Annotated in this window: 155 protein-coding genes and 1 pseudogene (1 of these 156 only partly in view); 112 read left to right on the top strand and 44 right to left on the bottom strand. The window is 60.0% G+C overall.

The window, feature by feature from the left end; translation table 11 throughout:
* From ACTQZK_RS03630 to efp, 28 genes and pseudogenes are all read left to right on the top strand, one after another.
* Positions 1–1,816, top strand: a 1,816-nt coding sequence (locus ACTQZK_RS03630) for an MBG domain-containing protein (RefSeq protein WP_441898514.1), incomplete at its 5' end; no start/stop codon positions are given.
* 16 nt (positions 1,817–1,832) lie between these two features.
* The gene (locus ACTQZK_RS03625; RefSeq protein ID WP_216529042.1) at positions 1,833–2,408 is read left to right on the top strand and encodes a hypothetical protein; all 576 of its coding nucleotides are present in this window, start codon (positions 1,833–1,835) and stop codon (positions 2,406–2,408) included.
* A 207-nt stretch (positions 2,409–2,615) separates the two neighbouring features.
* Positions 2,616–4,325, top strand: coding sequence for an AMP-dependent synthetase/ligase (locus tag ACTQZK_RS03620; protein WP_441898512.1), 1,710 nt, complete (start codon positions 2,616–2,618; stop codon positions 4,323–4,325).
* A complete protein-coding gene (locus ACTQZK_RS03615; RefSeq protein ID WP_216529044.1) occupies positions 4,318–4,545 on the top strand; it encodes an acyl carrier protein in 228 nt (75 codons plus the stop codon). Before ACTQZK_RS03620 ends, ACTQZK_RS03615 begins: the two co-directional genes overlap by 8 nt.
* Positions 4,546–4,556: 11 nt before the next feature.
* On the top strand, positions 4,557–5,219 hold the full coding sequence (locus tag ACTQZK_RS03610) for a 4'-phosphopantetheinyl transferase family protein (protein WP_216529045.1): 663 nt from the start codon (positions 4,557–4,559) through the stop codon (positions 5,217–5,219).
* A gap of 86 nt (positions 5,220–5,305) precedes the next feature.
* Entirely contained in the window at positions 5,306–12,826 is a 7,521-nt protein-coding gene (locus ACTQZK_RS03605; RefSeq protein ID WP_441898510.1) for an amino acid adenylation domain-containing protein, read from the top strand.
* Position 12,827: 1 nt separating this feature from the next.
* Positions 12,828–14,645, top strand: coding sequence for a histidine kinase N-terminal 7TM domain-containing protein (locus ACTQZK_RS03600; protein ID WP_216529047.1), 1,818 nt, complete (start codon positions 12,828–12,830; stop codon positions 14,643–14,645).
* A gap of 51 nt (positions 14,646–14,696) precedes the next feature.
* The gene (locus tag ACTQZK_RS03595; protein WP_216529048.1) at positions 14,697–16,172 is read left to right on the top strand and encodes an HD domain-containing response regulator; all 1,476 of its coding nucleotides are present in this window, start codon (positions 14,697–14,699) and stop codon (positions 16,170–16,172) included.
* Positions 16,173–16,454: 282 nt separating this feature from the next.
* Positions 16,455–17,354: a substrate-binding domain-containing protein gene (locus tag ACTQZK_RS03590; RefSeq protein ID WP_114566532.1), complete on the top strand. Its 900-nt coding sequence runs from the start codon at positions 16,455–16,457 to the stop codon at positions 17,352–17,354.
* A gap of 30 nt (positions 17,355–17,384) precedes the next feature.
* On the top strand, positions 17,385–18,257 hold the full coding sequence (gene pstC / locus ACTQZK_RS03585; protein WP_114566533.1) for a phosphate ABC transporter permease subunit PstC: 873 nt from the start codon (positions 17,385–17,387) through the stop codon (positions 18,255–18,257).
* Positions 18,257–19,225 carry a phosphate ABC transporter permease PstA gene (gene pstA, locus ACTQZK_RS03580; RefSeq protein WP_216529049.1) on the top strand — a complete coding sequence of 323 codons (969 nt, stop codon included), beginning with the start codon at positions 18,257–18,259 and terminating at the stop codon, positions 19,223–19,225. Before pstC ends, pstA begins: the two co-directional genes overlap by 1 nt.
* Positions 19,218–20,087, top strand: coding sequence for a phosphate ABC transporter ATP-binding protein PstB (gene pstB / locus ACTQZK_RS03575; RefSeq protein WP_114566535.1), 870 nt, complete (start codon positions 19,218–19,220; stop codon positions 20,085–20,087). Before pstA ends, pstB begins: the two co-directional genes overlap by 8 nt.
* Positions 20,088–20,757: 670 nt before the next feature.
* Positions 20,758–21,450: a winged helix-turn-helix domain-containing protein gene (locus tag ACTQZK_RS03570; RefSeq protein WP_114566536.1), complete on the top strand. Its 693-nt coding sequence runs from the start codon at positions 20,758–20,760 to the stop codon at positions 21,448–21,450.
* A gap of 3 nt (positions 21,451–21,453) precedes the next feature.
* Positions 21,454–22,923, top strand: a complete 1,470-nt coding sequence (locus tag ACTQZK_RS03565; RefSeq protein WP_114566537.1) for a sensor histidine kinase — start codon at positions 21,454–21,456, stop codon at positions 22,921–22,923.
* Positions 22,924–23,368: 445 nt separating this feature from the next.
* Complete coding sequence (locus ACTQZK_RS03560; protein WP_114566538.1) at positions 23,369–24,709, top strand: replication-associated recombination protein A; 1,341 nt, start codon at positions 23,369–23,371, stop codon at positions 24,707–24,709.
* A gap of 104 nt (positions 24,710–24,813) precedes the next feature.
* Positions 24,814–25,602 (top strand): DUF948 domain-containing protein, encoded by a 789-nt coding sequence (locus ACTQZK_RS03555; RefSeq protein ID WP_114566539.1) that lies wholly within the window; start codon positions 24,814–24,816, stop codon positions 25,600–25,602.
* Between the two features lie 30 nt (positions 25,603–25,632).
* Positions 25,633–26,940, top strand: coding sequence for an AI-2E family transporter (locus ACTQZK_RS03550; RefSeq protein WP_231088243.1), 1,308 nt, complete (start codon positions 25,633–25,635; stop codon positions 26,938–26,940).
* Between the two features lie 61 nt (positions 26,941–27,001).
* Positions 27,002–29,650 (top strand): alanine--tRNA ligase, encoded by a 2,649-nt coding sequence (gene alaS / locus ACTQZK_RS03545; RefSeq protein WP_216529052.1) that lies wholly within the window; start codon positions 27,002–27,004, stop codon positions 29,648–29,650.
* Between the two features lie 299 nt (positions 29,651–29,949).
* The gene (ruvX, locus tag ACTQZK_RS03540) at positions 29,950–30,372 is read left to right on the top strand and encodes a Holliday junction resolvase RuvX (RefSeq protein ID WP_114566541.1); all 423 of its coding nucleotides are present in this window, start codon (positions 29,950–29,952) and stop codon (positions 30,370–30,372) included.
* 10 nt (positions 30,373–30,382) lie between these two features.
* Positions 30,383–31,540 carry an endolytic transglycosylase MltG gene (gene mltG, locus ACTQZK_RS03535; protein WP_441898502.1) on the top strand — a complete coding sequence of 386 codons (1,158 nt, stop codon included), beginning with the start codon at positions 30,383–30,385 and terminating at the stop codon, positions 31,538–31,540.
* 30 nt (positions 31,541–31,570) lie between these two features.
* The gene (locus ACTQZK_RS03530) at positions 31,571–32,161 is read left to right on the top strand and encodes a YqeG family HAD IIIA-type phosphatase (RefSeq protein ID WP_114566596.1); all 591 of its coding nucleotides are present in this window, start codon (positions 31,571–31,573) and stop codon (positions 32,159–32,161) included.
* A gap of 2 nt (positions 32,162–32,163) precedes the next feature.
* Positions 32,164–33,102 (top strand): shikimate dehydrogenase family protein, encoded by a 939-nt coding sequence (locus ACTQZK_RS03525; RefSeq protein ID WP_225748668.1) that lies wholly within the window; start codon positions 32,164–32,166, stop codon positions 33,100–33,102.
* Positions 33,103–33,254: 152 nt separating this feature from the next.
* Positions 33,255–34,427 carry a chorismate synthase gene (gene aroC, locus ACTQZK_RS03520; protein ID WP_216529054.1) on the top strand — a complete coding sequence of 391 codons (1,173 nt, stop codon included), beginning with the start codon at positions 33,255–33,257 and terminating at the stop codon, positions 34,425–34,427.
* Positions 34,424–35,047, top strand: a complete 624-nt coding sequence (locus tag ACTQZK_RS03515; RefSeq protein WP_216529055.1) for a shikimate kinase — start codon at positions 34,424–34,426, stop codon at positions 35,045–35,047. The genes aroC and ACTQZK_RS03515 overlap by 4 nt, the downstream gene beginning before the upstream one ends.
* On the top strand, positions 35,029–36,141 hold the full coding sequence (gene aroB, locus ACTQZK_RS03510; RefSeq protein ID WP_114566545.1) for a 3-dehydroquinate synthase: 1,113 nt from the start codon (positions 35,029–35,031) through the stop codon (positions 36,139–36,141). Before ACTQZK_RS03515 ends, aroB begins: the two co-directional genes overlap by 19 nt.
* A gap of 3 nt (positions 36,142–36,144) precedes the next feature.
* A pseudogene (aroQ, locus tag ACTQZK_RS03505) lies at positions 36,145–36,555 on the top strand (type II 3-dehydroquinate dehydratase); the annotation flags it as partial.
* A gap of 132 nt (positions 36,556–36,687) precedes the next feature.
* Positions 36,688–37,848: a M24 family metallopeptidase gene (locus ACTQZK_RS03500; RefSeq protein ID WP_216529128.1), complete on the top strand. Its 1,161-nt coding sequence runs from the start codon at positions 36,688–36,690 to the stop codon at positions 37,846–37,848.
* Positions 37,849–38,264: 416 nt separating this feature from the next.
* On the top strand, positions 38,265–38,825 hold the full coding sequence (gene efp, locus ACTQZK_RS03495; RefSeq protein WP_114566546.1) for an elongation factor P: 561 nt from the start codon (positions 38,265–38,267) through the stop codon (positions 38,823–38,825).
* A 90-nt stretch (positions 38,826–38,915) separates the two neighbouring features.
* Here the strand turns inward: efp and ACTQZK_RS03490 are convergent, their stop codons facing one another.
* Positions 38,916–39,179, bottom strand: a complete 264-nt coding sequence (locus tag ACTQZK_RS03490; protein ID WP_225748671.1) for a helix-turn-helix domain-containing protein — start codon at positions 39,177–39,179, stop codon at positions 38,916–38,918.
* 309 nt (positions 39,180–39,488) lie between these two features.
* On the opposite strand from ACTQZK_RS03490, the gene accB reads away from it, so the two are divergent.
* The 7 genes from accB (at position 39,489) to ACTQZK_RS03455 (ending at position 47,010) form a co-directional block, all read left to right on the top strand.
* The gene (accB, locus tag ACTQZK_RS03485; protein ID WP_114566548.1) at positions 39,489–41,375 is read left to right on the top strand and encodes an acetyl-CoA carboxylase biotin carboxyl carrier protein; all 1,887 of its coding nucleotides are present in this window, start codon (positions 39,489–39,491) and stop codon (positions 41,373–41,375) included.
* Complete coding sequence (accC, locus tag ACTQZK_RS03480) at positions 41,375–42,727, top strand: acetyl-CoA carboxylase biotin carboxylase subunit (RefSeq protein WP_216529056.1); 1,353 nt, start codon at positions 41,375–41,377, stop codon at positions 42,725–42,727. Before accB ends, accC begins: the two co-directional genes overlap by 1 nt.
* Complete coding sequence (locus ACTQZK_RS03475; protein ID WP_114566550.1) at positions 42,724–43,071, top strand: Asp23/Gls24 family envelope stress response protein; 348 nt, start codon at positions 42,724–42,726, stop codon at positions 43,069–43,071. The genes accC and ACTQZK_RS03475 overlap by 4 nt, the downstream gene beginning before the upstream one ends.
* Before the next feature lie 24 nt (positions 43,072–43,095).
* On the top strand, positions 43,096–43,683 hold the full coding sequence (nusB, locus tag ACTQZK_RS03470) for a transcription antitermination factor NusB (protein ID WP_216529057.1): 588 nt from the start codon (positions 43,096–43,098) through the stop codon (positions 43,681–43,683).
* Positions 43,676–43,963, top strand: coding sequence for an exodeoxyribonuclease VII small subunit (locus tag ACTQZK_RS03465; RefSeq protein ID WP_114566552.1), 288 nt, complete (start codon positions 43,676–43,678; stop codon positions 43,961–43,963). Before nusB ends, ACTQZK_RS03465 begins: the two co-directional genes overlap by 8 nt.
* Positions 43,964–43,982: 19 nt before the next feature.
* The gene (dxs, locus tag ACTQZK_RS03460; protein WP_216529058.1) at positions 43,983–45,863 is read left to right on the top strand and encodes a 1-deoxy-D-xylulose-5-phosphate synthase; all 1,881 of its coding nucleotides are present in this window, start codon (positions 43,983–43,985) and stop codon (positions 45,861–45,863) included.
* A 94-nt stretch (positions 45,864–45,957) separates the two neighbouring features.
* Positions 45,958–47,010 (top strand): inorganic phosphate transporter, encoded by a 1,053-nt coding sequence (locus tag ACTQZK_RS03455; RefSeq protein WP_114566554.1) that lies wholly within the window; start codon positions 45,958–45,960, stop codon positions 47,008–47,010.
* A gap of 82 nt (positions 47,011–47,092) precedes the next feature.
* Here the strand turns inward: ACTQZK_RS03455 and ACTQZK_RS03450 are convergent, their stop codons facing one another.
* Positions 47,093–47,620 carry a GNAT family N-acetyltransferase gene (locus ACTQZK_RS03450; protein WP_216529059.1) on the bottom strand — a complete coding sequence of 176 codons (528 nt, stop codon included), beginning with the start codon at positions 47,618–47,620 and terminating at the stop codon, positions 47,093–47,095.
* Between the two features lie 241 nt (positions 47,621–47,861).
* On the opposite strand from ACTQZK_RS03450, the gene ACTQZK_RS03445 reads away from it, so the two are divergent.
* Complete coding sequence (locus ACTQZK_RS03445) at positions 47,862–48,308, top strand: Fur family transcriptional regulator (protein WP_225748673.1); 447 nt, start codon at positions 47,862–47,864, stop codon at positions 48,306–48,308.
* 260 nt (positions 48,309–48,568) lie between these two features.
* Positions 48,569–49,786 (top strand): 30S ribosomal protein S1, encoded by a 1,218-nt coding sequence (gene rpsA / locus ACTQZK_RS03440; protein ID WP_114566556.1) that lies wholly within the window; start codon positions 48,569–48,571, stop codon positions 49,784–49,786.
* A gap of 207 nt (positions 49,787–49,993) precedes the next feature.
* Here the strand turns inward: rpsA and ACTQZK_RS03435 are convergent, their stop codons facing one another.
* Positions 49,994–51,937, bottom strand: a complete 1,944-nt coding sequence (locus tag ACTQZK_RS03435) for an acyltransferase family protein (RefSeq protein ID WP_216529060.1) — start codon at positions 51,935–51,937, stop codon at positions 49,994–49,996.
* Positions 51,938–52,032: 95 nt separating this feature from the next.
* On the opposite strand from ACTQZK_RS03435, the gene mnmA reads away from it, so the two are divergent.
* The 3 genes from mnmA (at position 52,033) to uvrB (ending at position 55,983) form a co-directional block, all read left to right on the top strand.
* On the top strand, positions 52,033–53,130 hold the full coding sequence (mnmA, locus tag ACTQZK_RS03430) for a tRNA 2-thiouridine(34) synthase MnmA (RefSeq protein ID WP_216529061.1): 1,098 nt from the start codon (positions 52,033–52,035) through the stop codon (positions 53,128–53,130).
* Positions 53,127–53,726 carry a dephospho-CoA kinase gene (gene coaE, locus ACTQZK_RS03425; protein WP_114566559.1) on the top strand — a complete coding sequence of 200 codons (600 nt, stop codon included), beginning with the start codon at positions 53,127–53,129 and terminating at the stop codon, positions 53,724–53,726. Before mnmA ends, coaE begins: the two co-directional genes overlap by 4 nt.
* Positions 53,727–53,832: 106 nt before the next feature.
* A complete protein-coding gene (gene uvrB / locus ACTQZK_RS03420; protein ID WP_301282390.1) occupies positions 53,833–55,983 on the top strand; it encodes an excinuclease ABC subunit UvrB in 2,151 nt (716 codons plus the stop codon).
* Between the two features lie 71 nt (positions 55,984–56,054).
* Here the strand turns inward: uvrB and ACTQZK_RS03415 are convergent, their stop codons facing one another.
* The 3 genes from ACTQZK_RS03415 to ACTQZK_RS03405 all read right to left on the bottom strand — a co-directional run bounded on the left by ACTQZK_RS03415 (position 56,055) and on the right by ACTQZK_RS03405 (position 59,435).
* Positions 56,055–57,359 carry an MFS transporter gene (locus tag ACTQZK_RS03415; RefSeq protein ID WP_216529062.1) on the bottom strand — a complete coding sequence of 435 codons (1,305 nt, stop codon included), beginning with the start codon at positions 57,357–57,359 and terminating at the stop codon, positions 56,055–56,057.
* Between the two features lie 336 nt (positions 57,360–57,695).
* Entirely contained in the window at positions 57,696–58,589 is an 894-nt protein-coding gene (locus ACTQZK_RS03410) for a glycoside hydrolase family 25 protein (RefSeq protein WP_231088242.1), read from the bottom strand.
* Positions 58,590–58,688: 99 nt separating this feature from the next.
* On the bottom strand, positions 58,689–59,435 hold the full coding sequence (locus ACTQZK_RS03405; RefSeq protein ID WP_114566563.1) for a transglycosylase domain-containing protein: 747 nt from the start codon (positions 59,433–59,435) through the stop codon (positions 58,689–58,691).
* 234 nt (positions 59,436–59,669) lie between these two features.
* Here ACTQZK_RS03405 and ACTQZK_RS03400 point away from each other — a divergent pair, with 234 nt between their 5' ends.
* The gene (locus tag ACTQZK_RS03400) at positions 59,670–60,077 is read left to right on the top strand and encodes an RrF2 family transcriptional regulator (protein WP_114566564.1); all 408 of its coding nucleotides are present in this window, start codon (positions 59,670–59,672) and stop codon (positions 60,075–60,077) included.
* Between the two features lie 14 nt (positions 60,078–60,091).
* On the opposite strand, the gene ACTQZK_RS03395 is transcribed toward ACTQZK_RS03400, so the two are convergent.
* The 5 genes from ACTQZK_RS03395 to ACTQZK_RS03375 all read right to left on the bottom strand — a co-directional run bounded on the left by ACTQZK_RS03395 (position 60,092) and on the right by ACTQZK_RS03375 (position 64,660).
* Positions 60,092–60,787, bottom strand: a complete 696-nt coding sequence (locus ACTQZK_RS03395) for an ABC-2 transporter permease (protein WP_216529063.1) — start codon at positions 60,785–60,787, stop codon at positions 60,092–60,094.
* A 58-nt stretch (positions 60,788–60,845) separates the two neighbouring features.
* Positions 60,846–61,535: an ABC-2 transporter permease gene (locus tag ACTQZK_RS03390; RefSeq protein WP_225748982.1), complete on the bottom strand. Its 690-nt coding sequence runs from the start codon at positions 61,533–61,535 to the stop codon at positions 60,846–60,848.
* A gap of 5 nt (positions 61,536–61,540) precedes the next feature.
* Positions 61,541–62,428 (bottom strand): ABC transporter ATP-binding protein, encoded by an 888-nt coding sequence (locus ACTQZK_RS03385; protein WP_441898491.1) that lies wholly within the window; start codon positions 62,426–62,428, stop codon positions 61,541–61,543.
* A gap of 48 nt (positions 62,429–62,476) precedes the next feature.
* Entirely contained in the window at positions 62,477–62,857 is a 381-nt protein-coding gene (locus ACTQZK_RS03380) for a GntR family transcriptional regulator (RefSeq protein ID WP_428421798.1), read from the bottom strand.
* Between the two features lie 1,011 nt (positions 62,858–63,868).
* Entirely contained in the window at positions 63,869–64,660 is a 792-nt protein-coding gene (locus tag ACTQZK_RS03375) for an EFR1 family ferrodoxin (protein ID WP_441898489.1), read from the bottom strand.
* Positions 64,661–64,803: 143 nt separating this feature from the next.
* On the opposite strand from ACTQZK_RS03375, the gene ACTQZK_RS03370 reads away from it, so the two are divergent.
* On the top strand, positions 64,804–65,166 hold the full coding sequence (locus ACTQZK_RS03370; protein WP_418830766.1) for an arsenate reductase family protein: 363 nt from the start codon (positions 64,804–64,806) through the stop codon (positions 65,164–65,166).
* A 4-nt stretch (positions 65,167–65,170) separates the two neighbouring features.
* On the opposite strand, the gene dtd is transcribed toward ACTQZK_RS03370, so the two are convergent.
* Positions 65,171–65,617, bottom strand: a complete 447-nt coding sequence (gene dtd / locus ACTQZK_RS03365; RefSeq protein ID WP_441898487.1) for a D-aminoacyl-tRNA deacylase — start codon at positions 65,615–65,617, stop codon at positions 65,171–65,173.
* Between the two features lie 209 nt (positions 65,618–65,826).
* On the opposite strand from dtd, the gene bilS reads away from it, so the two are divergent.
* Complete coding sequence (gene bilS / locus ACTQZK_RS03360) at positions 65,827–66,339, top strand: flavodoxin family protein BilS (RefSeq protein ID WP_441898485.1); 513 nt, start codon at positions 65,827–65,829, stop codon at positions 66,337–66,339.
* A gap of 62 nt (positions 66,340–66,401) precedes the next feature.
* Here bilS and ACTQZK_RS03355 read toward each other — a convergent pair whose 3' ends face one another.
* The 3 genes from ACTQZK_RS03355 to hdcA all read right to left on the bottom strand — a co-directional run bounded on the left by ACTQZK_RS03355 (position 66,402) and on the right by hdcA (position 70,120).
* The gene (locus tag ACTQZK_RS03355; protein ID WP_231088240.1) at positions 66,402–67,394 is read right to left on the bottom strand and encodes a DUF368 domain-containing protein; all 993 of its coding nucleotides are present in this window, start codon (positions 67,392–67,394) and stop codon (positions 66,402–66,404) included.
* A 188-nt stretch (positions 67,395–67,582) separates the two neighbouring features.
* The gene (locus ACTQZK_RS03350) at positions 67,583–69,088 is read right to left on the bottom strand and encodes a basic amino acid/polyamine antiporter (RefSeq protein WP_441898483.1); all 1,506 of its coding nucleotides are present in this window, start codon (positions 69,086–69,088) and stop codon (positions 67,583–67,585) included.
* 75 nt (positions 69,089–69,163) lie between these two features.
* Complete coding sequence (hdcA, locus tag ACTQZK_RS03345) at positions 69,164–70,120, bottom strand: histidine decarboxylase, pyruvoyl type (RefSeq protein ID WP_441898481.1); 957 nt, start codon at positions 70,118–70,120, stop codon at positions 69,164–69,166.
* A 261-nt stretch (positions 70,121–70,381) separates the two neighbouring features.
* Here hdcA and ACTQZK_RS03340 point away from each other — a divergent pair, with 261 nt between their 5' ends.
* From ACTQZK_RS03340 to ACTQZK_RS03330, 3 genes are read left to right on the top strand one after another with little or no spacing between them, the layout of a single operon-like run.
* Entirely contained in the window at positions 70,382–70,984 is a 603-nt protein-coding gene (locus ACTQZK_RS03340) for a TetR/AcrR family transcriptional regulator (RefSeq protein WP_441898479.1), read from the top strand.
* The gene (locus ACTQZK_RS03335; RefSeq protein ID WP_114566575.1) at positions 70,981–71,487 is read left to right on the top strand and encodes a flavodoxin family protein; all 507 of its coding nucleotides are present in this window, start codon (positions 70,981–70,983) and stop codon (positions 71,485–71,487) included. The genes ACTQZK_RS03340 and ACTQZK_RS03335 overlap by 4 nt, the downstream gene beginning before the upstream one ends.
* Positions 71,484–72,113: an NAD(P)H-dependent oxidoreductase gene (locus ACTQZK_RS03330; protein WP_441898477.1), complete on the top strand. Its 630-nt coding sequence runs from the start codon at positions 71,484–71,486 to the stop codon at positions 72,111–72,113. The genes ACTQZK_RS03335 and ACTQZK_RS03330 overlap by 4 nt, the downstream gene beginning before the upstream one ends.
* A gap of 419 nt (positions 72,114–72,532) precedes the next feature.
* Here the strand turns inward: ACTQZK_RS03330 and ACTQZK_RS03325 are convergent, their stop codons facing one another.
* Both ACTQZK_RS03325 and ACTQZK_RS03320 read right to left on the bottom strand, forming a co-directional pair.
* Entirely contained in the window at positions 72,533–72,868 is a 336-nt protein-coding gene (locus ACTQZK_RS03325; protein ID WP_114566578.1) for a 4Fe-4S dicluster domain-containing protein, read from the bottom strand.
* Positions 72,869–72,870: 2 nt separating this feature from the next.
* Complete coding sequence (locus ACTQZK_RS03320) at positions 72,871–75,123, bottom strand: molybdopterin-dependent oxidoreductase (RefSeq protein WP_441898475.1); 2,253 nt, start codon at positions 75,121–75,123, stop codon at positions 72,871–72,873.
* 199 nt (positions 75,124–75,322) lie between these two features.
* On the opposite strand from ACTQZK_RS03320, the gene ACTQZK_RS03315 reads away from it, so the two are divergent.
* On the top strand, positions 75,323–76,927 hold the full coding sequence (locus ACTQZK_RS03315; RefSeq protein ID WP_441898473.1) for a PucR family transcriptional regulator: 1,605 nt from the start codon (positions 75,323–75,325) through the stop codon (positions 76,925–76,927).
* 47 nt (positions 76,928–76,974) lie between these two features.
* Here ACTQZK_RS03315 and ACTQZK_RS03310 read toward each other — a convergent pair whose 3' ends face one another.
* The gene (locus tag ACTQZK_RS03310) at positions 76,975–77,295 is read right to left on the bottom strand and encodes a type II toxin-antitoxin system RelE/ParE family toxin (protein WP_114566581.1); all 321 of its coding nucleotides are present in this window, start codon (positions 77,293–77,295) and stop codon (positions 76,975–76,977) included.
* A gap of 2 nt (positions 77,296–77,297) precedes the next feature.
* Complete coding sequence (locus tag ACTQZK_RS03305) at positions 77,298–77,615, bottom strand: type II toxin-antitoxin system prevent-host-death family antitoxin (RefSeq protein WP_114566582.1); 318 nt, start codon at positions 77,613–77,615, stop codon at positions 77,298–77,300.
* Between the two features lie 170 nt (positions 77,616–77,785).
* Here ACTQZK_RS03305 and ACTQZK_RS03300 point away from each other — a divergent pair, with 170 nt between their 5' ends.
* Positions 77,786–78,556 carry a MerR family transcriptional regulator gene (locus ACTQZK_RS03300; RefSeq protein ID WP_441898471.1) on the top strand — a complete coding sequence of 257 codons (771 nt, stop codon included), beginning with the start codon at positions 77,786–77,788 and terminating at the stop codon, positions 78,554–78,556.
* An 86-nt stretch (positions 78,557–78,642) separates the two neighbouring features.
* Here the strand turns inward: ACTQZK_RS03300 and ACTQZK_RS03295 are convergent, their stop codons facing one another.
* The 3 genes from ACTQZK_RS03295 to ACTQZK_RS03285 form a co-directional block, all read right to left on the bottom strand.
* Positions 78,643–79,692, bottom strand: coding sequence for a PDDEXK nuclease domain-containing protein (locus ACTQZK_RS03295; RefSeq protein ID WP_441898469.1), 1,050 nt, complete (start codon positions 79,690–79,692; stop codon positions 78,643–78,645).
* A gap of 105 nt (positions 79,693–79,797) precedes the next feature.
* Positions 79,798–81,321 (bottom strand): ATP-binding protein, encoded by a 1,524-nt coding sequence (locus ACTQZK_RS03290; protein ID WP_441898468.1) that lies wholly within the window; start codon positions 81,319–81,321, stop codon positions 79,798–79,800.
* Positions 81,318–82,868 (bottom strand): vWA domain-containing protein, encoded by a 1,551-nt coding sequence (locus ACTQZK_RS03285; RefSeq protein WP_441898467.1) that lies wholly within the window; start codon positions 82,866–82,868, stop codon positions 81,318–81,320. The genes ACTQZK_RS03290 and ACTQZK_RS03285 overlap by 4 nt, the downstream gene beginning before the upstream one ends.
* A gap of 148 nt (positions 82,869–83,016) precedes the next feature.
* Between ACTQZK_RS03285 and ACTQZK_RS03280 the strand changes: the two genes are divergently transcribed.
* The 5 genes from ACTQZK_RS03280 (at position 83,017) to recN (ending at position 90,333) form a co-directional block, all read left to right on the top strand.
* Entirely contained in the window at positions 83,017–85,017 is a 2,001-nt protein-coding gene (locus ACTQZK_RS03280; protein WP_441898465.1) for a leucine-rich repeat protein, read from the top strand.
* A 368-nt stretch (positions 85,018–85,385) separates the two neighbouring features.
* Positions 85,386–87,098 (top strand): FAD-binding protein, encoded by a 1,713-nt coding sequence (locus tag ACTQZK_RS03275; RefSeq protein WP_441898463.1) that lies wholly within the window; start codon positions 85,386–85,388, stop codon positions 87,096–87,098.
* The gene (locus ACTQZK_RS03270; RefSeq protein ID WP_441898461.1) at positions 87,095–87,496 is read left to right on the top strand and encodes a cytochrome c3 family protein; all 402 of its coding nucleotides are present in this window, start codon (positions 87,095–87,097) and stop codon (positions 87,494–87,496) included. Before ACTQZK_RS03275 ends, ACTQZK_RS03270 begins: the two co-directional genes overlap by 4 nt.
* Positions 87,497–87,662: 166 nt before the next feature.
* Positions 87,663–88,472, top strand: coding sequence for a MerR family transcriptional regulator (locus ACTQZK_RS03265; protein WP_441898460.1), 810 nt, complete (start codon positions 87,663–87,665; stop codon positions 88,470–88,472).
* A 202-nt stretch (positions 88,473–88,674) separates the two neighbouring features.
* Positions 88,675–90,333 (top strand): DNA repair protein RecN, encoded by a 1,659-nt coding sequence (gene recN / locus ACTQZK_RS03260; protein WP_441898458.1) that lies wholly within the window; start codon positions 88,675–88,677, stop codon positions 90,331–90,333.
* A 218-nt stretch (positions 90,334–90,551) separates the two neighbouring features.
* On the opposite strand, the gene ACTQZK_RS03255 is transcribed toward recN, so the two are convergent.
* Complete coding sequence (locus ACTQZK_RS03255; protein WP_181792577.1) at positions 90,552–90,983, bottom strand: hypothetical protein; 432 nt, start codon at positions 90,981–90,983, stop codon at positions 90,552–90,554.
* 69 nt (positions 90,984–91,052) lie between these two features.
* Here ACTQZK_RS03255 and ACTQZK_RS03250 point away from each other — a divergent pair, with 69 nt between their 5' ends.
* Positions 91,053–92,033: a diguanylate cyclase domain-containing protein gene (locus tag ACTQZK_RS03250; RefSeq protein ID WP_441898456.1), complete on the top strand. Its 981-nt coding sequence runs from the start codon at positions 91,053–91,055 to the stop codon at positions 92,031–92,033.
* 47 nt (positions 92,034–92,080) lie between these two features.
* Here the strand turns inward: ACTQZK_RS03250 and ACTQZK_RS03245 are convergent, their stop codons facing one another.
* Together ACTQZK_RS03245 and ACTQZK_RS03240 are read right to left on the bottom strand one after the other, a co-directional pair.
* Entirely contained in the window at positions 92,081–93,880 is a 1,800-nt protein-coding gene (locus ACTQZK_RS03245; protein WP_441898454.1) for a hypothetical protein, read from the bottom strand.
* Between the two features lie 243 nt (positions 93,881–94,123).
* Entirely contained in the window at positions 94,124–96,052 is a 1,929-nt protein-coding gene (locus ACTQZK_RS03240) for an MDR family MFS transporter (protein WP_225748700.1), read from the bottom strand.
* A 236-nt stretch (positions 96,053–96,288) separates the two neighbouring features.
* Between ACTQZK_RS03240 and ACTQZK_RS03235 the strand changes: the two genes are divergently transcribed.
* The 7 genes from ACTQZK_RS03235 to ACTQZK_RS03205 all read left to right on the top strand — a co-directional run bounded on the left by ACTQZK_RS03235 (position 96,289) and on the right by ACTQZK_RS03205 (position 106,126).
* Positions 96,289–96,921, top strand: a complete 633-nt coding sequence (locus ACTQZK_RS03235) for a TetR family transcriptional regulator (RefSeq protein WP_441898452.1) — start codon at positions 96,289–96,291, stop codon at positions 96,919–96,921.
* Between the two features lie 117 nt (positions 96,922–97,038).
* Positions 97,039–101,067, top strand: a complete 4,029-nt coding sequence (locus ACTQZK_RS03230) for a S8 family serine peptidase (protein ID WP_441898450.1) — start codon at positions 97,039–97,041, stop codon at positions 101,065–101,067.
* Positions 101,068–101,625: 558 nt separating this feature from the next.
* Positions 101,626–102,225, top strand: coding sequence for a hypothetical protein (locus ACTQZK_RS03225; protein WP_225748703.1), 600 nt, complete (start codon positions 101,626–101,628; stop codon positions 102,223–102,225).
* A 37-nt stretch (positions 102,226–102,262) separates the two neighbouring features.
* Complete coding sequence (locus ACTQZK_RS03220; protein ID WP_441898448.1) at positions 102,263–103,144, top strand: energy-coupling factor ABC transporter ATP-binding protein; 882 nt, start codon at positions 102,263–102,265, stop codon at positions 103,142–103,144.
* The gene (locus ACTQZK_RS03215; RefSeq protein WP_225748705.1) at positions 103,141–104,013 is read left to right on the top strand and encodes an energy-coupling factor ABC transporter ATP-binding protein; all 873 of its coding nucleotides are present in this window, start codon (positions 103,141–103,143) and stop codon (positions 104,011–104,013) included. The genes ACTQZK_RS03220 and ACTQZK_RS03215 overlap by 4 nt, the downstream gene beginning before the upstream one ends.
* Positions 104,010–104,783 carry an energy-coupling factor transporter transmembrane component T family protein gene (locus ACTQZK_RS03210; RefSeq protein ID WP_258552657.1) on the top strand — a complete coding sequence of 258 codons (774 nt, stop codon included), beginning with the start codon at positions 104,010–104,012 and terminating at the stop codon, positions 104,781–104,783. Before ACTQZK_RS03215 ends, ACTQZK_RS03210 begins: the two co-directional genes overlap by 4 nt.
* Positions 104,784–105,274: 491 nt before the next feature.
* Entirely contained in the window at positions 105,275–106,126 is an 852-nt protein-coding gene (locus ACTQZK_RS03205) for a deoxyribonuclease IV (protein WP_441898445.1), read from the top strand.
* A 53-nt stretch (positions 106,127–106,179) separates the two neighbouring features.
* Here ACTQZK_RS03205 and ACTQZK_RS03200 read toward each other — a convergent pair whose 3' ends face one another.
* On the bottom strand, positions 106,180–107,046 hold the full coding sequence (locus ACTQZK_RS03200) for a C39 family peptidase (RefSeq protein WP_441898443.1): 867 nt from the start codon (positions 107,044–107,046) through the stop codon (positions 106,180–106,182).
* A 261-nt stretch (positions 107,047–107,307) separates the two neighbouring features.
* Here ACTQZK_RS03200 and ACTQZK_RS03195 point away from each other — a divergent pair, with 261 nt between their 5' ends.
* The gene (locus ACTQZK_RS03195; RefSeq protein WP_441898441.1) at positions 107,308–108,117 is read left to right on the top strand and encodes a MerR family transcriptional regulator; all 810 of its coding nucleotides are present in this window, start codon (positions 107,308–107,310) and stop codon (positions 108,115–108,117) included.
* A 212-nt stretch (positions 108,118–108,329) separates the two neighbouring features.
* On the opposite strand, the gene ACTQZK_RS03190 is transcribed toward ACTQZK_RS03195, so the two are convergent.
* The 3 genes from ACTQZK_RS03190 to ACTQZK_RS03180 are packed head-to-tail and all read right to left on the bottom strand — an operon-like array spanning position 108,330 to position 111,500.
* Complete coding sequence (locus ACTQZK_RS03190) at positions 108,330–109,739, bottom strand: aldehyde dehydrogenase (protein ID WP_441898439.1); 1,410 nt, start codon at positions 109,737–109,739, stop codon at positions 108,330–108,332.
* A 19-nt stretch (positions 109,740–109,758) separates the two neighbouring features.
* Positions 109,759–110,946, bottom strand: a complete 1,188-nt coding sequence (locus tag ACTQZK_RS03185; protein ID WP_441898437.1) for an iron-containing alcohol dehydrogenase — start codon at positions 110,944–110,946, stop codon at positions 109,759–109,761.
* A 2-nt stretch (positions 110,947–110,948) separates the two neighbouring features.
* On the bottom strand, positions 110,949–111,500 hold the full coding sequence (locus tag ACTQZK_RS03180; protein ID WP_428420219.1) for a D-alanyl-D-alanine carboxypeptidase: 552 nt from the start codon (positions 111,498–111,500) through the stop codon (positions 110,949–110,951).
* A gap of 345 nt (positions 111,501–111,845) precedes the next feature.
* Between ACTQZK_RS03180 and ACTQZK_RS03175 the strand changes: the two genes are divergently transcribed.
* The 6 genes from ACTQZK_RS03175 (at position 111,846) to dxr (ending at position 118,043) form a co-directional block, all read left to right on the top strand.
* Positions 111,846–113,285, top strand: a complete 1,440-nt coding sequence (locus ACTQZK_RS03175) for a S1C family serine protease (protein ID WP_441898435.1) — start codon at positions 111,846–111,848, stop codon at positions 113,283–113,285.
* Positions 113,286–113,537: 252 nt separating this feature from the next.
* Positions 113,538–114,254, top strand: coding sequence for a UMP kinase (pyrH, locus tag ACTQZK_RS03170; RefSeq protein WP_114567097.1), 717 nt, complete (start codon positions 113,538–113,540; stop codon positions 114,252–114,254).
* A gap of 79 nt (positions 114,255–114,333) precedes the next feature.
* Positions 114,334–114,891 carry a ribosome recycling factor gene (gene frr, locus ACTQZK_RS03165; protein WP_428421362.1) on the top strand — a complete coding sequence of 186 codons (558 nt, stop codon included), beginning with the start codon at positions 114,334–114,336 and terminating at the stop codon, positions 114,889–114,891.
* Between the two features lie 79 nt (positions 114,892–114,970).
* Positions 114,971–115,750, top strand: coding sequence for an isoprenyl transferase (locus ACTQZK_RS03160; protein ID WP_114567095.1), 780 nt, complete (start codon positions 114,971–114,973; stop codon positions 115,748–115,750).
* The gene (locus ACTQZK_RS03155) at positions 115,751–116,680 is read left to right on the top strand and encodes a phosphatidate cytidylyltransferase (protein WP_114567094.1); all 930 of its coding nucleotides are present in this window, start codon (positions 115,751–115,753) and stop codon (positions 116,678–116,680) included.
* 73 nt (positions 116,681–116,753) lie between these two features.
* Positions 116,754–118,043 carry a 1-deoxy-D-xylulose-5-phosphate reductoisomerase gene (gene dxr, locus ACTQZK_RS03150; RefSeq protein ID WP_441898432.1) on the top strand — a complete coding sequence of 430 codons (1,290 nt, stop codon included), beginning with the start codon at positions 116,754–116,756 and terminating at the stop codon, positions 118,041–118,043.
* A gap of 105 nt (positions 118,044–118,148) precedes the next feature.
* Here dxr and ACTQZK_RS03145 read toward each other — a convergent pair whose 3' ends face one another.
* The 3 genes from ACTQZK_RS03145 to ACTQZK_RS03135 form a co-directional block, all read right to left on the bottom strand.
* Positions 118,149–119,171 (bottom strand): IS1595 family transposase, encoded by a 1,023-nt coding sequence (locus tag ACTQZK_RS03145; protein ID WP_428421357.1) that lies wholly within the window; start codon positions 119,169–119,171, stop codon positions 118,149–118,151.
* A gap of 441 nt (positions 119,172–119,612) precedes the next feature.
* Entirely contained in the window at positions 119,613–119,861 is a 249-nt protein-coding gene (gene brnA, locus ACTQZK_RS03140; RefSeq protein WP_114567092.1) for a type II toxin-antitoxin system BrnA family antitoxin, read from the bottom strand.
* Entirely contained in the window at positions 119,839–120,099 is a 261-nt protein-coding gene (locus tag ACTQZK_RS03135; protein WP_441898521.1) for a BrnT family toxin, read from the bottom strand. The genes brnA and ACTQZK_RS03135 overlap by 23 nt, the downstream gene beginning before the upstream one ends.
* A gap of 1,272 nt (positions 120,100–121,371) precedes the next feature.
* Between ACTQZK_RS03135 and ACTQZK_RS03130 the strand changes: the two genes are divergently transcribed.
* The 4 genes from ACTQZK_RS03130 (at position 121,372) to ACTQZK_RS03115 (ending at position 126,266) form a co-directional block, all read left to right on the top strand.
* Positions 121,372–122,490 (top strand): site-2 protease family protein, encoded by a 1,119-nt coding sequence (locus tag ACTQZK_RS03130; protein WP_441898430.1) that lies wholly within the window; start codon positions 121,372–121,374, stop codon positions 122,488–122,490.
* Between the two features lie 159 nt (positions 122,491–122,649).
* Positions 122,650–123,717 (top strand): flavodoxin-dependent (E)-4-hydroxy-3-methylbut-2-enyl-diphosphate synthase, encoded by a 1,068-nt coding sequence (ispG, locus tag ACTQZK_RS03125; RefSeq protein ID WP_441898428.1) that lies wholly within the window; start codon positions 122,650–122,652, stop codon positions 123,715–123,717.
* Positions 123,714–125,471 (top strand): proline--tRNA ligase, encoded by a 1,758-nt coding sequence (locus tag ACTQZK_RS03120; RefSeq protein ID WP_441898426.1) that lies wholly within the window; start codon positions 123,714–123,716, stop codon positions 125,469–125,471. The genes ispG and ACTQZK_RS03120 overlap by 4 nt, the downstream gene beginning before the upstream one ends.
* Positions 125,472–125,594: 123 nt before the next feature.
* Positions 125,595–126,266, top strand: a complete 672-nt coding sequence (locus ACTQZK_RS03115; RefSeq protein WP_114567087.1) for an HAD family hydrolase — start codon at positions 125,595–125,597, stop codon at positions 126,264–126,266.
* Here the strand turns inward: ACTQZK_RS03115 and ACTQZK_RS03110 are convergent.
* Positions 126,254–127,153 (bottom strand): LysR family transcriptional regulator, encoded by a 900-nt coding sequence (locus ACTQZK_RS03110; protein WP_114567086.1) that lies wholly within the window; start codon positions 127,151–127,153, stop codon positions 126,254–126,256. The genes ACTQZK_RS03115 and ACTQZK_RS03110 overlap by 13 nt on opposite strands.
* A gap of 238 nt (positions 127,154–127,391) precedes the next feature.
* Here ACTQZK_RS03110 and ACTQZK_RS03105 point away from each other — a divergent pair, with 238 nt between their 5' ends.
* From ACTQZK_RS03105 to ACTQZK_RS03090, 4 genes are all read left to right on the top strand, one after another.
* Positions 127,392–128,414: a DMT family transporter gene (locus tag ACTQZK_RS03105; protein ID WP_441898424.1), complete on the top strand. Its 1,023-nt coding sequence runs from the start codon at positions 127,392–127,394 to the stop codon at positions 128,412–128,414.
* A 156-nt stretch (positions 128,415–128,570) separates the two neighbouring features.
* Positions 128,571–128,954, top strand: a complete 384-nt coding sequence (locus ACTQZK_RS03100; RefSeq protein ID WP_441898423.1) for a phasin family protein — start codon at positions 128,571–128,573, stop codon at positions 128,952–128,954.
* A 15-nt stretch (positions 128,955–128,969) separates the two neighbouring features.
* A complete protein-coding gene (locus ACTQZK_RS03095) occupies positions 128,970–130,625 on the top strand; it encodes an ABC1 kinase family protein (protein ID WP_428421006.1) in 1,656 nt (551 codons plus the stop codon).
* A 723-nt stretch (positions 130,626–131,348) separates the two neighbouring features.
* Positions 131,349–132,443, top strand: a complete 1,095-nt coding sequence (locus tag ACTQZK_RS03090) for a helix-turn-helix transcriptional regulator (protein ID WP_216529103.1) — start codon at positions 131,349–131,351, stop codon at positions 132,441–132,443.
* Between the two features lie 118 nt (positions 132,444–132,561).
* Here ACTQZK_RS03090 and ACTQZK_RS03085 read toward each other — a convergent pair whose 3' ends face one another.
* A complete protein-coding gene (locus ACTQZK_RS03085; RefSeq protein ID WP_216529104.1) occupies positions 132,562–134,145 on the bottom strand; it encodes a DEAD/DEAH box helicase in 1,584 nt (527 codons plus the stop codon).
* Between the two features lie 753 nt (positions 134,146–134,898).
* Between ACTQZK_RS03085 and ACTQZK_RS03080 the strand changes: the two genes are divergently transcribed.
* The 23 genes from ACTQZK_RS03080 (at position 134,899) to ACTQZK_RS02970 (ending at position 160,693) form a co-directional block, all read left to right on the top strand.
* Entirely contained in the window at positions 134,899–136,131 is a 1,233-nt protein-coding gene (locus ACTQZK_RS03080; protein ID WP_441898420.1) for an LCP family protein, read from the top strand.
* A 32-nt stretch (positions 136,132–136,163) separates the two neighbouring features.
* Positions 136,164–136,823, top strand: a complete 660-nt coding sequence (locus ACTQZK_RS03075; protein ID WP_216529106.1) for a YveK family protein — start codon at positions 136,164–136,166, stop codon at positions 136,821–136,823.
* A 13-nt stretch (positions 136,824–136,836) separates the two neighbouring features.
* Positions 136,837–137,694 carry a CpsD/CapB family tyrosine-protein kinase gene (locus ACTQZK_RS03070; RefSeq protein WP_216529107.1) on the top strand — a complete coding sequence of 286 codons (858 nt, stop codon included), beginning with the start codon at positions 136,837–136,839 and terminating at the stop codon, positions 137,692–137,694.
* A complete protein-coding gene (locus tag ACTQZK_RS03065; RefSeq protein ID WP_123191195.1) occupies positions 137,691–138,344 on the top strand; it encodes a CpsB/CapC family capsule biosynthesis tyrosine phosphatase in 654 nt (217 codons plus the stop codon). The genes ACTQZK_RS03070 and ACTQZK_RS03065 overlap by 4 nt, the downstream gene beginning before the upstream one ends.
* Before the next feature lie 248 nt (positions 138,345–138,592).
* Positions 138,593–139,105 (top strand): antiterminator LoaP, encoded by a 513-nt coding sequence (gene loaP, locus ACTQZK_RS03060; protein WP_441898418.1) that lies wholly within the window; start codon positions 138,593–138,595, stop codon positions 139,103–139,105.
* Entirely contained in the window at positions 139,074–140,015 is a 942-nt protein-coding gene (locus ACTQZK_RS03055; RefSeq protein ID WP_441898416.1) for a sugar transferase, read from the top strand. The genes loaP and ACTQZK_RS03055 overlap by 32 nt, the downstream gene beginning before the upstream one ends.
* 146 nt (positions 140,016–140,161) lie before the next feature.
* The gene (locus tag ACTQZK_RS03050; protein WP_441898414.1) at positions 140,162–140,947 is read left to right on the top strand and encodes a sugar transferase; all 786 of its coding nucleotides are present in this window, start codon (positions 140,162–140,164) and stop codon (positions 140,945–140,947) included.
* A 173-nt stretch (positions 140,948–141,120) separates the two neighbouring features.
* Entirely contained in the window at positions 141,121–141,828 is a 708-nt protein-coding gene (locus ACTQZK_RS03045; RefSeq protein ID WP_441898412.1) for a sugar transferase, read from the top strand.
* Positions 141,829–142,034: 206 nt separating this feature from the next.
* Entirely contained in the window at positions 142,035–143,279 is a 1,245-nt protein-coding gene (locus tag ACTQZK_RS03040) for a glycosyltransferase family 4 protein (protein ID WP_114513252.1), read from the top strand.
* The gene (locus tag ACTQZK_RS03035) at positions 143,272–144,489 is read left to right on the top strand and encodes a nucleotide sugar dehydrogenase (protein ID WP_041239419.1); all 1,218 of its coding nucleotides are present in this window, start codon (positions 143,272–143,274) and stop codon (positions 144,487–144,489) included. The genes ACTQZK_RS03040 and ACTQZK_RS03035 overlap by 8 nt, the downstream gene beginning before the upstream one ends.
* Before the next feature lie 30 nt (positions 144,490–144,519).
* A complete protein-coding gene (wecB, locus tag ACTQZK_RS03030; protein ID WP_041240358.1) occupies positions 144,520–145,614 on the top strand; it encodes a non-hydrolyzing UDP-N-acetylglucosamine 2-epimerase in 1,095 nt (364 codons plus the stop codon).
* Positions 145,615–145,628: 14 nt separating this feature from the next.
* A complete protein-coding gene (locus tag ACTQZK_RS03025; RefSeq protein WP_441898409.1) occupies positions 145,629–147,245 on the top strand; it encodes a heparinase II/III domain-containing protein in 1,617 nt (538 codons plus the stop codon).
* A 1-nt stretch (position 147,246) separates the two neighbouring features.
* On the top strand, positions 147,247–148,596 hold the full coding sequence (locus ACTQZK_RS03020; protein WP_441898408.1) for a phenylacetate--CoA ligase family protein: 1,350 nt from the start codon (positions 147,247–147,249) through the stop codon (positions 148,594–148,596).
* A 24-nt stretch (positions 148,597–148,620) separates the two neighbouring features.
* Positions 148,621–149,544, top strand: coding sequence for a D-alanine--D-alanine ligase family protein (locus ACTQZK_RS03015; RefSeq protein ID WP_441898406.1), 924 nt, complete (start codon positions 148,621–148,623; stop codon positions 149,542–149,544).
* Positions 149,545–149,547: 3 nt separating this feature from the next.
* Complete coding sequence (locus ACTQZK_RS03010) at positions 149,548–150,561, top strand: glycosyltransferase (RefSeq protein WP_041239416.1); 1,014 nt, start codon at positions 149,548–149,550, stop codon at positions 150,559–150,561.
* Between the two features lie 305 nt (positions 150,562–150,866).
* Positions 150,867–152,165, top strand: coding sequence for a glycosyltransferase family 4 protein (locus tag ACTQZK_RS03005; protein WP_154270369.1), 1,299 nt, complete (start codon positions 150,867–150,869; stop codon positions 152,163–152,165).
* 1 nt (position 152,166) lies between these two features.
* Positions 152,167–154,074, top strand: a complete 1,908-nt coding sequence (locus ACTQZK_RS03000) for an alginate lyase family protein (RefSeq protein WP_441898404.1) — start codon at positions 152,167–152,169, stop codon at positions 154,072–154,074.
* The gene (locus ACTQZK_RS02995; RefSeq protein ID WP_083809045.1) at positions 154,064–155,341 is read left to right on the top strand and encodes an O-antigen ligase family protein; all 1,278 of its coding nucleotides are present in this window, start codon (positions 154,064–154,066) and stop codon (positions 155,339–155,341) included. The genes ACTQZK_RS03000 and ACTQZK_RS02995 overlap by 11 nt, the downstream gene beginning before the upstream one ends.
* A 2-nt stretch (positions 155,342–155,343) precedes the next feature.
* On the top strand, positions 155,344–156,606 hold the full coding sequence (locus ACTQZK_RS02990; protein WP_441898402.1) for an oligosaccharide flippase family protein: 1,263 nt from the start codon (positions 155,344–155,346) through the stop codon (positions 156,604–156,606).
* A gap of 309 nt (positions 156,607–156,915) precedes the next feature.
* Positions 156,916–157,461 carry a hypothetical protein gene (locus ACTQZK_RS02985; RefSeq protein ID WP_441898400.1) on the top strand — a complete coding sequence of 182 codons (546 nt, stop codon included), beginning with the start codon at positions 156,916–156,918 and terminating at the stop codon, positions 157,459–157,461.
* A gap of 422 nt (positions 157,462–157,883) precedes the next feature.
* Complete coding sequence (locus ACTQZK_RS02980; protein WP_114513243.1) at positions 157,884–158,342, top strand: hypothetical protein; 459 nt, start codon at positions 157,884–157,886, stop codon at positions 158,340–158,342.
* Complete coding sequence (locus ACTQZK_RS02975; RefSeq protein WP_147271138.1) at positions 158,332–158,616, top strand: hypothetical protein; 285 nt, start codon at positions 158,332–158,334, stop codon at positions 158,614–158,616. The genes ACTQZK_RS02980 and ACTQZK_RS02975 overlap by 11 nt, the downstream gene beginning before the upstream one ends.
* A 214-nt stretch (positions 158,617–158,830) precedes the next feature.
* Positions 158,831–160,693 (top strand): recombinase family protein, encoded by a 1,863-nt coding sequence (locus ACTQZK_RS02970; RefSeq protein WP_441898398.1) that lies wholly within the window; start codon positions 158,831–158,833, stop codon positions 160,691–160,693.
* Between the two features lie 477 nt (positions 160,694–161,170).
* Here ACTQZK_RS02970 and ACTQZK_RS02965 read toward each other — a convergent pair whose 3' ends face one another.
* The 3 genes from ACTQZK_RS02965 to ACTQZK_RS02955 all read right to left on the bottom strand — a co-directional run bounded on the left by ACTQZK_RS02965 (position 161,171) and on the right by ACTQZK_RS02955 (position 164,716).
* The gene (locus ACTQZK_RS02965) at positions 161,171–161,629 is read right to left on the bottom strand and encodes a hypothetical protein (RefSeq protein WP_441898396.1); all 459 of its coding nucleotides are present in this window, start codon (positions 161,627–161,629) and stop codon (positions 161,171–161,173) included.
* A 1,112-nt stretch (positions 161,630–162,741) separates the two neighbouring features.
* On the bottom strand, positions 162,742–163,401 hold the full coding sequence (locus ACTQZK_RS02960) for a hypothetical protein (protein WP_441898394.1): 660 nt from the start codon (positions 163,399–163,401) through the stop codon (positions 162,742–162,744).
* A gap of 1 nt (position 163,402) precedes the next feature.
* Entirely contained in the window at positions 163,403–164,716 is a 1,314-nt protein-coding gene (locus ACTQZK_RS02955) for an AAA family ATPase (RefSeq protein ID WP_441898392.1), read from the bottom strand.
* Positions 164,717–164,838: 122 nt separating this feature from the next.
* Between ACTQZK_RS02955 and ACTQZK_RS02950 the strand changes: the two genes are divergently transcribed.
* Both ACTQZK_RS02950 and ACTQZK_RS02945 read left to right on the top strand, forming a co-directional pair.
* The gene (locus tag ACTQZK_RS02950) at positions 164,839–165,573 is read left to right on the top strand and encodes a hypothetical protein (RefSeq protein WP_441898390.1); all 735 of its coding nucleotides are present in this window, start codon (positions 164,839–164,841) and stop codon (positions 165,571–165,573) included.
* Positions 165,574–167,115: a nucleotidyltransferase gene (locus tag ACTQZK_RS02945; RefSeq protein ID WP_441898388.1), complete on the top strand. Its 1,542-nt coding sequence runs from the start codon at positions 165,574–165,576 to the stop codon at positions 167,113–167,115. It begins immediately after the preceding gene.
* A 146-nt stretch (positions 167,116–167,261) separates the two neighbouring features.
* On the opposite strand, the gene ACTQZK_RS02940 is transcribed toward ACTQZK_RS02945, so the two are convergent.
* The gene (locus ACTQZK_RS02940; protein WP_441898387.1) at positions 167,262–167,621 is read right to left on the bottom strand and encodes a type II toxin-antitoxin system RelB/DinJ family antitoxin; all 360 of its coding nucleotides are present in this window, start codon (positions 167,619–167,621) and stop codon (positions 167,262–167,264) included.
* Positions 167,618–167,887, bottom strand: coding sequence for a hypothetical protein (locus ACTQZK_RS02935; protein WP_441898385.1), 270 nt, complete (start codon positions 167,885–167,887; stop codon positions 167,618–167,620). Before ACTQZK_RS02935 ends, ACTQZK_RS02940 begins: the two co-directional genes overlap by 4 nt.
* Before the next feature lie 957 nt (positions 167,888–168,844).
* Here ACTQZK_RS02935 and ACTQZK_RS02930 point away from each other — a divergent pair.
* Genes ACTQZK_RS02930 through ACTQZK_RS02920 form a run of 3 tightly spaced genes read left to right on the top strand, consistent with a single transcriptional unit; the run spans position 168,845 to position 170,872 of the window.
* On the top strand, positions 168,845–169,132 hold the full coding sequence (locus ACTQZK_RS02930) for a sugar transferase (RefSeq protein WP_441898383.1): 288 nt from the start codon (positions 168,845–168,847) through the stop codon (positions 169,130–169,132).
* 48 nt (positions 169,133–169,180) lie between these two features.
* On the top strand, positions 169,181–170,143 hold the full coding sequence (locus ACTQZK_RS02925; RefSeq protein WP_441898381.1) for a Mu transposase domain-containing protein: 963 nt from the start codon (positions 169,181–169,183) through the stop codon (positions 170,141–170,143).
* A gap of 60 nt (positions 170,144–170,203) precedes the next feature.
* The gene (locus ACTQZK_RS02920) at positions 170,204–170,872 is read left to right on the top strand and encodes an ATP-binding protein (protein WP_441898379.1); all 669 of its coding nucleotides are present in this window, start codon (positions 170,204–170,206) and stop codon (positions 170,870–170,872) included.
* Between the two features lie 370 nt (positions 170,873–171,242).
* Here ACTQZK_RS02920 and ACTQZK_RS02915 read toward each other — a convergent pair whose 3' ends face one another.
* Positions 171,243–172,673 (bottom strand): radical SAM protein, encoded by a 1,431-nt coding sequence (locus tag ACTQZK_RS02915; RefSeq protein WP_441898377.1) that lies wholly within the window; start codon positions 172,671–172,673, stop codon positions 171,243–171,245.
* Between the two features lie 162 nt (positions 172,674–172,835).
* Here ACTQZK_RS02915 and ACTQZK_RS02910 point away from each other — a divergent pair, with 162 nt between their 5' ends.
* Entirely contained in the window at positions 172,836–173,459 is a 624-nt protein-coding gene (locus tag ACTQZK_RS02910) for a TetR/AcrR family transcriptional regulator (RefSeq protein WP_114567045.1), read from the top strand.
* A gap of 154 nt (positions 173,460–173,613) precedes the next feature.
* Here the strand turns inward: ACTQZK_RS02910 and ACTQZK_RS02905 are convergent, their stop codons facing one another.
* The 3 genes from ACTQZK_RS02905 to ACTQZK_RS02895 all read right to left on the bottom strand — a co-directional run bounded on the left by ACTQZK_RS02905 (position 173,614) and on the right by ACTQZK_RS02895 (position 176,753).
* Positions 173,614–173,793 carry a hypothetical protein gene (locus ACTQZK_RS02905; protein ID WP_147269867.1) on the bottom strand — a complete coding sequence of 60 codons (180 nt, stop codon included), beginning with the start codon at positions 173,791–173,793 and terminating at the stop codon, positions 173,614–173,616.
* 236 nt (positions 173,794–174,029) lie between these two features.
* Positions 174,030–174,983: a choloylglycine hydrolase gene (gene bsh, locus ACTQZK_RS02900; protein WP_114567044.1), complete on the bottom strand. Its 954-nt coding sequence runs from the start codon at positions 174,981–174,983 to the stop codon at positions 174,030–174,032.
* 270 nt (positions 174,984–175,253) lie between these two features.
* Entirely contained in the window at positions 175,254–176,753 is a 1,500-nt protein-coding gene (locus ACTQZK_RS02895) for a helix-turn-helix transcriptional regulator (RefSeq protein WP_441898374.1), read from the bottom strand.
* 279 nt (positions 176,754–177,032) lie between these two features.
* Between ACTQZK_RS02895 and ACTQZK_RS02890 the strand changes: the two genes are divergently transcribed.
* From ACTQZK_RS02890 to ACTQZK_RS02870, 5 genes are all read left to right on the top strand, one after another.
* Positions 177,033–178,910: an FAD-dependent oxidoreductase gene (locus ACTQZK_RS02890; RefSeq protein ID WP_441898372.1), complete on the top strand. Its 1,878-nt coding sequence runs from the start codon at positions 177,033–177,035 to the stop codon at positions 178,908–178,910.
* Between the two features lie 633 nt (positions 178,911–179,543).
* Positions 179,544–180,128 (top strand): anthranilate synthase component II, encoded by a 585-nt coding sequence (locus ACTQZK_RS02885; RefSeq protein WP_441898370.1) that lies wholly within the window; start codon positions 179,544–179,546, stop codon positions 180,126–180,128.
* Between the two features lie 8 nt (positions 180,129–180,136).
* Positions 180,137–181,006: a chorismate-binding protein gene (locus ACTQZK_RS02880; protein ID WP_441898369.1), complete on the top strand. Its 870-nt coding sequence runs from the start codon at positions 180,137–180,139 to the stop codon at positions 181,004–181,006.
* Entirely contained in the window at positions 180,906–181,526 is a 621-nt protein-coding gene (locus ACTQZK_RS02875) for a chorismate-binding protein (RefSeq protein ID WP_441898519.1), read from the top strand. The genes ACTQZK_RS02880 and ACTQZK_RS02875 overlap by 101 nt, the downstream gene beginning before the upstream one ends.
* Positions 181,523–182,269, top strand: a complete 747-nt coding sequence (locus tag ACTQZK_RS02870) for an aminotransferase class IV (protein ID WP_114567040.1) — start codon at positions 181,523–181,525, stop codon at positions 182,267–182,269. Before ACTQZK_RS02875 ends, ACTQZK_RS02870 begins: the two co-directional genes overlap by 4 nt.
* Before the next feature lie 904 nt (positions 182,270–183,173).
* Here ACTQZK_RS02870 and ACTQZK_RS02865 read toward each other — a convergent pair.
* Positions 183,174–185,078 carry a DHA2 family efflux MFS transporter permease subunit gene (locus ACTQZK_RS02865; RefSeq protein ID WP_441898366.1) on the bottom strand — a complete coding sequence of 635 codons (1,905 nt, stop codon included), beginning with the start codon at positions 185,076–185,078 and terminating at the stop codon, positions 183,174–183,176.
* Positions 185,079–185,225: 147 nt separating this feature from the next.
* Between ACTQZK_RS02865 and ACTQZK_RS02860 the strand changes: the two genes are divergently transcribed.
* Both ACTQZK_RS02860 and ACTQZK_RS02855 read left to right on the top strand, forming a co-directional pair.
* Positions 185,226–185,780: a TetR/AcrR family transcriptional regulator gene (locus tag ACTQZK_RS02860; protein WP_114567037.1), complete on the top strand. Its 555-nt coding sequence runs from the start codon at positions 185,226–185,228 to the stop codon at positions 185,778–185,780.
* Between the two features lie 166 nt (positions 185,781–185,946).
* Positions 185,947–186,514, top strand: the 5' portion of a protein-coding gene (locus ACTQZK_RS02855) for an endonuclease/exonuclease/phosphatase family protein (protein ID WP_441898365.1). It continues 500 nt past the right edge of the window; only the first 568 of its 1,068 coding nucleotides appear in the window; its start codon is at positions 185,947–185,949; its stop codon lies off the right edge, out of view.

Raw genomic sequence — 186,514 nt, 5'->3', positions numbered from 1 at the left:
GCGCATCGAGGGGGCCGGGGCGGCGCTGAGCGCCGAGCTGGCCGCCGCCAACGTCGACCGCGACGGCGACCTGTACAAGGCGACCACCTTCACGGCCAAGTTCGTCCCCGACGACGGCCAGACCTACGCGGTGAGCTACGCCACCGACGGCAACGGCACGGCCGACCCCGCCGACAACCGGGGCATCCAGGTGCTCGGCACCTCCGGCGTGACCGGCTCGACCGCCGCGCCCGCCCCCGGCTACAAGTTCGAGGGCTGGTACAAGGGCGACGCGCGCATCGAGGGGGCCGGGGCGGCGCTGAGCGCCGAGCTGGCCGCCGCCAACGTCGACCGCGACGGCGACCTGTACAAGGCGACCACCTTCACGGCCAAGTTCGTCCCCGATTTCTCCACGCTCAGTGCAAGCGGCTTCGACGTCACCTACGACGGCGCTCCGCATAAGGTGCTGCTGCACGGCGTTGTTCTGCCCGGCGATACAATCGAATATTGGGTTGGCGACACGCAGCTTGCTGCCAACGAGTTCGTCAATGTGGCGGATTCCACCGAAGTTACCGTGAAGGTGATCCGCGGAACCCAGGTGTGGACCAGCAATTCGGTAACCGCCAGAATCACTCCCGCGCCCGCCACCATCAAGGTTAACGACTCGTCCAAGAAGTTCGGGGAATCCGACCCTGCCTTCACGGGTGCGGTCGAAGGGCTGATCGGCTCCGATTCGCTGGGCAATGTGGTTTACAGCCGCACCAACAACGATGAAGCTGTCGGTTCCTATGCAGGTGTCCTTACTGCTACGGTCGACAATCTCAACGGCAACTACACCTATACGGTGGAGCCGGGCGACTTCTCCATCGAGCCCGCAGACGGCAATATCGTTCGCATCACGTCCGATGCCGAAGGTTTGACGAAGGTCTACGACGCGCAGCCTGTATCCGTTACGGCCGAGGCTGACGTCGAGGGCTCCACGCTGCTGTACTCGGTGGACAACGGGGCAACCTGGTCTGAGAGCAATCCGTCGTTCACGAATGCCGGAACGTACACGGTGCACGTGAAGGCCACGCATCCGGGGTACCGGGAAACGGCTCCGGTGAGCGCGACCGTTGTCATCACCCCTGCGCCCGTCACCATTACGGTTGCCGATGCTTCCAAGGTTGCAGGTGCCGCCGATCCGACCTTCACCGGCACGGTCGAGGGCCTGGTGGCCGAAGGCGATCTGGGCGACGTGGCCTACGTCCGTCCCGGCGGCGAAGAGGCCGTGGGCGTGTACCAAGGCGCTCTGACCGCTCTGTTCACGCAGAATCCGAACTACGCGGTTTCCGTGATCAACGGTACGTTCACCATTACGGCTCCGCCGATTCCGCCGATTCCGCCCGACCCGGTCGAGCCTACTCCGACGCCTACGCCGCTGCCCGAACCGGGCACGGTTCCTCCTGACAGCCCGCTGGCGCCTATCGTTGCGCCCATCGTGGACGTGCTCGGGGGCGCTGCCGAAGCGGTCATCGGCGACAACGAGACCCCGCTTGCTCAGCGCGAAACCGAAATCTCCGATGGGGAAACGCCGCTTGCTGGTCACGATCATGCGTCGTGCTGGGTGCACTGGTACATCATACTGGGCATCATTGTCACGGCCATATATTCCGCTTGCGTGACGCTGCGTCGCAGCCTGTTCTCTCGTAAGCTGAAGCAGTACGAAGACAACCTGACCGGGGGCGGTGACCCCGCTCCCGGCGCGCCTTCTCGGTTCGACGACGAGGCCTCCGCGGCAAACGTTTCTCAGGGTGCTCCTGCGGGGACGGTTGCAGCTGCCGGGTTGAACGAGTAGGGAAGGGAGGATACGCATGAAAAAGAGCAACGTCATCGTCTTTGCCCTGCTTGCGGCAATCTCGGTATTTCTGCTGTGGCTGTGGTACTTCTTGGGCTTTAACAGGGTCGACGATCCGCTTGACCTGGTTTTGTCCATCGTATGGTGGGCGGTTATCGCGGTTTCCATCGCGGTCATCGTTCGCGCGGAGCGGGTTCGCCGTCGGCGCATTAGAACCGTGTACGTGGGCGACAATGCCACGTTCAACAGCGAAAAGGGGCTTATGCGCTTTTCGGAGGGGGAGCCCATGCAAGACGTGGTAGCTTCCATTGTTGAAAACTTGAAGTACGACTTCACGCGCGAGGAGTTTCCCGATAAGGAAGCGTTTCAAGCGAAGTATTTCGTGCGCACGAAGGAATTCCGGACGGAAGAAAACCCCGAGGCCGTAAAGGACCAGTCGATGGAATCTGCTCAGACCGCATTGGATTCCTCTGCGTCCGCGCGCCGCGCATGGACGGGCGAAGTGGTCGTTGCGGCCACTGGCGAGGAAAAGCCGTTTGGAACGCCCGAAGAATTGGCTGCTATTTTGACCACGCTAGGAGCTGCGGCTTAAAAGCCGCCTTTCTGGTCGCGCTTGCATCGACAGCCCTTCCGGCGAAGTTTCTGGAAGGGCTGCTTCTTAGCTTACGCGACATCGTCGTTTGATCATGGTTCGACCGCGTGAGTCCTGCGGTGCAAGTTGGGTAGACGCTTCTCTTGCTTGCAGGGCCTGGTAGGCTTTTGAACGTTTAATTGCAAGTAGAATGGTTGTGATTCTCGTATGAGGAGCTATCGACTTAACGACATCGAGGAATTTCCCGACCTGCGTCATCTGCTCGAACGCAGCGCGCGGCTCTTTTCGGGTAAAACCGCATTTGCCGAGCTGTCGCGTTCTTCGGGGCTGCGCGAAGTGAGCTACGCTTGCTTTCTCGAGGACGTGCGGGCCCTGGGCACCGCGCTTTTGGAGCGCGGGTACGCCGGCAAGCGCATCGCGCTCATCGGGGAAAACTCCTACGCGTGGATTCTTGCGTACTTCGCGATCGTCAACAGCGGGATGACGGTGGTTCCCTTCGATAAAGAGCTTTCCTGCTCTGAGATCGTCGACCAAATGGCAAGGGCGAACGTTGATGCGCTGTGCCATACTGCATCGTACGCGCCCGAGGCGCGTCGCGCGGCCGATGCGTTGAAGGAGCGCCGCGGGCTCGATGTGGAGCTTTTTGACATGGGGTCGTTGTCTGCGGGCGAATTGGCATGTGACCTGCTTTCTTGCGGGCGAGATCAGATCGCGCTCGGCAACGATCGGTACGCGCGGGTTGAACTGGATCCGGATGCGGTGTGCTCGATTTTGTTCACATCGGGAACCACGGGCGTGAGCAAGGGCGTTTTGCTGAGCCATCGAAACTTCGCATCCAATATAAAAGGGGCTTGCGAGCTGGTGCTTTTCGGCCCGCAGGATACGCTGGTCTCCGTTCTCCCCATCCATCACGCCTACGAGGACATGGCGGGCATCTTCTGTCCGTTGTACTATGGGTGCACCGTGGGGCTCTGCTCCGGTTTGAAAATGCTCCCGAAATGCCTCGACGCGTTCAAGCCTACCATTCTGTGCTTGGTCCCCCTGTACGTCGAAACGTTCAGAAGCAAGATTCTTCGCGCCGCAAAAGAGGGCGGCCGCGAACGACAGCTTGCTTTCGCCTGCAAAGCAAGCTCGCTGCTTCGGCGCATTGGCGTCGACGTTTCGGACAAGTTGCTCGCGCAGCCCCGGGAGGCGTTCGGCGGGCGTCTGCGACTTGTCATCTGCGGAGGAGCGCCGCTCGATCCAGCCTATGCGCCGTTTTACCGCTCTCTCGGCATCAATCTTATTCAAGGGTACGGCATCTCCGAATGTTCTCCCATTGTTTCGGTCAACCGCAACAACGAGTTCAAAGACGATTCCGTTGGCCGCGTGATTTCGTGCGCGCGCGTGCGGTTCGACGAAAACGGGCAGATTTGGGTCAACGGCCCGTCGGTCATGGCGGGGTACTTGGATGAAGAAGCCGAAACGCTGGTCGACGGTTGGTTTCCAACGGGCGATCTGGGACGTTTGGACGCGGATGGGTTTCTGCACATCACGGGTCGGTGCAAAGACAACATCGTCCTGAGCAACGGCAAGAACGTTATGCCTCAGGAAATCGAGCGTGCTTTGACGGCGTGCGATTCCGTGGCCGAAGCGGTGGTTATCGGCGGGCCTGGAACGGGCAACGGTTCCGAGTGCTTGGCGGCGCACATCTACCCGGACTTTGAAGCTATCGGGTTGGATGCGAAGTCTCCAGAAGCTGCGGCGGCCGCTCGGGATCGGGTGCGCGCCGATATCAGGCGCGTTAACAGGGGCCTGGCGTTTTACAAGCGCATAGCAACGTTTGCGGTGCACGCCGAGCCGTTCGAGAAAACGACAACGCGCAAGGTAAAGCGGTTTTTGCTCGTTGAGGATACGAAGGGAATGGTACATGTTTGATCGCGTTCAAAGCATCATCCAGGGCTACATCCAGCGCGACGACCTGGAGATCACGCTTGATACCGACGTGCTGAGCGACCTGGGCATCAACTCGCTTGAGTTGGTGGAGCTGGTGTGCGCGTTCGAGATGGAATTCGACCGGGAGATACCGGAAAAAGACATTCGCCAGTTCGTGACGGTCGAAGACATCGTGCGTTATCTGGAAGCGATCGAAGCGTAGGCTGAAGCGCCGTGGACCTGTTCCTTGCATCCGTGCCCGCCGCTGACGAGAAGCTGCTCGCCAAAGCGGCGCTTCCCTTTGCGACGCCGGCGAAGCGCGCCCGCATGGAGCGTTGCCGCGTTGCGCAGCAGCGCGCGGGCATGGCGCTCGCCGAGGTTCTGCTTGCGTGGGCGCTGCATGAAGAGCGGGGCGTGAACTTGCGCGCCGTTGAGCGCTTCGAGGGCGATTGCGGAAAGCCGTTCGCGCGCTACGCTGACGGCTCGGTCGAATTCAGTTTGAGCCATTCCGGATCGTACGTCCTGGTCGGGATCGATGATGCCCCCATTGGCGTGGATATCCAGCAACGGCGCCAGGCGGACGAGCGGCTTGCGCGCAAGGTTATGGACGCGGCCTCGTTCGAAGCATGGCTGGAATCTTCCGACAAAGCAACGCTCTTCTGCGATTGCTGGGCTCGCATGGAAAGCGAGTTGAAGTGGTGGGGAGTTGGAATCGCGGGTCTTGGAAGGGCCGATCTTGTTCTTCCGGAAGGCGTGTCGTCATGCGCGGTTGATGCTCCTGCCGGGTATTCGGCTTCCGTGTGCGCTGCGTTGCCGAAACCCGCCCCGTTGCGGGCGTCTCCTCGAACCGTGCAGATTGAGGAGTTGCTTGCTTTTGCCGAAAGGGAAGGGCTGTGATCGTGAAGCAAAACGAGGATACCCGTAGCGCGTTGCCGTTGCCCGATGCGCCGGCGCGCGCAAGCAGAAACGAAGGAGCGTCCCTTATGGCAGGTCGGTATCCGTTGACTCACCCGCAGAGCCGCATTTGGCATGTCGAGCAATCGCATCCGGGAACCAGCATGTGGAACAACGCCGGTACGCTCAAGATTCGCGGGCGTCTTGATTTCGATTTGCTGGACAAGGCCATTCAGCTGTTTTTGGAGGCGAACGAGTCTCTTCGCTTGCGCATCTGCCTTGTCGACGGCCAGCCCATGCAGTATGTGGCTGCACATCGGCCCGTACATATCGATCGACTGGATTTCAGCTCCACGGGCGTGAAGGGGCTGTACGAGTGGGATGTTCGTCAAACGCAGGCGCCCATGTCGCTGATCGACAGCCCCCTCTATTACTTCGCTTTGGCGAAAACCGCTCCCGACGAGGGGTACCTGTACGCGAAGATGCACCATATCATCTCCGACGGCGTGTCGTTCGTGGTGTTCGCAAACGAGGTCATGGACTGGTACGACATGCTTTTGCGCGGGGAAACTCCCGTGCCCCGGCCTGCAATTTCGTATCTCGATTACGTCGAGGAGGAACGTCTCTATCGGGAATCCAAGCGATTCGCTTACGACGAGGCGTACTGGCTCAAGCGGTTCTCCGACTTCTCCGATGCCACGTTGCTCAAGCCTCGAACGTCGGACTGCTTTGCAACGAAAGCGAAGCGCAAGGCGTGCGTGCTTTCAGCTGAGCTTTCCGCGGCGGTGCGGGGCTTTTGCAAAGAGCATCGCGTGTCGGTGTTCGCGTTGCTGCTGTCCGCGTTTTCCGTGTATCTGAATCGCGTGTTGGGGAAAGAAGACCTGGTCATAAGCGCTCCTGTATCGAACCGCACGTTCGCGGGGTCCAGTGAGCGTTTCGGTATGTACGTGAGCACGGTGCCCGTGCGGGTGGCGGTCGACAACGAGCGTGCGTTTTTGGATTTTGCCGAAGGGGTGTCCAACGAATGGTTTTCCGTTCTCAAGCATCAGCGGTATCCGTACGACGTGCTCATGGAGAAGATTCGCGAACGTCGTCCCGACATCGACCAGCTGTACGATATTTCCTTATCGTACCAGGTGGGGACGTTCGAAACGAAGAAGCGCTGCTTCTCCTACGAAGGGCGTTGGCATTTCAGCGGGCATCAGGCATCCTCGCTCAACATTCACTGGAACGATCGCGAGAACAACGGGCGCTTCGTGCTGGATTACGATTACCTCTCGCCCCTGTTCGCGGCGAAGGAAGTTGATTTCATCCACGAGCATTTGTGCAACATCGTAGCCGATGCCGTTGCTCATCCCGAAAAGCGGCTTTTCGAGCTTGCCATGGTTTCTGCGGAAGAGCGAGACAAGGTGCTGTACCGGTTCAACGACACCGATGACGGTTTCGAGCGAACCGACCTGGTCAGCCTATGGAAGCGCCGCGTTGCCGAGGGTCCCTGCGAACCGGCGTTGACCTATCGCGGTCGAAGTTGGACGGCGGCCGATTTGGACCGGGCCTCCGACGAGGTTGGCAACGTGCTCGCGAACGCGGGGGTTGCGCCGGGCGATGTGGTCGCGCTTGCGTTGCCGCGAAGCGACGTCTACTATGCGGCCATGCTGGGCGCCCTCAAGGCGGGCGCGGCGTTCATGCCCATTGATCCCTCGCTTCCCGAGGAGCGCGTTCGCTATATGCTGAACGAGTCGGGCACGCGGTTTGCGCTGGTTGGACCAGGGGATTTAGAGGACCGACAGAAGGGGGCGCTTCTGTCGGTCCCCGTGGCCTCGTTGCGCGCCGAGGAGCTTGTGCGGCGCGTTTCCTGCGTGCGATCGGAGGCGGCCGCGGGGAAGGGCCGCTGCTTGGAGGGTGCTGCTTCGGAAGGGATCTGCGTTGCGCGGCGCTTTCCCGATCCCGGCCAGGCGGCGTACCTCATCTACACGTCGGGTTCGACCGGCACGCCGAAGGGCGTGGTGGTCGAACATGCGCAGATTGCCCACTTCGTGCTGTCGATGCGCGCGGTGTGGGGTCGCACCCCCGGCGGCAGGATGCTGTGCGTGGGCCCGGTGTCGTTCGACATCAACATCATGGAGGCGGCTGTCGGCTTGTTCTCGAACCGTACGCTCGTGGTGGCCGACGATCGGCAGGCCGACTACCCCGACGATCTGTGCGCGCTTATGGGGAAAGAGCGCGTGGACCTTATGATGGTCACGCCGGGGCGCATGGAGATGATCCTTTCGGCCCAGGCGGGCGCTCATGCTCTGCGAGGGGTTCGGGAGATCGGATTGGGAGCCGACGTGCTTCCGCCCGAGCTGCTGCGGCGCATCCAGCAGGTTACGTCGTCGTGCGTCACGAACTTCTACGGACCTACCGAAGTGACGATCGCGGCCACGTGCTGCGACGTGACCGGCCGTGTCGACGTCAACATAGGTCGGCCCATGAACGGCGTGCGCGTCTACATTCTGGACCCGCACCTCAATCCGGTTCCGATTGGCGTTCCAGGTGAGCTGTACGTTGGGGGCGCTGGCGTGAGCAGGGGATACGTTGCGCGTGCCGAGCTGACGGCCGAGCGCTTCGTGCCGTCTCCCTTCGTGGAAGGGGAGCGTCTTTACCGCACGGGCGACGTGGGCCGCTGGTATCCGCTTGGCGAAATCCAGTTTCTCGGGCGCATCGACCGCCAGGTGAAGATTCGCGGGTACCGCGTTGAGCTGGGAGAGATCCAGAACAGGCTGCTGCAGTTGGAGGGGATCCGTTCGGCGGCGGTGGTGGCGCACGACGAGCAGGACGGACGCAAATCGCTGTGCGCGTACGTGGCGGGGGACTGCGTGCCCCCTGCTGCGCGGATGAAGGCGCACCTGTCCGAATCGCTGCCGTTCTACATGGTTCCCTCGTGCTTCGTGGAACTCGACGAGCTTCCTCTTACGACAAGCGAAAAGCTTGACGTGCGTCGTCTCCCCAAGCCTCAACGGGAGGCGGTGGGCGCGCGCTCGTTCGAAACCGATACTCAGCGAAAGCTCGCGGAGCTGTGGGAGGGCATCCTGGGGGTGGGTTGCGTTCGTCCCGACGATCACTTTTTCGAAATCGGCGGGGATTCGCTGTCCATCGTGCGCATGATAGCCGCAGTGGCCGATGCCTTCGATGCGAACATCGATTTGGTGGACGTGTACCGCGACCCGACGCTTGCCGCCTGTGCCGCGCTGATCGATCGGGCGGAGGCCAGCTACTGCAAGCCGGTGAAGCCCGTGGCAGCGCGCCGTTACTATCCGGCCACGTCAACGCAGCAGCGCATGGTTTTGGCGGCAAGCGAGGCCCCTGATTCCGTTGCTTACAACGTGCCGGCGTTGTTCGTATTTGAAAGCATGCTCGACGAGGACCGGCTCAAGGCCGCCTTGGAAAAGCTGCTCGCTCGGCATGCCGTTCTGCGCACGTCCCTGCACGTGCGTGACGGCGCGATCGTGCAACGGGTTCATCGTTCGGTCGAGGTGCCGTACGAGTCGGTTGCGTGCGCCGACGCCCGCATCGCGGCATGCGCGAAGCGGCGCGTTCGGCCCTTCGACGTTTCAAGCGCTCCGCTCATGCGGCTTGTCTCCATTCGAACGCCCCGGCGGCATGCGTTGCTGTTCGACTTCCATCATGCCGTTTGCGACCAGGCGGGGCTTCGGATCGTGCTCGACGACTTCGCCGCTTTGTACCAGGGGGACGCGTTGCCTCCTCTTGCCGTCGATTACAAAGATTGCGCTGTTTGGCTGGAGGGGCGCCTTGCCTCGGACGCTTTGGAGCAGCATGCGGCGTATTGGCGCGAACGGCTTTCCGGTGACCTTCCCGTGCTGGCCCTGCCCACCGAGCGCCCTCGAACGGGCGAACGGAAGGGGGCAACGTGCGAGGCGCGCATCGCCGCGAGCGCGCTCGCATCGTTGCATGCCCTTGTCCGCTCCCAAAAGGCAACGATGGCCACGGCGCTCATGACCGTGTTCGGGCTGGTGCTTTCCCGTACCGCCTTGCAAGACGAGGTGGTGATCGGCATGCCCGTGGAAAACAGGATGCAACCCGCGATGCAGCATACGGCGGGCGCTTTCATCAACACGGTTCCGGTGCGGTGCGCGTTTTCGGGCGGGCAGACCGTCCGTGCATGCTTCAACGCGGTGCATCGCGCTTTGAGCGAAGCCGTTTCCCATCAGGATTATCCGTTCGAGCGCATCGTGACCGATGCGGGGGCCGCGCGTCAGCGCGGGCGCAACCCCTTGTTCGATGCAATGCTCGTGTTCGGGAAAGACCAGGTGAACTTGACGCTTGAAGGCGTATCCGCAACGCCTCGGTTCGTGGACGTTGCAACGGCGAAGCTCGACGTGACGCTGTTCGCCTACGAAGCGGCGGACGGCCTGACGTGCAGATTGGAGTACGATCGAAACCTGTTTTCCGCTGCAGCAGCGCGGCGCATGCTCGATCGTTTCGTCCATACCGCAGCAACGCTGTTCGAGGCTCCCGACGAGGGCGTCGCGCGCGTGAGCGTGCTGCCCTTGGAAGAATATCAGCTGGTGACAAGCGGGTTTGCGGGAGATAAGGTGCCCGTTCGCAACCGGCCTCTCTGCGCGTGGGTGGAAGACCTTGCCGACCAGCGCCCGTGCGACGAAGCCGTTGTGGCCTCGGACGGTCGGCTGACGTTTTCCGGGTTGGATCGGCAAGCTGACTGCATCGCATGCGCTCTTGCCGAAGCAGGGGCAGGGCCCGGAGCACTGGTGGCTGTCATGATGCGTCGCAGCGCGGCGCTGCTTCCGGCTTTGTTCGGCGTTATGAAAGCGGGCGCTGCTTACGTTCCCGTCGACCCGACGTATCCGGCTGATCGCAAGGCGCTCATGCTGGCCGATAGCGGGGCGCGCCTTGTGCTGGTCGATCGCCAGACGTGCGACGCCTGCCCGGAGGTCCCGTCCGCCGCGGCAAGGGTGGTCGTCGAGGATGCGCTTCTTGCGCGCGCCTCGTTGGATTCGGCGCAGGCTCGCAACGAGCGTATGCGCAGGTGCTCCGATGCGAAGCCGGACGACCCTGCGTACGTCATCTACACAAGCGGGTCGACCGGGGTGCCGAAGGGAAGCCTTCTTACGCGTGCGGGCGTGGCGAACCTGCGCGATGCTATGGCTTCGTGCATCGGCTACCGTCCTGCATGGACCGTGGTCTCGGTGACCACGATGTCGTTCGATATCTTCGTTGCGGACGCGCTGCTTCCCTTGACGTACGGCTGCCGTATCGTGCTCGCCGACGAAGAGGAACTTCGGCAGCCTCGTTTGCTGGCCGGTCTTATCGAGCGCGAACGGGTCGATTTTCTGCAGGCGACGCCCTCACGCATGCAAATCATGGTGCGCGACCAGGCGTTCGTCCAAGCGGCTTCGCGGCTTTCGACCGTGGTGCTGGCAGGAGAGAAGCCGCCGCTTCCGTTGGTTCGAACGTGCAAGCGCATCATGCCCGGCGCGCGTCTCAAAAACGGGTACGGCCCGACCGAGGTGACCGTGTACACTTCGTTTCAGGATATGACCGACTGCGCGTACGTGAGCATTGGGCGGCCTATCGCGAACACGCGCGTCTACGTGCTCGACGAGGCGCTGCGGCCTGTTCCCGTGGGAACGTACGGGGAAGCCTACATTGCCGGAGCGGGAGTGTCGCCGGGCTACATCGGCCGCCCCGATCTGAACGAGTCGCGCTTTCTCCCTGATCCGTTTCACGAGGGAGGCGTTATGTACCGATCGGGAGACGTGTGCCGTTACGACGAGCACGGCGAGCTGTTCATTGCGGGGCGCGTCGATCATCAGGTGAAGGTGCGCGGTTTGCGCATCGAGCCCGGCGAGATCGAAGCGGCCCTGTGCGCTCTTGACGGCATCGCCGAAGCCGTGGTGGTGGCGCACGGGGCGGGAGAGCGCAAGCAGCTGGTTGCGTACTATACGGCGTCCGAGCCGCATGAGGTTTCGCGGTTGCGGTCTGCGCTTGCGGCGCAGCTCCCTTCGTTTTTGGTGCCCGCGCGCTTCGTTTATCTCGAGGCTCTGCCCGAAACGGCAAACGGAAAGGTGGATCGCGGGCGCCTTCCCGATCCGGACGCGAGCGCTTGCGCGACGACGGCCGAGCCTTCCCGCCCGCTTTCCGGCGCGCCTGCGAAGCGGGCGTATTCGGCCGAGGAACGACGGCTCCTGCGCGCGATCGAGCACGTCCTGGGAGTGCGCGGCGTCAGCCTGACCGACAACGTGTTCGATCTGGGAGGCGACTCCTTGGCGGTCATCTCCATCCAGGCACGGCTCGCCCCGCACGGGTGGACGCTGCGCACGCAGGATTTCTACGATGCCGATACCATCGGGGATCTGCTCGCACGTGCACACATGCCTGGCGCGAAGAGCGTTTCCGAGCATCAGCAGAACACGGGCGGAAGCGCATCGGATCGTCGTTTGGCCGATCGAAGCGAAGCGGCGGCATCGGTTGCGCGCAATGCGGCAGCGGCTTGCGAAAAGCCCGTTGCCGCATGTTCTCTCGACCGTGTGCTCGTAACGGGAGCAACCGGGTTTCTGGGCGCCCATGTGGTGGCGGAGCTTTTAGCTGCGGGCGCGGGGGAGGTGCTTTGCCTGGTGCGCGCCGCCGACGACGTCGAGGCGCAGGTGCGCCTCGATCATGCACTGGCAGCTTACGGGATGGACTTTGCCCCTGCGGTCCGCGCCGTGCGTGGAGACGTGTCGAAAGACGATCGCGGTTTGGCCGCGTCGCTCGGTGCGATCGACGCGGTCTTTCACTGCGCGGCCATCACCGACCATGTTGGTCGGCGCGAGGAGTACGAACGCGTCAACGTCGAGGGCACGCGTCGCATGCTGGAGCTGGCCGCTATGCTGGAAGCGCAGTTCATGCACGTGTCGACGATGAGCGTGGCCGGCAGGGGCGGTGCGCTGTTCGACGAGCGATCGTTCGACGTGGGGCAAGACGTCGATTTCAACGAATATGCTCGAAGCAAGTACCGGGCTGAGGCCGTCGTGCTCGACGCTTTCGCGAAGGGCGCTGCGGGTCGCGTGTTTCGCGTGGGGAATCTGACGGGCCGCGCTCGTGACGGGGCGTTTCAGCGCGACGTTCATCGCAACGCCTTCGCGATGCGCCTTGCCGCTTACGCCCGTTTGGGATGCTATCCTGAAAGCCTGGCCGAACGGTTCGAGATGACGCCCGTCGACTCCTGCGCGCGCTCCATCGTGCTTTTGGCAACGTGCGACTCGCATTGCATTGCGCACGTATGCAGCGATCGGCAGATCGACGTCAAGGAGCTTGCCGCGCTTTTGAGGCGTTGCGGCCACCCTGTTGAGCCGGTGTCCGACCAAGCGTTTGCCCAGTGCGTTTCCGAACGCCTGAACAGCGAGTTCAAAAGCTTGTTCGGCATCGTTCGGGATGTTGTGGAACGCCCTGCCGTCCAACCCACCGAGGCGTCGGTGGCGGCCACGTGCGCTGCGTTGCAGGCGAAGGGCTTTTCCTGGCCGGACCCCGATGCGGCGTACTTCGCCCCTTACTTCGCTCAGATTCAAGCCGCCGTCGAGGCTTCGGGCCCCGTTCGAGAAAGGAGCTAACGTGGACGCTGCTTCCGCAATCGTGTTGACGGTGGTTCTCATCGCGCTGGTCGCCATGCTGTGCTACGTGGCGTTCGCCAAAGAGAAGAAAACGCTTCACTACCTGTTCATCACCATCATCATCGAGCTGATCGTATGGAATACGGCGGTGCTCGGCGGCAAGTACGTTGCCGCCGATCCAGGGCTTTCCGTGTTCGTTGACAACTTCGCCTACTTTGGGGCCGCATTTGTGCCGGTCACCATGCTGCTGCTGGGTTTGGCGTACCAGAAAAGCTTCAAAGGCTTTTCGAGGGCTTACGGGCTGCTGTTCGTGTTTCCCGTTATCACGATGGTTGTGATATTCACGAACGACTTCCACCATCTTTTCTACCTTTCGTACACGCCGGGCGTGGGGTACGTGCAGGGACCGTACTTCGTGTTCTACGCCCTGTATTCGTACGCGTGCCTGTTCACCGGCATGGGGCTGCTGTGCTATACCGCCATCAAAACCTCGGGCGTGCTTTCGCTTCAGGCGCTGCTCAACGTTGCGGCTGCGCTTATTCCCACGGTCACGAACATCTGTTACACGCTGCACGTCCCCGGCTTCTACGTGTACACTACGCCGGTTGCGTTCACCATCACCGTGCTGCTCTACATTGTGTCGCTGTTTCGATTCGGCTTCCTTAAAACCGTTCCCATTGCCACGCAAACCGTCATCAATCGCATTTCGGACTGTTTCGTGGTCATCGATCGCGAACTCCGCATGCTCGATTGCAACGAATCGTTCACGCGCCAGTTCTACGATCGATCGAGCGCCCAGAAAAAAGCGAAGCTCGACGATTTGCTGATCGGCATGGGATTGTCCGCCGACCAGGTTGTCTCCGTTCGTTGGAACACTGCGGTTGCCTTCGAGTCCGGCCGTTTGCAAACGGCCGACCTTGCCGTCGAAACGGGCGAAGGTCCTTTGTTCTACACGGTTGAGTACACGCCTTTGTCGGAGAGCTTGTCGTATCCGGCGCTCGTGCTGTTGTTCAAAAACGTCACGCAGCACGTGCTTGACCTGCAGGCGCTGCGCGACAATCAAGACATCCTGCTTGAGCGGGAGCGCTTGGCTTCGCTCGGGCAGATGATCGGCGGGATCGCGCACAATCTCAAAAGCCCCATTTTGGCTATTTCGGGAGGAATCGACCAGGTGCAATGGCTGGTGTCGGAGTATCGCGACTCGGTAGGGGACCAAGAGGTTACCGACGACGACCATCGCGAGATCGCTCGCGATATGGACGAGTGGCTTGCGAAGATGAAGATCCAGCTTTCGTACATGTCCGACATCATATCCACCGTCAAGGGGCAGGCAGCCCAATTCAGCGAGGACTCCTCGCATCCGTTCACCGTTGGCGAGGTGCTGAAGCGAACGCAGATACTCATGCAGCATTCGCTCGTGAAGGGCGGATGCACGCTGGAAACCGAGGTGAACGTCAATCGTGAGCAGGTGGTGTTCGGCGACGTGAACAGTCTTGTCCAGATTCTAGATAACGTCATCGACAATGCCATCCATGCGTATAATGGGGATGGTGGCACGATTAAGCTGAACGTGGAGCCGGTCGAGGACGGCGTGCGGTTCTCCGTTTCCGATCAAGGGGCGGGCATTGCGCCCGACGTTCAAAAGCTCCTGTTCAAAGAGATGACGACAACAAGGGGCAAGCATGGGACCGGGCTTGGCCTGTACATGTCCTACAGTACGGTAAAAGGCATGTTCCGCGGCAGCATGTGGTTCGAAACACAGCCGGGCGCGGGCACCACGTTCTTCATTCAGATTCCTTTGGCAGGAAAGCGAGGGTAGCATTGTATGCGCAAGCGGCGTAGTCGGGAGGTTTCCGAGGAATACCGTATTATGGTCGTCGATGACGAAGAGGGGATCATCGACACCGTTGTTGCCATGGTGAATCGCAGCGGATACTGGTGCAAGGGGTTCACCAATCCGCTTGAAGCGCTCGAGGAGCTTGAGCGCGAGCACTACGACCTGCTCATCCTCGACTATTTTATGCAGCCCATTCACGGCGACGAGGTGGTCGAGCGCATTCGCAAGACCGATTACGAGCTGTACATACTTCTTCTGACCGGGCATAAAGAGCTTGCGCCGCCGGTGAGCACGCTCAAGTCTTTGGCTATTCAGGCGTATTGCGAGAAAAGCGACCGCACCGACCAGCTGCAGCTGTTGGTGGAATCCGGCGTCAAGTCCATCAGCCAGATGCGCACCATAAAGCAGTTCCAGGAAGGGCTCAACAGCATTTTGGGCGCCGTCCCCAAAATCTACCAGCTTCAGCCCATCGGCAACATACTCGAGGAGATTCTTCGTCAGATCCTGCCCCTGGTCAACGGCGAGGACGCGTTCATTCTCATAGACGAGCTGCCCGAGTCGTTCGATCCTGCGGCGGGCGCGGGCTCTCAAGAGCGCAAGAGCATCTTCTGCGGCATCGGCGCGTACCGCGGTTCGGTGGATTCGTTCACCAGCCTTTTGGATCACGATCTCATGGAGGCCGTCGGCCGCGCGCGCACGGATTGCGCGCTCGTGCATGCTCCCGAGGGCGTGGTGCTGCCGCTGTGCGACGAGCAGAAGCGCTCGCTCGGGGTGATTTACGCGCGCAACGTGTCGAGCGAGTACGGCATCAAGCTTTTGGAGATTTACGCCCATCAAGCTGCATCGTCTATCAGCAACGCGTTTCTGCATTCGCTCGTCAATATCAAAAACGAAGAACTGCATGACACGTACGCGCAGCTCAAGCAGCGGTACATGGATACGGTCGAGGTGCTGCGCCTGGCGGTCGACGCGAAAGACGAGTACACGCGCGGCCACTCCGATCGCGTGGCAGCCTTGGCGGTGGAGATCGGTCGAGCGTACGGGTTCGACGCCGATGCGCTCGAAGAGCTGCGGGTGGCCGGCCTGTTCCACGACATCGGCAAGATCGGGACCGCCGACGACATCCTGCTCAAAACCGACACGCTCGACGATGCCGAGTACGAAGAGATCAAACGTCATCCCATGAAGGGAGCCATGATCTTGTCGGCCGTGTCGATGTTCGAGAGCATTGTGCCCGTGATCAGGCACCATCACGAGCGTTACGACGGACGGGGCTATCCTGACGGCATCGCCGGTCAGGACATCGAGCTGAACGCGCGCATTATCGCGGTGGCGGATGCGTTCGATGCCATGACCTCGGATCGCCAGTACCGGGCGCATCTTTCGTTCGAAGACGCGGTGCAGCAGCTGCGCGACGGCGCGGGCACCCAGTTCGATCCCTCCGTGGTCGATTGCATGCTTCGCCTGATTGAGACGCAGCCGAGAATCTTGCACATCGTGTGTCGTTAGCTTGCTTTGGCGCGCGGCGTTCTGGCGTATCCAGGCGCGCGCCGTGCTCGTCGGCCTTCTGGCAGGCGGGCGGGCGCGCCGGTTCACCTGGATGTCGGCTTTGGTGCGTAATTAAGTAATTGTAATTCTGAACTGGGCAAACGATAAACTTTACAGAGTTTTAACCCGCATCCGACATTCCTTTGATGCTTCAACTTCATCATGTTCTTTGCAACGGGCCGGAAGGCCCGTACTACTGCAACGAGCAATGCGCTCGAGGGGCGCATCGAAGGAAGGAAGAGCATGAAGAAGCGTTTGGTTATGGCGGTGAGCGCGGCGGCGCTGGCGCTGGGTCTGTTCGGGTTGTTCGGCTGCGCGTCGGGCGACGGCGGTGCGGCTGACGGCGAAAGCTCGTCGTCTCCGTCGGGCGCGGTTTCCGTGTACTCGCGCGAGGACGGCTCTGGCACGCGCGGCGCGTTCGTCGAGCTGCTTGGCATCGAGGAGAAGGACTCGAGCGGCAAGAAGGTTGACATGACCACGCCTTCGGCGGCCATCACGAACTCCACGTCCGTCATGATGACTTCCGTGTCCGGCGACAAGAACGGCATCGGGTACATTTCTCTGGGTTCCCTGAACGACACGGTGAAGGCCCTTGACATCGATGGCGCCCAGCCCACGGCCGAAAACGTGAAGAGCGGCGAGTACAAGGTTGCCCGTCCCTTCAACATCGTGACGAAGGACGGCCTGTCCGACGTGGCTCAGGATTTCGTGGCTTACATCATGAGCGCTGACGGCCAGAAGGTCGTCGAAGAGAACGGCTTTATCTCGGTTGCCGACAGCGCTTCCGCCTACAAGGCTTCCGGCAAGTCCGGCAAGATCGTCATCGCGGGCTCTTCTTCGGTGACTCCGGTCATGGAGAAGCTGGCCGAGGCTTACAAGGCGCTCAACTCCGGCGTGACCATCGAGGTGAACCAGTCCGATTCCACCACCGGCGTCAACATGGCTACGGAAGGCACCTGCGACATCGGCATGGTCTCCCGTGAGCTGAAGGACTCCGAGACCGGCGTCAAGGCGACGGTCATCGCGCAGGACGGCATCGCCATCATCGTGAACAACGGCTCTACGGTGGACGGCCTTACTTCCGATCAGGTGAAGGGCATCTACACCGGCCAGCTGACCACGTGGGAAGACGCGCTGGCCTAAGGGCGAGCGACGTAATCGAGTAGGACTCGCATGTCTCGCGTACACATCAAAGAAGGCATTGCGAAGGCGCTGTTCGTAGCTGCCGCGGGGATCTCGATCCTCGCGGTGGCCCTTATCTGCGTCTTCCTTTTTGCGAACGGCGTACCGGCTATCGCGCAGATCGGCCTTCCGGAATTTCTCTTCGGTACAACGTGGCGTCCGGCCAACGATATCTACGGCATCTTCCCCATGATCGTGGGCAGCGTATACGTAACGGCGGGCGCTATGGTGGTGGGCGTCCCTACGGGGCTTCTGTGCGCCATCTTCCTGTCCCGCTTCGCCAGCGGCAAGATCGCGGCGGTGCTCAAGCCGGGCGTGGAGCTTTTGGCGGGCATTCCGTCGGTCGTGTACGGCTTCTTCGGCCTGGTGATCATCGTGCCGTTCATTCGCGCTAACGCCCCGGCCGACGCTCCGGGCAACGGTTTGTCCTTGCTGGCGGCTGCCGTGCTTCTGGGCATCATGATCCTGCCCACTATCATCACCGTCGCGCAAAGCGCGCTCGACGCCGTTCCCAAGAAGTACTACGAAGGGGCGCTTGCTCTGGGCGCGGACCATGAACGTACGGTGTTTCGCGTTATCGTGCCCGCCGCCGTGTCCGGCATCATGGCCGCGGTGGTGCTGGGTGTGGGCCGCGCCATCGGCGAGACCATGGCCGTCATCATGGTCGCCGGCAACCAAACGCTCATTCCCGAGAGCATATTCAGCGGCGTGCGCACCATGACGGCGAATATCGTGCTGGAGATGGGCTACGCCGCCGATCTGCACCGCGGTGCGCTTGTTGCCACCGGCGTGGTGCTGTTCGTGTTCGTCTTGCTCATCACCATGTTGTTCAACGTCATCAAGAAGCGGGGTGAGATGAGGTAATGGCACCGAAATTGACTATTGCCTACGAATCCGGCGATGCGAGCCCCGTTGCGCCGTCCAATCCAAACGACCGCATCGACGCCTTGTTCGCAGCCGCGGAAACCCGCCATGGCAAAACCCGCCGCATCGTATCCGCCCTTCTGCGTTGGGTGGTGTACTTGGGCGCGTTGGTCACAGCCGCGGTGCTCTTGTTCCTGGTGGGCTATATTCTGGTGAACGGCGTACCGTACCTCACGCCGAGCCTGTTCGCATGGGAGTACACGTCCGATAACGTCTCGCTTATGCCGGCGCTGGTGAACACCCTGGTCATGGCTGGTCTTTCGCTGGTCATGGCGGTGCCTGTCGGCGTGGGGTCGGCAATCTATTTGGTGGAATACGCGAAGCGCGGCAGCAGGTTCGTGCAGATCGTGCGCACGACCACCGAAACGTTGCAAGGCATTCCCTCCATTATCTACGGCTTGTTCGGCATGCTGTTCTTCGTGACGGCCCTGCAATGGGGGCTGTCCCTTATGGCGGGCGCGTGCACGCTGGCCATCATGGTGCTTCCCGTGGTCATGCGCACCACCGAAGAGGCGCTGCTGGCCGTTCCCGACGCCTATCGCGAAGGCGGTTTCGGCTTGGGGGCCGGTCGCCTGCGCACGGTGTTTCGCTGCGTGCTGCCCACGGCCGTTCCGGGTATTCTGGGCGGCGTTATTTTGGCGCTCGGCCGCTGCGTCGGCGAGGTGGCGGCTCTTATCTTCACGGCGGGCTCCATTGCTCAGATCCCCAATTTCCTGGATGCGGGCGCCATGGCCGTGTTCGATTCAACGCGCACGCTGGCCGTGCACATGTACGTGCTTGCCAGCGAGGGCCTGCACGTGAACGAAACGTACGCTACGGCGGTGGTCTTGCTGATCATGGTGGTGCTGCTCAACTTGATGGCCACCTTCGCCGCGAAGAAGATGAACAAGGGAGGCAAAGATGATTAATGCCACGCTCGAAAAGACCGCCGATCAGGTGATCGTCAACCCCACCTACATGCCCACCGCTCAAGGTCAGGCTGCGGACCGTCGCGCGAAGGCCAAGGCGCCGTCCAACGCTCCCGCCAAAATGAGCGTGCGCGACCTTGACCTGTACTACAAGGACTTCCATGCGCTGAAAAGCATCAACCTGGATTTTCCCAAGAACCAGGTGACGGCTCTTATCGGGCCGTCCGGCTGCGGCAAGTCCACGCTGCTCAAGTCGCTCAATCGCATGAACGATCTGGTGGAGGGCTGTCGCGTTGAAGGCGAGATCGCCCTCGACGGCGAGGACGCGTACCGTTCCATCGACGTGAACAACCTGCGTCGCCGCGTGGGCATGGTGTTCCAGCAGCCCAATCCCTTTCCTATGAGCGTGTACGACAACGTGGCGTTCGGGCCGCGCACGCACGGTGTCAAAAACCGCGCCGACCTGGACGAGATCGTCGAGCAGAGCCTGCGCGACGCCGCTATCTGGGACGAGCTCAAAGATCGCCTGAAGAAGAACGCGCTGGGCTTGTCCGGGGGACAGCAGCAGCGCCTGTGCATCGCCCGTGCGCTCGCCGTTCGTCCCGAGGTGCTGCTCATGGACGAGTCCACCAGCGCGCTCGACCCCATCTCCACGGCCAAGATCGAGGACTTGGTAGGCGAGCTCAAAAGCAAGTACACCGTCATCATGGTCACGCACAATATGCTGCAAGCGCTGCGCGTGTCCGACAAAACGGCGTTTTTCCTGCTGGGCGAGATGGTGGAGGCTGGCGACACCGACGACATCTTCACCAACCCGAACGATCCTCGCACTGCCGACTACGTCGCTGGGCGGTTCGGCTAGGCCGAGCGGCGCGCGAGGCGGCCAGCGATTGGGCGTTCCGGCCGCCTTTCGCGTGGGGACGAGACGCCCGCGCGAGGGCGGGGCGCCCCGTGCGGAGGGGCCCTCGGGCGGAGGGGCCGCCCTTGCGGGGCTGCCTCGTGCGGAGGTGACCCGCGTGCGGCTCCCCGCTTTCGATCGCAAAAACCGTCTCGCTCCTGCATGGGTCCCGGCGTCGGCTCTGCCGTGGACGCGCGCGAGCTTTTTGCGCCGGGACCCTCGGGCTGTTCGGCCGTTTCGACAGCGGATGCCGCAAAACTTGGTGCAGAATCACGGGCGTGCGCTCCTTGAGCAGCCCATTACTTGCGGTTGTTTTGAGCGCTTGCATCAACAGGCCAGGTCATCGAAGCTCGACGGATTCGGCGGTTGCTGAAGGCGCTTATTCAAGAGCGCAGACCCGCGATTCTGTACCAAGTTCGGAGGTTTCCGCCGCCAGAAGAGCCCCCTGCCCGTTCGCGGGTCTCATCCTGCTCGGCTGCGCGGACGCCGTGGGGCGACCTTGGGGTTCGGCGAACTGCCGAGGGCATGACCCCTGCACCACTTTACGCAAATTTGACTCGCTCGTTGCCCCGTTGGCAAGCACGCTGCTTTACAATGGGCCGAAACGACCGAAGCTGCCACCCGGGAGCCATCAATGATTTACTACGTAGAAGACGATACCAACATCCGCGACCTTACGGTGTACGCGCTCAAGCAGGCGGGATTCGAGGCCGAGGGGTTCGCTGCGGCCGGCGAGTTCTTCGCAGCCTGCCGCGAGCGCGTGCCGGAGCTGGTTCTTTTGGACATCATGCTGCCCGAGATCGACGGGTTGGAAATCCTGCACATGCTGCGCGAGGACGCCAGCACGAAGCATCTGCCCGTCATGATGCTTACCGCCAAGGGAACGGAGTTCGATACCGTGTGTGGGCTCGATGCCGGCGCCGACGATTACCTGGCGAAGCCTTTCGGCATGATGGAACTGGTGTCGCGCGTGAACGCGCTTATGCGTCGCGCCTCCGCGCCGGCGGTCATTCCCGATGACGACATGGCATGCGGCCCGATCGAGCTGTGCGTTTCGGCCCATACGGTGTCGGTGGACGGTCAGCCGGTCACGCTCACGCTCAAGGAGTTCGACCTGCTGCATACGCTCATGAAGAACGCGGGGCACGTGCTGTCGCGTCGGCAGCTGCTCGAGGACGTGTGGGGCATGACGTACGTGGGCGAGACGCGCACGGTGGACGTTCATATCCAAACGCTGCGCCAGAAGCTCTCGGCGGTTCGCGAAGGCGCCGATTCCTGCATTAAAACGGTGCGTGGCGTTGGCTATTGCATCAAGCAGCCTTCTTAAGCTATGAGTCCCACGCATTTTACGGTGAAGAGCCTTTCAGGGAAAATCTTCTCGAGCGTCCTTGCGTTCACGTTGGGCATTATCTTGGTGCTGGCCGTGGTCATGACCACCATTTATTACTTGTCCTACGAGCACGACGCCGAGGCGGAAATCGCCGCGAACGCGCAGAACGCCGCCACGTATCTGAACGCCACGCCTACGTCGGCCAACCTTCCTGCGCTCGAGGAGCAGTTCTCGGGGCTGACCCGCTACACGCTGATCAGCGCGGACGGAACGGTGCTCTTCGACAGCGCTGCCGACACGTCGCACATGGACAACCATGCCGACCGCCCCGAAGTGCAGGAGGCTGCGAAGTCGGGCGAGGCCGTGACCATGCGTTATTCGGAAACGCTTGGAACCGACACCGTGTACGCGGCCGTGAAGCTTGACGACGGCACGTTCGTGCGCCTGTCCGAGACGCGTCATTCGCTGTTGTCGTTTCTGGGCGACATGCTCATGCCGGTTCTGGTGGCGCTCGTCATCGCCGTGGCCTTGGTGTTCTTGCTGTCCAAAGAGCTTACGAAGCGCATCATGAAGCCTATCGATGCGCTCGATTTCTCCAGCCCGCTCGAAAACGAGATCTACGAAGAGATGGACCCGTTGCTTATTCGCATCGACGAGCAGCAGCGCCAGCTCAAGCAGCAAAACCGCGAGCTTGCCGAGGCGGAGAACATGCGCCGTGATTTCTCGAGCAACGTGAGCCACGAGATGAAAACTCCCTTGCAGGTTATCTCCGGCTACGCCGAGCTCATGAAGAACGACATGGTGCAGCCGGCTGATCGCCAGAAGTTCGCCGCGCTCATCTACGACGAGGCTCAGGCCATGCGCTCGCTCATCAACGACGTGCTGACCTTGTCGAAGCTTGACGAATCGGCGTTCGGCAAAGAAGGCGCGTCCGTGATCGACCTGCACGGCGTGGCGCAGCGCGTGGCGGGGCGCTTGTCCAGCTTTGCCGCCGACCAGAACGTGAGCGTGAGCGTTGAGGGCGGTCGCGCGTGCATTGCCGGAAGCGAGACGCTCGCAGAGGAAATGCTCTACAACCTGATCGAGAACGGTATTCGTTACAACCATGAGGGCGGAAGCGTGACCATGTCGGTCGGGCTGGAAATGGTGAAGGCTCCCCGCGTTTCGGAGCGGACGGGGCGGATCGAAAGCCCTTCTCAGCGCCACGCTGCAAGCGAAGGCCAGCCCCTGGTCCAGAAACAGGCGGTTGTTCGGGTGACGGATACGGGTCCGGGCATTCCCGAGGAGATGCACGACAAGATCTTCGAGCGGTTCTTCCGCGTGGACAAAAGCCGGTCCAAGGAGACGGGCGGCACGGGCCTGGGCCTTGCCATCGTCAAGCACGCGGTCATCCACCACGGGGGAACGATCACGGTGGAAAGCGCCGAAGGCAAGGGGACTACCTTTGTGCTTCGGTTCCCGGCGGAATAGCGTCGAAGGCGGCCGGTGGCACACTGAAGGGGTTGGCGCCGGGGCGGGGAAGTCGAACTGATCCTCGTGCGGGGCGCACGAGGATGCGGGCGGTTCCGCGCTCGAGAAGATTGCCGAGTCAGTGATTTTGCAAGAAGAAAGCCCTACCCCCGGCCAGAAGGATGAACCCACCTCAAAAGGTGGGTGCTCGCAGTTCGCTTCCTGGCTTTCGCATCGACGGATGCGAATCTCCATTCCACGCACTATCTTGAGCTCCCTCGTGTATTAGCATCGGTCCATCGCAAAGTATGGCTTCGAGGGCAGGACCTGTACTTGAGTATATGGGCATCGAATGCAAAATAAAGTCTTGACATATATTTTCATGAAAAGGATCTCGAAAACAGCAGAGCCTGATTCGAAAAGCAGCTTCTAGGCAAACAAGCGTTCGCATGGTACCATACGAACCATGGATACCTTATTTACAGCAATGGAGAACGAACGGAAGTCCCAAGTGGCGCCTCTGGCGGTGCGCATGCGTCCGCGCACACTCGAAGAAGTGGTCGGGCAAGAAGAGGCCGTCGGTCCGGGAAGCTGGCTGCGCAACGCGATCGAGCAGGATCGCCTGAGCTCGGTTATCCTGTTCGGACCTGCGGGAACGGGCAAAACGTCGCTTGCCCACGTCATCGCGGAAACCACAAAGGCAACGTTTGTGGAGGTGTCGGCCATCGGCGGAACCGTTTCGGACCTCAGGCGCGAGATCGACGCAGCCGAAAAGCGCTTGTCCATGAGCGGTCTGCGCACCATCCTCTTCGTCGACGAGATCCATCGTTTCAACCGCAGCCAGCAAGACACCTTGCTGCACGCGGTGGAGGATCGTGTGGTGGTGTTGGTGGGCGCTACCACGGAAAACCCGTTTTTCGAGGTGAACTCGGCGCTGATCAGCCGTTCCCGGGTGGTCGAGCTGCACGGGCTGTCCGACGAGGAGATCGTTCGTCTGGTGAACCGTGCCGTTGCGGACGAACGGGGCCTGGCAGGTCTTTACCGGCTCGATGCCAAGGCGCTGCAGGCGATCGTGCTCCTGGCGGGAGGGGACGGGCGCACTGCGCTCACCACGCTCGAGCTTGCGGCGGGCATGGTGGAGCCGGGAACCTCGAAGGCTCCGGCCACCGTTTCGGAGGAAGCTGTGCGTGCCGCCACGCCGCATCGCGCGCTTCCTTACGACAAGAACAAGGACATGCACTACGACGTTATTTCCGCGTTCATCAAATCCATGCGCGGAAGCGACCCCGATGCCGCCCTGTATTGGCTTGCCCGCATGATCGACGGGGGAGAAGACCCCAAGTTCATTGCGCGCCGCATGTTCATCGCTGCTTCCGAAGACATTGGAAACGCCGATCCTCAAGCGCTGCTTATTGCCGAGGCGGCGTTCAAATCGGCCGAGGTGATCGGCTATCCCGAATGCCGCATCAACCTGGCTCAGGCGGCGATCTACTTGGCCCTCGCCCCGAAAAGCAACGCGGCCGAGGCTGGCATCGACGCCGCGCTGGCCGAAGTGCGCAACGGCCCTCTGCGCAACGTGCCGGACCATTTGCGCGATCGGCACCGTCCGGGATCGGAGCAGTACGGCGTGTACAAGTACCCGCACAGCTATCCAAGCGGGTGGGTTGCCCAGCGCTACCTGCCCGACGGCTTGGAGCGGGGGTGCTTCTATCGTTCCAGCGACCGCGGATGGGAGGCGTATCGCAGCGAAGCCGCTGCTCGGGATCGCCTTTCTTCAGGAGAAAACCCCACGTCGCGCGAAAGGTAACCGATTTCCAACTCCTGTGAACGAGGGGTGGAAAGGCGGAGTGGTCTCGTTAGAATCAAAACCGATCGTGCTATAGTGTAGGCTTCGGAAACAGGAGGCTTCTCGTGGAATTCAGCGAACTTATCAACGTGGCGTTGCCGGTTGTCTACGTGATCGTCGGGGCGGTTCTCGTATGGCTGGCCGTCGAGTTGATTATGACGGTGCGCAAAGCGCGCCAGACGGTCGAGGACCTGCACAAGCAGGTCGAGCCCACCCTTGCAAGCGTCGAGCGCATAACCGCGTCTTTGGAGCCGGTGGCGGCGAAGGTCGATCCGCTGGTTGACCGCGTGTCGCTGACGGTGGATGCCGCAAACCTTGAGCTTATGCGAGTCGATCAGATTCTCGAAGACGTAAACGAGATCACCGACACCGTGTCCTCTGCCGTCGAGGCTGTCGATACGGTGACGAACGCCCCTATGGAGCTGGTGAACTCCGTTACCAACCGCGTGCGCAGCGCCTTCAAGCCGCGCCGCGCCAGCGACGAATCCGTTGCGCTCGGTCAGGCGAAGGCCGAGCAAGACGCGCGGTTCGAGCAGGCGTCGAACGCGTCCGTGACGCAAACCGCCGCCGCTGCAACCCAGGTGGTCAAGGAAGCGGCCGTCACGGCAGCCAAAGCCACGCAGGAAGCGGTGGCCGAGCAGCGCGAACAGCGGGCTGAGCAGCGCGTCCAGCGCGAGGAGAAGGCGGCCGCCAAGAGGGCGGTTGCCGAGAAGACGGCCGAAACCGCCGCCACCATGGCCGATGCGGTGACCGCTTCCGTCGACGAGGATGCTGCAGCTGCTTCCAAGTACTTCACTTACGACGGCGCCCCTCAGTCTGCGGATTCTCAAGGTGCGTCCGCTCAGGATCGCTAGGATCGGCAGACGCGCGAAGGAGCATGCCCTGTGGATATACCCAAGATCGAGTTGGAAGCGGCTGATTCCGCCGTGAAAACCGAGAAAGCGAAACGAAGCTTTCTTATGGTATGGACGGCGGTCGGTGCTATTCTGCTAACCGGCGTGGCCGTGTACCTGTTCAACGTCTTGAGCGTGCCGGTGGGCATCGTTCTCTGGTCGGTCATCATTGTGTTCTGCCTGCGCGGCCCGGTGAACAAGTTGGAGAAGCTGGGCGTTCCGCGCATGTGGGGGACCACGATCGCCTACGTCCTCATGTTCGCGGTGCTTGCCGTGGTGTGCCTGCTCATGTTCTCGCCGGTGTTCGGCGTGGGCGACCAGTTCGTCAACCTTATCGAGAGCATCCCCACGTACGTCAACGACATCATCGCCTGGGGCAACGTCGTGTACACGCAGTATTCCGACATCCTTGCGAATGCCGATGTCCAGCGTTACCTCGAAGATGCGCTCAATGCGCTGGGCACCTGGGCCTCCGACTTCGCGAAAAGCAGCGCAACCGGCGTGGTGGCCGTGGGCACGGGCGTGGTCAACAGCTTGGTGGCCATCGGCTTTTCGCTGGTCGTTGCGTTTTGGATCCTCATGGAGCTGCCGGCGCTCGGTCGCGAGAGCATGCGCCTTGCTGGTCCGAAGCACGCGGAAACCATCGAGATGCTTCACGTCACCTTTACCCGCGTTATGGGCGGCTACATCAAGGGCACGCTTTTGCAGTGCGCCATTATTGGCGCGGGCTGCGGCGTCGTGTTCGGCGTGCTGGGCGTTCCCAACTACGCGGCTCTTGGCGGCATCACCGGTCTGCTCAACATCATCCCCATCGTGGGTCCGTGGCTGGGCGGTGCCCTGGCCGCCATCGTCGGCGTGTTCGTCAGCCCGTGGATCGCGCTGTTCGCCCTGGTGGCGACTATCGTCATCCAGCAGGTCGTCTACACGTTCGTTTCTCCCAAGATCATGGCGAACTCCGTGGACGTGCACCCGGCACTCACCTTGATCGCGTTGATGGCGGGCTCCGCCATCGGCGGGGCTATGAGCGGATTCATGGGATCGCTCGTGGGCATGCTAGCTTCAATTCCCGCCGTGGCCGTTGCGAAGTCCGTTTTCGTGTATTATTTCGAGAAGCGCACGGGACGCCCGTTGGTGAGCCAGGACGGCGTGTTCTTCCAAGGAACGCCCGCATTGGACGGCAAGCTGGATCCCATTGCCGATGCAACCTCGCCGCACCCCGACGTGTCGGCGGCGTTCGAACGCGTTGAGCAGCGCAAGGCCGAGTCCTCCAATCGGGCTCGCCACCACAGGAAACACTGAGCGTCGGCCGTACGCGGCGCCAGGCTTTAAGACAGGCGAAGATAGAAAGACAGACAACCCTATGAAGTACATGACCAGCGCGGAGATCCGTGAAAAGTACCTGAGCTTTTTCGAGGAAAAGGGCTGCAAGCGCTGGCCCTCGTCGTCCCTGATCCCGGACGATCCGTCCCTTCTGCTGACGAGTGCCGGCATGGTGCAGTTCAAGCCTTACTTCCTGCAGCAGAAGCATCTGGAGGCTCCGTACATCGGCACCACGACCGTGCAGAAGTGCGTGCGCACCAACGACATCGAGATCATCGGCACCACGGGTCGTCACCAGAGCTTCTTCGAAATGCTGGGCAACTTCAGCTTCGGCGAGTACTTCAAAGAGGAAATGTGCGCCTGGGCTTACGAGTTTTCCACCGAAGTGCTGGGGCTTCCGGCCGATCGTCTGTACTTCACGGTGTTCTTGGACGACGACGAGACCATCGAGATCTGGAAAAAGCTCGGGGTTCCCGACGACCATATCTCGCGCTTGGGCGAAGAGGACAACTTCTGGCGCGCTGGGCCTACCGGCCCGTGCGGCCCGTGCTCGGAAATCTACTTCGACCAGGGCGAGGAGTTCGGCTGCGGCAGCCCCGATTGCGCGCCGGGCTGCGATTGCGATCGCTTCCTTGAGTACTGGAACTGCGTGTTCACCCAGTACGACGGCCAGGAAGACGGCACGCTCAAGCCGCTGCCCAAGAAAAACATCGATACCGGCATGGGCCTTGAGCGCATGGCCGCCATCATGCAGGGCGTCCAGTCCAACTACGAGACCGATGTGCTTCGCAGCTTGGTGGCCGTGGGCGAGAAGCTGACCGGCACCGTGTACGGCGAGGATCCGGCGGCGGACCTGTCTTTGCGCATCATGGCAGACCACAGCCGTGCCGTGGCGTTCATGATCGCCGACGGCATCCTGCCTTCCAACGAGGGCCGCGGCTACGTTTTGCGTCGCTTGCTGCGTCGCGCCGTCATGAAGGGCCACCTGCTGGGCCTGGACAAGCCCTTCTTGAACGATTACGTTGACGAGATTGTGAACCTTATGGGTCACGTGTATCCCGAGATCGTGGATAACCGCCAGCTCATGGGCCGCATCATCCTCTCCGAAGAGGAGCGCTTCGGCGCGAACCTGCGTCAGGGCCGTGCCTTCCTCGATGACGCCCTTGCTGAGCTTGAGGGTACGGTTTTGCCGGGCGATCAGGCGTTTACGCTGCACGACACGTACGGTTTCCCGGTGGAGGTTACGCGCGAGCTGTGCGAAGAGCGCGGCATTCAGGTTGACATGGACGGGTTCGGCGTGTGCATGGAAGAGCAGCGCAACCGCGCCCGTGCAGCCAACACGAAAGACGCCGAGGCGGCATGGTCCACGTACGGCGGCGTGATGGCCGAGATCTTGGAGGCCGTAGGCCCCACCGAGTTCGTGGGCTATACGAAGAACGACGCCGACGCGCGCGTGCTGGCCATCGTGAAGGACGGGCAGCAAGTGGATGCGCTCGCCGCAGGCGAGGAAGGTCGCGTGGTGTTGGACGTCACGCCGTTCTACGCCGAGAAGGGCGGTCAGATCGGCGATACGGGCGTGCTAGCGAAAAACGATGCCCTGGCGGCGGTCCTCGATACGAAAGAGCCCGAAAAGGGCCTGATCGCGCATAGTGTGAAAATGCTGGAAGACGCGCCGGAGGGTCGTATTCAGGTGGGCGACACCGTTCGCGCCGCCATCGACGTGCCGCGCCGCGAGCGCATCCGTCGCAACCATACGGCTACGCATATCCTACATTGGGCGCTGCGCGAGGTGCTGGGCGATCACGTCAAGCAAGCTGGCAGCCTGGTGGCTGAAAACCGCCTGCGCTTCGACTTCACGCACTTCGAGGCCATGACGGCCGAGCAGATCGCCGAAGTCGAGCGCTTGGCCAACCAGAAGGTCATGGAGAACCACGCCGTGCGCGCATACGAGACGTCGCTGGCTTCGGCTCGCGAAGCGGGCGTTATGGCGCTGTTCGGCGAGAAGTACGGCGAGTTCGTGCGCGTGCTCGATATCGAGGGCTTCTCCCAGGAGCTGTGCGGCGGCACGCACGTGTCCGCTACCAGCGAGATCGGCTTCATCAAGGTGACCAGCGAATCGAGCGTGGGTGCGAACCTGCGCCGCATCGAAGCAGTAACCAGCTTCGATGCCTTGGCGTACATGAACCGCGTGGAGGCCGAGCTCAAGGAAACGGCGGAAGAGCTGCGCGTTCCACTGTTCGACGTGGGCGAGCGTACGGCTGCGAACATGAAGCAGCTCAAGGAGCTGCAGGGCAAGCTCAAGCGCAATCGCCAGACCGTGGCCGACGACGGCATCACGAAGCTGGTCGACAGCGCGGCTGCGGCCAAGGGCGGATACCCGGTTATCATCGGGCGTCTGGGCGAAGCCGACGCAGGTCAGATGCGCAACGGCTGGGATGTTCTGCGTGCGCGCATGGCTGCGCCGGGCGCTGCGGTGCTCGCTGGCGAAAAGGACGGCACTCCCATTCTGCTGGCTGCCGGCACTCCCGAAGCGGTGGCTGCCGGATTCGACGCTGGCGCTGTGATCAAGGCTATCTCTTCGAACATCAAGGGCGGCGGCGGCGGAAAGGCCGCCATGGCTCAGGCCGGCGGCAAGGACGCTTCCGGCATCGACGCGGCCCTCGATGCCGCGCGCGAGATGCTGCTGTAAGACGCTTTCTGGCTGGGCGCGGGTGGAAGAGCCCGATGCTCAGCCAGTCTTGGCTCGCACGGGCGCCCCTGCACGGGCGCCCGTGCTCGTGCAGGGGCGCCTCGGTCCCTTCCGCTCGCGTCCGAGGCGTCTTGCCTGCCGCTCGGGGCGGGGCGAGGGTCGCGGTGGCGGCGGGGGCGCATCCCGAACCGGAGAAGCCCTTTTCATCCTGCGCGTGAGCTGCGGCTTGGGGCGCTATCATGGACGGAGCGCCGCAGGCGCGTAGTCGAAAGGGTCTTCAACGACGGATAGGAGCGCTTGTGCGCATCATGGGCTTGGATATCGGAGAAACGCGGATCGGAATCGCTGTGTGCGATCCGGGTGAGCGGGTTGCGTCGCCGGTGTGCGTGCTTCCGGCAAGCGAGGTGCTTGGAGGAGCGAAGTCGTTCAAGCGCGTGCTCGAGGACTGGGAGCCGGAGCTGTTGCTGTGCGGGCTTCCCTACACGATGGCGGGGGCAGAGGGGCCGCAGGCGGCGCGCATCCGCGAGACGGCCGCTCGCATCGGAAGGGCGTGCGATCTTCCCGTTGAGTTCGCCGACGAACGTCTTAGCTCCCAGGAAGCCAAACGGAGTTTGCGTGAAAAGGGCTTGAGCGAACGCGACATGCGCGGCAAAATAGATATGATAGCCGCGAGTTTGTTCTTGCAGGCGTGGCTCGATGCTCGCCGCAACGGGGAAAGGTGAAGGACAGCCCATGCCCTCACGGAAAAGGCAAGTCACGTATTCGCAGCGACCGAACCATGCAGCTCGTTCTGCGCACGCTCGCGGCGAACGTCAATTTAGAACGTACGATACCAGCTATATCCGACCGAAGAAAAGCAAAGCGCCCATCGTCTTTGCGATCATCCTCGCTATCATCGTGCTCGGCGGTTTGGGATGGGGCGTGCTCACCCTGTTCAACAGCTGCTCGGGTCCGCAGGTCGAGCTGCTGGCCGAAGGCGAAGAAGCTACCATCACCGTTGCCGACGGATCAGGCGCTTCCGCTATCGCCGACCAGCTGGTTCAGGCTCGCTTGGTGTCGAGCGCAAGCGAGTTCACCAAGCGCGTGAACGAGTTGAACGCGGCGTCCCAGCTTAAGCCGGGCACGTACACGTTCGCGGGCGGCGCATCGCTTGACAGCATCATCAAGGCCCTGGAAACCGGGCCTGTCATGACCGGCGGCCTGACCATTCCCGAAGGCTTTAAGCTTGCCGACATCGCCAACGCCGTTGCGACGGCAACCGAAGGCCGCGTTTCGGCGGAGGACTTCACGGCGGCTGCGTCCAACGCAAGCGTTTACGCTGCCGATTACAGTTTCTTGGCCGATGCCGGAACGAACAGCTTGGAAGGCTTCTTGTTCCCTAAGACGTACAGCTTGGGAGATGACGCTACGGCCGACTCTATCGTTCGCATGATGCTCACCCAGTTCCAAACCGAAACGGCCAACCTCGACTGGTCCTATCCTCAGTCGCAGGGCTTGTCCATCTACGATGCGGTCAAGCTGGCCTCTATCGTAGAGAAGGAATCCAGTGGAGACGAGCATGTGCGCGCCCAGGTTGCCGCCGTGTTCTACAACCGCTTGGCCACGCAGGGAGACCCCAGCTACGGCTTCCTTCAGTCCGACGCCACCACTGCGTACGAGGTGGGCCACGATCCCACGGCCGAAGAAGTGCATGCCCAAACGCCGTACAGCACGTACGCCAACAAGGGGTTGCCGCCTACGCCCGTCTGCTCTCCGGGCCTTGACTGCCTTACGGCGGTAACGGCTCCTGATAAGGAGGCGCTGGGCACCTATTTCTTCTTCTACTTCGACAAGGACGGCAACTACTTCTTCAGCAAAACCTACGACGAACACATAAAGACGTTCTCGTAGGCTGCGGCCCGCTGAAACGAATTCGCCACCATGCCGTTTTTGAAACCCGACAGATACTTCTCGCGCCTTTCAAAGGTCGATATCGATCGCGATCTTCTGGCGTTGGGGTACCGCAACGTCTTTTTGGACGTTGACAACACCATACTCACGCGCGATACGCACGAGGTTCCGCGCGACGTGGGGCTGTGGCTTGGCCAGGCGCGCGATGCGGGCATCTCGTTTTGCCTGGTGTCGAACAATTGGCACGAGGGCGTGTATCACCTGGCGCAGCGGTTGTCGCTGCCCATCGTGGCGAAGGCGGTCAAGCCCTTGCCGCCCGCGTTCATGATCGCGCTTTCGAAGCTGGGAGCCAAGCGTGCGCAAACCGTGGTGATCGGGGATCAGCTGGTCACCGACGTGCTGGGGGCTCACTTCATGGGCATGAAAGCGTATTTGCTGGCTCCTTTGGTGGAGCAGGACCTGCCGCACACGCTTATGCTGCGCAATTTCGAGCGTCTGGTTATGGGGGATCGCAAGCCGGAGGGCGCCTGCACGCCTTCGACCTCGACCGCGCATCCCGCCGAAAAGGCGAACGGGGCGCACGTTCCAACGAACATAGAGTCGGCGAACAAGGAAGGATAGCCATGACCGAGGCCACGAAACCGCAAAGCTTGTACCTGTTGGGACATCCTATCGCGCATTCGAAATCGCCGGTCATGTACAACGCCGTCTACGAACGGCTGGGCCTGCCGTGGACGTACTTCCCGAAAGACTGCGCCACCGACGACGAAGCGCGGGCGTTCCTGGATGCGCGCGACTTCCTTTCCGTCAATATCACCACGCCGTACAAGCCCCTTGCCTTCCAAGCGGCAACGGCTCAGGCGGCAACGGCCAAGCTGGCGCTGGGCGCCAACGTGCTGGTGCGGAAAGGCGACGCTCTGATCGGCTTCAACACCGATGGTCAGGGCTGCGTGTCCTATCTGGAGCGCACGGGTTTCAGCTTTGCGGGCAAGCGCGTGGCCGTGTGCGGCACCGGCCCTACGGCGCTGTCGATCCTGCATGCAAGCTCGTTGGCCGGTGCGGACGTGGCGCTGTTGGTCGGTCGCGATAAAGAGCGCACGCGCCGGGCTCTCGAAGCGTACGTCGAGCGGTTTGGCCTTATGGCCACGGCAACGATCGACCTGCCGCCCGCGCGTCCGCATCATCGCAGTTTCCGCACGGCATACGAGCGCACCACGTTCAAATTCGGTAGCTACGCTACGTCGGAAAAGGCGCTTGCGTCGGCCGATCTGGTGGTGAACGCCACGCCCTTGGGCATGAAGGCGGGCGATACGGCGCCGTTCGATACCGCGTTGCTGCGCCCCTCCCAAACCGTGTTCGACGCCGTGTACGGGCATGGCGAAACCGCGCTCGTAGCTGCGGCGCGCGAAGCGGGGTGCACGGTGCTCGACGGGTCGGGCATGCTGGTGGCCCAGGCAGTGGCCACGGTGCTGACCGTGTGCGATCTTGCAGACGTCGAGGTGAAGCTGGAAGAAGCCGAGCTGTTCGACATCATGGCGCAGGCCGCGGAGTTTGACTGCTAGCGAGCGTTTGGCCGAGAAGGCGGCTTTCGCGAAGGACTCGCTCCCTTGCCGTGGCGTTTCTCGACGTGCGCCCGCTTTTCGCCGGCCTTGCTGAACTGGTGCGCTACAATATTCTATGAACGTACTTAGAATAACGCGGAAAGCGAACCACCATGAGATACCTCACAGCAGGCGAAAGCCACGGGCCGTGCCTCACGGCTATCGTGGAGGGCGTGCCGGCCGGCCTTAAGATTTCCGAAAAGCAGATCAACATCGACTTGGCTCGGCGTCAGGCGGGCTACGGCCGCGGCGGGCGTCAGAAGATCGAAACCGACACCGTCGAGGTGGCGTCGGGCGTGCGTTTCGGGCGCACGTTGGGAACCCCCATCGCGCTCGTGGTGCGCAACCGCGACTGGCAGAACTGGACCGACCGCATGGCTGCGTTCGGCGATACCCCGTCTGACCTGGTGCGCGAAGTGTGTCCGCGCCCCGGTCATGCGGATCTGGTGGGTGCTCTCAAAACCAACACCGACGACTGTCGCAATATCTTGGAGCGTGCAAGCGCGCGCGAGACGGCGGCTCGCGTGGCCGCCGCCGGCATTGCGCGCGAGTTCTTGGCCGATTTGGGCGTGGAGGTGTTCTCGTACGTCACCTCCATCGGATCCGCCGTTTTCGAAGAGCAGGACCCGCTCATGAGCGCAGCGGATTACAAGCCGCTCGCCATCGAGACCAGCGAGGTTCGCTGTCCTGACGAGGCGGCCACCCAGGCCATGAAGGCCGAGATAGATCGCGCGAAGGATGCGGGCGAAAGCTTGGGCGGGACGTTTCGCGTGGTGGTTCGCGGACTGCTCCCCGGCGTAGGGGGCTATGCGACGGCGGGGGATCGCCTGACCTCGCGCTTGGGAGCTTCGCTGTTCTCGATCCCCGCCATCAAGGGCGTCGAGTTCGGCCTGGGCTTCGAGGCGGCGCGCCGCGTTGGATCGCAGGTGCACGATCCCATCGCGCTGGACGGCAAGGCGGGATTCGTGCGAACCTCGAACAACGCAGGCGGTTTGGAAGGCGGGATGACTACGGGAATGCCGCTTATCGTGACGGCCGCCATGAAGCCCATCCCCACGCTTATGACCCCGCTTGAGACGGTGAACCTAGACACGCTCGAGGTTGAGGAGGCGTCGAAAGAGCGCAGCGACACCTGCGCCGTTCCCGCTTGCGCGGTGGTGGCCGAAAGCGAAGTGTCGTTCGTGCTGGCCGACGCCTACCTGCAAAAGTTCGGCTGCGACAACATGGCCGACATCAAGGCTGCCGTGAAGGCGTATCGGCAGCGACTGAGGACGATGTCCCGATGACCGGCGGGGGATCGAGCGCCAATAGGGAGCATGCGCGCGTCGCGTCCGGCGGCTCGCGTCCGGCTGCTTCACGGCCCCGGGTTGCGGGGCAGCTTTGCCGCCCGGTGTTTTTCGTGGGGTTCATGGGCGCGGGTAAAACGTCGGTGGCACGGCGCCTTGCGCGAACCTGCGGTGTCGCGTCGGTGGATATGGACACGTACCTCGAGCGTCGGGAAGGAAAGCGCGTCAAGGAGATCTTCGCCGAATCGGGCGAGGATGGCTTCCGCGACATCGAGACCGACGTGCTTCGCGAGCTTGCCGCCAAAGACCCCCTGCTGGTTTCATGCGGCGGCGGGGTGGTGAAGCGCTCGGAAAATCGCGCCATCTTGCACGATGCAGGGTTTGTCGTGTACCTCAAGGTGACGGCCGACGAGGCGAAATCGCGCATCAGCGACACGTCCACCCGCCCGCTGTTCCAAAACATCGAGTCCGCTCGCCAAACGGCGGAGGAACGCGTGCCCCTGTACGCTGAAGTCGCCGACATTACCATCGACACTGCTGGGAAAAGCGTTGCAGCTATCGCCCGCGAGGTGCAAGCTGCGCTTGAGAAGGAGGGCGTCTTGTGCCTGCAACGAAAGTAGTGGTCAACCTTGCGGATGAAAGCCCGTACGACGTGCGCATCGGTGCGGGGGTGCTTGCCAAGCTGGGCGTCCATGTGCGGAAGCATCCGGAACTCGAGCGTGTGGAGCGCGTGCTCGTCGTCACCGATGACAACGTGGCTCCGCTCTACCTTGCCGATGCGAAGGCTGCGCTTGCCCAAGCGGGTTTTCGCGTGAGCGACGTGACGGTTGCGGCGGGCGAGGGTTCGAAGTCCGTCGAGGTGGCCGCTGAAATCTGGGAAGCCATGGCCCAGCTGTCCTTGGGGCGCGATTGCCTGGTGGTTGCCCTTGGCGGCGGCGTGGTGGGCGATCTGGCCGGCTTCGTCGGCTCGACGTACATGCGCGGCGTGTCGGTGGTGCAGGTTCCCACCACGTTGCTCTCCATGGTGGATTCGTCCGTGGGCGGCAAGACCGGCGTCAACCTCGCGGCGGGCAAGAATCTGGTCGGCACGTTCAACCAGCCTGCGTACGTGTGCGCGGATACCGCCGTGCTGTCCACGCTCGACGATCGTGAATGGGCGTGCGGATGCGCCGAGATCGCAAAGTCGGCCGTCATTGAGTCCGACGAGTTCTTTTTTTGGCTTGTCGAATCGGCGCAGGCGCTGGCTGCGCGCGATCAGGCCACGGTTGAAGAGGCCATCGCTCGATCGGTGGTGTTCAAGGCCAACGTGGTGGCCGCGGACAAGCAGGAGAGCAAGGGCGTGCGCGAGTGCTTGAACTATGGGCACACGTTGGGCCATGCCGTGGAGGCTTTAGCCGGGTACGGTACGTTTTCGCACGGCGCCGCCGTGGCCGAGGGAATGCGGTTCGCCGCGCGCCTGGCGGTGGATCTGGCGGGCGCTTCTTTGGAATTCGTGCAAGCGCAAGATGATCTGCTTGACGCGTTGGGATTGCCGGCTCTTGCGTGGTCGGCCGAGCCTGGCGATATGCTGGCCGCTATGAAGCGGGACAAGAAAGCGCGCCATGGACAGGTTCGCTTCGTGCTGCCTCGCGATGTGGGTTCGTGGGAGCTGATGGACGTTTCCGATAGCGTGATCTTGGAGCATTTGAACGCCTGGGCGAAAAGCAAGGGGTAGACCATGAAGAAGATACTGGTGGTTAACGGGCCGAACCTGGACATGCTGGGGGTGCGCGAGCCGTCGGTGTACGGGCGCGATACCCTCAACGACCTGGAGCGCGAAGTGAAGGCGTACGGCAAGAAGCGCAACGTGGAGGTTGCTTGCTTCCAATCGAACAGCGAAGGCAAGCTCATTCGCAAGATTCATGCGGCCCGCGACGCGTACGACGGCATCGTGTACAACCCCGGCGCGCATACCCATTACTCCTACGCGCTGCGCGATGCCGTTGGCGGCATCGACGTTCCATGCGTCGAGGTGCATATCTCGGACGTGGATGCGCGCGAGCCGTTTCGCCGCGTGTCGGTGATCGCGCCCGTTTGCGTTGCTCAGGTGAAGGGCCGCGGCTTCAAGGGGTACTGCGACGCCATCGACGTGCTGCTTGAAGGCGCGTGCGAGCGTTTGGGCGAAGGGTACCAGGATCGCTACGCTGCCGGACAGGTGATCGTGGGCGGCCGGACGGAGCAGGCTGCGGCCGATCAGGCTGCTTCCGACGCGGCCGCGCCGATGCAGCCAGGGGCCGCCGCGCGACGTCTCGAGCGCTTGCGCAAAGCGTGCGTCGACCAGCGCATGGGGGCGTTTCTGGTTCGCGATACGTCCAACATCGCGTGGCTGACGGCGTTTGACGGCGTTTTCGACGACGAGAGCGCCCATGCGCTGCTGGTCGATCCGCAGGCCGCAGTCCTTCATACCGATTCGCGCTACAGTGAAGCTGCCCGTGCCGCCGCTTTGCCCGAGGGCTCGATTGTCGTGGACGCCCAGCGTGCGACGCACGCCGAGTTCGCAGCGAAATCCGTATCTGCTTTGCGGGAGAAGGGCAGCGATCAGGCGTTGCAGGAAGGCGCGCGCGAGCAAGCGCCCCGTTTCGATCTGGGCATCGAGGATTCCCTGACTCTTTCGAATTACCGCGCGCTCGAATCGGCGTTCGCGGAAAGCGCGGTCGATCTGCGTGAAACGTCCGGCTTCGTGTTGGGCTTGCGCGCCGTGAAGGACGCTTCCGAGATTGTCCGCATGAAGGCCGCGCAGGCCGTCACCGATGCGGCGTTTGCCCATATCGTTGGGTTCATGCGCGTGGGCATGACCGAGCGCGAGGTTCAAATCGAGCTGGAGGACTTCATGCGTCGCCACGGTGCCGACGGCTTGGCGTTCTCGTCGATCGTCGCCACGGGCCCGAACGGTGCCAGCCCGCACGCGATACCGGGAGCAACCCGCCTCGAGGCGGGCCAGTGCGTGGTGCTCGACTTCGGCGCGCGGGCTTACGGGTACTGCTCCGATATGACGCGCACGGTGTTCCTGGGGCAGCCGGATGCTCGCATGCGCAGCGCTTACGAGGCTATTCGTGCTGCGAACGAGCAGGTGGAGGCGCTTCTCGGGCCGGGCGTTACCGGCAAGGAGGCGCACGAACTTGCCGAGCGCGTTTTGGCGGAAGCGGGCTTCGCTGGCAAGATGGGTCACGGCTTGGGTCATGGCGTGGGCATCGACGTGCATGAAGAACCCGTGCTGTCTCCCCGCAATGAGCGTCCGCTCGCGGCGGGCAACGTGGTCACGGTGGAGCCGGGCGTGTACCTGCCGGGCGAGTTCGGCATGCGTTTGGAGGATTTCGGCGTGATCACCGAAACCGGGTTCGAGGTGTTCACGCGCTCTTCGCACGATCCGGTGGTGCTCTAGCCGGACGGTTGGAATCGGGTGCGAGCGTGCGCGTGGACCCCGACGCAGTCTCCCGTTTTGGCAGGCCGGGTGCCGGCTTGTCAAAACAGGCGAGTTTTGCGGGTCCAGACGACCCTTTGAAGCAGGCTTTTCGCGAGGCTCTTTTTAATATCCCAGGTCACAGGCTAGACGGTGCGTTTTATCCTTGTTCGAGGACCAGCAAAACTCGTTCGTTTTGACAAAGTCCCGCCGCGCAAGGGCCTTAAAGCGCTCCGATGCGCATGCTGGTCGCGTTGCCGCGCAACTCCTGATTTTTTTCTGACGGGAGCGATACGCGCATGCCAAGAACGCATGCTATGAGTATAATAAACCAGTTTGAACGCTGATCGGGCCCCGCGGCACGCAGCGGAGACCCGTGAACGAAAGGAATACCGAGAATGGCTATCTCTACCGCCGACTTCAAGAACGGCATGTGCATCGAGTACAACGGCAAGCTGTGCACGATCGTTGAATTCCAGCACGTGAAGCCCGGCAAGGGCGGCGCCTTCGTCCGCACGAAGCTGCGCGACATCAAGACCGGACGCGTTATCGACAACACCTTCAACGCTGGCGTTAAGGTTGAGTCCGTGCGTCTTGAGACGAAGAAGCTGCAGTACCTGTACAACGATGGTGCGGACTTCAACTTCATGGACAACGACACGTTCGAGCAGATGGCCATCCCGGCCGAGACCGTGGGCGACGCGGCGCAGTGGCTCAAGGAAAACGACGAGGCCAGCCTGCTGTATGCCGGTGACGAGCTGATCAGCATCGAGCCGCAGATGTTCGTGGAGCTTGAAGTGGCCGAAACCGACCCCGGCTTCAAGGGCGACACCGTGCAGGGCGGCTCTAAGCCCGCTACGCTCGAAACCGGCGCTACGGTGCAGGTTCCCATGTTCGTCGAGCCTGGCGACATCCTGCAGATCGACACGCGCGACGGCCGCTTCATTAAGCGCGTCTAAAGCGTCTTTCGCGAAGGAGCTGAGATTCCGATTCGGATCTCAGCTCCCCGTATGAGAAAAAGGGCGAGGTCAATGACCTCGCCCTTTTTCTCATACGGGTGCGTGATCGTCGGAAGGCAGGGGATGCTCGGAGCATTTGAGCGTCGAGACGTCCGCCAGATCTTTCGGATCGACCTCAAGCGCTCGGCACAGCTTCACCACGTCGGGGAAGCTTGGTATCGCGCAGCCTCGTTCGATGTTGCTGATACGCGAATGCTTGGTGCCGATCATCAGTGCAAGCCGCTCTTGCGTAAGCCCTTGCTTTTTGCGCAGATCGCGAAGGCTCTTGCCCAAACGGAACGCGTAAAGCTGCACAAGGGGATCCTTGTACGCCGTTCGCTTCTGTTTGCTCGAGCCGTTCATGGGCACAGCGTAATCACGCAATTACATAGTGCTGTAATCGGTTGATTACATTTTGCTATTTCCCTTCGAAACAACGGCATCGCCAAAAAAGCTCGATCGACGCGCTCGTTTCGTCCTTCGAACCCGCGCGCGCCTCCTCCCGCCTTCGTATTCTGTTGCTTACCGGTGAATTTTTCCCCTGGGAGCCCGTAGGGTGTAACCTTCTTCTATAATGCTTAATTCGATCTTTGACTAACTGCAAACCGAAGGGGGTGTGAGTTCATGCCAAGGCTTCAAATCATGGATACCACCATCCGTGACGGCCAGCAAAGCCTATGGGCCACGCGTATGCAGATTGGCGACATGCTGCCGATCCTGCCTAAAATGGACCGTGTCGGATACTGGGCCATCGAGTCGTGGGGCGGCGCGACGTTCGATACGTGCCTGCGCTTCCTCGACGAGAACCCGTGGGACCGCCTGCGCTCCATCAAGGCCAATACGCCCAACACGCCGCTCGCGATGCTTTCTCGCGGCCAGAACCTGGTGGGCTACAAGCATTACTCGCGCGAAATCGTCAATCGCTTCATTAAGGCTGCCAACCGCAACGGCATCCACGTGTTTCGCGTGTTCGACGCGTTGAACGATATTCGCAACGTGATAGACAACGCCGAAGCCATCAAGGAGTGCGGCGCGCATTTCGAAGGCGCCATCTCGTACACGATGTCGCCGGTTCACACTCTCGACAGCTTCCTCGACTACGGTCAGCAGCTCAAGGACCTGGGTGCGGACTCCATCTGCATCAAGGACATGGCCGGCATGCTCACGCCGTACCGCACCGAGCGCATGGTCAAGGCGTTCAACGCCGAAATCGGCCTGCCGGTGCATATCCACTGCCACTATGTCGGCGGCATGGCGCCTGCCAACATCCTCAAGGCCGCCGAAGCCGGAGCCGCTATTGCGGATACCGCGCATGCGCCGCTTGCGTTCGGCAACAGCCATCCGGCGGTCGAGATGATCGCAGCCGCGCTGCAGGAAAGCCGCTACGATACGGGTCTTGACCTTGACCTGCTGTTCGAGATCGCCGAATACTGGGAAGAGGTGCGCAAGCGCGGCCACTACAAGCGCGGCGTTTCCTCGCTCATTCACATGCAGGTGTACTCGCACCAGGTTCCGGGCGGCATGATGTCGAACCTGCTTTCGCAGCTTGAGGTGCAAAACGCCAGCGACCGCCTGCCGGAAGTCATGCGCGAGATCCCCAAGGTGCGCGCCGAAGTGGGCTATCCGCCGCTGGTTACCCCGATGTCGCAGATCGTGGGCACGCAGGCAGTGTTCAACGTGCTGACCGGCAAGCGCTGGGGCGTGGTTTCCAAGGAAATGAAGGATTACATCTGCGGCTACTACGGCAAGGCGCCGGGCCGCATGGACAAGGATATCGTGGCGAAGGTTGTCGGCAACTCGGCGATGCTTCCGCCCGACGTGGCGCCCGGTTCCCTTGTGACGACCACGTTCGACGAGGTTGCCGCGGAAATCGGCGATCTTGCGAAGACGGAGGAGGACGTGCTCATGTACGCCCTGTTCCCGAACGAGGCGCGCACGTTCCTGAGCAAGCACCGCACATCCGAGAAAGTCGATTTCCTCATGGAGCAGGAGTCGAGCCAGACCAAGGAGGACGATTACGTGGATATCAATCAGATTCGCGAGCTGGTTCGCGTTGCCGAGGAAAGCGGCGTCGGCGAGATCATCGTGGAGGAAGAGGGCGCTCGCATTGCCGTGCGCATGCCAAGCGCCATGTCCGCCGTGGCCGTGCAGCCCCAGGCTGTCCCGCAGGTTGCCGCCGCTCCGGCTGCGCCTGCAGCCGCTCCGGCCGAGGCTCCTGCCGAGAACAGCCGTCCGGCCGACTGGTACGCCGTTACGGCTCCCATGGTAGGTACGTTCTACACGTCTCCCGCGCCGGGCGAGCCGCCTTTCGTCCAGGTGGGCGACGAGGTGACTGCCAACCAGACGCTGTGCATCGTCGAAGCCATGAAGCTGATGAACGAGATCACGGCCGAGGAAATGGGCACTGTTCGCGAGATCTGCCTTGAAGACGCCTCGCCGGTCGAGTTCGGCACGGTGCTGTTCTACGTCGAGCCCGTCAGCGAGCAGTCCAAGATTCCGGAGACCGTGTAATGTTCAAGAAGATCCTCATAGCAAACCGCGGCGAGGTGGCGCTGCGCGTCATGCGCGCTTGCAAGGAGCTGGGGGTGAAGACGGTTGCGGTCTACTCGACCGAGGACGCCGACACCTATCCCGTGCAATACGCTGACGAAGCCGTATGCATCGGCCCTGCTCAAGCGAACAAGAGCTACCTGGTGATGCCCAGCATCATCGCTGCTGCAAAAAACACCGGAGCCGAGGCTATCCACCCCGGTTACGGATTCTTGGCCGAAAACGCCGATTTTGCTCGCGCCTGCGTCGACAACGACCTGGTGTTCATCGGCCCTGCGGCCGATTGCATCGAGCGCATGGGCGACAAGAGCTCCGCGCGCGAGACCATGAAGTCGTGCGGCGTGCCCACCGTTCCCGGTTCGGATGGCTGCATCGATACGGCGGCTGAAGCCAAGGCTTTCGCCGACTCCGTGGGCTACCCCGTGCTCATCAAGGCAACGGCCGGCGGCGGCGGCAAGGGCATGCGCGAGGTGCACGACCCCGCCGAACTGGAAGCCCAGTACCAGGCCGCTCGCACCGAAGCGGGCGCTGCGTTCGGCAACGACGGCGTGTACCTGGAGAAGCTGGTGCTGCGTCCGCGCCACGTCGAGGTGCAGGTGCTGGCCGACGACTTCGGCAACCACATTGCGCTGTGCGAGCGCGACTGCTCCGTGCAGCGCCGTCACCAGAAGCTCATCGAGGAAGCGCCCTCTCCGGCGCTGACCGAAGATCTGCGTCGCGCCATGGGCGTTGCGGCCATCAAGGCTGTGCGCGCCGTGGACTACCGCAACGCGGGCACCATCGAGTTTTTGCTCGACACCGACGGTCGCTTCTACTTCATGGAGATGAACACGCGCGTGCAGGTGGAGCACCCCGTCACGGAGGAGATCACCGGCACCGACATCATCAAAGAGCAGTTGCGCATTGCGTCGGGCGAGCCTATGAGCTGCGCTTCCCGTGCGCCGTTCACGCCGCAAGGCCATGCGATCGAGTTCCGCATCAACGCGGAGGATCCGGAGCACGGCTTCCGTCCGTGCCCGGGCAATGTGACGAAGTTCGAGGCTCCTTCGGGTCCCGGCGTTCGCGTGGAAAGCTACGTTCGCACGGGCTCTCGCATCTCCCCGTACTACGATTCGCTTGTTGCCAAGCTTATCGTGCATGGGCAGGACCGCGAGGAGGCTTTGGCGCGCGGTCGTCGCGCCCTTGACGAGTTCGTCATCGAGGGCATTCAAACCACCATACCGTTCCATCGCCGCGTTTTGGAGAACGCTGTATTCTGCGCGGGCGATGCGACAACCGATTTTATCGAAACCCAGATGGGAGATGTGCTATGACGGAATTGAATCTTGATGGCATGGCGCTTGCGCCGGGCGTCGTCGAGACCATCGTGTCCATAGCCGCCAACGAGGTTGACGGCGTTGCCTCGGTCGGTCCTTCGGCAACGAGCAGCCTTCGCTCGGTGTTCGCGGGCAAGCCCTCGACGCAAGGCATCGAGGTCGCGATCGACGAAGACGACAAACTGCAGGTTTCCGTGCGTGTCGACGTGTACTACGGCTACGTGCTGCCCGATCTTGCCGCCAACTTGCGCAAGGCCATCGCTGATGCGGTGTCCAGCCAGGTGGGAGCAAGCGTGGCTTCCGTTGACGTGTACATCGACGGCATCCAGTTCGCTCGCTAAGCAGCGGAGGTTTCAGGTACATTTATGGCTGCCAAACGACATGAACGCACGCACGCACGCCGCGTTGCGCTGCAGGTGCTCTACACAAGCGAAATTACCGACGAGTCGCCGGCGGCTATCGCCGAAGGTGACGCGCGCTTGACCGACGACGGGTTCTTGCCCGATTACGCGCTGTCCCTTATCAGGGGGGTGGAAGCGCATCGCTGTGCAATCGACGACCATCTGGTGGCAACGTCCGAGAACTGGTCGCTCAACCGCATGCCCATCGTCGACCGCTCCATTCTGCGTCTTGCGACGTACGAGATGATGTACGTGGAAGACGTGCCGACTTCGGTCAGCATTAACGAGGCCGTTGAGCTGGCTAAAGACTTCGGCGGCGAAGACGAATCTCCGCGTTTCGTCAACGGTGTGCTCGGCCGCATTGCAAAGCGTCTTGACGGCGTGGAGGACGCGGCGGGCGGTTCCGCAGGCGAGCCTGCGGAGGAGGAGCCGTCCTCGAAGGCTTCCGCAACGGTGCCCGCTGATGCGGAAGCCGTGCCGGCTCCCGTTTTCGAAGCGCCTGTTGAAGAGGTGGCTGCACCGTGCGTTGCTTCGGAGGCTTCGAATGCCTAACGAAGGCTACCAGACGTTCGAGGACGTGAAGTCTCGCCTCGATCAGATCGTCGATGCGGTGAGCGACGAGTCGCTGCCGCTTGACGAAGCTCTGGCCCTGTACGAAGAAGCAGTGGGCTTGGGCTTGCGCGCAAGCGACTTGCTTGAAGAGAATATAGAGGCGCAGCGCGCGGCCGACCAGGCCGAAGGCGATGCAGCCGAAACGGCGGGAGCAGCCGCTCCCGCCGAACCTGTCGCCGATCCCTCTGACGCAAGTCCGAGCGATCCTGCTACGGCTTGATGCTTGAAAGGCACGCTGCATGAACGAGAAGCGTATTCTGGACATAGTATCGTCTCCTGCAGATTTGAAGCTCCTGAATAACGAGGAGCTTTCTATTCTTGCGCAGGAGATCCGCGAGGAGATCATCACGGTGACGTCGGATACCGGCGGTCACGTGGCTTCGTCGTTGGGCGCGGTGGAGATCATTTTGGCGGCGCACAGCATGTTGGACTGCCCTCATGACAAGCTGGTTTTCGACGTGGGGCATCAGGCGTATGCGCACAAATTGGTGACGGGTCGGCTTGAGGAGTTCGGCACCCTGCGTACGTACGGGGGCCTGTCCGGCTTCCCGAAGCCGGGTGAAAGCCCGTACGACGTGCATCCGTCCGGTCATGCTTCCGACTCGCTTTCCGTAGCGTTGGGCTTGGCCGAGGCGCGCGATCTGGCGGGCGGAACCGAGAAGATCGTGGCGGTCATCGGCGATGCGGCGCTTGCCGGCGGCATGGCCTTCGAGGCGCTCAACAACATTGGGCAAGCGCAAACGCCCCTGGTCATCATCTTGAACGACAACGAGATGTCCATTTCTCGCAACGTGGGCGCGCTCATGAAACACCTGGGGTACATGCGTGCGTCCACGCAGTATCGTCAAACGCGCGACAGCGTGCAGGAGGTGCTGGAAAGCGGCGGCCCGTTCAGCAACGCCTTGGCTAAGTTCGGCCGCAACGTGAAAGAGTCCATGAAGCAGTTCATCATCCCTCGTTCGATGATGTTCGAGCAGCTGGGCATCTTGTGCACCGCTCCCATCGACGGGCACGACATCGGGCTGCTCAAGGAAACGCTGGCCGCGGTGCTCGCCACCGACGGTCCGGCGCTCATCCACGTGGTCACGCGCAAGGGCGCGGGCTACGAGCCCGCGGTTCGCAACCCCGAGAAGTTCCACGGCATCGCGCCGTTCGACATTGCCACGGGCGAAGTGAAGAAGAAGCCCGCTTCCGCTCCGTCGTATACGAGCGTGTTCGGCAAGGCGCTTGTGAAGGAAGCTCGCCGCGACGATCGCATCGTCGCCATCACGGCCGCCATGCAGGGGGGGACGGGTCTGGACGGGTTCGCTCAGGAGTTCCCCGATCGTTTCGTGGACGCCGGCATAGCAGAAGAGCATGCGGTGGGTCTGGCCAGCGGTTTGGCGCTTGGCGGCCAGAAGCCCGTTATTGCCGTGTACTCGACTTTTTTGCAGCGCGCAATCGATCAGATGATCATCAACAACGCTCTGCCGAACCTCGATGTGGTGTTCGCCATCGACCGCGCCGGCGTGGTGGGGGAGGATGGCCCCACGCACCACGGCATGTTCGATCTGGTGTACACCCGCATGGTCCCCAACATGAGGGTGCTTGCGCCTTCGGACGAGGCCGAGTTGGTTCATGCGCTTCATACGGCACTGGCACTGGGCGGTCCCTTCGCCATTCGCTATCCGCGCGGCGCAGCCGAGGGCGTCGAGCTTCCCGAAGAGCCTCTGGTGCTTGAAGAGGGCAAGGCCCGCGTTATTCGCGAAGGCCGCGACGTGGCCATCCTTGCGTTCGGGCGCATGGTTTCGCGCGCGCTCGGGGCCGCCGATTTGCTGGCGGACCGGGGCATCGACGCGCGCGTGGTGGACATGCGCTGGGCCAAGCCGCTCGATGTCGACGAAATCGCGCGCGCTGCAGACACGAAGCTGGTGGTCACGGTTGAGGGCGGCGTGCTTGCGGGCGGCGTCGGCGAAGGCGTGTTGGGCGAGATGGCGCGCATGGGCCGCATCGCCCCCACCCTTAACCTGGGAATCCCCGATCGCTATATCCAGCAAGGCGGATCCAACGCGCTTCTGCACGATTTGGGCTTGGATCCGGAAGGTATCGCGGACTCTATCGAGAAGCGTTTGCAGGGGTAGGGAAACTTTACCTGCATTTGATCTTTTCTTTGCAAAGTCCTGATATCGTTTTTGTGGCGTTTCTGCATGGCGTTTTCAGGTGAAAGGGCTTTTCATGAACTACGATTTTGGGGCGTTCATCGCCGCGTTTTGCAGCGATCCCGTCCTTGCGCTCATCGTGCTTCTGACGTTGGGCGCCACGGTGGTCAACGGCGCGACCGACGCGCCGAACGCCATCGCCACGGTCGTGGGAACGAAGGCGATGAAGCCGACTCCGGCTATCGCGATGGCCGCCGTATGCAACTTCATCGGCTTGGCCGCCATCACGATGATTTCCTCTGCGGTTGCCATGACCATTTTCAAAATGGTCGATTTTGGAGGCAACAACCATGCGGCGCTCGTTGCGCTTGCGGCCGCTATGGTGGCCATTATCGTCTGGGGCGTGGCCGCGTGGTACTTCGGCATACCTACGTCGCAGAGCCATTCGCTCATCGCCGGCATTACCGGCGCGGCCATCGCGCTGCAGGGAGGCTTGGCCGGCGTTAACGGCGACGAGTGGATGAAGGTGGTGTACGGCCTGGTCATATCCACCGTTTTGGGTTTTGGAACCGGCTGGCTGTTCACACGCTTGATAAAAGTGGCCTGCAGGGGCGCCGAACGCACCAAGGCGAATTCGTTCTTCAAGTGGGCCCAGATTGTTTCTGGCGCGGGCGTGGCCGTTTTGCATGGCGCGCAAGATGGGCAGAAGTTCTTGTCGCTGTGCATGCTCGGCATCATGCTGGCTATGGACGGCGTGGCGTACTCCGATGTGGAATTCCCCATGTGGCTGATTCTTCTTGTTTCCATGACCATGGCTCTCGGGACGGCCGTAGGGGGTAAGAAGATCATCAAATCGGTTGGCATGAACATGGTGAAGATGGAGCAGTACCAGGGATTCTCGGCTTGCCTGTCCGCATGCTTCTGCATTGGGTTGGCTACGTTCACCGGCTTGCCCGTATCCACCACGCACACCAAGACCACGGCCATCATGGGCGTTGGCGCTGAGAAAAGCCTGCGCACGGTGAAGTGGGGCCTTGCCGGCAAGATGGTGCTCACCTGGGTGCTCACGTTCCCCGGCTGCGGCCTGCTCGCCTTCGGCTTCACGCATCTGTTCCTGATGGTCTTCTAAGCGGCAGGTAAGACAAGGCAAGGAAGCGGGTTGGCAGGGCGCCGTCTGCGCTCCCTTGCCTTGTTTCGCGCTCGCAGCGACGTCAGGCGGGGAGAACCGCGCGTTCCATGATGTAATCGTCCATGACGAACCCGTTGCCGATATCGGTTTCCACGGCGTCGATCGTTTTGAACCCTTTGCCCAGATAAGCTCGGACGCCCAGGTCGTTATGCTTGTTGACCGTCAGGTACAACGCGCTCAACCCGCGTTCGCGCGCCAGCTGATCATAGAACGCGATGGTGCGCGACGCGAATCCGCAACCGCGCTCCTTGGCAAGCAGGTAGATTTTTGATATGAAGTAGCGGTTCGTTTCCGCTTCCACGCGGCCTCCCGTGTACCCCACGATGCGTCCGTCGTCTTCTGCATGCAGGAACCAGTATTCATAGGCATGCTCGCGCATGTCCCGCTCGATGGCGCTGAGGCTTTGGAACTGCTCCACCATGTAATCCGTCTGCTCGGGGCCGATGATGGCGGGCCAGTACTCGTGCCAGATCTCATCTGCCAGGGTTGCTAGCTGGGCGCGATCTTCGTCTGACGTTACCGGTGCGAATGCGACGTTCGTTGCTCCCATGGCGTTCCTTTCTGCGCGACGGTATGCTCGCGGTGTTCATGTAGGCTGGTTTGCATTGTAACGCTGATGCTTCTCCTTTGTTGAAAGACCTCTTCGAATTCGTCGACGGCGGCGTCCTTGCTGCGGCGGTTGAGCCGATGAAGATATGGATGTTCGTCGAAGGACGGGCGACATCCTAGCAGCACGCTTGCGTTTTGATGCTAACGATATATAATCCTATTTAATCAAACGTATAGTTACCATGAAACGGCAGGTACGCATCATGTCTTCCTCGACTGTCGAAAAGCAGGAACGCGCGACTACGCGCAACACTATTCAGCGAGCGCTTGTTTTAGAAGCGGTGCAGTCGCTGTGCAATCATCCCACGTCGGCCGATGTGTACGAGGTCGTCCGCGAAAAGCACCCCAATATCTCGCGCGCCACGGTGTATCGCAACTTGGGCGTACTGGCGAATCGCGGCGAAGTGTTGCGGGTGGAGGTTCCCAACGGCGCTGATCGCTATGATTTCCGCAACAAGCCCCATTACCATGCGAAGTGCCGCGTGTGCGGCGGCGTATTCGACATCGAGATGCCGCATCTTGACGACTTGGCCGCCCAGGTGCAAGACGCTCATGGCTTTGCTATCGAGGGCCACGAGATCATCTTCGACGGCGTATGCGCAACGTGTCGGGCGGCGCACGCGAACTGAGCGTGCCGCTTGCGGGCAAGAAGCGTGTTTTGCTCGTAAATATCGCGTAAGACGCTAAAAAGAACGTAGTGCGTTCATAAGCCTATGCTATACTAATTCAGCTTATAGGGCAGTCCTGTAAGCGCATAGCAATGTAGGCCCCCGAGACATGTTTTGTTACACAGCTCGGCACACGCGTTTTCGTGCAGAGCGGACATGGTGCACGTAGCAATCAATCATGACGAAGGGTCCCCGATTAGAAGAATTGAAAGGGGTCCGTTTTGACCGACATCAAGAACACGTCCGTCATCGACTTCGAAGACATCTCCGACGAACTCATGAACGAGATGATCGACGGCACGCTGACCGAGTTCGACGAGGGCGACCTGGTCGACGGCACGGTCGTCAAGATCGAGCACGACGAAGTGCTCGTTGACATCGGCTTCAAGAGCGAGGGCGTTATCCCGTCCCGCGAGCTCTCCATCCGCAAGGACGCCGATCCGTCCGACATCGTGGAGCTGGGCGAGAAGATCGAGGCTCTGGTTCTCCAGAAGGAGGACAAGGACGGTCGTCTGATCCTCTCCAAGAAGCGTGCCGAGTACGAGCGTGCTTGGATCCGTGTCGAAGAGAAGTTCAAGGCCGGCGAAGTGGTCACGGGCGAGGTTATCGAAGTGGTCAAGGGCGGTCTCATCCTGGACATCGGCCTGCGCGGCTTCCTGCCGGCGTCGCTGGTCGACCTTCGTCGCGTCAAGGATCTGGACATGTACCTGGGCACCGAGATCGAAGCCCGCGTCATCGAGATGGATCGCAACCGCAACAACGTCGTGCTGTCCCGCCGCGTGCTGCTCGAGGAAGGCCGCAAGAACGAGCGCGCCGAGATCCTCGCGAAGCTCAGCAAGGGCATGCGCCTCAAGGGCACCGTTTCCTCGATCGTCGACTTCGGCGCATTCGTCGACCTGGGCGGCATCGACGGCCTGGTGCACATCTCCGAGCTTTCCTGGAACCACGTCAACCATCCGTCCGAGGTCGTCAAGGTTGGCGACGAGGTCGAGGTCGAGGTTCTGGATGTCGATCTGCAGCGCGAGCGCATCTCGCTCGGCCTCAAGCAGACGACGGAGGATCCCTGGATCAAGCTCGTCGAGAGCTATCCGGTTGGCTCCATCGTCGACGGCAAGGTGACGAAGATCGTGCCGTTCGGCGCGTTCATCGAGCTTGGCCAGTCCATCGAGGGCCTGGTGCACATCTCCGAGATGGCTCAGCGTCACATCGATACCCCGGCGCAGGTTGTCAAGGCCGGCGACGAGGTCAAGGTCAAGGTCATGGAGATCAACCCCGAGCGTCGTCGCATCTCCCTGTCCATGAAGGCCGCTGCGGCTGACCTGGGCTTCGAGATCGAGGTGGACGAGTCCATCGTCGTCGAGGAGAAGCCGGCTAAGAAGAAGGCCGAGAAGAAGGATGCTCCTGCCGAGGAAGCTGCTGCTCCCGAGGCTGCTGAATAAAACTTCTCAGCACCGAGTGTATGCGAAAGGGTCCCAGCGATGGGACCCTTTCTTTATGGGGCGACTATGGGCGACCATGGGGCGACGCAAGCGGGAATCAGTCGGTGCGAACCATGCAGGATTTCCCGACGATGCTTGGGGAAAGGAGCGCGCAAGCCAGCGCACCGTTCTTCGGGAGGTCGGGGCGCCCCGACCTCCCGATGCGTGCTACTTCTGCTTCGCCATGCCCTGCACCATCGTGTGCGCCAACGATCGCACGGCGTCCGACGCGGAGGCGTTCGCCTTCGTGGCGGACGCCTCAAGCGGCGTTTCCACCTTCGCTGCTTCGGCACCTTCTTCATGCTTGGGCAGCAGCGGCGCAACGGCCTGGTAGATAAGATCGACGTAGGCTTGAGCACCCTCTTCGGTCAGGTGCGTTCCGTCGCCGTCGAAGTAGCTGTCTTGGTTGGCGCTTGCGGAGTACCAATCGATCACGTGCACGTTGGCGTGGCGCTCGGCAGCTCGGGCGAGTGCGTCGTTGGTGTCGGCCACCCATGATTGCGGGCTGCGCGTGTTCACCAGGAACACCTGCTTATCGGGGCCTATGGAGTCGACAAGGCTGTCGATCTGCTCGTCGGTTGCCCGGCCGTTGGTGCCCAGCGCGAACACCACCACGCCTCCGATAATGCCTTGTTGTTCGTAGCCCTTGTACACCTCGGCGCCAATGGGAAGCTGCCGATTCACGGCTGCATCGATGGCCCCGTAAGGGAACTGCTCCTTGAAGTAGGGGATAGTGCGCACGGAAACCGAATCGCCGATCATCATGATGTCGAGTTTCGGCTGTTCGGCAGGAGCATCTTCTCCCTCAGGGAGCGTTTCCGGAATGCCGGAGGTTTGCGCGCTTTCGTCTTTGAGCAGATTAGCGCCTTCGAGTGCCGACGTAGGGGGTACGAGTACCAGGCCGCCTACGGCAACGACCGTTACGCCTACGGCGGCAACGGTCGGTATGGCGTGCGTGCGCAGCCAGGAGGGAGCGTCGAGTTCTTTCGAACGAACGTCCTTGATAAAGGATCCTATGGCTCCACGGCGAATGGGATTCTCTACGAATCGGTACGAGAACGCAGCGCAAGCGAAGATGACTGCAAGTTGAATCAGGTACATCCACCAGGGGGTTTCGCCGGTGAAGTTGCGGGGGTTCATGAGCAGCAAAAGCGGGTAGTGCCACAGGTAGATGCCGTACGATCGCAAACCCACCCATACAAGCGGTTTCGCGCTCGCGGCTCGTCCCAGCAGGCTGGCGGGATGCACCATGACGGCTATGAGGATGGCGGTGAGCACGGAGGCCAGCAGCGTTCCGCCGTAATACCAGAACGGCGAGAACCCGTCTACGAACACGGCCATCGCCAGCAGTCCGACGAACGCGACGATGCCCACGCCGTCAAGAGCCTTGCGCACCTGCTTGGTCAGATGGATCTCTCCTTTGGCCCCGAGGAGGTGCGAAGGCCAAACGAACGCCAGCCAGGCTCCAATGAGCAGCGAGAACGCGCGCGTGTCGGTGCCGTAGTACACGCGGCTGGGGTCTGCCGCAGGATTGTAGAGGAGAGCCATCTCGGCAGCGGAGAGCAGCGCGAGCACCAGCGTGGCGTTGCGCATGGTGGTGCGCTTGAGGCCGGCTTTGTGCGCGGCGAACAGCAGGACAGGCCAAATGAGATAGAACTGCTCTTCGATGGCGAGCGACCAGAAGTGGGTGAGGGGCGACGGTGCGCCCAGCGCGTCGAAATACGATACGTCATGGAAGATGTACCACCAGTTCGTGACCCAGAGAAGCGCTGCCCACATATCGTCGCGCAGCTTGGTGAGCAAGCTGTGGTCGAACACGGTGAAAAGCACCGCGGAGCAGATGATGACGAACACGATGGCCGGCATGAGCCGCCGGATGCGTCGAAGCCAGAATTGCGGCAGGTTGATGCGACGGGTGCTGTCCCATTCGATAAGCAGCAGGCTCGTGATAAGATAACCTGACAGCACGAAGAACACGGTGACGCCCAGAAGGCCGCCCGGCGCCCAGAACATGCCCATGTGATAGGCGATAACCGCAAGTACGGCGAAGGCGCGCAGGCCGTCGAGAGCAGGGATGTAGCGCGATTTCGTGGTAGATTTTTCAGCCGGCATTCCGGCACCCTCCTGGTCTTTCTTAGGATGCAGCGTAACGACTTAGTATAGCAGCGCGCTTGCTCTATAATGGCCGGGCTGCAAGGTTTCAAAATATGGTTAACTACGCGTATCGTTGGTTGAGAGGCGGTTGCATGCAGGCAGGTGCGAAGGTGGCGCTCGGCATGAGCGGCGGCGTGGACAGCGCCGTATCGGCGGCGTTGCTGCTGAGGGCGGGATGCCAGGTGATGGGCGTAACGTGTCGGTTCCATGATGACGAAGCCAGCGCACAGGCCGAGGCCGATGCGGCTGCGGTGTGCGCTTTGCTGGGCATTCCCCATGTTGTTCACGATAGCGTGGCGACGTTCGAGCGTTGCGTGGTGGAGCCGTTCGTCGACGCGTACGCGTGTGGGCTCACCCCCAGCCCTTGCGTGTGCTGCAATGCGCGCTGCAAGATTCCCGCGTTGCTGGAGGCTGCCGACAGTCACGGCTGCGACAGCGTGGCCACGGGCCATTACGCGCGCATCGCGCGTTTGACGAGCAACGACCGCTTCGTGGTGAAGACCGCGCTTGACGCGCGCAAAGACCAAAGTTACATGCTGTCGATGCTTTCCCAAGAGCAGCTTTCCCGCCTGGTTCTTCCTCTGGGCGCCATGACGAAGATCGACGTTCGCCTTATCGCTTCCGATCTGGGGCTTCATGTTGCAGAAAAGCCGGAAAGCCAAGACAACTGCTTCGTGGAGGGCGATTACCGGGACTTTCTTCGCCAGCGCGGGGTGAAGGACGCCCCCGGCGACATCGTCGACCGAACGGGCACGGTTCTGGGGCAGCACGAAGGGCTGTCGAACTATACGGTTGGACAGCGAAAGGGAATTGGTCTGGCCGCTGAAGAGCCGTACTACGTGGTGGAAAAGCGCGCCGCATCCGGCCAGCTGGTCGTGGGGTTCGCGGCGGAGACGCTTATTCGCGCGGTCCGCATTCGCGATGCGAACTGGCAGGCGCTCGAAACGTTCGGCGAGCCGCGTAGCGCGATGGTCAAACTGCGCTACCGAAGCCGAGCGGTACCGTGTATCATAGAATTCGAAGATGGCGCGCGTGCGCGCATTGCGCTGCGAAGCCCGCAGCCAACGACGGCGCCGGGGCAGTACGCTGTTCTCTATGAGGGTGATACCGTGCTGGGAGGCGGCATGATCGAGGAGGTAGAGCAAGCATGAAAAAGCTGTTCATCATCGGTGGAATGGGAGCCGGAAAGTCAACCGCTCGCAAAGCTCTTGTAGAACAGGGGCTGCCGAACGTCGACCTCGACAAGGTTGGCCACGACGTGCTTCTGTGGGATACGGTGAAGGCCGAGCTGACCGACACGTTCGGTGCTGACATCTTGGGAGAAGACGGCGAGATCGATCGCCGTGCTTTGGCGGCGAAGGCTTTCGTGAATCCTGCCGAGACGCGCAAGCTTAACCGCATCACGCTGCCGCGTATCGAGGAAGCGTTCACCGACCGTATTGCCGAGCTGGAACAAGAGGGCCACAAGGCGGTGGTCGTGGAGTATTCCGTGTTCAAGAATCGCCAAACCTCGCTGGCGTACGACGCCGACGTGGTCATGGCCGTTCTGGCTCCCATTGATATGCGCATCGAGCGGGCGGTGAAAAGCGGTTGGGACGAGGCCGACGTTCGCCGTCGCATAGCTCAGCAGATCACCGATGCCGATCGCATCGAAGCTGCCGACGTGGTGTTCAACAACGACGGCACTCCCGACGAGATGCGCAACAAGGTGCTTGCGTGGTGGGGGGAATATTCCCAGGAGCTGTAAGCCTTTAACTAAAGCGGGACCGAGGGTGAGGTGGAAAGACGGTGAGACAGAGGGGTTGATGACTCGCCGGCCTTCCACCTCGCCTGCTTGTTCGAAGGGATCATAGATGGCGCATCTTACGAATATCGAGGGCATCGAAATGGAAGGCAAACTGCCGGAAGTGAGATTGTCCACCACCCCGTTCGAAGTGGTGTCTCCCTTCGAGCCGTCGGGCGACCAACCCCAAGCGATCGAAAAGTTGGCCAAAGGCGTGAACGACGGCCTTCGTTACCAAACGCTTCTCGGCGTGACCGGATCGGGCAAGACGTTCACCATGGCCAAGACCATCGAGGCCGTGCAGAAGCCCACGCTGGTCATGGCGCCGAACAAGACGCTGGCCGCCCAATTGGCAAGCGAGCTCAAAGAGTTCTTCCCCAACAACTCTGTGGTGTACTTCGTCAGCTACTACGATTACTACCAGCCGGAAGCGTACGTTCCTTCGTCAGACACGTTCATCGAGAAAGACGCCTCTATCAACGAAGAGGTGGAGAAGCTGCGGCATGCGGCAACGTCCGCGCTGCTGTCGCGGCGCGACTGCATTGTGGTCGCCTCGGTGTCGTGCATCTACGGCATTGGCAGCCCGATGGATTACGCGGGGATGGCCGTGTTCGTGGACAAGCAGAAGGAAATGGATCGCGACCAGGTGATCCACGAGCTTATCGATATTCAGTACGATCGCAACGATTACGATCTGAAGCGCGGTACGTTCCGCGTGCGCGGCGACGCCCTCGACGTGTTTCCGCCGTACGCGGACAATCCCATCCGCATCGAGTTCTGGGGCGACGAGATAGAGGCCATCGCCGAAATCGACAACGTGACGGGCGAGGTCGTCAACGAATTCGAAGCGCTGCCCATCTGGCCGGCGTCGCATTACGTGACCGCGCGCCCCAAGATGGACCGCGCGCTGGGCACGATCCGCGACGAGCTGCGCGAGCGCTTGCAGCAGTTCAAGGAGGAAGGCAAGCTGCTGGAGGCTCAACGCTTGGAGATGCGCGTGGCGTACGATTTGGAGATGCTCGAAACCATGGGGTTCTGCTCGGGCATCGAGAACTATTCCCGCCACATGGACGGCCGCCAGCCGGGCGAGCCGCCGTACACCCTGATCGATTACTTCCCGAAAGACTTCCTCTGCATTATCGACGAGAGCCATGTGACCGTGCCTCAGATTCGCGGCATGCACGAAGGCGACCGCTCGCGCAAGATCACCTTGACCGAGCATGGGTTCCGTCTGCCTAGCTGTTTGGACAACCGTCCTTTGCGATTCGACGAGTTCGAGGACCGCGTTCCCCAGTTCGTGTACGTATCGGCTACGCCGGGCGACTACGAAGAGAAGGTCACGCAGCAGCAGGTCGAGCAGATCATTCGACCGACGGGGCTGCTTGATCCGGAGATCATCGTGCGCGGATCGGCTTCGCAGATCGACGACATCATCGACGAGGCGAAGGAGCGCGCTGCCCGCGACGAGCGCGTGCTCATTACCACGCTTACGAAGAAGATGGCGGAAGATCTGACCGATCACTTGCTCGACCAGGGTGTGAACACGCGGTACATGCACTCGGACATCGCTACGCTTGAGCGCGTGGAGATCCTGCGCGACCTGCGCCGCGGCGAATTCGACGTGCTGGTGGGCATCAACTTGCTGCGCGAGGGCTTGGACCTGCCGGAAGTGTCGCTTGTCGCCATTCTGGATGCCGACAAAGAGGGATTCCTGCGCAACCATCGCTCCCTGATCCAGACCATCGGGCGCGCCGCTCGCAACGTGTCGGGCCAGGTGATCATGTACGCCGACAAGATCACCGACTCCATGGCGCGCGCCATCGACGAGACGAAGCGCCGTCGCGCTATCCAGATGCAGTACAACGAGGATCACGGCATCGAGCCGCAGACCATTCGCAAGGCCATCAACGACATCATGAGCTACGTGACCGACGAGATGGGCAACACCACGGCGGAGCAGGTCAACAAGGAGCTGGCCGAGCTGTCGCGCGAGGAGGTCCTGCGCATCATATCGTCTATGGAAGACGACATGGTGGCGGCGTCCAAGAGCATGGACTTCGAGGAAGCCGCTCGTTTGCGCGATCAGGTGGTGAAGCTGCGCGCGCAGGTCGAGGGATCGAGCGAAGAGGACGTGCTCAAGGATCTCAAGAAGAGCGCGCGCAAGGGAAGCGCTTTCGGCAATCGCAAGAACGCAGCGTACGGTTCAAGCCGAAGGTCCTAGCGGGCCGCACGTTCGATACGGGGTGTCGACTGTGGGCGAGGGGTCGCCTTCGCCCACAGTCGCGGCATGCGCTATTCGGCGGTTTCTGCGTTCTGCGCCGCACCGCTGTCGCGCACGATGGTCGGCTTGTCGCTGTCGAGCGCTCGCACGCTTTTGGGCAGGTAGATCGCCAGGCCCAGAACCAGGCAGATCAGGCCGTCCACCACGAAGAACGGTGCAACGCCGATGGATTCGGCCAGCACGCCGCCGAACGCGATTCCCACAGGAGAGGCCAGGCCCATGGCCGCCATGGCCAGACCCAGCACGCGACCGGTTTTCTCTTCAGGGGTGTTGCGCTGGATGAGCGTGATGAGCGGGCCGTTGAACCAGGCGCACGCGACCGCCATTGCGGCGCACAGCACGACGAACACCCAGAACATGGTGGGTGCAAGGAATCCGCATGCCATGGTGGTCGCGCCCACGATGAAAGCTGCGATCCCGATCAAAAGGGCAAGCCGCTTGCCGCCGCCCCAGATCATGAGGATGGCCGACCCTATGATCATGCCCACGCCGAACGATGCTTCCACGATGGACGCCGCGTAGCCGTCTCCGCCGAAATGGTCGAACGTCATAAGCGGGAAGATCGCACCGAGCGGGGCGAAGGTGACCATGCCGATCGTGACGCCGGCAATCAGGATGACCAGACCGCGATTGGCCGACAGGGCTTTCCACCCGTCGCGCATGTTCGCGAGCACGTGCTGGTCTTTCGCGGACTCGTCGACAACCGTGGGTATCTTCACCAGGGCCAGGCCGGCAACGGCCAAAAGCGCTCCCAGGAAGTCCAGGAACATGACCGAGTGGAATCCGAACGTGGTGTACAGGAAGATGCCGAACGCAGGTGCGCCGATGGACGCTACGGAAATGAGCAGCTGGTCGAGCGTGTTAATGCGCAGCAGGTGCTTCTCCGGCACGAGCAGCGGCATGGCCGCCATCATGGCCGGCCCGTGAAATGCCTGCCCAACGCTGCGCGCGATGACCAATACCATGAGCAAGCCGAACGAAACCTGGCCGAACAAGATGACGAAGCCCAGGCCAAGCGATATGATGCCGATGCCCAGATCGGCTGCGATCATGACGGTTTTCCGGTTGTACTTGTCTGCTATCACGCCGCCGAAAGGCGAAAGAAGCCCTTGCGGCAGGTAGGCGCAGATGGCTGCGGCGGACAGCATGATGGCGCTGCCGGTGGTTTCGGTGATGTACCAGATCACCGCGTATCCTGCGGCGTAGCTGGTGATCATCGAGGCGGCCTGCCCGGCCCAGATGGTGGCGATGATGGCAAGCCATCGTTTGGGAAGCGGTTGCCCGCCTGCGCTCATGAGCGCGGTTGATTCGGTCATAAGGATGCTCCTTGATAGTGGTGTGCTGAATTGATGATGCGGTAGCGCATGCGGTTGCGCTACCAATTTTGCATGGAATCGGGACGAAACGAGCGCAACGACAAGTTGCGCTTGCATGCATCATGAGAACGATGCAGGAATCGCAAGGCGATTTGCTAGTAGATTTGTCCCGCCATCAAAACAGAGCTCCTAGAAATTTGATCAGAATCGCGGCGATCAGTGTAACATACGTGACGTGATTGGCCAACAAGGGCGTTTGCGGGCGAAAGGTGCCGAGCGACCTGCCTTTACGGCTTCCCTGTGCCTTTCGCTCGCGCCGCGCTGGCGCGCTCGAAGCTACAGCGCTTCGGTCATGCGCAGGTTGAGGTCGACCGACGTGCTGATTCCTGCGACGGTGCCGCCGTTGGTGTACTGCCACAGGGCGAAGTCGAAACGCGCCCGCGGCACGGCGGCGTCGTATTCCGCAAACCAGATGGGCCGGTTTCCCAGCGCAGCTCGGTCGTAGCGCGTCATATCCCCGTTGTTTCCGTAGATCATGGTCTTGTACCCAGCGGCTTCAAGGCGCTCGCAAAACGCGATCGCCGCGGCAGTGAGCGTGCCTTTGTCCAGGTTGTTGGCGCGTCCGTTGGGATCCGCCACGGGCTCATGGTCGAAGGCAACGGGAAGTTCAAGGGCGCGCCCGTTGAGTTGGGCCAGCACGAACTCCGCTTCTTCGACGGCTTCGGCAGCGTTCACTGCTTGCGAGAAGAAGTATGCTCCCGTTTGGAGTCCTGCGGCTTGCGCGCCGCGCACGTTCTCGTCGAAGCGGGCATCGGCGGACAAGCCCCCTTGGGTGTACCCGCGGTTTCCTATGCGCACGAAAGCGAAATCGATGCCGTCTGCAGCTACCGCATTCCAATCTATGAAGCCTTGATGATCGGAGACGTCGACGCCAACCTGGGATTTCAACGACCCTCCCGGACGATACGCCAGGCGGTCGCCGGTACGTTCAAGGCTGCTCCAATCGTAGGGGCTTACGTACTCCGCGTTTTTCGGGGCGCTTTCTGGGGCTGTGCATTGTCCCAGGCCCACAAGCGTCCCTACGAACAGAAGCCCTGCAAGCATGACGAGCAGGACGCCGGCCAGAGGGCTTTTCCTTGCATGCTGAGAAGAGCTGCGGGGCGCAGGCGCGTACGTTGCGGCGTGACGAGGCTTGCCGTGGCTGCGGCGCTTGTTGGTTCGAGGTTTCATGCGGGTATCCTACCAGAGGCTGTTGCGAGCATTGCGCGCGCAGCGACGATCGCGCGACGACTACAGAACTTGCTGTTGTTGCCGCGGGCGCGGGCCTGGCTATGCGGGGATCGTCATTGCTTTCGGCGTTACGGCTGACAGCGTGGGCCGCGCGGACAGGTGTTGGGCGCGCGCTTGGTCCAGGTAGTCGTATCTGACCAGCTTGCGCAGCACTTCCTGTTGACGCTGGCGGGCAAGGTCGGGGTTTTTGGCGGGGGAGTAGACGGAGGGAGCGTTCGGTATGCCTGCCAGCATGGCGCACTCGTCTTCGGTTAGCTGACCGGGCTGTTTTCCGAAGTATCCCATGCTTGCGTTCCCGATTCCCTCGTACCCGTTGCCGAAGTAAATCGAGTTTACGTACAGTTCCAAGATCTTCCGTTTGGAAAAATGGCTTTCCATGGTGAAGGCCATGAGCGTTTCGGCCAGCTTGCGCTCGAGCGTTTGCTCCTGCGTGAAGTACTGGTTTTTAGCCAGCTGCTGCGTGATGGTGCTGCCGCCTTCCACTACGGATCGCGCCTTGATGTTGTTGACCAGCGCTCGCCCGGTGGCTATAACGTCGAAGCCGGGATGCGCGTAAAAGCGATGATCCTCTACTGCGACAACGGCCTGCAGGTACAGATCGGGAAGTTTATCGAGGGAAGTGAATCCCTGCTCGCTCTCGATAGCCGTCGCCATATCGTCGAGGCTTTGAGACTCGAGTGCGGTTCGGTACAGGTTGAATCCTCGTGCCGCGAAGAATGCGGTTGCAAGTACTCCTAGGATAAGCGCGAGAGCGAGCGATCGTTTGAAGAGCGTTCCAGCGGTCATGCCCGGCTCCTTTCGATGCGGTGATCGGGACTCCATTCTTTATACCAGCCAACTCTTAAGGCTTTCTTACCGACCGCTTGCCCCTCCCTTACATTCCTGAAAGGGGAGGTCTGCCTTAAATTTAGGGGCATAGGCTATACTTACCTCGTTGCATGTATTTACGGAGGCGGCGTGCCAGCTAGTCCTTGGCAGTGGTACGTCGGGGGGACTCGAGTAAAGGACGGTGGAGCGAACATGATGGTTTCGACGAAGGGACGCTACGCTCTGCGTCTTATGATCGATATAGCGAAACAGGGAGAAGTCGGGTCGCTCGTAACCATGAGGCAGGCGGCGGAGCGCGAGGGTTTGTCCGTCAAGTATCTTGAGCAGCTAGGTGGCGCTTTGGTGAAGGCCGACGTGCTCAAAAGCGTGCGAGGCGTGAGCGGCGGCTACCTGCTTGCGCGTCCGGCGGATGAGATTACCGTTGGAGACATCTTGCGGGCCACCGAGGGAAGCTCGGCTCCCGTTGCCTGCGTTGAAGACTCGGAGCATTGCGAGCGGAGCAGCGGTTGCTCGGCGCGGGAATTTTGGATCGGGCTGGATCGCGCGATCGAGTCGTACGCCGACAGCGTGAAGCTATCGACTTTGGCGAAGCGCCCGTAAAGTCGGCGGATTCGCTAGAAGCTGCGCCGCTCGTAGAGTTGCGCAGCAACGGAAGCCGATCCGACGTACCACGTGGCTCCTAGGGCAACGAGGCTTGCCGAAAGCAGCAGGATTTGGCTTGAAGATCCCTCAAGGGCGGGCGCGCCGATAGCGAGCAGGTTCAGGCCGGACGGACCCAAAGCCTGTGGAATCAATGCGAGCGCCAGTACGAAGATCGCGGGTGCGTACTTCAGCGCTCCCTCGTAACCGAAGCGCAGGTTGAGTGGCATCATCACGCCCAGAGCGAAGGCGGCGAATGCAACAGCGCTTGCGCAGCAGAGCGCGAGGGAGGCGAAATCGAACGATGCGGCCTCCCTTAGCAGGGCAAGCCCGGGAAATATGCTGGTGGCTAAACATCCCGCTGCATACGCGAGCGCGCCGGTGGCGACGCTTGCCGCCGTGACCGCCGCAAGGGCGGCGTAGCGGCCGTCTACGACGTTTTTGCGCGATAGCGGAAGGGCAAGGCGCGGCCCTTCCCATCCTGATGCGCTCTCTGTGAGGAAAAGGGCGCTGCATGTCATGATCGGGTTGACGATCGCAACGTATATGACGACCAGGGGAGTGTTTCCTGCGATGACCGAAGTGACGAAGGTGATCAGCATCCAGCACGCGGTTATGCGAACCAGCTTGTCTTTCATGACAATGAGATCGGACAGCATCGCTGCTTTCATAAGCGCGGCTCCTTTCCGAAGGGGCTGCTCGGACAGCAGCCCCGGTACGGTTCCCGCTTTACAATTCGCGTCGTTCGTACAACTTGATGGACAGTGCGCACGATGCCGCGTAGAGGGCTGCGGCGGCGGCCACTACGATACCGGCCATTCCCAGCGTTCCCTCGGGCGTTTGCACCCAGCTTGCAAGGTTGGCGAGGAATTGGGGAACCTCGCCGTTGCCGCCTGCCGTGAACAGGAAGAACACGCCGAAGAAAATGATCAGGGGCGCGAATCGAACCGCTTTCGTCATGCCGAAACGCGCGACCATCGGCAGCACGACGGATAGCATGACCACGATGACCGCAACGCCCGTGATGCTTGCCAAGACGATAGCCTGCCACGAGAAGTTCACCATGAGCGCGGCTAGCTGCGGCACGTTCGAGAACAGTGTTGCTGCAATGATGACCAGGCCCGTGGCAACGATGCCCGTCATGAATCCGACTATGGCGATCACCGCGAAGCTTGCGTAGCGCCCGGTGATGACGTGTTTGCGGGATAGCGGCAGCGCCAGCCTAAACTGCTCCCAGCCCCCGCGTTCGTCGAAAGCCAGTATGGTGAACGCTACGGAAAACGGGGTCATTGCCGCGATGGCGGGCGCGATCACGTAGATGTTCTCCATCATGATGCACATGAATATACCCACGACGATACCGAGCCCCACCTGCGGCATCAAGTATTTCTTCGCGATCAGAAGATCGGACAGGAGCATGGCGTTCACAGTACTTCTCCCTTCAGCATGAGGCTCATGTACGAATCGATGTCGGCGCGTTCCACCACGACGTCGCGGAAATTCTCGGCGAAGGCGAACCGATCGGGCACCAGCACCGAGGTGCCGTACGCGTTGCGGGCGTAGTGCAGGCTCCCCGGTGCGTACAGCCCGCTGTCCGCCAGGGCGGCGAACTCGGACGCGCGGCACTGAGCGATGCCCGCCTGATGGACGATGGCGTCCTTCTCGATGGAGAACACGATGCGCCCCTCGTCGATGCACACGATGTAATCGGCAATCTTCTCCAGGTCGCTGGTGATATGGCTGGACATCAGGATGCCGTGGTTCTCGTCGGTCATGAAAGCGCGCAAGGTGTCGAGCGTTTCGTCGCGTGCCATCGGATCCAGGCCGGCGGTTGCTTCGTCCAAGATGAGCAGATCGGCGTCGTGGGAGAGCGCGCATGCCAAAGACAGCTTCATGCTCATGCCGCGCGAGAGGTCCTTCACCGTCTTGCTCGGAGGAAGCTCGAACTGCTTGATGCGCTCGCGAAAGCCTGCGGCATCCCATGCGCGGTAGCTTACGGACATGAGCTTGCCCACGGCTTCGACCGTCAGCTCCTCGGGGAAGGAGCAGGTGTCGAAGACCACGCCGACGCGCTGCTTCAGCTCTGCGAGGCGTTTGGGGGGAGCCCCTATGGTTTCTTCGCCGAACAGGGCAATCTGTCCGTTGTCGGGCCTGGTCAAGCCAAGGATGGATTTAATGGTGGTAGTTTTGCCGGCTCCATTGCTGCCGATGAATCCCACTACGCTGCCCGAAGGCACGCGCAGGCTCACGTCCTGCAGGTCGAAGCCGTCGTAGTGCTTCGAGAGGCTTTGTATGTTCAAAAGGTCGTTCATCAGTCGTCACTTTCGGTCGTGTGCGATGCTCGCTCGTTTCGGATGCGTCTAGATGTTGTCGCTTGCCACCAGGTCGAGCATGTCATGCAGCTCTGCGAGGCTCACGCCAGAGTCCCGCGCCTCGCTCGCTGCCTTCACCAGCAGGTCTTCGATATGGCGAAGACGCTCTTCGCGCAGCAGCTCCATGTTGCCGCCGGCTACGAAGCTGCCCTTGCCCTGCACCGTTTCGACGAATCCTTGCGATTCGAGGTCGGCATAGGCGCGCTTCGTGGTGATGACGCTGATGTGCAGGTCGTTCGCCAGCGCGCGAATCGAAGGAAGCTGCTGGCCTTCTGCGAGCTCGCCTGCCAGGATAAGGCTTTTCAGCTGGCTGGTGATCTGCTCGTAGATGGGCTTGTCGCTTGCGTTTGAGATGATGATGTCCAACATCGCTCCTGTTCCAGTTCGTATTCGCCGCGGGGTTGCCTGCAGCGAAGTGGTGCGCGGATGCTCGGGCGTCCCCGGAGCATCCGGGTGGCGCGCTGCAGCGTCCTGTCGCGCGCCGGGAGGTCGCAAGCACGTTCCTTGCTGGCTCCGTCGGGCTTCGCCTCTGCATGTTCGATGGTGTGCATAGCGAACTGTACAGTGTGTATATACCCGATATGCACACTATAATCAGTTGACGAGATCGCGTCAAGATGCGAGCGAGCATCTTTTTCCGGTTGGGCATCTTGCCTTCCGGCTTGGCCTGCCGTCGCTCGGCCCGCCCCCTGCGCGCTCGCGACGGTGATGCTCCACACAAGGGGCGGGGTTCGACGGTGTTCAGGACCGGCAAATGGAAGCTTGCGCACGAAAAACCGCCATCGCTGGCAGGTTCTGACGGTTTGGGGTCGTCGATTCGCTTTCGCCACCCCTTCGGCTGAAGAGCGCTTTGCATCGTGCCTGTTCAGGAGCGCGTGGCGAGTCCGGGCTGAAAACGGCTGACTTGCAGCGGACGTCAAACGACCTCAAACCGTCAGAACCTGCCAGCGAAGCTGGATTTTCGTGCGCAGCTAGGTGGTTTTGCCGCTCAGACGCGGCTTGGGCGGTGGCGGTCCCGTTTTCGGCTCGTGCTGTCGTGCAGCCAGTGTGGCTCTACCCCGTTTTCGGTTTGCGTGCTCCAGGTAGCCTGCGCGACGACAGCCCCGTTCGCGGCTCGCGCTGTCGTGCAGCCAGTGTGGCTGCGACCCCGTTTTCGGTTTGCGTGCTCCAGGTAGCCTGCGCGACGACAGCCCCGTTCGCGGCTCGCGCTGTCGTGCAGCCAGTGTGGCTCGACCCCGTTTTCGGTTTGCGTGCTCCAGGTAGCCTGCGCGACGACAGCCCCGTTCGCGACTCGTGCAACCCGGGCGGCCCATGGGGCAGCAATCCGCTTGCGAACGTCCGGGTTGGCCCAGCGGAGGGCTCGAGGTTTTCGGGGAAGGGCTAGGCGCGCCTGGCTGGGCCGAGCACGGGGTTCACGTAGCGCCCGCGCGCTTCGGTCTTGCTGCCGTACTGGATGGCGTTCACGGGGCATCGGTGCAGGCAGGCAAGGCATTGCGTGCAGCCCAGCTCAGCCCAGCGCGGCGTGCCGTCGATGAGCGTGATGGTGTTCGTCGGGCATATATCGGCGCAGCGGCCGCAGCTGATGCAGGTGGGAAGCGTGTGGAAATCCTTGGTCGAGCGCGGCTTCTCGTCTTGTTCGGTGACCTGGGAAAGCAGGATGCCCAAGGGGTTGCGTCGCTCGGCGTGCACGCATTCGCGCGCTTTGATGCGCAGGGCCGTGCGATGGGCCTCGACTTCCGCATGGGCTAAAAGCCGCTCGCGTTTCTCTCCCTGAGCGGGCGCGTACAGGTACGTGCAGTTTCCGACCGATTTCACGCTGAACGAGGCGTCCAGATTGATTCCCTGCCAGCGTCGCAGTCGATCCGCAAAGATGCGCGCGGTGTTTCCGACGAACGCGCCGCAGCTGACAACGGCGTAGCAGTAGCAAGGGGCGAACACCTCTTTGTTGCCGGTGCGGAAGTTCGCGCGGCGTATGAATTCGTCCACGAGAGGAGGCGTGGTCCAGGCGTACGTGGGAAAGACGAAGCCGAGCGCTTCTCCCTGCTCCAAGGTGAAGTCGAAGTCCTTGTACTTGTAGGCTTTGCCCATGTCGACCAGCAGGTCGTCGGTTGTTTTGGCTACGATCTTCGCGGCTGCAAGAGAGTTGCCGGTTCCAGTGAAATAGAAGATCATAGTAGCCGCCTTTCGGTTTGCCCCTGCCCTGTAGTTGGCACATATTCCCAGTATAGCAAGGGGAGGGAGCCTGCGCTTGCGGCCTTTGGTATCATGAGCGCAACAAGTCTTTGACGGAGCGTTTCCGGTGATAGGAGGAGCGTATGGCAAGCGTGCTGTTTTTGGAGTACCCGAAATGCACAACGTGCAAAAAGGCCAAGGCGTGGCTCGACCAGCAGGGGGTTGCGTACGAGGATCGGCATATCGTAGAGGACAATCCGACGGCTGCGGAACTTGCCGCCTGGCATGAGAGAAGCGGGCTGCCCTTGCGCCGCTTCTTCAACACGAGCGGCATGGTGTATCGCGAACGCAACATCAAAGCGCTGCTCGATGCGGGGCTGAGCGATGCGGACGCCTACGCCTTGCTTGCCGAGAACGGCATGCTGGTGAAGCGCCCGCTTGTGGTGGGCGAGGACTTCGTGCTGGTGGGCTTCAAGGAAGCCGAGTGGGAGCAGGCTCTTCTGTAGCGGTTTAGAGCGCGTCGGTATCGAGCCAAAGGGTGAAGGGGCCGTCGTTCGTCAGGCTTACGTCCATGTAGGCTCCGAAGCGCCCCGTTTCCACGCGCGGCACGTCGCGGCGCGCCCGTTCGACGAACCATTCGTACAGTCGGTTCGCTTCGTCGGGCGCGCCTGTTTGCGTGAAGGAGGGGCGGTTTCCCTTCTTGCAGTTCGCGAACAGCGTGAACTGCGAAACCACCAGCACGTCGCCGTGCACGTCGGCAAGCGACAGGTTCGTCTTGCCGTTTTCGTCCTCGAATATGCGCAGGCGGCTTATCTTGCTCCAGAGGCGCTCCGCTTGGTCTTCGGCGTCCTCATGGCCCACGCCCAAAAGAATGACCAGGCCTTTTCCGATGGATCCTACCGTGTTGCCGTCGATTTCCACCTGCGCACGGCTTACGCGTTGAACGACTGCCCTCATGGAGGCTCCTTCGCTTGCGAGATTTGCTTGCTGCAAGAATCCTACGGCAAGAAGGGCTTCGGGGGCAAGGATGCACGCGGGATGTTTATGCGTGGCTTTCATGGGGCCGCTGGCCGCGCGTTTGCAAAAACGCTTCCGAGCGTTATAACGTATCGGGCATAAGACGATCAGGTGTTGAGGCGCAATCGCGCGTTGGCGAAAGGACTTCCATGAGCTACGCAATCGTGTACGACAGCAGCACGGGGAATACGCAACGATTGGCTTGCGCGGTGAAGGAAGCGCTGCCTGCGGAAGAAATTGTGGCGTTCGGACGCGTTGGAGACGTGACTTCGGAGGATCTGGCGGCGGCGGATCGCGTGTACGCGGGATTCTGGACGAATCGGGGCGACTGCACCGACGAGATGGCCGAAGTTCTGTCCCAGCTGGAGGACAAGGACGTGTTCATGTTCGGAACCGCGGGCTTCGGCGCAGATCAGACGTACTTTGCGGGCGTAATGGCACGCGTGGCTCGGCATGTTCCCGAATCTGCCCGCATCGCGGGATCGTTCATGTGCCAAGGGCAGATGCCCGAAAGCGTGCGCACTCGCTACGAGCGTACGGCCCAGGCCCAGCCGGCTCAAGCCGCGCGCATGCAGCAGCTTATCGAGAACTTCGACGCGGCCGTCGGCCATCCGGACGATGCCGACGTTGCGCGATTGCAGGCGGCGGTCAAGCAGGTCTGACGCCGTTTGGAGATTGCGCGCCGACCCTGGACGAGCGTCGCGAGGGGTCGGCGCGCGCTTCGTTACGCTTCCTTGTCCTTGCGTGCTTCCGCCGGGTCTTCCAGGCGCGTTTTCAACAGCTGCAAACCGCCGACCACCACGCCGCCGATCACGAAGAACAGTAGGCTGAACGTATCCAGGCTCATGGCGGGCAGGGGCTCGGTCAGGGTGAGCGGTCCTTGCGTAATGGAGAACAGCGAGCCGAGCATCATGCCCACGATGGCGTACATGGTCTGCGGCCGGAACTTCTTGAGGCACATCCTGATCAGGCGCACGAACAAGAGGACGCCGCAGGCAACGCCCGCGATGAACACCAGCAAGATGGGCAGATAGGCCAAATCCAATCCCATAACCGCGCGCACGGCCCCCATGATGGGCACGTACAGGCCGAAGATCAGCAGCAGGGTGGAGCCGGAGATGCCGGGCAGCACCATGGCGGAAATGGCAACCATGGCGGCGAAGAACACGTAGGCCACCATCCCGGGGTTCAGGCTGCCGACGGCCACGTTCACGCCTTCGTCCGATACAGGGCTGAGCAGGGTGATGGCCACGACTGCGGCGGCGCCGATTGCAACGAAGACCAGGCTTGCGGCATGGCCTTTCAGCGTGCTTTTTTCTTCAAGGACGACAATGGGGATGGCGAACACGATGAATCCCATGAACAGCGAGCTGACCTGGTAGATATGCGAGTCGAAGAAACTGGTCAGCACAAGCGCCGAAAGCCCGAATCCAATTATCCAGCCGAATCCTAGCTTGAGCAGGAACTTGACGGCATCGATCTTGGCGGCTTTCGGACCGTGGAACAAGTCGTCGAGCGAGCCGATGAACCGGTCGTAGAATCCCAGCAGAAAGGCGATGGTGCCGCCTGAAACGCCGGGGACGCTGTCGGCAAGGGCCATGCAGAATCCGCGCACGAAGTTGATGATAACGCCGGCAATGGACATAGTAAGGGAACCTCCCGCATCGATTGTGCGCAGCCGACCCTCTTCGGCGCGCATCGTCAGAACGTATAGCATGGCTCACGATCTTGCAAACGTCCAGCGATTCCCGTTGTTCCTGCAAGATATACAGATTCTTGAGCGGGTGCATCGGCGTTCGGCGAAGCGGGAACGCCCGGACCCGCGAGTGCGGTTCCGGGCGTTTCGAGATGTCGCGATGCAGCGGATGGATGCTTGCCTGCGTTTGCGGAGCATGCCTTCTACGCTTACAGCGCCACGTGTCCGAACGTGATGATCGAGTAGACGAGCCCCGCGATGCCCAAGGCTATCACCACGGCGACGATGACCTTGTCCGAGGTTTTCTCGAACACTCGGGCCTTCGGGTCGTGCTGCCGAATGCCCACGACGTAAAGCGGCAGGCCGACGGCGTACACGATGCACGCGACCATGAGGTAGTTCAAGCCGGCTGCGTAGATGAGCCATAGCCCGTACAGCGATCCCGCCGCGCCCGTGAACAGGGCCATTCCGCGGCTGGCGAAGATTCCTTTCGGGTAGCTTTCGTCGAGCGCGATCTTGAGCAGGAACAGCGTGCAGAACAGGTAGCACGGCAGCGCCATGACGCTGGTGATGCTGATCATGGTGGTCCAGGCGTTGTTGCCGATGAAGTAGGACACGATCAGCACGATCTGCACGACGATGGTGGTCCACAGAAGCGAGGTCGAAGGCGATCCCTTCTTGTTTTCCTTGACGAACGCCTTCGGGAAAATGCCGCTTTTGGAGGCGGCCAGCGGCATCTCGCCCAGCATGAGCATCCATACCAGCCAAGAGCTGAGGACCGATATGATAACGCCGGCGTTGATGAGGATCTCGCCCCATTTGCCGAACTTGTCCAGCATGATGGCGGCCATGGACGGGTCGGCCATGTTCCCGATGTCGGCCTGGGAGTACACGCCCAAGGGCAGAAGCGATACGATGACGTAGAGCAGCAGGGTGACCAAAAAGCCGATGGTCGTGGCCTTGCGCACTGCCGTTTGCGACTTGGCCTTGCCCGACACGACCACGGCGCCTTCGATTCCCAGGAACAGCCACAGGGTCACCAGCATGGTCGCCTGCACTTGCGGCATGACGTTGTCCCAGGTGAAGCTAAGGTCGATGCCGCCCTTCATGCCCCAGAAACCCTCCATGAACACCGAGAGCTTGAATACGGTGGCAACGGCCAAGATGAAGACGGCAACCGGCAGCAGCTTGCCGATCGTGCCGATGATGTTCAGGAAGCTGGTTTGCTTCGCGCCTTGCAGCGCAAGCAAATACATTGCCCAGGTGATGATGGAGCCGCCGATGATGGACGGGATGTTGTTGCCGCCGGCGAAGTCGGGCACGAAGTAATTGAGCGTGGCCATGACCAAAACGGAGTAGGCCACCAACGCGAAACAGTTGCATATCCAGTATCCGTACGCCACGAAAAAGCCGATGAGCTTGCCGAAGCCCTTTTCGGCGTACGTGTACAGGCCGTTCGTTAGTTCGGGGCGCGCGGCCGACAGGATGCGGAACGTGTTCGCGATGAACCAGATGCCGATGCCCGTGACCACCCAGGCGATAATGATGGCTCCGGCGGAAGCGTCCTGCGCCATGTTCTGGGGGAGGTTGTAGATGCCTCCGCCGATCATCGCGCTGATGACGATGCCTACCAGGCCGATCAGGCCAACTTTTTTGGAGCTGTCCTGTGCCGGTGCGCTGCTTCCGTTGGAACCGGGTGCGGTGTTGTCTGCCATGATTCCAATCCTTGTCGAATGAGGGCGCGCCCGCCAGAGCGGACGCGCCAGGGTGCGAATGGGGTGCGCGATGCGCTAGTTTGCCAGGACCGTAAGCGGTTCGAAGTCCATCTGCTTGAGCCAGTCGGACAGGTGCAGGCTGTTGAGGGATGCGAAGCCGGTTGCGGGCACGGCGTTGCGCGCGAGCGTGACGTAGGGTCCTACGGTAATGGCGTTGCCGATCTCGTTGGGTTTCATCATGCGGTAGGCGAAGCTCACGTACGTGCGGTCGAACAGCACGCTGGAGTCGCGTCCGCATTCGACCACGGACCAGACGATCTCCTTGCGATGCTGCTCCAGGTAAGCCAGCATGTCCTGCTCGTTGTCGTTTTCGGTCCAGACACCGGCGTCTTCGATGAAGAGGTCGGCTGCGAAATCGCGGTCCGCGGAAAGCGAGATGGCGATGAACGACCATACGCCGTACGCTTCGCCTTCCTTGAGCGGGCGGTCTTCCTTGGGGCGGTACGCCGTGATTCCCTTGTTGGCGCAGATGGTGTGCGCACCGGGGATGGGGTGGTAGCGACGGTTCTCGGCCGTTCCGAACAGTTCGATGCCGGCATTGAGCAAGGGCTGCGCGTCGAACACCTTGAGCTCGCTGCCATCGAACTGCTTCTCGGTGAACAGCGGTGTGCTTGCGCCCGATGCGATGTTGTCATGTCGGGCCAGGTCGTAGCCCCAAACCTGCCCGGCCATGCCGCAGAACGACGAGGCGGTCAGCATGTTGATCTGGCCGACGTAGGCATCGGCCGTTTCGGCTTTGTCGTAGGTAACGATGCCGTCGATCAGCATGTCGTTGGTTTTCTCGACCGTTCCGGCGGACACTTTGAGGACCGATACGTATCCGTTGCCGTAGGCGCCCGGCATGCCGTAGCCGTCGCAGTAGTCGTCGTACGGGCTGATGGCGGTCTTGTCGATGTGCGGCGCGCGCATGGTCGCGTGAAGGTTGGGGGTGCGGGCGATGGTGCGGTTGCGGCGTTCTTCGATGTTCTTCATGAAGGTCCTTTCGTTGCGGATACGATTCGCGCAGATTGTAGGACGGCCCGGTTTTCGCGTCCCGGGCGGTAAAAAGATGGGACCGAGACGTGCTCGCGCTGATGCTGAAGTGTTGAATGGGCCGGGGCGCGCGAGGCACCGCTCCTCTTGCCTTGCTCGGATAGGGGTTTTCCTTATTTAGGAGGGTTGCTGCTTTACGATCTTCGCGCATGCTGTATATTACAATCGTTATATAACAGTTGTTATTTTGGAGGTACGGTTATGCCGGAACGGAAGGTAGCGCGCGAAACGGTGCTCGAGGCGGCTCTTTCCCTTGTGCGCGAGCAGGGGGAGGGCGCACTGAGCGCGCGGGCGATCGCGGATCGCGCGGGTTGTTCGGTGCAGCCTATATACAGCCTGTTCGGCGACATGAAAAGCCTGGTGAAAGCTCTATACGACCATGCGCGCGCCTGGGTTGCCGCGTACAACCGCGAGCACGAGCATCGCGCTCCGAACGCGTTTGCGGCAAACGGGCTTTCCCATTTGCGCTTGGCGCGCACCGAAGGCAACCTGTTCCGGTTCCTGTACCTGACCGCGCACATGGACGCTGCCAGCTTCGAGGACGTGTACCGCAGCGTTGCGCTGCCGAACGTGGAGAGGTGCGTGGAGGAGCTGAGCGGGCTTGATCCCGTTGCGGCGCGGGCGTTGTACCTGCACATGATCGTCTATACCCACGGTATGGCAACCATGCTCGCTTCGGGTGCGCGGTTCGACGACGAAGAGCTGCACGAACGGCTTGACGAGGCATTCAGGGGCCTGTCGTCGCTCGCGGGCGGCGAGCGCGTTCTTGCTGCGACTTCCAACAAGAAGGGATCTACGCTATGAGCAGGCGGTTGGTTATTTTCGATGCGGGCGATATGGGGGAAGAGGCGTTCGCGCAGGGTTTTTCCGACGGGGACGTGCTGTTCTCGGCCACGCCCGAGGTTCGGATGTGCATCGGCTGCTTCGGCTGTTGGCTGAAAACGCCGGGCACGTGCGTGCTGCGCGACCGATGCCAGCAGATGCCGCGGCTTTTGCGGGAAAGCGACACGGTGGTGGTTGTGAGTCCTTTGGTGTACGGCGGCTACTCCCGCTCTGTCAAGGCTGTGTTCGATCGGTCGATCGGCTACTTGCTGCCGTACTTTCGCATGGTCGACGGCCGGATGCACCATGCCATGCGCTACGATCACGCGTATCGCCAGGAGGTTCATTTCTACGGCCCCGGCACGCAGGCGGAACACGACCTCGCGCATCGTTTCATTCGCGCCAATGCAGTCAACTTCAATGTTTCTGAAGTTGACGTGCGCTTTCATGAGAACGTCGAGCAAGCGAAGGAGGCTGCGCTATGAACGTGGTGCTGCTGTGCGGAAGCCCGCGCGCCAAGAAGAGCAATTCGGCGTACCTGCTCGAGCAGTTGAGCGATCGTATGGGTGGAAGCTTGCGCGTGGAGACGCGCCAGGCTGCGGCGACGGCGTCTGGCGTGAACGAGCGCACCGCCGAGTTGGTGGCGGCAAGCGATGCCCTGGTGGTTGCGCTCCCTCTGTACGCGGATGCGATACCTTCCGCCTTGTACGAAGTGCTTGATCAGATACAGGCGCGCGTTTTGGAAACTGGATCGACGCCGACGGTCTACCTGATCGTGAACAGCGGATTCTACGAAGCGCGACAGAACGAGCTGGCCATCGAGATGCTGTGGAATTGGTGTGATGCATGCGGCATGCGACGGGGCAGGGCTTTGGCGGCGGGGGCTGGCGAGATGTCGCATGCTGCGCCGATGGGGACCGGGCCCCTCAAGAACCTGGGACGCGCTTTGGACGAGCTGGCTCGCGTTATCGAGCAGCGAGAGTCGGGCGAAACGATGTTCGTGGAGCCCAACTTCCCGCGCATGCTCTATCGCATGGCCGGGCATCGCTCTTGGAATGCGCAGGCGAAAAAGAACGGCTTGAAGCCGCGCGATCTGCTGCGCGCGGAGTAGCCGGGGCCGCTAGCGCGGCAGGTCTACCAGGGGACGGGCGACTGCGCGCGGAGTCGCCCGTTGGAAGGAGCCGCGGCGAAGGAGTCGGCGCTCCATGCGAACGGGCCGCATCGTTGCCGACGCGGCCCGTTCGGGTCATGCAGTGTTTACGCTGTTGGCGGCTTCGGTGCGCCGGGTGCCGCGGGTACGCCGGGCGCGCCAGGGGCTGCAGGCGCTCCCGGGGCGCCGGGTGCTTTGGGAGCGCCAGGGGCGCCCGGAGCGCCGGGAGCTGCGGAAGCGGGAAGCTCGGATCCGCAGCTTTCGCACGTATCGTTCTTGGACGGGTTGAGCGACCCGCAGGACGGGCATTTCTTCTTCACATCGAGCGATGATGGCCTGAAGCACATATCGTCGGTCCTCCTCTTTCTTCTCGCGCCCTTCTAGACGAAGGAGCAAAGCAGTTGCTTGGGGTGATCGGACAGTTTCTTCGAGAGCTCCTCGATGGTTCCGAACTCGAGGCACTTGGCTTGGCAATGATGCACGCAGGAGGGAACCTTGCCCTTCTTGCGGCGCAGCAGGCACATGGTGCACTGGTCGGTGAACGCCGGAGCGTAGGAGAGCAGCCATTTGTCGGGAGCAATCTCCCAAGGGCCTATCTCGTTCACCTTGATACCGAACTGACCTGCGGGAAGGCCGTTTTCCATCTGGCAGGCAACTTCGCAGGAGTGGCAGCCTGTGCACCATGCGGGATCGATCAGAATGCCGTATTCAGCCATGGTTACTCACCTTCCTTGACTTTGTAGATCTTGCAGATGTTCGTCTTGTAGTTTGCGCCGAACCCGGTCTTTCCGAATTCGCCCCACGGGAGCAGCTTGTTGATGGCAATGTCGTACAGATCGAAAAGATCCTCGGGGTCTTTTTCAGGCAGCCACCAGCCGTGATCGCATGCGACGATGCGCGTGCCCAGGATGGGCGTCTTCTTCACGCGTCGCTTGGCGCGTCCCAGGTGATTCTCGACCCATACCCAGTCGCCCTCGTCGACGCCGTAGCGCTCGCAAAGTTCGGGGTGAACCTGTATGGTCGGGTCGGGCGTGTAGGAGCGGTTGCGCTCGATCATGCGATGCTCGGAATGGAAGGAGTTGAACACGCGGGCGCCCGTGGTAAGAACCAGCGGATACTCTTCCATCAGGTCAGGCGTCGAACCCGGTCCGGGCGAGGGCTCCTCGAAGTACGGCAGCGGATCGTACCCCATCGACTCGTAGATGGTCGAGTAGAGCTCGAGTCTGCCGGTCGGGGTGGGGAAGCCCAGCTGCCCGTCCTCGCGAAGCAGGCCCTTCTCGTGGCGGTGGTACTCCAGGGGAAGGAAGATAGGAGCGACTTCCTTGAGCTCGGAGAAGGTGAATCCCGTGGGCTTCAAAAGCTCGTCGTACACTTCCTCCAGCGTTTCCCAGGGCCAGGCTTCAGGTGCGAGCCTTTTGCCAAGAAGCAGGTTGATTTCCATGTCGGACTTGCTTTCGCCAACCGGCTTGCAGGCCTGGCAGATTACCTCGCCGCGCTGGATGCCGTCGCCCAAGCGAATGCTGTCGTGCTCGGGGAACGTGTTGGCGGGAAGGAACACGTCGGCCAGCGCCATCGCCGTCGGCGTCATGAACAGGTCGACGGAGACGTTGATGTCCAGCTTCTCGAACGCCTTATGAGTACGCTCCGGATCGGCGGCGATGCATGCCAGGATGTTGGTCTGCTGCAGCCAGGAACCGTGAATCTCGTACGGTTCGCCGCTTTCCATTGTTTCGATGAGCTCGTCGGCTTGCGACATCTGGAATCCTGCTTGGAGGATGGGGTAGTTGCCCAGGCCGATGCGCTTGGCTTTTTGCTCGTCGCTGATAAGCTCTCCGCCCCAGCCGGATGCGTAGCTGAGGATGGATATCGTGGGGATGATGCCGCCCGGTACGTCGATGTTGCCCGTGACCATGAAAATGGAGGCGATAGCCTGGCTTGCGGGCAGGGATTCCTTGGTCATGTCGACCGCGAGGCCCCACTGCAAAGATGCTGTTTTCGCCTTGCCGATCATGCGTGCGGCTTCGATGATGTTCTCTTCGGGAACCCACGTGATCTCGGCTACGCGGCTGACGGGGTATTCGGCGGCGCGTGCCTTGAGCTCATCGAATCCGTAGCACCACTTGTCGACGAAGTCGTTGTCGCAGAGGTCTTCTTCGAAGAGGATATTGAGGATGCCCAGGGCGAGAGCGGCGTCGGTTCCGGGGCGGATGCGAAGGTGCTGAGCCGAATTGCACGAGAGCCAGGTGACTTTGGGGTCGATGTCGATGATCTTGGTGCCGCGCTTCATCATGTCGACCACCCAGTGCCCGTACCAACCTTCGTTGTTGGCGACCAAGGGGTAGTTGCCCCAGACCACGAGGACTTCGGGGACCTCGTATGCGGGGTTGTCGTAGCGGTCGGTCCATCCCTGGGATGCATCGGCTACCATGTACGTCCCCGTGGTCAGGGCCATACCGGCGATGCGCGGAAGGAAGCAGGCCAGGCCCGAGAGGATGCACGTGTAGTTCGGAGAACCGTAAGACCAGGCCAGGCGCGTGATTGCGGGGCCGATGTCGCGTCCGGTGCCCTGTGCGAAGATTACGCTTTCGGCGCCGTACTTCTCTTTTATGTCAAGGAACTTGTCGGCTACGTAGTCGAGGGCTTCCTCCCAAGACACGCGTCGCCAGGTGTCCTTGCCGCGGTCCTTCGGATCTCGCATCATGGGGTAGGTGATGCGCTTTTCATGGTACGTCACTTCCTGGATGTTCAGGCAGCGCATGCACAGGCGCCCTTGGTTGAACGGGTTTTCCGGATCGCCTTCGCACTTGACCAGTTTTCCGTCTTTATCGGTGTGCAGGAGCACGCCGCAGCCAAGGTGGCATCCCGGGCCGGACCACGCACTTCCCCTTGTAACGGTAAGACCGTCTTCCTCGTACCTCCAGGGTTTTTCGTAGTCTACGAACTTGAGATCTGACTTCGCGAACTTCGTCATAACGCACCCTCCTCCTTTTCAGTGTGTAGGACTATCAGACGCATTATTTGTGCATTTTATACAGCTGCATTGGTGAGTGACAATTGATAAAGTGTTGGTATCTGCGGTACTTATTCGTATATTATGTACATATAAAATTAAGAGCGAGGGAACGATTGTTCTTGCGGGAAGCGGCCAAGATGACAGGGGACAAGCCGGTATGAAGCTGAATCTTTATTTCGTGCAGGAGGACTTACCTGAATTGCGGTTCGAGGGCACCCCCGTCGACCCCCCGACGGTGGCGCGATGTCGCATCGCCCAGTTCGTGGATGAGCTTCCGGGGCATCTTGACGAAGGGGTCATGTACGTTGTGCGCGCATCGACGCTGGCCTTGCATCCTCCCAAGTCCACGAAGGCTTCTTTTCTGTGTCTGGGATCCGCGCCGAAAGCGTGGAAAGATGCTGCGCTGAACCTGCTGCATTCCGAAGCGGACGTTGAACCCGTCGACGTAATGAACGCGGTGATCCGCCTGTTCGATCGTTACCGTGTGTGGGAAGAGGACCTTCACGCTCTTGTCGACCAGCACATGCCCATAGATATGCTGGGCGCGCGCTCTGTGGGCATCTTTGGAAATCCCGTCATAGCGCAGGACGTTTCCTACCGCCCCTTTTTCTACGCGCTGCCTTCTCCGGGGGAGGAAACGGAGGCTTTTCGAATCTACCGCGAAGAGGTATACGGGCAGCATGTTGGGGAAGGCGGTCTTTCCGTTCCGAGGAAAACCGCTATGGCGTTCAATCAGAACTCCGATTTCGCCAAGCTGGAAAACGCCGAAGACCCTGTTTTGTTTACCGGCGATACCTGGAGCAAGCTGTCGGTTCACTCGCTGTCTTTTCGTAGCCTTCTTTACAATTGCCGCGTGAACGGGACTTTGCTTGCTCGCGTGATCGTCGACGACATAGTGCGGCCCTTCCGTAAAAAGGACTACGTGCTGGTGAAGGTGCTTGGCGATTGCTTGACGAGAGGGCTGCAAACCGCGGGCATCGGCGATGCCGGGCAGAGCACTCGTTTCGTGCGGATTTGCCAGAGCCTGCTTTCGGGGGAAACCGTGTCGGATGACCGGATTGCTGCAGTTATGGAAAAGCTGGGGTGGCACGACAGCGACAGGTTTTTCTGCATTGTGCTTAGGGAGCGGAAGCTCGATCGCAAATTCAGCGCTATTGCACGGGTGGCCATAGCCGTTACTGCTCACGATGATTCTCGCCAGCATTGCTTCTTCGACGGAAGGGCCCTAATCGTGTGCGACCTCAGCGCGGGTGCGCATACGCGCGACGAGGTGATAGCCGACGTGTTGCGCAACGTGCGGGATCTTGGCACCATCGTCTCTTTCAGTTCGTCGTTTTTCGGATTTGGAAACCTTGCGCACTTCTATCGGCAGGCTCTTGTTGTAGAGCGGGTGGGGCGTATCGAGGATGTTTCGTCGGAGGCGTATCGATTCGAGGACTATGCCGTCGATTACCTTATCGCTCGATGCGAAGAGGGATCGACGGTTGACGCTATCGTTCCGGATGGCGTGCATAAGCTTATCGAGCTCGACAAAGAGCGGGGCACGCGCGATGCTCATCTGCTCAAAACGTTTTTGGACAACGATCGCAACATAGCGAAAACCGTTCGAGAGTTCTATATCCATCGCAACACGCTGCTGTATCGTCTCGAGAAGATAAAGGAGACCCTTGGCGCCGATTTGGACGATCCTGACGTTCGCTTGTCAGTTCAGATTGCGTTGCGGGCGCTGCGCGTTTCGGCGGATGCGCCTTATGGGGAATGATGCGTTGCTCCGACTTCCTTGCCATGACGCCCGCGCTGTTGATGGGTTTATTCCGGTAGGTCTACCAGAGAGTACGTATCGATGCTTTGACGTTGGTGGAGTATGCGGTATACGGTGAGCGTCGCGTTGTCGAAGCGGTAATACACAATGTACGGATTCGCCAGCACCGCTCGGTATTCTCCGTGGCCAAGCCTCTCTATGGCGAAGCGTCCGCCCGCATCGGGAAAGGAGCGCGCATACTTGATTGCGGCGTCGATGCGCCGTGTCGTCGCAAAGGCGGCTTGCGGGTTTTTGCATTCGAGCCCCAGGTAGATGGCTATCGACTCCCGGTCGAGATGAGCGCGCGGCCTCCATGCAAGGTCGAGCATGATCAGTTCCCGACCGGCGCGTAGTCGAGTTTCCAGAGTGCGAATATCTCGCTCATCCTCGCATCGGACTTTTCGGCGGACAGGGTTTCGGGGCGGTACTGCTCCTCGATCTCCGCTTCGCGTAGGGCCAGGTATACCCGGTTGCGCCGCTCGGCTGCCTCGTATGCGTTGCTGTCCATGAGCACGAACGAGGCCACTCCGTTCTTCGTGAGAACGATCGGCTCTTGCAGCTCGGTCGCTTGCGTGCATACGTCGTTGAGCTGCGTGCGCAAATCGGTTATAGGCCTGATGACGGGAAGCGGTGCGATCGGGGAGGGCATAGCGCTCCTTTCGATATACTTTATTCAGTACATAATACCATATTGAATAAAGTATTTGAAGGAAGGCGAAATATTCGAGTATTCTTGCTTGACCCTCTCGTTACGGGAGGGTTTATGCTGTATTTCGGTGCTCGGACGATCGACGAGCGCCGGAGGCGAAGGAGGCCAGCATGCCGCATGAGAAAACCTATACGGTTCACCAGCTTGCCGAGTTGTCGGGCGCAACCGTGCGCGCGCTGCATCATTACGACGAAACGGGGCTGGTTCGGGCGCAGCGCGCTGCGAACGGGTATCGGCTGTACGGCCCTGCAGAGGTGGATCGGCTGCAGCAGGTTCTGCTGTATCGCGAGGCCGACATGTCGCTTGGCGACATAAAGCGACTGCTTGACGATCCTGCGTTCGATGCGCGGGAGGCTTTGGCCGGGCATTTGCGCGAGTTGCGGTCTCGGCGTGCTCGCATAGATGGATTGATCGCGAGCGTTCAGAGAACGCTCGCCAGCTTGGAAGGACAAGAAACCATGAAGGACAAGGATAAGTTCGAGGCGTTCAAGAAGGGACTCGTCGAGGAAAACGAGAAGAAGTACGGTGCGGAGGTGCGCGAACGTTGGGGCGATGAAGCCGCCGACGCCAGCAACGCGAAGCTTATGGGCATGAGCGAGGAGCGGTACCTTGCCGTGCAGGAGCTCGAGGCCCGGATCAAGGACTCGTTGCTGGCCGGCATGGCTGCGGGCGATCCGGCGGGCGAAGACGCCCAGCGTGCCGCTGACCTGCATCGCCAATGGCTGTGCGCATTCTGGAAGGACGGCACGTACTCGAAGCAGGCGCATGCTTGCTTGGCCGAGGGCTATGTGGCCGACGAACGCTTCAAGGCGTACTACGAAGCATGGGCTCCCGGTGCGACCGTGTTTCTTCGCGACGCCATCAAGGCGTACTGCTCGTAGTGGTGCCGGGGGCGCGTTGGCGCTTCGGCTGGACGCCATGGGAGCGGCGTCCAGCCGAAGCTCGCGCGCGGCTGGCGTGCCCCTGGTTAGCTCTTTTCTGCCGTGGGACTGGGATGGTCGTCCTCTTCGCTTGCGAGCAAACAGGTTGTTTCGAGGGCTTGCGACAGCTCTTCCTCGGTCGGTAGGCAGAGCACGTACTGCGAGGCGAATATTCCTCTCCCGTCGGCGAGCGCGGAGTACTTGGCTACCGTTTTGTTGCGATTGGCGCAGAGGACGATCCCGATCGTGGGGTTATCGTCGGCTCGGGTGCATTGATCGTCGAACAGGCGAACGTAGAAGTCCATCTGGCCGATGTCCTGCGGCGTGAGCTTCCCTGTTTTCAGATCGATCAGCACGAAGCACTTGAGGATGTAATGGTAAAACACAAGATCGATGTAGTAATGGTCGCCGTCGGCGCTGATGCGTTGTTGACGGGCGACAAACGAGAATCCCTTTCCCAGTTCCAGCAGGAATTGCTGAAGCTTGTCCATGAGCGCTTGTTCCAAGTCCGTTTCCAGGAAGTCTGAATTTCCGTTCAGTTCGAGGAAGTCAAGAACGTACGGGTCTTTGAGGACGTCGTCTGCCTTGGTCGGAGGCTCAAGCTGTTGGATCTCTTGCCGAACCTTGTCTTTTCCCTCCGCACGGGTGGCCAGCAGGCGTTCGTAGTAGAACGAGTGAATCTGTCGATCAAGCTGTCGTACCGTCCAGCGCTCCTCGACGGCGGAGCGGACGTAGAAGTCGCGTCGAACAGGGTCTTCTACGCGGATGATCAGGCGATAGTGTGACCAGCCCAATTCGGCACACAGTGTGTGCCGAATTGGGTATGCAAGGTACAGCTGACGCATGGCGCGGAGATTTCGCTCTGTGAACCCTTTGCCGAACTCGGCGGTCAGCCGCTCGGACAGGTATTTCATGAGGTGCTTTCCGTATTCGGCGCGGTCTCCCTGCGCCTCGGCGATTTGTCGCCCGATTTCCCAATAGGCGGAAACCATCGCGTCGTTCACGGCGGCAGCGGCTTTCGTGCGCGCTGACGCAAGCGTTGAGCGAACGGATTGGCAAACCGTCTCATCCGAAGCGGAATCGTAAAGCTGTTCCATGGACAGCCCCCTTTCAAGAAGGCGGCTGTCCTTTACGAGAAAGTTAGGGTAGTACCCAACCAACGTATATTACGTGCTCCATTATATAGAACAAAAGTTCGTGTATCAAGCGTTTTCTTCCGTCAAATCCAGTCGGTTGATGCGGTCGGCCAGGTCGGCGCCGCGCTCGTAGAACAGCAGGCTCTTGTTGTGTTCGAAGTACCGATCGCAGCCGTGGTCGTTGATGAAGGCCATGCTGTAGCGGTTGACCGACAGGTCGGTGACCAGCAGCAGCATTTCCTGGCTTTCCCCGAACGCCCGCTCCACGAACGCAAACGCGTTGTCGAGCGCCTGCCCGGCAGCGCCCACATGTTGGTCAAGCGCGCTCACCGATTCGCCGAACAGCAGCTTTACCTGGGAGAACGGCACCGAGCTACCCGCGTTGCGCATGGCTTGGTCGAACAGGGCCAACGTGCGCTCGTACGCTACGTACTTCTCGTCCGATAGCAGGCCGTTCTTGCGTTCCGTTTCCAGCTGGCGCTGCAAGGCCGCGGATCGGTCACGCAGCTGGGGCAGCACATCGCATTCGTCCGCGTCTTCTGCATTCGCTCCCGCTTCGTCGCGGATGGCCGTCAGCTCGCGATGCGCGAACGCAACGGCGCGCTCTTCCAGCACGGCATCGCGCACGCGTCCGCCCAAAGCGTCGGTGATCAGGCCCATGAGCGAAACGCGTTCGTCGAAGGCTGCTTCCTGCGCGCGCTCGAGCACGGTTTCGTCTTCTTCGCCCAACAGGATGCGGTCAATTTGATAGTCGGCCCGGTACTTGGTGAACAGGTCGTAGTACACGGAAAAGCGCTTCGATATCTCGGCGTTCTGCACGTACTGGCTGACCAGCAGTTCGTCTACGGGGAGGCCCTGCTCTTCGTAAAGCTTCATCATGGACGAGAGGTCGTCCCATCCGCGCGCAGTGACGAACGATTTGCCGTCCACCGTGGTTTCCATGTGGTAGAAGTGATCGCGCTCGATGTCCAAATACGTTAGCACAGCGGGGTGAACTCCCTGCTCGACGGCGTAGTCGCGCCAAACCGCGAAATCGGGGTCCACGTCGATGCGCTTGAGGCGGTCCCAGGTGGCGATGTCGAAATCGTGCGCGGTGCGGTTGTATTCGGTCGGGTTTCCGGCCGTGACCACGATCCAGCCGTCGGGCACGCGATGGCGGCCGAACACCTTGTACTGCAAGAACTGCAGCATGGCGGGCGTCAGCGTTTCGGACACGCAGTTGATCTCGTCGAGGAATAGGATGCCTTCGCGTCGTCCGGTCGCCTCCATCGCGTCGTATACGGCGGCGATGATCTCGCTCATCGTGTACTCGGATACGTCGTACTCGATGCCGTCGTAGGTTTTCTTCGCGATGAACGGCAGGCCGAGCGCGCTTTGGCGCGTGTGGTGCGTCATCGAGTAGGACACGAAGCCTACGTCAAGCTCCTGCGCGATCTGCTCCATGATGGCCGTCTTGCCGATGCCGGGCGCTCCCAGCAGGAACACCGGGCGCTGGCGTTCGGTGGGAAGGCGGTAGTTACCGAACGCATCCTTTGCGAAGTAGGCTATCATTGCGTTTTTGATCTGGTCTTTCGCTTGCCGAATGTTCATCGGATGTCCTCTTCCTCTTCCAAAACGAAGGTTTCGTCCAGTACTACTTTCATGGCCCAAGAGGCAACGGGCGGGGCGGCTGCGGCGGATACGTCGTCTACGAATACGAAGGCGGTGTCGTAATCGGGCTTGCGGGCGGGGTAGGTGCCCTGTCCGTCGGTGAAGTAGATGAGGCCGCCCAGGTTCGTTAGATCGCCGCGCTCGATCTCGCTATCCACTAGGGCGAACACGGGCCTGAAGTCCGTGCCGCCAAGCCCCTTGATCTCCAGGTTTTCCAGATAATCCTCCAGCTCCGCCAGCGATCCGATGCGCACGGCGCTCGTGACGGCGGCGTCGCACTGCACGATGAGCACGTTCATGTCGGCGAAGAAGCTGGTTTCGTTCGCCAGGATGGCGTAGGTCTTTTCGATGAAGCGGCGCACCAGGCCGTCTTTCGTGGAGGCCGAGGTATCGATGGCGATGACGAAATCCCTGATGCGGCGCTCTTCCACGTATTCGAGCGGTTCGATCAGGGGCAGATTGCCGTAGCGCTCCAACCCGTAGCAATAGTACACGTAGTCGAATTCGTCGTCGTTCACGCGAATCTGCTCGCCCATGCGCGCGAACTTGCGCAAGAACTCGCGATAGTCCTGGCGCTCGCGCGTGACCGCCTTCAGGTTCATGGCCAGGTTCGCGCCCTCGACTCCCCAGAGCTTCGCGTACGCGTCTAGCTGCACGCCCATCTCGTAGGCCGCGCTCTTCCATTGCTCCTTCGATCGGTCCAGGTTCACGGTGTCGGCGAATCGGTCGTCGATGGATCGGCCGGCTTTCTCGGGCGCTTCCTTTTGCACGATGTCGTCCTGGCTGACGGCTTGGTGGGACGTATGGTTGCGTTTCGCCTGATCGGTATCGGGAGGCAGGTCCATGTCGGTACCGCTTTTCGCGGCCTGCGAGGAAGCTGCGGCATCCGGTGCGTCCGGCCCTTCGTCGCGCCGGCCCTCCTCGGAATCGGCCTTGCTGCGTGCGGCCTCTTGCGCGGCCATGCGATGCCAGGGTTCGTGGTCGTCCACGTAGAAGGGCGCGCGCAGGGCTTCCAGGTCGTCGTCTTCCAGCTGCTGCTCGATCAGGTAACGGTAGACGGTTTCGGCGGTTGCCAGGGGGACGTCGGCATCGATGCGCGCGAGGGTGGCTCGTTGGCGATCGGCGCGTTCGGTGCGCGTGGCGGGCAGGTCAAGCTCGTTGATGGCGCGCTCGACCACGATGTCGCAGGCGGCGTCCCAGCACGAGGCGTTCACGCGCGCAGACGGGTACGGATGCAGAAACACGTTGTGCAGCACGATATGCAGGTACGCCCGTGCAATCGAGGCCGGCTCGTCCGCGTAGGCGCGCGCGATGCTGGCGGGGCTGTACCGTATGCGGGCGCCGTCGGTGGCGAACGTGGAACCGGGCACGGGGAGGTACGTAAGGCGCGCGAACGCAGCGTTCATGAACCTCAGGTTCACGAGCAGCTCGGTTCTCGCGAGGTCGAGCGCTTGCCGTGCAAGCGGACCTACGGCTTCGACGGCCATGTTGCTCCTTTGAACAGACGTGCGTGTGCGAAGCGCGTGCTGGCTTCGCGGTGGCTCTTGCCTTCGTCGCTTCCCGCAGTGTAGCATGGGGCAGGCCAAGGGTAAACAAACCTGTTACCAAGAGGTTTTTGGGAGGTAGCACAATACTATGATGGAAAACACGCTGGTCTATCATGGTGCGCAGGCGCCCATCGATGATCTTATTGATCAAGTGATCAAAAATCCACCCCGTCTTGACGCGCGCGACGTAGACGTGGTGGAAGCTGCTCGGGCGGTGGAAGGCGAGGTGTGGTCCCCCCAGCTTCCGGCGTACCGCGCATGGGTGGCGAACGACGGCGCCGACGATGCTGCTTCGGGCGAGGGCCGCGAGGGGGATTTGTTCTCGGCCGGCGCGCTGTGGATGGGGGAGTTCGATGAGCTGCTGGCCCAAGCGGCCGAGCAGGATGCCGGCGATTCCGTCGAGCCTTCGCCGATGCAGGCTCGCATGGAGGAAGGCCTGCGTGGTGCGATAAGCGTGCGGCAGGTTCCGGGCGGCTATGCTCTAACGGCTTTCGACTTGCATCGTTTTGCTGCCGCGGTCGGGCGCAGCGAGGATCTAGTGGTTGCGCTTCCTGCGTTCGTGGACGGCGTCGCCGTGGTGCGCGTGGCAGTCGAGGCGTTTGCCCGGCGGTTCGTGCAGGGCGTGGGCGTGCGGCTGCTGGTGGTGCCCGATACGGTGGAGCACGTTGCGGCGAACGCGTTCGCGGCGATGTCTGCACAGCGGATTCACCTTGGGCGCGGCGTAAGCCAGCTGGGCGAGCAGCGTTGCGACCTTGCAGGCGTTTCCCCGCGCTTGGCGCGGCGGGAGTATTCGGTCGATGCGGCCAATGCGCGCTATTGCGCGCGCGAGGGAAGCCTGTTTTCCGACAATGGCAAAGAGCTGGTGTTTCTGGCTTCGCCCTACGGCGAGCGCGTGAGCTTGCCGCAGGGCGTGGAGCGCGTGGCCGCTGCGGCGTTTGCGGACGGATGCGAGCCGCCTGCGGTGGTGGACTGCTCGGCCGCGCTCGCGCGCGTGGATGCGCGCGGTTGGGACGATGCGGTTTGGAAGTGTCCGGCCGAAGCTCCTGCGTACCGCGCCCTGCGCAAGCGCGGCGTGCGTTTGGCCGGGCCTTTTGCCGTGGAGCTTGACGGATGCTGGTACGACTTCGATGACGAGGGCGCCGTGCTGGTGGCGGGTCCGCCGAAGCCCGTTTCGGTGTCGCGTCGTTTCGCTGAGCAGGCTGCCGTGCGCGCCGTAGCTGTGCGCGGCGCGGACGAGGCTGCCGCCGCTGCCGCGCGCGAGCTTTCGCCGTCTGCGGCAGCGGCCGAAGCGGCTACGGAGTTTGCGGCGTCGGGCGAGGCCGGTTCGACGGTGGACTACGTGTCGGCCAGCGCGAGCGACATCCTTGCGCTTCCGCGACAGGTCGAAGGGCGTCCGCTGGTGCGCATCGGCGTGAGGGCGCTGCCGTTCGCCCCGGCCTCGGTGGTGGTTCCCGACACGGTGCGCGCCATCGAGCGCGACAACGCGTGCCGCGGAACGAAGCGCCTGGTCTTGCCCGAAGGTTTGCGCTCCATCGGCGCGCATTGCTTCTGGTCGCGCAAACTGGAAGGCCCCGTTCCCATTCCGGCAAGTTGCCGCTCGGTGGGCGAGGGCAGCTTCGAGTATTCGGTGTGCCGGCTGTCGCATACGGGAACTATCGTGCATGTTTCCGCCGACCAGCTGCTCAGCTGTTTTCTGGTGGATGCTCCCGACGGCGTTCCGTTCGACTTCGCGCGCTACGACGAGCTGTTGCGATCGGGAAAGAACTTGCCGGATCGTTTGGGCGCGCTTCTGCATCGGCTTGCGTCGCCCTACCGACTGTCTGACAGCGTGCGCGCTGTTCTCGTCTCCCATCTGCGGGGATACGGGAAGGAGGCGTGGGAGCGCGTCGCGCGCGAGGGCGACCGCGACATGGTTGAGGCGTTGGTGGAAGCCGGGTTCATCGACGAGGCTTCGTTCGACCGTCAGATCGAGCTTTTGCGCTCGTGCAACCGCACCGATTGCGTGGCGTACCTGATGGAATGGCGTCGCGAGCAGCGCGCTTCGGAGGCGAGCGCGCCCTCTTCGCTGCGCGATCGGTTCGCGCTGTAAGGGGTGGTTCCAACGTTCTGAAAGGATAGTCTTTGTCCCGTTGCCGTTGCGCAGCATTGTCGGCCCAAAAACACGTTTTTCGAGTCAAAAACGTGTTTTTGGGCCGACAATGCTTGGCGCCTAGTTGTTCGCGCAATCGTTAGCGCCCTTCGCAAGACCTTTGAATTGAATCAGCTGGTGTAGGTCTTTATCGACTGTTATTTGCGGGGCTATGCTGCCAAGGCTTCCAGTGAAAATCGCTCCTGAGGCTTTCTTTCCAAAGTACCCTTGACCCTAAACTATGTTCAGGGTTTAGCCTTAAATGTGTCGGTTATGTGCACGGAACATGGAGAGATGCACGTAATCATCCACGAAAAGGAGGGAAGAATATGGCTAAAAGCAAGCTATCAAGGCGCGACTTTCTTAAAGGCGTAGGCGTCACGGGCGTTGCAAGCGCATTTGCGCTTTCGGGTGCACCGGTAGCTTTCGCCGAAGAGGGAGCGGCGGCAGCTGAGTCTGGTGCGAGTAATCCGTACTCCAAAGCTCTTGGCGAGGACGCGACGCTTTTGCCTATGCGCAAGGCAGAATGCCCGGGCCCTTGTGGGCCGGTGGCCTTCGAGGATCGGACCATTGCCGATAATGAGATCGTTGCTACCGAGGATACCGAAGTGCTTATCGTTGGTGCCGGTATTGGCGGCATTATGGCAAGCTTGAAGGCGGCCGATGCGGGAGCCAAGGTGCTCATGATCGAGAAGATGACAGAGGGCCGTTCTGCGTGGGAGAGCTTTGGCGCTACTCAGGCAACGTTTCAAAAAGAGCAAGGTATCGAAATCGATGATGCTCAACTTATCGACGAAATCCTTCGCGCCAGCGACTGGCGCGCCGATCCCGAGGTTGTTACGTCGTACGTGAAGCACTCCGGGAAAGTTGCCGATTTTTGGCAGACGATGTTCGACAAGACGGGCACGGGGTGGCAGATTTACAAGTTCGATCAAGCCCCTAACTACAATGGATTTCCCGTCATTGATTCTTACGTGAACTTCCGTATGCCCGAAGGCATTTCTAAAACGTGGCTGTTCGGCTTGTATGTATGCGAAGACCTGCTCAAAGCTGGTTCCATGTATCCCAATTGGGAGGTTCGCTATGAAACTCCGGCTGTTCAGCTGGTAAAGGATGGCGATCGTGTTGTCGGCGTTATCGCCAAGACGAAGGACGGCTACATTCGCATCAACGCATCCAAGGGCGTGCTTTTGGCTACGGGCGGCTATGACGCCAACCCTGAGATGATGCAGGCGTGGGTTCGCCCGGAGGACTACGAGTACTCATCGTGGTGGAATCCAAGCTGGGGCACTACGGGCGATGGCCACATGATGGGGCTGTCTGTGGGTGCGGAGATGGATTCGCTTCCTCAGCCCGTCATGAACTTCTCCAACGCAACTCCCGACACCTTTGTTGAGAAGCGCGTGTACTTTCCTGGCGCCATGAACTGGGGCATTATGGTGACCGAAGAGGGCAAACGGTTTACCAACGAGAACAATCCGCGCCAATATGCAGGCAACGCTATGAACCTGCAGATTCGCCGCGGTCACACCTGCTTCTTTGTTTTTGACGAGGCCATGATTGCCAGCTCGCTTGAAAAGGGCGGCGAAGCGGCAGCAAAGCAGCTGGAACGCGATGAGGCGAAAGGATATTTGTTCCGCGCTTCTTCGATTGCCGAGGTTGCTAAGCAGGCTGGCATTGACGGAGCAGCGTTGGAGGCCGCTATCAATGAGTACAATCAGCTTTTCGCTGACGGGGTGGAACGTGATCCTGAGTATTATCGCTACACGGGGAACAACAAAGCTTTTACCGGCGGCACCTATTATGCGCTCGTTACCACCAATGTCGTTCTTGCTACTGTAGGCGGCCTTGCTATCAATGGCAATGCGCAGGTGCTCAACACCTCCGGCAAACCCATCGAAGGCTTGTATGCAACGGGCAACGCTTCCGGCAGCTTCTATTCAGGGAACTATCCGCGCCATATTCCCGGTACGTCCGTTGGTCGTGCCGCTACCTTTGGTTATGTGGCAGCTGATCATATGGTGAACGGAGGCCGAGCATGAGGAAATCCAGCATAAGCATGAAAGCGATTGTTTCGCTTAGCGTTGCAGCATTGATGTCGGTAGTTGTCTTTGCGGGTTGCGCGCCGGCCTCGTCGGGTAGTGCGGATGGCAATGCAAATAAGGCTGCCCAGCAAACTGCAGCTGATCCTACCGATCCTACTGGCGTTTATGTGTCTGATGAAGCTTGTCTTGCTTGCCATGGCGGGTCCTATGAGGCTCATGCTGCTCAGACGGAGAATTACGGAAAATGGAACCCCCATGCGTCTATCCATGGAGGATACAATTCCTGCAATAACTGTCATGATAAGGGTCAGGAGCTAACAAAGAACTGGTGTGAGAATTGCCACACGTATTCCGCGGAAGGCTCTTCGTATTACCAAGATCCGCTTTTCCTGTAGAATAAGCGTCATAGACTCCTCCGAACCCCGGCCTGTTGCACCTTCCAGGGTCGGGGTTCGTCGCAGGGGTTCGATTCGCGTGGCGATCGGGAGGTGGCATGCGGATGGTTTTCGGCGTAGATGAAACCCGATCGCACGCCGTCTGCATGTAGATCTGGGGGATTGCATGTATCGAATGAAGCAGTTCGCAGCCATGACCGGGATGACCCAGTCGAAGATTCGATTTTACGAGAAGCATGGGCTCGTTTTGTCTGATCGAATGGAAAACGGTTATCGGGTGTTCACGCCTGAAGACGCTTTTCGTGCGAATGCATTCCGCGTGCTTCTTCAATACGGGTTCAGTATCAGCGAGGCTGTCGAAATGCTCGATGCCAGGCAGGATACTGACGAGTTTCGTTGGTCTTTGCAGGAGCAACAGGCAAGGCTTCGGAAAGAACAGGTATTGTTGGATTACCGTCAGCGACGTATTCGCGGAGTGCTCGAGTTCCTTTGTTCCGACGAAGGGCTGCAGTTCAAAGAAGTGGATCTTCCCGATCACCTCTACATCAACGCGTCGTTCGGGCGTGACTTTTCGGTATCCCTTGAGAACGAAACTGTATTGGCGGAATGTTACGGGCTCTTAAGCGTAACCAGTTGCGCGCGCATCGTGAAGCGGGACAATCTGCTTGACGAAAGCGACGCGGTAGATCCCGATTACATCACCACGCTTTCCATCGAGGCAAGCGACTGCTTAAGCGACTATGCAAAACAGCATGTAAAGCGCTTGGAGTTGGGCCGTTGCGTTCGGTTCGGTCGCCGTGTCACTCGTGAGGAGAGCATTCGGAAGGAAACTTTCAACGAGCTGTTTGAGTATCTGGGCGAGCGCAGCCTGGAAATACGTGGCGACATCATGCTCATGCCGTCGTTTCTGAATCTCGATGGCGAGGGAAGCGACATCGAGATTCTGTACGTGCCGGCGAGGGATATGCGTGTCTAGCGGCGTACGAGCAAGATCAGGTGTTGCGGTTGCATTAAGCTGGGAAACTCGATTTTGTCATGTATCTGCTGGGCCAGGGTCGCCCAGTCGGCCTCGCTTCCCTGTCTTGCCGGTTCTGTCTTCGCTGGGCGATCCGGCTTCGACGCGACGAGGGCTGGTATACTGGGAGCCCGAATGGAGCCAACGCTGCAAGAGGTGCGCGATGATCGATGAGATACAGGTTGAGAACCTTGCGCTGATACGCGAAGCCGCGCTTGAGCCCGCGCGCGGGTTGACCGTGCTCACGGGCGAGACGGGCGCGGGCAAAACGGCGCTGCTTTCGGCGTTGAAGCTGCTCATGGGCGCGCGCGCCGATAAAGATTCCGTGCGCGACGGCGAGGACGCGCTGGCTGTATCGGGTCGGTTCTTCGGGATTGCAGCTCTGGGCGATGGCCAAGATGATGCGGTTGCCGATGATCTGGTGGTTTCGCGCCGGGTTACGTCGGACGGCCGGTCGCGCGTGAGCATCGACGGGCGCATGGCCAGCGTCGGGGAGCTTGCGCGCGTGGTCGCGCCCACGATAGACCTGTGCGGACAGCACGAGCATCAACGGCTCATGCGCCCCGTCAGCCATGTTCGCATGCTCGATGCGTGGGCGGGCGAAGCCGTGGCGGACGCGCTTGCCGCGTACGAAGCTGCGTTTTCCCAGGCTGACGCCGCGGCGGCTGAGCTTGCTCGCGTTCGCGAGGCGGGGGCTTCGACATCCGCGAAGCTCGCTGAAGCACGGTTCGTGCTTCAGCGCATCGACGCGGTGTCGCCGCGCGAGGGGGAGTACGAAGAGCTGGCGGCCGATTTGGCAAGAGCGGAGCATGCCGAGACATTGGCAATGGCGGCAAATGCGGCTCACGGAGCATTGGCGAGCGAAGGCGGGGCCGTCGACGCGCTCGGCGTTGCCGTAAGCGCCCTGGATGCCGCTGCCCGTCATGACGGCAAGCTGGGCGAGTACGCCGACGCCTTGCGGGAGGCGGGATACGTCCTGGAAGACATCGCCCGCGAAACGCGCGACTATCGCGACAGCGTGGAGTTCGATCCCGAGGTGCTTTCCCAGCAGCAGGAGCGCATGGCTGCGCTCCAAGGTTTGCTGCGTGCGCACGGCCCGCGTATGGAAGACGTGTTGGCTTGTCGTGAAGAGGCCGCTGACCTGGTGTCTTTGGTGGACGATGCCGCCGAGCGGGAGCGCGCGGCCCAGCAGGCCGTCGATCGCGCCGAACAGGCGCTTGCTGATGCGGCGTCTGTCCTGGATGCCGCTCGCGCCGACGCTGCTCCTCGTTTCGCGGCTGCCGTGACGCAGCACATGGGGCGTTTGGAAATGGGTGGAGCGCAACTGGTCTGCTCGATTCAGGCGCTCGATCGAAGCGTTTGGACGAAGACGGGAGCGTCGAGCGTCGAGTTTTTGTTCCGTCCCGGTTCCGGCATGCAGGCTCGACCGCTGGCTCGCATCGCGTCCGGAGGCGAGGTCAGCCGCGTGATGCTGGCGATCAAGGTGGTCCTGGGCGAATCCGACGACGTTGATACGCTTGTGTTCGACGAGGTGGATGCCGGCGTGGGCGGGTCGACGGCGGTGGCTTTGGCCGATGTGCTGGCCGACCTTGCTCGCACGCACCAGGTGCTCGTGGTGACGCATCTTGCCCAAGTGGCCGTGCGCGGCCATGCTCATTACGTGGTTCGGAAGGTCGACGGCGCATCCGGCATGCCCGAGACCGAGTTGCGTCGCCTTTCGGCGCAGGATCGTCCGGCCGAGATCGCGCGCATGCTGTCGGGCGATGCCACGGACGCCTCGCTTGCCCATGCGCGCGAGATGATTGAAGCCGTTCAGGGATAGCCCTCGAAAAACGTGTTAGCGAAAAGCGCGCGCAAGTCCCCGCGAAGGTTGCGCGCGCTTTTGTTGGATTCGCCTCTCTCCTAAAACTTTGCATTGCTCGTGGAAATTTTCGGGGGGGGGGGGGGGGGGTTTTTCCTTCTTTGCCCTGTGCTAGGATTGCCTCGGGTTCTTTCGCCGTTCGTCGCGAAACCCTTTATGATTTCAAGGGGAGAGACCAGCTACACGTACGCGTTCGCGCTTTGCGGTCTGGTGATTTGAAGGTTGGGGCGATGGCTGACCAGGCGTTTGATTTGCTTACGAAGGCAAGGAGCTTCATCGATGCCTGCTTTGGGCGGTGCGATGAGGCTGCTGCGAACGCCTATGTGACGGATTCCTTTTCGATGTGCGGTTTTGAAACGTCGGCCGCTTCGGGCGAATTGCGTGCGCATCGTGCGCTCGAAGAGGTGTGCGGCCTGGTTCGCGCCGCCGATGCCCGGCTGGTCTTTTGCGAGTGCCGTATGGCACATGCGTCTTGCGACCATGCTCTTGCGGTGTCGCGTATTCGCTTGAATGTCCGGAATCGTGCGTATTCGGACGGCTTTTTTCTCGAGCGAGAGCACCAGCTTACGATTGCATTCGCTTTGGTCGAAAATTCCTGGCTTATCGAGCATGTGCATATTTCCGTTTGCGACGGACTTCAGGGGCCGGTGATCGGGCTGCATCGAACGTCGGCGCAATCGATGGAACAAGTGCGGCGCGAGAGCCTTGAGCGCGATCGATACAAGATTGTGGCCGAGCTGACCGATGACGTCGTGTTCGAATACGACGTTCTTGAGGACAGGCTCACCTTGGCGAGCGCTTGCTTCGACCGGGACCGGGGCATGGTGCGCGATCGTCTTGTTATTGAGCAGTACGGTGGCTCCGTTCGCGAAGAAGAGTTCGTGCATCCTGATGATCTGGGACGATATCGTTCTGATCGCAGTATGCTGGAACTGCCCGGCGGCGCTCCCGGATGGGAGGAGCGGCCTTACTCGCTTGAATACCGGCTGCGTCCCTGCGGTGGCGACGGGTCTTTCGTCGAGGCTGATTCGTATGCGCATCGGCGCGTGGTCGGTCGACGCTTTTTGGGGTCGGACGGTCGTCCTGTCAAGCACGTCGGAAAGATCATGGACGTAACCGAAGAGGTCAAACTGGTGCAGCAGCTTCAGACCGACGCGTTGACCGGAGCATGCAATAGGACGTACCTGCTGTCGCGGCTTGCCGATTTGGCCCGAGCGAAGCAGCCCGACGTCGCTTTCGCCTTCCTTTTGGTTGACGTCGACTGCTTCAAGGCCGTTAACGACAATTTGGGCCATTTGATCGGCGACGATGTGCTGGTGGGGCTCGTTGGCATTGCGAAGCTGCTTTTTCGCGAATCCGACGTTGTTGCCCGATTGGGCGGCGATGAGTTCATGGTGCTCATGGCCGACGTGTACGATCCCGCTATCGTGAGCGAGAAATCAGCTGCGCTTATCGAATATTTCGGCGATCTTACCTGTGCATGCGGTGCTCCGCCGGAAGTCGGTTTGAGCGTGGGGGAGGTTGTTGCGTTCGACGTCCCCTCTTTCGAAGAGGTGTATCGCCGTGCCGATATCGCGCTGTACTGGGCAAAGGCGCATGGGAAAAACTGCGTGGCTCGTTACGAGGACGGTATGGAGTATCCGCCCATGCCCGTGGAGTAAGGCAAGGGGACGAAATGAGCCGGGCTCCGTCCCCTTGCCTTGAAGCGTTAGCGCTGGTGTGATCGCTTCCTGCGGCGAACCGCTGCGCATGCCGCCGTTGCCCCCGCGATAAGGGTGATGCTCAGCACGATGGACGGAAGCAGGCTATCGCCGGTTGATGCCAGTGCCTTCGCGTTCGACGGCGGTTCGGGCAGCGGGGCGGGAGCTGCCGGGTTCTCGGGATTCGTGGGCGCGGGCGTCGGGGGCACAACTACCGGAACGCCGCTTGCCGCAAGGTAGAGCGGACCGGTGACGGCGCTCTTCTTGATAGCTACGACGCCGGTGGCTGCATCGTAGGTGTAGTCCGCGCCTGCGGTCAGTTCTTGTCCGTCGGCGCTCCCCAGGCGCACGCTCACCGAGGCGGGCAGCGTGTAGCCGGTGTCGGCTGCGAGTGTGAAGCGGTTGCTCTCCTGGCTATCCTTTTGATACATTGCGACCAGCTGCTCGGCGCCGGTTTCCGCAAGGGAAAGCCCGGTCAGGCTCGCGCTTACGGGGAAGGTGCACGAGGTGGTCGTTCCGCCTTGAACGTTGATGCCCTGTTCGAAGAGGCCGCCCTCGATCGATCCGCCCGTTCCGTTGGTTACCGGGTTGCTGAAGCAGGGGATGACGGGATCGCCCGCAGCATCACGGCCGTTTTTGATGACGCCTTCGTCGTTCTCCACCTGCCCCCGGAACATGCCTCCGGAAATGGTTCCATCGTTGGAGAGCGAGCCGTTGAACGCTCCTCCCTCGATAGTTCCGAAGTTGTACATTTCCTCCGAGTTGAACGTGCCTCCTGAGATAATGCAGGATTTATTCTTGTCGGCATCGAATCGAGCGTTGCCGTTCTGCACGTAGGCGTTGAACGTGCCCGCTCCTTCAATGGTGCCGCTATTGCTGACGTCGACGTTGAACTCGCCGCCGCCGATCGTTCCGGAGTTGGTCACGCTGTTGCTATAGCCGTGCTCCGACGCATCCGCATCGAACGTGCCGCCGGAGATTGATCCGCCTTCGTCGTTGTTGACGTCCACCGAAAACGCACCACTCTTGATGGACCCGTAGTTATTCACGGTATAGCAAAACGGTTTTGTCCTGGTGATGTCGGCGAACGCGCCTCCTGCGATGGTTCCGTGATTGTCGACTCTTTCCTCGAACGTGCCGTTCTCGATGGTGCCGTAGTTGTCTACGAGCGCGTTGAACTCTCCGCCCGAGATGGTGCCGCCGGGGTTCTTGTTGTTGCCGTTGTGCACCTCGCCGTTGAACGTGCCGTTTTTGATGTTGACGCCCAAGGGGTTTACGGGTCCGTTGAACGTGCCTCCCTCGATAGAACCGCTGCGGAATCCCATCACCAGGCAGTTGAACTCTCCGCCCGTGATGGTGCCGCCGGAGGTGCTCACGTAGGGGCCGTTGGGGTCGTTCGGATTGCTGCCGAACGTGCCGCCTTGGATGGTACCGGCGTTGCCGACGCGCGCGTTGAACGTGCCGCCCTGGATGACGCCGCCCGTTTCGTTGCGCACGGCGAAGCCGCTTCCCTTCGATCCGTTGGCGAAGATACCGTCCACGATGATGCCGCTGTTCCGGACGCGGTTTTCGCCGGAAACGTCGAACGCGTGACCTGCGAACGTGAACGCGTATCCTGCTTCGAGGATGAGCTTGTTGTTCTCGTATGTCCATCCGGTGCCCGATGTGTCCACTGGCGCACCGTTCTCGCCGATCTGGATCGTGACGGGAATGGGCGTTCCGCCCCCTTCGTCAGCAAATGCGACGCTCGGAACGAGCGAGCAGGTCAGAACCAGTGCTGCAATCATGGCGAGCAGGCGTTTTCCCATAAGAACCCCTTTCGGATGCGCTGATCGTTTCATGGTAGCACGAAGGGGTTGGAGCGATGATGGCACTGTAAGTATTTGCGTTATCTTGCGGGCTCTATGGCGTTTGCGCAAACGCCATAGAGCGAACGATGCCGTTGCGATTGCGATTGCAACGGCGGGGCCATTGTCGATCCAAAAACACGTTTTAGCGCCAGAAAACGTGTTTTTGGATCGACAATGGCTTTCGCTTCCTTATCTCAAAAGCTAGATCATCCGGTCAGTTTGCTCTTGTTTCGCGGCTTCTTCTCCGCGTTCGGCCAAATACATGCCCATGGTGTGCTGCGTGATGTCGGATCGGTTGATGACGCCGACCACATGCCCGTCGTCTAGCACGGGCACTTTCTTCAGGTGGTTCTCGCCTAGAACGCGGCAAACCTCGGTCAAGTTGTCGTGGGCGTCCACGCCGATGATGCCCTTCGCGCCGATGCTTCGAGCGGACATCGACATAAGGTCGTCGAGTTTCTTCTTGAAGTCGTCCGAATCCGAGCGGATGGTCTGGATGATCATGACCACGGGATCCATGACCATGGCGCTGCGCTTCGACAGGAACCTCATGATGTCGCCGTCCGATATGAACCCGACCGCTTTCCCGCGTTCGTCCACCAGGGGCACGGCGCTGATGTGCTTGTCCACAAGCAGCTGCATGGCCTCGGCTACCGTGGCGGTTTCGGGCAGTGTGTACACCTCGCGCTTCATGATGGACTCAAGCACCGTCCGGCGTACGTTTCCTTTGTCCTGAGCTGCGGTTTCTCCAGGCTTGTTCTTTACCAGGAACACTACCATGACAAACCCTGCCAAGCACATGAGGCTGGCTACGGCGAACGCCATGTCAATGCCGAAGAAGCTGGCCGCGGGCTGTCCCATGTTGGGCGCGCTCATGTTCGTGGCTATGGTAGACGTCGAAATGATGATGGCGGTGCCAAGCGACCCTGCCACCTGGCGCAGCGTGTTGTTCACGGAGGTGCCGTGGTTCACCAGATCGTTGTCAAGCGCGTTCATGCCCCATGTGGTGATGGGCATGTTCACCAGCGACAGCGAGAACATGCGCACGGTATATATAAGCGTAAGCGTGATGATGCCCATGTCCGGGCCCAAGAACACGAAGCAGAACGAGGTAGCCGTCAGCATGCCCATGCCCACCAGGCTCAACGCGCGCGGCCCGTGCTTGTCGAAAAGCCGCCCGGCAATAGGGCCCATGGCTCCCATGATGATGGCGCCGGGCAGCAGCACCAGGCCGGACACCGTGGCGGAGTAGCCCATGAGCGATTGCAAGTAGATGGGCACCAGGATGCCAGCGGCCAGAAGCGCTCCCTGCACCAGCATCCCGATGACGGTTGCCACCAGGAACTTGCGATTGGCCAGCACGCGAACCTGCAGCATGGGATGCTCCATCTTCAGCTGGCGGCGGAAGAACAGCACGAGCGCCGCAACGCCTGCCAAAGTGCCGATGACCGCGCTTGCGCTCACGCCGTACGACCCGATGGCGGACAGCCCGTAAAGCAGGGCGCCGAAGCCGATGCTCGACAGGATGACGGAGGGGACGTCGAGGGTCACGTTCTTGTTCGTGTCCCCGCCCTTCTGCAGCACGAAGGCGGCGATCGCAGTCACCAAAACCGAAAGCGCGGTGATGATGTAGAACATGTCGTGCCAGGTGTAGCGGTCGATGATGACGCCGGCAGCGGTGGGGCCGATGGCCGGGCCGAACGCGATCACGATGCCGAACAGGCCCATGGCCGTTCCGCGCTTCTCGATGGGGAACGTCCACATGAGCACGGTCATGACCAGGGGCATGAGGATGCCTGCGCCCGCCGCTTGCACTAAGCGGCCCAGCAGCAGTACCAGAAAGTTGGGTCCCCATCCTGCAAGCGCGCTGCCTGCGGCGAAGATGACCATGGACACAAGGAACAGGCGACGGGTGGTGAACCGGTCGGTCAGAAACGCCGTAATGGGAATCATAATGGCGTTGACCAGGGTGAATCCGGTAGTAAGCCATTGCGCTGTTGCCGCGCCCACGTTCATTTCCGCCATGACCGATGGTAGGGCCGGGGCTACGACCGTCTGGTTCAAAACCGTGACGAACGTGCCGAACACCAATACGGCCAGCATAGCGATTTGCTTGCGCGATAGACCCATAAGCTGATTCCTTCCGATGTGCTTCCCTTGCGTACGATGCATGCGCTCCGCTTCGCGCACGAAGGCGCCTGCGAAACGGGTGCGCGACCCGGCCTCGCAGACGCCTTTTGCGCGTCGTGGAACCGATTTACACTCAGTATAAATATTCATTCGGTAGATGAAAAGTGCCTAGCGGCAAAGTTGTGGTACCCTGCACGGAAACGGCACATCGTTGGTGATGGGAGGTTGCGTCCGTCGTGGATGGAGCAGCATCGGAAGGTTTACGGTACCGCAAGAAACTCAAAGCGCGCCTCGCGGTGGAGCGCGCGGCGTTGGAGCTGGTTATCGAGCATGGGTTCGACGGCGTGACCGTGGAGGATATCTGCGCTCGTGCCGAGATATCGAAAAAGACGTTCTTCAACTACTTTTCGTCCAAAGCTTCCGCCGTCATGGGGTGGATGGACGCGTTTCCCGATGAAACGCGAATCGTGGAGATCCTTGAAGAGCACGCGCAGACCTGCTACCTCGACGTGCTGGTGGACGTGGTGGGGGCGCGGCTGTCGTCGGGGGCGGACGAATCGGTCATGGAGCTGCGCCGAGAGGCATTGTGCCTGATGCCCCAGCTGTTCTTCCAGGGGCAGCGCGACATCCTGGCTGTTCAGCACTCCACCGCGCAGGCGCTGCGCCTTTTGCTGGTGGAACATCCCGAACGGCGCATGCTCGGAAGCCGCCCGATCGAGGAAGAGGCGCTGGTCGCCTCGTCGACTGCGATCAGTCTTGCGCGCACGCGCGCGATCCTGCATGTGCGCGGCGACGACGAGCCTTCCGCCGTCGACACGCGCCGTATGATTGCGAACTACCTGCTGGCAGGGGACGCCGCATCGTCTTGAGGCGTCGCTTGAGCGGAAACCTGACGCTCCTTGTCGCATTCGCTCGGTATACTGAAACGATGCGATGCGCGACGTGTTGTCGCGCGCGATCGATCACGTTTCGAAAAGAGGCGCCTCATGCATGCTCGCTCCGCCCGCACGCTGTTCGACCGACTCGCCGCCGCATTGTGCGCGCTGGTGCTGGTGTTGGGGCTTGTGCCCCTCGCGCCCGCTTCCGCTGCTGCCGAAGAGCAAAGGGGCGAACCTGCCGCCGCTTCTGTTGAGGAGCTGCTGAATGCCGGCGCGTACCGCGAAGGCGAGGCGCTTGTGGTGTACCGCGCCGACGAGGGGCCTGCGCGCTCCCGCTCGCTCGACGCGGCCGACCCGCTTGCCTCTGCGGGCTTCTCGGTTGCCGAGTCGTGGGATTTTTCCGGAGCCGGCGCGGCTGCGGCCGTGAGCACGTTCTCGCTTGACGAGAGCACGGGAGAAGGCGCCGACCAGGACGATGCCGCCGTGGTGGCGCGCGTGACGAAGCCGGGTGCAACCACGGCTGCGTTGCTCGAAGAGCTGCGGGCGATGGACGGCGTGCTGGCGGCGGCGCCGAACTACGTGCACGAGAGCATCGGGGCCGTGGAGCCCGACGGATACGAAGCGGGCTTGCCGAGCATTCCCCCGGTTGCGCCGGTTGGCGAAACGCATGCTTCCGAGCAGCCGGTCGTTGCAGGTACCGAGGTGCTTTCGGTGAACGAGGGGACGCAAGCGAGCACGACGAACGATCCGCTGTCCGCTTTGCAGTGGGCGCTCGATAACGACATAGTTTCCGATTCCGGGATCGCGGCAAATTCAGACGTATCGTTTTCCTCGGTGCGCGCGCAGGCAACGCAAGGGGTGGAGAACATCGTTGCCGTACTCGACAGCGGCGTCGATTACGGCAACGAGGACCTGCGTGGTGCGATGTGGGAGAACCCCGGTGATATTCCCGGTGTACCGGGCCGCGCGGGCACGCACGGCTTCGACTTCATCGATGGCGACGACGAGCCGCTTCCGGAAAATAACAGCTTCGAAGAGTCCCACGGCACGCATTGTGCTGGCATCGTGGCGGCGACCAGCGATAATGAGACCGGGATTGCAGGCGTCTCGCCGAAGACGAAGATCATGGCGCTCAGGACGAACGGGGCTTCTACTGGCGGTAACACCTACGACAGCTCTGTGCTGGCCGCGTACGAGTACCTGCTGCATGCGAAGCTGGCAGGCCAGAATGTGGTGGCTGCCAACAACTCATGGAGTGGCGCTATCTCGCCGGTGACGGAGTACGCCATGAACCAGGCCGGTCGCGCGGGAGTGCTTACCGTGTTTGCTGCCGGTAACAACGACGTCGATGCGGGGTCGGTGGACAACAACCGCATAACGTACGGTTTGTCTGGCAGTCCGTATATCCTTTCGGTTGCGGCAACGCTGCCGCAGGGGAAGTACGCGACATACACCAACTACAACAAATCCATCGTGGACGTGGCGGCTCCTGGCTCGGTCATCCTCTCAACGGTTGCTCGGGGCGCGCAATCGTTCCTGCCTGCTGCGGCGAAGCTGCAGGACAAGGCGGACGGCGCTGCGGGCGTGCGGTCTCTTTACTACCACAACATGACCGACTTCGCGCAGGCTGATAGCGGCGCCCACCTTGTCCTTTACGGCCAAGACAGGATGCCCGCAGCTGATCAGAGCAGGCTTTCGGCGTCGACGGGCTCGGGCCTCGATGGAAGACGTGCGCTCAAAATCACCGTCGACGGCATGACCAAGTACGAGGGAGCCGCTGTCACCTGGCGCATTGCCAATCCCTTCCGCGACATGTCTTGGGAAAGGGCCCGGGAGGTGCGCGTGTCCGCCCTGCCGGGGCTTTCGGCTTTTGCGGGGGGTGGAGACGGGGAGCCGATGGTTTTCGCCGCGGCCTCCGTGATCGACGAACGCGGCAACGCCCTGACCAGTGGCGAGGCATCCTATGGCTCGTTCGACAATCAGAGCCTGGGGTACGCGCGTTTCACGGATGAAGAGTCGTTCAACCGCATCAAGGATCAGGACACGGTGCGCGTGGGCGTCGACCTGCTCTTGCTCACGGATACTTCAGGTGAAGGATCGACTTCCCTTACCGTCACCGATTTCGGCATGGGGTTCGTTGTCGACGATCAGGCATACGACTATCGCTCCGGCACGTCCATGGCGTGTCCGCTCGTGGCGGGGGCCATCGGCTTGCTGGCGTCGCTTCATCCTGAGGATTCGGCGCTCGACCTGCGTGGTCGCATCGTCGGCGGCACGAAGGCGAGCAATCTAGCAAGCGACCAGGTCAAGCAGACGGCTTCGAACGGCACGCTCGATCTGTCGGTGGCGAACGGGGATGCCGTGAACCCGAACACGTGGGACGCCCGCGAGGGGGTTGACGCACAAGGTTCGCCAGCGCTGGTGATAGAGGGGTATGCCCTTGACCGGGCCACGCAGCTTGCCATCGACGGTGTTGCCGTGGATGGAGACCGTTGGGAGGCATCCGCCGACGGCTCGCACGTGGTCGTTCGCGACGCATCGCTGCTCGACGGCGCCCGGCACAGCGTGGTGGTGGGGGATGGCGCGGCCAAGCATCAGGCCGTCTATACGTTCCCGAAAGCCGAGCAGCGCCTTTCCTTCGAGCGAGTGGCCGACTTGCCCGACCCGGGGATTCCCGGCGAGGCCGGGTTCGACTCGGGCTTGTTGATTGCTGCGTCCGACCGGCTGTTCTGCCTCGACTCAAAGGGGCGTTACCTGTACTCGTACGATCCCGATAGCGCGGACGGGTGGACGGCGTGCGCGCCGCCGAGCGGAGCGGGGTTTGACGGGTCGTACTTCCGTGCAAACGGCGCTGCCGCCTACGCCGATGGAAAGCTGTACCTCACGGTGCTCCACGATGGGGAAACGGGCGACCCCGAAAAGCCGTATGTGCTGTTCTTGGGCATGGTTTCCTACGATATAGCAGCCGACGCCTGGAGCGACGAGGTGGTCGATTTCCTATCGTCGGATCCCGGTGGCGCCGGCAGGCATTTTGCGCCGGTTGGCTTGGCCTCGTGCGACGGTCTCATCTACGTTAGCGTTAATTCCCGGATGCAACGACATGTCGTAGAGTACGACCCCGCAACGGGCGACGGGGGAGTTGTCGACATCGCCGCGGCCAATCCTGCAGGGATGTTCGGCTCGCTTGCGTCCGGGCGCACGGCGCCGCTTGTTGCGATAGGGGACCAGGTGCGCTTCGTCGGCTTCGTTCCGGAGGGGGACGGCTACGCGATGGCCCTGGGAACGTTCGACGGTGAAACGTTCGGCATTGTGGAGCCGGGCGCAGATGCGCCGAGGTTCGGTTCCGACGAACTCGATGCGCTGGAAGGGTACGCGCGACAGGCTGCAGCTGCAACGGGAGATTCGATCGTGTTCACAGGGGCGTCGGCCGACGGCCTGGGCGATACCTATGCGGTCGATGCGGCTACCGGTGCGTGGCGCTCGCTTGGCGTGAAGGCTCCGGGCGACGGATCGGCGGCGGTTGCCACGGCATGCTTCTACCGGGGCGAGTACTACGTGTTGGCTGCAAGCGAGGGCCCGGATGGCCGGCCGACCACGTCGCTGTACCGCTTGCCCGATGAAGTGGAGTTGATGCCGAACGATCACGTGGCCAGCGCTCAAGCTGCCGAAGGCGGCAAGGTGAAGGTATCGTACGATGCATTGGCCGCGCCCGCGGCGCGCACGGCGGGCGGAGCTGCGGGATCCGCCGCATCCGCGCGCGTGGAACACGTTGCTCTAGGCGATGCCGTCACTTGGACGGCCGTGCCCGACGAGGGCTACGCGTTTGCCGGATGGTACGGCCAAGACGGCGCACTCGTTGACGAAGAGGCCGTTCATCGGCAGCTTGTGACGGCCGATGTGTCTCTGATCGCTCGGTTCGTCGCCGTCGAGCCTGGCCCTGGCCCCGGCCCTGGTCCTGCGCCGGGCGGTGGCTCCGAGCCGACGCTGCCGACGACGCCGCAGGCGCAGCCCGACCCGAATCCGCTCGTGTCCACCGGAGACGGGGCGCTTGCTGCGATGGCGGTCGTGGCGCTTTCGGCGGCGGGGCTGATCTGCGCTCTGGCGCTTGCCGTGCGACGGCGCCGCGTCGGGCGCTAAAGGCGGAGGTGGTCGACGCGGTGCGCTCGCCGACGTGCGGCGCCAAGGTTCGGAAGCGGGTTTTTGGAAATCGGGCGCAAATCGGGGTCTGTGACAATTTCTCGTGTGAAAACGAAGCGGTGCAACAGCGCCCCGTTTCGCCGTGCCGATGTCGACGTTCGCAATCTCGTTTCTCCCCTGATTTCGAAAACCGCTTGACACCTTTCTCTAACGTTATGCTATAGTTTGCGCCACAACTGAATACCTTGAAACCGATGAGGCGAAGATCAAGCCATCATGAGCACTCACAGAGAGCGGGCGCAGCTGAGATTCCCGCAGTAAGCTGGATGGTAAATGGATCGCCGAGGGAAAGGGGAAAGGAAGGCTTGCCGCAAACGGCTCGGCCGACCGAGTATCCGGACCGTGAGCCTGCGTTAAAGGCAGAGCATGTGATGGCATGTTCATGAGAGGGCCTCGAAACCGAGGTCAATAAAGGTGGCACCGCAGGTTGAAGACCTGTCCTTTATTCGTAAAGGACAGGTCTTTTTTTGTGCGCGGCGCATCAGGAAAGGAAGCGGGATGAAGCAGCATGTGAAGCAGGGAGCAACGGTTGCAGCGGCGGTGCCGAAGGGCCGGTTGCGCGAAATGCCGGCTCCGAAGAAGAAGGCGGGCCTGACGACGCAGGATCTTATCCTGATCGCCGTGCTGCTTGCGGCGGGCGCGGTGCTGAAGTTGACGGTGGGCAGCGTGCTGACGTTCGCGGGCATGAAGCCCAACTTCATCATTGCCATGTACTGCCTGGCCATCGCGCTTACGCGGCCAAAGCCCTCGCAAGCGCTGGTGGTGGGGTTGCTGGCGGGCCTTATCTGCCAGATTCCCCTGCTGAGCGCAACGCCTTGGCTGAACATCCCCTCCGAGGCGCTGGGCGCTCTGACCATGGGGTTGCTGGTGCTCATTCCCATGAAGGTGGGCCGCCTCAACGTGGGAACCGCGGTCGCGGCGTTCGTGTCCACGGTGGTGTCGGGCTACACGTTCGTGCTGCTGCTGGCCGCCATGAACGGCATCGATCTGGTGGTGGCCGTGGCCAGCTACGCGATCATGGTGTTCGGTACGGCGGCGTTCAACGCGGTGCTCGTGCAGATCCTGGTCCTTCCCCTGCAAAAAGTCCTGAAGAAATAGCCTGGATCCAGGTTGAGAAGATAAAGGAATCCCCATCATGATAGAGCTACGAAATTTCAGTTTCCGCTATCGAGAGGGCACCGCCCCCACGGTCCTCGACGTGAACCTGACCATCCCCGACGGTGCGTTCGTGGGCATTACGGGCGCGGCGGGGTCGGGCAAGTCCACGCTCACGTACGCGCTGAACGGCATCATTCCGCATTGCTACCCCGGCGACTTCTACGGCGAAGTGCTCATCGACGGGCTGGATACGGTGGACACCGACCTGACCGAGCTATCGCGCCTGGTGGGAAGCGTGTGCCAGGATATCGACAGTCAGATGGTGTCGTCGGTGGTGGAAGACGAAATGCTGTACGGGCTTGAGAATTTCGGCGTTCCCCGCGACCAGATCGAGATTCGCATGACCGAGGCGCTTGGGGCGATGGGCATCTCGTCTCTGCGCGATCGCGTGATCTCCACGCTTTCCGGCGGGCAGAAGCAGAAGGTGGCCATCGCTTCCATTCTGGCGCTCAGGCCGCGCGTGCTGGTTTTGGACGAGCCGACGGCCGAGTTGGATCCGGCCAGCTCCCTTGCCGTGTTCGACCTGTTGGCGCGCTATGCGTCCGAGCACGGCACCACCGTGGTGGTGGTCGAGCAGAAGATCGCGCTTCTGTCCGAATACGCCGACCTGCTGGTCATCATGGACGAAGGATCCGTGCGGTTCGCCGCGCCGCCTGCCGACGTGCTCGAGCACAGCGACGAGCTGCTGGCCATAGGCGTGAACTGCCCGCGTTCGACCTCGCTTATGAATCGGCTGCGCAAAGACGGCCTGTACGACGGGGCGCTCTGCCGCAACGTGGAGCAAGCGGCCGCAGCGCTAGCCGAGCTGCTGCCAAGGACGGATTCGGAACCGGTTGCTGAAAAGGAGGCGACGGCATGATCGAGTTTCGCAATGTGCATGCGTCGTACGATGAGACGCTGCCTATTCTCAAGGGCGTGAGTTTTTCTATCCGAGAAGGCGAGTTCGTGGCGTTTGCCGGAACGAACGGCGCGGGCAAGTCGACCACGATGCGCCTGATGAACGGGCTGCTGAAGCCCGATGCAGGAGAAGTGCTCATCGACGGCGCGCCCACGACGGACCTCAAGACCAGCCAGCTTGCGCGTACCGTGGGCTTCCTGTTCCAGAACCCCGACCGTCAGATATGTTCGGGAACGGTGCGCGACGAGCTGCTGTTCGGCTTCAAGGCGCTGGGGGAGGACGGCCCTGCCGCGCAAGAGCGCGTCGACGAGGCGATGGACGCGTTCGGCTTTCATGCCGACGACGATCCGTTCTTGCTGAATCGCGGCGCTCGCCAGCTGCTGGCGCTCGCGTCGGTGATCGTGCTCAAGCCGCGGGTGCTGGTTTTGGACGAGCCCACGACGGGCTTGGACTATCGCGAGTGCGTGAAGGTGATGGAAGCCGTGCGCGACCTGCACGAACGCGGCGCTACGGTGATCATGGTGTGCCACGACATGGAGGTGGTGGCCGATTACGCCGAGCGCGTGATCGTGATGAGCGATGGGCGCGTGGTCGACGACGGCCCCACGTTCGACGTGCTGCGCAACCGGGCCACGCTTGAGCGGGCGTCGCTCGTGCCGCCCCAGGTGACGGCGGTGTCCTTGGACTTGGCGGATCGTCGCAAGGACTTGGCTGCCGTTGCCGTGGCGCGCGCCAACACGTTGGATGAGATGGAGGCCGCGGTGGTGGCGCTGGCGGGCGCTGCTGGAAACCTCGCGATCGGCGCTGCGACGGCGGAAGGGAGCCGATGATGGGCGGTTTTTTGGAGTTCGTGCCGGGGGACAGCTTTCTGCATCGTATGAACCCCGTGGCGAAGCTGGCATGCGCGCTTTTGGTGTCGGTGGCGTGCTTCTGCACGGGGAACCTGGTGTTCTTGGTTGCAGTTCTTGTATTTGACCTGGTGTTAGCCGCTTCGTGCGGCATGCTTCGCCCGGCGCTCGGCTTGGCCAAGGCGGTGTTTTTCTTCTCGCTTATCCTGGCCGTTATCCAGGTGCTCACCACGTCGACGGGCGCGGTCGTGCTGCCGCTGCCGTGGGGCTACGTTGGAACCGGCGGGCTGATGGCGGCGCTGACCACCATCGTGCGGCTTATCGCCGCAGCGGTTCCCTTGTTCCTGGTCCTGTACGTAACGAAGCTCACCGATCTGTCGAATGCGGTGGTGAAGGTCCTGCGCGTTCCGTATCGCTATGCGTTCACGTTCACCTCGACCATTCATTTCATTCCGGTGTTCATGAACGACATGAAGGGCATCATGGAGGCGCAGACGGCGCGCGGCGTGGAGTTCGACGCCGGGGGCATCGTCAAGAAAGTGCGCCTTATGGTTCCGCTGTGCGTGCCTTTGCTGGTGTCGTCGGTGCGCAAGACGAACAGCTCCGCCATTGCGGCCGAGGTGCGCGGCTTCAACCTGCGCACGGTGGCCAGCGGATACAAGGAGTACCCCTTTGCGGGAAGGGATGCAGCCGCGCTGGCGGTGTGCGCGGCTTTGGTGGCGGGAGCGCTTGTTCTGGGAGTCATCCAGTAGCCTGATCGCAGGGCGTCGGCGCCCTTTGGAGGCTTTCGCTGCGCAACCGGAGGATGCGAGCGGTGGCGGTGGCTCGGCTCGTGCTTTCCTGTGCGATTTTTACAGGAATGTTGCGTATTTCGGCCTGTATGGGCTTCTTTGTCGGCTCTTCGTCATGCTGGCGTTTTGTTTCCCCAGTTCGTGAGAGCAGGGTGTCGAATTAGACTGATCGGCGTGCAACATTGCGGTGAAAATTGTGCAGGTTGAGGGCCGTGCGCCCTCGATGGGCTCGACCGATGTGCCGACTCGGCCGACGCGCTCCCGGCCCGATTTGCAAGCGCGCTCGGCGCTCCCGGATGCGTTCGGTTGGGACGCATCCGGGAGCGCGGCGCTTGGCAAGGCCGCCGTATTCGGCAAGGCTTCCGTTTCGTTGCGATCTTGCGGAGCGTACCGCAAGATCGTCGGCTTCTGGTACCATGGCATTCGAAATTGTTGCTTGGAAGGAATCATATATGTTTACCATCGGGTGTCATCTGTCGAGCGCCAAGGGCTACCTCAACATGGCCGAATCGGCCGTGTCCATCGATGCCAACACGTTCCAGTTCTTCACGCGCAATCCGCGCGGCGGCAAGGCGAAGGCCATCGACCCGAAGGACGTTGCGGCTTATGCCGCCTATGCGGGCGAACGCGGCATCGTGCGCATACTGGCGCATGCTCCCTATACCTTGAATCCGGCATCCGACAAGCAGCAGACGCAGGACTTCGCGCGTATGGTATTGGCCGAGGACCTGGTTCGCATGGAGGAAACGCCCGGTCAGCTGTACAACATGCACCCTGGCAGTGCGGTAGGCCAGCCCGTAGAGGTTGCTGTCAACAAGATAGCCGACGCGCTCAACCAGTCACTGCTGCCGCACCAGACCACTACGCTTCTGCTTGAAACGATGGCGGGCAAGGGCAGCGAAGTCGGCGGTACGTTCGAGGAGCTGGCTGCCATTATCGCGCAGATCGAGCTGCAAGACCATGTGGGCGTATGCCTGGACACCTGCCACGTGTGGGATGCGGGGTACGACATTGCCGACAACCTGGACGGGGTTCTGGAGGAGTTCGATCGGTTCGTCGGACTCGATCGCCTGCGCGCCATCCATCTGAACGACAGCTTGAACCCGTGCGGTTCGCACAAGGACCGTCACGCGCGCATTGGCGAGGGACGGATCGGCTTCGAGGCGCTTTCGGCTGTCACGAACCATCCGCTGCTGCGCGATCTTCCGTTTTACCTGGAAACTCCCAACCCCGACCTTGCCGGCTACGCGGAGGAGATCGCGAAGCTGCGCGCGGGGCGCAAGGAGGATGCGGCTCGCTTGTAGCGTCGAACGCCGTTCGCGGCGTGCGAAGGGGAAGGCAAGGCGGCGCGATTCTGCTACTTGATGACTACGGCTTGGGCGCCTAGCTCGTAGTAGCGTGCGGTCAGCTGCTGCAAGCTGCACTTCGTTTTCCCGACGAGCGAGTCGCTGATCAGCGCCGTGCCCTCATGCAGATCGTAGCCGCTCACTACAACGCAGTGGCTGTTCGGATAGAGTCGATAGACGCGGCCGTTCGCCTGTTCGACCCGATAGGCGTCGCCCGGGCTTTCAAGCCCTATCGTGCACCAGACGATGACGGGATTTCCGGCGGCAACTTCGTCGAGCACCCCTTCGATGGTCGATCCGGTAAGGTCGAATGCCCCCAAGGGGGATCCCTGGGCGGAGAGGTAAGCGTTTGCGGTCTGGACGATGGCTGGGGCCATGCAGCTGTGACCGTCGGTTGCATGCGGATCGCCCACGAATGCGGTTACGAAGTCGCTGTCGCTACGGGGCAGCCATGCATCGGCGATCTCGGTTTTGTCGAGTTCGAACCCAAGCGACAGCAGCGCGTTCGTCAGTGCAACCGACTCGCAGCCGGTGGGAAGCTCGGGGTTCTGCTGGAGCGCGGGCACGTCGAACGATGCGGCCCTCGGCATCGGGGAGGGGTCTGCTTGCAAGGCGGCCACGTCCTGCGCGGCCCGCTCTTCGGAGTGGACGTCGGCGGCTGCGCGCGAAGAGGTCAGCAGGGAAAACGATACCGCGCCCGCGATCAGCAGCGCCGTCGCAAAAGCGCATAGGCGCACGGCTGTCCGGCGGCTGCGCTGCCGATTGAATATCGGGCGTTCGCGCCGTGCGCGAGGGAGGGCCTGCCGGACGAGCGGTCGACGGCGGCATGCGGCGCGGCGGGCGCGCAATGCGCGTTTGCGAGGCTGTTCGGCGGTCATGCGGCACCTTTCTCTTGAGTTGGCAAGCTGCTGGCTTATCGGTCCATATTGAAAACAGCCTGAAAGACGTTCGCGGAACCTCTTCACCTCGAACACGTCGCGCGATGCCGAATCGTTTCGCTCGTCGCGAAACCTCTTCGATCCTGTGCCGAGCGTTGCGGGCTGTCTTTCGCTTCGGCGTGCGTGATACTATTTCGAATCAGCCCCTTGACCCTCCCCTTGCAGGAGGCTGTTGAATGCGATGAGAAGGAGGTGACATACATGTTCTACATCGGAGAGTTCTCGAAGATGGGCAAAACCACTATCAAGACGCTGCATCATTACGATCGTATTGGACTGCTGCGTCCGGCTGCGGTGGATGGGGTGACAGGCTACCGTTTGTACGCCACGGGCCAGCTTGCCGATCTGCATCGGATCCAAGCGCTCAGGCAAGCGGGTCTGAGCATCGACGAGGTGGCCGCTATCGTGGGCGGCGCCGATCCTCGTCCCATACTCGCGCGGCGCCGCGATCGGATCGAACGGGAACTCAGCGCGCGCAAGGATCGTCTTGCACGCATCGCATTCATGCTTTCAGACGAAGAAAAGGGGTTTACCATGGACTATCAGGCAACGATCAAAGACATTCCTAGCTGCATCGTGTTCTCGAAAACAATGACCGTTCCGGACTTTTCCGCGTACTTCGAGGTGATTCCGGCCCTCGGTCGTGCCGTGATGGCGACGAACCCGAACCTCAAGTGCGCCACGCCCGAGTACTGCTTCATCACGTACCTCGACGGTGAGTACAAGGAGCGCGACATCACCATCAAGTACAGCGAGGCCGTCGAGGGGTTCGGCGTGGAAGGCAACGGCATCGTGTTCGAGGAGGCGCCGGCCGTCACCGTTGCGTCCGTGATGCATCGCGGGCCCTACGCCGATCTGTCGCGCGCCTATGCGTTCGCGATGGAATGGGTCGAGCGCAATGGCTACCGCGTGACCGGTCTTGCCCGCGAGAGTTACATCGATGGCATCTGGAACTGCGAAAACGAGTCCGATTGGCTCACCGAGATTCAGGTTCCGGTAGAGAAGAAGTAGGCATGCTTCGCGAGCTTGCGGGGGTGGACGCTTGAGGTTCTTGCTGGGATTCGGCTGACCGGGCTGCGACCCCCCCCCTTCGGCTTTTTTGCGGCTTGCGCGGGATGCGTTCGCCCAGGTTATTCGCCGGAAGGCTCGTTGTTTTGTCGAACGGCGCGTCGTGCAGGGTGCGCCGCGCTTTCTCGACGCACCCTCTTGGAGCTTTGGAGGGCTTACCTCATCAGCATTCTCAGCAGCTTGATCTTGTCACCGAAGGGTGGGTTGCGGATGGGAAGCTCGAGCCACGTGCCCTTCTTGAGGGTGGACTTGTAGTGCGTGAAGCAGTCGAAGCCCACTTTGCCGTGATACGCGCCCATGCCGGAGTTGCCCACGCCGCCGAAGCCCATGTGGTTGTTCGCCAGGTGAACGACCACGTCGTTCACCGTGGCTCCGCCGAATTGCAGACGGGTAAGCACGCGGTGCTGCACCTGCTTGTCGTCGGAGAACACGTAGCAGGCCAGCGGCTTCTCGAACGTGCGCACGATGTCGAAGGCCTGGTCAAGCGAGCGGTACGTAAGAATGGGCAGCACGGGTCCGAAGATTTCCTCGTTCATGACGGGGTCGTCGAGCGTCACCCCGCGCAGGCACGTGGGCTCTATGCGCAGCGTGGCGGCATCGCCGTGGCCGCCGAACGCCACGGATGCGTCCGGATTGCGGTTCTCGATCAGCCCCATGACGCGTTCGAAGTGGCGCTGCGATATCATGTGCGGCCATTCGTCGCACGCGAGGATGTCCTGGCCGTAGTATTGATGGAAGCATGCGTCCAGCTGGGCCACGAAGTCGTCCGCCACGTGTTCGTGCACCAGGAAGTAGTCGGGCGCCACGCAGGTTTGCCCGCTGTTGATCCCCTTGCCCCAAGCGATGCGCTGCGCCGCTCGCTTCACGTTGGCCGTTTCGTCCACGATGCAGGGGCTCTTGCCGCCCAGCTCCAGCACGACGGGCGTCAGGTGCTTGGCCGCCGCTTCCATAATAGTGTGCCCCACGTTCGGGCTGCCGGTGAAGAATATCTGGTCCCAGCGCACCTCCAGAAGCCAGTCGTTCATGGCTCCCGAACCGGGGAACCCGCACACGAACTCGGGCGGGAACACGTTGGCCAACAGGTCGATCAAAAGCTCGCTTGTGGCCTTTGACGTGCGGGAAGGTTTGAGCGCCACGCAGTTGCCGGCTGCGATGGCGTCTACTAGCGGCACAAGCGCCAGCTGCACGGGGTAGTTCCACGGCGACAGCACCAGCACCACGCCCAAGGGGCTCGGATACACTTTCGAAGTGGAGTGGAAGTGCACGATAGGGGTGCGCACGCGGCGCGGCCGCGCCCATGAACTCAGGTGCTTCAGGCAGGTGTTGATCTCGTCGTAGACGATGCCCAGCTCGGTTGCATAGCCTTCGAACGGGGCTTTTCCCAGGTCGGCGTGAAGCGCGTCCAAAATGCGCTCCTCGTTTTCCTTGAGGTAGCTTTTCAGCTTGACGAGCGCTTGGCGGCGGTATTCCACCTGCAGCGTGGCTCCCGTTTGGAAGAAGTCGTGCATCCTGCGCGCTTGAGCTTCGACGTCGGCAACGTTTTGGAAGGCGGGTGTGCTGGTCATGGGGTCCTTCGCTTTCCTCTTAGTAGGCGGCTTCCAGGATGCGCATCGCAACATCCACGGTGATCTCGGTCTTGTTGTAAAGCGCGGCGCCGTCGTAGCGCGCCTGCTTCGCCACCGCTTCCAGCTGGTCGCGTTCCACGCCCGTTTCAGACAGCTTGAGCGGTACGCCGTAGGAGTCGTGGTACAGGTCGTTAAGCGCGAACAGGTGCTCGCAGAAGGCCCCGTCGCGAGCGTCGCTCGACGCGTTCGCGCCTAAGGACGCCGCACGGGCCGGCGCCAGGTACGGCAGCAGCTCCCCGTACAGGCCGGCGTGCGTGCCCGTGTCCAGGTTGTACGCGACGCAGTGGGGAAGCAGCATCATCATGGCCTGCCCATGAGGGATATGGCACAGTCCGCCCAGCGAATGCCCGATGGCATGCACGATGCCCACCATGGCGTTGCTGAACGCGGCGCCGGCCATGAGCGATCCGAGCGCAAGGTTGGTGCGCGCTTCCACGTTGCCGCCGTCGCGGCACGCTGTTGGCAGGTTCTGCGAGATCAGCTCGATCGCCTTCACGGCGAACGCGTCGGACACGGGGTTCTTTTGGATGGACGTGTACGCTTCGACGGCGTGCGTGAGCGCGTCCATGCCCGTGGTCGCGGTCAGCTTCGGCGGCAGCGACGCGGTCAGCGCGGGATCCAGCACGGCTACGTGCGGCACCAGCTTGTAGGACGTGAACGACAACTTCGCGCGCTTGCGCGTGTCGGCCACCACGGCCACCAGCGTCACTTCGCTGCCGGTGCCGGCCGTGGTGGGAACGGCGATGAAAGGCGGCATGTCGTTTTGCAGGATCTCCGCGCCTTGCAAGGTGGCGAAGTCGACGCCCTCGCAGGCAAGCGAGGCTGCGGCGCCCTTCGTGGTGTCGATGACCGATCCGCCGCCGATGGCCACGAACCCGTCGCATCCGCGTTGCGCGTACAGCTGCGCCACCTGGTTCACCACGTCCATCGACGAGTCGGGCGGCACCTGGTCGAACACGTCGTAGGCTACGCCGGCGGCGTCCAGCACGTCGGTGAGCTTCGCGGCAACGCCCAGCTTCACCAGCCCGGCGTCGGTCATGACCAGCGGGTGCTTGACGCCGCGGTCGGAGAGTTCCCCGGGAAGCTTGTCCAACGCGTGCTGGCCGCAGACGATTTTGGTGGGGCAGCTGAATTCGAAACCTTGCATGGCTATCCTTTCCGAGGCTCCGCCGGGCGGGGGAGCGGTTTGACGGCGGGCTTTGAGATTCGGTAGGCTGCGCGCCAGCCGAAGAACATTTTCAGCAGCGCGGTGAACAGGTAGGTCAGGGCCACGCCCGTGCTGTTGGGGCCGCGAGTCGAGAACGCGCGCTGCGCAAGCGCGTCCTGCAGCGTCATGCCGCCGGAGAAGCAGGCGAACGCGTAGGCCGACGACCGAAACGCGATCACGTAATCCACGGTGACGGCCTGCTCGTTCGCGCTGGCCAGGCCGCTTCCCGGTTCCACGTCCCGCGCAAGGGCGCTCGGCGGCACGCGCTTGAACGATCCGCTGTCGGTGCGTCGGCACGCGCATGCCAGCCCGGTTCCGTCGACGGTCAACATGAAGGTGCAGCCGGGCTCCAGGTAGTCTATTTCTGCTTGGATGCGCTTCGATACGCGGCGAAACAGCGAAATCAGCAAGGGGAGCAGGCGCAACAGGATGCGGATGTACAGCTCTTGCACGCGCTGGGCCAGGGTGCGATGCGGTTGGGAGGGTCGATCCATACGCGCTCCTTCGATAGGGGTTTGCCGACGTTGCTCGTATCATACCGCGCCGTTGCCGAATGCGGAGCGAAGAGTGCTTTTCGGGGCGCGCCGCACCGTGTGATCGGGCGGTTGGCGCTTGCGCTGCGGGCGCGGCGCGGTCGGCTCCCGCTTCGTTGGCGCCTTTGCACCCGCCAGTGTACGGCTTGGTTTCGGTACGTACACCAATCGGTGTAATTCCATGACGCGAAGATGACGATTGAGTGCAAGCGACCCAGATCAGAAGCTTGGCGTGCTAAGGTGACCGCGTTACAAGCAGTACGTAAGACGAGCGATCGCGATACGAAATAAAGGAGCGTGAAGCATATGAGCGAAACCAATGGAACCACCCCGAGCGGCAGCCCCTTGCCGCCGAAGCCGGGCGACGAGCGCGCCCAGCACGTTGCTCCTGCGGGACAGCAACCTTACTATCAGCAGCCGGGTCATGGGTATGCCGCGGCGCAGCACACCGCCGTGCCGTCGACGCCTCAGGCCAAGTCCAGCGCCGGCCGGACGTTCGGCGTTGCATTTGCCGGAGCGGCCCTTGCCTGCGTCATCGGGTTGGGCGGGTTCGGCATCTGGCAAGCCTCGACCGCAGGCTCGTCTTCCGGTGACGGGAGCTCTTCTACCCAGATCGGATCGTCGAGCGGCAGCGTCATCAACGCCGAAGGGGAAAGCGTGACCCTGGCCGAGGCCGTGGCCAGCAAATCCCTGCCTTCCGTAGCGGCCATCGACGTGTACACCAGCCAGTCCGGCATGGGGCTGTACGGCTACGGCGTGAGCGGGTCTTCCGAGTCCACGCTGACGCAGTCGTCGCTGGGCAGCGGCGTCGTGTTGACCAAGGACGGCTACATCGTGACGAACTACCACGTGGTCCAGGGCGCCGACGCGCTCAAGGTGACCGTAGGCGGCAACACGTACGATGCCCAAGTTGTTGGGAGCGATCCCAGCTCCGACCTGGCCGTTGTAAAGGCTAAGGATGCAACCGACCTGACGCCGATGGCAATTGGCGACTCCGACAACCTGACTATCGGCGAATGGGTTATGACCATCGGCAGCCCCTTCGGTTTGGAGCAGTCCGTTGCCACGGGCATCGTGTCGGCCACCAGCCGCTCTCAGATCATGAACAGCAGCGCCCAGCAGGGCGGGTCGGGCGAAGTGACCATCTACCCGAACATGATCCAAACCGACGCGGCCATCAACCCTGGCAACTCCGGCGGCGCGCTTGTTGACGCCGAGGGCAAGCTGATCGGCATCAACACCCTGATCACGTCGAACTCCGGCAACTACTCCGGCGTTGGGTTCGCCATCCCGGTGAACTACGCGGTCAACATCGCCCAGCAGATCATCGATGGCAAGACCCCGACCCATGCGCAGCTTGGTGTGTCCATGTCCACGGTGAACTCGCAGAACGCCAAGCGTTACGGCCTGTCGGTTGACAGCGGCGCGTACGTTGCCGCCGTGAATCCCGGCTCCGGCGCGGCGGAGGCTGGCTTGCAAGCGGGCGACATCATCACCAAGTTCGACGGCAAGGACGTTGCCTCGGCAAGCGATCTCATGCTGGCCGTTCGCGCCAAGAACCCCGGCGACAAGGTTTCGCTTGACGTGAACCGCAACGGCGAGACGAAGCAGATCGAGGTCACGCTGGGATCCGACGAGTCCTCGCAGGCTGCCACCACGCAGCAGAACAGCTCCACTTCGAAGGAGTCCATGCTTGAGCGCCTGTTCGGCGGCGGTAGCGGCGAGTCGCAGCAAAGCGCGGCCTAAGAGCTGACGGCGGTTTCTAGCGGCCCCTGCATGTGAAGCGGGGGCCGCTTTTCCGTCGAGGCTCGTGCGGTCGCTTCTGCGAAACCGAGTGCCGAAACGCGCGAGGGCAAGGCTTCTCGGCGGTGTTTTTTGGTTTGTCCTTTGCGTGAAATGCCTGAAAACGGCCGCGTTGACTACGCGGCCGTTTCTTTTTCAGGTACTATAGATAGGCTAAATTCAAAGCAATGAACGACCACCGAGAGGATAGAGTCTATGTCTGAAGAGTATCGGTACAAGCGCGTGCTGCTCAAACTGTCCGGCGAAGCGCTGGCGGGGGATGTTGGCTACGGTATCGATCCCAAGGTGGTCGACGACCTGGCCGACCAGATCGCCGACATCGTGCGCGACGGCGTGCAGCTTGCCGTGGTGGTGGGCGGCGGCAACATCTTCCGCGGCCTGGCCGGATCGGCCGAGGGCATGGACCGCGCGCAGGCCGACTACATTGGCATGCTGGCCACGGTCATGAACTCGCTGGCCCTGCAGGACGCGTTCGAGCGCCACGGCATTTTCTCGCGCGTGCAAAGCGCCATCAACATGCAGGAAGTTTCCGAGCCCTACATTCGCCGTCGCGCCATCCGCCACATGGAGAAGGGTCGCGTGGTCATTTTGGCCGCCGGCACGGGCAACCCGTACTTCACCACTGACACCACGGCCGCCCTGCGCGCGTGCGAACTGGACGTGGACGTGCTCATGAAGGCTACGAAGGTCGACGGCGTGTACGACAGCGATCCCAAGAAAAATCCGGATGCCAAGCGCTACGATCGCATCAGCTACATGGACGTGCTGTCGCAGGGCCTCAACGTCATGGATTCCACGGCGACTTCGCTGTGCATGGACAACAGCGTGCCCATGATCGTGTTCGACCTGACGGTAAGCGGAAACATTTCGCGGGCTTTGAAGGGCGAAAACGTCGGAACCACGGTAGAATAAGGCCAACGAACGAACGAACGAACGAACGTAGCGCTCGCGCGACGAGCGTATTGCAAGAAGCAGGTTGAAAGGAATCGGAATGATCGACGATATCATGCTGCAAGCTGAGGAGCGCATGCAAGGCGTGCTCCATTCGCTGGGCAACAACTTCTCCGCTGTGCGCACGGGACGCGCGAACGCCATGGTGCTCGATCGCATCAGGGTGGACTACTACGGCGTGCCGACGCCGGTCAACCAGATGGCGGGCGTCAAGGCTCCCGACGCGCACATGCTGGTCATCGAGCCGTGGGACAAGGGCGTGCTGGGCGCCATCGAGCAGGCCATCCTGGCCAGCGATCTGGGCGTGACGCCTTCGAACGACGGCTCGGTCATTCGCCTGCCGTTCCCCGCGCTTACCGAGGAACGTCGCCGCGATCTGGTGAAGCAGTGCAAGGGCTACGCCGAGGAGGCGCGTGTCGGCGTGCGCAAGGCCCGCCAGGACGCCAATGCCGCCATCGAGCGCTCGGTCAAAGAGGACAACCTTCCCGAAGACGACGAGCGTCGTGCCCAGGCTGAAGTCCAGAAGCTCACCGACAAGTACGTCGCCGAGGTGGACGAGGCTTTCAAGAAGAAAGAAGCCGAGGTGATGGAGATTTAACTCGGCGCAAGCTGGGATAAATCTCCGAAGCCGACGATCGCGCGATCGTCGGCTTTCTCGTCTTTTGTGAGGTGGTAGCGTGAACAAGCCCTTGGATTACATATTTCCCCATCCGCCGGCGGACCTGGATCCGACGCAGCTTGACCCTGCGGCGGTTCCCCAGCACGTGGCCGTCATCATGGACGGCAACGGTCGATGGGCGAAAGAGCGCGGCAAGAATCGCCTGTTCGGCCACAAAGCCGGCATCGAGGCGGTGCGCGAGACTATCCGCTGCGCGTCCGACGTGGGCGTTCGCTACCTAACCATCTATTCGTTCTCGTCCGAGAACTGGCGCCGTCCGCAGGAAGAGGTCATCGGCCTGATGAACCTGTTCGCAACCACTATGCTGGCTGAAGTGGACGGCTTGCACGAAGAGCACGTTCGGGTCATGACCATCGGGCAGACCGATGCGCTTCCGAAGAAGACGCGTGACGCATTCGCGAAAGCGTGGGAGAAAACGAAGGACAACGACGGCATGACCCTGGTCGTGGCGGTGAACTACGGCGGCCGTCAGGAGCTGCTCGACGCCGTCCGCTCGTACATGGACGAGGCTCATGACGCGATGCGCGACGGTCGCGCGCCCGAGGAGCTTACCGAGGAGTCGTTCGCTCGCCATCTGTATACTGCCGACATTCCCGATCCCGACCTGCTTATTCGCACGAGCGGCGAAATGCGCGTATCGAACTTCCTGCTGTGGCAGATCGCGTATTCGGAATTCGTGTGCACCGACGTTCTGTGGCCCGACTTCAACCGGTACGAGTTGCTGCGTTCGCTGCTTGAGTACCAGGGGCGCGATCGACGGTTCGGGGCGGTGAAGTAAGTGGACGAACGGCCCGGCGATCAGTCGGCCAACGATGATCGCAAGCGCACCGAGCGCATCAAGGACTTCGCGTACGGAAAGACGCCCAAGAAGCTGAAGAACGCCACGGACCTCCAGGTGCGGTTTCGCACGGGCTTCGTGTACGTGGCGCTGTCCGTGGTGTGCATTTTGGCAAGCGAGTGGACCACGGTTGCGTTCTTGGTTGCCACGGCCGGTATCACGGCGGGCGAGTTCTACTACATGCTGCGTTCCGATGCGAAGCTTCCCAACGAGATGCTTGGCATCATCGCGGCCATGCTGTACCCGCTCAGCGTGTTTTTCTTGGGATTGAACGGGGCGCTGTACGTCAGCATGGCGCTGCTTCTGGCGTTGATCGTGTGGTACGTGTTCTGGATGCGGGCGCGCGTTCCCGACGTGGGCGTGAGCTTTTTCGGCGCGGCGTACTGCGGCATGCTGCTGTCCGGCCTGGTGGTCATCCGCACGGCGCTTCCCCAGCCGTGGGGCGGCGTGCTGGCCCTGGGCGTGTTCTTGAGCGTGTGGGCCAACGATTCGTTCGCTTATTTGGTGGGCAGCAAGTTCGGCAAGCACAAGCTGGCTCCGCGGACCAGCCCCAAGAAAAGCTGGGAGGGCTTCATTGCCGGCTTGGTGGGATCGGCTGTGTTCTGGTGTTTGATGACGTTTATTCCGGGCGTGGTCATGTCCATTCCTCAAGCTATCGTGTTTGGCCTGATCAGCGGATTGATGGGCGTGCTTGGCGATTTGGCTGAAAGCCGCATCAAGCGCAATTCGGGCTTCAAGGACTCCGGGAGCATCATGCCGGGCCACGGCGGCTTGCTCGATCGATGCGACTCGCTGTTCTTGGTGGCCGTGACTTCGGCCATCCTTTTGGTCGGGGGAGGCTGCATTCCGTTTCCCGTTCCTCTTTTCTAGGGGCGGGCGACGCGGCCGCCTTTGCTGGCACCGCGAACGACTTGGTGACTGAACGCTCTGATAGGAGGCGTACGTGAAACGCATCGTTGTTCTGGGCTCTACGGGTTCTATCGGCACGCAAACGCTCGACGTGGTCCGCAGGCATGCGGACCAGCTTGAGGTTGTTGCGTTGGCGGTGCATTCGCGAGCGGACGAGCTTTTGGCTCAGGCTCGGGAGTTCGGGGTGCGTCACGTGGCGGTAGGCGACGAGCGTTTGAAGGGCGAGGCGGTTGCCGACGACCTGGCGGCCCTGGTGCGCGAGAGCGCGCAGCCCGCACCGAGCGCATCGTCTACGCTTGCCCAGGCCGTTGCGCGCCGCGAAGCCGGCGGCGAAGGAACGCTGGGGTTCGGTGCCCAGGCCGTTGCGCGCTTGGCGAGCCTTCCCGAGGCGGATATCGTGGTGAACGCCCTGGTGGGAGCAGCCGGTTTGCGCGCAAGCTACGAAGCGTTGGCGGCAGGCAAGGTTCTTGCTCTGGCGAACAAGGAGTCCCTTGTAGTGGGCGGCGACCTCATCATGCCCCTGGCTGCGCAGGTTGACGCCCAACGTCGAGCTGCGGGAACGGCACCTGCGCAGGGTCCTGCGGGGGCGCTCATGCCCATCGATTCCGAGCATGGGGCAATCTACCAGTGCCTGCTCGGCGAGGACGCGCGCGAGGTGTCGAAGCTGTGGGTGACCGCTTCGGGCGGCCCGTTCCGCGGACGCACGCGTGCCGATCTGGCTTGCATCACGCCTGCTCAAGCCCTGGCTCACCCCACCTGGAACATGGGGGCGAAAATATCCATCGACTCGTCCACGCTTATGAACAAGGGGCTCGAGGTCATAGAGGCCCATCATTTGTTCGCGATGCCCTATGACAAGATCGAAGTGGTGGTGCAGCCTCAAAGCGCCATCCATTCCATGGTGGAGTTTTCCGACGGCAGCGTGAAGGCGCACCTCGGCACCACCGACATGCGCATTCCCATCCAGTTCGCGCTGTCGTATCCCGAGCGCTGGGACGCTCCGGTTGCGCCGCTCGACTTCCGCACGCTGGGCACGCTGGAGTTCGCCGCGCCCGACACCGATACGTTCCGTTGCCTTGACCTGGCGTATCATGCGGGGCGTACGGGCGGTACGCTGCCGTGCGTCATGAACGCCGCGAACGAAGTTGCAGTCGCCGCGTTCTTGGCCGAAGAGGGAACCTATTTGGGCATTGCGGAATGTGTCGAAGCCGTCATGGACGTGCACGAGCGCAACGGCGTTCAACGGGTCGAGAGCCTTGATCAGCTGGAGGCCGTGGATGCTTGGGCTCGCCAGGAAGCGCGTCGATGGATCGAAGCTCGCTAGTCCGCCAACGCAGCCTGTTCGTATAGCGCTCGCTTCTGGCAGCCGACGCGGATTGCCGTAATGCTCGAAGACAAAGGCATGCGCTCGGAAAATCGCGTTCCGCTGTTAAACCAGCATTGACACATAGCCGTAGTCCCCGCCGATGACGAACCTGTTCCAGCAGCTCATGAACGGCCGGCTCTCGAGGTGGGTCAGGACCCGCGTGCAGGAGTACGTCCCGGACGCCTCGTGGGAGTAGAGGAGCGCCCTGCGGTCCCCTGCGCCGTTTCGGAACTGCTCGCGGTAGCAGAACCAGTCCAGGTAGCGCTGCAGGCGGCGGTTCGACACGCCGTTGAAGCGCCCCGCGAATGCCTTGAGCCTCGAGTGCAGGGAGTTGACCGCCTCGAGCTCCTTGCTCGGGCGGACCTCGTGCGGCCTGCCCTCCAGGGAGCCGGGGCCGTAGCAGCCCCTCCCGTCGGTCGCGACCGAGCAGGCCGACGGGAGCCTCGCGCCGAGGACCACGGAGACGCTCGCCTTGTCCTCGGCCCCGTCGATCAGCTCGCAGAAGCAGTCTCCCAGCTCGCTGACCCCGCAGAGCACGCAGGCCTTCTTCGCGAGCCCCTCCGAGCCCGCGTCGCGTCCGGTGCGGTGCGCTTCGCGGGGGAGCTCGAACCACGGGCTGCGCGAGTGGTTGCCGGGCAGGGACTCGTGGAAGTACGTCCCGTCCACCTCGAAGGACTCGCCCCGCAGGGGCAGGAGCCTGCGGCCCATGACCTCGCACACGCGCATCCTCATGAACCACGCGGTGTAGAGCGAGACCCCGACCCTCTTCGCGCTCTCGCGCAGGGAGAGCAGGTCCGCCATGCAGGCCGCGAACTCCATCCACGCCGAGGGCGGCAGCTTGGAGCGGCCGAGCAGCCCGAGGCTCCCGGCGCCGAAGGTCCTCGCGCATCCGCGGCAGAGCCAGCGCCGGGACCCGGACGCGTCATGCCCCTTCTTCACGAACGCGGGGCATCCGCACCTCGGGCAGCGGTCGGGCTCGCCTCGGGAGGCGGCCAGGTCCTCGGCGATCGCGCTCTTGAGCGCGTCTGCCAGCTCGCGCTTCTCCTCGAGGGTCATTCTCTTGATCTCGCCCATGGTCAGCTGCATGGATCCTCCTCCTAGACGCTTTCCGAACGATCGCATCATAGAGCAGGCGCCGTTTTTCGCTGTCCCAGTATAGGGACTATGTCAATTTTGGTTTAACAGCGGAAATCGCGTTTGCTGGCAGGTTTTGACGGTTTGCAGTCGTTGCTTCGGCCTTTCGTTTCGCAAGCTGCAAGCGCTTCATCATCGCGCCTGGTCAGAAGCTTGTGCAAAATCGAGGTCGGGGAAAGGCCGCTCGCGGCGTGCATTCGACGACCGCAAACCGTCGGAATCTGCCAGCGAGGCGCCTTTTATGAGCGGAGCAGGCGGGGTGGTGCGGGGTAGCCGGCTTTCATCCAGGCTGCAAGGAAAAGGTCCCGTTTCGTGTCCCGAAAAAGGGCAATGTCGATAGTGACTTACCAACATAACGCAGCCCTTTACAAGAACTCGGACTCTTTCGAGTATTTATACCGCGCGCTTCGATCTCTCTTCGTCGATGCGGTCGGATAACCAGAACTTGATGACTGCTTGCCTGTTGACGGATAGCCGCCCGGCCTCTTCGTCAAGCGCTTCTATCATCCATTCCGGCATGTCAACGTTGACTTTGCGAGTTTCTCGATTGGGACGGCTCGCCTTGTCGAAGTCGAAGTAATCGTTGACGTCGTTGCCGTTGTCGAACCGTTCTACTAGGTTAATGTCGGTCGTCTCGTTCATACTGCATAACCTCCCTTTTGCTCGCGCGCCGTGCGGATATGATCCGTATCGCATCGCCGCGATCAGTCGCGATGGCGGCGATATGCATTCCGTTTACGATCCCGATCGCAAGATAGCGCTTCTCGCCTCGCTTTTTCGCTGGCGCCTTCAGGTAATTGGGATCATCCCAAATAGCTTTAGCTTCCTCGAAACTTATTCCGTGCTTTTCTAGGTTAGCTTCATTTTGCGATGATCGTATTCAAACTGCGCAAAACACACCTTATATATATTCATACTATACCTCATGGGTATTCATAATCAATAAAATGATTTAGTGGCTTGTATTTCGTTGTGCGGATCCGCTGGTACTATCTTAGCTGCGGCATCTTGCGCGTAGATGACGTGCATCCAGCGAAATGCTTGCGCGATCTATCGCGGAGCTTGCTCGTTTCTCGGCTGGTTCCAGCGCGGATCTAGCGCGGTTCCAACGCGCATCTAGCAGAAACCTGTTCGGAATCTAGCCAGAACCTAGCAGGAATCCAGCGCGCGTTGCCCGGATATTGGCCGTTGAATGCAACAAGCCAGGTCAAAGCGTTGAAACGCTCCCTTTGCCAGCCCGGATCTGCGGCGTGTGCACGTGCGCCCGCCACGGTGGAAACCGCAATGGGTACGCATGTGCGCCGCGGTGGAAAACGGTGTAGCGCGCCGAAGTCGATAGTTGCCTTGCCTGCGGTCGGCGAAGGTTGATCGGGCCGAGCTTGCTCTCTGTGCGATTCTTTTCCAAATGTTGCGTTCGAGGGACATGCAGAAAGGCGGCGTTGAATACGGTCGTGCGTTTTGCCTGGTCGCAGATGCCCATTGTTAACGGGCGGGTCTTGACGTACCCTTCGACCGCAACATTTCGAGAAGAATCGAGCGCACGAGCCCGCAAGCGCACGAGCCCGCAAGCGTGCGAGCCCGCAAGCGCACGAGCCCGCAAGCGCACGAGCCCGCGAGCGCTCGGTCCCGCGGGCGCGCGGGCCCGCAAGTGCACGGGTCCGCAAGCGCGCGGGCGCGCAAGTGCGGGCATGGCCGCGCCGGGCGCACCGTCAAGGCGGCTGCGAGCGGGCGTCGAGCCAAGCGCCTCCGCCATCCACTCCAGCATGCCGACACTGACTTCGTAGGCTTCTTCGTTCGGGCGACTCGCCTTGCCGAAATCGAAGCGATAGCCGATGTCGCTGCGGTTGTCGAATCGCTCGAGCGTGCATGCGACCGCGCGGATCTGTCGGCGCTATCCTGGAGTTGTCTCGAACCGGCTCTTTTTGCCGGGTTGGAGGTTGCGTCGGGAATACGCGAACGCTGCCGTGGGTGCAATGCGGCGTACTGGCGTCGGGCTTGCTCGCGAAGATTTCGCGGCAGGTTCGTGGGTTTCTCGTTTGAAAATGGTTCCTTCGCGGTTTCACTTTATACTGGGGCATGACACATTGCCGGCTCTCGGATGCAGCGCTGCATGCTGCAGGAGCGGGGCCGTTAGCGCATAGGAGCTGTGTATATGGACGTAATCCTCATGATCGTGTACGCCACGCTGGTGCTGGGCTTTCTCGTGTTCATTCACGAGGGCGGCCATTACCTGGCGGCGCGCGCGTTCGGCGTGCGCGTGACCGAGTTCATGCTGGGCTTGCCCGGCCCCAGCATCGGTTTCACCAAATGGGGCACGAAGTTCGGCGTCACGCCCATTCTCCTGGGCGGATACGCAAAGGTGTGCGGCATGGAGCCGGGCGAGATGAGCCCGCATCTGGAGCAGGTTCTGGCCGCCCTGTACCGGCGCGGCACCGCCAACATGGAGGACATTGCTGCGGACTGCGGCATTACCGACGACGAGGCCTACGAAGCGCTCGAAGAGCTGACGGAGTGGGGGTCTATCGTGGGCCCCTCGAAGAAGGACCAGTACAACACGTATCGAACGCCGGAGTACGTCCCATCCAAGAAGCAGATCAAGGCCGCCCGCGCCGCCGGCCTTCCCGAACCGGTTGCGGGGGCGCTCGGCGAAGCGCGTCCGGTTTCGGATCCGCATGCGTTCTTCGAATCCGAGTACCGGCAGCAGTATCGCAGCCTGCCGTTTTGGAAGCGCGCGATCATTCTGGTAGCGGGCGTTGCCGTGAACCTGTTGTTCGCCGTGCTGCTGTTCATCGTCTTGTTCTCGGTGGTCGGAATCGACATGCAAAACCCCACCACGGGCGTTCTGCAGCATGTCGTCGTGGGGCCGATTCAGGCTATCCAGATGGGATTTTCGTACATCGGCATGGTGATCCAGCTGATCGCGGGCCTGTTCAATCCGGCGACTGCGGCCGAAACCATGTCCAATTCCTCGTCCGTTATCGGCATCGCGGTCATGTCGAAAGACGCGTTCGAGGGGGGTCTGGTCAACATTCTCCAATTCTTCGCGGCTATTTCGGTATCGCTCGGCATCATGAACCTGCTGCCCATTCCGCCGCTTGACGGAGGCCGTTTGGTCATCGAGCTGTTCCAGAAGCTTGCGCGTCGCACGGTGTCCATGAAGGCCCTCAACTATCTTTCGATGGCGGGCATGGCGCTGTTCGTGTGCTTCTTCTTGGTGATGGCGAATCAAGACATACAAAGGATCATATCGGGCGTCGGCTTCGGCGCGTAAAGCACGCGCTCCGCGAAATCCCTGTGCATTTGCTTCGCCGAGCGGTCAATCAGCGGTAGAATAACCTGCAATGCACTCGTGCGCCCTGTGCCCTTTGGAGCCGGGCGCGGTTCTGCTGCATCGCGTTCGCGATCGGCGGGGATCAGAAACGGAGAAACGATGGCGATCGACGCCAAACCGAACGAACGCACCCGTCGGGTGATGGTCGGCGACGTGCCGCTGGGCGGCGGCGCGCCCGTTGTCGTGCAGTCGATGCTCAACGCGCCGGCCGACGACGTGGCTGCGAACCTGGCCCAGATCCGGGCGCTGGCCGACGCGGGGTGCGAAGTCGTGCGCATGGCCATTCCCCGGCGCGCTTGCCTCGACGTATTCCAGGCCGTGTGCGAGGAATCTCCGCTGCCCGTGGTGGCCGACATTCACTTCGACGCGGGCATCGCGGTCGAGGCGGCGCGACGCGGCGCGGCGAAGCTGCGCATCAATCCCGGCAATATCGGCGGGCTGGCCAAGACCGATGCCGTGCTCGACGCTGCAGGCGAGGCGGGTATTCCCATTCGCATCGGCGTGAACGCCGGTTCGCTTGACGATGCCATTGCGGCTCGCGAGGATCTTTCGCAGCCGGAGAAGCTGGCGCTTTCGGCCGTCGACTACGCGCGCTACTGCGAAAGCCGCGGCTTTCGGGACCTGGTGGTAAGCGCGAAGGCTCATGACGTGATGACCACGGTGCGCACGTACCGCCTGCTCAGCGAAAAGCTTCCGGACGTTGCGCTGCACATTGGCGTCACGGAGGCGGGCACCACGTTCCAAGGCGCCATCAAGAGCGCGTGCGGCCTGGGGATTCTTCTGGAAGAGGGGATCGGCGACACGCTGCGCATCTCGCTTACCGACGATCCCGTGCAGGAAATTCGCGCATGTTGGACGCTGCTTGCGGCGCTCGACCTGCGCCGTCGCGCCCCCGAGCTCATCAGCTGCCCGACGTGCGGTCGCTGCCAGGTCGACCTTATCGGCATGGCGCGGCAGGTTGAGGATCGCATCGCGGGGCTGGACAAGCCGCTCAAGGTAGCGGTCATGGGATGCGTGGTGAACGGACCCGGCGAAGCTGCCGACGCCGATATCGGCGTTGCGTGCGGCAAGGGGTCGGGCGTGGTGTTTTTACAGGGAAAGGTCGTCCGCAAGGTGGAGGAAGAAGCCATCGTGGACGCTTTGATGGAGGAGATTGGAAAGCTATGACGAATTCGAACATCATGCGTATGAGCCAGCTCTACGCCCCCACGCTCAAGGAAGATCCCACCGATGCGGAGATCGCCAGCCATAAACTGCTGCTGCGCGCTGGCTTCATTCGCAAAACGGCGTCGGGCGTGTACACGTTCCTGCCGCTGGGCAAGCGCGTCCTGTCCAAGGTGGAGGGCATCGTCCGCGAGGAGATGGACGCTATCGGCGCTCAGGAGATCATGATGCCCGCGCTGCAGCCGGCGGAGCTTTGGCACGAGTCCGGCCGTTGGAACGATTACGGCCCCGAGCTCATGCGCCTGAAGGATCGCCACGACCATGAATTCTGCTTGGGACCCACCCATGAAGAGCTGCTCACCGCGCTGGTGCGCAACGAGCTGCGCTCGTACAAGCAGCTGCCCCTTTCGCTGTACCAGATCCAGGTGAAGTTCCGCGACGAGATCCGCCCGCGCTTCGGCCTTCTGCGCAGCCGCGAGTTCATCATGAAGGACGCGTACAGCTTCCATGCCGACCAGGAATCGCTGCAGCAAACGTATGACGAGATGAGCGAGGCGTACGGCCGCATCTGCGATCGCATGGGCCTTGACTACCGTCCGGTCGAGGCCGATCCGGGTCAGATCGGCGGCAGCGTGACTTGCGAGTTCATGGCGCTTGCCGAGGCTGGCGAAGCGGAACTCGTTCATTGCTCGTGCGGGTACGCCGCGAACACCGAAGCCGGCGACTGCCTGGCTCGCCCGACCGTCTACGACGTTCCGGCCATGGAAAAGGTTGCGACGCCCGACGTCCACACCATCGCCGAGCTGGCTGCGTTCCTGGACATTCCCGAGTCCTCGACGGTGAAGGCGCTTTCCGGCAAGAACGACGAGGGCAAGCTGGTGGTCATGTTCGTGCCCGGCGATCACGAGCTCAACGAGATCAAGGCTGCCCGTGCGGCTGGCGGGTTCACGCTGCTGACCGACGAGGACATGGAGTCCTTCGGCTTGCACAAGGGTTCGATGGGCCCGGTGGGTCTGCCCGAGGATGCGTACGTGATCGCCGCGCGCAGCTTGCAGGCGGTACCGAAGTGGGTCGTGGGAGCGAACGAGGACGGCTATCACTACGTGGGAGCGCAGCTGGGCGTTGACTTCAAGGTGGACGAATGGGCCGACCTGTGCATCGTGCGTCCCGGCGACAGCTGCCCGACCTGCGGGCTTCCGTTGGAGGGTGCGCGCGGCATCGAGGTTTCCCAGGTGTTCCAGCTAGGCGACAAGTACTCGCGCTCCATGGGCGCCACCTTCATGACGGAGGACGGCTCCGAGCAGCCCTTCCTCATGGGCTGCTACGGCGTGGGCGTTTCACGCACCATGGCCGCCATTGTCGAGCAGCACAACGACGAGAACGGCATCAGCTGGCCGCTGACCGTCGCCCCTGCTCATGTGTGCGTCATTCCGCTGACGGTGGGCGATGACGAGGTGCAGCCTGCGGCCGAGAAGCTGGCGGCCGACCTGTCGCGGATGGGCCTTGAGGTGGCTATCGACGATCGCAAGGAGCGCGCGGGCGTGAAGTTCGCCGACGCGGACCTGATCGGCTGGCCGCTGCAGATCATCGTGGGCAAGCGCGGCCTGGCGGAGCAGAAGGTGGAGATCAAGCGCCGCAGCACCGGTGCGCGCCGCGACATCCCTCTGACCGCGCTGACCGACGCGCTTGCGTTCGCGCAGCGCAACTCGAAGGTGTGGGGCTCCGAGGTTTCGCTCTTCGGCAGCTTGTTCGAATAAAAGACGCGCGCAGGTCCAAGGATAGGGTAGGTTGAGACGAGGCAAGGGGGCACGCTTCCCTTGCCTCGTCCGTTTCACCCGGGACATTGCTTGCGCGCTCGTGTATTGAGGAAGAGAGACGTTGTGCAACGCGACATCCAGGCAGTTCTGTTCGATCTCGACGGTACGTTGCTCGATACGTACGATCTTTTGCTGGCCACGTTTCGCTATGCCACGCGCACGGTGCTGGGCGAAGTCGTTCCCGATGAGGCGCTTATGGCCAAGGTGGGGCAGCCGCTCAACACGCAGATGCGGGATTTCACGGACGACGATTCCGTGCACGAGGAGCTGTGCCGCGTGTACCGGGAGCACAACGCCGTGATCCACGACGACCTCATCAGGCTCTTTCCCGATACGATCGACATGCTGAACCGCCTGAAAGACGAAGGAGTCCCGCTTGGCGTGGTCACTTCGAAGCGGCACGATCCGGCGATGCGCGGCCTCGATTGCTTCAACCTGGCAGGCTACTTCGATTTCGTGGTGGGATCCGACGACTGGCCGGAGCACAAGCCGAGCCCCGGTCCCGTTGCTCACGGGTGTCGGCTGCTCGACCTTCGTCCCGAAGCGTGCCTGTACGTGGGCGATAGCCCCTTCGACATGCAGGCGGGCAACGCCGCGGGATGCGCGACGGCGGCAGCGCTCTGGGGTATGTTCTCGCGGGGCATGCTGCTTGGCGAAAGCCCTACGTACGTGTGCGGGCGCTGCTCGGACGTTCCCCCGTTGCTCGGGATCGGTTCCTCTTCCTACCGAGCCTGATTCGGCTGGCCGTACGTTTTAGCCACCCATTGCTCGGTAACGTCCAAGAACGCCTTCGTCGCGGCCGAGGTTGTTTTCATCGAGCGGACGGCGATGCCGATTTCGCGACTCGTTTCCACTTCGGGAGGCACCACGGCTATGGGGAAGGGAGCGTTGCGCAGGATGAGGTCGGGCAGCACGCTGAACCCCAGCCCTGCGCTCACCATACTCATCACCGCATAGTCGCTGTCGACGGTGAAGCGCACGTTGGCTTCCACGCCGTTGTTGCGGAAGAGCGCTTCCATCTCCGACGACGTTCCGCTGAGCAGCCGTATGTAGGGCTCGCCTGCAAGGGAGCGTGCGGGGAAGCGCGGCGCGTCGGCCAGCGGATGATCCGGGGGAAGCGCCACGAGCAAGGGGTCGTGGCGCAGGGGCAGGGAATCCATTTCCATTTTGATGGGATAGACGAAAAAGCCGCAGTCGGCGTCGCCGCGATATACGGCTTCTTCCAGCGCATCCTCGTCGTCCATGCAGATGAGCTGGAGGTCGATGCCGGGATGCTGGGCCAGAAACGTTTTCGCTATGCCGGGAAACCACTGGGTTGCCGTGCTGGTGAAAGCCGCTACACGGACGATGCCGCTTTCCAGATGCTTGAGTTCGGCCAAGCGCGCTTCCAGCTGTCGTTCGCTGTTGCAGACGTTTTGCATCCAGGGCAACAGGTCCTGGCCCTCCGCCGTGAGGCGCGTGCCGCCGTACTCCCTTACCAGCAAGGTGACGCCCAGATCTCGTTCGAGCGAGTTCACAAGGTAGCTTATGCCGGCTTGGGTGTACCCAAGGTCGTGCGCCGCCTGCTTGAAGCTGCCCGTTTCGGCTACTTTGAGAAGCGCCTCGTATTTCTGATTGCCCATACCGTTCGCCTTTCGCGTCGATATCGTGATTCTCGCGTTTATTGCGCAAACGAACAAGGGGTATGACATGGCTTTACAAGAATTACTTTAATTTTTGAAAAGATAGTCTCGTTTTACTTTTTATAGCCGAACCCGTAGTATGTCGGAAATTCAATCGTAGTCGTGCAAGGCTTCTTGATAGAAGTCTTTTATTTCGTACGCTGTCTGTCGCACCGTCGCGCACGTGGAAGGAGGAGCTGTGGCGAATCGTTCGAGCAAGCGTTGGCCTTACGTGGCTCTTGTCGTTTTGCAGACCGTTATCTTCGGGTCGGGCAACGCCATCACGAAGATGGCGTACGACAGCATCACGCCGCTGTGGTGCCTGGCCATTCGCTTCGGCTTGGCGCTGCTCGTGTTCGCGCTGTTCTTCGGTCCGCGTATCGTGCGCCAGGTCAAGGGCGTGCGCTTGCGCGTTTGGGTGCCTTCGGCCGTATGCATGGCGCTTGCGTACCTCACCTGCAACGTGGCGCTCGATTTGACCACGGCCACCAACGTGGGCTTTCTGGTTGCTTTGCCCGTGGTGTTCGCGCCGCTGCTCTTTTCAGTGGTGAATCGGCGCCGGTACCCTCTGGCCTTCATCCCGTTTCAAGTTGCCGTCGTCGTGGGGCTGTATCTGCTGTGCAACAACGGCGGGGCTCTGACTTTCGGATGGGGCGAGGTCCTGGGGCTTCTGTCCTCCGTTGCGTTGGCGGGGGCACTCGTGTTCGGCGAGCGGGGGTTGGCCGAGCTTGACGCGGTTGCCGTGGCCGGCACGCAAATAGCCATGTCGTTCGTCGTGTCCCTGGTTTGCGCGCTTGCGTTCGAAGCGCCGGTCGATCTGGCTGCCGTGCAGCCGATCGCGTGGGGCACCATCGCGTTTTTGGCCCTGCTTTCTACGTGCCTGACGTTTTTGCTGCAGAACTTGGCGTTGACGGCGCTGCCGTCGTCGTCGGTGTCGCTGCTTTTGACGGGAGAGCCCGTGTTCACCGCCGTGTTCTCGTTCGTCCTGCTTGGCGAGGTGCTTTCCGCTGCCGGTTTTGCCGGGGCCGTCGTTATCGTGTGCGCCGTGATGGCCGCCACGTACGTAGAGGGCCGTCAAGCCTCCGGCGCGCGCGAGCATGCGCTGGCTGCGCGAGGCGCGCTCGAGGGCGTGGCTTCCGCACGCGTGGCGGCTCTTGGGGCGGAAGCCTCGCACGCGGCGCTGCCCGACCAACTGGCGCTCGCCCGCGAGAACGCTGCATAGCGGCGGTTCGCATTCAGTTCGGGGCTCCGCTTCTCTGCATTTGCATTCACATGACGGTTTCCTTGCGCGCATTGCCCTTTTCGCCGATTTAGTGCATCATGATTGCAAAGGCTGGGTTTTCGATTGCCCGGCGAATCGCAGGCGAAGGAGGCATCCATGGCTAACCTCAGCGACGGATTCAAAGACATTTTCTTGGCCGGTATCGGCGCTATGGCTATTACCGGGGAGAAGACCAAGGAGCTTGTCGATCAGTTGATCGCAAAGGGCGAACTCACGGTTGATCAAGGCAAAGAGATCAACACCGAGCTCAAGCACAAGGCCGAGGACGCCGTGTCCGCCATGCGCTACGACATGCTCGAGGCGCGCATGGCCGCTATGACGCCCGAAGAGCGAGCCGAGTTCGCCGCCAAAGCCGCGGAGTTCGCTGCGAAGGCGGATTCCAAGCCGGCCGACGTCGAAGTGGGCGATGCGTCTTGCGTCGAGGTGGACGATCCTGCCAAGAGCGAAGAGCGTGCCGACCAGCAGGTTCCCGGCGCATAGCGTGCGAATGAACGCATGATCGACAACACCGTACTCAAGCACTTCTTCAGCACCGGCGCGGACATCGATCCGGAAGGGCGCTTCAATCTCAACCGGAAGACGAGGGCGCGCCGGCTGAAGGAGATATATTCGATCCTTCAGAAGCATCGCGTGCTGCACGGCTTCACGCCCGAAGGCTTTCGAGCCATGCTGGAAGATCTGGGCCCGAGCTTCGTCAAAATCGGGCAGACCCTTTCCACGCGCTCGGAGATTCTTCCGAAGGCTTACTGCGACGAGCTTGCAAAGCTGCAGATGGAGTGCGACCCTCTGCCGTTCGACCAGATACTCGCTGCGCTCAATGACATGTACGGCGATGCGCAGGGGGATTTGTTCGACGCCATCGACCCCACGCCGCTTGGCAGCGCGTCGCTTGCGCAGGTGCACAAAGCTCGCCTTGCGACGGGGGACGTCGTGGCCATCAAGATACAGCGGCCGGGCGTGAAGGCCACGATGGCGCAGGATATCGATATCATGCGCACGATGGCGCGCCAGGCGTCGCGCTTCATGAAAGACGAGCAGATGCTCGATCTGCGCGACGTGGTCGAGGAGCTGTGGGCCACGTTTCTTGAGGAAACCGACTTCCAGCGCGAGGCGGCGAACCTTGAAGAGTTCGCGCGCTTGAACGCGAACGTGGCGTTCGTCGACAGCCCTCGGGTGTACCCGGAGCTTTGCAGCGAATACGTGCTGGTCATGGAATATATCGACGGCATTCCCATCTTGGCGGTCGATCGGTTGCACGCCGCTGGGTATCAGCTTGAAGAGATCGGCGAGAAGATCCTCGACAACTATGCCACCCAGATTCTCGATCACGGGTTTTTCCATGCCGACCCGCATCCGGGCAACCTGCTTATCCGCAACGGCAAGGTGGTGTATATCGACCTGGGCAACATGGGTCGCCTGTCGCCGCGCGACCGTGCGGGCTTCGGCAGCATCATAGAAGCGGTGGGCATGCAGGATTCCGCGGAGCTTAAAGATGCTCTCATGTCGTTCGCCTCTTCGAAGGACAACGGGGTGATCGACCATACGCGTTTCCTGGCCGACCTTGATTTGTTGCTGAGAGATTACGGGTCATGCGATGTGGCCGATATCGACATTGGCGAGTTTCTTGCCGATATCCTTATGCTCACGCGTTCTTGCAAGGTCACGCTGCCGTCCTCTATCACCAGCGTGTCGCGCGGCATCGTGACGTTGGAAGGAACCATTGCGCCGTTCATTCCCAATGAAAGCGTCGTCGGCATCATCAACGCGCATATTCAACGATCGAAGGATCCGCAAGACAAGCTGATCTCGGCCGTCGAGGATCTGGTGCTTGCGCTGCGCTCGTCCGCGAACGGCGCGCTCGGCGCGGCCCAGTACTCAGGTGAAGCGCTCAAGATGCTCACGCGCGGGCAGCTGAAGATGAACATGGAGGTGCTTGGATCCGAAGCGCCGCTGTCCAAGCTGGCCAAGATCATCAACCGCTTGACCATGGGAATCATCATCGCCGGGTTGTTCATCGGCTCGTCCATGCTGTCGCTGTCCACAATGGAGCCCCGGCTTCTGGGCGTGCCCGTCCTGGCGTTCTTCGGCTATCTGGGTGCTGCCATTTTGTCTATCTGGGTGATCGTCGACATTCGACGCCGTAGAGTTTGAGGCTTTTCGCCGAGGGATGCGCGACCGGATGGGCCGATGGGTCTCGCGGTGTGGGCGGGCGTTCGCGGGTTCAGCGGTCTCGCAGCGCGGCCGCGCGATGCGGGAGGGAGGCCCCTGGCTTCCGCTGCGAAGACGCTATCCAACGGAGGGGTCGGGCTTGCGCACGAAAAACCGCTCCCGCTGGCAGCTTTTGACGGTTTGAGGTCGTTTGGTCGCACGTAAAGAGTGCTCGTGAAAGTGCAGCGCGCCAAGTCGAAGCTGTGATCAGGCAAAACGAAAATCGGGTTGAGCGTCAACAAGAGCAGCACCCGATTCGACGACCTCAAACCGCAAGAACCTGCCATCGGGGGCGGTTTTTCGTGCGCAAGATCGCGTTTGGCGCGACCGTTTGCCCGAACGCTCGGTGGGTCCTGCGACCACGCGGCCGGGCGTTCGCTTCGCGGCGGGTTTCAGATGGATCGCTCGTGGTAAGGAGCCTTGTTCAACGCCCTGTGGAAACGCCTGTGTCGACGGTTTCCGCATGGTGTGCGTTTGCATTCGGTGCGAACGCGCGAATGGGCAGTGCGAGCGTGAAACCGCAGCTTGCGATTGTGCGACCTGCGTTGCTCCCGAGAGCGCAACCAAAAGTTGCGCAAGATTCCAACTGAAATTGGTCGCGCTCGAAGCGTTGCAACCGTACTCTTTTCAATACGCTATGATGAGCGAAACGAGAAAGGGAGCACGATGAACGTAGAGATCGCGCAGCGTCTGGCCGAGCGTCGCAAACAAGCCGGGTTGTCTCAGGAGGCTTTGGCCGAGAGGCTGGGCGTGTCGCGTCAGGCCGTGTCGAAATGGGAGCGGTCCGAGTCTTCCCCCGACACCGATAACCTGATCGCGCTCGCGCAGCTGTACGGGGTGTCGCTGGACGATTTGCTGTACGTGGACGAAGGCATGCAAGATGACGTGATATTCGAGGCGGCCGACCGGGCTTCCGAGCGCGAGGCGACGGCCTGCGAGAATCGCGATGAGTCCAGTGCGAAGGAAGCGCCTACGGACGACGAGGTCCCGAATACGGAGAACCCTTCCAAAGTGCGCATAGGCGTCGGGGGCATCCACGTGGAGGACGGCGCGGAGAAAGTTCATATTTCCTGGCGCGAAGGAATTCACGTAATCGATGGAGAGAAGGGCGAAGAGGTGCATGTCGGGTGGAATGGCGTGCATGTGAAAAGCCCCAAGAACGGCCCGGATGACGACGAGGTCTTCATCGACGGCGATAACGTGGTCATCAACGGCGAGCAGTTCGATAGCTGGCACGACGCTCACGCCAAGTACGGCCATCGGGGCAGTGGCCGGTGGGACGATCCGTGCGGCTACACCGTGCAGGGCGAGCGCTTCGAGACGCTTGACGATGCCCGCGCGAAGTACGGTGACGAGGTGGGGAAGAGCATCCCGGTTCGCAAGCATTATCTGCGCGAGTTCGAGCGGTCATGGCTGAAGTTTCCCTATCCGCTCGTGGTTATTCTGGCGTACCTGCTGATCGGCATCATGAACGGGCAATGGGGGATGGGCTTGTTCCTGTTCTTCACCGTGCCGCTGTACTATATGGTGGGCCATGCCGTGGGGCGTCGGCGCATCGCTCCGCTTATTGCCGGAGCGTATCCGCTGGGAGTGACGGCTTGGTTTTTCTACATGGCGTTCGTTCTGAGCCAGCCGCATCCGGCTTGGGTGGCGTTTCTGACCATTCCGTTGGTGGAGTGGCTTGTGTTCAGCCTTTCCCATTGGTGGCGCGATCGCAAGCGTCGCAAAGCCGCTGCTCAGAGCGCCCCTATCGACGTGTAGGGGGAAGGTGCGGGATGGATTTGCCTCTTTTTCAGCCGTTATTTCTTCCCTGTATGTAAAAGCGCCCCGGTCGTTAACAACCGGGGCGCTTTATCGTAGATTGTACGTTTCGGGCGGCTTAGACGAAGCGGCTGTAGTCGTACGTAGCGGGCTTGTTGTGCTTGCTACGCTGCTTCTTGGCCTTCTCGTTCGCCTGATGCTCGGCGTTGCTCTTCTTCGAGACGCGCTTGGCCGCGTTGGAGTAGTTCTTGGAAACGTTCTCGCGCTTTTGGCCCTCGAACTTGCGGTCGAAGCATCCCTCGCGCTTCGGTCCCTCGCTGCGCTTGCCTTCAGGGCGGTTGCTGCGTCCGGGACGGTTGTCCTGGTCGCGCTTGCCCGCAAAGCTCTTGCCTTCCGAACGCTTCCCATCGAAGCTCTTACCGGCGGGGCGCTTGTTGTCGCGATTGCCGTCACGTCCGCTTGCGGAGGAGCGGTTGCCGTTATAGGAGCGGCCGCTGCTCTTGCCGCCCTTGCCCTTGTAGCCGCCGCTGCGCTGACCTGCGCCCTTTTTCGGCTTCTCGAGCACGGAAAGGCTCAGCTCGTAGGTTTCCAGCTCCATAAGCGGGATATCCTTGCCGATCAGCTTCTCGATGTCGCGCATGGTGCGGCTGGACTCGCGGGTGACGAAAGAGATGGCGTAGCCCTGCTCGCCCGCGCGGCCCGTGCGGCCGATGCGGTGCACGTAGTCCTCGGGCATGTCGGGCAGGTCGAAGTTGATGACGTGGTCCACGTCGGGCACGTCGATGCCGCGCGCCAAAACGTCGGTAGCCACCAGGATGGACGTCTTGCCGCGACGGAAGTTCTCGAGCGCGCGACGACGCTGGCCCTGGCTTTTGTCGGAGTGGATGGACTCGGCGCGGAAGCCGGCGTCGCACAGCGCCTCGGCGCAATCCTCGGTGCGGTTCTTGGTGCGGGCGAACACGATGACGCGCTCGGAGCCCTTTTCGTTCAGCACGGCCTGCAGCAGTTCGGGCTTCTCGTGGTTCTTGATGGGCATCATGAACTGCTCGACCGTTTTGGCGGTCTCGCCGTTGCGGGCGATCTCGACAATCGCGGGGTCGTTCAAAAGCGAGCCCAGGTTCTTCTGGATCGACTGATCGATGGTGGCCGAGAACAGAAGCGTCTGGCGGCATTCCGGCGTAGCGTCCACAATGGTGGTGACGTCGGGCAAAAAGCCCATGTCAAGCATGCGGTCGGCTTCGTCAAGCACCAGCGTTTCGACGCTCTTCAGGTCCACTACGCCACGCGACATGAGGTCCTTCAAGCGGCCCGGGGTGGCGATGAGCACGTCGGTGCCGCCGCGCAGCTCCTTGATCTGCGGGCCGTAGGGCGTGCCGCCGAAGACCGTGGTCACGAAGTGGCCGGTCTTGCGCGAGATCTGCATGCAGGTGCGAGCGATCTGCTGCGCAAGCTCGCGGGTGGGGCTGACTACCAGCACGCGAGGCGCGCGGTTGCGGCCCTTGAGGCGGGGCAGGGTGGACAGCGTGGGCAGCAGGAACGCGGCGGTCTTGCCGGTGCCGGTGCTGGCGGCGGCAATCAGGTCGCGGCCTTCCATGATCAGCGGAATGGACTGCTCTTGTACGGGGGTGGGGTTCTCGTAGCCCAGACGCTCAACTGCGGCAAGCGCAGCTTCGGAAAGGCCGAGGTCGGCAAATTTGGACATATTCTGTTCCGTTCTCTTCATGCGCGCCTTCATGCGCGCTGGTTGTTCGCATGCGCCCTCAGCTCCCCCTGCAAGAAGGGGACGGCTCTAAGCGCTGCCCTGTTCGCACCCGCTCCTGCGGCGTGCATTGCGCTTGACCCGAGCCGCTTATCTCAATCTGTTTGGCGAAACTATGCGAACGCGCGAAAAGAAACGAGAAAGAATTTCGTGTGAAGCGACCATCTAGTATGGCCCTTGCGGCTTCATATAGGAAGAGAGAACGCCCAGAAACACGTTGAATGTGTGCGAATCTCCACGGAAGCCGGGTCTGGCGACTGCACGTTTGGCCTTGCCCGTTTAGTAGCGGCGAGCGTGTGGAAGACGTTCGCGGTTGTTTGCCTGCCGTCTGCGGTACAGGGACGAAGCGGCACGAAAAAAAGAAAAATCTCCTGCCGAAACGATAGGTTTTTCGATGGATGTAGGCGCTGTGTTGATCTCGAAAAAAATTTATGCGAAACGATAAATGATAATTTTACAAATATGCAGTTGATCTGCGAAAACAAAAAATCGGGGGGGGGGGTGCTTTTTGCCATATGCCAAATTCTTGTTGCTAAAGCGATATCTTGCCAGTATGATTGGGAGAAAAGTTGAGATGATTAATACATATCAAACCGATTCATGCTATAAACCTATCGAACATAGCGTGCATCGGGGAGGCAAGAGCGCGAAAGCGCTCTTTTAACGACAAGCGAGAACGGAACAGCTGAACCTTTTATGGAACCGCGTGATAACTACAATCGCATGACGCCCGGCAGACACGGCACCCCCGAGCAGCCTGGCCGCCCTTACGACCAAGCTCGTAGGGCGAACGGTGCTGCGCCTGTTCCTGAAGTGGCCCACAGCATGCCTCAAGGAGGTCAGCGCCCTTACGGGGCCCCGGCCCGGCCCGTGCAGGGCGGCTATCAGCCAGCGGGCGTTCATGCCGGCCAGCCTTCCGGATACCCTTCCTCGAACGATGACATCATTCGCGTCCGCAAAAAGCGCCGCAAGCATAAGAAGCTCAAGCGCGCACTTCTCATCATCGCCGTTGTGCTGGTGGTTCTCGTTGGAGGTACCGCTGCGTACGCAGGCTGGTACACCAGTACGCTCGCCGGCAACATGGCCATGGATGCTCAAGAGAAATCCCAGCTCGATACCGTTTTGACCCCTGCCGACAACCAGCAGAAGCCCTTCTATGTGCTGCTGGTGGGTTCGGATAACTGGGAAACGTACGGCGAGCGCTCCGACGCGCTCGTGTTGACGCGCGTCGACCCCGTCAACCACGCCATTACCATGGTGTCCGTGCCGCGCGACACGCCCTACATGCTCAATGGCGGTAAAACCAAGATCAACCAGGCGTTCGCCGAAGGCGGTGCCGTGGGCGCGGTTACGGCTGTGCAGCAGTTGACCGGCGTTCCCATCACCTACTATGCCGAGATCGAGTTCGCTGGTCTGGCCGAGTTCGTCGACTCCATGGGCGGCATCTACGTGGATGTTCCGTACACCATTGATTACGAGGTGTACACCAAGGACCAGCCCGCTGTTCATATCGAGGCCGGCAACCAGCTGCTCGACGGCAGCGAATGCGTCGCCCTCGCGCGCATGCGCACCGCGTACGGCGACGATCAGGACGCCATACGCCAGTCCAACGTGCGCGCTATGGTTATGGCTTTGCTGAAGAGCGTGCTCCAGGCGCCGCCGGCAGAGATCCCCGGCCTGGTGCAGCGCCTTTCCGCGTGCGTGACCACCAACATGGAGCTGCAGACCATGATCTCTCTGGCTATGGATTTCGCTCAGTCGGGAAGCCCTTCCATCTATACCTGCACCGGCCCTTACAAGGGCGATATCGATCCGGATACGGGACTTTGGCTGTGCTATGAGAATCCCGAAGGCTGGAAGGCGTTGATGGAGGCCGTCGATGCGGGCAAGAATCCGGAGTCCGTGGGACTGAAGGTTGAAGGTAAGTAGCGGGACGCCGCTGATAATAGAAAGATGATCGCATGACACTGCTCGAACTGTTCAAACTGCTTCGCAAGCACTTGGCCTTGGTCATTGTGCTCCCGATCGTCCTTGCCGTAGCAACGGCGGGCGTGAGCTGGGGCCTTCTTGACAACCAGTACACGGCCAAGGTGTCCGTGTACGTCCTGAACTCCAAGGAAAAAGAAGGTACGGCTAATACCACTGCCTACAACGACCTGACTGCTAGCCAGCTCATGGCCAACGACATTGCCACCCTGGCGAAGTCGGACACTGTGCAGGAGAAGACGGCTCAGTCGTTGGGCATGGAGTCGTTGAAGGGTTACAAGATCTCGGTCGAGTCGAGCACGACCACGCGCGTCATCGACATATCCGTTACGGCGGAGAAGGCCGAGGCGGCGTCCATCGTGGCGAACGAGATCGCCAAGGTGCTGTCTACGGTTGCCCAGCAGGTCATGGGCGTGGAGAGCGTGAACGTGGTTGACCAGGCCAAGGTTCCCGTAGAGCCGTCGGGCCCGTCGCGCGCTATGTACACGGCAGTCGCGTTTTTGGCCGGCATCTTTTTGGCTGTTGCCATCGTAGTAGTGCTGGACATGGTGAACACGCGCGTCCGCAATCCTGAAGAAGCCGAAGAGTTGCTGGGCTTGCCGGTTATCGGCCGCATACCCACCATCAAGAACTAGGGAGGAGAGAGTCGTGGCCAAGAAAAAGAAGTCTGCATCCAACGCGCTCGAAGTGCAGAACGCGGCGAAGACCCTCTTCGCGAACATTCGCTTCATGTCGCCCGACAATCCTATTCGCACCATCGTGATTACCAGTTCGGTGCCGAACGAGGGCAAGTCGACCTGCTCGGTGGAGCTTGCGCGCGCCATCGCTACGTCGGGCAAGACCGTGCTGCTGGTGGAGGCCGACATGCGTCGCCGTACGTTGGCCGATGCCTTGAACGTGCGCCCTCCCGCAGGCGTGTATTCGGTGCTGACCGACGCCGCTCCGCTTTCCCAGGCGGTTGTCGCCACGTCTACGCCCAACATGTACTTCCTGGACGTCGAGCCGAACATCCCGAACCCGGCCGACATCATCTCGTCGAAGCGCTATGCCAAGCTGGTGACGCTTTTGGAAGAGAATTACGATTACGTGGTGTTCGACACTCCGCCGGTTGGAACGTTCATCGACGCGGCTATTCTGTCCACGCTGGTGGACGGCACCGTGATGGTGGTGAAGCCGAACTCAACCAAGCGCACCGAGCTTTTGGATGCGTGCGAGCAGTTGAAGAAGGCCGACGCCAATATCCTGGGCATCTGCGCCACATTCTGCGAGGGAACCGGCTCCGAATACTACTACGCGTACTACACTCAAGACGGCAGTCGATTGAAGGACGGCGCGGATAAGGTTATCCCGCAGGCGCAAGCTGTGCCCGGTCGTTCTTCTCGTGTTCAAAATGCTCCTCAAGTGAACCGCGGGGTCTCTCGTCATGGCGTAGAGGCAAGCCAAGCAGCCAATCGTGCCACATACGTATCGTCCAACCCGGCAGGGAAGGGGCGTAACGGTCGATGAGGGACATGCACTGCCATATCCTTCCCGGCGTTGACGACGGCGCGCGCGACCTGAACGAGTCGCTTGCCATGTTGGACGCCGCTCAAGCTGCGGGCGTTACGTCTATCGTATGCACGCCTCATTGCCGCGATCCGTATTTCGACTACGACGCCATGTGGGATGCTTACGAGCTGCTGGTGGCGCACGCGGGCGGCTTTCCGCTGACCATGGGCTTCGAAGTGAACCATGCCAAGCTCATGGATTTGGGCATGGAGTGGGCCGACCGTCTGTGCTTCGATGGGACCAACGAGTTTCTGCTGGAGCTTTCCACGCGGGCTCGCAAGCCCGACTTCGAGGTGTACGAGCGAACCATCTACGAGCTGCAGGGCAAGGGCTTTCAGGTGATCATCGCGCATCCCGAGCGCTACAAGGCCATTCAGGAGGATGTCGAGGTGGCGCGAAGGCTGGTGAAGAAGGGCTGTAAGCTGCAAGCTTCTGCGGACTTCGTTGCTGGCGGCAGGATGGGCGCCGAACGAAAGCCCGCGAAGCGGCTGTTCGACGAGAACCTGTACTCGTACATTGCCAGTGACGCTCACCGCGTTGAGCATTACGGGTATTTGGCGGAGGCCAGGAAGAACTACCGGACGCGTGGAGCTCACGCCCGTATTTAGAAGCAGCTTCCTTCTGCTAGCTCTCCTGAAAAGGGAGGTCTAGCAGCAGGAAACTGCAACCGCCGCGAAAGCGGCAACCGGCTGCGAAGCGCTTGGGCGCTGATGCGGCTGCCATATCTTGAGGAAAGCGGGATCGTCGCTGGGAGCGCGTTCCGGATCAATCAGGAAAACATATCGTTGTTGTAGCCTTCGGTCGAAAGGTCGGGGCGAAGCTATGTCTTTACCGTTTTGACCGGGGAGGTGGTGGCATGTGGTACGTTGTGCAAACCATCGGCGGCCAGGAAAAGCACGTGCTTGACTTGATGCAAAAGCTAGTCGAGCCGGGCCTTATCGAAGAATCGTTCATACCTCGATACGAGGTGAAGAAACGCATCAAAGGGGAGTGGCGCACATCGCAAGAGGTGCTGCTCCCTGGGTATATATTTGTAGTAAGCGATAAACCTAACAAGTTGAAAGTCGCTTTACGGGATATCCCCAAGTTCACGCGACTTCTTTCCAACAACGATGTGTTCGTTCCCCTGAATGATCAGGAAGTTGCCTTCATCAACGCATTCACGAAACCCGACCAGCGCGTGATCGAGTTTTCGAGCGGCGTGATAGAAGGCGACCAGATCGTGATCCTCAACGGCCCGCTTATGCATCAGACGGGTTTGATCAAGAAGATAGACCGCCACAAGCGGCTGGCCTACTTGGACATCGAGATTATGGGCAGAACGAAAACCGTCAAAGTTGGATTGGAAATTGTTCAAAAACGATTCTGACAAATCAATAGATATGCTGGCTAGCGGGGGAGCGGCTGTGCTTGCGAACGATGGGGCGGCTACCGGGTGCGTCGAGGTGACGGAAGCGGGGGCTTCCGACGCGAATACGAGCAAACCGCTCGACGAAAAGTCTGATAACGGCGGTTATGTAAGGACGAGCGCGGGGGTTGGGGATGAAGACGGCGCAGGGGTGGATGCGGCGCAGAGCACCCTCTCGAACGAGGAGGCCGCCGAAGCCGAGAATCTTGAGCCTGTTGTCGCGAATACCGATCGACGCTTAGTCTATCGCGTCGTCAAAAGAACTTTTGACGTAGTGTTTTTAATAGGGGTTACGGTAGTGCTCGCTATTCCGGTCGCAATTGCCTGCGTGGCGATTCTCATGGAAAGTCCCGGCGCTCCCATGTACTCGCAGGAGCGCATTGGGAAGGGCGGCAAGGTGATTCGCGTGCTCAAGCTGTGCAGCATGGTCGCCGATACCGACGACGTGGAGAAGCACTTGGATCCCGATCAACTTAAGCAGTGGGAGATGGAACGCAAGGTGGACGACGATCCGCGTGTGACTCTCGTAGGTGAGTTCATTCGCAAAACCTCGCTTGACGAATTGCCGCAGTTTCTGAACGTCCTCAAAGGCGGCATCCCTTTGCACATGTTAAAAACGCGCCCGGAGTTCTCTATGAAGTATAAGGGTGCGTTCGCGCTTCCCGCCAGATTAGCACGAACTCGAATTGCGGCATCCCTGCAGTTCAGGTCTGCTATTTGCGCCATTGTAGGGGTGCCGCAAGATCTTTTCGAATATTCTATCGCCGGGTACGGCGAGATGCGAGGGGTTTTTGCAAAACGCGACTTTCGCATCGATTCTCCCCTTCTTGGCCGCTTTTTGTCCGTTTCGCGCAACGGGCTTTCGATCTAGGCAGGACGAGACGATGGGAACTCTGAGTTCGCACCGATCCGGTGCAAAGCAAATTTATTTGTCGGTAGGGCAGCTCTCTGAAGATGAGGCGGAATCGTGATGTTTGAGAAAGCGAAAGAAAACATTCTCGGGGGGGGGGGGGTGCTATGTCCCCTGCGGTAACTTCTAATGAAAACATTGAATATAGCAATGATGGGATGCAAACGTTTGAGTTCCAAACGCTGCATAGTGATATCGTAAAGGGTGTCGCTTTTCCTGAAGCGAACGTTCTTGAATCTCAGGAGTGCTTCAAACCCGGCGCTCCTAAGTTTGCTGCGAAATGTAAGGAGCTCGACAGCCGGTCTTTTGGATATCGATTCGTTAAACGTCTACTCGATGTCGCGTTTAGTCTATGCGTGGTTGTTGTGGGGTTCGTTCCGTGCTTGGTGCTCTGTGGGGCGATAGCGCTGGATACGAAGGGGTCGCCAATTTATACGCAGGAGCGTATTGGAAGATGCGGAAAACCATTCCGTATATTTAAATTTCGGACGATGGTTGCCGACTCGGAAAATGTCGAGAAATATCTCTCTCCGGAACAGCTGGAAATGTGGAATAGGGAACGAAAGGTCGACAACGATCCGCGCATTACTCCGCTGGGAAGAGTTCTTCGTGGCACATCGGTAGACGAGCTTCCCCAGTTTATTAACGTGATACGTAACGATTTCCCTTTGCGCATATTAAAAACGCGCCCGGAGTTCTCTGAGAAATCCATGGGTGCGTTCGCGCTTCCCGCCAAATCTAGCACGAACAAAGGAAAGGCGTTTTCGCAGGTCGTGAGCTGTTTTGCGAACGGCCTGCGGATGCGTCGCATCTCTAAATTCAATTGTAACCGCATCCGTGGCATGGAAGCCCAATTTCTTGCAAAACCCGTTTTCGGGGCGGTGTGCGCATAGTGGCCAGGAAGGTTTTGGCCCTAGCTTTCAGGAACGCTATCGCCTCTCCCGGGGCTAATCCGGGTCGTGCTGTAGCGTGTGCTTCTGGACTAGATGAGGATAGGCTTATCGATATCAGAAATGATGAGGGCGCAGGGAGCTCATGCGAATGCAACTCCGCAATTGGATGTTACATGTCTACCAAGAACTCGAATTGCGTGGAGTGTTGCACACCAAATGGGGCGTATAAGGCTCCTGCGCCTGATTCAAGCGTGGCTGCTCCCAAAAAAGGTGGCGTTGGCTATCTCGTAGCAAAGAGAGTTTTTGACATTGCGTTTAGCGCGGGGGTGTGTTTGGTGCTAGCTGTTCCCGTAGCTGTTGCATGTGCTGCGATCTGTGTCGATACGCCGGGTAAGCCATTTTTTAGGCAGGAGCGTATTGGGCAGGGAGGTAAGAAGATTTACATCTTCAAGCTGCGGACGATGGTCTCTGACGCCCATGAGCATCCTGAGAGGTATATGTCTTCAGCTCAGCTTGAGACTTGGAGGCGCGAGCAGAAGCTTGACGATGATCCGCGTATCACCCGTGTGGGGCGAATCCTACGACGCACGTCGCTCGATGAGCTGCCTCAGTTCCTGAACGTACTATCTGGGGATTTGTCAGTGATAGGGCCCCGTCCCGTGACGTTGCAAGAAACATACGAATACGGTGACGCTCGCGAAGAAGTCTTGTCCTGTAAGCCGGGCATCACGGGTTGGTGGGCAGTGACTGATCGAAATAACTCGACTTGGCAGAGCGGTCAGAGGCAAGCCCGCGAGTTGTTTTATGTGCGTCATCAGTCGCTTGGGTTGGACGCCCGTGTGTTCGTGAAGACCTTCAAGGCGATGAGGAGGGGCAAGTAATGCAACCTTCCGCTTGCGTTCGTTTAATCGAAAGGAGCTCTTTGAAGCTGCGGCGTAATCACTCCCAATGGGTGTGTGGGCTCGATTTGTTCGGCATAAGAAGCATTTTGTCGTGAGCGATTTCAGATGAAGCGCACAAACCGTAGGCGTCGTGTTGTCGGCGCAAAGAAACTAACCATGTTAGCATCGAATTAGATGAGACTGAAATGCGTATCCTGTATTTTTCGCAGTTTTATAAACCTGAGAATATCGCTGCATCATTCAGGGCGACCGAGCATTCGCGTATCTGGGTGCGTGAGAGCCATGATGTAACTGTGTTCACCGGATGGCCGAATTATCCCGTTGGTCGCTTGTTCGACGGCTATGAGATGAAACCTCTAGTTGAAGAATTGATTGATGGTGTTAGAGTCTTTCGTTCCGCGTCAAAGATTCAGCCAAACACAAGCTTTGCGAAGCGAATAGAGAGCGGTGTCAGTTTCATCGCTAATGGCCTGAAAAACCTGGGTAAGAAATCGCCTGTTGGTAGTAATTATGATGTAGTGCTCGTCACATGCGGGACCGTCTTCGCTGCGTGGCTCGGCGTTCACTATGCAAAGAAGTGCCGCCTGCCCCTTGTGGTTGAGTTTCGCGATCTTACTTACAAGCAGATGCTGGCGACAGGCAGCAGGGGCGCAAAGGTAGCTGCGATGAAATCACTGGAGTTATCTTTCTGCAAAGCTGCAGATTGCGTCGTTGCGCTTACCGATGGGTTTAAGAAGGACCTTGAGGCGGCTGGTGTTCCGGGCGACAGTATCGTTATTGTTCCCAATGGAGCCGATGTTGTTGCATGTAAACACATGTGGGATGGCCCTTTGCGTTTCGGTTACTTTGGGACTATGGGATTATCTCAGGACGTGCCTGCGACGGTGGAGTACGTGAAGCGAATCGTTAACCTTGGGCTTGCATCAAGCTATGAGCTTATAGGCGAGGGTGCTGCTCGCGACGAGCTAGAGCAGTTGGTTGCTACTGGAGACTACGGTTTTCTCAAACTTGAGCATGGTGTTCCAATGGCTGAGCTTGAACCGCGCTACGCAGGGGTTCACATGACCGTTGTCTCGCTCCAAAAGAGCGCTGAATTCTCGGGAACCATTCCATCGAAGATATTCCAGTCGTTTGCCCGAGGTGTGCCTGTTCTGTTCGTAGGCCCGGAAGGTGATGCATCTGAGCTCGTTCGTAGGAGCGGTGCTGGTATTGCTTTGTGTGGAAGCGAGGAGGAAGACATCAGCGAACTCGAGGCTTTTGCCTCGAGGGCTGATCGTGCGCGCAATCTCGCCAGAATGAGCGAAGCGGCGGTTGATTTCATGAATCGGGAGTACTCAAGAAAGCTTATGGCGGATAAGATGATCGCTGTTTTGTCCGATGCCGTATATAAGACCAAACAAACAAATGAAAGGATTAAAATCAATGGTTAACGTTATCGGTCTCGGTTATATCGGACTGCCCACCGCGCTCATGATGGCCACGCACGGCGTGGAGGTCGTGGGAACCGACTACAACGAAGAACTCGTGGCAACCCTGAACGCCGGCCACACTACCTTCAAGGAGGAGGGGCTTGACGAGCTGTTCGTCGACGCGTTGAAATCTGGCATCAAATTCACGACCGAGTATCAGGTGTGCGATACCTACATCGTGAGCGTACCGACGCCCTACGATAAGCTGGACAAGAAGATTGACCCCTGCTATGTGATTGCCGCCTGCAAGACGGTGCTCGAGGTCGCCCCGAAGGGCGCCGTGCTCGTAATCGAGTCGACTATTTCGCCCAACACGGTGGATCGCTTTGTGCGCCCGCTGCTCATCGAGGCCGAGCGTGAGGATGTTAAGCTCGTGCACGCCCCGGAGCGCATCATCCCAGGAAACATGGTTTACGAGCTGCTGCACAACAACCGTACGATTGGTGCGGACGACCCCGAGGTGGGCGAGGAGGTTGCTAAGATTTACGCAACCTTCTGTCAGGGCGAAATCAGTGTGACCGACATCCGTACCGCCGAGATGACCAAAGTCGTCGAGAACACCTTCCGCGCAATTAACATCGCATTCTCCAACGAGCTCGCTAAGATCTGCCGTATCGGCGGCATGGACGTGGCGGAGGTCATCCGCATCTCCAACAAGCACCCGCGCGTGAACATCCTGCAGCCCGGCCCCGGCGTTGGCGGCCACTGCATTCCCGTCGACCCGTGGTTCCTGGTGGGCGACTACCCCGAAACGGCAAACTTCATCCGCCTTGCGCTTCAGACCAACGCGGGCATGCCTGAGTATGTGCTGCATCGTGCCCACGAGGTTATGGCCGAGCGTGGGATCAAGGATGCCTCCAAGGTGGGCATCTACGGTCTGACCTACAAGGAGGACGTTGACGACGTGCGCGAGAGCCCCACGCTGCAGATGCTCGAGTCCATGGAAGAGCACCTGTGCGGCGGTGGCGTGAAGGTGTACGACCCGTGGGTCGAGCGCGACGAGGTTCCGGGCCAGGTGCACTCCATGGAGGAGTTCCTGGATGGCCTGGAGATGGTTATCGTAATGGTGGGTCATTCCCAGATCAAGGGCAAGCCCGAGGCCTTCGGCGGTCGTATCTTGATCGATCCGCGCAACGTGTGCGGTGACGGCGAGAACGTCTATAAGCTGTAAGTCATTAAAGAGATGCAGGGAGAAGCAGGTTTGAAGAAAGTGATGCTTGTCTTCGGGACGCGCCCGGAGGCCATCAAGATGTGTCCGCTCGTGAACGAGCTCAAGAGCCGCCCCGACGAGTTTCAGACGGTTGTGACCGTGACAGGTCAGCACCGCGAGATGCTCGATCAAGTTCTGCGCGTCTTCGGCGTAACGCCCGACCATGACTTGGCAATCATGAAGCCGGGCCAGACGCTATTCGACGTCACGTGCGACGTACTGCTGAAGCTGAAGGCCGTTCTCGAGGAGGAAGGGCCTGACGTGGTGCTCGTGCACGGCGACACGACCACAAGCTTTGCTGCAGCGCTCGCCTGCTTCTATCTGCAGATTCCCGTGGGGCATGTGGAGGCGGGGCTTCGCACCCACGACATATACAGTCCCTGGCCCGAGGAGTTCAATCGTCAGGCCGTGGATATTGTCAGTGAGTATTACTTCGCACCTACGGAGGCGAGTAGGCAGAATCTGCTCGACGAGGGCAAGCGTGCCGAGAAGATATGGGTGACCGGCAACACCGGCATCGACGCCCTGCGCACCACGGTGCGCGAGGATTATACCCACCCAGAGTTGGAGTGGGCCAGCGACAGTCGCCTGATTTTGATCACGGCACACCGCCGCGAGAACCTTGGCGAGCCCATGCACTGCATGTTCCGCGCGATCAGGCGCGTGATGGAGGAGCACCCCGACACCAAGGCGATCTATCCTATTCACATGAACCCACTCGTACGCAAGGCGGCTCACGAGGAGCTGGACGGCTTCGATCGTCTCCATATCATCAATCCTCTGGAGGTACTTGACTTCCATAACTTCCTGGCTGCGAGTCATCTCATTCTTACCGATTCGGGCGGCATACAGGAGGAAGCTCCTAGCTTGGGCAAGCCGGTGTTGGTGATGCGCGACACCACCGAGCGACCTGAGGGGGTTGCCGCGGGCACGTTGAAGCTTGTGGGCACTGAGGAGGACGTTATCTATCTTGAGTTTTCCCGTCTGCTGTCCGACGAAGAGGAGTATGCGGCAATGAGCCGGGCTTCGAACCCGTATGGGGATGGGCATGCGAGCGAGCGAATTGCGAGCGTGCTCGGTAAATAGGGGAGATTAAAGAATTGTCAAAGCTGCGGCTTTATATAGACACCGCGCTGCACCTCAAGCCTAGTCAGATTGCCTATAGAATCTGGCGAAAGCTTGGGGGCAGCACGCGTTTGCATGTTGGTTACAGGCCTTGCCCCGATGCGGACAAGGCGGATATTCGCCGCGTTCCCGCATTATCGGAGATTGACTTCGATCCAGTTTTTCTAGCGCGTTTTGATGTGGATGCTCTTCTTGATGACAGGGTGGAACTCCTAAATCATGAGGAGCGCATGGATTGGCGCGAATCGTGGCACGCAGAGCTCTCGACCCCGCTCTGGCGTTTTAACCTGCATTACCACGAATACTTGCTTCCTCTTGCGAAGGCTTTCCTTGATGAGGGTGATAAGCGATACCTTGATAAAGCCAAAGCTATCGTGGACAGCTGGATAGATGCCTGCCCGCGGGAGCGCGGAGGCGTCGCCTGGGATCCATACGTCATATCGATGCGCATCGTTAGCTGGCTTGCTTTTAGAGCTGAGCTTGATGACGCATTGAGGACGGATGATGCCTTTTGCGAGCGAATTAACGCATCGCTGGCCGAGCAGTACGTACATCTTTCTCAGCACCTGGAGAAGGACCTCCTGGCCAATCACTATCTAGAGAACTTGAAGGCCCTTGCTATCCTTGCGTGTTATTTTGGCGACCGCAAGACGCTCGAGCTTGCTTTGCCTATGCTAAAGGCGCAGGTAAACGAGCAGGTGCTCGATGACGGAATGCACTTCGAGCTGAGCCCGATGTATCAGAAGATTGTGCTTGAGGATCTGATGCGCGCTGCAATTGTCTTGCGCGACTCGGGCTTTGGTGAGCATGCTGAAGCTTTTAAACTTCAGCAGATGTGCGACTGCCTTTACTCCATGGAGCGCGGGATTGATAGGACTCCACTGTTCAACGATTGCGGCGACAACGTGGCAAAGAGTCGCGACGCGCTGTTGCTTTGCGCTCGCGAGCGTTTCGGCGTTGTACCGGAATTTCATGGTGTGCTAAAGAATTCAGGCTACTGCATTCTCGAACGGCAGACCAAGGCGGGCTTCGTCAAGGTGATTTTCGATGCCGGCAAGCCGGGCCCGGCCTATGCCATGGGGCACGTTCATTGCGACGCATTGAGTTTCGAGTGCTTTGTGGATGGAGGGCCGTGGATTGTGAACTGCGGCACCTTTGCCTATCAGGATGCGAAAAGGCTTGAGTTCAAGAAGACGCATTCGCACAGTACCGTGATGGTGAATGGTGAGGAACAGCACGAGTGCTGGGCGCCATTCCGGGTTGCCAGGTACAGTACGGGCGCTGTTGAGGATTCGGCGGCAACGATAGTACGCGGTGCTCTTCTTCAATGTGGCGGGAAGTGCAAAGTGGTTCGAGAGATTGTGCTTGAGGCGGATGGGCTACGTGTTGTCGACCACCTTGTAGGCGACGGGTGCATTGAGAGTGCCTTTGTCTTTGCTCGTGACGTTCCCGAAGCCGATGGGCAAATAGACGAGGTCGCATATGCGCCAGAATTTGGCGTGTACCGCGACTCCTGTCGGATCATTAGCCAACCCGCCAATTCCCACGAGGTTTATTTTACGTATCCCCGCTACAAAAAGGCAGTTGTATAATATGGATAAGATGAAGCTCTATAATGCCATGCCGATTTTCGTGCAAAACATCGGTTGTCGCCGTGAAGGTGGGCGACTTGCCGAGCTAAGATTCGGCGGGGACTTTAAGTCGCGTCTAGCCGATTACAACTCGCGCATCGCTTGCTCGCGTGACGAGCTACTTGATATTAGGGACCGTAAGCTTCGGAAGATGGTGCAGTTCTGCTATGACGAGGTTCCTTTCTATACGAATATGTTTGATGAGGGCGGAGTCAACCCTGCGTCTATCAAGACCGCTGACGATCTCGCCGCTCTTCCAATTCTTGACAAGCAGACCGTTCGGGACAATGTTGAGCTGTTGAAACCTAAGAGTCTCGAGCAGATTCCTCATATCACTGAACACACGAGCGGATCGACGGGGTCGAGTCTCATCTTTCCGCAATCGGTCGACAATGTTCGCGATCTTTGGGCGGCTTTTTGGCGCTTCTGGAACCGTATTGGCATTGAATACGGCACGAGGTATGCCGACTTCGGCAGCAGGACCATTGTGCCGCCGAACCAGAGAAAGCCGCCTTTTTGGCGGGAGTGTCAGCCGCTTTTCCAGATTAAGTTCTCGGCTTTCCACGGCAACGATGAAAACTACATGGCTTACTTCAAAGCAATTAATGATTACGGACTAACCTGGATCCACGGGTATCCTTCGTGCATCATGCCGTTTGCGTCATTCGTTGCGCAAAACGGTCTGACTTTCGATAAGCCTATCAAGGCCGTGACGGCGAGTGCCGAGAACTTATATGGTTATCAGCGGTCCATCATAGAGAAGGCGTTCGGGGTACAGCCCCATGCTCTGTACGGCCTCACTGAGGCGGTAGCGTGCATTGGAGAGGACGCCGACCATGATTACATTGTTGACGAGGATTACTCCGCCGTTGAGTTCATTGAATGCGGCGATTATTCGCGAATCGTTGGTAGTAGCCTTACCAATTTCGCCTTCCCACTCTTGCGTTATGACACCGGCGACCTTGCCATTACCACCGATAGGCTAAAGAACGGCCGAAGGGTAATCGAGCGGATCGATGGGCGGACTGGCGAACTTTTGTCGCTTCCCGACGGAGGCAAGGTCGGCGCGCTCTCTGCTTTGTTTACTGAGTCGGCGACGATCAAGGAAGCTCAGATTCATCAGCTAGAGGACTACTCGGTCGAAATTAGCTTTGTTCCTCTTTCGGATAACTACACTGAGGACATCGCCGAGGCGGAGAAACGCTTCCGCGACAGGACCAAGGGAATGCTCCCCGTATCCTTCAAGCGCGTCGACGGAATCGAACGCACGAAGCGCGGAAAGCTTCGCTACGTTGTGTCGGACATCAAATAACTGGACGGTTGGAGGATGATGAAAATGGCTAGACGAATCGCATTGCTTTGCGGTGGCGCCAGCGGGGAGCGCGAGGTCTCGCTCTTATCGGCCGCAGCCGTGGAAGAGGCTCTGGAAAAGCGTTACGAGGTCATAAAGATAGACACAGGCGTTGAGGGCTGGGCTCATACGCTCCTCGACTCTTCTGTCGAAGGCGTCTTCATTTGCCTTCACGGAGGGGCTGGGGAGAACGGGTCGATCCAGGGGTTCTGTGAAAGCGTTGGCTTGCCCTATACGGGGCCGGGCGTTCTCTCCAGCGCGATTGCAATGGACAAATTTGTGGCAAAACTGTTGGTCGAATCTTTCCGCATCCCAACACCTGGATACATCAGGGTGCTTCGTGGTGAGGAATGCAATATAGAAGACATTAGGACCAAACTGGGAGGCAAGCTTGTCGTAAAGCCTTCAACCGAAGGGTCCGCCCTCGGCGTCTCCATCGTCGACAATGGAGACGATCTCGCTTGTGCGATTGACACTGCGCTGGAGCTTGCTCCCTCGGTTCTGGTTGAGCAGTTTATTTCAGGCAGGGAGCTGACGGTCGCGGTGCTGGGCGGGGAGAAGCCTCGCGTTCTTCCTCCCATTGAAATAATCCCGGCTAATGAATTCTATGATTACGAGGCAAAATACGAGCAGGACATGGCGCAGCACATTTGTCCGGCAAATCTCACTGAAGAAGAACTTAGGCAGTGCGAGGAGATGGCGTTGGGAGCCCATGACGCCCTCGGCTGCTATGGTGTGTCCAGAACCGATTGTATTCTGGACGAGCGCAACCGCCTCTGGTATCTGGAAACGAACACCATTCCCGGCATGACCGGGACCTCGTTGCTTCCTGATGCAGCAAAGGCTGTTGGCATCACTTTTGATGAGCTCTGTTGGAATATCATGGAAGATGCCTGGAGTAGGTGCTAGCAGTTGAAGGTCTACTATCTGGGACAATTCCCTCCTCCGTACGGCGGAGTGACGGTTAAGAACGCCTTGCTCGCTGAGGCGCTTGCTGATCGCGTCCCCGTCGAGAAGGTCGGCTTCAGGGATGTGGGAACCGTCAAGATCGTTCGGCTTCTGATGACGTCGAAGGACGGCCTTTTCATGCTCGGGTTCGGTAACGCGAGGATACAAAGGGCTCTACTTTGTTTGCTCTCAATCGTTAGACCGAGCGTTCTCTCTCGGTGCTATCTAATGGCAATGGGGGGCCTTCTTCCGAGCCATTTGTCGAGCGATTTAGCATATAGGAAAGCCTGTGCGAAGCTGGGTCGTATTTACGTTGAAACCAAGACCATGTGTAATGCAACAAGGAATCTTGGCTTGGATAATGTGTCGATTTACCCTAACTGCCGTAACAGGCCGACTGCTACGGTCTTGCCGCATAAAACGGGCGGCGTCCTTAAATGTGTCAGCTTCTCGCTAATTGGACCAGCGAAGGGGGCTGACGTCATTCTGGACTGCGCCGAGCGCCTTGCGGGCGTTGAATTCTACTTCTATGGGCGTGTTGAGGAGACATTCAAGGATGCTTTCGAAGCGCGGGTTTCGGCGCTTCCGAACGTTTTCTATCATGGTGTCTTCGACTCAGTGACAAATGATGCGGTTTCCGAGCTCTCTAGGTATGACTTGCATCTTTTTCCCAGTAAATGGGCAGCAGAAGGCGTTCCGGGCGTTTTGGTTGAGACAAAGATGGCAGCGGTGCCGACCGTTGCGAGCAATATTGGTTACAATGCCGAGCTTGTCGCGTCTGGTAAGGACGGCATCGTTCTTGATGAGTGTACGGCTGAAGCGATGTGCGACGCAATAAAAGCTTTGGACAGGGATCGCGAGCGTCTTGTTTCGATGAAGGAGGCGGCGCTCGCGTCGGCGGAGTATTTTTGTGTAGACCACTACCTCGAGGAGCTGGTCGCGGATTTGGACAATGGGCGGAAGGGGGCCCTTAGATGAGCTCTTTTATGAATGCGGCGAACAAGCAGAGAAGAGCGCATTAGCGGTATTGGCATAAACTCAAGCCTTTCGAGGCTATATGAGACGTAGATTTATCTTTTCGCAATTTGTTAACCTCGCTCAGTGTGAAATTGGCTAGGGTGCAACCTGCGGCTGCAAGGGCGTAGGCGTAGTGGCGCATAAGCGTGCGAAGATTGGCAAGAGTTGCGTGATTGCGCGACGGCGGGCGTAGAGGGCGTTGCGAGGCGTCTGCTGTCGGCGATAATTAGCACATCGGCGCGGGTGTGAAGGTGCTCGGTCCGATTGTGAATGGTGACAATATGATGATTGGGGCGAATGCTGTGATGATCAAGGATGCTCCCTTTGGGTCTGTTCAGGGGGGTGCCTACGAAATGTCTAGATCGGGCACCGAAGGAGGACGTCGACTGAGCGTTCTGTTCACTTCCGCAATTGACTTTAACTCAAACTCATCTCTCGGCATCTCTGCTAAGGTGATGTCTCAGGCGAAGGCTTCCGAGGAGGCTGGACACGACGTCTATATAAGTAAGGACTACGGCTTAGAAACGAGGATAGAGCGACCTAGTAGCGGGGAAGTCGTTGCCAGCCATGTTCGGAAGACCGCGGGAGATCGCAGAAGCAAATATGCTTTTCTGAGCAATTGGTCTCTTGCGAACGGTGTTGAGGCAGTGGTTATTCGTTTTGACCACCTTGATAACGTTTTCTGCTCGTTCTCGAAACAGCTTCGAAGCAATGGGGTTGTCCTTGCGGTGGAGTTTCCCACCTTCCCCTTTGAGATGGAAAGGGATGCGCGCCATAAAAGGCTTCTCGAATCGCGCAAGTATTTGAGCTATGTCGTACATAGGGCATATGCGTGGCTGGAATCCCTTAGGGCGAAACATGCCCCGCGCTACTTCGACTACGCCATCACTTACCTTGATGACGACACTATCTGGGGAGTGCCGAACATCACCTACGACAATGGAATTGACCTTGGAGCTATTCCATTGAGGAAGGCTGGCGCGCCTTGCGAAGCCGTGAGGCTTCTTGCTGTCGCCAAGTTCTCCCCTCATCATGGTGTTGACAGGCTCATTCGCGGGCTTGCTGAGTATAAGGGCGCCCGACCCGTGCTGCTTACGCTCGTTGGTGTGGGTGCAGAGAATCCTTCCTTGGAGAAGCTTGTTTCCGAGCTGAAGCTAGAAGATTTTATTGTATTTGCGGGTGCTGCGACCGGAAGCAAGCTTGACGCTTTCTTTGATGACGCGGATGTTGCTGTCGGTTCTCTTGGATTGCATAGAATCGGGATTTCCCTCGGTTCAACGATGAAATCCAGGGAGTATTGTGCCAGAGGCATACCGTTTATCTATTCGTTCCCCGAGAAAGGTTTTAACGGGGACGAGGAGTTCACTCTCCTGCTTCCCAGCAATGACGACCCGATACCCATTGACAAGGTTGTCGCTTTTGCAAATAGGACGGCTACAGACCCGGAGACTGGCAGCAAGATGCGTGCCTTCGCCGAGAAGCAGTTCGACTGGAAAGTGCAGATGGATAAGGTGCTGAAGGTTCTAGAAGCGGAAGTTACGGATAAGAGAGGCAAGAAAGGCTAACATGGTTCAGCGTATATGCCGGCGTCTTGCCGTTGCGGTCGCTAACAGGACCACGCGTAAGGTTAAGAGGCAGATATATAAGAGTAGTAGCAGCGCCATCCGCCAGAAGGCATCTTGTTTAGGTAACGAGCTTGCCGAGGGTTTTAACGGGCACATTTTTGTCGATAGTGGCTCTGCTGGATTCAAGTCCTTCGATATCGAGATCCGGAGAGCTGCCGAGAGGATAATCGGTGGCTCCTTCGTGCTTTTCGGGGAATGGTTCGATCTGCCAAGAGATATTACCGTGGAAGACGAATGGCGTACTGATTTCGTTGCTGGATATCGTTTTCCAGATGGGCCTTACGATGCCATTAAACCGGAATCTGGAGTTGCCGACATAAAGGTGCCATGGGAATACGGAAGGATGCAGTACCTTCTCCCCCTTGCGGCGGCATTTCGCCAAACAGGCGATGCAAGGTTCCTTGATTGTTATCGTGCCAAAGTGGGCTCTTTTGCCTCTGTGAACCCTATGGGGAGGGGTGTCCAGTGGACGTGCACTATGGAAGTCGGCATTCGCGTGTTCAACCTACTTTCCTCATACGAGCTGTTGCGGTGCGGGCTTTGCGAGGACGACCCAATGCATACGGTGATTGCGGAGCTTGCTTTCTGCCATGGTGAGCATATTTGGGCAAACCTCGAGACATCAGCTAGATTGCAAGAGAACAACCACTACATCGCCGACCTGCTTGGACTTGCTGCTGTCGTTGCGGCCTACCCCAACCTGCCCAAAGCACGGAAGTGGGGGGAATACACCCACAACGAGCTGATGAGATGCGTGCGGAAACAGGTTCTCGACGACGGTTGTTGCTTCGAGCGCAGCACCCGCTATACACGGCTGATGGGAGAGATGCTCTTCTTCGCGGGCAAGTGCTTTGCTGAAACGCCCTATAAGCTGCCAGCGGAGTATTTTGAGCGTCTTTCGATTCTCGGTCGTTTTCTTGATGCCGTAACAAACAAAGATGGGCGTTCCCTGCAGGTAGGAGATAACGATTCAGGACGCGTAGTGTGTATTTCACCCGAGCGCTATGATGACTTACGCCTCGTGAGTAGGCTGGTTGACAGGGAAATCGGTCCGGATGCTCCTGATGAAGCGTTCTTCGCCGAAGAAGAGCTGTTTTACGGTGCTTCCGGCCGTGTTGCATGTTTTCCCTCATGGCGCGGAGGGGCGAGAACGTTTTATGATGCGGGTATGGCTCTTGCTAGGTATGGAGACTGGTCGTTGGGATTCTTCGCTTCTGATGGCTTTGTCGATGAGTCCGAGCCTGGACATACGCATAACGATAAGCTTTCCTTCACGCTTGGCTTCAAGGGCGTGCCGTTTTTTGTGGACCCCGGTTCTGGTGTTTATACGCGCGATCCCAAGGTGCGCAATATCCTTCGCGGTACCGCACAACACTCGACGTTGCGGTTTGGGAATCTTGAGCAAAATGAATTCCGAGGGTTGTTTGGGTATACGAGGTGCGGCGGCGCGAGCCTTGATGTTGCGGAGGCTGATGGGACGGTTGTTTTCAGGGGCGCGACGGATTGCTGGGCCACGCGTCTTGGCGTGACTCACAAGAGGGTTGTGGAGGTTGGATCGGAGGGGGTTGCGGTCAAGGATGACGTTGAGGGCGCTGCGCCCGCCGTTGCTGCGACGAGATCATTCGTTCTTGCTCCGGAGGTCGATGTTTCCGTTGTGGGACGCAAAGAGGCGGTCCTAACGTGTCGGGGTGTTTCGGTGGTCTTTTGCGCCGAAAGCGATATTAGCGTTCGGGAGGGGCTTTATTCCCCACATTATGGCGCCGTCATAAAGAGCTCGATTCTTGATGTTCCTTTTGAATATGGCAGGACTAATGTGATTACTGTTAGGGAGATCCTTAATGAAGACTAGAACCTCTAGTGTTTCTTACGTGCCGAATGCGGATCTAACGGGGCTTGTCTTCTGCTTCTCTCTGATAATACTTCTCTTCTCTAGTATTTCGCTGCCGGCAGGTTCTCCTATTGGCTCTGTGGTTGGAGAGGTTCTAGGGTCGCTTCCTGGCGTTGCTGTGGTGGCGAATGTCGACTCGTTTTCCCTTACGCAGGTTCGTTATTCTGACCTGAACGTTGCGATACCGGTGGCTTTTCTTCTCATGGTGGTTGTTCTCGTTCGTAATGGCAAACGAACTCTGAGTCTGAGGATGAATATTGCCTACGCTTTCCTCCTAGTTTTCGCGTTGATTGCTGGGACTTCCGCGCTTTTCTATAAGGAGTACGTGGAAGCCCTGAAGCTTGCGGTTTATGTGGTAGGCATCGCTTGCTTCTTCTCGTTCGAAGACGAAGAGAGGAAGGGCATCGCTAGAAAACTGCTCTCCATATGTCTAGTAGCTGGTATCGTGAACGCCGGCATAACAATTTGGCAGTATGGTTCTATGGCCAGTTGGGAGTTCTCTCCATCGACGATTCGCCTTTATAGACCGGATGGGATTTTTGGCGACTCGATCATTTCTGCTCTGTTTAGCAATGTGACTATTGCGGTTTTGGCTTTGGGTGCCACGCGGCTTAAAGCGCCTGTGCGCATCATTGTAATTTTGCTGTGCATGGTTGCTGGCGTTGTCACCGGTGCGAGAACTTTCTATTATCTGCTGGTAATCGTTGGCGCTTACCTGATGCTGGCCAAGACTCGTGATGTCTCGCTTGAGAAAAAGGCACTCCTGCTCTGTTTGATGATTGCCGTCGTTGCCGTCGTTGCTAGTCCGCTCGGACAGTCGATGATCGATTCCCTGACGTTTCAAGATACCGTTTCAAGTCGAGATATCAAGAGGCAACTGGCGATAGAGCAGTTTGGCAACTCTCCCGTTTTTGGCATCGGCACCGGGCAGTACGCTATTTACGAGGCTTCGCTTGGCATGCCGGCCAACTCCGGTCTTCACGGAACGAACCCACATAATGTCTATGTGCAGGTTCTTTGCGAGAATGGACTGGTTGGATTTATCCCCTTTGTTCTAGGTCTAATTTGTTCCCTTTGGCTGGCGTTCAAAAGAAAGAACGCTTTGGCCGTTGTGTTGCTGGTCATTTACACGGCGATTGGCTGGTCATTGGGCATTCTGTATTCAATTGCGTTCACCTCGTTCTTTGTTGTTTTCGTCTGCTCCCTTCTAGGGACTTCGGAGGATTAATCTTGAAGATTAAGCAGGTTATACCGCGGGACTTTTCGGTTGTGACTATGTTTAACATGGCCGCAAGGGCGCTACAGCTGGTTGTGACCGTCGCATTGGTACGGATACTTTCAGTTGAGGATTACGCAAGCTACACTGTGTTCTTCACAACTTCGTCGACTATTTTAGGGATTGCCGGGCAAAGTATCGCGCTTGCCTATGTTCGCTACAATACCGAGAGGATGACCAAGGATCGTGCATACCGCGATTCACTTATTTTTATTTCGCATGCGATTAACGTAGCTTGCCTTGTCCTTCTTCTTATCGGGTCTTACCCTATGGCTGAAGCTATGGGAGTCGCCCATCCAGTCATGCTGGCCGCTATCGTTTACGGCTTTTTGCTGGGTACTGTGCAGCTGAATATCGCCTTCTTCCAATCCCGTGAACTCTATGCTAAGTCCGGTGTTGTCGAGAATGCGAAGCAGTTGACCCTGCTCGCCTGCATTGCGCTTGCGGTTGTATTGGCGGCGGGTTCGTTGGAGAGCATTCTTGCATCGTACTGCTTTTCGGGATTAGCCTGTTTTGTGATTTCGCTTACTATGATAGGGAAGCTTGTTAGGCACGGCGATGCGGCTATCGCGGTCGACTTCAAGGCTGGTAGGGAGTTCCTGGCTGTTTCTGCTTGGTTGATTCTCTATAGCGTTGCCACGCAATTGTACAACCAGGCGAATATCACTATGCTGGCGTCCTTTGGGTCTACCCAGGCGGTCGCCGAGTTCGGCGTTGCATCGAAGTACTTTAACATGGTGCTGCTCTTCCTGCCTTCCATTAAGACCGTCCTTCGCGTTAGGATGTCCAAGGCGGAGATGACCGAGAGTACCGAGAAACAGCGCGAGTTTGCCATCAAGTGGTTCAAGAAGACTACCGTGCCATTCGTGGCTTTGGTTGCAATTTGCTGTGTCGGGGCTCAGCTTGTTTTCCCTGTTTTGAACGGTGATGGATACGATGCCTCTATACCAATGTTTCAAATACTGTGCATCAACGCATTTTCGGCCTATGTCTTTGCGCCGGCGTCCGCGCTCATCATGTCGCTGAATCGCTATGGTCTTCAGTTTGCCATAGCGCTTATCTCCCTTGCCATCAACCTTGTGGGCAACTATCTTCTGATACCTCTGTACGGCGGCATCGGTACTTCAATTGCCACAACAATATCGCAGATAGCGCTCAATGTGATGATGACGGTTGTCGTATTCAGGGTTGGTGCCAAGAGTATTAAGTTGGGGTAGGCGCCTAAAAGCCATCTGGGCAATAGTTGCTGTTTGGAATTCGTTTTAGAGGGGTTGGGCGAACTAAGTTCAATGTTGAAGGTGTTGTCCAGGAGATCGCCAGGATGGCCGACGGCCCGGCCGTCGACATAGATCCCTTGACCTATCGCAACGTTGAACTGTGGTGAGGTGCGAGCGGCAACGTAAGCATGGGGAAGAGGTGACAAGGTGCCGCACCGAGCTCGAGCACGCTGAGAAAGACGCCGAGTTCGGAAGTGCCATCAATGATATGCTTGCGAATATGTAGGCTCTTGAAGAAAGGACTCTGCGTTGGATTCTTGCAGCCTAAGCGCCGTTCTGGACACCTTGACCCCAGCGCTCCCGTCGCTTGTTGGCACGCTTATCGGCGGGGCCGTGACGCTACTTGCGGCTTGCATGACGGCAAGGCCCCAGAACAAGCTCGAGGACAAGAGGCTCGACGCCTCTCGCGAGGATGAGTGGAGGCGCTTCGAGCGCGACAATCTGATGGGACTGCAAGAAGCTGTCCAGCGCGGTATGAGGGCCACGGGGAAATGCTGCCTCCAGATGGATAAGCTTGCTACCGAGGGGAAGGAATGGGCGGATTGGATTGTTGATCCTGCGGACTCGGAAATGCAGCGCCAGTCGCTGGAGGATATCCTGTTGCTTTCGTGTAGGATCGACGACGTCGAGCTGGTAAAAGCCCTCTCGCTATTTCGCCAGAAGGCTCATAACGTCACTTCTGACTCAAGGACCCGTACTCAGCTGTTCGATTCGATGAGGGAGCTATCCGATGCCTACGATGCCGCTATGGAGGTCATCAGCGAGAAGCTGAAAGACTGCGTTAGGGGTCGCTGAGCCGGATGAATGGGGACGGAGGCGCGTTCGCTCTTGATGAGTTTTGGAGCGTGAGGCCGTGTGGTTCATGCTATATCGGGTTCCGCAATGTCGAGAAGGCCTCATTTCATCCGATATTATGTGACCGATTGCGAAGATTGGGCTGATACTTAAGGCAGCTGCTTTAAGTATCAGCCCCTATTGATCGACTTCGACCTCTAGTGTTTACTTGCCCCGCAACTCAAGCCGAGTTGCGGGGTTTCTTGGTCTTTGGGCGGATTATTCGCTGCTGGTTAACGGTCGTTAACTACTGGGGGTGACAATCGTCAAAAGGCCCTCTTTCGTCGTGGCCGCCGCTCGCCCTTAGGGCACGTCCAAAATACTTCGTTCTCCGCCTCTGGGCAGGAGCGCAATCCCGCGCTCCCTGACCCAGGGGAGGAAACATGCCCTCATCGCGAAGCTGCCGCAGCAGCTATGACTGCATCGTCAAGATCAAGGGCGTCACCATGCGCCCGATACTGTTTAGCCAGCTCATGCGGAGCGACGGGGAGGGGGCGATGAACCCCGAGGAACTGTTCGCAGACGACCGCAGCCCCGCCTCCGAGCAGGAGCGCGTCCACGAGGACGAATTGCACTCGCTCATGCGCAGCATACTGGACTGGGCGATATCCTTTCTGAGCGAGTCCAGCCAGGGTACCATCCGCGCCATCTACTTCGAAGGCAAGACCGTCAAGCAGCACAGCGAGGAGGAGTACGTCACCGTCTACGCGATTTACAAGCGCCTGGCGCGCTCGTACCCCGTCATCAAGGAGATCGTCCTCGAGGAATTGGAGGGGCTCGACGACGAGACGCGCGCCGAGCTCGAGGCCATGTTCGGGATTGGCGGTCGCGATGAGAAATGAACAGGTGGAAGCCGTGCAGGGCGAGATGCTCCATCGCGATGGCGACGAGCCGCTTGTTGCCAGCGAGCTGAACGAAGCGGCGACTACTGCCGCGCTGCCGCGCGAGCTTCGGCAGGATGCTTCTGCAGCGGCTTGCGATGAGCCTTGCGCACGATGCGGATCAATCGGCGTGCGCGTGTCCTACGCCGGGGAGTGCAGCATCGAGGAAGCTGTGTCGCGCTACCTGGCCGCGCGCGAGAACGTGCGCGACGTCATAGGCGACGGGCCTGCGTGACGCGATTCGGCCGGCATCGGCCAACGCTCCATCAACCCTGAGATTTCCGCCTTCGCCGGCGCCGAGTCGCCGAAGGCGTGGTACGATTGCGCCAGACGCATACAAGGGCCCTCGGCGTCGGTTGTTTTTTCTTGGCGGGAAGCGCAGCGCATCCCGAGGGCATCCTCAGAGCCTCCTTTTGCACGTACAAGCACGTGCAAAAGGAGGCCTTTTCATGCCCAAAACCAAAACGCCAAAAACAGCGGCCAGGGTCTATCGCGCCGCCAGCTACGCCAGGCTCTCCGTCGACGACGAGAGCTACGGCACCAGCGGCTCGGTGCTCAACCAGCACGCCATGATCCGCGACTTCGCCGACGCGAACGGAGGCCTGAGCATCGTCGCCGAGTACTCCGACGACGGCTTCTCGGGCTCCACCTTCGAGAACCGCCCCGGATGGGGCAGCCTGCTCGCCGACGTGGAGACCGGCAAGGTCGACTGCATCGTGGTCAAGGACCTGAGCCGCCTCGGCCGCAACTACCTGGACGTGTCGCGCTACCTGGACCAGGTGTTCCCGGCGCTCGGCGTGCGCGTGGTGGCCATCACCGACGGCTACGACTCCGCAGCCGAGAAGACGCCGGCCGACGCGCTGATGCTGCCGGTGAAGAACCTCTTCAACGACATGTATCGTCGCGACGCCTCCGCCAAGACCAAGGCGTCGCTTTCCGCCAAGCGCCGCCGCGGCGAGTTCGTTGGCGCCTTCGCCCCCTACGGCTACGTCAAGGGGTCGGGTCCCGACCGCGGCAGGCTCGTGATCGACCCGGAACCCGCTGGCGTGGTGCGCGGCATCTTCGACGCGCGCATCGGCGGCATGAGCGCCGCCGGCATAGCCGCCATGCTCAACGAGGATCTCGTGCCGAGCCCCTATGAGTATTTCGCGGCGAAGGGCGCGGCGCGCAGCGCGAACTTCTGCAAGGGAGAGAGGGCCGCCTGGGATGCGCGCACGGTGCTGCGCATCTTGTCGAACGAGGCCTACACGGGCACGCTCGTGCAGGGCAAGACCTGCAAGCCAGATTTTCGGCGCAAGGCGGTGCTCCCCGTCGACGAGTCCCGGTGGGACCGCTCGCCCGGCGCGCACGAGGCGATAGTGGACCCGGCCACCTTCGGCCTGGTGCGCAAGCTGGCGCGGCGCGATATGCGCCTGTCTCCCGGCGCCAAGCGGTCGCTGCCGCTGTCGGGGTTCCTCTTCTGCGCGGATTGCGGCGCGACGATGGCGCGGCATGCGAGCCGCTGCTCCGGCGGCAAGAGCTTCTATTATTCCTGCGAGACCCATAGGAAGAACCGCGCCGAGTGCGGCATGCACAAGGTGTGGGAGGACGAGCTCTCGGCGGCGGTGATGCGGGCAGTGCACGGGCACGCCCTCGCGGCGGTCGACGGCGATGGCGCCGTGAGGGGCGCCGAGGCGTACCGCCACGACAGGCGCGCCGAGCTCGCCTGCCGCCTGGAGTCGGTGAAGGGGCGCATCGAGCACAACGGCGACCTGCGGCTGCGCATGTACTCCGATTACGCCGCGGGCGTCATCGACAAGGCCCAGTACGCCGAGCTCGCGCGGGCCGTCGACGCCAGGCTGCAGGAGCTGAAGGGCGAGAAGGCCGGCATCGAGCGGGAATCGGCCCAGCTGGACGACGTGCGCGCGGAGACCTGGGAGCAAACGCTGGCGCGCTACTGCAAAGATCAGATGCAAGCCGCCTCATTTTTCGCAAACTATCCCAGGGTCCCCGGGAAATGCGTCGACACGAATGTGGCTAGGGCTGCGACATGCGTCGCGAAGGATGAGCAGTCGTTGAAGCCCTTGAGGCTGTTCATGATCGTTTTGATGATTGAGGGTTTTGGCTGCGCATCGGACAAGGCTTCCTTCATAGCCTCGATGGTTTCCAGGGCGGCTTGCTGCCTATCGGCATGGAGCTCGCTTGTCGACTTTTTCAGGTCTTCGAGGATTGTCTTGAGCTCTTCGGCCGCCGCGCCGTTCGTCTGGTTTGCCGTGACCGATGCGTTGTCCGTTGCCATGGCGGCCACGGCACCTCCATGGTTCCCGAAATAATTGAACTGCGAGACGTTGCTGTCGAGGCCCATTTCTATTCCCTCCAATGTGAGCGTGCGGTTAACGCCCGCCACCAAGCGCCGGGCGACTTCTTCGAGGAAGTTTTTCGCCATATCATCGAACTTCTTCGAGCCGTGCGCATAGCCATAGACCAGTAAGCTGCCGTTGTACGCATGCTCATCTACCATTGCCTTTAGCAGAAGATAGACGACGGCTGATTCGCTTTTGTATTCTGGCGGGAATGGGCCGAGCGCCGAATGCACGTTTCTTGAGGCGCTTCCAAGCATTTCGACTGCGTCGAACCCATCTGGCGTATGGTTTGCCACAATATCGTCGATGAATGCCTTGATGATGGGCTCGCCTTCGATGAAACGGAGGTATCGCGTGATTGCCGTTTCCAGCTCGTTGTAGTTTGCGTGTAAAAGGGCGTTTGCTTCCGAGTTGTGCTCGAAGAGGAGTTTCTTCAGCGTTGTCTTGCTATCGTTCATTAAATTGTCCTATTCCGCAGAGCGGGCACGTGTAAGCCGACATGGCGAGGGCCGGTGAGACCTTGGCTTCCCGCCCGCAATCATGGCAGGTTGCAATCTGCAGGGCCTCAATCGCCGCCCTGATTGGCGGCTCCGGCTCCCTTTCGCGATTGGCTTTGACCTTGAATCGAATGAGGCTGCTGCTGTTCTTCTTTGCAAAGGCTTGGAGCTGTTGGGTAATCGCGTTCATCGCGTAGTTGCTTGTTTTCGCGAGAGCAAGGTCGATGACGTCTTGCGTGAGGAAGTTGCTGTCGCTCAGGCCGCAGGAAGGGCAATAGATATCCAGGGTTTCGTCGGACTCGATATCCTCGGCGATGAGCTTGAACAGCTCGCCGCAGTGCGGGCATCGCAGTAGGATGAAGCCATCGTCGTCGCACGGTATCCTGATTTCGAAGCTCGTCTCTTCCAAGCGGCCTCCTTTGGTTCGTTACATACGTTTCGCATTTTACTTCGCAAATTGGAAGAATATACAGCTTAGGGGCGCGTTTTAACGTTCAGCACCGATGCGCATGCGCGGCGTAAACCGTGGTGCCGCTGCCGCGCAAGCGATATGCCCGCCTAGCAAACAGTTCCGGCGTTTGTGCCTGCGGCTGCTTCTTCTTTGCCATATGTCTCCAATGCGCTGTGCCATTCCATTATCCATTTGAATTATAGCGGCGGTCGAGGCATGCGTCCTTAGCTGCGAGCTAAGCCGGTGTTGCTCGTCGATGCTTTAAAGCCTCGCGATTTGTTCAGATTTGCCGTTTCGCTACATCGCTGGGTTTGTGTATGCGTCGACGTTGGTGCGAAGAATCGTCCCATTGGGAATCTGTCCCAATGGGACGATTTGCTATCCGATTTAGAGGCAGCTTTTCGAAGCTGGCTCATCGCCAATGATGGTCGGAATAAGTTGCAAAAGTCTGGAGGTTCAAACTCCAGGAAACAGGTAGTTCAGCTATCTAATCGGATCATTTCTGCAGGTAATCTTGTTTTTTCGTCTTGACAAAAGGGATGTCTGCTGTAGGCCCACGGCCTACAGCAGACATCCACCTACCTATGCTCGCACGACATCCGTATCGGTGTTCCAGCCGCCTCGGCGTGTCGGAGCGGGCAAGGCTGCATTCAGCTTCGATTCAGCCCTCCGGTTTGTCGTCGAGCGTTTCGGCAAGCTGGGAGACCGGTTGTGGAGGAGACGGCAGTGTCTCTGGGCGTTGCGCCCCTCTGCCTATAGGCGCGATTAGGCATCTGTTGGATTAAATGCCCAGTGGCTGGCTTTGCAGCCCGTTCTTTGTTATCAGACATCGGCGGCAATCGTGGCAGGCCTGACAAATAGTACTTGCCAGTCAGCTGCGGCACTTGCCTTCACCTCGCCCACATCGAGAAGTAGGGCTGACATGATAGCCAGAGAGAGTGATCTGACTATGCTCGCTGCGTGCTGCTTGTCAGATAGATGCGTCATCAAACTTACATGCGGACGAGAAAAGCCCCGATTTCGCCATAAAATCGGGGCTCGATGTAAGTTCTAGGGTGCCAAAAGTTACATCAGCCGCTTACGACCGCTCTGTCTATCTCTCCGAGCGGGACGGGCGCCGATGCCCTGATCTCTGCCATGTCGAGGTGCGAGATCAAGTCCTTGGCGCGCTCGCCGGAGTGGTACGCCTTGTTCGGCGCCACCTTCCTGTAGAGCTTCTTGAGTTTCGTCTTCCCCTTGTTGCCCGGCGGCATCTCCGTCTCAGGTGGCAACCCTAGGAAGGACAGGACGCCGGGCAGGTCGCACAGCATCACGTCCTCGATGTCGGCCTTAGCCGCCAGGTCGACGACCTTCTGCGCTGCGGGAGAGATGCTCTCGCGCAGCATCACCCAGTCGTCCTCGTGGAACTTCGTGATGTCGCTGTTGTACTCATCGGTGTCGTAGCAGAGGAAGACCGTCCAAGCGATTTCCGGGTTTTCGCCTACGCAAGCCCTGTCGAACCACGTGGCCGAGTTGGTCATCTGGGAGACGGAGTTCACGCTGGCCATCATGACGACCTTCTCGCCGTTTGCCGATGTTATGGCGTAGCGGTCCTCTTGCGTGTCGAGGTCCTTCCTGAGGGCGAGGCCCTTGGCCGCGCACAGCTGCGAGAGGTACTCGAGGTAGAAGACCTTCTCCGTCGCACCCTCGACGATGAACGCCAGGCCGTGGCATGCTTCGCTTCCGCCCATGTCAGTCCTCCAGGAGGTCGCAGAGCACCCGGGCGCCGTCTCCGTCGTCCGACATCAGGGAGAAGAGGTACTCCCCGAGGCCGAACCCATGGTTGTACGCTGCGGCGACAGCACCCTTCACCTTCGACGGGCGCATTTTCCTGAAGTACGCAACACCGTCCTCGTTCGGCACTCCGACGTAGACCTTTTCCGGCTTTAGGTACTGGATGAGGTAGGGCGAGTGGCTCGTGAGCAGCAGCGAGGTGTCCGCAACGTTCTCGTTGAGGATCTCGAGGAGCTCCTGCGTCATGCGCGGATGGATGCTCGTCTCGACTTCCTCGATGCCGATGCCGCCCGCGCCCTTGGCCCCGGCGATCATCACGTTGGCGATAAGCCAGATGATGCGCTTCGTGCCGGTGGACATATAGGAGACGTCGACTGGCTGGTTGACGTGCGAGCTCTTTATCATCAGGCGGTAGAGCTCGTCCTTGATCCTGAAGGGGATGTCCGTGTCGGCGTCGGCCGCGCCGAGCATCTCGACGAGCCTGCTGTGCTCTTCGGGGTTGATGGCGTAGGAGACGGCCGAGATTTCCTCGAACTCGGGGAACAGCGTATACACGGCCGCCTGGAAATCCTCGTACCTTTCCGGGCTGGCCTTGCTCAGGTGGAACAGCGAGCGGGACAGGTCCTCGTCGTCGAACATGACGAAGGAGTCGTCAGGGTGCTGCACCTTGAGCTCCAAGGGCGTCGAGCGGAAGCGGTTGTCGGTGTCCAGCGAGTCGCATATGTCGAACGACGCCGACAGGACGGACTTGATGGCCCCGTTGATGTCGATGTCCTCGATCGCGGTGAGCACGTCGATGGCGAGTTTCGTGCCGTCGAGGCTTATCGAGCGGAACGACCTCGTGTCGTGGCTCTTCTTGTACTTCCCCTCGTTGCGCTTGAGGTAGTTGGTCCAGGGGCCGCGCTCCCTCGAGCTGATCTCTATGGTCTCGTCGGTTATCCTGCAGCCCTCGCCGTCGTCGCGCAGCCAGGCGAACGAGAAGCCGTAGCGCACGAAACGGTATTCCCCGAGGGCCGGGTCGTCGAGCGTGATGGAGAAGCGGAAGTCGTCGTTGGCGAGCTTGGGGTTCAGCGGCATGCAATTCAACGAGCGCATCATCGACTCGCGCTGGCGGCTGCTCGACTTCATGAACTCGAAGCCGAAGTCGATGGCCTGCAGCAGGTTCGACTTGCCGTAGTTGTTCGGAGAGACGATGGCGCTTATCCCGCCGAGCTCGATGGCGGTCTGCGCGACGTTGCGGAAGCCCGATACCGCTACGCTCAGCAATTTCATAGTTGTGCTCCTTTCCGATGTAAGAAATTATTACATATGATAGACTTGACAGCAAGAACTACCTTTATGATGCTTATAGTAAGCAACATAATACTCGCTCTATTATAAAGAAAGGTTGGCAGTTGGATATAGGGTCTTTCATTTATGGCGTTGTCGCCTCTCTTGTAGCGACGTTCATAGTGTTTCTAGCAAAGAAAACTATTGAGAATCGAAGGCGACTTGCGTTGCTCTGCAGTGCAGGCGTTCATCGGAACGAGGAGGTGCGCGTTAGTGCAGCGTACTTATTCAGAATCGTTGTCGATGGTAAATACCTTCTGATACGCGGCGGCCGAATTAGGTCCCAATATCAGCCAGTGGGTGGCGTGTACAAGTGTTTCCCTAGCAGCAAGGCGAAACTTGACAGCTTGGGCGCACGAGCTGATTGTGCCCTTAATACCCATCTAACAGATTCCGATGATTTGCGCTTGCGCCTTCCGGGAAAGAACCTCCTGGAGTTTCTCGATTGGTTTGACGGGAGAACCGGGCGCGAGGTTGGGACCATGAGGGAGTTCAGGGAAGAGCTTGTCGAGCCTGGCTATCTTACTGACAAGGCCGTTAAGTGCTTCAACCCAGAATTTATACGCATGTGCGACCGCAAGATGTCGTACTCGAAGGAGCTGGAGATTTACGAGCTTCTTATCCACGACGTTTACGAAGTTACTCTATCGATGGACGAGGCGGCCCTCATTCGGGAGGCAATAGGGTCGGGCCCCGATTGCGAACTCGTCTTGGTTGATGCGCGTGATATCGAAAAGGGCACCGTCGAAATCAGCGGTGTATTTTATGGTATCGCCCCAACTGCGAGAAAGGTTCTCTAGTTGATAGACGCACAGTTTTCCAAATACATGGAAGGTCAGCTTGCCAGCGCATTGAGCGAGATCGAGATGCCTGACAGCTATTACGATAAGGCGATTTCTGCTTACGGGTCGGTGTCTCGTGAACTGACAGCAGAGTCTTCCGGTCTGTTTGAGTATGACCCTGAAATCATCTTGCAGGGATCCATTAAGATTGGCACCGCCATTAAGCCCACCACCGATGACGGGTCATATGATGTCGATATGGTTTGTAACCTTCGGTCTTTGAGCAAGGGAGACATATCGCAAAAAGCGCTCAAAGAGGTGGTTGGCAAGGATGTTAAAGATTATGCCCGCAGGCACGGAATGTCAAACGAGCCGCACGATGGAAAACGTTGCTGGACGTTGGAGTATGTCGACGATGCAAACTTTCACCTTGATATATTACCAACGTTGGACGACACGCATTCGCATCGCCGAGCTATGGTCGCGAAATCATATAAAATCCCAGACGGCGCTTCCTATCTCGCCCACACAGATAAAAGGCACCCTTTGTTTGGAGGCATTTGCGACAGCTGGCCCACTACGAATCCAAGAGGGTTTGCGCAATGGTTTTTAGGTGTGGCTCGAGTCGATGAAGAAAGGAAAAGGCTCGCGCTTGCGAAGTCCGTTTCAATTGAGAAGATAGAAGTGTACAAGGTGAAGCTTCCCCTTCAAAGGTACATCCAGCTTCTGAAAAGACATAGGGACATCTACTTTGCTCGGTCCTCGGATAAAAAGCCGCGCTCTATAGTTATAACGACGCTTGCGGCCAAGGCCTATGAATCGGTCGCTCGAACGGGAAACTGGTATGACGACTTTGTGCTGACGGTCGAATCTATGCCAAGGTTCATCCAGAAAACCGGCGACGGATACAAGTTGGCTAACCCATCCGATCCGTTGGAGAATTTTGCCGACGGATGGGATGGTTCAACCATGCAGTCTTTTGCGGACTGGCACTCTTCCGTTCTTGCAGACCTTGTTCCGGTTCCATCTCGATCGAGGAGCGGTTTCATAAACCGTTACGCCTTGCGCGAAATGAGGCGCTCTCTCGGTCTTTCGGAACGCGTCGTCAACTGCAGGCCGCTCTCGACGGCCCGAATGAAGGTCGACTCCCTTTCCCATCATCGGCATCATGGCCTTACGGAGATTGATGCTGTTGCAGTCACCGTTTCGGCGACGAAAACACGCAGCGGCGGAACTCCTACTCCCTTTGAATCGGGCGACCCTTTGCCTAAAGGCGTATCCCTCCGTTTCGAAGCCCATGCTGAGGGGATAAAAAGATACGAAGTTCGGTGGCAAGTTACCAATGATGGGGAGGAGGCGCTTCGCGCGGGTTGCCTCAGGGGTGATTTCTACTGTAGCTCGACTTTGTCGAATGGTAGGAGGACTAGAAGCGAAAGCACCAGCTACACAGGTCTGCATTACGTTGAGTGCATTTTGGTCAAGGACGGCGTAGTGTATGGAAGGAGCGAGCCTTTCGTTGTGAACATCGTTGATGGCAAAGCCGCCTATATGCAGTGGTGATTGCAGTGGACAAGGTGGGTCGTTTGATGTGCGTTTTTGATTTGCACGGTATCCGCATTGGCGCTCTGGCCGCCTCGAGAGGCCGAAGCGGCAGGGCGCCTTGCCGAGAAAAAGCGCCCAGAGCCTTCCGCGAAGCCGGCAGCCCCTCACCTCTCCTTCCGGGGGATGCCGGCGGCGAACGGCATCCCTCCCAGCGCGGTCGTCTGCAGTGCGAGCAGCCTCACTGCCTGCGAGAAGTTCGTGTCCAGGCTCTTGAGCACGGACTCCATCTCGCCGGCGACGTCCTCCGGGATCTTGACCGACGTCACCGCGGTCCTGCCGCCCGCCTCGAAGCCGCCGTCGACGGGGTCGAAGGGGATGTCCCCCTCGAGCACGATCTGGAAGGCGAAGCTCCTCATCGCGCAGGTGGGGTCGACGCCGATGCCCCGCAGCGTGTCCTCGAATGACGCCTTCAGGTCGGCGTTGATCCTCACCGACAGCTTCCTCGTCTTCGCGCTGCGGCTCATCTTGCGCCCCCATCCCCAGGGCGCTCGCCTTCCTCGCCGGTTCCGAAGCCGCTCTCCATGAAGGCTTCGAACCGGATCCTCATGGTGTTGGCCTTCGCCTCGCGGCTCGCCCTCATGGGCGGCCCGCCCCGGTAGACGAGCTCGTCCATGTACTCCTCGAACGCCTCCGTCAGGGTCATCCCGTGCAGCGCGAGCAGCTCCCTGCTCCTGCGCTTCATGGTCCCGTCCAGCCTGAGCGACGTCGTCTCCTTGGGGTTCGCGTACATCCCGCCTCCTTTCCTGCGGCGCATCCGGCGCCGCAATTGCGCTTCGTGCACTTGCGCCGGCGCAGCTGCCCGTCCCAAGGCCGTTTTCGGGGCATTTTGGACAGGTGCGGCCGCGGGCGGCGATCGGTAGGGCCGCTGGCGTGCGGCATGCTCGCCGCGATTTGCCGACGCGAGTCCTCTGTTCCCGCAAAAGCTTCTGCGGGGCCTTGCGACGCTGCGGGGCCTTTGCCTGGGTTTCTCCGATCGGCCTCCGATGCAAGGCCTCCTTGCTCGGCTTGTCTGCCGATATGCCCGGGAGGCGGTGCGGAGCGCCGGATTCGCGAAGGCCCGCGAGGGCCGGCATCCCCACCGAATTGCCGGCGACGGGCCGATGTCGCCCGGAATTCTGTGGGGATGTCGCGCGTGCGGCGCGCAGCGCCGCATCCCGGGCAACAGCCCCGCGGCGCTTGAGCGGGCATGCGGCCGGTGGGGTTCCAAGGGGAGGAGGCGTGGAGCGCTCTCCTTGGCCGCCTTGGCGGGTCCAGCCACTGCTGCGCTGGGGGCACGGGAGGCGGCCCGATAACGTCAACGTCCAAGGTGGGCCCTTCCCGGTAAGCTGGCCGGATGGCGCGTTGGGGATGCTCGGGACCTAACGAGAAGCCGTGGCTTCGCGGTGGCTGACTCTGGCGGAAGGCTGCATTCGATGGCCTCCGCCATCGAAGTTTATGCAGCCGCGCGCCGCTTGTGGGGAATCGTCCCATTGGGAATTCGCCCCAATGGAACGATTTCGCTTAGGGGTAGAGGTCGTCTTCGGGCTCGACTCGACCATTCGAATCGTCGCCGGGCGTTTTTATTATGCGCAAAGCGGTAGCCGCGATTCGCTGGCGCAATACGCTGTCCGCAGTGCCATTGGCAATACAAAAACCCGCAGGTCAATCCAATAATCCAACCTATCGGCGCCTTTAGTGTTTTTTCGTCTTGACAAAAGGGATGTCCGTGATAGGGCCTCGACCCATTACGCAAGACGAGCTCGAGTGGTTCGGCGAGAACGCGACCGAGTACCTGAGTGTGCCCATGGGCATCACGGGGCTTTGGCAAGCCACATCGAGGAACGGTGCCTCGTTCGAGTCGGGCGAACGCCAGCGCATCGATGGAACGAATACTGCGACAAGGCTCTCGAGACCGGCAAACAGCCGCTCATGTTCACGGCTTTTTGCGGCAACCGCCGCAAATGGGCGGACGCGAACCGCGCAACAATGCATATAGAAAGAAAGCCCGCAGACGAGACTCAGGTTGACTGGGTGGGGCGACGCCATGCAGGCGCGCGACCCCGGCACTGCAGAATTGCACAAGGCGTACGTTTTCGTTGCATGCCCGCCCTATTCGAACTACCTGTTCGCCGAAGGCTTTTACTCCATGGACGAGGAATCGTGGACTGCTGCGCACGTTCACGCATTTTCGTTCTTCGGCGGCACGACACCGCTTCTCGTTCCCGACAACTGCAAGACCGGCGTCATAAAAAACACCGTCGAAGAGTTGATTTCAAACGACCAGTATCGCCGTATGGCGGAATACTACGGCGTCGCCGTGGTGCCTGCCAGACCCCGCAAACCTCGCGATAAAGGCGCCGTGGAGATGGGCGTGGGGCTTATCGAGCGTCAGGCCATAGCGCCGTTGAGGGCACGCGTCTTCTTCTCGCCTGCGGATCTCAACGAGGCCTTGCAGGAGAGGATATCCGAGCTTAACGACCGCGCCTTCCAGAAAAGAGAAGGCAGCAGGGCAAGCGAATTCCTTGACCGGGAAAAGCACTTGCTTGCCCCGCTGCCGGCGCACTCCTACGAAATGGTTGCCAGGAAGCGCGCCACTGTCAATTTTAACCACCCTGCAAGCTTTGACGGGCGCTGGTGCTCGGTTCCTTTCACCTATGTTGAAAGGGAAGTCGAAATTGCGGCAACAAAAAGCTCCGCATCCATCCTTTGCGACGGAGAACGTATCGCCATGCACAAGCGCATACGGATGCGCAAAGGTCCGTATTCAACGGATCGAAACCACATGCCCGATTCGCACCGCGACTTCGCCGAATGGAATGCGGGACGTTTCAAAAAACGGGCTTCGAGGATCGGGCCCGAGACCCGATGCGCTATAGACTCGATACTGGAATCCCGCAAAGTCGAGCAACAAGGATATCGCTCGTGTCGGGCGCTGCTGGGCTTTGAGAAGAAAAACTGTGAAAGCAATAGTCAGCAAGCTCGCCGCGCAAGTGCCTGTCGATCCTGACAAGGGTGCATGCCTTCGCGGGTCTGCATACTATGAAAACTACGAACAAGGAGAATGGAGATGTCCGTAGGGCAAACAATCGATAAACCGCATGAGATGCGTCCTACCGCCATGGCTAAGGCTTTTAGAAACCAACAAGAGTCCGGAGGCTTCGACGAAATACCATTTGCAGAGCGCTTCTCCATGCTGGTAGATGATGAATGGGACTCAAGGCGCGTAAACAAACGTATTCGCCCGTTGAAGGCGGCCCGGTTTTCTGCGCCGGAGGCAAATGTTGCAGGTATTCGCTATGATGGCGATCGGGGACTCGATAAAAGTCAGATACTTGAACTGTCGAACTGCTGCTGGGTGAAGGCGAAAAGGAGCATCGTGATCACAGGTGCGTCAGGTGCCGGAAAGACTTGGATTGCTTGCGCTCTAGGCGTTGCTGCTTGCAGCTCGTTCTACTCGGTACGCTATGCGAGATTGCCGGAGATGATTGACGAGCTTGTTGCCGAGCGTGACGAAGAGTGGCTAACAGCCAAAAAGAAGCACATCAAGTGCGATGTCTTGATTATTGACGACTGGCTGTTGGAAGCGGCAAGAGCTAAAGGGGCGCGAGAGATTCTAGAGATTGTCGAGAGCAGGCAGCGCCAAAGGTCTTCAATTCTCTGCTCGCAGTTTGCGCTCAGCGCATGGCATCCCAAGTTCGGGGAAGGAGCTATCGCTGATGCGGTCATCGATCGGTAATGTGAAGCTTCACATTACCTGTCTAATGCATTACTTCGCATTAGGCAGGATCGTCCGCAACGCGACCTGAATCGAAATGGGCGACGTGAACATGCGCGCCAAGTGCAGGAGGGCAAGCTAGGGGCAGAAAGTGGGCTGCCATTGCTGGCCGCATCGGCAGCCGCTGCTGAAGCTGAGTATTTCGGTTGCTCAAAGTGAATACTGGCACTGCTCAAGCGAGCAAATACTCAAGCACGGTGAACTTCGTTCCGGCAAGGTGGTTTTCGCTTTATCATAGAGCGTCTGTCATAAACCCGCATCGAACGAATCTTCGGTGCGGGTTTATGACACGTTTGGGACACGTTAACTCGACAGGGGCAGATCCCTCGGCTTACAGTTTTCTCAGCTCACGACCCTGTTTGGCGAACTTGTTCAGTTCCTCCGAAGACATGAGGACCGAGATGTCCTTGCGGTAGGGGTAGCGCGCGTCGTCCTGATCAGTCCACAGCTCCTCGGCTACCGGCTCCCAGGCGCGCGCGAAGTCGCGGCACTTGCCGCACAGGTGCTCCGCGCTCTCAAACTGGTGCAGGTCGGTGGGGTGCGCACCGGATGCCTCGACCATGGCCTCGAGGCATCCGGGGTTCTCCAGCATCGGACAGGGGCGAAGGAGGTTGTCATTGAAGGGCTGGCCTTCGTAGTACTGCATGAACAGCGGGGATTTCAGGCACTCCAGAAGGCTCATGTCGTGAATGTTGGCGTTGGAGTAGTGAATGAACACACAAGGTTCCACGTCGCCTGCGGCATTGATATGCAGGTAACGGCGGCCTCCTGCGATGCAGCCTCCTACGAACTCACCGTCGTTTTGGAAGTCCATGAGGAAAAGCGGCTTCTCCTCGCGCATCCTGCGCACGAAACCGTACATCCGCTTGCGCTGCTCCACGGTGAGCATGAGCTCGGCCGGGGCGTCCATGCCCACCGGCATGTAGTTGAAGATCCAGCAGAACAAGGCACCCTGCTCGATCATCCAGTCCACAAATTCTTCGGACCCGATGGCGTCGCCGTTCTGGGACGTGATGCAGGCCGAGATGCCGAAGGGAAGTCCGTGGGACTTCAGCAGCGCCATGGCGGCGACCACCTTGTCGTAGGTGCCCTTGCCGCGACGGGCGTCGGTGGTCTCCCGGGTTCCCTCGGCGCTGATGGAGGGCACGAAATTCTTAACGCGCAGCAGATCCTGACAGAAGTTCTCGTCGATGAGGGTGGCGTTGGTGAAGCACAAGAAACTGCAGTCAGAATGCGCCTTGCAGAGCCTGATCAGATCCTTCTTGCGCACCAGAGGCTCGCCTCCGGTGTAGATGTAGATGTGGCAGCCAAGCTCTTTGCCCTGGCGAACGATGGAGTCGATGTCGTCGTAGGTGAGGTTGAGTTTGTGGCCGTACTCGGCCGCCCAGCAACCGGTGCAGCTCAGGTTGCAGGCGCTGGTAGGGTCCAGCAGGATAGCCCAGGGAATGTTGCACCGGTGCTTCTTGCGCATCTCTTCCTGGATGGGCCAGGCCATTAGATTACCGTCCACGACAAGGTTCTTGACCAGTGCGTCGCGAACCTCGGGGTTCATCTTCTCCAGAATGCGCATGATGAGCTGGTACCAGTTGTTCTTCGAGTCGATGGCAGTGCGGAAGGCATTGCGCTGGTTGCGAAAGAGGTCCTCGGGGGCCACCTTGTCGATCATGTCCATGATCTTGGTTATGTTCTTATCCGGGTCCTCGAGCAGGTACCCCACGGTCTTCATCATCGCCGCGCGCTTGATCTGATCAGCAGCCCTCATGCCAACCTCTTTCCATGATACAATCCACAGTGTGGAGCTATCAACACTGTGGATTGTATTGAGATTTGCGAGTACTAACAATGGTCACACTGCGCCGCAGTGAGCATTTATCTACATAACTAGCCTTAATGTAGACTTGTATCAAGAAATGAAAGGAGCGATATGCCGGGGAGCAGCAGAAGCGACAGGCGCAGGAGGAAGGTCGACGAAGCCATTAGGACGGCCTTTGGGGAGCTTTTGGCTGAGAAAGGTCTAAAAAACGTCACCGTCAAGGAGCTAGCCGAGCGTGCTGACATTGATCGCAAGACCTTTTATCTGAGGTACAGCTCGATAGACGGTCTTGTTGACAGCCTTCTGCGCGAGGAGATGAGACGCCTGGCCGAAGTTCTGACCACTGCCGCGGCAGACGAGGACGGCTCCGTAAACGTTCCTGTTATCTTCCGGGAGCTCAGCGCCGAGCTCATTGCCACGTTCGATCAGAGGGCAGCTGTGGTGCAACATGTGGATACCGATGCTCTCATATCGAGGCTCAGGCCCGCTATGGCAGATGTTCTTGCGGAAAGGGACGCTCTTGGGTTGGCTGAGGACCTGGGGCCGTACTTCGAGCTTTTCGTTTCGTTTTTCTGCTCGGGGCTGCTGGCGCTCTACCATCAATGGGCGGACAGCGATTCCGAGCTCCCCATGGAGGAGCTTGCCACGTTGGCCGGCTCCGCCATCGCAGGAGGCATCGCGGCAGTGACGGGGATGGCGAAAAGTCTTGGGATCAGCGGCAAGAACGAGGCATGAGAAAAACACTCGGATGTCTAAAATAGCTCGTGGATGGGTCATGTAAGCCTGAAGAGTGAGATCGTCCAAACGGGCGCAGCCTCCATATTTTTCGCCAGCAGATAGGACCCTTGCGCCTGGCAGATGACATGGTCGAACCCTGCCTCGTAGTCGGTCATGCCCCAAGGTAGGTGAAGTTCTTGGTTGCATCCTTCTTCACCAGCGCGTTCGTCTTGGTCTTTACGGGATGAAGCACGTACCCGTCCTGGATGGCCAAGTCTATCTCGCGCATCTTGGAGTCGCAGTGCAACATGGCCTGCGGCAAGCGTTGAAAAGAACGGAACCGTCTACTCATGCGATCGCTTCGCGACAAGAAGCATGTGCAGGAAAACCTGATGCGGGAGCCTCTCGCAGACCTGCTTGAACGAAATTACGGCTTCGGCATGGACAAAGCCTAGGGGCTTGATCCCGAATGCCTGCCATGCGAATGCGTGCGCCTGCGCTCTGGCGCACGCCCCAAAAAAAGCGATTCGTTCAAGAGCCCTCGGGGCGACGCATTGGCGCGTTATGCAGAGCACCCCGCATGTTTTTCTATTGTTCGATTGAGATGAGGCTCGGGCCGCGCCAATCGTAATTATCGAGCGATACAGAGCGGATGGCTGGGTCGTCGTATGTGGAGTAGTAGTACGTGTTCGTGCGCGACGAGAAACCCCCGCTGAACACGGTGATTTCGAAGTCGCCGTTCGACATGCGCGCAGCGCCTTCCACCATGGAGACTCCCGCAAGGGAACGGAACAAGCGGGAAACGTTCTCCTTCTCGGAGTTTTTCTGCGGGTAATTTGCGTTCAGGTATGCAAGCCGCACGAAGCGCGAGGGGGAGTAGTAGTCACCCGGGATGCCGCGCATGCCAGCGCCCGATCCATAGGGCTCAAGCGTTGCCGCGCGCCACGTGCGCGTAGGGGGGACGTCGCTGGTGACGTTGAGATAGCCCCGTAGGTTCTCGAACTGCCAGGCGAATCCTGGTTGGTTAGTGAGGACGTCGACATCGTCGTGGAACACTTGCATGCCTTGATCGGTGTATTCGACGACGATCGATCGGGCTGCATCTCCAATGATCCAGTGGAGCAGGGACGACTGAAAATCGGCGTTAAGGGGCTTGTCGACGATCGCGACGTTTTGCAGCGCCGCCTCAACTTCGTCGACGGTTTTGTGCAAGCTTGTTACCCAAAGGGGAAACTCGTAGGACGCAACATTGACCTTGCCGTCGACGGAGGCGGGTTCGTACTGTGCGAAGCCAGGGAAGTTCAAGCCTGCTATGGCAAGACCTTGGTCGTTGGCGCAATCGAAATAGAGTGGCGTGTCGTCGGCGACGATCCCCATTCCTATAACAGGGTAGAGGGTTTCCTCGATGGCGTCGAAAGGGGATGCGGGTGCATATCCAATGGGCGTAATGCATACATGCTCTCCGTATGAGCAGCTCCAATCCAAGTTACGACCGAAGTACATGTTTCCCGACGCATCCGTGAACCTGATACCCGAGCACATGGCAATCCTTTCTATTCTCTCGAGACAATCCGGCAAGCCCTTGTCTGCGCGCCGTGTTTGTGCGTGCTTTTTTCCTGCCATGCATGCAGTATGGAGGCGAGAGGTCGTGCGCAGCTCGATAATAGCACTCGCTTCGAGGGAAGGCGCAAAGGCGTCTCTCCTCGAATACGATTCGTAACCTTTGGCTTTTACGTTGTTGGGGTAGGCAGGCAGGAAATCGGTCGCGACCATGGGCCGGTCGCCTGTGGTCGCATTCCGGGTTCGTGCGTTTTAGCTGCTATGGCTTGTTTCCGTTGGGGCTTCCACAAGGTCGATAAGCTCTTGTTTGCAGGTGACTCCCGTTTTCGAATACACGCGCTTGATGTGGGACCACACGGTGTTTTCCGATATGACAAGCGCTTCGGCAATGTATCTGGCAGAGCGTCCGCGAGCTAGAAACGCCATGATTTCTCGCTCGCGTTTCGTGAGTGCCACTTCTTCGGCGATGACGGCAAGCCTTTGCTCGATGCTCGTTTCGCTTTCGGCGGGGTCTAGTTCAGACGCGTGCTCGGCACGCGCTTCTGAGGCATCGACGCTCTTCATTGTTACCGCTTCTGCGATGTGCATGCTTTGGTTCCTGTCGCTTGATCCCCGGCTTTTTCGGACTGCGATCATGAGCACGGTTACCAGCGGGTAGATGGTTGCAAACGCCAGAAGGGTGAGAAGCGACAAGTCGTAATCGGCGCTTAAGGCCCCAAGCAAAAGCCCGATGGACAAGCCGACGAAAAGAGATAGGCTTGAACCTCCTAAGTAAAGTCCAGACAGAATATAGCTGGGGTAAGACAAGGTACGCGATCGTTCGACGATGAAGACAAGGAACATCATGCCACAAACGTCATAGCAGGCGATCATGATAAACCCCGTGAAAGAGCTAAGAAAGTCTCCCATGAAAGGCAACAACGACAAAATCACAAGCATGCAAGGAAAACAGCCTTTATAGACGCTTGTAGGATTGGGGCGCCGAGCGGTTGCGAAAGCGAGAATGGCCGTAATAAACGTTGCAACCCCAAGCGGTAACCACATGTTCACATCTCCCACGATGTGCTCCGTCGAAGAGCCAAGAACCGAGGTGTGCAGAATCCCCACGACGCCGACGAGCACGAACAGGCAAATGTAAGATTGGAACAACTCGAAACGCAGGTCTGGCCGTGTTTCGGGGGGTGTTTTGTGCTCTGTTGCCGGGATATTTCGCCGGACTGCTCGAAGCAGAAAGGAAGAAACAAGGAAAAAGGCAATCTCCGCTATCCTCACGACAGTTGCTGGCGCAAAGGAAAGACACGCGACCAGTACTCCCTGGATGATCAGCGCGCAGACGATTTGGTTGATCGAATGCTGGAGGCTGTCTTGAGCGGAGAGCACTTCAAGCCAGCATGCGCAAGCTATTGTTATTGAAAACCCGCATAATGCACCAAGCAGTTTTGCCAAGAAGACCGGGGGCAGTGCGAATGGGCCCGAGATAAAATTCAGCGACAAGCCTGCAACGAATATGATGACGGCAGGAACCTGGGAAAGGCTTTTCCCAGCAAGCTTTCCTTTGCCAGCAAGCCATGCTATGGCAAGGCCGGTCGCGCAAGCAACAAGATTCATGGCAATCATGAAATCAAGCTCGGACACAAATCCGATGCTGGATGCAACCGATCCCATTGCGGTCATGTAGGCAAGTGATGTGGCAGCTTTGGCCAATCCAAATCCAACAGCGGACAGAACCCTCGTCTCTCGCGTAGTACCCATCGGCCACCTCCGTGCAGTATTTTAATGCTACTGGCATGATTCGTTCTCGAAAAAATGGTTAAGCAGCTGGGAACAAGCTGTACCGCGTTTTTTGTATGACCGCTCCGAACTGGGGAAAAGGTAGCATCTAACCCAAAATCAATGAATTTTCCTCATTCGCAAATGCACCGACATTCGGTGATGCCGGCTCTTGAAAACGGACGTATTCTACCCAGAGGCAAGCGATCCGGAGAATATGGACGACGCCTACACGTATACGCCTCAAGGAGGGAGAATGCCATGGAAATCGATCGCAGGAATTTTATCAAGGGGTCCCTTGCAGTCGGCTCGCTCGCCGCGCTTAGCGGACTTGCCGGGTGCTCTGCACCGAAGAAACCCGAAGATAAGCCCGAGGGTGGGGAAGCCGGCAAGAAGAAGGTGCCCGACAGCTTCGCCGATGGCAAATGGATCGGGAAGGCCATGGGCCACGACAACGAGCTGATCACCGAAGTCACCGTGTCCGGCGGCGACATCGCCAACATCAAAGTCCTGCGTTGCGACGATACCATCGGCGTCGGCTCGGTAGCCGCCCCGATGATGGCCGCAAGGCTGCTCGAAACCAAGAACCTCGACGTCGATGCCGTGACGGGTGCAACCACCACGTCGATGGCCGTCACCATGGCCGTCAAAGACGCCATCGAAAGCGCGGGCGGCTCCGCTTCCGACTTCAAAAAGGGTCCCGTCGAACGGACGGGCGGCGCCGCGCAGACCGTCGACGTCGACGTCGTGTTCATGGGCGCCGGCACCGCCGGGCTCGTCAGCGCGTGCCGCCTGCTCGAAGAGGGCAAGAGCGTCATCCTGTTCGAGAAGCAGGACATCCCCGGCGGTTCGATGTCCATGACCTACTCGGGCGTCGCCGCCGCAGGCTCCGAGCTGCAGGCCAACTACGGCCTGGGCCGCTTCGACGACAGCCCCATGTTCAACAAAGACGCCATGCTCGCCGTCATGAAGAAGTACATCGTCCCCGAAAACGATCGCTTCAACGGCGAGATGCCCTACCAGACCGCCATGTACGACAATTCCGGCAAGCTCGTCGACTGGATGCACAAAATCGGCGTGGGCTTCTACAGCCTCGGCGTGAACAAGGCTTACGGCATCACGCCCTACCTGGCGCCTGGCTGTTACATGGGCGGCTGCGGGTACGCCATGCAGTACCTCGTCGATCGCGTCGGGGCGCTTGGCGGAAAAATCGTGTACGCCACGCCGGTGACCGAACTCGTGAAGAACGCCGAAGGCCGCGTCACGGGAGTGAAGGCCAAGGGCAAAGACGGCAGCACCTGGGAGGTCTCGGCAAAGGCCGTCTGCCTCACCTCGGGCGGCTTCGCGGCGAACAACGAGATGATCGCCGAATACTACCCTGGCTACGAAGAGTACAAGTTCAACTGCGCGCCGGGTTCCACCGGCGATGGGATCAAGCTCGGAATCGAGGCGGGCGCAGCCGTCGAGTGCATGGGGCGCGATCTCGGCGCCTATCTTTCCACGACCGCGCAGGCGGGCTCCCGTTTCGAGATCGCCTTCCTGTACCAGACCACGCCCGGCATCATGGTCAACGGAAGCGGCAAACAGTTCGGCAACATCATGTCGGACAACCACGGCGTCATGAGCAAGGCGCTGCGCAACCCCGACAACGGCGGCCGGTTCTTCCATATCACCGACGAGTCGGGCTACATCACCACGATGAAGAACGAGACGTACGCGATGGACATCTACAAGTGCCTCGTCGACCGCGGCGACATGGTTCACTACGATTCCGTCGAAGCAGCCGCCGAAGCGCTCGAGCTGCCCGAGCTCAAGGCGACGATCGACGCGCACAACCAGCATGCGCTCGCCGGCGAGCCCGACGAGTTCGGGCGCAAGAACCTTCCCTACCTTGACACCTACAACGGCATCTGGGTGGTTTCCTGCGAGCCGACGCTCTACCTCACCACCGGCGGTCTGGCGATCGACACGAGCTGCCATGTGCAGAAGGAAGACGGCACCGCCGTTCCGGGCCTTTACGCAGCCGGCGACGTTTGCGGCTCGATCGAAGAGAAGGACGGCCGCGTCTACGCGATGGGATTCGATGCTGCCATGAACTACGGCTACATCATGGCCGAGGCAGTCAAGGCGGAGGTCTGATTGTTTTTTTGACGGCCAAATAAAGAGAACCGCGCGAAGCGACCCCCCCTAAAGCTGAGCTGGGTTTAATGAACTCGATCGCGGCTTTAGTGGGTTTATGGGCTAAGGCGTTTCGCGAGCAGGGACAAAAAAGGTGGCTTTGACGCCTTTGGGTTGAATGGGGTCATTGGGGCCGAAGCAAATTCAATTCATCCGGAGAAGTGGTGAATTGATGATCGGTCAGGTGGGTTCGGAATGCAAATGGAGGCACTCTCAAACGAATCTAGCAACCAAAACGGTGGGCTAGCGAATAACGTATCTTGAATCTTAGAAGCCGGTTGCCTCGATCAGCTTGAAAAAGACGGAGCGATATAAGGGAAAGCTGCGACCATAACTGTCGACGCGAATCAAGCAAGACAAGCTCCATGGGGGAGTGTGGACGTTTCGTGTATGGCGGGCGTTGCGAGGGGAACTCCTAGTATTTTCTTGCAAGCACTTGTTAAACGGGTACAATCTGTTGAAACAGAGGGTGTGTCCCAAATCAACAAGTGGGAAAACTGCCATTTATTCGCCGGTGACGGCGGATGGGTGGCAGTTTTTCTTTTGCGGCAGTGTTTTTTGCCGGAGGAGCGTAGGAGGCAAGCAGTGTATTTGATGCTGGATAATTACGATTCGTTCACGCAGATGCTCGTAAGCTATTTTCGTGAGCTGGGCGTTCGCATGGACACGTACGAGAATGACGGTATCGACGCCAAGACCGTGCGCGACATGGATGATGCGGGCCTTCTTCGGGGCATCGTGGTTTCCCCTGGGCCCAAAAGCCCCAAAGAATGCGGCAACTGCGGCGATATCGTGAGGCTGGCTGCGCGTCGTCGCATCCCCTTGTTGGGAGTGTGCCTAGGCCATCAGGTAATTGCTGACGTGCTCGGCGCGCGCGTGACTCGGGGCAAGCGTCCCATGCACGGAAAGGTTACCGCGATTCGACACAACAGCCAAGGATTGTTCAAGGCTTTGCCCGAGACGTTCGAGGTTGTTCGTTACCACTCTCTAGTGGTTGACGACGACGAGCTTCCCCATTTTTTCTCCGTTGACGCGCGCTCCGAAGACGGCGCGATCATGGCCTTGCGGCATAGAGAACTGCCGCTGTACGGTGTGCAGTTCCATCCCGAAGCGGCGCGAACCCAGTATGGGCATGAGCTTCTGTCTCGTTTTGTGGTGTGCTGCGAGACGGCGCGATAGGGGGACTCGTGGCCACGGCCGTTCATGTATTTCGCTTCTATAAACCGCTTTCTGACCTGTTCGAGTTGGTTAAGGCTATGCCTCAAGCGCTTTTCCTTGACTCCTCCGAGAAGAGCGATCAGGGACGGTTCTCTTTGGTGGGGCTGATGCCGTATGCCACCGTCGAGCAAGTCGGGGGGAGTTGCTACGTCAATGGCGCTGCGTCCCCCCTCTCGTTCTTTGAACAATTGGGCGCCTACCTCGATGATGCTGCGGCGCCCAATACCACCGGCCTCCCTCTCATCTCCGGCGCTTTAGGCTATCTTGGGTATAGCATGGGGCTTCAGGCGTGCAAGATTGCGTCGCGACACTTGCCGCGCGAGCGCATTCCTGAGGCTTCCTTTTCTTTCTATGACCTGCTGTTTGTGGAAGATATTGCGAACGAGAAGCTGTATTTGTGCACACAGGGCGTTCGCATGAGCCATGGTGATGCCCTTGCATGGGCGACTGGATTGTTGCATAAGGTCACGCCGGCGCCTACGCCGTTAAAGCACGAGCGCCAGGCGAGCTTTGATGCTTCTTTCAGTGCCGGCGATTATTGCGCCGCCCTTGACCGCATGGTGCGCTATATGGTTGACGGGCACATATACGTTGCCAACATGACGCAATTGCTGAGGTCCTCGGCCCCGGCAGACCCCTACGATGCATATCGTTACCTACGCTGTCATAATCCTGCTCCCTTTTCAGCGTATCTATGCGGGCAGGGGGGCGATGCCGCGACGGATTATCAGATTTGCTGTGCGAGCATGGAGCGCTTCCTGCAGGTACGGGGCGGGCACGTTCTTGCTCGTCCTATCAAAGGAACGCGCAAGAGGGGGGGGAACGCTTCAAGAAGATGAGGCGCTTAAGGCCGATCTTGCCGAAAGTTCCAAAGATAATGCCGAGCTTCTCATGGTTGTCGATTTGGAGCGTAACGATTTGGCTCGCGCATGCGCACCGGGAACTATCGTCGCGCATCCGGAGTTTGTCGTCGAGGCCTACCCGACAGTGTTTCAGCTTGTGGCGACTGTGGAAGGAGTGCTGGCGCCTGGCAAAAGCGCGTTGCGTTTCGTACAATCGGCGTTTCCGGGAGGGTCCATCACGGGTGCGCCGAAAATTCGCGCTATGGAGATCATCGACGAGCTTGAGCGAGATGCCCGCGGCCTCTACACGGGCTCTATTGGATACTTTTCTGCAAACGGAGACTGCGATCTCAATATTGCTATCCGTACGGCGGTATGTCAAAACGGAACAGCGTATCTAGGCGTCGGCGGGGGGATCACCGTGGAATCTGATTTCGATTTCGAATACGAGGAAACCTTGCAAAAGGCCAAGGCGGTGCTGGAAGCATTGGCTATTGAAGAACGGGAAACGAGATGAGCGATATGGTGGCGGCCGACGACGGCTTCTTTTTCGGTTTCGGCGCTTTTGAGACTGTGGCGGTGGAGAACGGCCGTCCTGTTTTGCTCGAGGAGCATCTGAATCGTCTAGACAAGGCCTTGCGCTTTCTCTGCATTGATGTGCCCAAGGAGCGTGTACTCGAGCGCGTACGGCAGGCTCTTGATTCTCGGCCAGTCGATGCGCCGGAGCGACAGGCATTGAAAGTCACGGTCACGTCTCATAATCTCGTGGTGGCCTTGCGCTCCAACACGTATGTCGGAGAGGATTATCGCAAGGGGTTTTCCTGCAGCGTAAGTTCTGTGCGCCGCAACGAGACTTCTCCGTTTACTTTTCACAAAACGCTGAACTATGCCGATTGCGTCTATGAAAGGCGTAGGGCTCGCGAACAATGTATAGACGAGCCTCTGTTCTGTAATATCCAAGGCCATCTCTGCGAAGGGGCAACTACGAATCTGTTCATCGTTCGCGACGGTCGAGTTATAACGCCCTCAGTTGCGGAGGGTATTCTTCCCGGCATCATGCGGGGCTTTGTGATGGAACACGCAGATGTTGAGGAGGCTGTCGTCACCGTGGATGATGCAATATCGGCAGACGAAATGTTCGTCACTAATTCTTTGCTGGGAATCATGCCGGTTTCGCGTTTTTGCAACCACGGTTACGAGAGTAGAACGAAGGCGCATGAGCTTTCGGTTATATATCGCGACATGGTGCGAAACTTGTGAGCAATAAGTCGCCAAACGCAGTGGCTACTGTTTCTTTCCTCTTGGGCTGGCGGCTTGCATGGTCGATGTATCGTTTTGCTCAATGGTCGCATGGATAGATGATTGGTGGCAAGATTTTTCCTGTTTCCATACAGGCTGTAGTTCACGTCTCTGTTGGCAGCCTTTGTGCAAGGACCGCTCGGTGGAACACCGTTACGCTGCTCTATACTAGGAGAATTATGGCGAAAAATAGCCACAAACTTTGCAAGGGATAGGCATTCTTTAGAACGGCTTAATGGCTGCGACTGCTGTTTTTGACCATGAAGAGGATGGAAGAAAGATGTGGTAAAACAAAAAATCCATCATACAAAAAGTTCTAGGAATCAGCACGAGGGGCATGGTATTTTCGTGTGCGTGCTTTGCGGCAACGGCAAGAATCGCCATCACTCGCGTTAAGGCTTGCGAGCTGAATCTCGATTTGGTACTGCGAAAGGCCAGCATCGACTATGTTCCTGTTGACGAGGGCATGGAGTGCCTCGGCATTGCAATTTCGCTGACGCTTGTGGTTAGCTTGCATCTGCAGCGCCCATTGCGAGGCTACTGCCGTCGCCAACATATTTTCCTGACGTCAACACTCTGAGCGCGATCTCTGGGGATGATGCTCGAAACACGATGTTGGCATGCGTATCGTTATGGTCTTCATTGGCAATGCGTTTGCCAGTATGTTAAGAGCTTTTAGAGGCTCGTTCGAGGTTTCTAAGTTCTCTCCACTTCAAAATGCAAAGATTGCCAGAATTTGTGAAGAACGAGGTAGGCCTCCTTGAGGTTTACCTCGTTCTTAGGCGACTTGAAATGGGGGCAGCAGCGTCGATGATGCGCAGGGTGGTCTGACTGAGTCGTTTCGTGCATTAGTGCGGAAGCTGTTTTAACACTTGTTTTCGGTTTTGATCGGGGCTTGCTGCTTTGCGCCTAGATCAACCATAACATCCATAAGGTGTCGTACCGCCTCGTCACGACTGATGGTGCCAATTAGCAGATTTTCGTCTATGACGGGAATTTTCTTGATTTTGCGTTTACTGAGGACTGCGAACACTTCGTCTATAGTGGCATTCGATTCTACCGAAATCACGTTTTTCGTTGCAATATCTTTTACCTGCAGCTGCATGAGTGCGCTGCATCGTTCGGCAAATGTTTTAGTATCCTGTATTTCGCGTACTTCGTACGTTGCGTCGACCGTGAGTGCAGTATGCGCGCCCGTGAAGCTAAGCAGGTCGCCGTCGGTTACGAATCCCGTTACGCGCCTTTCAGATCCCAGTACGGGAACACCGTTGATTTTATTGGCAACCAGGAGTTCAACAAGATCGGATACAGGTGCGTTTTCCGAGATAAACAAAGGGTTTCTGTCTATCAGAACCTCAATTGGGGAAGGCGATTTCGAAGCTGCATTTTCGTTGTTTGCTCGAGTTCGCACGAATATGAACGAAAGAGCCAAGCAGACGGCGGCCAAGCCGAAGCCAACCCAGTTCGTCATCTGGAAAGCCGCAATGGACGTTTCGTTCGCCTGGACGGCTCCGCCTGCGAACAGCGAGAGCAGCACCGCCATGACGGCAGACCCCATAGCGCCGATTATTTGCTTGAGGGTGTTGTTTACCGCAGCAGCGTCTTCTACTAGATCATCTACGGCTTCGAGAGACCATGTCGTCAAGACCTGCATCGAAAGGCCAATGCCCACGCCGCGCAGCACTTGGAAGAACATGATAGCCCAAACGGGTGTTTCGAAATCAAAGAATGCCATACCGGCAAGTCCCGCACAAAGAACTGCGCTACTAATCAAGGTCAAACGTCGTACACCCACTTTTTCTGCGAGAACTCCGCCTAACAAGCTGCACACTGCCATCGCAATGGCTGACGGAAGCGAGAGCATGCCGGAAAGTGTTGCAGAATACCCACACATGCTTTGTGCGTAAATGGGAACAACTAACGTGACTCCCAAGTTGACAAAGTTCATAAGAGCGTTGATGAGCGTTCCCATGTTGAAGCGCTGATTTTTGAATACTGTTAAGTTCAAAAAAGGATGTGAAAGCCTATTCTGGCGACGAACAAACAGGACGGCAGTCAACACGCCGATCGCGAGAGGCGCCCATACGAATAGGCTCGTCACGCCAAATGAACTTATATTGGAAAACGAGACGATAATGCCCACGCAGAGTATGGCCGATTGTGCAAGAGAGACGAAATCAAGAGCGCTCTTTTCGCTGTCTGTAAGGTTGCGTGCGACTATGAAAGCCACTACGGTCATAACGCAACTTGCAACAGCCAGCATGGCGAACACGAAACGCCAGCCGTGCGAGTCTATCAGCACGCCGCCTAGCGTTGGCCCTATGGTGGGTGCTACGCAGATAACCAATCCAACAACGCCCATGGCAAGCTGCCAGCGATGTTGCGGCAGCACCTTGAAAATGGCAATTTGGAGGTAAGGGTATAAAACTCCTGTACCGGCTGCTTGGAATACGCGTGCTAATACGAGCATTGCAAAGCTTTGCGCGAAAAAACCCGCTACCGAACCGACGGTAAGCAGTACGAGAGAGCTGAGAAGAACCTGACGGGTTGTGAACCGATGGGTAATGTAGGCAGTGGGGGGAATCATGACTGCCAAGACGATCGAGTAAGAGGTGGACGCCCATTGCGCCATACCGGAGTCTACGCCAAATTCGTCCATGAAAATAGGCAATCCAGTAGCGAAGATGGTTTGGGCTAAATATCCCACTATGCTTACGCATAGCAAAACCGCCAAAGTGGCCATGAAACGAGGCTGAACTTTTTGATGCATGTAGTGAGCTTCTCCTTTCGGCAGTAATGGCGCCTTCTAGGGCGCCATCAACAAGTCGTAACATTGACATTTGTTAGACTTTATCGGATGCTTTCTCCCGCGTCAAAGCACGCGGTGTCACTAACCTGACAAAGAAAGAAATCCGTCATGTATTCTGGAAAAAATCCATCGGCGCTCAAATCTCAACATGCATTAGCTTGGGCGTTATACGAGCTTATGAAATCTAGACCTTATCAAAAGATCACCATTACGGGGCTTTGCGCGCAAGCTGGAGTATCGCGGCAGACCTTCTACCAGCTTTTTAATGGAAAAGACGAGGTGATACGCATGTTCTTGCGCATCAAGCTAAGGCGTGGGTTCGAGAACATCGACAAGCGTGAAATCGTAGATTTGTCCGATGTCGTTCGCGATCTGCTGCTTCCGTTCGAACGAGATCGCACGTTTCTTTGCATGCTGTATCGTAACGGCCTTGATGCGCTCGTATATGATGAACTTCTGTGTGCTATTTCTCTCGCAACGGAGAAAGTGCAAGGAAAGCACCCTCGACGTACGCGCGGATATGCCGATGCCTTTCTCGCGGGTGGGTTGACGAACCTGCTTCTTGCTTGGGTTGTGGACGACGATCCTCTTTCCGATGGTGCTGTCGCGGACATCATCTCCGACATTCTCCAAGGGCGTTACTATACTGATCCCATTATTTGATAACAACCCGTCATATGAACAAATGCATCGTACGAGTTTCGAGTCTTTCTACGGAGGTCTAAGGTCGTTCGAGACGATGGGAGCCATGATGTCTCCGATGCTGTGTCGTTTGTCGAAGTGTGATAGATTGGCCTTTCCGCGCACGCCATTCGAAAGCGAGGGATCTATGGAGCCGAACGAAGGGCAGCACGCTGCTCGTAACGCACGACCCAGGCACTCTATTGGGCGCACGATCGCAAGCGTTCTCTTGTGGGCGCTGGCTGCCTGCATCGTCGTCGGCATGGCCTCGCGGTACGCGCCCTCCGTCCTCAGCAACGGGCGGCTCATTCCCGAAGTGGCGGCGTTCGTTCCGTGGTTCGCCATCCCCAGCGTGGCCGTGCTTCTTGTTGCGGCTTTCACCAGGCGAAAAGCCCTCTCGGTGCTCACGGCTCTCTGCTTGACATGCCAGGTTTTCTGGCACGCAGGGTTCTTCCTGCCCGCTTCGCGCATAGCGCCGAAAGCGGTGGAGCCCGTTCCCGTCCAGACGTCTGCCGACACCGTTATGCGCATCATGACCCTTAACACCAAGAACGGCTTGGCCGATGCCGATCAGATCGTCTCGATCGTCCGCGACCAGCGCGTCGAGGTCCTTGCGCTCCAGGAGGTTAGCGCCTCGCTGATCGAGCGGCTTGCCGCGGCCGGCATCGACGAGCTGCTTCCGTACCACGTGTTCGGCGAGCCCGGCCCCTACGACA

Source organism: Paraeggerthella sp. LCP19S3_G8 (assembly GCF_052119225.1).
Lineage (GTDB): Bacteria > Actinomycetota > Coriobacteriia > Coriobacteriales > Eggerthellaceae > Paraeggerthella > Paraeggerthella hominis.
The sequence above is the reverse complement of the archived record's forward strand: the minus strand, read 5'-3'. Positions and strand labels throughout refer to the sequence as shown.

What these genes read in the sequence shown, in the direction of transcription:
- ACTQZK_RS02975 (WP_147271138.1), top strand. Translation starts at nt 158,332, where the DNA reads ATGAGAAATGAACAGGTGGAAGCCGTGCAGGGCGAGATGCTCCATCGC.
- ACTQZK_RS03315 (WP_441898473.1), top strand. Translation starts at nt 75,323, where the DNA reads ATGAAGCTGAATCTTTATTTCGTGCAGGAGGACTTACCTGAATTGCGG.
- dtd (WP_441898487.1), bottom strand. Translation starts at nt 65,617, where the DNA reads ATGAGGGCAGTCGTTCAACGCGTAAGCCGTGCGCAGGTGGAAATCGAC.
- ACTQZK_RS03110 (WP_114567086.1), bottom strand. Translation starts at nt 127,153, where the DNA reads ATGGGCAATCAGAAATACGAGGCGCTTCTCAAAGTAGCCGAAACGGGC.
- ACTQZK_RS03310 (WP_114566581.1), bottom strand. Translation starts at nt 77,295, where the DNA reads ATGCTCGACCTTGCATGGAGGCCGCGCGCTCATCTCGACCGGGAGTCG.
- ACTQZK_RS03390 (WP_225748982.1), bottom strand. Translation starts at nt 61,535, where the DNA reads ATGCTCCTGTCCGATCTTCTGATCGCGAAGAAATACTTGATGCCGCAG.
- ACTQZK_RS03565 (WP_114566537.1), top strand. Translation starts at nt 21,454, where the DNA reads ATGAGTCCCACGCATTTTACGGTGAAGAGCCTTTCAGGGAAAATCTTC.
- ACTQZK_RS03180 (WP_428420219.1), bottom strand. Translation starts at nt 111,500, where the DNA reads ATGGATCGACCCTCCCAACCGCATCGCACCCTGGCCCAGCGCGTGCAA.
- ACTQZK_RS03100 (WP_441898423.1), top strand. Translation starts at nt 128,571, where the DNA reads ATGGCTAACCTCAGCGACGGATTCAAAGACATTTTCTTGGCCGGTATC.
- ACTQZK_RS03295 (WP_441898469.1), bottom strand. Translation starts at nt 79,692, where the DNA reads ATGGAACAGCTTTACGATTCCGCTTCGGATGAGACGGTTTGCCAATCC.
- ACTQZK_RS03195 (WP_441898441.1), top strand. Translation starts at nt 107,308, where the DNA reads ATGTTCTACATCGGAGAGTTCTCGAAGATGGGCAAAACCACTATCAAG.
- efp (WP_114566546.1), top strand. Translation starts at nt 38,265, where the DNA reads ATGGCTATCTCTACCGCCGACTTCAAGAACGGCATGTGCATCGAGTAC.
- ACTQZK_RS03300 (WP_441898471.1), top strand. Translation starts at nt 77,786, where the DNA reads ATGCCGCATGAGAAAACCTATACGGTTCACCAGCTTGCCGAGTTGTCG.
- aroC (WP_216529054.1), top strand. Translation starts at nt 33,255, where the DNA reads ATGAGATACCTCACAGCAGGCGAAAGCCACGGGCCGTGCCTCACGGCT.
- ACTQZK_RS02915 (WP_441898377.1), bottom strand. Translation starts at nt 172,673, where the DNA reads ATGAGGGCTGCTGATCAGATCAAGCGCGCGGCGATGATGAAGACCGTG.
- ACTQZK_RS03205 (WP_441898445.1), top strand. Translation starts at nt 105,275, where the DNA reads ATGTTTACCATCGGGTGTCATCTGTCGAGCGCCAAGGGCTACCTCAAC.
- ACTQZK_RS03350 (WP_441898483.1), bottom strand. Translation starts at nt 69,088, where the DNA reads ATGGCAGACAACACCGCACCCGGTTCCAACGGAAGCAGCGCACCGGCA.
- loaP (WP_441898418.1), top strand. Translation starts at nt 138,593, where the DNA reads ATGTGGTACGTTGTGCAAACCATCGGCGGCCAGGAAAAGCACGTGCTT.
- mltG (WP_441898502.1), top strand. Translation starts at nt 30,383, where the DNA reads ATGCCCTCACGGAAAAGGCAAGTCACGTATTCGCAGCGACCGAACCAT.
- ACTQZK_RS03410 (WP_231088242.1), bottom strand. Translation starts at nt 58,589, where the DNA reads ATGAAACCTCGAACCAACAAGCGCCGCAGCCACGGCAAGCCTCGTCAC.
- ACTQZK_RS03275 (WP_441898463.1), top strand. Translation starts at nt 85,386, where the DNA reads ATGGCTAAAAGCAAGCTATCAAGGCGCGACTTTCTTAAAGGCGTAGGC.
- ACTQZK_RS03020 (WP_441898408.1), top strand. Translation starts at nt 147,247, where the DNA reads ATGGATAAGATGAAGCTCTATAATGCCATGCCGATTTTCGTGCAAAAC.
- ACTQZK_RS03230 (WP_441898450.1), top strand. Translation starts at nt 97,039, where the DNA reads ATGCATGCTCGCTCCGCCCGCACGCTGTTCGACCGACTCGCCGCCGCA.
- ACTQZK_RS03380 (WP_428421798.1), bottom strand. Translation starts at nt 62,857, where the DNA reads ATGTTGGACATCATCATCTCAAACGCAAGCGACAAGCCCATCTACGAG.
- mnmA (WP_216529061.1), top strand. Translation starts at nt 52,033, where the DNA reads ATGGTTAACTACGCGTATCGTTGGTTGAGAGGCGGTTGCATGCAGGCA.
- ACTQZK_RS03395 (WP_216529063.1), bottom strand. Translation starts at nt 60,787, where the DNA reads ATGAAAGCAGCGATGCTGTCCGATCTCATTGTCATGAAAGACAAGCTG.
- ACTQZK_RS03250 (WP_441898456.1), top strand. Translation starts at nt 91,053, where the DNA reads ATGGAACAAGTGCGGCGCGAGAGCCTTGAGCGCGATCGATACAAGATT.
- ACTQZK_RS02860 (WP_114567037.1), top strand. Translation starts at nt 185,226, where the DNA reads ATGTATTCTGGAAAAAATCCATCGGCGCTCAAATCTCAACATGCATTA.
- ACTQZK_RS03045 (WP_441898412.1), top strand. Translation starts at nt 141,121, where the DNA reads ATGTCTACCAAGAACTCGAATTGCGTGGAGTGTTGCACACCAAATGGG.
- nusB (WP_216529057.1), top strand. Translation starts at nt 43,096, where the DNA reads ATGGCTGCCAAACGACATGAACGCACGCACGCACGCCGCGTTGCGCTG.
- ACTQZK_RS03255 (WP_181792577.1), bottom strand. Translation starts at nt 90,983, where the DNA reads ATGCTCGATAAGCCAGGAATTTTCGACCAAAGCGAATGCAATCGTAAG.
- ACTQZK_RS02995 (WP_083809045.1), top strand. Translation starts at nt 154,064, where the DNA reads ATGAAGACTAGAACCTCTAGTGTTTCTTACGTGCCGAATGCGGATCTA.
- hdcA (WP_441898481.1), bottom strand. Translation starts at nt 70,120, where the DNA reads ATGAAGAACATCGAAGAACGCCGCAACCGCACCATCGCCCGCACCCCC.
- uvrB (WP_301282390.1), top strand. Translation starts at nt 53,833, where the DNA reads ATGGCGCATCTTACGAATATCGAGGGCATCGAAATGGAAGGCAAACTG.
- ACTQZK_RS03120 (WP_441898426.1), top strand. Translation starts at nt 123,714, where the DNA reads ATGACGAATTCGAACATCATGCGTATGAGCCAGCTCTACGCCCCCACG.
- ACTQZK_RS03375 (WP_441898489.1), bottom strand. Translation starts at nt 64,660, where the DNA reads ATGATCTTCTATTTCACTGGAACCGGCAACTCTCTTGCAGCCGCGAAG.
- ACTQZK_RS03000 (WP_441898404.1), top strand. Translation starts at nt 152,167, where the DNA reads ATGGTTCAGCGTATATGCCGGCGTCTTGCCGTTGCGGTCGCTAACAGG.
- dxs (WP_216529058.1), top strand. Translation starts at nt 43,983, where the DNA reads ATGAACGAGAAGCGTATTCTGGACATAGTATCGTCTCCTGCAGATTTG.
- ACTQZK_RS03175 (WP_441898435.1), top strand. Translation starts at nt 111,846, where the DNA reads ATGAGCGAAACCAATGGAACCACCCCGAGCGGCAGCCCCTTGCCGCCG.
- ACTQZK_RS03185 (WP_441898437.1), bottom strand. Translation starts at nt 110,946, where the DNA reads ATGCAAGGTTTCGAATTCAGCTGCCCCACCAAAATCGTCTGCGGCCAG.
- ACTQZK_RS02980 (WP_114513243.1), top strand. Translation starts at nt 157,884, where the DNA reads ATGCCCTCATCGCGAAGCTGCCGCAGCAGCTATGACTGCATCGTCAAG.
- ACTQZK_RS03370 (WP_418830766.1), top strand. Translation starts at nt 64,804, where the DNA reads ATGGCAAGCGTGCTGTTTTTGGAGTACCCGAAATGCACAACGTGCAAA.
- ACTQZK_RS03035 (WP_041239419.1), top strand. Translation starts at nt 143,272, where the DNA reads ATGGTTAACGTTATCGGTCTCGGTTATATCGGACTGCCCACCGCGCTC.
- ACTQZK_RS02940 (WP_441898387.1), bottom strand. Translation starts at nt 167,621, where the DNA reads ATGAGCCGCAGCGCGAAGACGAGGAAGCTGTCGGTGAGGATCAACGCC.
- ACTQZK_RS03465 (WP_114566552.1), top strand. Translation starts at nt 43,676, where the DNA reads ATGCCTAACGAAGGCTACCAGACGTTCGAGGACGTGAAGTCTCGCCTC.
- ACTQZK_RS03330 (WP_441898477.1), top strand. Translation starts at nt 71,484, where the DNA reads ATGAACGTGGTGCTGCTGTGCGGAAGCCCGCGCGCCAAGAAGAGCAAT.
- ACTQZK_RS03435 (WP_216529060.1), bottom strand. Translation starts at nt 51,937, where the DNA reads ATGCCGGCTGAAAAATCTACCACGAAATCGCGCTACATCCCTGCTCTC.
- ACTQZK_RS03530 (WP_114566596.1), top strand. Translation starts at nt 31,571, where the DNA reads ATGCCGTTTTTGAAACCCGACAGATACTTCTCGCGCCTTTCAAAGGTC.
- ACTQZK_RS02955 (WP_441898392.1), bottom strand. Translation starts at nt 164,716, where the DNA reads ATGAAATTGCTGAGCGTAGCGGTATCGGGCTTCCGCAACGTCGCGCAG.
- ACTQZK_RS03595 (WP_216529048.1), top strand. Translation starts at nt 14,697, where the DNA reads ATGGTCGTCGATGACGAAGAGGGGATCATCGACACCGTTGTTGCCATG.
- ACTQZK_RS03130 (WP_441898430.1), top strand. Translation starts at nt 121,372, where the DNA reads ATGGACGTAATCCTCATGATCGTGTACGCCACGCTGGTGCTGGGCTTT.
- ACTQZK_RS03085 (WP_216529104.1), bottom strand. Translation starts at nt 134,145, where the DNA reads ATGTCCAAATTTGCCGACCTCGGCCTTTCCGAAGCTGCGCTTGCCGCA.
- ACTQZK_RS03525 (WP_225748668.1), top strand. Translation starts at nt 32,164, where the DNA reads ATGACCGAGGCCACGAAACCGCAAAGCTTGTACCTGTTGGGACATCCT.
- bilS (WP_441898485.1), top strand. Translation starts at nt 65,827, where the DNA reads ATGAGCTACGCAATCGTGTACGACAGCAGCACGGGGAATACGCAACGA.
- ACTQZK_RS03190 (WP_441898439.1), bottom strand. Translation starts at nt 109,739, where the DNA reads ATGACCAGCACACCCGCCTTCCAAAACGTTGCCGACGTCGAAGCTCAA.
- ACTQZK_RS03040 (WP_114513252.1), top strand. Translation starts at nt 142,035, where the DNA reads ATGCGTATCCTGTATTTTTCGCAGTTTTATAAACCTGAGAATATCGCT.
- ACTQZK_RS03270 (WP_441898461.1), top strand. Translation starts at nt 87,095, where the DNA reads ATGAGGAAATCCAGCATAAGCATGAAAGCGATTGTTTCGCTTAGCGTT.
- ACTQZK_RS03570 (WP_114566536.1), top strand. Translation starts at nt 20,758, where the DNA reads ATGATTTACTACGTAGAAGACGATACCAACATCCGCGACCTTACGGTG.
- ACTQZK_RS03355 (WP_231088240.1), bottom strand. Translation starts at nt 67,394, where the DNA reads ATGCTATACGTTCTGACGATGCGCGCCGAAGAGGGTCGGCTGCGCACA.
- ACTQZK_RS03455 (WP_114566554.1), top strand. Translation starts at nt 45,958, where the DNA reads ATGAACTACGATTTTGGGGCGTTCATCGCCGCGTTTTGCAGCGATCCC.
- ACTQZK_RS03095 (WP_428421006.1), top strand. Translation starts at nt 128,970, where the DNA reads ATGATCGACAACACCGTACTCAAGCACTTCTTCAGCACCGGCGCGGAC.
- ACTQZK_RS03450 (WP_216529059.1), bottom strand. Translation starts at nt 47,620, where the DNA reads ATGGGAGCAACGAACGTCGCATTCGCACCGGTAACGTCAGACGAAGAT.
- ACTQZK_RS02895 (WP_441898374.1), bottom strand. Translation starts at nt 176,753, where the DNA reads ATGGGTACTACGCGAGAGACGAGGGTTCTGTCCGCTGTTGGATTTGGA.
- ACTQZK_RS02905 (WP_147269867.1), bottom strand. Translation starts at nt 173,793, where the DNA reads ATGAGTAGACGGTTCCGTTCTTTTCAACGCTTGCCGCAGGCCATGTTG.
- ACTQZK_RS03335 (WP_114566575.1), top strand. Translation starts at nt 70,981, where the DNA reads ATGAGCAGGCGGTTGGTTATTTTCGATGCGGGCGATATGGGGGAAGAG.
- ACTQZK_RS03215 (WP_225748705.1), top strand. Translation starts at nt 103,141, where the DNA reads ATGATCGAGTTTCGCAATGTGCATGCGTCGTACGATGAGACGCTGCCT.
- pyrH (WP_114567097.1), top strand. Translation starts at nt 113,538, where the DNA reads ATGTCTGAAGAGTATCGGTACAAGCGCGTGCTGCTCAAACTGTCCGGC.
- ACTQZK_RS03245 (WP_441898454.1), bottom strand. Translation starts at nt 93,880, where the DNA reads ATGGGAAAACGCCTGCTCGCCATGATTGCAGCACTGGTTCTGACCTGC.
- ACTQZK_RS03340 (WP_441898479.1), top strand. Translation starts at nt 70,382, where the DNA reads ATGCCGGAACGGAAGGTAGCGCGCGAAACGGTGCTCGAGGCGGCTCTT.
- ACTQZK_RS03220 (WP_441898448.1), top strand. Translation starts at nt 102,263, where the DNA reads ATGATAGAGCTACGAAATTTCAGTTTCCGCTATCGAGAGGGCACCGCC.
- pstB (WP_114566535.1), top strand. Translation starts at nt 19,218, where the DNA reads ATGATTAATGCCACGCTCGAAAAGACCGCCGATCAGGTGATCGTCAAC.
- ACTQZK_RS02885 (WP_441898370.1), top strand. Translation starts at nt 179,544, where the DNA reads ATGCTGGATAATTACGATTCGTTCACGCAGATGCTCGTAAGCTATTTT.
- ACTQZK_RS03285 (WP_441898467.1), bottom strand. Translation starts at nt 82,868, where the DNA reads ATGGCCGTCGAAGCCGTAGGTCCGCTTGCACGGCAAGCGCTCGACCTC.
- ACTQZK_RS03320 (WP_441898475.1), bottom strand. Translation starts at nt 75,123, where the DNA reads ATGACGAAGTTCGCGAAGTCAGATCTCAAGTTCGTAGACTACGAAAAA.
- ACTQZK_RS03015 (WP_441898406.1), top strand. Translation starts at nt 148,621, where the DNA reads ATGGCTAGACGAATCGCATTGCTTTGCGGTGGCGCCAGCGGGGAGCGC.
- ACTQZK_RS03620 (WP_441898512.1), top strand. Translation starts at nt 2,616, where the DNA reads ATGAGGAGCTATCGACTTAACGACATCGAGGAATTTCCCGACCTGCGT.
- pstC (WP_114566533.1), top strand. Translation starts at nt 17,385, where the DNA reads ATGTCTCGCGTACACATCAAAGAAGGCATTGCGAAGGCGCTGTTCGTA.
- ACTQZK_RS03080 (WP_441898420.1), top strand. Translation starts at nt 134,899, where the DNA reads ATGGAACCGCGTGATAACTACAATCGCATGACGCCCGGCAGACACGGC.
- ACTQZK_RS02970 (WP_441898398.1), top strand. Translation starts at nt 158,831, where the DNA reads ATGCCCAAAACCAAAACGCCAAAAACAGCGGCCAGGGTCTATCGCGCC.
- ACTQZK_RS02910 (WP_114567045.1), top strand. Translation starts at nt 172,836, where the DNA reads ATGCCGGGGAGCAGCAGAAGCGACAGGCGCAGGAGGAAGGTCGACGAA.
- accB (WP_114566548.1), top strand. Translation starts at nt 39,489, where the DNA reads ATGCCAAGGCTTCAAATCATGGATACCACCATCCGTGACGGCCAGCAA.
- ACTQZK_RS02920 (WP_441898379.1), top strand. Translation starts at nt 170,204, where the DNA reads ATGTCCGTAGGGCAAACAATCGATAAACCGCATGAGATGCGTCCTACC.
- ACTQZK_RS02865 (WP_441898366.1), bottom strand. Translation starts at nt 185,078, where the DNA reads ATGCATCAAAAAGTTCAGCCTCGTTTCATGGCCACTTTGGCGGTTTTG.
- ACTQZK_RS03280 (WP_441898465.1), top strand. Translation starts at nt 83,017, where the DNA reads ATGATGGAAAACACGCTGGTCTATCATGGTGCGCAGGCGCCCATCGAT.
- ispG (WP_441898428.1), top strand. Translation starts at nt 122,650, where the DNA reads ATGGCGATCGACGCCAAACCGAACGAACGCACCCGTCGGGTGATGGTC.
- pstA (WP_216529049.1), top strand. Translation starts at nt 18,257, where the DNA reads ATGGCACCGAAATTGACTATTGCCTACGAATCCGGCGATGCGAGCCCC.
- ACTQZK_RS03290 (WP_441898468.1), bottom strand. Translation starts at nt 81,321, where the DNA reads ATGAACATTCGGCAAGCGAAAGACCAGATCAAAAACGCAATGATAGCC.
- ACTQZK_RS02925 (WP_441898381.1), top strand. Translation starts at nt 169,181, where the DNA reads ATGCAGGCGCGCGACCCCGGCACTGCAGAATTGCACAAGGCGTACGTT.
- ACTQZK_RS03500 (WP_216529128.1), top strand. Translation starts at nt 36,688, where the DNA reads ATGCAGCCAGGGGCCGCCGCGCGACGTCTCGAGCGCTTGCGCAAAGCG.
- frr (WP_428421362.1), top strand. Translation starts at nt 114,334, where the DNA reads ATGATCGACGATATCATGCTGCAAGCTGAGGAGCGCATGCAAGGCGTG.
- ACTQZK_RS03145 (WP_428421357.1), bottom strand. Translation starts at nt 119,171, where the DNA reads ATGCAGCTGACCATGGGCGAGATCAAGAGAATGACCCTCGAGGAGAAG.
- ACTQZK_RS03065 (WP_123191195.1), top strand. Translation starts at nt 137,691, where the DNA reads ATGAGGGACATGCACTGCCATATCCTTCCCGGCGTTGACGACGGCGCG.
- ACTQZK_RS03305 (WP_114566582.1), bottom strand. Translation starts at nt 77,615, where the DNA reads ATGCCCTCCCCGATCGCACCGCTTCCCGTCATCAGGCCTATAACCGAT.
- ACTQZK_RS02870 (WP_114567040.1), top strand. Translation starts at nt 181,523, where the DNA reads ATGAGCGATATGGTGGCGGCCGACGACGGCTTCTTTTTCGGTTTCGGC.
- ACTQZK_RS02935 (WP_441898385.1), bottom strand. Translation starts at nt 167,887, where the DNA reads ATGTACGCGAACCCCAAGGAGACGACGTCGCTCAGGCTGGACGGGACC.
- bsh (WP_114567044.1), bottom strand. Translation starts at nt 174,983, where the DNA reads ATGTGCTCGGGTATCAGGTTCACGGATGCGTCGGGAAACATGTACTTC.
- ACTQZK_RS02890 (WP_441898372.1), top strand. Translation starts at nt 177,033, where the DNA reads ATGGAAATCGATCGCAGGAATTTTATCAAGGGGTCCCTTGCAGTCGGC.
- ACTQZK_RS03590 (WP_114566532.1), top strand. Translation starts at nt 16,455, where the DNA reads ATGAAGAAGCGTTTGGTTATGGCGGTGAGCGCGGCGGCGCTGGCGCTG.
- ACTQZK_RS03325 (WP_114566578.1), bottom strand. Translation starts at nt 72,868, where the DNA reads ATGGCTGAATACGGCATTCTGATCGATCCCGCATGGTGCACAGGCTGC.
- accC (WP_216529056.1), top strand. Translation starts at nt 41,375, where the DNA reads ATGTTCAAGAAGATCCTCATAGCAAACCGCGGCGAGGTGGCGCTGCGC.
- ACTQZK_RS03075 (WP_216529106.1), top strand. Translation starts at nt 136,164, where the DNA reads ATGACACTGCTCGAACTGTTCAAACTGCTTCGCAAGCACTTGGCCTTG.
- ACTQZK_RS03265 (WP_441898460.1), top strand. Translation starts at nt 87,663, where the DNA reads ATGTATCGAATGAAGCAGTTCGCAGCCATGACCGGGATGACCCAGTCG.
- ACTQZK_RS03090 (WP_216529103.1), top strand. Translation starts at nt 131,349, where the DNA reads ATGAACGTAGAGATCGCGCAGCGTCTGGCCGAGCGTCGCAAACAAGCC.
- ACTQZK_RS03605 (WP_441898510.1), top strand. Translation starts at nt 5,306, where the DNA reads ATGGCAGGTCGGTATCCGTTGACTCACCCGCAGAGCCGCATTTGGCAT.
- ACTQZK_RS03385 (WP_441898491.1), bottom strand. Translation starts at nt 62,428, where the DNA reads ATGAACGACCTTTTGAACATACAAAGCCTCTCGAAGCACTACGACGGC.
- ACTQZK_RS03615 (WP_216529044.1), top strand. Translation starts at nt 4,318, where the DNA reads ATGTTTGATCGCGTTCAAAGCATCATCCAGGGCTACATCCAGCGCGAC.
- ACTQZK_RS03475 (WP_114566550.1), top strand. Translation starts at nt 42,724, where the DNA reads ATGACGGAATTGAATCTTGATGGCATGGCGCTTGCGCCGGGCGTCGTC.
- brnA (WP_114567092.1), bottom strand. Translation starts at nt 119,861, where the DNA reads ATGAACGAGACGACCGACATTAACCTAGTAGAACGGTTCGACAACGGC.
- ACTQZK_RS03225 (WP_225748703.1), top strand. Translation starts at nt 101,626, where the DNA reads ATGAAGCAGCATGTGAAGCAGGGAGCAACGGTTGCAGCGGCGGTGCCG.
- ACTQZK_RS03415 (WP_216529062.1), bottom strand. Translation starts at nt 57,359, where the DNA reads ATGACCGAATCAACCGCGCTCATGAGCGCAGGCGGGCAACCGCTTCCC.
- ACTQZK_RS03240 (WP_225748700.1), bottom strand. Translation starts at nt 96,052, where the DNA reads ATGGGTCTATCGCGCAAGCAAATCGCTATGCTGGCCGTATTGGTGTTC.
- ACTQZK_RS03445 (WP_225748673.1), top strand. Translation starts at nt 47,862, where the DNA reads ATGAAACGGCAGGTACGCATCATGTCTTCCTCGACTGTCGAAAAGCAG.
- recN (WP_441898458.1), top strand. Translation starts at nt 88,675, where the DNA reads ATGATCGATGAGATACAGGTTGAGAACCTTGCGCTGATACGCGAAGCC.
- ACTQZK_RS03200 (WP_441898443.1), bottom strand. Translation starts at nt 107,046, where the DNA reads ATGACCGCCGAACAGCCTCGCAAACGCGCATTGCGCGCCCGCCGCGCC.
- ACTQZK_RS03405 (WP_114566563.1), bottom strand. Translation starts at nt 59,435, where the DNA reads ATGACCGCTGGAACGCTCTTCAAACGATCGCTCGCTCTCGCGCTTATC.
- ACTQZK_RS03210 (WP_258552657.1), top strand. Translation starts at nt 104,010, where the DNA reads ATGATGGGCGGTTTTTTGGAGTTCGTGCCGGGGGACAGCTTTCTGCAT.
- ACTQZK_RS03400 (WP_114566564.1), top strand. Translation starts at nt 59,670, where the DNA reads ATGATGGTTTCGACGAAGGGACGCTACGCTCTGCGTCTTATGATCGAT.
- ACTQZK_RS03515 (WP_216529055.1), top strand. Translation starts at nt 34,424, where the DNA reads ATGACCGGCGGGGGATCGAGCGCCAATAGGGAGCATGCGCGCGTCGCG.
- ACTQZK_RS02960 (WP_441898394.1), bottom strand. Translation starts at nt 163,401, where the DNA reads ATGGGCGGAAGCGAAGCATGCCACGGCCTGGCGTTCATCGTCGAGGGT.
- coaE (WP_114566559.1), top strand. Translation starts at nt 53,127, where the DNA reads ATGAAAAAGCTGTTCATCATCGGTGGAATGGGAGCCGGAAAGTCAACC.
- ACTQZK_RS03560 (WP_114566538.1), top strand. Translation starts at nt 23,369, where the DNA reads ATGGATACCTTATTTACAGCAATGGAGAACGAACGGAAGTCCCAAGTG.
- alaS (WP_216529052.1), top strand. Translation starts at nt 27,002, where the DNA reads ATGAAGTACATGACCAGCGCGGAGATCCGTGAAAAGTACCTGAGCTTT.
- ACTQZK_RS03050 (WP_441898414.1), top strand. Translation starts at nt 140,162, where the DNA reads ATGTCCCCTGCGGTAACTTCTAATGAAAACATTGAATATAGCAATGAT.
- ACTQZK_RS03625 (WP_216529042.1), top strand. Translation starts at nt 1,833, where the DNA reads ATGAAAAAGAGCAACGTCATCGTCTTTGCCCTGCTTGCGGCAATCTCG.